This is a genomic window from Clostridium sp. NkU-1 (assembly GCA_001312405.1).
The window spans coordinates 1-226264 of the sequence record BBDR01000006.1 but is presented as its reverse complement, the minus strand read 5'-3'; the positions used below and the strand labels follow the sequence as shown (position 1 = coordinate 226264).

Annotated in this window: 245 protein-coding genes, 6 tRNA genes, 49 pseudogenes, 1 riboswitch and 1 other annotated feature (1 of these 302 cut by a window edge); of the genes and pseudogenes, 72 read left to right on the top strand and 228 right to left on the bottom strand. The window is 45.5% G+C overall.

Annotated elements, in window-relative coordinates; all coding sequences use genetic code 11:
• The 7 genes from JCM10519_RS29325 to JCM10519_RS12075 form a co-directional block, all read right to left on the bottom strand.
• A protein-coding gene (locus tag JCM10519_RS29325) for a 4Fe-4S dicluster domain-containing protein (protein ID WP_347843984.1) crosses the window boundary here: on the bottom strand, positions 1 to 503 show its 5' portion. Its footprint begins 7 nt before the window's first position; only the first 503 of its 510 coding nucleotides appear in the window; the start codon lies at positions 501 to 503; its stop codon lies beyond the left edge, outside the window.
• A complete protein-coding gene (locus JCM10519_RS29320) occupies positions 496 to 843 on the bottom strand; it encodes a 2Fe-2S iron-sulfur cluster-binding protein (RefSeq protein WP_347843983.1) in 348 nt (115 codons plus the stop codon). The genes JCM10519_RS29325 and JCM10519_RS29320 overlap by 8 nt, the downstream gene beginning before the upstream one ends.
• A gap of 103 nt (positions 844 to 946) precedes the next feature.
• Positions 947 to 1144 carry an NADH-ubiquinone oxidoreductase-F iron-sulfur binding region domain-containing protein gene (locus JCM10519_RS29315; RefSeq protein WP_347844007.1) on the bottom strand — a complete coding sequence of 66 codons (198 nt, stop codon included), beginning with the start codon at positions 1142 to 1144 and terminating at the stop codon, positions 947 to 949.
• A gap of 28 nt (positions 1145 to 1172) precedes the next feature.
• A complete protein-coding gene (locus JCM10519_RS12090) occupies positions 1173 to 2204 on the bottom strand; it encodes an NADH-quinone oxidoreductase subunit F (protein WP_347843982.1) in 1032 nt (343 codons plus the stop codon).
• Positions 2205 to 2228: 24 nt separating this feature from the next.
• Complete coding sequence (locus tag JCM10519_RS12085; protein ID WP_347843981.1) at positions 2229 to 2753, bottom strand: NAD(P)H-dependent oxidoreductase subunit E; 525 nt, start codon at positions 2751 to 2753, stop codon at positions 2229 to 2231.
• Entirely contained in the window at positions 2750 to 3379 is a 630-nt protein-coding gene (locus JCM10519_RS12080; RefSeq protein ID WP_347843980.1) for a formate/nitrite transporter family protein, read from the bottom strand. The genes JCM10519_RS12085 and JCM10519_RS12080 overlap by 4 nt, the downstream gene beginning before the upstream one ends.
• Positions 3380 to 3543: 164 nt before the next feature.
• Positions 3544 to 4137: a molybdenum cofactor guanylyltransferase gene (locus JCM10519_RS12075; protein ID WP_347843979.1), complete on the bottom strand. Its 594-nt coding sequence runs from the start codon at positions 4135 to 4137 to the stop codon at positions 3544 to 3546.
• 577 nt (positions 4138 to 4714) lie between these two features.
• Here JCM10519_RS12075 and JCM10519_RS12070 point away from each other — a divergent pair.
• Both JCM10519_RS12070 and JCM10519_RS12065 read left to right on the top strand, forming a co-directional pair.
• Positions 4715 to 5032, top strand: coding sequence for a hypothetical protein (locus JCM10519_RS12070; protein ID WP_347843978.1), 318 nt, complete (start codon positions 4715 to 4717; stop codon positions 5030 to 5032).
• A gap of 7 nt (positions 5033 to 5039) precedes the next feature.
• On the top strand, positions 5040 to 5303 hold the full coding sequence (locus tag JCM10519_RS12065) for a hypothetical protein (RefSeq protein ID WP_347843977.1): 264 nt from the start codon (positions 5040 to 5042) through the stop codon (positions 5301 to 5303).
• Between the two features lie 96 nt (positions 5304 to 5399).
• Here JCM10519_RS12065 and JCM10519_RS12060 read toward each other — a convergent pair whose 3' ends face one another.
• The 11 genes and pseudogenes from JCM10519_RS12060 to spoIVB all read right to left on the bottom strand — a co-directional run bounded on the left by JCM10519_RS12060 (position 5400) and on the right by spoIVB (position 14150).
• Positions 5400 to 5633: a hypothetical protein gene (locus tag JCM10519_RS12060; protein WP_054739421.1), complete on the bottom strand. Its 234-nt coding sequence runs from the start codon at positions 5631 to 5633 to the stop codon at positions 5400 to 5402.
• Between the two features lie 121 nt (positions 5634 to 5754).
• Positions 5755 to 6636: a peptidylprolyl isomerase gene (locus tag JCM10519_RS12055; RefSeq protein ID WP_347843976.1), complete on the bottom strand. Its 882-nt coding sequence runs from the start codon at positions 6634 to 6636 to the stop codon at positions 5755 to 5757.
• A 23-nt stretch (positions 6637 to 6659) separates the two neighbouring features.
• Positions 6660 to 7442: a Cof-type HAD-IIB family hydrolase gene (locus JCM10519_RS12050; protein ID WP_054739419.1), complete on the bottom strand. Its 783-nt coding sequence runs from the start codon at positions 7440 to 7442 to the stop codon at positions 6660 to 6662.
• A complete protein-coding gene (locus JCM10519_RS12045) occupies positions 7439 to 8035 on the bottom strand; it encodes a Maf family nucleotide pyrophosphatase (RefSeq protein WP_054739417.1) in 597 nt (198 codons plus the stop codon). The genes JCM10519_RS12050 and JCM10519_RS12045 overlap by 4 nt, the downstream gene beginning before the upstream one ends.
• Before the next feature lie 81 nt (positions 8036 to 8116).
• Positions 8117 to 8452 carry a putative ABC transporter permease gene (locus JCM10519_RS29310; protein WP_347843975.1) on the bottom strand — a complete coding sequence of 112 codons (336 nt, stop codon included), beginning with the start codon at positions 8450 to 8452 and terminating at the stop codon, positions 8117 to 8119.
• Between the two features lie 38 nt (positions 8453 to 8490).
• Positions 8491 to 8589, bottom strand: a pseudogene (locus JCM10519_RS29305) (hypothetical protein); the annotation flags it as partial.
• 288 nt (positions 8590 to 8877) lie between these two features.
• Positions 8878 to 9336 (bottom strand): divergent PAP2 family protein, encoded by a 459-nt coding sequence (locus JCM10519_RS12035; protein ID WP_054739415.1) that lies wholly within the window; start codon positions 9334 to 9336, stop codon positions 8878 to 8880.
• A 13-nt stretch (positions 9337 to 9349) separates the two neighbouring features.
• Positions 9350 to 9949, bottom strand: coding sequence for an HD family phosphohydrolase (locus tag JCM10519_RS12030; RefSeq protein ID WP_347843974.1), 600 nt, complete (start codon positions 9947 to 9949; stop codon positions 9350 to 9352).
• A 7-nt stretch (positions 9950 to 9956) separates the two neighbouring features.
• Positions 9957 to 11402 carry a glycogen synthase GlgA gene (gene glgA / locus JCM10519_RS12025; RefSeq protein ID WP_054739412.1) on the bottom strand — a complete coding sequence of 482 codons (1446 nt, stop codon included), beginning with the start codon at positions 11400 to 11402 and terminating at the stop codon, positions 9957 to 9959.
• Between the two features lie 97 nt (positions 11403 to 11499).
• Positions 11500 to 12306, bottom strand: coding sequence for a sporulation transcription factor Spo0A (gene spo0A / locus JCM10519_RS12020; protein ID WP_054739410.1), 807 nt, complete (start codon positions 12304 to 12306; stop codon positions 11500 to 11502).
• Between the two features lie 533 nt (positions 12307 to 12839).
• Positions 12840 to 14150, bottom strand: coding sequence for a SpoIVB peptidase (spoIVB, locus tag JCM10519_RS12015; RefSeq protein WP_347843973.1), 1311 nt, complete (start codon positions 14148 to 14150; stop codon positions 12840 to 12842).
• A 556-nt stretch (positions 14151 to 14706) separates the two neighbouring features.
• On the opposite strand from spoIVB, the gene JCM10519_RS12010 reads away from it, so the two are divergent.
• The 3 genes from JCM10519_RS12010 to JCM10519_RS29295 all read left to right on the top strand — a co-directional run bounded on the left by JCM10519_RS12010 (position 14707) and on the right by JCM10519_RS29295 (position 15988).
• Positions 14707 to 15063, top strand: a complete 357-nt coding sequence (locus JCM10519_RS12010; protein ID WP_347843972.1) for an ASCH domain-containing protein — start codon at positions 14707 to 14709, stop codon at positions 15061 to 15063.
• Positions 15064 to 15203: 140 nt separating this feature from the next.
• On the top strand, positions 15204 to 15647 hold the full coding sequence (locus JCM10519_RS29300) for a hypothetical protein (RefSeq protein ID WP_347843971.1): 444 nt from the start codon (positions 15204 to 15206) through the stop codon (positions 15645 to 15647).
• 2 nt (positions 15648 to 15649) lie between these two features.
• Positions 15650 to 15988, top strand: coding sequence for a hypothetical protein (locus JCM10519_RS29295; RefSeq protein ID WP_347843970.1), 339 nt, complete (start codon positions 15650 to 15652; stop codon positions 15986 to 15988).
• Positions 15989 to 16270: 282 nt separating this feature from the next.
• Here the strand turns inward: JCM10519_RS29295 and JCM10519_RS29290 are convergent, their stop codons facing one another.
• The 47 genes and pseudogenes from JCM10519_RS29290 to JCM10519_RS11805 all read right to left on the bottom strand — a co-directional run bounded on the left by JCM10519_RS29290 (position 16271) and on the right by JCM10519_RS11805 (position 47326).
• Positions 16271 to 16516: a hypothetical protein gene (locus JCM10519_RS29290; RefSeq protein ID WP_347843969.1), complete on the bottom strand. Its 246-nt coding sequence runs from the start codon at positions 16514 to 16516 to the stop codon at positions 16271 to 16273.
• A complete protein-coding gene (locus JCM10519_RS29285; RefSeq protein ID WP_347843968.1) occupies positions 16465 to 16968 on the bottom strand; it encodes a hypothetical protein in 504 nt (167 codons plus the stop codon). The genes JCM10519_RS29290 and JCM10519_RS29285 overlap by 52 nt, the downstream gene beginning before the upstream one ends.
• Before the next feature lie 82 nt (positions 16969 to 17050).
• Positions 17051 to 17521 (bottom strand): hypothetical protein, encoded by a 471-nt coding sequence (locus tag JCM10519_RS29280; protein ID WP_347843967.1) that lies wholly within the window; start codon positions 17519 to 17521, stop codon positions 17051 to 17053.
• A 95-nt stretch (positions 17522 to 17616) separates the two neighbouring features.
• Positions 17617 to 17814 (bottom strand): AAA family ATPase, encoded by a 198-nt coding sequence (locus JCM10519_RS29275; protein ID WP_347843966.1) that lies wholly within the window; start codon positions 17812 to 17814, stop codon positions 17617 to 17619.
• Positions 17815 to 17825: 11 nt separating this feature from the next.
• On the bottom strand, positions 17826 to 18275 hold the full coding sequence (argR, locus tag JCM10519_RS11995) for an arginine repressor (RefSeq protein WP_054739409.1): 450 nt from the start codon (positions 18273 to 18275) through the stop codon (positions 17826 to 17828).
• A gap of 11 nt (positions 18276 to 18286) precedes the next feature.
• Positions 18287 to 18964 carry an NAD(+)/NADH kinase gene (locus tag JCM10519_RS11990; RefSeq protein WP_347843965.1) on the bottom strand — a complete coding sequence of 226 codons (678 nt, stop codon included), beginning with the start codon at positions 18962 to 18964 and terminating at the stop codon, positions 18287 to 18289.
• Positions 18856 to 19143, bottom strand: a complete 288-nt coding sequence (locus tag JCM10519_RS29270) for an NAD(+)/NADH kinase (protein WP_347843964.1) — start codon at positions 19141 to 19143, stop codon at positions 18856 to 18858. The genes JCM10519_RS11990 and JCM10519_RS29270 overlap by 109 nt, the downstream gene beginning before the upstream one ends.
• Before the next feature lie 39 nt (positions 19144 to 19182).
• Positions 19183 to 19987: pseudogene (locus tag JCM10519_RS11985) on the bottom strand (TlyA family RNA methyltransferase).
• 72 nt (positions 19988 to 20059) lie between these two features.
• A pseudogene (gene dxs / locus JCM10519_RS11980) lies at positions 20060 to 21910 on the bottom strand (1-deoxy-D-xylulose-5-phosphate synthase); the annotation flags it as partial.
• 116 nt (positions 21911 to 22026) lie between these two features.
• Positions 22027 to 22915 (bottom strand): annotated as a pseudogene (locus JCM10519_RS11975) (polyprenyl synthetase family protein).
• A gap of 48 nt (positions 22916 to 22963) precedes the next feature.
• Entirely contained in the window at positions 22964 to 23203 is a 240-nt protein-coding gene (gene xseB, locus JCM10519_RS11970; protein WP_347843963.1) for an exodeoxyribonuclease VII small subunit, read from the bottom strand.
• A pseudogene (gene xseA, locus JCM10519_RS11965) lies at positions 23178 to 24382 on the bottom strand (exodeoxyribonuclease VII large subunit). The gene xseB and the pseudogene xseA overlap by 26 nt, the downstream one beginning before the upstream one ends.
• Before the next feature lie 72 nt (positions 24383 to 24454).
• Positions 24455 to 24898, bottom strand: coding sequence for a transcription antitermination factor NusB (gene nusB / locus JCM10519_RS11960; RefSeq protein WP_025234595.1), 444 nt, complete (start codon positions 24896 to 24898; stop codon positions 24455 to 24457).
• A 135-nt stretch (positions 24899 to 25033) separates the two neighbouring features.
• A complete protein-coding gene (locus JCM10519_RS11955) occupies positions 25034 to 25873 on the bottom strand; it encodes an NAD(P)-dependent oxidoreductase (protein ID WP_347843962.1) in 840 nt (279 codons plus the stop codon).
• 95 nt (positions 25874 to 25968) lie between these two features.
• A complete protein-coding gene (locus tag JCM10519_RS11950; RefSeq protein WP_054739407.1) occupies positions 25969 to 26754 on the bottom strand; it encodes an aspartate dehydrogenase domain-containing protein in 786 nt (261 codons plus the stop codon).
• Positions 26755 to 26855: 101 nt separating this feature from the next.
• Positions 26856 to 28283 (bottom strand): diguanylate cyclase, encoded by a 1428-nt coding sequence (locus JCM10519_RS11945; RefSeq protein ID WP_347843961.1) that lies wholly within the window; start codon positions 28281 to 28283, stop codon positions 26856 to 26858.
• 134 nt (positions 28284 to 28417) lie between these two features.
• Positions 28418 to 28795, bottom strand: coding sequence for an Asp23/Gls24 family envelope stress response protein (locus tag JCM10519_RS11940; RefSeq protein ID WP_054739466.1), 378 nt, complete (start codon positions 28793 to 28795; stop codon positions 28418 to 28420).
• 170 nt (positions 28796 to 28965) lie between these two features.
• Positions 28966 to 29754 (bottom strand): SpoIIIAH-like family protein, encoded by a 789-nt coding sequence (locus JCM10519_RS11935; RefSeq protein WP_347843960.1) that lies wholly within the window; start codon positions 29752 to 29754, stop codon positions 28966 to 28968.
• A gap of 15 nt (positions 29755 to 29769) precedes the next feature.
• Complete coding sequence (locus tag JCM10519_RS29265; RefSeq protein WP_347843959.1) at positions 29770 to 29922, bottom strand: hypothetical protein; 153 nt, start codon at positions 29920 to 29922, stop codon at positions 29770 to 29772.
• Between the two features lie 121 nt (positions 29923 to 30043).
• A complete protein-coding gene (locus JCM10519_RS29260; protein ID WP_347843958.1) occupies positions 30044 to 30373 on the bottom strand; it encodes a hypothetical protein in 330 nt (109 codons plus the stop codon).
• An 84-nt stretch (positions 30374 to 30457) separates the two neighbouring features.
• Positions 30458 to 30910, bottom strand: a complete 453-nt coding sequence (locus tag JCM10519_RS11925; RefSeq protein ID WP_054739403.1) for a stage III sporulation protein AF — start codon at positions 30908 to 30910, stop codon at positions 30458 to 30460.
• Positions 30911 to 31033: 123 nt separating this feature from the next.
• Entirely contained in the window at positions 31034 to 32230 is a 1197-nt protein-coding gene (locus tag JCM10519_RS11920; RefSeq protein ID WP_347843957.1) for a stage III sporulation protein AE, read from the bottom strand.
• Positions 32227 to 32613 carry a SpoIIIAC/SpoIIIAD family protein gene (locus JCM10519_RS11915; RefSeq protein WP_054739400.1) on the bottom strand — a complete coding sequence of 129 codons (387 nt, stop codon included), beginning with the start codon at positions 32611 to 32613 and terminating at the stop codon, positions 32227 to 32229. The genes JCM10519_RS11920 and JCM10519_RS11915 overlap by 4 nt, the downstream gene beginning before the upstream one ends.
• 8 nt (positions 32614 to 32621) lie before the next feature.
• Positions 32622 to 32816, bottom strand: coding sequence for a stage III sporulation protein AC (spoIIIAC, locus tag JCM10519_RS11910; protein WP_013273849.1), 195 nt, complete (start codon positions 32814 to 32816; stop codon positions 32622 to 32624).
• A gap of 10 nt (positions 32817 to 32826) precedes the next feature.
• Positions 32827 to 33345, bottom strand: coding sequence for a sporulation protein (locus JCM10519_RS11905; protein WP_054739398.1), 519 nt, complete (start codon positions 33343 to 33345; stop codon positions 32827 to 32829).
• 3 nt (positions 33346 to 33348) lie between these two features.
• Positions 33349 to 34360 (bottom strand): annotated as a pseudogene (spoIIIAA, locus tag JCM10519_RS11900) (stage III sporulation protein AA).
• Positions 34361 to 34519: 159 nt separating this feature from the next.
• Positions 34520 to 35017, bottom strand: a complete 498-nt coding sequence (locus JCM10519_RS11895; protein ID WP_347843956.1) for a C40 family peptidase — start codon at positions 35015 to 35017, stop codon at positions 34520 to 34522.
• A 75-nt stretch (positions 35018 to 35092) separates the two neighbouring features.
• Complete coding sequence (locus JCM10519_RS11890; RefSeq protein WP_054739397.1) at positions 35093 to 35632, bottom strand: DUF3877 family protein; 540 nt, start codon at positions 35630 to 35632, stop codon at positions 35093 to 35095.
• A gap of 191 nt (positions 35633 to 35823) precedes the next feature.
• Positions 35824 to 37354, bottom strand: a pseudogene (gene ahpF / locus JCM10519_RS11885) (alkyl hydroperoxide reductase subunit F).
• A gap of 12 nt (positions 37355 to 37366) precedes the next feature.
• Positions 37367 to 37929, bottom strand: a pseudogene (gene ahpC, locus JCM10519_RS11880) (alkyl hydroperoxide reductase subunit C).
• 423 nt (positions 37930 to 38352) lie between these two features.
• Positions 38353 to 38985, bottom strand: coding sequence for a DUF1062 domain-containing protein (locus JCM10519_RS11875; protein WP_054739395.1), 633 nt, complete (start codon positions 38983 to 38985; stop codon positions 38353 to 38355).
• 127 nt (positions 38986 to 39112) lie between these two features.
• Positions 39113 to 39397, bottom strand: coding sequence for a CD3324 family protein (locus tag JCM10519_RS11870; RefSeq protein WP_054739393.1), 285 nt, complete (start codon positions 39395 to 39397; stop codon positions 39113 to 39115).
• A 227-nt stretch (positions 39398 to 39624) separates the two neighbouring features.
• On the bottom strand, positions 39625 to 40284 hold the full coding sequence (locus tag JCM10519_RS11865) for a pentapeptide repeat-containing protein (protein ID WP_054739390.1): 660 nt from the start codon (positions 40282 to 40284) through the stop codon (positions 39625 to 39627).
• Positions 40285 to 40475: 191 nt separating this feature from the next.
• Complete coding sequence (locus JCM10519_RS11860) at positions 40476 to 40709, bottom strand: hypothetical protein (RefSeq protein ID WP_347843955.1); 234 nt, start codon at positions 40707 to 40709, stop codon at positions 40476 to 40478.
• A 26-nt stretch (positions 40710 to 40735) separates the two neighbouring features.
• Complete coding sequence (locus tag JCM10519_RS11855) at positions 40736 to 40990, bottom strand: hypothetical protein (RefSeq protein ID WP_347843954.1); 255 nt, start codon at positions 40988 to 40990, stop codon at positions 40736 to 40738.
• Positions 40941 to 41177, bottom strand: coding sequence for a hypothetical protein (locus JCM10519_RS11850; RefSeq protein WP_054739381.1), 237 nt, complete (start codon positions 41175 to 41177; stop codon positions 40941 to 40943). The genes JCM10519_RS11855 and JCM10519_RS11850 overlap by 50 nt, the downstream gene beginning before the upstream one ends.
• A gap of 105 nt (positions 41178 to 41282) precedes the next feature.
• Complete coding sequence (locus JCM10519_RS11845) at positions 41283 to 41558, bottom strand: hypothetical protein (RefSeq protein WP_054739379.1); 276 nt, start codon at positions 41556 to 41558, stop codon at positions 41283 to 41285.
• The gene (locus JCM10519_RS11840) at positions 41555 to 42070 is read right to left on the bottom strand and encodes a 6-phosphogluconolactonase (protein WP_054739377.1); all 516 of its coding nucleotides are present in this window, start codon (positions 42068 to 42070) and stop codon (positions 41555 to 41557) included. Before JCM10519_RS11840 ends, JCM10519_RS11845 begins: the two co-directional genes overlap by 4 nt.
• An 8-nt stretch (positions 42071 to 42078) precedes the next feature.
• Entirely contained in the window at positions 42079 to 42276 is a 198-nt protein-coding gene (locus tag JCM10519_RS11835) for a hypothetical protein (protein WP_054739375.1), read from the bottom strand.
• A gap of 13 nt (positions 42277 to 42289) precedes the next feature.
• Entirely contained in the window at positions 42290 to 43183 is an 894-nt protein-coding gene (locus JCM10519_RS11830) for a sugar phosphate isomerase/epimerase (RefSeq protein ID WP_347843953.1), read from the bottom strand.
• Positions 43180 to 43926 carry a hypothetical protein gene (locus JCM10519_RS11825; RefSeq protein WP_347843952.1) on the bottom strand — a complete coding sequence of 249 codons (747 nt, stop codon included), beginning with the start codon at positions 43924 to 43926 and terminating at the stop codon, positions 43180 to 43182. The genes JCM10519_RS11830 and JCM10519_RS11825 overlap by 4 nt, the downstream gene beginning before the upstream one ends.
• Positions 43881 to 44105 carry a Gfo/Idh/MocA family oxidoreductase gene (locus JCM10519_RS11820; RefSeq protein WP_054739372.1) on the bottom strand — a complete coding sequence of 75 codons (225 nt, stop codon included), beginning with the start codon at positions 44103 to 44105 and terminating at the stop codon, positions 43881 to 43883. The genes JCM10519_RS11825 and JCM10519_RS11820 overlap by 46 nt, the downstream gene beginning before the upstream one ends.
• An 11-nt stretch (positions 44106 to 44116) precedes the next feature.
• Positions 44117 to 44281, bottom strand: coding sequence for a hypothetical protein (locus tag JCM10519_RS29255; RefSeq protein ID WP_347843951.1), 165 nt, complete (start codon positions 44279 to 44281; stop codon positions 44117 to 44119).
• A 33-nt stretch (positions 44282 to 44314) separates the two neighbouring features.
• Entirely contained in the window at positions 44315 to 44467 is a 153-nt protein-coding gene (locus JCM10519_RS29250) for a hypothetical protein (RefSeq protein ID WP_347844014.1), read from the bottom strand.
• The gene (locus JCM10519_RS29245; RefSeq protein ID WP_347843950.1) at positions 44430 to 44660 is read right to left on the bottom strand and encodes an ABC transporter permease subunit; all 231 of its coding nucleotides are present in this window, start codon (positions 44658 to 44660) and stop codon (positions 44430 to 44432) included. The genes JCM10519_RS29250 and JCM10519_RS29245 overlap by 38 nt, the downstream gene beginning before the upstream one ends.
• A 493-nt stretch (positions 44661 to 45153) precedes the next feature.
• On the bottom strand, positions 45154 to 46026 hold the full coding sequence (locus JCM10519_RS11810) for an ABC transporter permease subunit (RefSeq protein ID WP_054739371.1): 873 nt from the start codon (positions 46024 to 46026) through the stop codon (positions 45154 to 45156).
• Positions 46027 to 46047: 21 nt separating this feature from the next.
• Positions 46048 to 47326: pseudogene (locus JCM10519_RS11805) on the bottom strand (ABC transporter substrate-binding protein).
• Between the two features lie 312 nt (positions 47327 to 47638).
• On the opposite strand from JCM10519_RS11805, the gene JCM10519_RS11800 reads away from it, so the two are divergent.
• Genes JCM10519_RS11800 through JCM10519_RS11790 form a run of 3 tightly spaced genes read left to right on the top strand, consistent with a single transcriptional unit; the run spans position 47639 to position 50968 of the window.
• Complete coding sequence (locus JCM10519_RS11800) at positions 47639 to 47953, top strand: hypothetical protein (RefSeq protein WP_054739370.1); 315 nt, start codon at positions 47639 to 47641, stop codon at positions 47951 to 47953.
• The gene (locus JCM10519_RS11795) at positions 47941 to 49356 is read left to right on the top strand and encodes a histidine kinase (RefSeq protein ID WP_054739368.1); all 1416 of its coding nucleotides are present in this window, start codon (positions 47941 to 47943) and stop codon (positions 49354 to 49356) included. Before JCM10519_RS11800 ends, JCM10519_RS11795 begins: the two co-directional genes overlap by 13 nt.
• A gap of 52 nt (positions 49357 to 49408) precedes the next feature.
• Positions 49409 to 50968 carry a response regulator gene (locus JCM10519_RS11790; RefSeq protein ID WP_054739366.1) on the top strand — a complete coding sequence of 520 codons (1560 nt, stop codon included), beginning with the start codon at positions 49409 to 49411 and terminating at the stop codon, positions 50966 to 50968.
• 73 nt (positions 50969 to 51041) lie between these two features.
• Here JCM10519_RS11790 and rlmH read toward each other — a convergent pair whose 3' ends face one another.
• The 11 genes and pseudogenes from rlmH to JCM10519_RS11755 form a co-directional block, all read right to left on the bottom strand.
• Complete coding sequence (rlmH, locus tag JCM10519_RS11785) at positions 51042 to 51521, bottom strand: 23S rRNA (pseudouridine(1915)-N(3))-methyltransferase RlmH (RefSeq protein ID WP_054739364.1); 480 nt, start codon at positions 51519 to 51521, stop codon at positions 51042 to 51044.
• A gap of 88 nt (positions 51522 to 51609) precedes the next feature.
• On the bottom strand, positions 51610 to 52560 hold the full coding sequence (locus JCM10519_RS11780; RefSeq protein ID WP_347843949.1) for an alpha/beta hydrolase: 951 nt from the start codon (positions 52558 to 52560) through the stop codon (positions 51610 to 51612).
• A 29-nt stretch (positions 52561 to 52589) separates the two neighbouring features.
• The gene (locus tag JCM10519_RS29240) at positions 52590 to 53003 is read right to left on the bottom strand and encodes a DUF6320 domain-containing protein (protein WP_347844006.1); all 414 of its coding nucleotides are present in this window, start codon (positions 53001 to 53003) and stop codon (positions 52590 to 52592) included.
• Complete coding sequence (locus JCM10519_RS29235) at positions 52904 to 53212, bottom strand: hypothetical protein (protein ID WP_347844013.1); 309 nt, start codon at positions 53210 to 53212, stop codon at positions 52904 to 52906. Before JCM10519_RS29235 ends, JCM10519_RS29240 begins: the two co-directional genes overlap by 100 nt.
• Positions 53196 to 53642 (bottom strand): hypothetical protein, encoded by a 447-nt coding sequence (locus JCM10519_RS29230; protein WP_347843948.1) that lies wholly within the window; start codon positions 53640 to 53642, stop codon positions 53196 to 53198. Before JCM10519_RS29230 ends, JCM10519_RS29235 begins: the two co-directional genes overlap by 17 nt.
• Complete coding sequence (locus tag JCM10519_RS29225) at positions 53629 to 54204, bottom strand: hypothetical protein (RefSeq protein ID WP_347843947.1); 576 nt, start codon at positions 54202 to 54204, stop codon at positions 53629 to 53631. Before JCM10519_RS29225 ends, JCM10519_RS29230 begins: the two co-directional genes overlap by 14 nt.
• A gap of 19 nt (positions 54205 to 54223) precedes the next feature.
• Positions 54224 to 54445 (bottom strand): hypothetical protein, encoded by a 222-nt coding sequence (locus JCM10519_RS29220; protein WP_347843946.1) that lies wholly within the window; start codon positions 54443 to 54445, stop codon positions 54224 to 54226.
• A gap of 12 nt (positions 54446 to 54457) precedes the next feature.
• Positions 54458 to 54963: pseudogene (locus JCM10519_RS11770) on the bottom strand (GNAT family N-acetyltransferase).
• Between the two features lie 276 nt (positions 54964 to 55239).
• The gene (locus tag JCM10519_RS11765) at positions 55240 to 55941 is read right to left on the bottom strand and encodes a response regulator (RefSeq protein ID WP_054739362.1); all 702 of its coding nucleotides are present in this window, start codon (positions 55939 to 55941) and stop codon (positions 55240 to 55242) included.
• Between the two features lie 41 nt (positions 55942 to 55982).
• A complete protein-coding gene (locus tag JCM10519_RS11760) occupies positions 55983 to 56660 on the bottom strand; it encodes a helix-hairpin-helix domain-containing protein (RefSeq protein ID WP_054739359.1) in 678 nt (225 codons plus the stop codon).
• Positions 56661 to 56822: 162 nt separating this feature from the next.
• Positions 56823 to 57248, bottom strand: coding sequence for a DMT family transporter (locus JCM10519_RS11755; protein ID WP_054739352.1), 426 nt, complete (start codon positions 57246 to 57248; stop codon positions 56823 to 56825).
• A gap of 253 nt (positions 57249 to 57501) precedes the next feature.
• Positions 57502 to 57600, top strand: a riboswitch (TPP riboswitch).
• A 51-nt stretch (positions 57601 to 57651) separates the two neighbouring features.
• Between JCM10519_RS11755 and thiT the strand changes: the two genes are divergently transcribed.
• Positions 57652 to 58299: an energy-coupled thiamine transporter ThiT gene (gene thiT / locus JCM10519_RS11750; RefSeq protein WP_054739351.1), complete on the top strand. Its 648-nt coding sequence runs from the start codon at positions 57652 to 57654 to the stop codon at positions 58297 to 58299.
• Positions 58300 to 58396: 97 nt separating this feature from the next.
• Here the strand turns inward: thiT and JCM10519_RS11745 are convergent, their stop codons facing one another.
• The 4 genes and pseudogenes from JCM10519_RS11745 to JCM10519_RS29205 all read right to left on the bottom strand — a co-directional run bounded on the left by JCM10519_RS11745 (position 58397) and on the right by JCM10519_RS29205 (position 59879).
• Positions 58397 to 59233 (bottom strand): tetrahydrofolate dehydrogenase/cyclohydrolase catalytic domain-containing protein, encoded by an 837-nt coding sequence (locus JCM10519_RS11745; RefSeq protein ID WP_054739349.1) that lies wholly within the window; start codon positions 59231 to 59233, stop codon positions 58397 to 58399.
• A 14-nt stretch (positions 59234 to 59247) separates the two neighbouring features.
• The gene (locus tag JCM10519_RS29215) at positions 59248 to 59394 is read right to left on the bottom strand and encodes a hypothetical protein (protein WP_347844012.1); all 147 of its coding nucleotides are present in this window, start codon (positions 59392 to 59394) and stop codon (positions 59248 to 59250) included.
• A 70-nt stretch (positions 59395 to 59464) separates the two neighbouring features.
• Positions 59465 to 59611, bottom strand: a pseudogene (locus JCM10519_RS29210) (hypothetical protein); the annotation flags it as partial.
• On the bottom strand, positions 59571 to 59879 hold the full coding sequence (locus JCM10519_RS29205; protein WP_347843945.1) for a cyclodeaminase/cyclohydrolase family protein: 309 nt from the start codon (positions 59877 to 59879) through the stop codon (positions 59571 to 59573). The gene JCM10519_RS29205 and the pseudogene JCM10519_RS29210, both read right to left, overlap by 41 nt.
• 229 nt (positions 59880 to 60108) lie before the next feature.
• Between JCM10519_RS29205 and JCM10519_RS11735 the strand changes: the two genes are divergently transcribed.
• Positions 60109 to 60648 (top strand): ECF transporter S component, encoded by a 540-nt coding sequence (locus tag JCM10519_RS11735; protein ID WP_054739344.1) that lies wholly within the window; start codon positions 60109 to 60111, stop codon positions 60646 to 60648.
• Between the two features lie 135 nt (positions 60649 to 60783).
• Here JCM10519_RS11735 and JCM10519_RS11730 read toward each other — a convergent pair whose 3' ends face one another.
• The 11 genes from JCM10519_RS11730 to JCM10519_RS11695 all read right to left on the bottom strand — a co-directional run bounded on the left by JCM10519_RS11730 (position 60784) and on the right by JCM10519_RS11695 (position 69194).
• Positions 60784 to 61794 carry a nucleoside hydrolase gene (locus JCM10519_RS11730; protein ID WP_054739342.1) on the bottom strand — a complete coding sequence of 337 codons (1011 nt, stop codon included), beginning with the start codon at positions 61792 to 61794 and terminating at the stop codon, positions 60784 to 60786.
• A gap of 29 nt (positions 61795 to 61823) precedes the next feature.
• A complete protein-coding gene (locus JCM10519_RS11725; protein ID WP_054739340.1) occupies positions 61824 to 62441 on the bottom strand; it encodes a hypothetical protein in 618 nt (205 codons plus the stop codon).
• Positions 62442 to 62458: 17 nt separating this feature from the next.
• A complete protein-coding gene (locus JCM10519_RS29200) occupies positions 62459 to 62959 on the bottom strand; it encodes a nucleoside hydrolase (protein WP_347843944.1) in 501 nt (166 codons plus the stop codon).
• Positions 62913 to 63413 (bottom strand): nucleoside hydrolase, encoded by a 501-nt coding sequence (locus JCM10519_RS29195; RefSeq protein WP_347843943.1) that lies wholly within the window; start codon positions 63411 to 63413, stop codon positions 62913 to 62915. The genes JCM10519_RS29200 and JCM10519_RS29195 overlap by 47 nt, the downstream gene beginning before the upstream one ends.
• Before the next feature lie 20 nt (positions 63414 to 63433).
• Positions 63434 to 64381 carry an ABC transporter permease gene (locus tag JCM10519_RS11715; protein WP_054739338.1) on the bottom strand — a complete coding sequence of 316 codons (948 nt, stop codon included), beginning with the start codon at positions 64379 to 64381 and terminating at the stop codon, positions 63434 to 63436.
• Entirely contained in the window at positions 64381 to 65466 is a 1086-nt protein-coding gene (locus JCM10519_RS11710) for an ABC transporter permease (protein WP_054739336.1), read from the bottom strand. Before JCM10519_RS11710 ends, JCM10519_RS11715 begins: the two co-directional genes overlap by 1 nt.
• The gene (locus JCM10519_RS29190; RefSeq protein ID WP_347843942.1) at positions 65459 to 65803 is read right to left on the bottom strand and encodes a hypothetical protein; all 345 of its coding nucleotides are present in this window, start codon (positions 65801 to 65803) and stop codon (positions 65459 to 65461) included. The genes JCM10519_RS11710 and JCM10519_RS29190 overlap by 8 nt, the downstream gene beginning before the upstream one ends.
• Before the next feature lie 67 nt (positions 65804 to 65870).
• Entirely contained in the window at positions 65871 to 67022 is a 1152-nt protein-coding gene (locus JCM10519_RS11705) for an ATP-binding cassette domain-containing protein (protein ID WP_347843941.1), read from the bottom strand.
• 60 nt (positions 67023 to 67082) lie between these two features.
• On the bottom strand, positions 67083 to 67844 hold the full coding sequence (locus tag JCM10519_RS11700) for a BMP family ABC transporter substrate-binding protein (RefSeq protein WP_347843940.1): 762 nt from the start codon (positions 67842 to 67844) through the stop codon (positions 67083 to 67085).
• A complete protein-coding gene (locus JCM10519_RS29185) occupies positions 67786 to 68238 on the bottom strand; it encodes a BMP family ABC transporter substrate-binding protein (RefSeq protein ID WP_347843939.1) in 453 nt (150 codons plus the stop codon). Before JCM10519_RS29185 ends, JCM10519_RS11700 begins: the two co-directional genes overlap by 59 nt.
• Before the next feature lie 68 nt (positions 68239 to 68306).
• Positions 68307 to 69194, bottom strand: coding sequence for a ribokinase (locus tag JCM10519_RS11695; protein ID WP_054739333.1), 888 nt, complete (start codon positions 69192 to 69194; stop codon positions 68307 to 68309).
• Between the two features lie 350 nt (positions 69195 to 69544).
• Between JCM10519_RS11695 and JCM10519_RS29180 the strand changes: the two genes are divergently transcribed.
• From JCM10519_RS29180 to JCM10519_RS11690, 3 genes are read left to right on the top strand one after another with little or no spacing between them, the layout of a single operon-like run.
• Positions 69545 to 69826 carry a LacI family DNA-binding transcriptional regulator gene (locus JCM10519_RS29180; protein ID WP_347843938.1) on the top strand — a complete coding sequence of 94 codons (282 nt, stop codon included), beginning with the start codon at positions 69545 to 69547 and terminating at the stop codon, positions 69824 to 69826.
• Positions 69827 to 69884: 58 nt separating this feature from the next.
• Positions 69885 to 70142 carry a hypothetical protein gene (locus JCM10519_RS29175; RefSeq protein ID WP_347843937.1) on the top strand — a complete coding sequence of 86 codons (258 nt, stop codon included), beginning with the start codon at positions 69885 to 69887 and terminating at the stop codon, positions 70140 to 70142.
• 25 nt (positions 70143 to 70167) lie between these two features.
• Complete coding sequence (locus JCM10519_RS11690) at positions 70168 to 71445, top strand: PfkB family carbohydrate kinase (protein WP_347843936.1); 1278 nt, start codon at positions 70168 to 70170, stop codon at positions 71443 to 71445.
• Between the two features lie 188 nt (positions 71446 to 71633).
• Here JCM10519_RS11690 and JCM10519_RS29170 read toward each other — a convergent pair whose 3' ends face one another.
• The 17 genes and pseudogenes from JCM10519_RS29170 to argC form a co-directional block, all read right to left on the bottom strand.
• Positions 71634 to 71774, bottom strand: a complete 141-nt coding sequence (locus JCM10519_RS29170; RefSeq protein WP_347843935.1) for a hypothetical protein — start codon at positions 71772 to 71774, stop codon at positions 71634 to 71636.
• A 30-nt stretch (positions 71775 to 71804) separates the two neighbouring features.
• Positions 71805 to 72338, bottom strand: a complete 534-nt coding sequence (locus JCM10519_RS11685) for a 6-phosphogluconolactonase (RefSeq protein WP_347843934.1) — start codon at positions 72336 to 72338, stop codon at positions 71805 to 71807.
• A 21-nt stretch (positions 72339 to 72359) separates the two neighbouring features.
• Positions 72360 to 73828 (bottom strand): annotated as a pseudogene (locus tag JCM10519_RS11680) (glycoside hydrolase family 1 protein).
• A 118-nt stretch (positions 73829 to 73946) separates the two neighbouring features.
• The gene (locus JCM10519_RS29165) at positions 73947 to 74207 is read right to left on the bottom strand and encodes a PTS glucose transporter subunit IIA (RefSeq protein ID WP_347843933.1); all 261 of its coding nucleotides are present in this window, start codon (positions 74205 to 74207) and stop codon (positions 73947 to 73949) included.
• Entirely contained in the window at positions 74092 to 75813 is a 1722-nt protein-coding gene (locus JCM10519_RS11675) for a PTS beta-glucoside transporter subunit EIIBCA (RefSeq protein ID WP_054739332.1), read from the bottom strand. The genes JCM10519_RS29165 and JCM10519_RS11675 overlap by 116 nt, the downstream gene beginning before the upstream one ends.
• Positions 75814 to 76242: 429 nt before the next feature.
• Positions 76243 to 76497 (bottom strand): PRD domain-containing protein, encoded by a 255-nt coding sequence (locus JCM10519_RS11665; RefSeq protein ID WP_054739328.1) that lies wholly within the window; start codon positions 76495 to 76497, stop codon positions 76243 to 76245.
• Entirely contained in the window at positions 76475 to 77077 is a 603-nt protein-coding gene (locus JCM10519_RS11660; protein WP_054739326.1) for a PRD domain-containing protein, read from the bottom strand. Before JCM10519_RS11660 ends, JCM10519_RS11665 begins: the two co-directional genes overlap by 23 nt.
• Before the next feature lie 348 nt (positions 77078 to 77425).
• Complete coding sequence (locus tag JCM10519_RS11655) at positions 77426 to 77764, bottom strand: methyl-accepting chemotaxis protein (RefSeq protein WP_054739324.1); 339 nt, start codon at positions 77762 to 77764, stop codon at positions 77426 to 77428.
• A complete protein-coding gene (locus JCM10519_RS11650; RefSeq protein WP_347843932.1) occupies positions 77730 to 78647 on the bottom strand; it encodes a methyl-accepting chemotaxis protein in 918 nt (305 codons plus the stop codon). The genes JCM10519_RS11655 and JCM10519_RS11650 overlap by 35 nt, the downstream gene beginning before the upstream one ends.
• A gap of 43 nt (positions 78648 to 78690) precedes the next feature.
• Positions 78691 to 79098, bottom strand: a complete 408-nt coding sequence (locus JCM10519_RS29160) for a cache domain-containing protein (protein ID WP_347844005.1) — start codon at positions 79096 to 79098, stop codon at positions 78691 to 78693.
• A complete protein-coding gene (locus JCM10519_RS11645; RefSeq protein ID WP_054739315.1) occupies positions 78990 to 79574 on the bottom strand; it encodes a hypothetical protein in 585 nt (194 codons plus the stop codon). The genes JCM10519_RS29160 and JCM10519_RS11645 overlap by 109 nt, the downstream gene beginning before the upstream one ends.
• Before the next feature lie 190 nt (positions 79575 to 79764).
• Positions 79765 to 80965 (bottom strand): annotated as a pseudogene (locus JCM10519_RS11640) (aspartate aminotransferase family protein).
• Positions 80955 to 81845 (bottom strand): annotated as a pseudogene (gene argB, locus JCM10519_RS11635) (acetylglutamate kinase). Before argB ends, JCM10519_RS11640 begins: the two co-directional pseudogenes overlap by 11 nt.
• A 65-nt stretch (positions 81846 to 81910) precedes the next feature.
• Positions 81911 to 83131 (bottom strand): annotated as a pseudogene (gene argJ, locus JCM10519_RS11630) (bifunctional glutamate N-acetyltransferase/amino-acid acetyltransferase ArgJ).
• On the bottom strand, positions 83128 to 83526 hold the full coding sequence (locus JCM10519_RS11625; protein WP_347843931.1) for an ACT domain-containing protein: 399 nt from the start codon (positions 83524 to 83526) through the stop codon (positions 83128 to 83130). The pseudogene argJ and the gene JCM10519_RS11625 overlap by 4 nt, the downstream one beginning before the upstream one ends.
• A 16-nt stretch (positions 83527 to 83542) precedes the next feature.
• Positions 83543 to 83989 carry a GNAT family N-acetyltransferase gene (locus JCM10519_RS11620; protein WP_054739313.1) on the bottom strand — a complete coding sequence of 149 codons (447 nt, stop codon included), beginning with the start codon at positions 83987 to 83989 and terminating at the stop codon, positions 83543 to 83545.
• A gap of 35 nt (positions 83990 to 84024) precedes the next feature.
• Positions 84025 to 85065, bottom strand: coding sequence for an N-acetyl-gamma-glutamyl-phosphate reductase (gene argC, locus JCM10519_RS11615; RefSeq protein WP_054739311.1), 1041 nt, complete (start codon positions 85063 to 85065; stop codon positions 84025 to 84027).
• A 274-nt stretch (positions 85066 to 85339) separates the two neighbouring features.
• Between argC and JCM10519_RS11610 the strand changes: the two are divergent.
• Positions 85340 to 86564 (top strand): annotated as a pseudogene (locus tag JCM10519_RS11610) (argininosuccinate synthase).
• Positions 86565 to 86607: 43 nt separating this feature from the next.
• Here the strand turns inward: JCM10519_RS11610 and JCM10519_RS29155 are convergent.
• From JCM10519_RS29155 to nifS, 7 genes and pseudogenes are all read right to left on the bottom strand, one after another.
• Complete coding sequence (locus tag JCM10519_RS29155) at positions 86608 to 86760, bottom strand: hypothetical protein (protein ID WP_347843930.1); 153 nt, start codon at positions 86758 to 86760, stop codon at positions 86608 to 86610.
• A 48-nt stretch (positions 86761 to 86808) separates the two neighbouring features.
• Positions 86809 to 87696 carry a patatin-like phospholipase family protein gene (locus JCM10519_RS11605; RefSeq protein WP_054739309.1) on the bottom strand — a complete coding sequence of 296 codons (888 nt, stop codon included), beginning with the start codon at positions 87694 to 87696 and terminating at the stop codon, positions 86809 to 86811.
• A 133-nt stretch (positions 87697 to 87829) separates the two neighbouring features.
• Positions 87830 to 88753: an N-acetylmuramoyl-L-alanine amidase gene (locus JCM10519_RS11600; RefSeq protein WP_347843929.1), complete on the bottom strand. Its 924-nt coding sequence runs from the start codon at positions 88751 to 88753 to the stop codon at positions 87830 to 87832.
• Positions 88754 to 88830: 77 nt separating this feature from the next.
• Positions 88831 to 89001: a hypothetical protein gene (locus JCM10519_RS29150; RefSeq protein ID WP_347843928.1), complete on the bottom strand. Its 171-nt coding sequence runs from the start codon at positions 88999 to 89001 to the stop codon at positions 88831 to 88833.
• Positions 88961 to 90039, bottom strand: a pseudogene (gene mnmA / locus JCM10519_RS11595) (tRNA 2-thiouridine(34) synthase MnmA). Before mnmA ends, JCM10519_RS29150 begins: the two are co-directional and overlap by 41 nt.
• Positions 90040 to 90084: 45 nt before the next feature.
• Positions 90085 to 90522 carry a Fe-S cluster assembly scaffold protein NifU gene (nifU, locus tag JCM10519_RS11590; RefSeq protein ID WP_054739307.1) on the bottom strand — a complete coding sequence of 146 codons (438 nt, stop codon included), beginning with the start codon at positions 90520 to 90522 and terminating at the stop codon, positions 90085 to 90087.
• 69 nt (positions 90523 to 90591) lie between these two features.
• Positions 90592 to 91777: pseudogene (nifS, locus tag JCM10519_RS11585) on the bottom strand (cysteine desulfurase NifS).
• A 233-nt stretch (positions 91778 to 92010) separates the two neighbouring features.
• On the opposite strand from nifS, the gene JCM10519_RS29145 reads away from it, so the two are divergent.
• Together JCM10519_RS29145 and JCM10519_RS29140 are read left to right on the top strand one after the other, a co-directional pair.
• The gene (locus JCM10519_RS29145; protein ID WP_347843927.1) at positions 92011 to 92766 is read left to right on the top strand and encodes an oligosaccharide flippase family protein; all 756 of its coding nucleotides are present in this window, start codon (positions 92011 to 92013) and stop codon (positions 92764 to 92766) included.
• Entirely contained in the window at positions 92745 to 93560 is an 816-nt protein-coding gene (locus tag JCM10519_RS29140; protein WP_347843926.1) for a polysaccharide biosynthesis C-terminal domain-containing protein, read from the top strand. The genes JCM10519_RS29145 and JCM10519_RS29140 overlap by 22 nt, the downstream gene beginning before the upstream one ends.
• 84 nt (positions 93561 to 93644) lie before the next feature.
• Here JCM10519_RS29140 and JCM10519_RS11575 read toward each other — a convergent pair.
• The 5 genes and pseudogenes from JCM10519_RS11575 to JCM10519_RS29135 all read right to left on the bottom strand — a co-directional run bounded on the left by JCM10519_RS11575 (position 93645) and on the right by JCM10519_RS29135 (position 96800).
• Positions 93645 to 93853 (bottom strand): annotated as a pseudogene (locus JCM10519_RS11575) (TOBE domain-containing protein).
• Between the two features lie 260 nt (positions 93854 to 94113).
• Complete coding sequence (locus JCM10519_RS11570; protein ID WP_347843925.1) at positions 94114 to 95115, bottom strand: ATP-binding cassette domain-containing protein; 1002 nt, start codon at positions 95113 to 95115, stop codon at positions 94114 to 94116.
• Between the two features lie 37 nt (positions 95116 to 95152).
• Positions 95153 to 95755 carry a molybdate ABC transporter permease subunit gene (gene modB, locus JCM10519_RS11565; protein ID WP_347843924.1) on the bottom strand — a complete coding sequence of 201 codons (603 nt, stop codon included), beginning with the start codon at positions 95753 to 95755 and terminating at the stop codon, positions 95153 to 95155.
• A gap of 144 nt (positions 95756 to 95899) precedes the next feature.
• The gene (gene modA, locus JCM10519_RS11560) at positions 95900 to 96565 is read right to left on the bottom strand and encodes a molybdate ABC transporter substrate-binding protein (protein ID WP_347843923.1); all 666 of its coding nucleotides are present in this window, start codon (positions 96563 to 96565) and stop codon (positions 95900 to 95902) included.
• Entirely contained in the window at positions 96540 to 96800 is a 261-nt protein-coding gene (locus tag JCM10519_RS29135) for a hypothetical protein (protein ID WP_347843922.1), read from the bottom strand. Before JCM10519_RS29135 ends, modA begins: the two co-directional genes overlap by 26 nt.
• A 241-nt stretch (positions 96801 to 97041) precedes the next feature.
• Between JCM10519_RS29135 and JCM10519_RS11555 the strand changes: the two genes are divergently transcribed.
• The 5 genes from JCM10519_RS11555 (at position 97042) to JCM10519_RS11545 (ending at position 100263) form a co-directional block, all read left to right on the top strand.
• Positions 97042 to 98016: a substrate-binding domain-containing protein gene (locus tag JCM10519_RS11555; protein ID WP_054739305.1), complete on the top strand. Its 975-nt coding sequence runs from the start codon at positions 97042 to 97044 to the stop codon at positions 98014 to 98016.
• Between the two features lie 177 nt (positions 98017 to 98193).
• Positions 98194 to 98373 (top strand): hypothetical protein, encoded by a 180-nt coding sequence (locus JCM10519_RS29130; RefSeq protein WP_347843921.1) that lies wholly within the window; start codon positions 98194 to 98196, stop codon positions 98371 to 98373.
• Entirely contained in the window at positions 98342 to 98608 is a 267-nt protein-coding gene (locus JCM10519_RS29125; RefSeq protein WP_347843920.1) for a DUF1538 family protein, read from the top strand. The genes JCM10519_RS29130 and JCM10519_RS29125 overlap by 32 nt, the downstream gene beginning before the upstream one ends.
• Positions 98553 to 99737, top strand: a complete 1185-nt coding sequence (locus JCM10519_RS11550) for a DUF1538 domain-containing protein (protein WP_347843919.1) — start codon at positions 98553 to 98555, stop codon at positions 99735 to 99737. The genes JCM10519_RS29125 and JCM10519_RS11550 overlap by 56 nt, the downstream gene beginning before the upstream one ends.
• Positions 99721 to 100263: a hypothetical protein gene (locus tag JCM10519_RS11545; protein ID WP_347843918.1), complete on the top strand. Its 543-nt coding sequence runs from the start codon at positions 99721 to 99723 to the stop codon at positions 100261 to 100263. The genes JCM10519_RS11550 and JCM10519_RS11545 overlap by 17 nt, the downstream gene beginning before the upstream one ends.
• Positions 100264 to 100542: 279 nt before the next feature.
• Here the strand turns inward: JCM10519_RS11545 and JCM10519_RS11540 are convergent, their stop codons facing one another.
• The 4 genes from JCM10519_RS11540 to JCM10519_RS11515 all read right to left on the bottom strand — a co-directional run bounded on the left by JCM10519_RS11540 (position 100543) and on the right by JCM10519_RS11515 (position 105592).
• The gene (locus JCM10519_RS11540) at positions 100543 to 101928 is read right to left on the bottom strand and encodes a glycosyl hydrolase family 18 protein (protein WP_054739302.1); all 1386 of its coding nucleotides are present in this window, start codon (positions 101926 to 101928) and stop codon (positions 100543 to 100545) included.
• A 783-nt stretch (positions 101929 to 102711) separates the two neighbouring features.
• Positions 102712 to 103557, bottom strand: a complete 846-nt coding sequence (locus JCM10519_RS11525; RefSeq protein ID WP_054739294.1) for a DUF2264 domain-containing protein — start codon at positions 103555 to 103557, stop codon at positions 102712 to 102714.
• Complete coding sequence (locus JCM10519_RS11520; protein WP_054739293.1) at positions 103538 to 104437, bottom strand: DUF2264 domain-containing protein; 900 nt, start codon at positions 104435 to 104437, stop codon at positions 103538 to 103540. Before JCM10519_RS11520 ends, JCM10519_RS11525 begins: the two co-directional genes overlap by 20 nt.
• A gap of 21 nt (positions 104438 to 104458) precedes the next feature.
• The gene (locus JCM10519_RS11515) at positions 104459 to 105592 is read right to left on the bottom strand and encodes a glycoside hydrolase family 88 protein (RefSeq protein WP_054739292.1); all 1134 of its coding nucleotides are present in this window, start codon (positions 105590 to 105592) and stop codon (positions 104459 to 104461) included.
• A gap of 269 nt (positions 105593 to 105861) precedes the next feature.
• Between JCM10519_RS11515 and JCM10519_RS11510 the strand changes: the two genes are divergently transcribed.
• The 4 genes and pseudogenes from JCM10519_RS11510 (at position 105862) to JCM10519_RS11495 (ending at position 109042) form a co-directional block, all read left to right on the top strand.
• Positions 105862 to 106671 carry an extracellular solute-binding protein gene (locus tag JCM10519_RS11510; RefSeq protein WP_054739291.1) on the top strand — a complete coding sequence of 270 codons (810 nt, stop codon included), beginning with the start codon at positions 105862 to 105864 and terminating at the stop codon, positions 106669 to 106671.
• A complete protein-coding gene (locus tag JCM10519_RS11505; RefSeq protein ID WP_054739290.1) occupies positions 106653 to 107207 on the top strand; it encodes an extracellular solute-binding protein in 555 nt (184 codons plus the stop codon). Before JCM10519_RS11510 ends, JCM10519_RS11505 begins: the two co-directional genes overlap by 19 nt.
• A gap of 209 nt (positions 107208 to 107416) precedes the next feature.
• Positions 107417 to 108235, top strand: coding sequence for a sugar ABC transporter permease (locus JCM10519_RS11500; protein ID WP_347843917.1), 819 nt, complete (start codon positions 107417 to 107419; stop codon positions 108233 to 108235).
• A 65-nt stretch (positions 108236 to 108300) separates the two neighbouring features.
• Positions 108301 to 109042, top strand: a pseudogene (locus JCM10519_RS11495) (carbohydrate ABC transporter permease).
• A 10-nt stretch (positions 109043 to 109052) separates the two neighbouring features.
• Here the strand turns inward: JCM10519_RS11495 and JCM10519_RS11490 are convergent.
• From JCM10519_RS11490 to JCM10519_RS11450, 9 genes and pseudogenes are all read right to left on the bottom strand, one after another.
• Entirely contained in the window at positions 109053 to 109442 is a 390-nt protein-coding gene (locus tag JCM10519_RS11490; protein WP_054739288.1) for a helix-turn-helix domain-containing protein, read from the bottom strand.
• Between the two features lie 13 nt (positions 109443 to 109455).
• The gene (locus JCM10519_RS11485) at positions 109456 to 109857 is read right to left on the bottom strand and encodes a hypothetical protein (protein WP_347843916.1); all 402 of its coding nucleotides are present in this window, start codon (positions 109855 to 109857) and stop codon (positions 109456 to 109458) included.
• Positions 109858 to 109883: 26 nt separating this feature from the next.
• Positions 109884 to 110597, bottom strand: coding sequence for a response regulator (locus JCM10519_RS11480; protein ID WP_054739279.1), 714 nt, complete (start codon positions 110595 to 110597; stop codon positions 109884 to 109886).
• 2 nt (positions 110598 to 110599) lie between these two features.
• The gene (locus tag JCM10519_RS11475) at positions 110600 to 111652 is read right to left on the bottom strand and encodes a histidine kinase (RefSeq protein ID WP_054739278.1); all 1053 of its coding nucleotides are present in this window, start codon (positions 111650 to 111652) and stop codon (positions 110600 to 110602) included.
• Entirely contained in the window at positions 111607 to 112071 is a 465-nt protein-coding gene (locus JCM10519_RS11470; RefSeq protein ID WP_054739276.1) for a hypothetical protein, read from the bottom strand. The genes JCM10519_RS11475 and JCM10519_RS11470 overlap by 46 nt, the downstream gene beginning before the upstream one ends.
• Entirely contained in the window at positions 112044 to 112343 is a 300-nt protein-coding gene (locus tag JCM10519_RS11465; RefSeq protein WP_347843915.1) for a hypothetical protein, read from the bottom strand. Before JCM10519_RS11465 ends, JCM10519_RS11470 begins: the two co-directional genes overlap by 28 nt.
• A 412-nt stretch (positions 112344 to 112755) precedes the next feature.
• Positions 112756 to 113672: pseudogene (gene metA, locus JCM10519_RS11460) on the bottom strand (homoserine O-succinyltransferase).
• Between the two features lie 3 nt (positions 113673 to 113675).
• Positions 113676 to 115633 (bottom strand): annotated as a pseudogene (ligA, locus tag JCM10519_RS11455) (NAD-dependent DNA ligase LigA).
• Positions 115623 to 116411, bottom strand: a complete 789-nt coding sequence (locus JCM10519_RS11450) for a pseudouridine synthase (RefSeq protein WP_054739268.1) — start codon at positions 116409 to 116411, stop codon at positions 115623 to 115625. Before JCM10519_RS11450 ends, ligA begins: the two are co-directional and overlap by 11 nt.
• Positions 116412 to 116835: 424 nt before the next feature.
• Between JCM10519_RS11450 and JCM10519_RS11440 the strand changes: the two genes are divergently transcribed.
• The gene (locus JCM10519_RS11440) at positions 116836 to 117102 is read left to right on the top strand and encodes a hemerythrin family protein (protein ID WP_347843914.1); all 267 of its coding nucleotides are present in this window, start codon (positions 116836 to 116838) and stop codon (positions 117100 to 117102) included.
• A 53-nt stretch (positions 117103 to 117155) separates the two neighbouring features.
• On the opposite strand, the gene JCM10519_RS11435 is transcribed toward JCM10519_RS11440, so the two are convergent.
• The 20 genes and pseudogenes from JCM10519_RS11435 to ilvD form a co-directional block, all read right to left on the bottom strand.
• On the bottom strand, positions 117156 to 117389 hold the full coding sequence (locus JCM10519_RS11435; protein ID WP_347843913.1) for a hypothetical protein: 234 nt from the start codon (positions 117387 to 117389) through the stop codon (positions 117156 to 117158).
• Positions 117390 to 117448: 59 nt separating this feature from the next.
• Positions 117449 to 118292 (bottom strand): annotated as a pseudogene (locus tag JCM10519_RS11430) (nucleoside recognition domain-containing protein); the annotation flags it as partial.
• 12 nt (positions 118293 to 118304) lie between these two features.
• Positions 118305 to 118604: a DUF4368 domain-containing protein gene (locus tag JCM10519_RS29120; RefSeq protein WP_347843912.1), complete on the bottom strand. Its 300-nt coding sequence runs from the start codon at positions 118602 to 118604 to the stop codon at positions 118305 to 118307.
• A gap of 68 nt (positions 118605 to 118672) precedes the next feature.
• Complete coding sequence (locus JCM10519_RS29115) at positions 118673 to 118927, bottom strand: hypothetical protein (RefSeq protein WP_347843911.1); 255 nt, start codon at positions 118925 to 118927, stop codon at positions 118673 to 118675.
• Entirely contained in the window at positions 118884 to 119939 is a 1056-nt protein-coding gene (locus tag JCM10519_RS29110; RefSeq protein ID WP_347843910.1) for a recombinase family protein, read from the bottom strand. The genes JCM10519_RS29115 and JCM10519_RS29110 overlap by 44 nt, the downstream gene beginning before the upstream one ends.
• A gap of 106 nt (positions 119940 to 120045) precedes the next feature.
• On the bottom strand, positions 120046 to 120267 hold the full coding sequence (locus JCM10519_RS29105; RefSeq protein ID WP_347843909.1) for a helix-turn-helix transcriptional regulator: 222 nt from the start codon (positions 120265 to 120267) through the stop codon (positions 120046 to 120048).
• On the bottom strand, positions 120248 to 120400 hold the full coding sequence (locus JCM10519_RS29100) for a hypothetical protein (protein WP_347844011.1): 153 nt from the start codon (positions 120398 to 120400) through the stop codon (positions 120248 to 120250). Before JCM10519_RS29100 ends, JCM10519_RS29105 begins: the two co-directional genes overlap by 20 nt.
• A gap of 58 nt (positions 120401 to 120458) precedes the next feature.
• Entirely contained in the window at positions 120459 to 120611 is a 153-nt protein-coding gene (locus JCM10519_RS29095; RefSeq protein ID WP_347843908.1) for an Ada metal-binding domain-containing protein, read from the bottom strand.
• Positions 120612 to 120757: 146 nt separating this feature from the next.
• Positions 120758 to 121444 carry a DNA alkylation repair protein gene (locus JCM10519_RS11415; RefSeq protein WP_054739460.1) on the bottom strand — a complete coding sequence of 229 codons (687 nt, stop codon included), beginning with the start codon at positions 121442 to 121444 and terminating at the stop codon, positions 120758 to 120760.
• Positions 121445 to 121549: 105 nt separating this feature from the next.
• Positions 121550 to 121906 (bottom strand): methylated-DNA--[protein]-cysteine S-methyltransferase, encoded by a 357-nt coding sequence (locus tag JCM10519_RS11410; protein ID WP_347843907.1) that lies wholly within the window; start codon positions 121904 to 121906, stop codon positions 121550 to 121552.
• A 371-nt stretch (positions 121907 to 122277) separates the two neighbouring features.
• Positions 122278 to 124131 (bottom strand): doubled motif LPXTG anchor domain-containing protein, encoded by a 1854-nt coding sequence (locus JCM10519_RS11405; protein WP_054739263.1) that lies wholly within the window; start codon positions 124129 to 124131, stop codon positions 122278 to 122280.
• Positions 124132 to 124307: 176 nt separating this feature from the next.
• Positions 124308 to 125105, bottom strand: coding sequence for an MBG domain-containing protein (locus tag JCM10519_RS11400; RefSeq protein WP_054739256.1), 798 nt, complete (start codon positions 125103 to 125105; stop codon positions 124308 to 124310).
• A gap of 86 nt (positions 125106 to 125191) precedes the next feature.
• Positions 125192 to 125998 (bottom strand): MBG domain-containing protein, encoded by an 807-nt coding sequence (locus JCM10519_RS11395; protein WP_347843906.1) that lies wholly within the window; start codon positions 125996 to 125998, stop codon positions 125192 to 125194.
• Complete coding sequence (locus JCM10519_RS11390) at positions 125956 to 127356, bottom strand: InlB B-repeat-containing protein (RefSeq protein WP_054739251.1); 1401 nt, start codon at positions 127354 to 127356, stop codon at positions 125956 to 125958. Before JCM10519_RS11390 ends, JCM10519_RS11395 begins: the two co-directional genes overlap by 43 nt.
• 1 nt (position 127357) lies before the next feature.
• Entirely contained in the window at positions 127358 to 129064 is a 1707-nt protein-coding gene (locus JCM10519_RS11385; protein WP_347843905.1) for a hypothetical protein, read from the bottom strand.
• Positions 129018 to 129194: a hypothetical protein gene (locus JCM10519_RS29090; RefSeq protein ID WP_347843904.1), complete on the bottom strand. Its 177-nt coding sequence runs from the start codon at positions 129192 to 129194 to the stop codon at positions 129018 to 129020. Before JCM10519_RS29090 ends, JCM10519_RS11385 begins: the two co-directional genes overlap by 47 nt.
• A 505-nt stretch (positions 129195 to 129699) precedes the next feature.
• On the bottom strand, positions 129700 to 129849 hold the full coding sequence (locus JCM10519_RS11380; protein WP_347843903.1) for a hypothetical protein: 150 nt from the start codon (positions 129847 to 129849) through the stop codon (positions 129700 to 129702).
• A 154-nt stretch (positions 129850 to 130003) separates the two neighbouring features.
• The gene (locus tag JCM10519_RS11375) at positions 130004 to 131020 is read right to left on the bottom strand and encodes a gluconate permease (RefSeq protein ID WP_347843902.1); all 1017 of its coding nucleotides are present in this window, start codon (positions 131018 to 131020) and stop codon (positions 130004 to 130006) included.
• Positions 130998 to 131372 (bottom strand): hypothetical protein, encoded by a 375-nt coding sequence (locus JCM10519_RS29085; protein WP_347843901.1) that lies wholly within the window; start codon positions 131370 to 131372, stop codon positions 130998 to 131000. Before JCM10519_RS29085 ends, JCM10519_RS11375 begins: the two co-directional genes overlap by 23 nt.
• Positions 131373 to 131390: 18 nt before the next feature.
• Positions 131391 to 133107 (bottom strand): annotated as a pseudogene (ilvD, locus tag JCM10519_RS11370) (dihydroxy-acid dehydratase).
• A gap of 276 nt (positions 133108 to 133383) precedes the next feature.
• Between ilvD and JCM10519_RS11365 the strand changes: the two are divergent.
• A complete protein-coding gene (locus tag JCM10519_RS11365; RefSeq protein ID WP_054739245.1) occupies positions 133384 to 134091 on the top strand; it encodes an FCD domain-containing protein in 708 nt (235 codons plus the stop codon).
• Positions 134092 to 134170: 79 nt separating this feature from the next.
• Here the strand turns inward: JCM10519_RS11365 and JCM10519_RS11360 are convergent.
• From JCM10519_RS11360 to JCM10519_RS11295, 19 genes and pseudogenes are all read right to left on the bottom strand, one after another.
• Positions 134171 to 135468, bottom strand: a pseudogene (locus JCM10519_RS11360) (cytochrome c biogenesis protein CcdA).
• A 169-nt stretch (positions 135469 to 135637) separates the two neighbouring features.
• Complete coding sequence (locus JCM10519_RS11355; RefSeq protein ID WP_347843900.1) at positions 135638 to 136723, bottom strand: FeoB small GTPase domain-containing protein; 1086 nt, start codon at positions 136721 to 136723, stop codon at positions 135638 to 135640.
• A complete protein-coding gene (locus JCM10519_RS11350; RefSeq protein ID WP_054739241.1) occupies positions 136644 to 136949 on the bottom strand; it encodes a FeoB small GTPase domain-containing protein in 306 nt (101 codons plus the stop codon). The genes JCM10519_RS11355 and JCM10519_RS11350 overlap by 80 nt, the downstream gene beginning before the upstream one ends.
• Complete coding sequence (locus tag JCM10519_RS29080; protein ID WP_347843899.1) at positions 136940 to 137125, bottom strand: hypothetical protein; 186 nt, start codon at positions 137123 to 137125, stop codon at positions 136940 to 136942. The genes JCM10519_RS11350 and JCM10519_RS29080 overlap by 10 nt, the downstream gene beginning before the upstream one ends.
• On the bottom strand, positions 137104 to 137253 hold the full coding sequence (locus tag JCM10519_RS11345) for a ferrous iron transport protein A (RefSeq protein ID WP_347843898.1): 150 nt from the start codon (positions 137251 to 137253) through the stop codon (positions 137104 to 137106). Before JCM10519_RS11345 ends, JCM10519_RS29080 begins: the two co-directional genes overlap by 22 nt.
• 211 nt (positions 137254 to 137464) lie before the next feature.
• The gene (locus tag JCM10519_RS29075; RefSeq protein WP_347843897.1) at positions 137465 to 137593 is read right to left on the bottom strand and encodes a hypothetical protein; all 129 of its coding nucleotides are present in this window, start codon (positions 137591 to 137593) and stop codon (positions 137465 to 137467) included.
• Positions 137590 to 138735, bottom strand: coding sequence for a heparinase II/III family protein (locus tag JCM10519_RS11340; protein ID WP_347843896.1), 1146 nt, complete (start codon positions 138733 to 138735; stop codon positions 137590 to 137592). Before JCM10519_RS11340 ends, JCM10519_RS29075 begins: the two co-directional genes overlap by 4 nt.
• Positions 138736 to 138809: 74 nt before the next feature.
• Positions 138810 to 139460 (bottom strand): hypothetical protein, encoded by a 651-nt coding sequence (locus JCM10519_RS11335; RefSeq protein WP_054739237.1) that lies wholly within the window; start codon positions 139458 to 139460, stop codon positions 138810 to 138812.
• Positions 139457 to 139792 carry a helix-turn-helix transcriptional regulator gene (locus tag JCM10519_RS29070; RefSeq protein ID WP_347844004.1) on the bottom strand — a complete coding sequence of 112 codons (336 nt, stop codon included), beginning with the start codon at positions 139790 to 139792 and terminating at the stop codon, positions 139457 to 139459. The genes JCM10519_RS11335 and JCM10519_RS29070 overlap by 4 nt, the downstream gene beginning before the upstream one ends.
• A 530-nt stretch (positions 139793 to 140322) precedes the next feature.
• A complete protein-coding gene (locus tag JCM10519_RS11325) occupies positions 140323 to 141069 on the bottom strand; it encodes a response regulator (RefSeq protein ID WP_054739233.1) in 747 nt (248 codons plus the stop codon).
• The gene (locus JCM10519_RS29065) at positions 141044 to 141214 is read right to left on the bottom strand and encodes a hypothetical protein (protein ID WP_347843895.1); all 171 of its coding nucleotides are present in this window, start codon (positions 141212 to 141214) and stop codon (positions 141044 to 141046) included. The genes JCM10519_RS11325 and JCM10519_RS29065 overlap by 26 nt, the downstream gene beginning before the upstream one ends.
• A gap of 19 nt (positions 141215 to 141233) precedes the next feature.
• Complete coding sequence (locus JCM10519_RS11320) at positions 141234 to 142196, bottom strand: histidine kinase (RefSeq protein WP_054739231.1); 963 nt, start codon at positions 142194 to 142196, stop codon at positions 141234 to 141236.
• Between the two features lie 52 nt (positions 142197 to 142248).
• Positions 142249 to 142575, bottom strand: a complete 327-nt coding sequence (locus JCM10519_RS11315) for a hypothetical protein (RefSeq protein WP_054739229.1) — start codon at positions 142573 to 142575, stop codon at positions 142249 to 142251.
• Positions 142572 to 142892 carry a hypothetical protein gene (locus JCM10519_RS11310; RefSeq protein WP_054739227.1) on the bottom strand — a complete coding sequence of 107 codons (321 nt, stop codon included), beginning with the start codon at positions 142890 to 142892 and terminating at the stop codon, positions 142572 to 142574. Before JCM10519_RS11310 ends, JCM10519_RS11315 begins: the two co-directional genes overlap by 4 nt.
• A 63-nt stretch (positions 142893 to 142955) precedes the next feature.
• Positions 142956 to 143498 (bottom strand): carbohydrate ABC transporter permease, encoded by a 543-nt coding sequence (locus tag JCM10519_RS29060; RefSeq protein WP_347843894.1) that lies wholly within the window; start codon positions 143496 to 143498, stop codon positions 142956 to 142958.
• 39 nt (positions 143499 to 143537) lie between these two features.
• The gene (locus JCM10519_RS29055; protein WP_347843893.1) at positions 143538 to 143819 is read right to left on the bottom strand and encodes a hypothetical protein; all 282 of its coding nucleotides are present in this window, start codon (positions 143817 to 143819) and stop codon (positions 143538 to 143540) included.
• 22 nt (positions 143820 to 143841) lie between these two features.
• The gene (locus JCM10519_RS29050) at positions 143842 to 144417 is read right to left on the bottom strand and encodes a sugar ABC transporter permease (RefSeq protein ID WP_347844003.1); all 576 of its coding nucleotides are present in this window, start codon (positions 144415 to 144417) and stop codon (positions 143842 to 143844) included.
• A complete protein-coding gene (locus JCM10519_RS29045; protein WP_347843892.1) occupies positions 144344 to 144772 on the bottom strand; it encodes a hypothetical protein in 429 nt (142 codons plus the stop codon). Before JCM10519_RS29045 ends, JCM10519_RS29050 begins: the two co-directional genes overlap by 74 nt.
• Positions 144773 to 144836: 64 nt before the next feature.
• Positions 144837 to 146279: an extracellular solute-binding protein gene (locus JCM10519_RS11295; RefSeq protein WP_054739225.1), complete on the bottom strand. Its 1443-nt coding sequence runs from the start codon at positions 146277 to 146279 to the stop codon at positions 144837 to 144839.
• A gap of 212 nt (positions 146280 to 146491) precedes the next feature.
• On the opposite strand from JCM10519_RS11295, the pseudogene JCM10519_RS11290 reads away from it, so the two are divergent.
• The 3 genes and pseudogenes from JCM10519_RS11290 (at position 146492) to JCM10519_RS11280 (ending at position 148671) form a co-directional block, all read left to right on the top strand.
• Positions 146492 to 146850 (top strand): annotated as a pseudogene (locus JCM10519_RS11290) (BlaI/MecI/CopY family transcriptional regulator).
• Positions 146851 to 146875: 25 nt separating this feature from the next.
• The gene (locus JCM10519_RS11285) at positions 146876 to 148006 is read left to right on the top strand and encodes a M56 family metallopeptidase (protein ID WP_054739223.1); all 1131 of its coding nucleotides are present in this window, start codon (positions 146876 to 146878) and stop codon (positions 148004 to 148006) included.
• A gap of 128 nt (positions 148007 to 148134) precedes the next feature.
• On the top strand, positions 148135 to 148671 hold the full coding sequence (locus JCM10519_RS11280) for a class D beta-lactamase (protein ID WP_054739220.1): 537 nt from the start codon (positions 148135 to 148137) through the stop codon (positions 148669 to 148671).
• A gap of 122 nt (positions 148672 to 148793) precedes the next feature.
• On the opposite strand, the gene JCM10519_RS11275 is transcribed toward JCM10519_RS11280, so the two are convergent.
• The 4 genes from JCM10519_RS11275 to JCM10519_RS11260 form a co-directional block, all read right to left on the bottom strand.
• A complete protein-coding gene (locus JCM10519_RS11275; RefSeq protein WP_347843891.1) occupies positions 148794 to 150683 on the bottom strand; it encodes a penicillin-binding transpeptidase domain-containing protein in 1890 nt (629 codons plus the stop codon).
• 164 nt (positions 150684 to 150847) lie between these two features.
• A complete protein-coding gene (locus tag JCM10519_RS11270; RefSeq protein ID WP_347843890.1) occupies positions 150848 to 152161 on the bottom strand; it encodes a penicillin-binding transpeptidase domain-containing protein in 1314 nt (437 codons plus the stop codon).
• Positions 152162 to 152192: 31 nt separating this feature from the next.
• On the bottom strand, positions 152193 to 153182 hold the full coding sequence (locus JCM10519_RS11265) for a hypothetical protein (protein ID WP_054739217.1): 990 nt from the start codon (positions 153180 to 153182) through the stop codon (positions 152193 to 152195).
• A 16-nt stretch (positions 153183 to 153198) separates the two neighbouring features.
• Positions 153199 to 153714, bottom strand: a complete 516-nt coding sequence (locus JCM10519_RS11260; RefSeq protein WP_054739216.1) for a hypothetical protein — start codon at positions 153712 to 153714, stop codon at positions 153199 to 153201.
• Between the two features lie 349 nt (positions 153715 to 154063).
• On the opposite strand from JCM10519_RS11260, the gene JCM10519_RS29040 reads away from it, so the two are divergent.
• From JCM10519_RS29040 to JCM10519_RS29015, 7 genes and pseudogenes are all read left to right on the top strand, one after another.
• A complete protein-coding gene (locus JCM10519_RS29040) occupies positions 154064 to 154237 on the top strand; it encodes a hypothetical protein (RefSeq protein ID WP_347843889.1) in 174 nt (57 codons plus the stop codon).
• Complete coding sequence (locus JCM10519_RS29035; RefSeq protein ID WP_347843888.1) at positions 154227 to 154436, top strand: iron dependent repressor, metal binding and dimerization domain protein; 210 nt, start codon at positions 154227 to 154229, stop codon at positions 154434 to 154436. Before JCM10519_RS29040 ends, JCM10519_RS29035 begins: the two co-directional genes overlap by 11 nt.
• Before the next feature lie 72 nt (positions 154437 to 154508).
• Positions 154509 to 154919 carry an isocitrate/isopropylmalate family dehydrogenase gene (locus JCM10519_RS29030; RefSeq protein WP_347843887.1) on the top strand — a complete coding sequence of 137 codons (411 nt, stop codon included), beginning with the start codon at positions 154509 to 154511 and terminating at the stop codon, positions 154917 to 154919.
• Positions 154920 to 155123: 204 nt separating this feature from the next.
• A pseudogene (locus tag JCM10519_RS29025) lies at positions 155124 to 155704 on the top strand (isocitrate/isopropylmalate family dehydrogenase).
• An 87-nt stretch (positions 155705 to 155791) separates the two neighbouring features.
• On the top strand, positions 155792 to 156340 hold the full coding sequence (locus JCM10519_RS11245; protein ID WP_054739214.1) for a GNAT family N-acetyltransferase: 549 nt from the start codon (positions 155792 to 155794) through the stop codon (positions 156338 to 156340).
• 100 nt (positions 156341 to 156440) lie between these two features.
• Entirely contained in the window at positions 156441 to 156854 is a 414-nt protein-coding gene (locus JCM10519_RS29020; protein WP_347843886.1) for a LysR family transcriptional regulator, read from the top strand.
• 1 nt (position 156855) lies between these two features.
• A complete protein-coding gene (locus JCM10519_RS29015) occupies positions 156856 to 157320 on the top strand; it encodes a LysR substrate-binding domain-containing protein (protein WP_347844002.1) in 465 nt (154 codons plus the stop codon).
• 69 nt (positions 157321 to 157389) lie between these two features.
• Here JCM10519_RS29015 and JCM10519_RS11235 read toward each other — a convergent pair whose 3' ends face one another.
• The 5 genes and pseudogenes from JCM10519_RS11235 to aspS all read right to left on the bottom strand — a co-directional run bounded on the left by JCM10519_RS11235 (position 157390) and on the right by aspS (position 163382).
• Complete coding sequence (locus JCM10519_RS11235; protein ID WP_054739213.1) at positions 157390 to 158676, bottom strand: aminotransferase class I/II-fold pyridoxal phosphate-dependent enzyme; 1287 nt, start codon at positions 158674 to 158676, stop codon at positions 157390 to 157392.
• A 31-nt stretch (positions 158677 to 158707) separates the two neighbouring features.
• Positions 158708 to 160140: pseudogene (gene gatB / locus JCM10519_RS11230) on the bottom strand (Asp-tRNA(Asn)/Glu-tRNA(Gln) amidotransferase subunit GatB).
• Positions 160141 to 161645, bottom strand: a pseudogene (gene gatA / locus JCM10519_RS11225) (Asp-tRNA(Asn)/Glu-tRNA(Gln) amidotransferase subunit GatA).
• Positions 161646 to 161658: 13 nt separating this feature from the next.
• Complete coding sequence (gene gatC / locus JCM10519_RS11220) at positions 161659 to 161952, bottom strand: Asp-tRNA(Asn)/Glu-tRNA(Gln) amidotransferase subunit GatC (protein WP_054739458.1); 294 nt, start codon at positions 161950 to 161952, stop codon at positions 161659 to 161661.
• A gap of 100 nt (positions 161953 to 162052) precedes the next feature.
• Positions 162053 to 163382 (bottom strand): annotated as a pseudogene (aspS, locus tag JCM10519_RS11215) (aspartate--tRNA(Asn) ligase).
• A gap of 665 nt (positions 163383 to 164047) precedes the next feature.
• On the opposite strand from aspS, the pseudogene JCM10519_RS11205 reads away from it, so the two are divergent.
• The 5 genes and pseudogenes from JCM10519_RS11205 to JCM10519_RS11195 all read left to right on the top strand — a co-directional run bounded on the left by JCM10519_RS11205 (position 164048) and on the right by JCM10519_RS11195 (position 166555).
• Positions 164048 to 165431: pseudogene (locus JCM10519_RS11205) on the top strand (MATE family efflux transporter).
• Positions 165428 to 165592, top strand: coding sequence for an NYN domain-containing protein (locus JCM10519_RS29010; protein WP_347843885.1), 165 nt, complete (start codon positions 165428 to 165430; stop codon positions 165590 to 165592). The pseudogene JCM10519_RS11205 and the gene JCM10519_RS29010 overlap by 4 nt, the downstream one beginning before the upstream one ends.
• Positions 165537 to 165809, top strand: coding sequence for an NYN domain-containing protein (locus JCM10519_RS29005; protein WP_347844001.1), 273 nt, complete (start codon positions 165537 to 165539; stop codon positions 165807 to 165809). Before JCM10519_RS29010 ends, JCM10519_RS29005 begins: the two co-directional genes overlap by 56 nt.
• On the top strand, positions 165697 to 165942 hold the full coding sequence (locus JCM10519_RS29000) for an NYN domain-containing protein (protein WP_347844000.1): 246 nt from the start codon (positions 165697 to 165699) through the stop codon (positions 165940 to 165942). Before JCM10519_RS29005 ends, JCM10519_RS29000 begins: the two co-directional genes overlap by 113 nt.
• Before the next feature lie 49 nt (positions 165943 to 165991).
• Positions 165992 to 166555: a manganese efflux pump gene (locus JCM10519_RS11195; protein ID WP_054739209.1), complete on the top strand. Its 564-nt coding sequence runs from the start codon at positions 165992 to 165994 to the stop codon at positions 166553 to 166555.
• Here JCM10519_RS11195 and treC read toward each other — a convergent pair.
• The 4 genes and pseudogenes from treC to JCM10519_RS28995 all read right to left on the bottom strand — a co-directional run bounded on the left by treC (position 166552) and on the right by JCM10519_RS28995 (position 171004).
• A pseudogene (gene treC, locus JCM10519_RS11190) lies at positions 166552 to 168207 on the bottom strand (alpha,alpha-phosphotrehalase). The gene JCM10519_RS11195 and the pseudogene treC overlap by 4 nt on opposite strands.
• A pseudogene (treP, locus tag JCM10519_RS11185) lies at positions 168208 to 169616 on the bottom strand (PTS system trehalose-specific EIIBC component).
• Between the two features lie 150 nt (positions 169617 to 169766).
• On the bottom strand, positions 169767 to 170480 hold the full coding sequence (gene treR / locus JCM10519_RS11180) for a trehalose operon repressor (protein ID WP_054739207.1): 714 nt from the start codon (positions 170478 to 170480) through the stop codon (positions 169767 to 169769).
• A 299-nt stretch (positions 170481 to 170779) separates the two neighbouring features.
• Positions 170780 to 171004, bottom strand: coding sequence for a hypothetical protein (locus JCM10519_RS28995; RefSeq protein ID WP_347843884.1), 225 nt, complete (start codon positions 171002 to 171004; stop codon positions 170780 to 170782).
• A 7-nt stretch (positions 171005 to 171011) separates the two neighbouring features.
• Between JCM10519_RS28995 and JCM10519_RS11175 the strand changes: the two genes are divergently transcribed.
• Positions 171012 to 172070: an HD domain-containing phosphohydrolase gene (locus tag JCM10519_RS11175; protein ID WP_347843883.1), complete on the top strand. Its 1059-nt coding sequence runs from the start codon at positions 171012 to 171014 to the stop codon at positions 172068 to 172070.
• 262 nt (positions 172071 to 172332) lie between these two features.
• Complete coding sequence (locus JCM10519_RS11170; protein ID WP_054739206.1) at positions 172333 to 172575, top strand: VOC family protein; 243 nt, start codon at positions 172333 to 172335, stop codon at positions 172573 to 172575.
• Positions 172576 to 172902: 327 nt separating this feature from the next.
• Here the strand turns inward: JCM10519_RS11170 and tyrS are convergent.
• The 6 genes and pseudogenes from tyrS to JCM10519_RS11145 all read right to left on the bottom strand — a co-directional run bounded on the left by tyrS (position 172903) and on the right by JCM10519_RS11145 (position 178775).
• Positions 172903 to 174124: pseudogene (gene tyrS, locus JCM10519_RS11165) on the bottom strand (tyrosine--tRNA ligase).
• A 38-nt stretch (positions 174125 to 174162) separates the two neighbouring features.
• Positions 174163 to 174419 (bottom strand) — a binding site (T-box leader).
• Positions 174420 to 174503: 84 nt separating this feature from the next.
• Positions 174504 to 175827 (bottom strand): annotated as a pseudogene (locus tag JCM10519_RS11160) (6-phospho-alpha-glucosidase).
• Between the two features lie 31 nt (positions 175828 to 175858).
• Positions 175859 to 177462: pseudogene (locus tag JCM10519_RS11155) on the bottom strand (PTS transporter subunit EIIC).
• 190 nt (positions 177463 to 177652) lie between these two features.
• Entirely contained in the window at positions 177653 to 178066 is a 414-nt protein-coding gene (locus tag JCM10519_RS28990; protein WP_347843882.1) for an SIS domain-containing protein, read from the bottom strand.
• Positions 178032 to 178433 (bottom strand): hypothetical protein, encoded by a 402-nt coding sequence (locus JCM10519_RS28985; protein WP_347843881.1) that lies wholly within the window; start codon positions 178431 to 178433, stop codon positions 178032 to 178034. The genes JCM10519_RS28990 and JCM10519_RS28985 overlap by 35 nt, the downstream gene beginning before the upstream one ends.
• Positions 178434 to 178463: 30 nt before the next feature.
• Positions 178464 to 178775: a hypothetical protein gene (locus tag JCM10519_RS11145; RefSeq protein WP_347843880.1), complete on the bottom strand. Its 312-nt coding sequence runs from the start codon at positions 178773 to 178775 to the stop codon at positions 178464 to 178466.
• A gap of 149 nt (positions 178776 to 178924) precedes the next feature.
• Between JCM10519_RS11145 and JCM10519_RS11140 the strand changes: the two are divergent.
• Both JCM10519_RS11140 and JCM10519_RS11135 read left to right on the top strand, forming a co-directional pair.
• Positions 178925 to 179956 (top strand): annotated as a pseudogene (locus tag JCM10519_RS11140) (3-deoxy-7-phosphoheptulonate synthase).
• 325 nt (positions 179957 to 180281) lie between these two features.
• A complete protein-coding gene (locus tag JCM10519_RS11135) occupies positions 180282 to 180551 on the top strand; it encodes a phosphocarrier protein HPr (protein WP_054739204.1) in 270 nt (89 codons plus the stop codon).
• 66 nt (positions 180552 to 180617) lie between these two features.
• Here the strand turns inward: JCM10519_RS11135 and JCM10519_RS11130 are convergent.
• The 7 genes and pseudogenes from JCM10519_RS11130 to JCM10519_RS28970 form a co-directional block, all read right to left on the bottom strand.
• Positions 180618 to 181446 (bottom strand): annotated as a pseudogene (locus tag JCM10519_RS11130) (undecaprenyl-diphosphate phosphatase).
• An 18-nt stretch (positions 181447 to 181464) separates the two neighbouring features.
• Positions 181465 to 182139, bottom strand: a complete 675-nt coding sequence (gene ung / locus JCM10519_RS11125; protein WP_054739203.1) for a uracil-DNA glycosylase — start codon at positions 182137 to 182139, stop codon at positions 181465 to 181467.
• Between the two features lie 38 nt (positions 182140 to 182177).
• Positions 182178 to 182939: an imidazole glycerol phosphate synthase subunit HisF gene (gene hisF, locus JCM10519_RS11120; RefSeq protein ID WP_054739200.1), complete on the bottom strand. Its 762-nt coding sequence runs from the start codon at positions 182937 to 182939 to the stop codon at positions 182178 to 182180.
• An 11-nt stretch (positions 182940 to 182950) separates the two neighbouring features.
• A complete protein-coding gene (hisH, locus tag JCM10519_RS11115) occupies positions 182951 to 183370 on the bottom strand; it encodes an imidazole glycerol phosphate synthase subunit HisH (protein WP_347843879.1) in 420 nt (139 codons plus the stop codon).
• Positions 183300 to 183557, bottom strand: coding sequence for a hypothetical protein (locus JCM10519_RS28980; RefSeq protein WP_347843878.1), 258 nt, complete (start codon positions 183555 to 183557; stop codon positions 183300 to 183302). The genes hisH and JCM10519_RS28980 overlap by 71 nt, the downstream gene beginning before the upstream one ends.
• A 71-nt stretch (positions 183558 to 183628) precedes the next feature.
• A complete protein-coding gene (locus tag JCM10519_RS28975) occupies positions 183629 to 183814 on the bottom strand; it encodes a hypothetical protein (protein WP_347843877.1) in 186 nt (61 codons plus the stop codon).
• A 216-nt stretch (positions 183815 to 184030) separates the two neighbouring features.
• The gene (locus JCM10519_RS28970) at positions 184031 to 184243 is read right to left on the bottom strand and encodes a hypothetical protein (RefSeq protein WP_347843876.1); all 213 of its coding nucleotides are present in this window, start codon (positions 184241 to 184243) and stop codon (positions 184031 to 184033) included.
• Between the two features lie 196 nt (positions 184244 to 184439).
• Between JCM10519_RS28970 and JCM10519_RS28965 the strand changes: the two genes are divergently transcribed.
• Both JCM10519_RS28965 and JCM10519_RS11095 read left to right on the top strand, forming a co-directional pair.
• The gene (locus tag JCM10519_RS28965) at positions 184440 to 185390 is read left to right on the top strand and encodes a DUF4430 domain-containing protein (RefSeq protein ID WP_347843875.1); all 951 of its coding nucleotides are present in this window, start codon (positions 184440 to 184442) and stop codon (positions 185388 to 185390) included.
• 14 nt (positions 185391 to 185404) lie between these two features.
• Positions 185405 to 186609 (top strand): annotated as a pseudogene (locus JCM10519_RS11095) (class I SAM-dependent rRNA methyltransferase).
• Positions 186610 to 186999: 390 nt separating this feature from the next.
• Here the strand turns inward: JCM10519_RS11095 and JCM10519_RS11090 are convergent.
• The 11 genes and pseudogenes from JCM10519_RS11090 to JCM10519_RS11035 form a co-directional block, all read right to left on the bottom strand.
• The gene (locus JCM10519_RS11090) at positions 187000 to 187593 is read right to left on the bottom strand and encodes a hypothetical protein (RefSeq protein ID WP_347843874.1); all 594 of its coding nucleotides are present in this window, start codon (positions 187591 to 187593) and stop codon (positions 187000 to 187002) included.
• Positions 187542 to 187871 carry a hypothetical protein gene (locus JCM10519_RS11085; RefSeq protein ID WP_054739191.1) on the bottom strand — a complete coding sequence of 110 codons (330 nt, stop codon included), beginning with the start codon at positions 187869 to 187871 and terminating at the stop codon, positions 187542 to 187544. Before JCM10519_RS11085 ends, JCM10519_RS11090 begins: the two co-directional genes overlap by 52 nt.
• Before the next feature lie 17 nt (positions 187872 to 187888).
• Positions 187889 to 188597 (bottom strand): annotated as a pseudogene (locus tag JCM10519_RS11080) (ABC transporter ATP-binding protein).
• Positions 188594 to 188968, bottom strand: coding sequence for a GntR family transcriptional regulator (locus JCM10519_RS11075; RefSeq protein ID WP_054739189.1), 375 nt, complete (start codon positions 188966 to 188968; stop codon positions 188594 to 188596). The pseudogene JCM10519_RS11080 and the gene JCM10519_RS11075 overlap by 4 nt, the downstream one beginning before the upstream one ends.
• A 465-nt stretch (positions 188969 to 189433) precedes the next feature.
• A complete protein-coding gene (locus JCM10519_RS11065) occupies positions 189434 to 189886 on the bottom strand; it encodes a polysaccharide deacetylase family protein (protein WP_054739180.1) in 453 nt (150 codons plus the stop codon).
• Positions 189867 to 190361, bottom strand: coding sequence for a polysaccharide deacetylase family protein (locus tag JCM10519_RS11060; RefSeq protein WP_347843873.1), 495 nt, complete (start codon positions 190359 to 190361; stop codon positions 189867 to 189869). The genes JCM10519_RS11065 and JCM10519_RS11060 overlap by 20 nt, the downstream gene beginning before the upstream one ends.
• 329 nt (positions 190362 to 190690) lie before the next feature.
• Positions 190691 to 191194 carry a phosphoesterase gene (locus JCM10519_RS11055; RefSeq protein ID WP_347843872.1) on the bottom strand — a complete coding sequence of 168 codons (504 nt, stop codon included), beginning with the start codon at positions 191192 to 191194 and terminating at the stop codon, positions 190691 to 190693.
• Positions 191195 to 191237: 43 nt separating this feature from the next.
• Positions 191238 to 191588 carry a hypothetical protein gene (locus JCM10519_RS11050; protein WP_054739176.1) on the bottom strand — a complete coding sequence of 117 codons (351 nt, stop codon included), beginning with the start codon at positions 191586 to 191588 and terminating at the stop codon, positions 191238 to 191240.
• A pseudogene (locus JCM10519_RS11045) lies at positions 191566 to 192976 on the bottom strand ([Fe-Fe] hydrogenase large subunit C-terminal domain-containing protein). Before JCM10519_RS11045 ends, JCM10519_RS11050 begins: the two are co-directional and overlap by 23 nt.
• Before the next feature lie 137 nt (positions 192977 to 193113).
• Positions 193114 to 193535, bottom strand: a pseudogene (locus JCM10519_RS11040) (ATP-binding protein).
• A complete protein-coding gene (locus tag JCM10519_RS11035) occupies positions 193532 to 193882 on the bottom strand; it encodes a DRTGG domain-containing protein (protein WP_054739169.1) in 351 nt (116 codons plus the stop codon). The pseudogene JCM10519_RS11040 and the gene JCM10519_RS11035 overlap by 4 nt, the downstream one beginning before the upstream one ends.
• 180 nt (positions 193883 to 194062) lie before the next feature.
• Between JCM10519_RS11035 and JCM10519_RS11030 the strand changes: the two genes are divergently transcribed.
• The 9 genes and pseudogenes from JCM10519_RS11030 to JCM10519_RS10995 all read left to right on the top strand — a co-directional run bounded on the left by JCM10519_RS11030 (position 194063) and on the right by JCM10519_RS10995 (position 202006).
• Entirely contained in the window at positions 194063 to 194590 is a 528-nt protein-coding gene (locus tag JCM10519_RS11030; protein ID WP_347843871.1) for an NAD(P)H-dependent oxidoreductase subunit E, read from the top strand.
• Positions 194591 to 194601: 11 nt separating this feature from the next.
• Entirely contained in the window at positions 194602 to 195159 is a 558-nt protein-coding gene (locus JCM10519_RS11025) for an ATP-binding protein (protein ID WP_054739162.1), read from the top strand.
• A 34-nt stretch (positions 195160 to 195193) separates the two neighbouring features.
• Complete coding sequence (locus JCM10519_RS11020) at positions 195194 to 195571, top strand: NAD(P)H-dependent oxidoreductase subunit E (protein WP_054739161.1); 378 nt, start codon at positions 195194 to 195196, stop codon at positions 195569 to 195571.
• Between the two features lie 12 nt (positions 195572 to 195583).
• Positions 195584 to 197369 (top strand): annotated as a pseudogene (gene nuoF, locus JCM10519_RS11015) (NADH-quinone oxidoreductase subunit NuoF).
• Between the two features lie 17 nt (positions 197370 to 197386).
• Positions 197387 to 199132, top strand: coding sequence for an NADH-dependent [FeFe] hydrogenase, group A6 (locus JCM10519_RS11010; RefSeq protein ID WP_054739448.1), 1746 nt, complete (start codon positions 197387 to 197389; stop codon positions 199130 to 199132).
• Positions 199133 to 199597: 465 nt separating this feature from the next.
• Positions 199598 to 199999 (top strand): hypothetical protein, encoded by a 402-nt coding sequence (locus JCM10519_RS11005; RefSeq protein WP_054739160.1) that lies wholly within the window; start codon positions 199598 to 199600, stop codon positions 199997 to 199999.
• Positions 199996 to 200172, top strand: a complete 177-nt coding sequence (locus JCM10519_RS28960; RefSeq protein ID WP_347843870.1) for a hypothetical protein — start codon at positions 199996 to 199998, stop codon at positions 200170 to 200172. The genes JCM10519_RS11005 and JCM10519_RS28960 overlap by 4 nt, the downstream gene beginning before the upstream one ends.
• A 4-nt stretch (positions 200173 to 200176) precedes the next feature.
• Complete coding sequence (gene phnD, locus JCM10519_RS11000) at positions 200177 to 201469, top strand: phosphate/phosphite/phosphonate ABC transporter substrate-binding protein (RefSeq protein WP_054739159.1); 1293 nt, start codon at positions 200177 to 200179, stop codon at positions 201467 to 201469.
• A 290-nt stretch (positions 201470 to 201759) separates the two neighbouring features.
• Positions 201760 to 202006 (top strand): annotated as a pseudogene (locus JCM10519_RS10995) (spore coat protein).
• Positions 202007 to 202055: 49 nt separating this feature from the next.
• Here the strand turns inward: JCM10519_RS10995 and JCM10519_RS10990 are convergent.
• From JCM10519_RS10990 to JCM10519_RS10975, 6 genes and pseudogenes are all read right to left on the bottom strand, one after another.
• On the bottom strand, positions 202056 to 203507 hold the full coding sequence (locus JCM10519_RS10990) for a monomeric [FeFe] hydrogenase (protein ID WP_054739157.1): 1452 nt from the start codon (positions 203505 to 203507) through the stop codon (positions 202056 to 202058).
• A 55-nt stretch (positions 203508 to 203562) separates the two neighbouring features.
• A pseudogene (locus JCM10519_RS10985) lies at positions 203563 to 204744 on the bottom strand (SpoIIE family protein phosphatase).
• A complete protein-coding gene (locus JCM10519_RS28955; protein WP_347843999.1) occupies positions 204744 to 205802 on the bottom strand; it encodes a (Fe-S)-binding protein in 1059 nt (352 codons plus the stop codon). The pseudogene JCM10519_RS10985 and the gene JCM10519_RS28955 overlap by 1 nt, the downstream one beginning before the upstream one ends.
• 76 nt (positions 205803 to 205878) lie before the next feature.
• Positions 205879 to 206226, bottom strand: a complete 348-nt coding sequence (locus JCM10519_RS28950; protein ID WP_347843869.1) for a [Fe-Fe] hydrogenase large subunit C-terminal domain-containing protein — start codon at positions 206224 to 206226, stop codon at positions 205879 to 205881.
• Positions 206214 to 206471 carry a 4Fe-4S dicluster domain-containing protein gene (locus JCM10519_RS28945; protein ID WP_347843868.1) on the bottom strand — a complete coding sequence of 86 codons (258 nt, stop codon included), beginning with the start codon at positions 206469 to 206471 and terminating at the stop codon, positions 206214 to 206216. Before JCM10519_RS28945 ends, JCM10519_RS28950 begins: the two co-directional genes overlap by 13 nt.
• A gap of 2 nt (positions 206472 to 206473) precedes the next feature.
• Positions 206474 to 206713, bottom strand: a complete 240-nt coding sequence (locus tag JCM10519_RS10975) for an NAD(P)H-dependent oxidoreductase subunit E (RefSeq protein ID WP_054739152.1) — start codon at positions 206711 to 206713, stop codon at positions 206474 to 206476.
• A gap of 168 nt (positions 206714 to 206881) precedes the next feature.
• Here JCM10519_RS10975 and JCM10519_RS28940 point away from each other — a divergent pair, with 168 nt between their 5' ends.
• A complete protein-coding gene (locus JCM10519_RS28940; protein WP_347844010.1) occupies positions 206882 to 207094 on the top strand; it encodes a hypothetical protein in 213 nt (70 codons plus the stop codon).
• Here the strand turns inward: JCM10519_RS28940 and JCM10519_RS10970 are convergent.
• Positions 206992 to 207821: pseudogene (locus tag JCM10519_RS10970) on the bottom strand (purine-nucleoside phosphorylase). The gene JCM10519_RS28940 and the pseudogene JCM10519_RS10970 overlap by 103 nt on opposite strands.
• Before the next feature lie 581 nt (positions 207822 to 208402).
• On the opposite strand from JCM10519_RS10970, the gene JCM10519_RS28935 reads away from it, so the two are divergent.
• Genes JCM10519_RS28935 through JCM10519_RS28915 form a run of 6 tightly spaced genes read left to right on the top strand, consistent with a single transcriptional unit; the run spans position 208403 to position 210568 of the window.
• The gene (locus JCM10519_RS28935; protein ID WP_347843867.1) at positions 208403 to 208894 is read left to right on the top strand and encodes an ABC transporter substrate-binding protein; all 492 of its coding nucleotides are present in this window, start codon (positions 208403 to 208405) and stop codon (positions 208892 to 208894) included.
• Positions 208879 to 209256, top strand: coding sequence for a hypothetical protein (locus JCM10519_RS28930; RefSeq protein WP_347843866.1), 378 nt, complete (start codon positions 208879 to 208881; stop codon positions 209254 to 209256). The genes JCM10519_RS28935 and JCM10519_RS28930 overlap by 16 nt, the downstream gene beginning before the upstream one ends.
• Positions 209257 to 209288: 32 nt before the next feature.
• The gene (locus tag JCM10519_RS28925; protein WP_347843865.1) at positions 209289 to 209624 is read left to right on the top strand and encodes a hypothetical protein; all 336 of its coding nucleotides are present in this window, start codon (positions 209289 to 209291) and stop codon (positions 209622 to 209624) included.
• Complete coding sequence (locus JCM10519_RS10960; RefSeq protein WP_347843864.1) at positions 209534 to 210109, top strand: ABC transporter permease subunit; 576 nt, start codon at positions 209534 to 209536, stop codon at positions 210107 to 210109. The genes JCM10519_RS28925 and JCM10519_RS10960 overlap by 91 nt, the downstream gene beginning before the upstream one ends.
• On the top strand, positions 210063 to 210380 hold the full coding sequence (locus JCM10519_RS28920; protein ID WP_347843863.1) for an ATP-binding cassette domain-containing protein: 318 nt from the start codon (positions 210063 to 210065) through the stop codon (positions 210378 to 210380). The genes JCM10519_RS10960 and JCM10519_RS28920 overlap by 47 nt, the downstream gene beginning before the upstream one ends.
• A complete protein-coding gene (locus JCM10519_RS28915; RefSeq protein WP_347843862.1) occupies positions 210290 to 210568 on the top strand; it encodes an ATP-binding cassette domain-containing protein in 279 nt (92 codons plus the stop codon). The genes JCM10519_RS28920 and JCM10519_RS28915 overlap by 91 nt, the downstream gene beginning before the upstream one ends.
• 135 nt (positions 210569 to 210703) lie before the next feature.
• On the opposite strand, the gene JCM10519_RS10950 is transcribed toward JCM10519_RS28915, so the two are convergent.
• The gene (locus JCM10519_RS10950) at positions 210704 to 211411 is read right to left on the bottom strand and encodes a hypothetical protein (protein WP_054739150.1); all 708 of its coding nucleotides are present in this window, start codon (positions 211409 to 211411) and stop codon (positions 210704 to 210706) included.
• Positions 211412 to 211521: 110 nt separating this feature from the next.
• On the bottom strand, positions 211522 to 212001 hold the full coding sequence (locus tag JCM10519_RS10945) for a methylated-DNA--[protein]-cysteine S-methyltransferase (RefSeq protein ID WP_054739148.1): 480 nt from the start codon (positions 211999 to 212001) through the stop codon (positions 211522 to 211524).
• 546 nt (positions 212002 to 212547) lie between these two features.
• Between JCM10519_RS10945 and JCM10519_RS10940 the strand changes: the two genes are divergently transcribed.
• The 7 genes and pseudogenes from JCM10519_RS10940 to JCM10519_RS10910 form a co-directional block, all read left to right on the top strand.
• Positions 212548 to 212622 (top strand) — tRNA-Pro (locus tag JCM10519_RS10940).
• A gap of 47 nt (positions 212623 to 212669) precedes the next feature.
• Positions 212670 to 212740 (top strand) — tRNA-Gly (locus tag JCM10519_RS10935).
• Between the two features lie 3 nt (positions 212741 to 212743).
• A tRNA-Arg gene (locus JCM10519_RS10930) sits at positions 212744 to 212817 on the top strand.
• Between the two features lie 34 nt (positions 212818 to 212851).
• Positions 212852 to 212927, top strand: a tRNA-His gene (locus JCM10519_RS10925).
• Between the two features lie 37 nt (positions 212928 to 212964).
• Positions 212965 to 213036 (top strand) — tRNA-Gln (locus JCM10519_RS10920).
• A 3-nt stretch (positions 213037 to 213039) separates the two neighbouring features.
• A tRNA-Lys gene (locus tag JCM10519_RS10915) sits at positions 213040 to 213112 on the top strand.
• Positions 213113 to 213970: 858 nt separating this feature from the next.
• Positions 213971 to 214817: pseudogene (locus tag JCM10519_RS10910) on the top strand (AraC family transcriptional regulator); the annotation flags it as partial.
• Between the two features lie 636 nt (positions 214818 to 215453).
• On the opposite strand, the gene JCM10519_RS10900 reads toward JCM10519_RS10910, so the two are convergent.
• The 6 genes and pseudogenes from JCM10519_RS10900 to JCM10519_RS10875 form a co-directional block, all read right to left on the bottom strand.
• A complete protein-coding gene (locus JCM10519_RS10900) occupies positions 215454 to 215882 on the bottom strand; it encodes a MarR family transcriptional regulator (protein ID WP_054739446.1) in 429 nt (142 codons plus the stop codon).
• A gap of 60 nt (positions 215883 to 215942) precedes the next feature.
• Positions 215943 to 217799, bottom strand: a pseudogene (locus JCM10519_RS10895) (ABC transporter ATP-binding protein).
• Between the two features lie 4 nt (positions 217800 to 217803).
• A pseudogene (locus tag JCM10519_RS10890) lies at positions 217804 to 219527 on the bottom strand (ABC transporter ATP-binding protein); the annotation flags it as partial.
• A 283-nt stretch (positions 219528 to 219810) separates the two neighbouring features.
• Positions 219811 to 221478: a S8 family serine peptidase gene (locus JCM10519_RS10885; RefSeq protein ID WP_054739146.1), complete on the bottom strand. Its 1668-nt coding sequence runs from the start codon at positions 221476 to 221478 to the stop codon at positions 219811 to 219813.
• 722 nt (positions 221479 to 222200) lie between these two features.
• Entirely contained in the window at positions 222201 to 222398 is a 198-nt protein-coding gene (locus JCM10519_RS10880) for a phage holin family protein (protein ID WP_054739143.1), read from the bottom strand.
• 281 nt (positions 222399 to 222679) lie between these two features.
• Positions 222680 to 223552, bottom strand: coding sequence for a substrate-binding domain-containing protein (locus tag JCM10519_RS10875; RefSeq protein ID WP_054739137.1), 873 nt, complete (start codon positions 223550 to 223552; stop codon positions 222680 to 222682).
• A gap of 818 nt (positions 223553 to 224370) precedes the next feature.
• Between JCM10519_RS10875 and JCM10519_RS10870 the strand changes: the two genes are divergently transcribed.
• The gene (locus JCM10519_RS10870) at positions 224371 to 224862 is read left to right on the top strand and encodes a DUF4489 domain-containing protein (RefSeq protein ID WP_054739135.1); all 492 of its coding nucleotides are present in this window, start codon (positions 224371 to 224373) and stop codon (positions 224860 to 224862) included.
• A 58-nt stretch (positions 224863 to 224920) separates the two neighbouring features.
• Here the strand turns inward: JCM10519_RS10870 and JCM10519_RS28910 are convergent, their stop codons facing one another.
• From JCM10519_RS28910 to JCM10519_RS10860, 4 genes are all read right to left on the bottom strand, one after another.
• Positions 224921 to 225205 (bottom strand): hypothetical protein, encoded by a 285-nt coding sequence (locus JCM10519_RS28910; RefSeq protein ID WP_347843861.1) that lies wholly within the window; start codon positions 225203 to 225205, stop codon positions 224921 to 224923.
• Positions 225187 to 225414 carry a hypothetical protein gene (locus JCM10519_RS28905; protein ID WP_347843860.1) on the bottom strand — a complete coding sequence of 76 codons (228 nt, stop codon included), beginning with the start codon at positions 225412 to 225414 and terminating at the stop codon, positions 225187 to 225189. The genes JCM10519_RS28910 and JCM10519_RS28905 overlap by 19 nt, the downstream gene beginning before the upstream one ends.
• Positions 225415 to 225774: 360 nt before the next feature.
• A complete protein-coding gene (locus tag JCM10519_RS28900) occupies positions 225775 to 225927 on the bottom strand; it encodes a phage holin family protein (RefSeq protein WP_347843859.1) in 153 nt (50 codons plus the stop codon).
• The gene (locus tag JCM10519_RS10860; RefSeq protein WP_054739133.1) at positions 225897 to 226181 is read right to left on the bottom strand and encodes a hypothetical protein; all 285 of its coding nucleotides are present in this window, start codon (positions 226179 to 226181) and stop codon (positions 225897 to 225899) included. Before JCM10519_RS10860 ends, JCM10519_RS28900 begins: the two co-directional genes overlap by 31 nt.
• Positions 226182 to 226264 lie beyond the last annotated feature (83 nt).

The window sequence follows — 226264 nt, the reverse complement described above, 5'->3', positions numbered from 1 at the left end:
CAGGCTTCGTCCCAGCTGGCCTTCTCAAATTTCCCGTTGTGTTTGATCAATGGATGGGTGAGACGGTCTCCGGAATGAATGAACTTATAGGAGCCGAATTTGCCCTTTACACACAAAAGGCCTCTGTTTGACGGTCCGTCAGCCGGATCAACCCCTACGATCCGGTTATTCTTCACCAGAAGGTCCATCTGGCAGCCTGTGGCGCAATGGGGACAGGTGGTCCGTACCTTTTTCACCTCCCAGGCCCTGTAATGCCTCTGCTGATCCTTAGAAGAAAGAGCCCCTGTGGGACAGTTTGACACACAATTCCCGCAGGATTCACAAATGGACTCTCTCCAGGGAAGCTGATAGCTGGGGCTCATGCGGGTATCAAAGCCGCGGTTGGAAACGCTGATGACATCACGTCCCTGAAGCTGCTGACATACCCTTGTACAGCGCCGGCACATAATACATTTTTCAGGATGAAAGGAAAAGAAGGGATTGCTTCTGTCTACTTCATTCATTCCCACTCTTTTTCCATAGGTGAAGCTGGTTTTTTTCCACACCGTATTCCAGACAGTAATCCTGGAGCCTGCATTCCCCGTTGGAGGCACAGTCAAAGCAGCTGAGCACATGATTGCTCAAAAGAAGGTCCAGGATAAACCGTCGGGATTCCACCACCCGTTCCGACCTGGTGGATACTTTCATTCCGGAAGCACAGTGCTCGGAGCAGGAAGGGACCAGTCCTCCCTTTCTTCCCCCCTCGATTTCCACCACGCACATCCGGCAGGAACCGTCCGGAGCCAGCTCTTTCATATGGCAAAGGGTGGGAATCTCTATATCCAGTGTTTTACAGGCCTCCAAATGGTGGTTCCCTTTTCCACGGCAATGGCGTGTCCGTCGATTTCCAGTTCAATCATAGAGTTGTTTTTCTCTGTTTCTAACACAGTATTATCCTCCTTCTCCATTAACTGATACAGGCTTCGAATTCATCTCTGTAGCCGGCTAAGGCAGAATTCACAGAAACTGATACCGATTGGCCAAGTCCGCATGCGGACAAATAAGTAATATGTTCCAGCATTTTTTCAAGCCTTTCCAGATCCCCTGGCCTGCCCTTATGGCGCTGAAGATTCTGGAGCAGCTCTAAAAGCCGTGTGGTGCCCAGCCGGCAGGGAGTGCATTTGCCGCAGGACTCATGGACAAAAAAATTCCATTACGCTTGTAATATAGTCCACAACGCTTACGCTGTCATCCATTACCACAATGGCGCCGGATCCCACCGCCAGCTTATTGGACCAGAAATCTCCGTAATCATACAGGAGTCCCTTGATCTGCCCGCTGGTTCCGATGGGGCCGGACTGCCCTCCAAAATGGCAGAATTTAATAGGTCTTCCTGTGGAGGTGCCGCCTCCGTACTCCTCACTGTAAAGGATCTCATCAAGAGGGGTCCCAAGCTGAATCTCATAAATGCCCCTGTTTTTAATATGTCCGGATAAACAGATGAGCTTGGTGCCGCCTCCATCCTTTGTGCCAAGCTGTAAAAATGCTTCTCCGCCCATATTGATGACAGCCGGAACGCAGGCAAAGGATTCCACGTTGTTGACCAGGGTGGGCTTTCGGTAAAGTCCCACATCAGCCAGGTGGGGAGGTTTCACCCTTGGACGCCCGGTTTTGCCCTCCACCGAGTTAAGGAGCGCCGAGTTCTCTCCGCAGACATAAGCGCCGCCGCCGGACACAATGTGGAGATTAAAGTCAAACCCATCGATCCCCATTATCTTATTTCCCAGATACCCGGCAGACAGGGCATTGCTTACCGCCTGATGGAACACTGCCTGGATGTGGCGGTATTCTCCCCTGATATAAATATAACCGTCGTTGGAACCGAACACATATCCTGCAATCAGCATGCCTTCAATAATGCTGAGAGGGTCCTTCTCCAGCAGCAGCTTATCCTTAAAGGTGCCGGGTTCCCCTTCGTCCGCGTTACAGACAACGTATTTAGGTGTATCGGTGGTGCCATATAAATGACGCCATTTGCGGCCTAAGGGATAGGCTGCTCCGCCTCTTCCCCGAAGGAAAGCAGTATCCAATTCACCTAAAATATCCTCTTTGTCCATTGTTACGGCTTTTTCAAGTGCTGCAAAGCCGTTATATTCTATATATTCCTCAACAGAAGCGGGATCCGTCATTTTCCCCACTCGTTTTAAAAGAACCGGTTCTTTCATTGCTGTTTTGTTCCCCCTTTCAGTCTATACGACTATTTTGCCTCTGCGAAGATCATCGATCAGAGAAGATATCTTTTCGTCGCTGAGATTGCCGAATACCGTATCCTTGATCTTAATGACCGGACCAATGTCGCAGGCGCCCACACACGGAATATAGTGGTAGGCAAAAAGGCCGTCATCTGTGGTCTTTCCCATGGGTACGCCAAGCTTTTTCTCCAGGGATAAACACACCTCTTCTGCACGGGAGAAATGGCAGGGCGAACTGTTGCAGATTTTAAGGACAAATCTGGCCTGGGGCTTATCCTTTAACATAGCGTAATAGCTGACAATCTCATATACCCTGGTTTCTGACATATGCAGTTCCTCTGCCACCATGGCCGCAGTCTCTTTGTCAATATAGCCTTCTTCCGAAGCAAATTGAAGATCAATTAAAATTTCCAAAATGTTTTCCTGCTTTGCTCCATCCTGCCGGATGATCCTCAGCTTTTCTTCCCTTTCCCTTGTGTCCATTTCAATGACCCTTTCCTTCCTTTTATTTTTACTTCTCATTCCTTTTTTGCTTCCTCTTTCTGCCCATACATATAAAAGCAGGGCAGGGCAAAAGCCAGGGCTCCGCCGATGGCGTTGCCGATAAAGACAAACACCGTATTCTGCAGGTAATTCAGCCAGGTGATCGAAGATTCTCCTGTAAAGATTGCTGCAGGAATGACAAAAGCGTTTGCCACCACGTGCTGAAATCCCAGGACCACAAAAATCATGATAGGGAACCACATTCCTGCCATTTTGGCAAAATAATCCCTGGCGCTGGTGGCAAGCCATACAGCCATGCAGACAAAAATGTTGCAGCCAATAGCAGAAACCAGGGCCACCATAGGCGGATCACTGATCTTGGAGCTGGCAACAGCCACGGTCTTGGCCAAAAAAGGCCCTTCCGCCAGCCCCACAAAATGCCCGAAAAAGTAAGCAACAAGAATGCTTCCAACCATATTTCCTGCCATGACCACCACCCAGTTATAAATCAAGTCCCAAAAAGAAATCTTTTTCTGGAACAGGCCGATGGCCATGGTCATCATATTTCCGGTGGCTAATTCTCCTCCAACCAGCACAATGGCTATGAGCAATAGGGAAAAGGCAGCCTCCAAGTAAGGAGCCAAAGCTCCCCCACTGGCAGGCACTGTTCCCTGAACACGTATGCAGCTAAAAAGCCTTCTGCGATAAATGAACCACCTAGAATGGAAAGTAAAAATAATCTTAAAATCGATAACTTCTTTTTTATTTGGGCCTTGTCTCCCAAGATATCCAAAACTTCTGCCGGACTAAAAAATCCCATTTCCCCCTCCTATGTAACATCATTGATTTTTACTGTTTTCTGGTTCCATTTTTGTACATCTTCCGGTGTGTTTAAATTTACTATGGCACTTAATTCCGTATCGCTTAAGCAATACATACCCACATGAAGAGCCGGAAAAGCGCTGCGCGGCTTAAGCTCTCCTTTTTCCATTTGTTCTTTTAAAACAGGAAGACAGGACTTATGATAAAAGGCAAGCAAAGGTTCTAATTTCCCCTCATGACTGCAGACCAAAACCTGTTCCTGTTCCAGCTTCCGGTACATCCGGCCGATCAGCCCCATATCCGGTAAAGGCATATCACAGGCCATAATGAAAACGTATTCCGTCTGAACCTGTTCTAAAGCAGTGCTTATCCCGCCCATGGGACCCTTCTCCTTATAGCGGTCCTCTAAAATGGAAAACTCCGTGAAATCCGTCCGGCCGTCAAACTTTGCTTTTGTATTGCTGACCAAAACCACCTGCTCAAACAGGCTTTGAAGTTCTTTGGCAGTCTGCAGAAGCAAATACTGCTCCTCATCCATAAGAAATGCCTTGTCAAAGCCCATTCTCCTGCTTTTGCCTCCGCATAAAATGGCAGCCGTCACATTTTCGATTTTTTTGATTTACACTTTTTAAAGAAATCACCTCCTGTATTTGTTTTCAATGAATCGCACCGGACAATGATCCTAAAAATTTTTTAGCTAAAAAAACTTTTTTAGTAATAAATTTTTTTAGATTGTTTTTCTATATTAGCACTCCATTCAGTACGTGTCAATATACACAAAAGAGTATATCGATCCCATTATATTTTGTTCATAATACACAAATGTAAAGTGTTTCATTTATTTTTTTGTTATGTTTTTCTCAATCTGTTTTCCCTGTTTCCACAATCTTTTTTAGGTATTTCTAATAATTGTGACGCTAAGATACCGAATGCTTGGCTTTTCACCGTTTCTGCAGTAAAAATTAAGCCAAAGTATTCTGCACGCGCGGCTGGTGAAACGATACCGTCCTTATGAGAGATACTATTTTTGTTAAATATATCACGTATTTTTGACGGCCTTCCGCATTTTTTCCATGTTGAACCCGTGTCAGGAACATGATATAATAAAAATAATTTCGCACAAAATTATATTGATTTCACTAAAAAAAGTGCAGCAAATTTACGAAACGGGAGTAAATATGAGTACAGAAAACACAACTCTTCTGCAGGCCAGACACATGGTTTTAATCGGAGCGACGGGACGGAACAGCGGAAAAACAACCCTGGCTCTTCAGATTATCCATGCATTTAAAGATGAAATACCGGTTATTGCATTCAAGCTGATAACCATAAGAAATCATGGGGATGTATGTCCCAGAGGAGGCCAGGGCTGCGGGATCTGCCATGGGGTTAAAGGCTCCTTTGACATAACGCCGGAGACCGGCACCGGAACAAAAGATACCATGCTGCTAAAAAAAGGCCGGAGCAAAAGAAGTTTATCTCATCCGGGCCTATAAGGAAAATTTGAGAGAGGCGTTAGAGGAAGCCCTGAAACTGATGCCGGAGAATGCTCTTGTTCTATGTGAATCCAACAGCGCACGCCTGGTAGCTGAACCTGCTTTCTTTGCTATGATTGAAAGCAGTGCTTCTTCCAGTATAAAGCCTACGGCAGAGGCAGTGATGGAATATGCAGATGTGATCCTTCCGCAAGATGAAGATTCCTTTGATGATTTTGTTCATGGGCAGTTATATCAAAAAAATGAAACCATATTTTTCAGAATTAAATAAATGAAACAGGAGCCGGGCTTTGAAAAGCCTGGCTCCTGAATTTTTTCAAAACAAAGAGGCTGTGCACTAATTATTTAGTACACAGCCCCTTCCCATTTAATGCGATTCCCCCATGGTTTCCCGCGTCACTTCCCTGCTGGTTTCCAAAGGAGATTCAGAGGTTTTATTCCCCTCCCAGTACCGGTATCCAAACACGCCCCCTACCGTTAAACAGACCAGCAAAAACAAGGCAAGAAGAAACTTAAGAAACCCCACAAGGATCTCCCGTCCCCGGTTTCTTCTGCGCCTGCGGCTGTGCCCTCTTTTTCTATCATATTCTTCCGGTTTCATCTGTAGTTTTCCCCATCCTTCCCCTTTGGTTAGTCAGAAAAATACTTCTTATATATTTCAAAAAAAGTTCGTGGCAGTTGTCCTGTCATCTTTGGAGAATTTTACATCCTTCCATATCTCATTACTGAAGGTGACCGGATTTTCTTTTTTTAAACTGGGAATAGATTTGATCAAAGGCCTCTCTTTTCCGTTTCCGATACAGCCCGGCTTTCCGTTCCTGAGTGGCATCTGCATCATAATCGTTTACGCAGTGAATGATATAATATTTGCCGTTATCCTCCACCACCTGACTGATCTGGCCTGCTGAAAGAGAAAAGGCAGCTTCCTCATAGGGGCCTGGATTCTCCCCTCTGCCGACATTTCTCGTTGTGACCGGACTCTCCGAATATTCCCTGGCAAGTGCGGAAAAATCGGCTCCCTCTGCTTCTGCCTTTAAAAGCACATCAGAAGCTGCAGCCCCATCGGACATAACGATCTGATCCACCTGGATCACCTTGGCTTCGCTGTCGCTGATTTCCAGATTCATGTCCTTTGTCAGTTCATCCACAACCTTATTGGACAGATAATATTCTTCATACATAGTACGCACATCCGTTTCTGTGGCTCCCATGTAGGAGATATCTTCCTTTGTCAGGGAAGAAAAATATTCTTCCGATGCCTTACGGACTTCTTCCTTTTCGGCGCTGGTCAGGGTGATTCCCTTGTTCTTTGCCAGAAGATTCATCATCTTCATTTCCTGGAGAAATTCCTTCACCTGATCTATCAGATAGGTCTCAAAGGTCTGTCCGCCTGGCAAATCCACTCCCCATATCTGGTTTGTATAAATCTGCTGATACCGGTTCCTCTCTGTAGCTACGATCACCATGGATTGGGGCAGCGTATATGCCTTTGTCTCAAAGGATTCAGAAACAAGGGGGATATTAGCCCTGCACCCGGACAGCAAAACGATTGCCGCTGCAGAAGCCAGAAGGACTTTTCCCACACTCTTAAGTTGACCTTTCATGAGCATCCCTCTTTTCACGCTGCTTAAAGCAGCTTCAGTATTTTCAGGACCCCATCATTTACGTTAGTGTCCGTCCGAAATCTGGCAGCGGCCTTTACCTCTTCCCTGGCATTTCCTACGGCAAAGCTGTAATACGCCTGCTTTAACATCTCAATGTCATTTAACTGATCGCCAAAGGCCATGGTCTCCTCCGGCTTGATTCCCAGGCTTTCCTGAAGAAGCTTTACGGCCTGTCCTTTGTTAATTCCCGGTCTCATACAGTCCAGCCACATATCGCCTGCCAAGGTCATCTTAAGGCGGTCCCCATACTTTTCCCTCAAGGTTCTGGTATGAGCCTCCACATCTGTCTTGCGGTACACGGAAACTTTGATAAATTCAGATTCCACCCTGGTCAAATCCTCCACCTGCTTCACATGAAACCGGTAGCCGTTTACCATCCAGTCCAGAAATTCCTGATTGTCTGTCTCCGTATAAATCACATCAGGTCCGCAGATCAGGACATCAAGCCCATCCATATTCCGTACATCCTGTACCATATCCATAACCGTCTTACGCTCAATGGGGTTGATGTATAAGCGCCTTCCATGTAAGCCTACATAAGCACCGTTATCCGAAAGATAGAACACCTTTTCCTTAATAGGTTCAAATATGGATTCAATGCTGAGCCACTGACGTCCGCTGGCAGCGGCAAACTGGATTCCCTTTGCCCGCAGCTTTAAAATCACATCATACAGCTCAGGATTCAGTTCATTGCCTCCATCCGGCACAAGAGTCCCGTCAATATCCGATGCAATCAGTTTAATCATTCCTTGCCCTCCTGTTCAAACATCTGCTTTATCTCCTGGTACACACGTCCTACAGGCAATCCTACTACATTATTATAATCGCCGTCAATCCCTTTAATAAAAGCTGCAAATTTTCCCTGTATTCCATAGGCCCCGGCCTTGTCCATAGGCTCCCCACTGTCAGCATAGGTTCTTATCTCCCCGCCAGTCATTGGATAGAGATGAACATCGGTCTTTTCCACAAATGTCCTCACCTTATTCCCATGATCTCCACAATACACCAGGGTGACTCCTGTGTATACCTGATGAGTCTTTCCTTCAATCAAAGAAATCATCCGGTAAGCGTCCTCATGGCTGACCGGCTTTCCCAGAATCTCACCGCCAGCAGCGACTACGGTGTCCGCGCCAATGACATAAGTCCCTGCCTGCTGACGGCTGGCGACGTCTTCCGCCTTTTGGCGGGACAGCTCCATCACTGCCTCCTCCGGAACGTCTGTGGTAATAATCTCCTCTATGGTGCTGGGCTCGATCTCCGGTGTTATCCCGATCTGAGCCAGAAGCTCTCTCCTTCTTGGGGAAGCTGACGCCAGCACAAGCTTGTCTATCTTATTCATCTCTAACCTCCATGTCACTCCTAAAGACTTTATGGTATAAAATAGCAAATAAGCGGGACCCATATCGAATCCCGCCATTCATTAATATACTTTCAAACGCCCGATCATAGACGTATCATCATCGTCACAATCACCCCGAAGCTGCAGCCTCATGGTGTATATGAAATCAGCCAAATAAAAAATCAAAAGGCTCATTGCCACCAGCCGTTCAAAATTCTCCGGAATCATTCCTGCCATCTGATTGACAAATCCATTAAGGAACCGGAAATAGAAAATCCCCAAAAATCCCCATGCAATGCTGCTTTCCAGACAGATGATCCCTTTGTAATTAAACAGCTTCCGGCTGTAATCCCACCAGAATGAACCGAACAGCTTTATCATCATATGAGCTGTTAAAAGCTCCATAAAGGTTGCCATAGCCATAGATGCAAAGTAAAGATGAACCGGATTGCCTGCTAAAGCTTAAGCAGTATCATCGCTCCTGTTGCGCCAAATCCATAGATGATGCAGAAAGGTCCGTGGCCAAATCCCCGATTCAGCACAGGCCTCTTATTCTCATAGCTTAGTACGGAACATTCAAGAAGGTATCCAAGAAAACTGAATAGGAAAAAAACAGTTTATCCTATGATAAATTGACATATCCATTTTACCTCCAATTTTAACAATTTTTGAACTTGTTAAAGTATAATATGGATATCTTAAGAAATCAAGGACTATTTTCTTACGATTCCCAGAAAACTTTCTTCTTTATTCCAGTAGATGCAACGAATTAAAGTCAACTTTCTTCCCCTGGCGGCTGCCGGGGAAATCTAAAATGCCGGAATGGATCCGCAGATATTAGACTAATAATACTGAGCCATAAAAAGCGCAAGCAGGATTCCTAAAATTGCTCCTGCCGCCACCTGGAGAGGAGTATGTCCCACATATTCCTTAAGCCTTTCCTGTAATATCTCCCCGCTAAGCTCAAATGGATTTTCCAGCAGAATGCTGTTTAACAGCTTGGCCTGCTTGCCCGTTTCCCTGCGCACTCCCATGGCATCATACATGACCACCATGGATAAGACAAAGCAGACCGCAAACTCAAAAGAACCGACGCCATAGCGGTATATGGCGGCGGTCGTCAGCGCACAGACCGTTGAGGAATGGGAACTGGGCATACCCCCAGATCCCACAAGCCTCTCCGGATTAAAGTTTTTGTTAAGGGCCAGATCAATGATTGTTTTTAAAACCTGTGCTACCATCCAACCGGCAACTGCAGTGATCAAAACCTGATTCCCAAGTAAATCTTCCCAAAATGTCATGGTTTCCTCCGTCTTATGCAGCGCTCTTCTTTCCAAAACCAAATAAGATCCAACGCTTGATCCTGGCCATTGTTTCGATCAGACCGCAAAATTTATCCGAATAAATAATCACCATTCCCTCAAGACTTTTGGGAGGGATGGGTGTCAGCGGCCACATATGGCGTAAAATCATATCTTTCTCTTTTTCTGTAAGTTCAAAATATTTTACTGCATTATTTAATGCAGTCCGGGGATGAGTATAGCCATGAAAGTGCTCCCCAGTTTCCTTTGCATGAGTATGCCAGTCATACAAAAACAAGTCGTGAAGAAGACCGGCTCTTGCGACTGCCTTATAATCCCAGCCCCTTTTCCTGCAGATGCAGTATCCCATATAGGATACCTTAATGCAGTGGGCTTTACAGGTAGTGTCTCCATGCTGCATATAATCGTCCATGGACTGAAATACCGGACTTTCTATAATGTCCCTGACACAGTCCATATAATCCGTATCTTCACAATAATCTTCCCGTTCTACCCAGGAAGGATCTTCTGCCCATCGGATTGCTTCTTCTTTTTCTTCCCGGGTCAAATGCATGTTTTCCATCCTTGTTCTAACGCTTCTTTCCTGATCCATGGCCGGCTTAATAGCCAATCAGCCAGTCATAAAGTTCCTGATATTTCATGGCTGAAGTTTTCCATGAGTAATCCTTTGCCATGGCGCGGTCAATGATCTTGTTCCACTCACGCTTCTTATCGTAGTAAACTCCTTCCGCGTACCGGATGATTCCTAACATCTCGTGAGCGTTATAATTGGAGAAGGAGAAGCCGGTTCCCCGGTTCTCAAACTCATTATACGGCTCAACCGTATCCTTTAAACCGCCGGTTTCCCGCACGATTGGTACCGTACCGTACCGGAGAGCCATAAGCTGGCTCAGCCCGCATGGCTCAAACAGGGACGGCATAAGGAACGCATCACATGCGGCGTAAACCTTATGGGACATTGCCTCCGAATAATAAATATTGGCGGAAACCTTATCCTGATATTTCCACGCATAATGGCGGAACATATTCTCATACCGTTCTTCCCCGGTTCCAAGGACTACAAGCTGAATATCATCGCTGCACAGCTCATCGATCACACACTGAACCAGATCCAGTCCTTTCTGGTCTGTCAGTCTGGAAACAATACCGATCATAAACTTCTTCTCATCCTGATTCAGTCCAAGCTCCTGCTGCAAAGCCTGCTTATTCTTCACCTTTTCCTTGCGGAAATTCTTTAAATTATAATTCTTTTCAATATACTGATCAGTTTCCGGATCAAACTCCTCATAATCAATGCCATTGACAATTCCCCGCAGGCTGCCTGCCCGTGCACGCATCAGGCCATCCAGCCCTTCCCCGTAAAACGGCATCTTGATCTCTTCTGCATAGGTATCGCTGACCGTTGTAATGGCGTCGGCGTAAACAATGCCGCCCTTTAACAGATTGCCATCCTTATAAGCCTCCAGCTTATCCGGCGAAAAATAATAATCCGGCAGGCAGGTAAGCTTCTGTATGGTCTTTACATCCCATACGCCCTGGAACTTTAAATTGTGAATGGTAATGATTGATTTCATGTTCCGGAAAAACTCCCCATCATGAAACCGGTCCTTTAATAAAACAGGAATAAGAGCCGTCTGCCAGTCATGGCAGTGAACCACATCCGGCTGGAAACCGATAACTGGAAGGGCCGACAATGCCGCTCTGGAGAAGAAGCAGAACTTTTCCAGATCATTGTACCATTCCCCATAGGGTCTGGAACCGTTATAATATTCTTCGTTATCAATAAAGTAAAAGGTAATGCCGTCATAAACATACTGAAGAATTCCCACATACCTGTTCTGCCCCAGATAATCCATATAAAAGTGATCAATATAGGTCATCTGGTTTCTCAGTTCTTCCTTGATACACAGGTATTTGGGAATCATGACTCTTACATCGAAATACTCTTTATCGAAGCACTTTGGAAGGGACCCCACAACATCTGCGAGACCTCCTGTTTTAATAAAAGGTACTGCCTCTGATGCAACGAATAATATCTTCTTCATCCAAAAACCTCCCTTATCCTTTTCCCTCAGGGGTATTGCCGATTTCTTTTTAGTATACTGCATTTTAAGGAAATAAGGAAGTATCAAAATTTACAAATTAGGAAAGTTTTTTATAGTCCAGTCTTATCTTATCGGCAATTAAAGCAATAAATTCGGAATTTGTAGGCTTACCTTTGCCTGTACTTACTGTATATCCAAACAATTCATTGATGGTATCCATCTTTCCCCTGCTCCAGGCCACCTCTATGGCATGACGGATGGCCCGTTCCACTCTGCTGGGAGTTGTCTGATGTTTCTTTGCAATGGATGGATAGAGTATCTTTGTGACAGAGGTAAGCATTTCCTGATCCTGTACGGAGATCACAATGGCATCCCTCAAATACTGATATCCCTTAATATGTGCCGGAATTCCTATTTCATGTAGCATCTGGGTTACATCATTTTCCAGATTCTGTTCCATGTATTCCGTTTTATTGACATAGGGTTTTACTTTTTTCATCCCCTGAAGGCTGGGAGCCTTCGACTTTCTCTGTCCTACCCTTCGTACCTTATCGACGATAATGTCCTTATTAAACGGTTTCATTATGTAGTAATTTGCCCCCATACGGAAAGCATCTTCAGTAATATTCTCGCTTCCTGCCGCTGTGACCATGATAAACGACGGAATCTTTGTAACCGCGCCATTTCCTCGCACCCGCTCCATTGCCGATATTCCGTCCATTCTCGGCATAATCACATCCAATAAGACAACATCAGGATTCGTTTTGAGGATCATGTTATAAGCGTCTTCGCCATTATCCGCTCTTCCAACGACGTGAAAATCCTCCTCTCCCTCCAGTATATCATTCAGCAGATTCAATGTCTGCAGGTTATCATCTGCAATCGCAATACTAATTTCTGACATATTGATACTCTCCTTCTGATTCTTCAAAATAGATTAAAACTAGTGTAAAGCCATTATAGTCTTGCCCTGGCTCATGCCGCAATGGGATTCTATCGCATTATTCGACAATAGGATCTGCTTTTTAAGTAATTTTCCGGAACACCTTTTTTTCCTTTGATGCGTCAAAGGTCGAAAAGCCCTACCCCGGTTCCAAGCCTTGCCGGCCCTTTTATTTTTCAACGGTGTTGAAAATTGAAACTCCTTGTCGGCAAAAAAATTCCTAATTTTTCCATCCCACGATTCCTATATTATCACATTATAATTACCTTGAAAAGCATAATTTATAAAATAAAGGTTTTCCTGTAACTCAAATTACTACATTTCGACTATTAAGTAAAATATATCTGTATATTTATTGTGAATAACTTCTGAAAATAATATTTTTTTCTCTAAAATCCATTGTAATTATTATTATTTATACAAAAATGTGAAAAAAGAAAAGAACGGCGCCGTAACTATTTACGATTCTGTTCTTTTCTTTCCTGGCTTTTAAATCAGTGATTGATCATGTTTTCGATAAATATCCCATACCCTCTTGTTGAGTCCTGGATGAATACATGGGTTACGGCTCCTATCAGCTTTCCATCCTGCATAATCGGGCTTCCTGACATTCCCTGTACGATTCCGCCGGTCAGGGCCAAAAGGTCGGGATCCGTGACCTTAATCACCATTCCTTTGCTTTTATGGGTGGTGGAATAATCCACACGCTGGATCTCAATCTCATAATCCCGCACCTTTCCTGACACATCGCTGCGGATGTAGGCTGTTCCCTTCTTCACATCCTGCCGGTAACCAATGGGAATGGCATCCTGTCCCATATTCTGCTTAAATCTCTCATTTACGTTTCCAAATATTCCTTCTTCTGTATTGGCGGTAATGGTTCCCAGAGTGGAGCCTGGTCCATAATAGATGATGCCGCTCATCACTCCCGGCTTTCCAAAGGTTCCCTTTTCAATTCCAAGAATCGCGGTTTCGTAAAGAGCTCCATCCGTGATCTGGACCACATTACCGGTATCACTGTCACTGATTCCATGGCCCAATGCGCCGAACTGTCCGTTCATATCCACATAAGTCATGGTACCAATTCCCTGAGTGTCATCCCTGACCCAGACTCCCAGCTTGTAGGTTCCGTCTTCTGCTTCCGTAGGATTCATTTTTACATCAATGGTGTCTCCGTTCCGCCTGACTTTCAGCACTGCTTCGGAGGAGCCGATCTTACCAAGCTCATTCATCAGAGTTTCCTTGTCTTTTAAAGGGGTTCCATTAATAGCCTCAATGTAATCACCTGATTGCAGGACCCCAAAAGCCGGTTCCACAACCATTCCGTCCTTTTTTGTTACATCTCCGGTACCAATCACCATGATGCCGTCAGATTTTAAGTAGATTCCAATGGGAGTGCCGCAAGGAACGGCATATTTGGTATCTACTACATTCACCTGTATGTCCTTTAACTGGATCCATCCAAAGAGCTTCAGCCCCAGCTTATAGCTTCCCTGGTTTTCCGAATACAGGGAAAATGGCTGGTTTACCTGAAGGTGGATATTATCGGAAGGAATATTTGATCCGTTATTTAATACCACTTCCTCGCTGTCGGAATAGAGCGTCACATCAAAAGGCATGGAGAAATGAAACTGCTCTTCTTCCTGTGCAACGATATTCAACTTATCGGGAATTACCCGCTTCATATAAAACCAGGAAAATCCGATGCAAAAGATCAGGCTGATCCAGAACGCTCTTACTATAAATTTATGAAGTTTATTTTTTTCCCATCTCGCATACCTCCTTAGGTGAATGAAAGGAGACAATTTTTTGCTCCTTTCTTAGTATGTGAGAAATTGTTTAAATCACACTGTCATATTTTAGTTGTAACTATTTTCTTTGGGTGGCAGTTATTCAATAGAATGAAAATCTTTTTAAGCCTTATGACCAGTCTGGCTGAACAATTCAAAATTAATAATTTTAAAAAAGATATTATGGATATTCTTCTTATCTACTATTATGATCTCCGTTTTTTTATTGATTAAACGGTAAAAGCTGATTTAAAAATGTACAAAAACAGTTGTCTAAAATAGTTTTAATAAAGGCTTTTCCACTTATCCCTTTTGTTTCCATTCCCTTCTGTACCGATTTTTATGGAGTGAAATTTTGAATAAATCCAGAAAAGGAATGCCCTTTTCGAAAATCCATTTGCAGGTATCCCAGACCCCTATTACTTTTTGTAAACAGGTAATCATTACAAAATTTTGTGGAATTATTTCAGGAAATATAGTATGATTTTCTGATAAAGCAAAAGCTGATATATGGTAAATTATATATTTTGCGATATAAAAAATATCTTAAAGAAAAGGTGTTTAAAATATAATGAATGCAGAACAGATGTGGAATAAATTTGTGGCTGAAAATCAAGTCAGAGAAACAGAATATCAATCATGGGCCTTTGGCGCCGCTGCTGATGAGCTGGCAGAATTGGTATTGAGAGGCATTAAAACCGGAACAGCCTCTGCATATCCTTTATATGAAGAGGAGAACGAAGCACTGCCAAAAGAAGGAGATTATAGTGTTATTCTTAATTCAAAGGATGAGGCGGTATGTATTATTAAAACAACGAAGGTTTATATCGTTCCATTTAGAAAAGTTTGTGCGGATCACGCCTGGAAAGAAGGCGAAGGCGATGGTTCGTTGGAATATTGGAGAAAAGTGCACGTTGAGTTTTTTTAGTAAATGCATGGCTGAAACCGGAAAATTATTTGATGAAGATATGCCTGTAGTATGCGAAGAATTTGAATTAGTATATTAACCATAAAATCAAGGTTTTTAACGGATTAATGGGCGGCATAACTGTTGTGGAGGACTGCAAAATGGCGGTGGAAAATCAATATTTATCAGATATCGAAACCATATTATCTCATAGACATGACAATGGAGCTGACCTTTGGGCAACTCCCGACAAACGGCTTTTGAAAGGTTCGCCGTTTTCAACTTTTGATAGTGTGCTTTATTTATCGGAACTTGGAATGTCACTTAAAGATCCTGTTTTAAAAGCGGCTGCTGATTTGATTTTCAGTGTGTGGCAGGATGACGGGCGTTTCAGGATATATCCAAAAGGCAGTATTTATCCATGTCAAACAGCAATTGCTGCCAATGTATTGTGTCACCTGGGATATGCTTCCGATAACAGAATTCAAAAAAAACTTTTCAATATTTTTTGGATACACAATATAAAGACGGAGGCTGGCGCTGCAATAAGTTTTCATTTGGGCATGGGGAAGAAACGGAGTATTCCAATCCAAAGCCTACGCTGAATGTGCTTGATGCATTTCGTTTTAGCGGTTATTTAAACAAAGAACAGGCGCTTGATAAAGCCGTAGATTTTTTGCTTGAACATTGGGTGATCCGCAAACCGATCGGTCCTTGCCATTATGGTATAGGAACGCTGTTTATGCAGGTTGAATACCCTTTCCGTAATTACAATTTGTTTGAATATGTCTATATTTTATCTTTCTATAACCGTGCAAAAAACGACAGCCGTTTCCTTGAAGCATTTGAAAAATTGAAATCCAAAACAGTAAACGGTCAAATCATAGTTGAGCGCGTAGTTCCTAAACTGGCAAAGCTCTCCTTCTGCAAAAAAAGGCGAACCTAGCCCATTAGCAACAAAACATTATAATGAAATTTTAGAAAATCTCAATAAATAGCGGGCAGGAAAGCTTAGAAATGTAGGCAGACCGTAAAAGAAAGCGCCGCAATCCTGCATAAACATAATGTTTATAAGGATTGCGGCATTTTGAAGCATATTTGCAAAAGGTCAAAGAATTATCTGTCCTCTTTTGCCAGCCGCTTCATTTCCCTTGCATTGGCTCTCACTGCCTCGGTTATCTCCGCGCCGCCCAAAAGCTTGCCAGCTCCTCCACCATCTCTTCCCCGCTCAAAGGGTGTATGGAAGTGGCCGTCCTGCCCTCTTCCACTGCTTTCGCGATTTCGTAATGACAGTCAGCCATGGCAGCGATCTGGGCAGATGGGTGATGCAGATCACCTGGTGGTTCCCGGCAATGTAAGCCAGCTTTTCCGATACCTTCTGGGCCGTGCGCCCGCTGATTCCGGTGTCGATCTCGTCAAAAATCAAAGTCGGTATGTCATCGGTATCCGCCAGCACAGTCTTAATGGCCAGCATGATCCTGGACAGCTCACCACCGGAGCTACCATGCCCAAAGGCTTTAAAGCCTCTCCCGGGTTCGTGGAGATCAAAAACTCCGCCTCGTCAAAGCCGTTAGCTGTATAATGGCCAAGGCGCGAAAACTCCATGGAAAATTCCACATCAATGAAATTTAAGTCCTTAAGTCCTTCCCTTATCTTCTCTGTCAGTTCCTTAGCCGTATGCTTTCTCATGTCAGATAATTGTTCAGAAAGAAGCTCCAGACGGTCTGAAACCTTTTGCAGTTCTTCTGCCGTCCTTTTTCTGGCCCCGTCATAATCCTCCAACTCTTCCAGGCGTTTTTGTTTTTCTTCCAGGTTCTTAAAAATCTGTTTTATGCTTCCTCCGTATTTTGCTTCCAGATTTTGCAGGACGTCAAGCCGCTCCTCTATCTGCCTGTATTCATCTTCGTCAAAGGACATGTCATCCATGTAAGAGGTTATTTCCCGGCTGATGTCGCTTAAAATGGAATCCGCATCAAAAAGCTGGTCCCTTATGGCAGAGAGCCTGTCATCATAGGAAGCAACTCCTTCTACTTCTTTTAACGCACGGCTGATGAAATCCGTATGGGCAGCGGAATAGGCAATGGAAAGGCTTTCGGTTATTTTTTTTGCATTTAAAAAAAAGGCGGTATCTGGAGGACAGTTCTTCCTTTTCCCCTTCCTTTAGTCCGGCATTCTCGATTTCTTCTATCTCGTAGCGGATAAAGTCCATTTCCCTGAGCCTGGCATCCTCATCAAGGAGGAAGGAGGAAAGGCGGTCTTTTAACCGGACATATTCCCCATATGTATCTGCAATATTCTCTTTTAGCTCATGGGACTTTTTCTCCTGGTAGCGGTCCAGAATCTCAAGATGTTTTGATTTGTAGAGTAAAGACTGATGTTCATGCTGTCCATGAATATCAATGAGAAGGCCCGTAATATCCCGCAGTTTTCCTGCGGTCACTGTTTCATCATTTATTTTGCTTAAGCTTCTGGAGGGCATGATCTTCTTTGAAATGATTACAGTACCATCTCCATCCGGATAGACATCAAATGCTTTTAACAGGCGGGCTTTTTCTGGATCACTGACCGTAAAGATCAGCTCAATATAGGCGTATTCCGCGCCCTTTCTAATGATATCCTTTGGCGTCTTGCCCCCCAGGCAATGGTAACCGAACCGATAATAATGGATTTACCGGCTCCGGTTTCGCCGGTCAGGACATTAAAGCCCTGTCCAAATTCCACATCGGCTTTTTCGATCAGGGCTAAGTTCTTTACGTGTAATTCTGAAAGCATGGCGGCCTCCTTTATCCCGTAATGAGTTTTTTTAGTTTGTCCATCATAAGTATGGTGTCATCAGCGCTTCGAATGGCGCACATGATGGTATCGTCCCCTGCAATGCAGCCTACCATCTCACTGAAACTAAGGGCATCAAGAGCTGCAGCCACCGCCATAGCCATGCCGGATACGGTCTTAACGACCAGAATATTCTGTGCCATGTCCATGGTTAAAAAGCCATCCCGCAGGATCCGGATGTATTTGTCACTGAAGGAGCCCTGATTTTGAAGCACCATATACCTCTGTTTTCCTGACTCAGACTGAACCTTTGTAAGCTTCAGTTCCCTGATGTCTCTGGAAACCGTGGCCTGAGTGACTGCAAAGCCTGCCTGATTCAAATAATCGGCCAGCTCCTCCTGTGTTTCAATCTCGTGTTTTCCAATAAGTTCCACAATCTTGCTGTGTCGTTCCAGCTTCATAGTGCCCCTCCCTATATACCAGCCATCTTGTTGCGCAGGTTATCTAAAAATGATATGTTCTTCAGCTTTATCAGAATGGTCTTAATATCCGCCCGGCGAATCTCGATGCAATCGCCTGGATAAAGCTCTGTGGAAGTATCTCCGTCAAATACCGCAGCCTGGCTTACTCCCTTTTTCCCTGTCATCTCAATCTGGATCCAGTCATCTGCGGAAAGGACAATGCTCCTTGTTCCCAGGGCATGGGAACAGATCGGAGTCAGGACCACCATTTTAGAATCCGGGACAATGATCGGACCTCCTGCGGAAAGATTGTAAGCGGTGGAACCGGTAGGCGTTGCCGCAATGAGGCCATCCGCCCGGTATTCATTTAAGAATTCCTGATTTACATAAACCTTAAATTGAAGCATCTTCAGCTGCTCACTTCTGGTTACGACGATTTCATTTAAGGCAATATCCTGGCAGACAGCCGTTCCCTTCCGGTAAATACAGCCGTCTAACATCATCCGTTCTTCCAGCTTATAATCATTGGCAAGAAGAGCGGAAAGAGCGTCATTGATATCCTCTGTGCGGGATACCTGGGTCAGATACCCAAGGGTCCCCCGGTTGATCCAATCATGGGGATATTCCGTCCTGCCAGGTCTCTGGCTGCCTGTATAAGGGTCCCGTCGCCGCCTAACGTAATGAGGCACTCCGTCTCTTCCGGCACCATGGCAGCATCGGTATAATGGCTTTTCCCCTTCTGTTTTTCCCGGTCTTCTCCTCCGATCAGGCAGACCGCCCCATGGCCGGTAAGATAGTCACGAATGGCTTTTGCAGTCTCTCTGGCTCCCTCTTTATCAGGATTCATGATTACATAAAAATACTTCATAATAATACTCCTTAAAGATACTGGCTGACCGCTTTCGCGTCATGTCAAGTTCCCGTGGGCCTCGTTTACGATCTTTTCCGGATCAAGGTCAACTTCCGGGCAAGCCTCTCCTGACTGGTGATTCTTAAGATGAAGAAGGTACTCAATGTTCCCTTCCGGTCCCTTAATAGGGGAATATTCCAGATGAAGCACTTGAAACCCTATGCTTAAAGCATGGGAAATAACCATCTGGATCACTTCCAGATGGACAGACTTCTCTCTTACCACACCTTTTTTCCCCACCTTTTCCCGGCCGGCTTCAAACTGGGGCTTTATAAGGCAGACCACCTCCCCTTCATCCGTAAGAAGCTTTCACAGGTCCCAATACCTTTGTCAGGGAAATAAAAGAAACATCAATGGAGGAAAATTCTATTGGGTCAGCAATATCCTCAGGAGTAACATAACGGATATTGGTCTTTTCCATACATACCACACGCTCATCGTTCCGAAGCTTCCAGGCAAGCTGGCCGTGACCGACATCCACCGCATAAACCTTAATGGCACCGTTTTGAAGCATGCAGTCCGTAAAGCCTCCTGTGGAGGATCCTACATCCATGCATACCTTGCCTTCCAGGACCACGTCAAAATGAGTCATGGCTTTTTCAAGCTTTAAGCCGCCGCGGCTCACGTACGGCAGAGTGTTTCCTCTCACCTCAATCGTTGCATTTTCCTCAAATGCGGTACCTGCTTTGTCCTCCTTCTCGCCGTCCACATAGACGATTCCGGACATAATGACAGCTTTTGCCTTTTCCCTGGATTCAGCCAGTCCCTGCTTTACTAAAAGCACATCCAACCGTTCTTTCATTTCTTTTTTTATTTCCCCTGTTTTATCTTTATATTTTTTCCATTCGGCATTCTGGCGCTCCATATCAAGATATTCCTTTTTGAGCCTCCATATGATAGAGTCGCTGTCAATCCCCAGCCCCTTCCGAAGCAGGGATACGTTGCCATGCTCCACATAGGAATCCGGCAGAGCGATATTCATGACCTTTACATGCGGATAATTCTCGTGGATATAGGCGGTGACCCCGGGACCAAATCCTCCCTGAAGGACATTTTCTTCCATTACCGCTATGAGCCAGTGCTTCTTTGCCAGACGGTCCACCAGTTCCCGGTCAAAGGGCTTCACAAAGCGGCCGTTGGCCAGAGTACAGTTCCAGCCTTCTGCCTTCAGCTTTTGCCTTACATGCTCTCCCGTGCTCACCATGCTGCCCACTGCCAAAAGAGCAATATCCTTTTCCTCATAGAGCATCTCTCCCTTGCCATATTCAATGGGAGTGCGAAAGCTCTTTAAGCCCTGATAAGCCTCTCCTCTCGGATATCGCACCGCAAATGGGCCATTGTAGGACAGGGCGAACTCCATTCCATCCATAAGCTCCCATAAATTTTTCGGCGCAAACACACTCATATTAGGGATTGCTGTTAAATAGGATAAGTCAAAAATCCCCTGATGGGTCTCCCCGTCGCTGCCAACAAGCCCTGCCCTGTCAATGGCAAAGACTACAGGCAGATTCTGGATGCACACATCATGAAGGATCTGGTCAAAGCCCCGCTGCAAAAAAAGACGAATAAACGGCCACAACCGGCTTTAAGCCGCCTGCCGCCATTCCGGCTGCAGAAGTCACCGCATGCTCCTCTGCAATCCCCACATCAAAAAAGCGGTCGGGATACAGACGGGAAAAACGCTTTAAGCCTGTCCCATCCGGCATGGCTGCCGTAACCGCCACAATTCTATTATCTTTCTCAGCCAGTCGGCAGATCGTTTTGGAAAACACATCCGTATAGCTGGGATTCTTCTTCTTCTTTTTTGGCTCCCCGGTGATGACATCAAAAGGATCAACCCGTGGAACTTTGAGGGATTCCTCTCTGCAGGAGCATATCCCTTGCCTTTTTGAGTGATCACATGGACCAGCACGGTATGGGGCAGCTTCTTTGCCTCCCGAAGGGTCCTGGAAAGGGCCTTTATATTATGGCCGTCCACCGGGCCAAGATAGGTGATCCCCATATTCTCAAACAGCATCCCAGGTATGAGCAGCTGCTTAATGCCGTTCTTTGTCCTGCTGATCTTATCAATGATCTGGTCTCCTACAACCGGAATCCGGGACAGCACGTTGGTCACGTGTTTTTTTAAGTCCAGATACCCTTCTCCGGTGCGGATGCTGTTTAAATAGGTAGACATACCTCCTACATTTTCTGAGATGGACATATTGTTATCGTTGAGAATGATAATGAAATTCTTGTTCATTCTGGCCGCATTGTTCAAAGCCTCATAGGCCATGCCGCCTGTTAAGGCGCCGTCTCCGATGACGGACACCACAAAATGATCCTCTTCCAGCACATCCCTTGCCTGGGCCAGTCCCAGTCCGGCTGAAATGGAAGTGGAGCTGTGTCCGGTATCAAAGGCATCACAAGGACTTTCCTTTCTCTTGGGGAAGCCGCTCATGCCGCCGTACTGCCGCAGGTCGTCAAATTCCTCTCTCCTGCCGCTTAATATCTTATGAGTATAGGACTGATGTCCTACATCCCAGATAACCTTATCCTTGGGCAGGTCAAAAGCAAGGTAAATGGCCATGGTCAGCTCTACCACTCCTAAGTTAGAAGCCAGATGGCCGCCTGTTATGCTTATTTTCCCTACCAAAAAGTCACGGATTTCCTGACTTAAAATATCAAGCTCCTGCTTTGTCAGTTTTTTGATATCCTCAGGCCCGTTAATTAATTCCAGCATCATATTCTTATCAGATCCTTTATTTGCCTTATGGTTCAGCCATGCAGAAACCTTTGTGCGTATGAGCTTGCTCACTAAGTACAAATGATGAAAATGGCTCTGCATAGCTGAACTGTGGCTTACTTTTCCCGGTTTACCAGCATACGGATCAGCTCTTCCAGAAATTCATTCTGCCCTGGAAGCTCATGGAGGCAGGAAACCGCCTCTTCCGAAATCTTTTCCACATCCTGCTTCGCCTTTTCTAGTCCCTCCAGGGTTACATAGGTGGTCTTATGGTTCTTTTCATCGCTGAGTACAGGCTTTCCAAGCACCTCTTCGCTGCTGGTCAGATCCAGGATATCATCCTGTATCTGAAATGCCTTCCCAAGACAGGAGGCCATTTTTTTCCACCATTTTCACCTGTTTTTCATTTCCTCCGCCAAGAACGGCTCCGATCATCATGCGGCCTCTATAAGCGCCCCGGTCTTCAGACGGTAAATGAAATCAAGCTTTTCCCTTGGAATGGGCTTTCCTGCCAGCTCCACATCAACGGTCTGACCGCCTATCATTCCAAAGATTCCTGTTTTTTTTCTGCTAAAATCCCCATGCACCTGGCCACCAGATCCGGTCTGTCCGTCATGGAAAGAGCCTTTGCACCTGTCTCCATGGAGTAAATGAGCAGGCCATCTCCTGCCAGCACCGCCATGTCATAGCCGAACTTGACCCATGCCGTAGGAAGTCCCCGGCGCAGGGTATCATTATCCATGCAGGGAAGGTCATCGTGGATCAGGGAGGAAGTGTGAATCATCTCAATCGCCGCCATAAAAGGCTCAATCTCTTTTCCCTGGCCGCCGAATAAGCGGTAGGTCTCTTCCATCAGCATGGGACGAAGCCTCTTTCCTCCGGCCCGGACACTGTAATCCATTGCCGCCAGCACCGTACTCTGATAGCCCTCCACTGGAGCAGGTAGTTTTCTACAACACGCCCAACTTCTTCTGTACGGGCAGAAAACATTTCATTAAAGTTCATGTTCCTCACCATTTTCCTCTAACACGATCATCTTTTTTTCAACTTTATCTATTTTTTTTCATTGCAGAACTTTACCAGCTTCATGCCGGTCTCATAATACTGGAAGGATTCCTCCAGAGAACTCTCTCCGCTTTCCAGTTTTTTAATGAGCTCTTCCAGCTCCCCAAATGTCTCTTCAATGGTTTTTTTTCTTTTTTTGCCGCCATAAATCAGGTTCTCCTTATTTCCTGTTTCCATGAACTTCGTCACGCCGGCTGCCAAATTAACCGGATTCCGCCGGGGTAACACGGGAAACCACAGCCTCCATGCTTCCATCCTTAAGCCTCAGCCCTATCCTGTCACCGGCTTTTACCTGCTTCACGGAATCGATCCGCTTGTCTTTTTCATCGGTCACAAAACCGTAACCGCCGCCCATCCTCTTTAAAGGGGATTCTGCTTCCAGACGGCTGATGAAAAGCTCCAGCCTGTGCCTGTCCCGGACTGCCTGCTTTTCTATGAGCTGTTTTATGCGAAGCTTTCCTTCTTCCAACCTTGCACGGTCTAAAGCCGCCTTGGACAGAATAAGGCTTTTCAGCTTGTCCTCCATGTCCACAAGCCTTTGCCTGCTTTCATGGATACTTCGCCTGGGGTCATATAGTTTCAGCTTTAAGGCGTACTGGTTCCCATGGAACCGGCAGCGTTCCAGCTTTCTTTCCATGGTCCTTAAAAGGGTGCGGCCGTACATCTCTGCCTGCTCCTCAAACAGGCTGTAATCAAATACAGCCAGCTCTGCGGCGGCTGAAGGCGTGGGGGCACGCATGTCCGCCACATAATCAGTAATGGTCACATCGGTTTCATGGCCTACGGCAGAGATCACAGGCGTGGTGCAGTTAAAAACAGCCCTTGCCACAACTTCCTCATTAAATGCCCACAAATCTTCAATGGAACCGCCGCCCCTGCCTACGATCAGAACATCAAGCCCCATCTGGTCCAGGGTTTCGATTCCTTTTACAATGCTCTCCTTTGCGCTCTCCCCCTGGACAAGGGCCGGTAGAGATAAAGCTGCACATAAGGGTTTCGTCTGGCCGATATATTCATTATATCCCGGATGGCTGCTCCCGTGGGAGCTGTCACGATTCCTACGGTTTTCCCGTACTTTGGAATGGGTTTCTTATATTCAGGGGCAAACATCCCCATCTCTTCCAGTTCATCACGGAGTTTCTGGAACCTTTCAAACAGGTCACCGATTCCTTCCTTTGTGATCTCCTGGGCATAGAGCTGGTATCTTCCGTCCCGCTCATAAACCTCCACGCTGCCCTTTACAACCACCTGCTGCCCTTCCTCCAGCTTAAAAGCAAGGCCCTTCCTGTGACCGGCAAACATCACTGCCGCCATAGACGATTTCCCGTCCTTTAAGGTAAAGTAAATATGGCCGGAGGTATGGTACTTGCAGTTGGAGACTTCGCCCTTAACGGAAATCCGGTTCAGTGCAAAATCCTGGGCAAACATATTCTTAATATAGGCATTGACCTGGGTTACGGAATACACACTTGCCATATACTACACCAGCTTTGCAAGGACTCCGTTAATAAATGCCGGAGCTTCATTCCCGCCGTACTTTTTAGCCAGTTCCACAGCCTCATTGATGGCTACCTTTTCCGGCACATCTTCATCAAATAAAATCTCATACAGAGCCAGGCGGAGAATGGTAAGTTCAGCCTTACCCATACGCTTTGTCTTCCAGCCTTCGGCTACTTCGTTGATCTTTGAATCCAGTTCAGGGATTCTGACCATAACGGACTCTGCCCTTTCTCTTAAATAAGCAGCATTTTCTTCACTCATATCCACATCATGGATGATCTCTTCCACGCCCTCGGCGTTTAAATCATCCTCTTTTGGTTCCTCAAAATATTGAATAAGCTGCCCTGTCTTCTCCTCTGCTGGATAAAAATCCGCACAAAAGAGCATTTTAAAGCAGTGTTCGCGCATTTTACTTCTGGTCATTTCCCATGGTCCTCCTATTGGTGATTTTCTGGACATTTGGAATTATTATACCTTACCAGGGTTTTTTATACAATAGAAACTTTGCTATTCTCCAAAAACCGACGGATATTATCAAGCACCTTTTGGCTTAAAAGCTCAAAGGCCTGCCTGGTTCTCCCGGCCGAAGCATTGACGCAAAACACCTTGGGATGCTTTAAAAGCTCTCCATCTCCGGCAGCTCCCGCTGTATCGCAGGCAAACCGGTTGTCTCCGGCATCCAGCCAGTTTTTTTAAATCCTCCGGTTCAAAGGCAGGCCCAATGGACGTATTAAACAGGATCTTTCCATTTCCAAGCCTCTTAAATTCTTCTTCGTGCAGAAGGATCACATTCTTATTTAAACAGGTAAATACCACTTCGCTGCTCTCTAAAAGCTCTCCTAAGGGGCGGTACCCGATTCCCTTTTCCTCGTACTGGGGTTTTCTGCTTCTGCTGTAATAGGAAACATCCGCTCCCAGAAGCTTTAAAGCATTTCCTACCATCCCGCCGGAAACACCCATTCCTACAATTCCTGCCTTTAATCCGGTGATTTCTACCGGCATATCCTTCCACATGGGCCTGTCATATCCATGAAGAAAGCGCACCAGCTCACAGATTGCATATTCCACCACTCCAACATCGCCGTAATCGCGGATCCCGTAAACCGTAATTCCGTGCTGTTCCGCATAAGCGATATCAACGTTTGCGCTTTCCTTTGAATAAAGGCTGCAGCACATTCCCACATACCTGATATTCGGACATCTTTCAAAGACATGCTGGCTGATCCTGGAGGTATAGCTTAAAAGCACCCCATCCGCATCTCCGATTCTCCTTACGATCTCATCGTCATCACTGGGAATATCCTCGTACATCACAACCTGTTTTGCATAACGGAAAAGCTCTTTCTCCGCTTCTTCCACCAAACTCACCGGCTCTATGGCAACCAGCTTCTCAAACATCTTCTTATCCTCCTGTAAAGCGGATATTTACAATCCGCGGACTTATTTGATTGGGTCAAGCAGATATTCGCAATCCGCGCCCCTACTTGATCCGGTTAAAACACGATCGGTGACACAATATTCTGCAGAACAGCCACCACACTCCAGCCGGCAATGGCACTGGTGCCTGAATAAATATCCACAACAGCCTTCACGCCATCAATTTCCGCAGTGATCTTATGATCATCTCCAACCATTCCCGGAACACTGTGAATATTTACCCTGGTTTTCTCCGGTCCGACAGTTGCAAGGGAAGACGCTACCGCAACATTTACCTTTGTAGGAAGAAGCCCGATCGCTTCTTTTGCATTGCCGTCAAACACCATGGTGCTTTCTTCATCGGTCATTAAATGTTCCTCAAAAAGAGGGGTATTTCTCAAGGATTCCGGTCCTTTTCTTGTCTCGATCCCGGCTGTGGCCTCTCCCATGAGAGAAACCGTACGGAGCACATCAAAGCCGCCCACCGCTCCTGATGCGATGTGCACCCTGGTATTATGTTTAACGGCCGTGGCCTTCACTTTTTCATAAAATTCCTTGTCCGCAAAAGCGCCAATGGACAGCACAATGAGATTGCAGCCATTTGACAGGATCTTCTCTGCCATTTCCTTAACCGAAGCCCCGGATGCCGCCTCAGCGATGTAATCCGGTTTTAATTCCAGCAGTTCATCGATTCCAGAACAGGAGCTGCAGCAAACTTCCTTAGCAAGGGCATCTGTCTTTTCCTTTGTCCTTCCAACGATCCCAACCAGCTCATACTCCGGCAATAAGCCATCTCTCCATGCTCCTGCAATAATCCCTCCAAGATAACCGTTTCCAACAATTCCAAGTCTAAGCTTATTCATGCTTTTCTCCTTTTAGTAATTTTAAAAACATTAAATTTCATTATACCTGAAATTAACAGGACTTTCAAGGAGTGCCGGACCCCATGGTTTTTCCTTAGAGCTTAAAGCTGGAATGTAAACTGATTCTTCCCTTTTCTCTTTGCCTGATACAATGCCTGATCAGCCCGTCTTAAAATGGCATCGTATTCCGTCTCATTGTCTCCTACCAGGGTGATCCCAATGCTTGCATGTATGGTTCCGGAGGCGTGGAATGCATTTAATATCCGTCTTGCAATGGCCTCAGGCTGTTTTCTTCCGCCTAAGCCGTACAGCCAGACGCAGAACTCATCTCCCCCAAAACGGACGATCACATCCTCTTCTCTTGTACAGGCGCTTAAAATCCGCCCTGCCTGAGTCAAAACCAGATCTCCCTTATGATGGCCGAAGGTGTCATTAATCTTCTTGAAATCGTCAATATCAAGAAACATGCAGGCATAAAACCTCTTTTTCCCTCCGCCTTTCATTCTCTGTTCCACCAGTTTTCTGGCTGTTTCTCTGGTATAAACGCCTGTTAAATAATCTTTTTGCGCCCGTTTCGTTTCCTTTTTCCGTAAATAGATAATACAAATAAGAAGAAAGACCGTACAGGCCACCATGGCCGCTGAGCTTGCAATAAAGATATCCGACCGTCTTCTGATCTTGTAAAGAGAGCTATCATAGCCTTCCGCTTCCACCAGGGAAGCCACAATCCAGTCTTCAACTCCCGCAGGCTGATAAGAAAGAATCGTTCTGCTGCCCCCCTGATAGCAGGTGACATATCCGGAAGATCCGCTTTCCACCGTCTTTTCCATCTGCTCCAAAGATTGTCCATCCCTAAATTCCATGGTTTTCAGTATATCAAAAACATTGACATAATTTTCGTACCCAGGAAAGGGGGCTACCAGTTCTCCTGATTTTGTGAAGACCAGACTGGCACCATTGGGGCCTGGCTCTGTACTATTTAGATACTTCCCCAGTTCTTCAGAGGTATACTCCATACATGCCGCCCCTTCTGCCCTGCCCCTTCTTATGACCGGAACCGTCAGAGCAATTCCGCCCAGCCCGTTAAAATCTTCCGAAGGCAGCCTGGAAACACTGTTTTCTCCCTTTAATGCCCTCTGATAATCAATGCGTGCAGAAACATCCTGGGATTCATTGTTTCCATAATACATGATTCCCTGGCTATCGGAAATTCCAAACCGTAAGCCCTCTCTTTTAAGGGTATCTGTTTTTTCCTGCCATTTCTCTTTTTCCGTTCCCTCCGGCAGATCACTGTATGCAGAAAACACCTCCAGCATTTCAAACCTTTCCTGGATCATTCCCTGAAGATAGGCTGATGCCTGGTCATTCTCCCTCTTTAAATCCTGGTAAGTCTGTTCTGCCAGGCTTTTTTCCACCTCTCTGAAATAATAAATGTTTAAAGCGAATATCCCCATAATTACCGATACCACCAGACCAAACAAAGTCATAACCCTTACCGAGTAGCGGTCTTTCTCCCTATCAGTCATCATATATGAAAACACCTGTCCTTTAAGTATTCTTTGATATATTTGGAGTTCATTCAATATTTTTTCTCATTTGAACGCAAAGAAAAGCGGGGGCCTGAACCTTTTCCCGGTTCGCCCCCGCGATAGACCTTTTTCATCTATTTATTCTCTTCCAATGCTACACCGGCAATCCGGATGTTTACATCCAGAACCGTCAAGCCTGTCATGTTCTCAATGGCGTTCTGCACCTTCTCCTGGACCTTCTCACTGACGGCAGGTATGCTGTAACCGTATTTGATGTTTAAGGACAAATCCACGGATACATGTTCTTCTGTCAGCTCCACCTTAACACCCTTGGATAAATTTTTCATGCCCAGCTTTGCCACCAGCTCATTGGTGATATTGCCAGCCATGGAATCCACACCTTCTACCTCGGTTGCTGCAAGACCTGCAATGATAGCCACTACATCGTCTGCAATCTGTACTTCGCCAATTTTATCTTTTTCATATACCTTGTGAGTATTTCTGCTTTCCATTTCTGCCACAGCGATTCCCTCCTGTACTCATATTTGTATACTAATGAACCAACTGGATATGCAGGCATATCCGCCTGATTCACAAGCTGGAGATTGAAAGATGTCTTACTTTCAACCATTTAGGTTCTGGAATCATTATAGCAAAACTGTCCACAGTTTGCAAAGGCTTTTTACTCTTCCAGTTTCATAAGGGTGATTACGATATTTTCCGCCCCTACTTCCGTTTTTCTCTTAACGATGTCCTCAATCTGAGCACGCTGAGGATCTGTAATGCTGGAAGCGTTGATGACAACATCCACTTTCCCGCTGGAAATGCTGACCACCGGATCTGCAAATCCTTTGGCAAGGAGAAGGGTTTCTGCCGCATTTTCCTTTTCAGCAATAGCCGTCATATCTATCATTTCCTGAATGGCCTGCTGCTTTGCGGCTTCCTCAATGTTAGGATTGTTGATCAGGTTCATTAAGGTATCCTTATTCTTTGCCCTTACCTGCTCTCTGTTTAACTGTACGCTGGATATGTATTCTGATACGTTCATTCCGCTGGTAAGCACCGCTTCTCCAGGGTTGTCAAGGCCGGTTGGGGCTGCCTGTGTCTCATTTGCTGCCAGATCTACAGATCCATCGCTTTCTAAAGCTGTATCCGTACTTCCTGCTGCCAGTTTATCAATATCCTCAGCATCCTGGTCAAGACTTGCAATTTCCTGACTGTTGTCACTGCCGGTAAGGGACTGGTTCTCCGCAAAAATATCTTCTTCAGAAATATCAGTCATTCCAGCCTCAAAGACGTCTGTCCCGGAAGCTGCCTCCTGCTTTCCTGCATAGTTTAAATATCCAGCGGCAGCGATCATAACGGCTAAGGTGGTGATAATAATCTGGTTTCTTCGGAACAGTTTCTTCATATCCATTTTCTTTGGGGTTTTAGGGACCTTGGGTTCATTGCTTGTTTTCCAAATTCTCATACATGACACTCCTTTTTATTCCACCCTCTTTAATACTTTTATTTTATGTGGGGGCAGGTTAAATAATGCTTCCATGGCACCGGAAATTTCAGCTTTTACCGTTGGACTGCCTCCGCCCTGGGCACTGATGATAATTCCTTCTATTTCCGGACGTATCTCCTTCTCCACAATGGGAGATGTATTTTCTCCTGAACCAGTCAGAATTGTGTTTTCCTTGCTTTCTGCGCTGGTGATCTTTCTGGTTCCTCCGGAGCTGTCCTTTTCCTCAGTAGATGAATCCGAACTGTCCTTATCGACGGAGTACCTTCTCCTCTGATGATTTCAGTACGATCATAACTTCTACCTGACCGACCCCATCCACGGTTTTTAAGATTTTCTTCACCCTCGCCTCCAATTGCTCCTCATAGGTCCGGTCTGCTCCTGCAGAGGCAGCCGCTTGTGGGTCCGCAGGCTCTGTCACAATCCCTTGCTGTAATGCCGTCTGGTTTTTGCCTTCTGCTGTCTTTTCTACCCTGGCAGCCATACCCGAACCGGAGGGAAATGTAAGGATCAGGATAATCATTCCAATCGCCAGCAGGATCAGCCATTTATCCTTTCCCATCTTCCATTTGAATTTCAATATCCTGTTCCTCCAAATCATAATATTCCGCAATCCGCCTTCTAAGACCAGAAAGCCGGGAATTTTCTTCCTGCTTCTGTTTTCTCACGTCCTCCTGTGCCTTGTCGTCACTTTTTTTCCTGTTCCGTACCGGCTATTTTCACTTCTTCCACCTCCGGTACTTTTTTTTACCGGCATTCCTCCATTTCCGGAAACTGCAATATCTTCCGTCTCCTTTCCGGTTCCTCCCGGTGACAGAACCATGGTCACCCGCACTACATGGCCAAAGGTACTGCTTTCCTGATCCTGGTCGATCTCTGCCCTGGTTTCCCTGCAGGAAAAGCCGTCGGTTTCGGCCATGGATTTTAAATCTGTTCCAATCGCCTCCTCATATCTGGCGATCATGCTCTCCAGCCTTTTCCCTTCCATTTCTGAGAGCTTCCCTGTCAGCTCTCCGGCTTCCTTTTTAAGACTTATGGACTCAAAATAGTAAGCAATTGTATCATCAAGCCTTAATCCCCCTGTAACAGGCTTTAACACCAAAAGGATCAGAACCATGCCGGAAAATAATTTTATGTATTTTTCATATTTTTTTATTTGGCAGGAGGTTTCCCACCACGGTTATAAAAATCAGGTAATAGGTTATATTACGTATCCAGCTAAACAATTCTTCCATGCCACTCACCCTGTATAATAGGTCACATTGGTAGAAGCGCATACAAGCGCTATGGTAACAACAAAGAGGATCACTGCGGAGGCCGCTACAGATAAAAGCATTTTATGGCCTTTTGCCATTTCGGAAATACAGGAAACAATCCTTTTATCACAGACAGGCTGCAAAAGAGCGGCAACGCACTGGTATAAAACCATCAGTACTGCCAATTTAAGCAAAGGAATCACGGAGAGGATAAGGAGTACGATAATACCGGCCGCGCCAATGGTATTTTTTATAAGTACCCCGGAACCCAGCACCATCTGGGCAACTGAGCTGACTCCCTGGCCGATTCCCGGAATGGCTCCGATCAGCTTCTGAACGGCTCCAGTCTTTATGGAATCCACATAGGGCAGAACCATGGACTGTATGAGATGGAATCCCAGTACAACTCCTACCAGAGTCTTTAAGCTCCAGGACACCACCTGTTCCAGCAGCTCCGTGAGCTTTGAAAGCATTTCTTCCTTTGCAATGTGGCCTGCCATGACTAAAAGGGCATAAACCCTTATGAGCGACAAGAGTACCTTTCCCAAAAGCCACTGGGCGGCAACGATGACAAATAATGTGAACTCATAGGAAGCTGCTGCCGATGCACTGCTCCCTGCAAATGCCGCCGCAAGAAAATAGGCAGGCATCAATACCTTTGTAAAATCCAGGATCTGCCCCACCACATTTCCTGTGATGGTAACGCTGGTGAAAAAGCTGGCCGCCAGATAGGTAAACAGAAGCAGATAGGTGACAAAAAAACCGGTTTCTGAAATCTGGCTTCCAGTGAATACGCTGGAAAAATTGGAAAACACAGCTCCAATGATCCCAAGCACCATGATCTGCCCCATCATATGCCCGCTGTTTCTGATCTCTCCCATCAGCAGATCTTTAAGAGCTTTTCCAGCCTGTCCCATGACCTCGTTTAATTTTCCATCCATCAGATCCTTCATAAGCTCTTTAAAGGAAAGGTCCATGCCCTGGTTCCCCTTTGCCTGGTCCAGAAATTTCTGGATATCCGTTAAATCATACTGATCCAGGTCTAAATCTTCCGCCGGGGCGGCTGCTTCCTTTTCCGGAGATGCTTCCGCTCCCAGGCTGTCCTTACAAAAAAACAGTACTGTCAAAAGACACATCAGGAAAAAGGCGGTTCTTTTCATGGTCTTTCTCCCTTCCGTCATGATAAAAATACCTGCAGCGTCTCGATCAGAGCAAGGAGAATGGGCATGCTGACCGCCAGAACAGACAGCTTTCCAAATATTTCTATCTGGGTCCCAACGGCTCCATATCCGGCATCCTTGCATATCCCGGCGGCAAATTCTGCGATATAGGTGATTCCTATCATCTTCACCAGAGTGGATAAATAGATGCTGTTGATCTTAATATAGGACTGGATCTCCTTCATGGTATCCAGAATGGTGGTGAGCTTTCCTATGCCGTAAAAAAAGATAAAAAAGCCCGCCGCCATGACCAGATAGGTCCCGTATTCCCCTTTCATTCCCTTTAAGGAAACCGCTAACAGCACCGCTACGATTCCTGTTATGGCTATGGTCACTACGGTCATGCGCTCACCTACAATGCAAATAAATTTTTTATGGATTCAAATAACTGATAAATATAAGGCACCAGCCAGAACAGCACCAGGATCAGCCCCGCGAGGCTTGTTAAGAATGCCTGTTCTTCCCGCCCACTGTGTTTTAATACCTGGCAGATGACGGAAACCAGGATTCCAACTGCTGCAATTTTAAAAATCAAATTGACCCCCATGCTATCCTCCTTAATACATAACGATTGTTAGGAATAAACCGCCCATGATACCCAGGCTGGTATAGAGGCGGCTTTTTTCCTGCTTATGTTTTCTCAAATAACCGATTGTTAAGTCCAGTTGTTCTAAGTATAAAAGAATATTCCGCTCCTGCATGTCCATATCCAGGTATCCCAAATGCTCTCCCAGGCCTTTTAAATTCTGTTTGTCCTCTTTGGATAAGCAGACCTCTCTGGGAAGCTTGTCAATTTCCTCCTGCCAGACGGTATAAAAGGATTCCCCCTGTTGTGAGGAAAGCCGTTCTGACACACGCTCAAACAAAACACCGATCTCTCCCCCTGCCTTTCTGCCGGTCCGTTCAAAGGCCTCCGTCAGCGGGGAATTTGCATAAACAATCTCACCTTTCAGAAGAAAAATCATTTTCCGAAGTTTCTCAACGGTCTTTAAATGCTCGTTCCATTGGGCCGCCATAAAAAATCCCAGGCCAGAGCATGATATAATGACCAGAAGACTCCTAATATCCGCAGCCACGTATTATCCATAAGCCATGCACTCCTGCCTGTCCCACCGCATTCCCATCTGGTGTACTTCTGCTTTGTAGAGCTGTGTTCCCCTGGAGTCATAGATCTGGTCAATGTTTCCGATCCTTCCCAGGTTGTTTAACACCACATATCTCTCAAAGATCCGCTCTTCCACCAGCTTTCTTAAAATCGGCTTCTGCTTTAAATCATCTATCGAGTTTCCATGAACCGTGGCAATCAGCTTGCAGCCGCAGTTCATCACGTATTCCATTGCTTCCAGATCCTCCCGGCTTCCGATCTCATCTACGGCGATCACCCTGGGAGACATGGTCCGTATCAGCATCATCATCTCTTGCCTTTGGGCAGCAGTCCAGAATATCGGTACGGATTCCCAATTCATTCTGAGGGATCCCCTGATAACAGGCCCCAATCTCAGAACGTTCATCAACCACGCCTACGGTAAGGCCTGCATGCTCCTCAGAACCGTTGGAAACCTGGCGGATCAAATCTCTTAACAAAGTGGTCTTCCCGCATCTGGGAGGGGAAATAATCAGAGTGTGATAGATTTCTCTCCCTTCCTCATAAAGGTAGGGCAAAACTACAGAGGCGCAGCCCTTCACCTGATGGGACAGCCGGACGTTGATAAAGGATATGTATTTCATTGTCTTAATTCCGGATTCATCTAAAATGATCTTTCCAGCGATTCCGATCCGGTGTCCTCCCTGAATGGTAATGAACCCCTGTTTCATCTCTTCTTCAAAGGCATACAAAGAATAGTTGCTCATGTACTCCATGGTTTCCTTAAGTTCATTTTTTAAGACTATATAGGCGTCCTTTCCTTCCCTGCTCAGGGAACCCCTGGGAGTCACATAATATTCCTCATTCCGGTATACCATTAAAAGAGGGGCCGCTACCCGAAGCCTGATTTCCTGAACCTCGTCGAAGCTGACGGTCACCTGGTTTAAAATTTCTCTTATACTCCTGGAAAATATATTGATTAGCTCGTCTTTCCTCTCCACCTTCATCCTCCTCTTACCTCAATATATGTAGGGTGGGACAAATTATGACTGAAAAACTTTTGGCTTCCTGAAAGGCATTTTAATACGCCGGGGCATAAAAAAAGAGCTTATTCTGATGATCCTTACGAAACATCGGAATAAGCCCAAAGATGATTTGATTTTTATTTAATTTCCTAATACTCTTCTGACTGAAACAACGGGCATAAAATCCACAGAGGATATTTTAATCCCATCCTTTGGACCGCTTGCATGGATCAGCTGATTCTGCCCTATGTAAATACCGATATGGCCTATGTAAGATACGATATCCCCAGGCCGGGCATTTTCAATTCCGCCCACGTCAGTTCCTGCCTCTCCCTGGGCCTCAGAGGTCCTTGGAAGGTTGATGCCAAATTGCTTATAAACGCTTAACACAAATCCGGAACAGTCTGCGCCTGATGTAAGGCTTGTCCCTCCATATACATAAGGATTTCCAAGAAACTGTTTTGCAAAAGAAACAACCTGATCCCCTGTTCCTGCCGGAAAATCCGGTCCTGTCTGGGAAAAATCTTTTCCGGGGCCAACTCCAGGGCCAATCTGCTGCTCAAAGGGCGGCGGAGCCACAATGGGAATCACCGTATTGGCTGCCGTATCTGCTCTGGCAGTAAAATTATTAGCGGCCATAAATACCAGGCCCGTAAACAGGGTTGCGATCCACTTTTTTTCTTTGCATTGTTTTTTTCTCCTGATATGATATTGTTATATGCCCATATCCGCTGCATCTTCGGATAAGAATCTGTGGTATGTGGCGTGATTTCCATGAAATTTAATATAATAACGGTAATTATCCATAAATGAATCCTCAAAAAATATGATGTAATCGAAATCTTCTTCCTGAGATTTCAAACAGATAACCTTGCTGCCGGCAAATTTATGAAAGACCTTCAAAATGTCTTCTAAAGTTGTATTAGGTTTTTCTACGGTTTCAATGAATTCTTTTAAGAAACCATTGTCCTTTTTATGGTAATATACGTATTCTATTCCTTCCGGCGGAATCTCAAAGCAAAATCGTTGCTGGCTTTTTGTGATTCTGATTTCTCCCAAACGCTCTTTTGCATATCCCTTAAAGCTTTCCAATGCGGCTCTTGTTTCCTCAGGAGAGCCTTCGCGTATTTTCAGTATTTTCACCAATGCGCGTTCAGGGTAGTAGAAGCGAATCGGTTCTTTCTCATATCCTAATTTTATCTGCACTTCTTTTATTGAATTAATGAGCAGCTGCTCTAAGGCGTCATATTGCATATTTATCACTCCAGTCATTTTCCAGTAGTGTCCATGTCAAGCGGATATTCGCAATGACCAATGGGTCAGACCCTCCCCGCCCCTGCCTGTCAGTTAAATTATACTGTTACAAATGGGACATGTCAAGGTTTCAGGTAACAGTAAAGATGCTGTTTTCCGCCGGTCAACCGGCAGCAAACAGCATCTGAACCTTAATTTCTTATTAAATAATCAAAAGCACTTAATGAAGCACTGGCCCCGGATCCCATTGCAATGACAATCTGCTTATAAGCACTGTCCGTGCAGTCTCCTGCTGCAAAAACTCCAGGCAGACTGGTTGCATTGCGGTCATCAACAATAATCTCACCAATGCGGTTGCGTTCAATGGTTTCACCCAGCCAGTCCGTATTGGCGATAAGACCGATCTGAACAAATACCCCCTGCAGCTCCATATGATGGACTGCTCCAGATTCACGTTCCATATAAGTAATGCCGTTTACCTTATCAGTTCCGGTAATTTCTTTTGTTTGAACGTTCTTTAAGACTGTTACATTAGGCAGACTGTAAAGGCGCTTCTGGAGAATTGCATCCGCTTTCAGCTCAGGCATAAACTCAAATACCGTTACATGACTGGCAATTCCTGCAAGATCGATAGCAGCTTCAATGCCGGAATTACCGCCTCCGATCACTGCCACCTGCTTTCCTTTATAAAGAGGGCCGTCACAATGGGGGCAATAAGCAACTCCCTTATTCTTAAATTCCGCCTCTCCCGGTATCCCAACATTCCTCCATCGGGCTCCCGTGGAAAGGATCACCGCCTTGCTTTTTAAGACAGCGCCGTTTTCCAGTTCCACCTCAATGAATTCTTTTCTTTCCAGGCGTCTGGCACGCTGTGCATTCATAATATCCACATCATATTTACTAACATGCTGCTCCAGGATTTCTGCAAACTTGGGACCTTCGGTATATCCTACGCTGATCAGATTTTCAATTCCCAGTGTCTCTCTCACCTGACCGCCAAAGCGTTCAGCAACAACCCCTGTGCGTATGCCCTTGCGCGCCGCATAAATGGCTGCGCTGGCTCCTGCAGGGCCGCCTCCGATTACAAGGATATCAAACGGTTCTTTCTTCTCAAACTCTGAAATATCAGGCCCGCTGCCTAATTTTCCAAGAATCTCTTCCAGTGTCATGCGCCCGCCGCCAAAAAAAACTCACCATTTAATAAAACCGTAGGCACAGCCATTATATTTTTACTCTCCGCCTCATCTTTAAAGCTGCACCGTCGATCATGGTATGGGTAATGCCGGGATTTAAAATGCTCATCAGGTTAAGGGCCTGCACCACCTCCGGGCAATTATGGCAGCTTAAGCTGATATAGGTTTCAAAGTGATACTCACCCTTAATACCTTTCACCTGATCAATTAATTTACCGTCAACTTTGGGAGCTCTTCCGCTTACCTGCAAAAGAGCCAGTACCAGGGAGGTAAATTCATGGCCCAAAGGAATGCCTGCAAAAGTGACCCCAAAGTCTTCTTCCATACGGTTAATGCTAAAGCTGGGGGTTCTGGGCAGTTTTACCTGTTCTGTCTTGATTCCCGGTGACAGGGCGGTCAGCTCATCCATCAGAGCCATCATGTCTTTTGATACACTGTCAGATCCTGCGCTGATTTTAATCAGCACATCGTTTTCCAGAAGCTGGAGATACTCAGCCAGTTGATTCTTAATATCCGCATCCAGCATCATAAGCTTTACTCCTTAGATTTTTCCTACCAGGTCAAGACTTGGTTTCAGTGTGGCTCCGCCCTCTTTCCATTTTGCCGGGCAAACCTCGCCAGGGTTGCTCCTTACGTACTGGGCAGCCTTGATCTTATCAATAAGAATGTTCGCATCGCGGCCAATGTTTCCGGCGTTGATCTCTACTGACTGAATGATGCCATCCGGGTCAACGATAAAAGTACCACGGTCCGCAAGTCCATCTGCTTCGATCAGTACGTCAAAATTGCGGGAAAGTGTATGAGAGGGATCTCCAATCATGACATAGGTCAAGTTGCGTATTTTATCTGAATTGTCATGCCAGGCCTTGTGGTATAATGAGTATCCGTAGATACAGAATAAACTTCAGCGCCCAGCTTCTTGAATGTCTCATAATTGTTCTGCAAATCTTCCAGCTCCGTTGGGCAAACAAAGGTGAAATCCGCAGGATAAAAGCAGATAATGCTCCACTTGCCCTTAAAATCTGCCTCTGTTACCTCTACAAACTTTCCGTTGTGATACGCCTGCGCTTTGAATGGTTTTACTTCTGTTCCGATTAATGACATAATAATTTACCTCCTATGATTTTATATTTTAATTAAATGTTAACTTATCAGGAGTTTCCGCTGTTTCTATGGGCGGAAACTGTACTTTTTCCGTGGAGGCCAGGCCCCCGGGAAAACAGCTATGCAGCTGTGTGTAGGTTTTGACATGGGGCAAAGCAAATAAAAATATTTGTATTACCTAATTGATAATTAATATCAGTAATAATTACTATTATCAACTACACTTATAATATAATATTATTCCCTGATTGTCAATAGGCATTTCCAAAAATATCAATTCTTTTTCATGTTTAAATAATACATAGGGTATGTAATTAAGAAACTTATAAGACCTTTAATTTTTTTGCCTGACATTACACAATATGCAATGTTGCAATTCATGTAATGATATCACAGGAATAACGAGAGAAACTTGTCTTCCTGTCATGACTGCCCGCCTTGGCATTCTGGAAGAGACCGGGCTTGCGGCTGGAAGCTTCCCGCCTTACCTGCAAAAGCATTCCGTCTTTGATTTTTCCTTTTGGAAGCAAAAACTGTCCATCGCTTAGAATCAGCGGCCTCACACCATTTCTTTATCCTGCTTCTGGATACGGACAACTGCTGCATTAAAAAAATATCTGCCCTCAAATCAAATCCAGCCGGAATCCTTATTTCCATTTCCATGGCATGATCCTCCCCGCAGGGAAATGCAGTGTCCATGGTCGTCACATGATATTCCGCCTTTGAAGCTGCCGCTTCCACCTTATTTCTCGCAAATAAATCCCTGTCATTTCCGTATTTTTCCGCCAGTTCAGGATCATTTTGCAGAAATCCCTCATACTCTTCTTTCTCCAGACGGCCGGCCTCTGTTCTCTCCCATATGGTCATATTCCAGGAGGTCTCACATTGTCCGCACCGGTAAATCAGCCAGACGTCTATGAGGCGGCCATTGGCATTGACTCTGAATTTTCCGCTGTTTCTGAATTCTGTCTTTTTCCCGCATTTCGGGCACCTTCTTATGATGGCTGGAAGCTGGTTCGGCGTGATGGTCCACTGTTTTCGTAAATTTCGATTCATGTTCTTTCTCCATTTTTACAATTGTTCCTTTCGACAACTGTAACACGCTCTTTCACTTCAGCCCACCTTATACTCTCTTATGAAACAAAGAAAAGGCGGCGCACCATTTTCTTACAGATGCGCCGCCCTATTTCATTTTCTTATTTTTCTTTTCCTGCAACACGATTCTCTGGATGCTTTTCTCGGACAGGTAATAACGCTCTGCCAAAAGCTTTACGCACGTCCCGGAAAGGTAATCCTCATAGATGGATAAATCCCGGAGCTTCCTTTCCTCTCTGGCACCTGTCCTCTGGCCCCAGGTTCGTTTATTTTCCTGTTTTCTGGGGATATAAACATATTCCCCGTCTATATAATTCTGAATCAGTTCCACCAGCTCTGCCGGTAAAATCTCATTCGCTTTCTGATAGCGCATCGCTGCCTCCCAAACATATTTTTCTGTCAGGAATAGCAAAGGCTATACAATTACTTATTTATTTTAACTGCATAACCTGTGCTATGCAGCCTTTGAGGGTTCCATCATAAAAAAGCCCGCCTCCTTAAATAAACGCTTATCTTGTAACATAATTACAACCATTTTATCACATAAGGGATTATTGTAAACCTCATGTTTGATCCAGAAACGTGTCAGGGCTTCAATGTTCAGTTTTTTATGACAACGCCAAGATACTTTGCCAGTTCCGCCGCCTGGTATAGGTCCACCACAGCGCCCCTGATCTCCGTACAGTTATCAGACATCACCAATCCCTGTATGGTGCTGTTGGTAAAATCCATTCCTTTCATCATCGTCTTAAAAAAGCTGGCATTTTCCAGGTTTGCACGGTTCCATTCAAGCGCCTTGCAGCGGCACTGGGTCAGGGAGCCTCCCCGGACCTGGGAATCGGTAAAGCGGATGTGTTCCAGTCTGGAAGAATCGAAATTAGCATAGTTGAAATTGCAGTCTTTTATTACGGTATGGAGCATGGTATTCCCGCAGAACTTTGTTCCCATACCCTTTGAGGAGGAAAATTCCACCCGGTTAAAATAACTGTCCTCAAAATTGCAGTTGGATATGTCGCAGGCCCGGAACGCCACGTCAGTAAACTCCCCTTTTTCAAAGCTGCAATCCTGAAATATGCAGTTTTCAAATATGACGGCGGAAAAACGCATGTGTGAGAGATCTTCCTCCGTTACATGAAGATTTCTTATGAAAACATCCTTTACCGCTTCCTCCTGGTCTTTTCTGCGGTATAATTCATCTACATCTTCCAGAACAAAATCCATCACCTCCGGAAGGATGGGGATAAGAAGCTTCTGGCTCATATACCCTTTCCTTTCTCATCTTTTCTTCATTCCAAACAGTATCGTCCTTTCCTTATATTACCAAACTCTCAAAGGACTTTCAAGTACATACAAAATGAAAACACTGTAAGCTTCCATGTTTTCTTTTCAAATCATAACCGCCGGTAAAACGGGCAATGGCGTCAACTTAAGGATTTAGGCACCTTTACCTGCTATATTTCTGTCAGCTTACAAAAGCCAGCTGATATCTCCTCCAACCTGGGCGAATATCCATTTCTGACATAAAAAGAAGACACCCGGTTTGCAAGGATCACCCGTTCTTCATCACAAAGCTCCATCAGTACACCAAGACAAGATGCTGCATTAAAATGATCTCCGGCTCCAGTCGACTTTACCGGATTTTCTACAAAATCAGTAGGAATACGTACCGTTCCCCGGCTGCTCATCAGCAAACTATCCTTTAATGTATGGATCAACACCTCATCAACCCATACCGTTTCCTCACTTCATGAGCAATCTCTGCTCCATCCTGACAGCCCCCTAACAGCTGTTTTCCTATGGTAACTGCCTCATTTTCATTCATGCTTAAAATCGTTGTCCGTTTTGTGGCGAACATTCCCATCAGCCTTAAAACACCTTCCACCTCTTCCGGCATTTTTCGTGAAATATCGCATAGATCAAAAAAATGCAAACTGTCCCTTATTACAGCACTCCTTGGACAATCCATGGTCGTAAGTCTCCTGCCAGAGGCGTTGGGAAAAAGGCAGCTCACTCCAATTTACCAGTGCAATCAAATCAGCCTTAGAAAACATCTGATTTGCCTGCCCGGAAGTACACTTCATTACCAGTTCCCACACATCACCGGAACATTCACAGGAAGGTGCAAGCATTACCTTTCCATCCTGAAATTCCATACAGGTAGATTCCCCCGGAGGCGCAAACGGATATAAGGTACAAGGAAGAGCAGAAAATACATCTTCTGCCTTCCTCCCTCTCCCAACATTCCGATGCAGGTAACGTCAAGTCCAAGTCCCCGCTCCCAGAGAGAAATAAGGCATATTTCCTCCCAGACTCTTTGATTCCACTTTTAGCTCCACCGAACAGCTTTTCCCTGCCTTACTCACCAGAAATTCACCAAACTCCTGTATCGTTGCAAACATCTTTGCTTCTGATGAAGCCGTTGCCGTTTGGGCAATCGGACGCACCGTTGTATCAACAAATCCATCAAACCCTGCAACAACACGCTTTTCCCTTATTTCCTTCCGTTTCCCGGAAAGATCACACAGCCGGTTCATAATTTTACCGCTGCCGCTTCGTCTGTAATTAAATAACAATTCGGATGAGTCTGCAAAATACTTGCAGGCACTTCCCCGGTTACCGGGCCATGGACAGTCTGGGAAAGAATATCTGCCTTATGGGCACCATTTGCTATGAGAATCACTGTTTTTGCTTCCATAATCTGCTTTAATCCCTGGGTAATTCCATGGGTCGGATGAAACTTCTCCCCAAAATATTTTGGCATCACGCTTCTTGTTACTTCATCTAATGGAATGATATGGGCTTCTAAACCGAAATCCACTCCCGCTTCATTAAATCCCAGATGGCCATTCATCCCAATTCCCAACACCGATACCGTCAAAGGACCGTATTTTAAGATATAATCATTCAATGCTTCCCGCTCTGCTTCGATCTCCTCTGCATCCCCATGAATCAAATGGACCTTTTCAAACGGCTTCTTTAGGGGCTTTAATAAATTCTCCTGATTAAAAAGCCCGCAGGAACCCCCGTCTTCATGAGAAAGCCCCACCCATTCATCTAAGGAAACATACTTGATCCGGCTGATATCAATCTGTCTTCATTCACCATCTCTGTAAATTTATGTACCATTCCAAGAGGCGTATCCCCTCCCGGAAAACTGATCAGCCCTTCTGGTGTATTCTCAATGCATTTCCCCACCAGTTCTGCCGCTTTCCGGCTCATTTCTTCATAATCCTTACAAATGATGATTTTCATCTGATCCTCCTAATCAATCATGTGAATACTCCTTAAGTATTCCAGATTTCGTTTTGCCGCCGCACGCCTGGGATGTGGTGGCCTTTGGCATATCCTGTTCAATCACGCCAATTCCCTCAAATCCAATTTCATCAAGTACTTTCTTTAATTCCTCGTAGTCCACGATTCCATCCTTTAAATCTCCCATCACATCTATATCAAATGCAGTATCTGAATCAAGATGCTCTCTTTTGACACGGGCAAGAACCTCATGGTCTACATTCTTAAAATGTAAGTAAGCAATTCTCTGTGAGTAACGGCGGATAAAAGAAATGGCACTGGTTTCCTTATAGTTTCCATCTCCGTTCACATAAGCATGATGTCCGATATCAAAGCATAAGTTTAACCCGGTGTAATCCATCAGACGGATAATCTCCTCTTCTGTTTCGATCATACTTTTAATATGAGGATGGTACACCACTTCAATCCCATATTCCTCTTTTGTAAATTTCCCCATCTGGTTGATTTTCTCTAAAAATCCATTCCATATCTCAGGCGGCATCTCCTGCTTCTTTTCACTGTATAATCCCACATCCGATTCATCCATTGCCACCAGATATTTCCCATCAAAGGCTTTTAATCTGCGGCAAAGAGCTTCCACCCGGCCCCGGAATGAGGCAAAGGACGGCTCTTTGTCAAACTGGTAGCAGACCGTACCGGCACATACATTCAGCTTACGTGCGGACAATTCCTCCCGAAGCCTGCCCTCATCAACCGGGAGATATCCATCTGGTCCCAGCTCCAATGACTGGTATCCTGCTAAAGCCGCCTGATCAAGAAAAACAGGATAAGGGGTTCTTGACGGTGTTCCATCTGCATACCACACGCCCCAGGAACAGGGAGCGGTCGCTATCGTTATCTTACTCATATCTTCTCCTGTCCGTCATGTTGTCTTCTCATGACATCAATAATTTCTTCAAATAGCTTCAAGTCATCCACCGCATCTTCCAATACGGTTTTCGGCTGCTTTCCTGTTTTCACACACTCTGCAAATAATAGCAGTTCCGTCTGGAATGCATCGCGGAAATCAGGTCCATAGTGAGTTGTTTTTGTCTCTGTCTCCGTAGAATCAATCACCTCTACGCTGGCAGGCTGATAGCGGATATAAGGAGTTTCGTATTTCACATGAATCTTCCGGTTCTTTTGGAAAATCTCAATTGCTGCATCAAACTGCACCACATTTTGATTATTTATTAATTCATAGGTAGCCAAAAATCCATCAAATTCCATGACTACAATCACTTGTTCCCCACCAAAAGCAGTCGTAACTGAATGAATCTTCTTTGGCATGCCAAACAGTTCCCTGACTGCTGAAAAAGAATGGCAGCCAAGTCCGGTCATCATCTGGTAGGTCGTACGTTCTTCATCGGTTGCCGAAGCGCCAATTGCCCGGTCAAGATGTGCCCTTCTTCTGGCATTTCCTTCTGCAATCACCTCTGCCGGAACATCCTTTGGATAAAAAACAGGTCTGGTCTGTCCAATGAAAAACGGTCCTTCCAGGATGATATCGCGAAAACGAAGGTATTCTGTGTTTTTTTTCTGGCTTTCTAAAATTTCTTTTGCCTTTAAAAAAAGGTCCCGCGTAACGCCGCATATATCCAACCATAACAATTAATTCCGGATACTTCTTTTTTTAACTCAATTAATTCTTTCAACTCGTCGCTGCATAAAGTAACCGGTTTTTCCACAAACACGTGCTTTCCTGCCTTTAATGCACAAGCAGCATATTCTCCATGGTACTGGTCAGGGGAAAGAATCAGTACCCCGTCAATGTCTGCCTGTTCAATCAATTCTATAGCATTTAAATACCATTGGGAATATGATATTTCTTCTGTACAAACTCCACCAGACTTTCTGATACATCTGAAACAGCAGTAATGGTATACTGTTCACAAAGATCCTGTAAAATGGGAAGATGCATAAGCTGGGAAACTTCCCCAAGACCAATCACTCCAAGCTTCATCATAATATTTTCTCCTATCTGTCTATTTTTATTTGTCTATTCTTTTACCGCCCCTGTCGTCAAGCTGGATACCACCTGTTCCTGGAAGATGGCAAAGACCGCAATGGACGGAAACACCGCAATTGTGACGGCAGCAAACAGTGCCGTATAATTAAAACTGAACTGTGCTGTAAAATAGCTTAATGACAATGGAAGTCCGTGCCTTTTGCCCGCTTGTCAACACCAGAGCAAAGGTAAATTCATTCCATGAGTTTAAAAACGCCAGTACTGCCGCAGAGGTCAGCCCCCCCTTTGCACATGGCAGCATAATCTGGAAAAAGGTACGTACAAAATTTGCTCCGTCTACATATGCGGCTTCCTCTAACGCTTTTGGAACCGACAAAAAAAGTTCCTCTGAGAATTAATAATGACATCGGTAAATTAAGAGCAGTATAAACCAAAATCAACCCTGCTTTCGTATCATACAAACCAATCTTCAAAATCACTCCATACACCGGATGGAGCAATGCCGTCATAGGAATGACTAATGACAGGGAAAGAATAAAATAGAGCAAATTCTTTCCAGAAAAAGTACACCGGGCAAACACATAAGCTGCCATTGCCAAAAATAATACATTAAACCCGGTAGAACATACGGTAATCACCACACTGTTTCCAAAATAACGTAAAATCGGGGAAATCGTCAATGCATCCTGATACCCCTTCAAAGAAAAGCTTTTTGGAAGGGAAACCCCATTTGCCAAAATCTCTGCATTGGTTTTAAAGGAAGACATGAACACCCACACAATGGGGAACAGTGCAACACATACGCAGATGACCAATAATAAATACTTTAATACACATAACGTATATTTTTTTCACCTGATATTCCCCCTTTAGTATTCTTCCTGATTCACCTTTAATGCCTTATTAATGAGTGCCATGGCTCCGATTCCAATTACTACAATACACACACCAATGGCATTGGCATAGCCATAATTATTCTCCCCTTTATAGACACTATAAAGCAAAAGAGGGAGATTGGTGGTTGCCTTTCCCGGCCCTCCGTTGGTGGTGATATAAATCAAATCAAACATTTGCAGCATATAGGTAGCTGCCATCACCATGGTAGTCCCAATTACTTTTTTTAAGAGAGGCAGCACAACAAAAAGATCTCTTTGAAATGGCGATGCACCATCTACCTTTGCTGCCTCTATGATCGTATCATCAATGGAAAGTGCCTGTGCCAGTACCAGCGTTGTGGTGTACCCTGCAAACAGGACCCAGATTAAGGTTACTGATACAAAGGAAGTACGGCTGTCCATCAGCCAGTTTCTTGTCAGATGTTCCAGCCTGACTGCCTTTAGCACAGAATTAATCACACCGAACTGAGGGTTGAAAATATTTAAAAAAATCATGGCAATGGCTGCATTTGAAATAATATTTGGCACCATGTATGCAGTACGGACAAACTTCCACCCTTTTGGCTGTTTATACAGGACCAGGGCAACCACCGTTCCCAGTGCCACATGAACCGTACACTGGATAAGGATCCACGTCACCGTATTGGACAATGCCTGAAAAAAATCAGGATCACGAAAAAGCCGGGAGTAATTTCCAAATCCAATAAAAGTCATATCCTTTGCATTTAAACGGTAGTCAAATAAGGAGGTGGCAAATACCATCACCAGAGGAACTGCATAAATCATTAGGAATAAAACAACTGTTGGCAGTAAAAAAACAGGAATCCACATTTTATTAATTTTCACAGCACCTCTCCTTTTACCGCCTTACTGGTTCTTTTTTGCCCCGTCTGTTAAAGACTGGCAAAATCCTTTTGGGTCTAAGTCACCGGAATACAGTCTTGGCAGCTCCTGGCTGATCACATCAAGTAAATTGGAATACATCGTCGACTGCATATTGTCACTGCGTATGTCAGCTTCTTCAGCCTGATTTAAGAAATCGGCTAATAAGGGATACTTACTTTCTGCTTCCTTTGTGATTTCCACTGTCTGGGAAGCTGGAATCATTCCCTGGGTCTCTAAGCCAAGCTGCTGGGCATGAGCAGAGGTAAAGAATTTTACCATGGCAATCGCTGCTTCCTCCAGCTTCGGATCATTCTGCTTTGTCACAAAATATCCCTGAATGGGGGCGTCATAAACAAATCCTCCCGGATAGATTGCTGATCCTACTTTATCTGAAAAACCAGGCATTGCCTTTGCTTCATCTTCAAAATCCCCAATCATCCACGGACCATTGGCAATCATTGCCGCCTGACCGGACAGGAAATTATTTGCGGCATTTTCATACTTTCCGCCTATGGCATCCAAAGTCGTATATTCCCTTAACATGGTCTGGACTTTTTCCGCCGCTGCAATCATCTCCGGAGTATTGTAATCGTCTGGATTCATGGTTTCCATAAACTTAAGACCATCTTCATTTGCCGTTGCTGCCATGGCACCAAGCCAAAGCTGGGTAACCCATGCAGAATCTGCCGTATCCATAGCAAGAGGGGTAATTCCTGCCGCTTTTAACGCATCACACTGTTTAAAAAAATTCATCCCATGTTTTCGCCGGTTCTGTAATCCCTGCTTTTTCAAATAATTCTTTGTTATAAAAATAACCAATAATGGAACCCTCTGCAGAAGAAGCATAGATTTTTCCGTTGCGGCTGTTTGTTTCTAAGGATGCATCGGAATACAGCCCTTTCCACTCCGGATCTCCATTAACCGTATCCGTCAAATCAAGAACCAGATCCTTCGCTACTGCAAGGTCCAGTAAGTTATAACCACCCCCATAGACAACCGGCGGCAAATCTCCCGTCCCTAACTGCACTTTAATCTTGTCCACGTAATTGGCGTCACCTGGAACTTCTTCCAGTTGAATGCGGTATTTCCCTTTGTACTCTTTGTTAAATTCCTCAACAAGCTGAGAAACTACCGGTGCTGCAGTATTTACCCCCACCTGAAATGTCGGATAATTGATCACAATTTCCCCACTGTTTCCAGATTCTTTTGCAGTATTCCCACCGGACTGGTCTTGGTTTTTAGCAGAACAGCCTGTAAACATCGTAACCCCCATTGCCCATACAAGGGTAACTGCTAGCCACTTCTTTTTCATTGGGTATTTCCTCCTTCTCCTTTTTAATCTGTGATTCGTGATTCCATTATAATTCATGCACTCTGCACAAACAATTATACTCTTATCCCAATCTTTAGTACTATTTTGTACTATTTCTGATTCTGAGTCAATTTTTTTCCTGTTTCTCAAAAGATAGACTTTTTTTTATCCCAAAACCAGAATAAATTATTCCTATTTCACCAAATCTATGCTACAGTAAAGAAGATTCCTACCGACAATATTTACAAACAGGAGAAAAAAATGAAGAGAAAATTTTCCATTTCATGGATTTCCACCATATTGAATTGCATTCTGATTTTAATCCCTGTTTTATGCTCTTTGCTGTATTTTGTCCATGTGGTGTCTTCCAAATTGGAAACCACTGCCGAATCAACAGCTACTTTTTATATGGAACAATTTACAAATGATACCGGGCGGATTTTAGATGCACTTCGTAACACTGCCTACTATCTTATGAGCGACCCGGATACCTTAACCTTAATGCAAAATTCCAATCCCCCACCCAGATGGAACGGCTTAAGATCGAGGAGGGTCTTGGCAGGATGCAGATATTAAACCAATTGCCAAATTCCAATATTATTACGGGAATTTATCTGATTAAGGACAAAGAACCTCTCTCCCTGATAAAAGGCGGGCTCTTTCAGAGAAACACCGCAAGGATCAGGGAAGTTTTCCAGACTTATGGTGACCTTAATTCTGCCAGAGATTTATTTGTTATGCCCCATGACCCGGATTATAGCTACTTTATTGTGGATTATTTAGATAAGAATACTATGAAACCCTTAGGGAAACTTATCATTGAGCTGAATCTCACTTCCTTTATCCAGTCTGCCAACATCAATACCATTTACCAGGATGCATACGTATTACTCCGTAATACTTCGGGCAGTATCATTGCTTCCTCCAGCCGTAACATAGAGGAAACCATTCCCACTTACAATCCCAAAGGGTATTTGCAGCTGGGTGACGTCTGGTATTACCATACCAGCAAAGTGTTATCCCAAAGCCACATTCAGGTTGATGTCCTGATTCCTCATAAAGAAATCTTTGAAACCATTCATTTGACGGTAAAGGTTTCTGTTTTCTTTACACTGATCGTTCTCTTCCTTGCGCTGGCCGCCAGTATTATCCTGTTATCCTTTCTTTTTAAACCGCTGAAACAAATGGTACAGAAGTTAGAACTGCTTGCAGAGGGAGATTTAACGGTTCGGATGGATTCCACACCTTATAAAGAAACCAATCAGGTTGCCTCTACCTTTAACCATATGACAGACCGCATGGCAGAGCTTATTGATGAAGTTTATGAAAAAGGGCTTCTTCTTCGGGATGCGGAGATTCAATCCTTGGACTCCCAGATCGAGCCCCATTTTATTTTTAATTTACTGCAGCTCATCCACATCCGCTGTATGGAGGCAGGGCAAAACCACATCGCCCGGATTGTCTCCAATCTTGCACAGCTTTTGCGTGCGGGAATTCTTCACAAGAATAAGCAAACCATATGTTTCGCTGATGAACTTCAGTATGTCCGCTATTATCTGGAGCTGCAAAAAGAGAGATTTCATGAGAAACTGGAATATTCCATTGATCTGGAAGACGATAATATTTCAAACTATTATCTGCCGAAACTAACCATTCAGCCTCTGGTGGAAAACAGTATTGTCCATGGTCTTGAAAACCAGCGGAAAGGAGGGTTTGTACGGATTTCCGTCTGGGAAGAAAGGTCGGAGGTCTGTATCCGGGTTACAGATAATGGAGTTGGGTTTGATCCCTCTTCCATTCACTGGAACGAATCAGCCAAGGATGTTTCCCAGACTTCTCACAATCACATTGCACTTGCCAATATCAACCGCCGTATAAAACTTTTATATGGCAGTAAGTACGGAATCCATATAACTTCGGCAAAGGGAAATGGAAGTGAAGTACTGGTTACACTTCCCATCGACTTAGGGCCTGTTTAAAGACTCATTGTCCCAAGCTGCACGCCCCAGGAAATAAAAAAGGAGGACCACCATGCTAAAGGTAATGATTGTTGATAATGAAACTGTGATACGAAAAGGACTGGCTCATATCATCCAGTGGGAAAGTCTTGGCTGTATCGTCACGGCACAGGCAGAAGACGGAGTGGATGCCCTGGAGCAGATCTCCCGTTCCCAGCCAGATATTGTCATCAGCGATATCCGGATGCCGGGAATGGATGGCCTTGATCTGGCACAGGAGATTTTCAAACACTACCCTTGGATTAAGGTGATTATCCTGACAGGCTTTCCTGATTTTGAATATGCAAAAAGAGCCATCTCCTATCAGGTAGTTGATTTTGTGCTGAAACCTGTTTCATTAGAAAACCTGACAGAGGCAATTGAAAAAGCAAAGAAACAAGTGCTTTCTGCTGCTACCGGATTACAGCTTAAGAAAGAACTTGCCAGTAAAAACGAACAGAATTTAGAGCTGCAGCGAGAGATGTTTTTACGCGACCTGCTGCGAAATTCTGATATTTCACATTTATTTTTAACAAACCGCCTGGTTTCCCTTAAGCTTAACTTAACCAGTTATTATGTCTTACGTCTGGATGTGGCCCCGTTAGAAGAAGGGGATCTCTCCCAACATTATCTGGAGCAGATGAAACGGATTCTTACTGACTGTATCAGTGATTATAAGATTTATTTTATTCCCACTGATCTCTTTGTTTGCTACGGAATCCTTATTGCCCCCTCTGCCTATCCGGTGGCAGACAAATGCTTTGAAACCTTTCATATCTTAAGCAGCTTTCCGCAGTTTCTTCTTTATATTGGAATCAGTCTGCACCAGAATAACCCGCTTGATCTTGAAAAAGCGGCGGAGCAGGCAAACCAGGCGGTTCAGTTTGCCAAGCACTCACCGGAGCTTCCGGTTGTGTGTATTAACCAAGTCCCTCCTGTTCCTCAAACTGTGATGGAGACCATTTATCACGATTTAAAAGCTTTAAAGACTGCTGTCGATTATCAAAATCTGGAAAAAGCAAGGGAGATCCTGAAACGATTGTTTACAGGATTTTATGAAAACCGTTTACCGCTGGATACCGTTCGCAGCATTTGCGTCTATATTCACCAGTTTTGTATTGGTATGGTGTTTCAGTCCGACGGAGAAACTTCTATGGAAGGAAGCCATCTCTCTGCTTTAAAACAACTGGTGGCAAGCAATTCGGTTGCTTCCACGGAAGAGACCATGATGGTTTTTATGGAGCATCTGCTCCGTCATGCAGTTCCCTCTGATGATGCTGCACGCATAATCCATTCCGTAAAGTCTCATATTGCCCTCCATTATGGCGATGACATATCCCTTGAATCTCTTGCTTCCATGGTTCACTTAAGCCCCAACTATTTAAGCCGGCTCTTTAAGAAAGAAACAGGGGAAAACTTAAGCATTTATATACAAGATCTGCGGATCGAAGAAGCAAAGACACTGCTGTGCACCACTTCATTAAAGACTTATGAAGTGGCAGAACGGGTGGGCATTCCTGACCCAGTGTATTTTTCACGGATTTTCAAGAAAAAGACTGGGGAAAAGCCTAAGGATTACCGGGGAAAAACCTAATAATAATCCCATCGAAGCTCCTGCAAGCCACGATGGGATATTTTAATACTGATTTTATTATATTTTTTTGCATTCACTTATGATACGGTTCCCCGCTAATGATCCGATAACTCCGGTAAATCTGCTCCAGCAACACAACTCTCATCAGCTGATGGGGAAAGGTCATCCTGGAAAAGCTCAGCCTATAATCCGCCCTTTTTAAAACAGCATCAGAGAGACCCAAAGACCCTCCGATCACAAAGACGATCTGGCTCACTCCTCCGATCCCCAGCCCGTTTATTTTCTCTGAAAGCTGGACCGAATCCAGCATCTCCCCGTCAATAGCCAAAGCGATGACATAGGCCCCATCCTTAATCGAAGAAAGGATTCTTTCCCCTTCCCTATCCTTTATCTGTCTCGTGACCGCCTCACTGGCAGAGTCCGGCGTCTTTTCATCGGCCACCTGGACAATATCCAGCTTGCAGTAGCGGCTCAGTCTTTTGCCGTATTCCCCGATGGCATCTGTATAAAACTTCTCTTTTATTTTTCCCACAGTTACCAGAGTAATTTTCATTGGTATCTCCTTTATGCATCCAGTTCTTTCTTCATCATGGCAATGAGAAGCCTGGCAATATCTCTTGCCGGCTTTGTGTGCTCTGTTTTCACCTTCCGCACCACTTTTCCATCAGGCTTAACATTGATATGGAAAATGATCTGTAAAAACGATTCCACCTCATCCCAGCCTCCCGGCTTTCGGGGATTAAGTCCAGTCCCATCTGAAATACATGGAACATCCCCTCATAAACGGAAACCCGCCTCTTTACTCCCGCATTTTTTAATTTATCCGCTACAGTCAGTGTATCGCTCAAAAGCACCTCATAGCTTCCCACCTGCATGAGAACAGGGGGAAATCCCTCATATTCCCCGAATACCGGAGAAATATAAGGAATACCAGGGTCCTCTCCTCCGATATATTCCGAATTGTAAAGCATGTTATCCGTAGAATTTCCAAACAGCGGATCGATCTCATAATTGGACACATGGCTTTCCCCGCTGTTGGTCAAATCCGTCCAGGCAGACATGGTGATAAACCCTCCGGGAAGAGCGATTCCATGATCCTTTAAATACAGCCCAAGCGCCAGGCTTAATCCGCCTCCGGCAGAATCCCCGGCCACCACAATATGCTCCGGCCTGTACCCTTTTTCCTCAATAAGCCACTCATAAGCAGCCACCGCATCCTCTAAAGCAGCCGGAAATGGATGCTCCGGGGCCACCCGGTAGTCAAGGGTCAAAACGTCCCCGCCGTAGCTTAGCTTGGAATACCGGACCGCAAATCTCCGGTAAATGTTCTTCATCGGCCCGATGTAGCCGCCGCCGTGAAGCTGCAGGATCACCCGCTCCGTCACTACTCCAACAGGGCGCAGATACTCCATTTTTAAATGACCCAGCTCTATGATTTCGTATTCATATCCCGCCGGACGGATCCAGGCAGGCTCCACCGGATTTTTCCTCAGCTCTCCTGTCCTGATCGGCTGTTTCAGCGATGTTTCCATTACATTCTGCATCATATCCCTCACCAGACTTCCTCGTACACTTACTTTTCTTCGGCTCATCAACAGCCCCCTCCTTTTACAGCACTTTTTTACACATGAAACCGCCTTTTCAGTTCCGTTTTCACACTTCTGTCTCCAAGTAAAATGGTAACAGCCAGAATGATCACTGTTACCGTCACAGTAATCAGGGCCAGAAGCGGCCTTGTAAGCAAACCTGTCGCCCATAAAATCAAAGGAATAAAGCTGAACACTGTAACAGCGATCTGATACATAAAATAGCTCTGCCAGTTCATACGGTTCACAAGAATCAGGAAGACCACCGATAAATCCGCAAACAGAATGGTGCTCGGAATCCCGTAATTCACGGACCAGCCATTATAACCTGCAGAATGGTCCAGGGCCACTAAAAGCACCTGCGCAGCCACCGTCTGCAATAGGATCTTTGAGGCCAGATTCGCATGGCGTAAAATGGAATATTCGACCGTAAGAGCCGTATAAGCCATAAGCCGATGGCGATGATGGACCACAAGGAGCCGGAATAGGTGGCATAATTAATAACCCCCAGAACAGCTCCCACAAAAAACAGCAAGCCGTAAAAAATGAATGCCAGCTTTTTAAGCCGTTTTCGGTCATACCGGATCTGAGGATACATGCCCAGATTGTCCCTGTTGTCCGGAACTCCGTTGCTCTCTAAATTAACCGGGATTTCCATTTCCCTTAGAAAGCTGAAAAAAACGGTCCTGGAGCCTGGTGTCCTGAAATACGGAAGTAAAGGTCACGATCATCTCTTCCCCGTAGGAACAGACCCCGCACTTCATAGGCTGCCTCTTAGAAACGCCGATCATTAAGGAAAATTTCTCGATCTCTTCCCGGTAATCCTCTTCTATTTCTATGGGACCGATATTGGAAAGAGTCATGGTGTAGGCTTTATCATTTTTCCGGAAGATCAGATTTAAAACACACCATTTTACAAAAAGGGGCGCAGCCCGCAGATACCATTTCTTTTCATTGGAAACATTATAGGAAATGATCTGTTCCATCTTTTCCTTTGTGATCTTTATTTCCATCTGCCTGCTCACCGCTTCCAACACCTCTGAAAAGGTATGTTCCTCACTGGTGGATAAAAAGTCAATAAGGGTCACAGCAAAAAAAATTAGCGGTTGTCTCCGAGCCGAAAAATGTCCTCAAATTAATGGGAATGCTGATGCCGATGGATTCCTCCCAGGGCTTCCCCTCAAGATATTCCTGATATATAGCCCAGATCAGGGCGGCCGTTAAAAATCTGGTGATGCTGACCCCATAGCTTTTGGCAGCTGTTTTCAGCTTCTTTAAGTCCACATAACCATGAAGAACATTTTCCTCATCAAGAGGAAGGGCTTCTCCTGTGAGATGATAGGCCTTTCTTGAGCTGTATTTACGCTTTTCGGTCTTTTTGTAATGGCGGACGTAGCTGTCCTCCACATTCATGGAGACATCCGACGATATTTTCTGAGGCGCCTGGTGGCCGGTCCTGGAATTTTGCTTAAGATCCAGATACCGGTAAACCAGTGCCTTTAAAAAGTTCACCGCTCCCAGGCCGTCTGTGACCGCATGGAATACCTCCAGATTGATCCGCCTGCCAAAATAGGTGACCCGGAACAAAAAAAGCTGGTTGCTGTGAGGATCAATGTATTTGCAGGGATAGGTGGTTTCCCGTTCAATCACCGGCATCCTCTTATTGTTTTCAAAATAATACCAGAAAAATCCCCTCCTCAGCCTCACTGAAAATCCCTCGAACTGGGGAAGGATTTCTTCCAGTGCCCTTTGAAGTACCCGGGTCCACCTCTTCCTTTAAAACCGCAGCAATCCGGAATACATTACTTAAATTCTCACTGGCTATGACCGGAAATATCTTTGCCGTATTGTCAAGCCGTCTCCACCGTTCTCCCTGGGGACTTCTTTTCATACTGAAGGTGCCTCACTTCCCTGTATCCATAAAATCGAGCCGCATATCATACCAGACAGCTCCACCGTGCACAGACCCGGACACGCCCATATTCCGGTATCCGAATTTTTCGTAATAATGAATCAGCCTGTCCTTGCAGGTGAGGATCATTCCTTTCCTGCCTCTTTTGACTGCTTCTTCTATAAAACGGTTCATTAAAGCGGCGGCAACTCCCTGTTCCCTCCACTCTTTTATTACATCAAGTCCAAACACGCTTTGGTAAGCGCCATCCGGTTTATGAAAATCCGCTTTCTCAAACATCTCGTCACAAATAGTATTCCCATCTGTGGCGCAGCATTAATAAAACCGATAATCCTCCCGTCGGAAAGCTCTGCCACAAAAAAGCTTTCAGGAAAATGACTGATCCTCTGCTCAAAGGCTTCCCGCCCTGCCGCCTCTTCCGGAGGAAAACAGAGGGCCTCCACTTCCGTTACCCGGTCTAAATCTTCTTTTCTCACTCTTCTGATATTGTAATCCATCCTATTGTTTCTCCGTTTCCAAAACTGATCCTGATCCTTGGTTTTTTCTCCAAACTAAGAAAAACACGTTTTGCCAGTTTTTCTCAGCTGCCGCGGCATTGGCCCAATGAATATCTAAATATATTGGTCCCGTTCATTGCTCGCGCAAAATATAAAGAAAAGGCGGATTTCCCCGGTCACCCGTTGGAAATCCTCCTCTTTCTTTTTCTGGACGCAAAGGTCAAATACCCTGCAGCATTCACCAGATACAGGAATGCAAGCATTCCTGCTCTTTCCTCATTGCTTGCAGAAATAATATCCTACGCCCCACTTGGTATGCACATATTTGGGATCGCTGGGACTTGGTTCGATCTTCTCTCTAAGACGCCTTACATGAACGTCTACCGTACGGACATCTCCCGTATCCATCGCCTTATTTCCCCATACGTAAGTAAGAAGCTGTTCCCTGCTGTAAACCTTGCCCGGATTGCAGGTAAGAAGCTCTAAAAGGTCAAACTCCTTTGCCGTTAAATTGATCTCTTTTTCAGCAATAAACACTCTCCTGCTGTCCCGGTCCAGCTTCAAATCGCCTTCCTTCACCACCTGGCTGTCTTCCTGGCTGTCCCGCTTGTTCTTCTTTGAATTCCGGCGCAGGATGGCTTTGATCCTGGCTTTTACCTCAAGAATGTTAAAGGGCTTTGTAATATAATCGTCGGCGCCGTATTCCAGGCCCAGGATTTTATCCATATCATTGCCCTTAGCTGTCAGCATGATGATGGGCATCTCGGAAAATTCCCGAATAGCCTGACACACCTCATATCCGTCATATTTGGGAAGCATGACATCCAAAAGGACCACATCATACTCTTTTTGCTTTGCCAGATTAATGGCTTCCTCTCCATCATAGGCACAGTCCACTTCCATACCGTCCTGTTCCAGACTGAATCTCATTCCTTTTACGATGAGTTTTTCATCATCAACTACTAAAACGCTTGCCATACTACACCTCTGTCCTCTATTTTAAACCGTTATGTCGTCTTTTATTTTTTTTGAAACGCTGCATCTTTGATGCCGGATATCTTCATGATATCTTCGATCCTCTGAAATCCGCCGTGGCTCTCCCGATACTTAAGAATATCGTTTGCCTTGGCTTCTCCGACTCCCCGCAGGGTCATCAGTTCCTCTTTGGTGGCTGTATTTAAATTCACCTTGGCTTTTTGTACGTTTGATGAAGCCTCTGCCTGAAAGGAAATCTCTCCCCTGGCCTTTGCCGCTTCCACCTCTTCCTTGCCAGGGACCACGATCTTCATGCCGTCCTTGACCTGCTCCGCCATATTTAAATATTCTGCCGCAGCCTGGTCTGTGACTCCGCCTGCTTTCTCGATTGCCTGAAAAACCCGGCTTCCTTCCTTAAGCTCATAAACACCGGGAGAAACAACTTCTCCACAGATATGTACGTAGAAAGGCAGGGCCGTTTCCTCTCCTGCACTTCCTAAGCTGTCCTCTGCCCCATCTAAAGCCAACGGGCCGGTCCCGCCGGAAACTGTTTTTACACCGTCTGCTTCCTGGACTCCGGTTCCTGCCAGACCGTCATCCCCTGACCTGCCATCACCTGCTGCCTCGATTTTGCTGACCTTTTCTCCGGAATGATGAGCCGATTCCTCTGTCAGAGAAATTCCCGTCCTGGGAGCCTCCTGCTTCTGTTGACGCCATAACATACACCCGCCCCTAAAACACACAGGGCGATAAGGGTGATTTTAACTTTTTGGTACTTCATGATATCCCTCCTCTTACAAAAATTCTCAAAAAAAGGATACCATCTTCAGCCTATATTACTATTCTACCTAAAGAAATAGGTAAATACAAGCACTATTTCCAAATTAATTAAATATCATGATACCGATGATGGCAACAACAGCGCCGATCAGCTTTTTCCATTCAAACCCTGCCTTTTCAACGCCGAATAAGCCAAACAGCTCTATAGCGTAGGCCACAATGATCTGGGAAACGACGATAATCAGAGCCGCCTTGGCCGGTCCCAGAGTCCCCATGCTCCTCACTACCGTATAGGTGATGAAAGCACCCATAACGCCGCCAATCAATAAGTACTTGGGCTGTACGTCAAAAAGGCCTGAAATGTTCTCCCTACCGGAGAAATACCACAGGATGAGGCAGGTCAAAAATGCGGTAAACTGTACCCAGCCCGTAGATACCCACATACTGGTCTGTTTTGTCACTCCCGTATTAAAAACCCCCTGTATGCTCATAAGCGCTCCGGATATAAGAGCTATAATAAAGCCTGTCATTTAAACAACCTCCGTATCTTCAATTTGTATAGATTGAATCAAACGAATACGCCCGCATATCCACTTGATTCTCAGACTCAAGGCTGAGAGACACTTTTCTTTCAACCTTATTTCTTTAACTAGGTTGTACTTTATTTGCATTTTTATACTGAATTACAATTTGGTTACAATTCAGATCCAGACTGCAGCATAATTTTATATTGCTTGACAAGCCTGCGGTTTTGCGCTATACTCACAGCAAAATTGTATAAATTACACACGCTAGGGGAGCCTTTGGCTGAGATTGGTAGAAACCGAACCCTCACTACTTGAACCGGATAATGCCGGCGTAAGGAAGCAACAGTAGTCCCCTCCTGCGCACACAAAGGAGGATTTTTTATGTCATTTTTTTCTAACTTACTCTGTGGAAAACGAAGAGTACTTATTAAAGCCGGCCGGATACCTGCTGGTGATCATTCTGTTTGCCGCAATTTTTTTCACTCCGCATCTTCTGGGCAGATCATCTTCCAAATCTCAAAAACTACAGACCCGTCAGCTGGTTTACTGTGCTGGCGCTATGGCGCTTGCAATGGTGACTTCCTTTATGAAAATTGTTTCTCTTCCTTTTGGCGGCTCCATCACCCTGTTTTCCATGCTGTTCATCTGCCTGATCGGCTATGTTTACGGCGTAAGGGCCGGGGTCATGACCGGGGTTGCCTACGGGATGCTGCAGCTTATAACAGGCCCCTATATATTTGCTCCCCTCCAGGTTCTCCTTGATTATCCCTTAGCCTTTGGCGCTTTGGGGCTTTCCGGGCTGTTAAGCAATAAAAAGCACGGTCTTGTGACCGGATATGTGGTGGGTGTCGCCGGCCGTTACCTGTGCCATGTGATTTCAGGCTATATATTTTTTTGCTTCCTATACGCCGGAAGGATGAATCCAATTGCTTATACCCTGGGCTATAATGCTACCTATATCCTGCCGGAACTGATCCTGACCGTTGTGATCCTGTATCTCCCTCCCGTACTGGGAGCCATTGGACAGGTAAAGCGGCAGGCCATAAATGGGTAAGGAAGCTTTCATAAAAAACAAGCGGCATGAAAAGAGCTAAAAGCTCCCATGCCGCTTGTCTTATTTTTACAGTACCGTCTTATCACCTTTCCATATTCTATTTTTTAAGAGCAGCCAACACCAGGTGCCTGGCCAGCACAGCCGTTGTCACCGCACCCACTCCTCCTGGTACAGGAGTTGCCATTAAGGCGGTTCCTTCTAAGGAATCAAAATCCACATCGCCGCAAAGCTTCCCATTTTCATCCACATTGATCCCCACATCCACCACTACGGCATCCTTTCCTACATAAGAGGCATCCACCATTCTGGCCTGCCCGGCGGCAGCTACAAGGATCTGAGCATTTTTGCAGGTTTCCTTTAAGTCTTCTGTGCGGGTATGGCAGATGGTGACCGTTGCATTTTCCTTTAGCATCAGCATGGATAAGGGACGCCCCACTACCATGCTTCTGCCCATGATGGTTACCCGCTTTCCGGTCAAAGGAATATCATTGGCCTTTAAGACCTCCACAACTGCCTCTGCCGTACATGGTGCAAATCCCGTATCGTCCCCAGCAAATACTTTGGCGATATTTTCAGGAGATATGCCGTCTAAATCCTTTTCCGGACGGATCATGTGTTCGATGTCTTTTTCCTTTATCTGTTTTGGCAGAGGGCGCAGGAGAAGTATGCCGTCAATATCCGGATCATCATTGATTTTTGCAAACTCTTCCTTAAACGCTTCATCGGTTATGTCCTGGAAAAAGGCAAAGCTTTCTCCCTTAAGGCCGAAGCTTTCCATCTTCTTTAAGGCTCCCCGCTCATAGGATAAGTCGTCGGGACGTTCTCCCACACGCACAATGGCAAGCTTGGGAGTCCTTCCTTTTAAGCTGCTTAAAAGCTCTTCCACCTGTTCCTTGATTTTTGCAGACACAGCTGCACCTTTTAAGGTTATCACGTCTGTTTTCCTCCTTATTCTGCCTTTAATGCAGCTTCCACTTTGGCATAAATGACATCTGCCTTTCTGGTTCCATTCTCTGCCAGCTTATCCGCCCGTTCCTGAAGCTGTAAAGCCTTTTCCCGCTGCTTCATGGATTTTGTATTGATGGAAACATTCATCTTTGCTCCCAGCAGCAGAACGCAGGAACTGCACGCCGACACCTACGTCACTGACAGCCAGACGGCTTCCTTTTTCCGCCAGAACCTCCAGGATATCAAGGGTTTCAAGGGACCGCTCCATGACCATGAGAGGGACCAGGGTAGCAGCCAGTAAATGTGTTTCAAGGACTTCCGTCTTATGCCTTTTTTTCTTCCTCCGTACCGGCTGGAAGGCCATATGCAGCCGCCAGGGGGACAAATACAACTTCGTCTTCATCTGCAAGCCTTAAAAATTCGCTTTTTAAAGCCTCCAGCTTTTCAAGAAATGACTGCATTTCTTCTTCCACATCGGCATACCGCTTTTTGCCAAGGGTTAAGTTCACCACCATTTCCCCCAAAGCCACCCCTATGGCGCCGCCAAGGCCTGCCGCCCCGCCGCCGCCCGGCGTTGGGCTTTTTGAGGATAGTTTTTCAAGGAATGTGTGAATTGTAAAGTCTTGTATCATAACTATTGATCCGCCTTTCCAACCGCATTTTTATTTTCCATTATTATATAAGGGTTTCCTTAAAAATACAAGTTATATTGAAAGGCACTTTAAGGAAAGCTCGTCAAGCTCTGACCGCAGCAAAACTGGTATGTATAATTTTAACTAAATTGGATATTTATAAAATGCCAGTTTTTCTATATGATAGGTTTAACAAAAATAAAAGATGATCTGCGAGAGAGGAGAAAACATGAACAACAACAGAACGAAAAAAATCGTTTTCAGTGCTTTGATGGCGGCCCTTACCACTGCAGCTACTATGGTAATACATATACCGTCTGCATTCAGCGGCTATATTCATCTGGGGGACGGGATGGTATTGCTAAGCGGCATGCTCTTAGGGCCAATGGCCGGCGCAGCCGCAGGAGGAATCGGCTCCATGATGGCGGATTTGCTGTCCGGCTACGCCTTTTATGCGCCTGCTACCCTGATCATTAAAGCATTGGCGGCATTTTCAGGGGGATATTTGTACAGACATCTGCCTTCCAGGGGACGGACGGGCGGCTTCCGGCCACTGCCTTTTCTGGCTGCCGGATTGGTATGCAGCGCAGTAGTCACAGGAGGATATTTCATATTTGAACTTGCAGTATACAGCTTACCGGCTTCCCTTTCTAATATTCCGTTCAATCTGGTACAGAATCTGTTCAGTCTGATTGCAGCAGGAGCCTTGCTTCCTGTTCTTTTGCGGGTTCGGGAGATTCGGGAACTGAATCAGAAGACGGTACCGTAATAAAAAGGGATGAGGACTTACTTGATTTAGTTAAAATCAACCGTGCATAAATACCAGAAGAAATTTATTTTGGGGATGCAAAAAAAGCCCATATTTATCCGGGCCTTTTTACATTTCAAGTGCAATGACAGTTACTTAGCTTCCGCTGACAATGGTTTCCACAAACAAATTCATAAACCGCTTCCCGTCTATCCATTGGGCAATTCTGACATTCTTGTGTGCCCTTTGAGGATATTTATTAATCTGATATCCAAAAAATGGGATGGTCTGTCCTCTGGTAAGTTTTCCGCTAAGCTCCACCTCCACATGCACCGGCTCCGAATAGCGGCATAAGTCTTCGTCAGTCGCCAATGCCGCTGTCATGACATCATCCATGGGAAATCCGCCAAGCTGGAAATATTCTCTCCACACATCAATATATATCGGATATTTTTCGGCAATAAAGGTCACAATCTTATTTCCCGAAGCGGCGTATTCCATATCTGCAATATGGTCTCTGGTCAGCATAGAATCAGCAAATTGATTGTTTTCACAAACATCCAAAGGCACCAGGGTGATTTTCATATCTGAATTAAGAACAATATTCGCCGCTTCCGGATCTGCAAAGATGTTATACTCCGTTACAGGTGTAATGTTTCCATAAGTGTGAAATGCACCTCCCAGGACATAAGCTTCTTTTATCTTCTTTGCTATGGAAGGATCCTTTTCCAGAGCCAAAGCAATATTGGTAAGAGGTCCTGTGGTAACCAGGGTGATTTCTCCGGGATGCCGGTTAAATTCCCTGACGAGATAGTCTGCCGCGTGTTCTTCCCTGGCTTCTGTGGAAGGTTTTGCTGCAGGGGTATTAAATTCCAGGAGCCTGTCCCCGAATTTCCATCTCACCTCTTCAAAAAAATTCACCGGATCACCGGATGAATCCGAAGCTTGGGAAGAAAACGGATCCGAAGCACCCGCATAGACCGGGATATCTTTATCCGTAAGCTCTATGGTATGAAGCGCCACCCAGGCCGCCTGCCTGATGTCGCCGCAAGCTCCCGCTACAGTGGTAACTCCTAATAAATCTATATTTTTATTGAGCGCGGTAAAAAGTACTGCTAAAATATCATCTCCTACCGAATCAATATCTAATATCATCTTTTTCTTCATCTTTTTATCTGCCCTCCGGCCTTTAAAACTTATCCTATCAGCCTGTCAACAACCCTATGCACGGCGGGCCTTACAAATTGTACGGCAGGCCCGGTCATAAATGCCGCGACAACCGTACCGATCCCCAAAGTCCCTCCTAAAAAATAGCCTATTATGACAAAGCTCACATCTCCCGCGATTCTCACCAGCCTGTATTGAACGCCTGACTTTCTGCTTATAATTTCAGAAACCAGATCAATTGCTCCAACGCCTAAATCCGCTCTGATATAAGTGGCGATTCCTATGGACATAATCAGAAGTCCCAGGAGAATCATGATTATTTTAACCGCTAAATGAAGCTCTCCCAAATGCAGCCCATGGAGCAGCATCGTTGCAAAGTCCGCAGTATATCCTATGCCGAATATCGCTATCACAGAGGAAATATTTATGAAAGACCTGTCCACAACAAATACGATAATTAAAATAACCACATTGATAAGCGCGGAGGCAGTTCCATAGCTTATATGAAACACATTGGCAATTCCAAGTTCAAAAACGCTGGCCGGGTCAACACCAAGCCCTGTATAAAGAAACAGAGAAACTCCTATGCCGCAAAAGACAAGCCCTGCCAAAGCGATCAGCGTTCTTTTCATCAAGTGATCTTTCATTCATTATGCCTCCAAAATCAATTAAGTCTCTTCATTGCGGCAAAGAAATATTCCACAAATTTCTCTCTGTCCACATCATAGATAAATTGGGTATTGTAATTTACTTTTTTTCCAAATAGCTTTCTCTGATAATCAATGACGTCCACCACTGTCATTCCTGTCGTAAGCTCCCCGTGAATTTCCACATCTACATTACACCTCTTCATTTTGAAGATTTCAGGATGCACAAGCGCCGCTATCGCGCAGGGATCATGCAGGGTACATCCGGGAAATCCCTCTACTTCGTAGTGGTATTTACTAAAATAATCAATCAGTTCCGCCGCAAATACGGAAATTTCATTTCCCTGCTCTCTGAGCTTTTCATTTTCCTGTTTTGTTACATATGCCTTTAAAGTGACATCAAGGCCTGCCATAATCACAGGAAGTCCACAATTGAATACGACCTTTGCCGCTTCCGGATCCGCGAAAATATTATATTCTGCGGCAGGTGTAAAGTTTCCTGTGGTACCACCTCCCATAATTGCTATTTCCTCTATTTTTTTCTTTTAAATCAGGACGTATGATGAGCAACTCGGCAACGTTAGTAAGGGGACCAATTCCCACGATTGTCACTTTCTTTTCCGACTCCTCTAAAACCTTTATCATAAGCTCTAAAGCTCTTAAGCCGGAGGCCTCAAACCCGTTTTCCGGAAGCACAGGCCCTTCCAGACCGGAATCTCCATGCACCAGCTCCCCGCCTATCACCAGCTTTCTTACCATTGGCTCTTTCGCACCTTTGGCTACCGGTATATGAAGCGCTTTGGCTTTAGTTAAAACCTTGATTGCGTTATTTGTCACTTTTTCAATCGTTTGATTGCCGGCAACCGTTGTCACGGCTTTTATTACCAAATCTTCCGATGCCAATGCCCATAAAATAGCCATTGCATCATCATGCCCGGGATCGCAGTCGATAATGACAGGTCTCTTCTCCATAATTTTTATCTCCTTTCATTTTACTGGTTATTTTGTTTCTCATATTCCACTTTTCTCTTTTCCTCTGTAGACTTCTTCTTAACTGAGTAAATCACAAGTCCTGATATCGTCGCCAGGTACGGAAGCATCTGTACCAATTCAGAAGGAATGGAGGTGATCTGCAATGAGTAGGAAAGTGATTCCGCCACCGCAAAAAGAAGGGCGGAAAGGGCTGCTCCCACGGGAGTGGAGTTTCCCATTGCATCTGCAGCAAGAGCTATAAAGCCTCTGCCTGCCGTCATATTCTTAGAAAACCAGGTAACATATCCCATGGACATGAAGGCCCCCGCCATTCCTCCTAAAATACCGCTGATCCCAAGTGCGATATAGCGTGTCTTTAAAAGGCTCACACCAACAGAAGAAAGGGCTTGGGGCGATTTTCCTGCCGACCGGATCCGCAGACCCAGCGAAGTCTTGTAAAGAAGAATATATACAACAAATATCATGATAAAGGCTACATAGGATATCACATTGTGATTGGAAAATACATCTCCCAGGATGGGAATATCTTGAATAACAGGAAACTTTATATTAGGAAGTCTGCCCGAATCCAGAGCCAGAGTAGTCCCCTTGTCCTTCACTACGGCATACATGAAATATACGGTTCCTCCCACAGCCATGGTATTAAACGCAATACAGGTCAGGGCGTTGTCCGTTTTCAGGCTCATGGCAACATAACCGATGGCAAGGGAGCATAAAACTCCCATCAGGATTGACGCTAAAAGCCCAAACCATGGCCCCCAGCCCAACGCGCTGGCAAATACGCCTGTCAGAGCGGATATGAGCATGATCCCTTCGATTCCGATATTGGTAATGCCCGCATTCGATGTTATCACCGCTCCCAGCGACGCCAAAATCAGGGGTGTGGCCACTCTTATCACCGAATAAAAAAATGAAGGCGTCAACAGCGAGTGTAAAATTGTTTCCATTATTGGTTCACCTCCCTGTTTCCTTCTGTGGAAAGCCTGGTTATCATCTTATGCTGGTAACGAGACAGAAACGCATTGGCTGCCACCAGGACAATGACCAGAGCTTCTATAATAGATACGATTTCAGAAGCAACATCTGATTGCTTATACATATAGTCCGCACCAATTCTCAAATATGCCACCGCAATCGCAGCAACCGGTATGTATGCAGGGTTTTCTTTTGCCAAAATGTTTAGAATTACCCCGTCAAAACCATAGCCAGGCAGCGCCGACCACTGGAATCTGGTGTACATTCCAAGCATTTCCGTAGCGCCCCCCACGCCTCCTATAAAACCGCCCAAAAGCTGAGATGACAGGATCACTCCGGCAGTGCCTATTCCGACATACTGACCAAATTTGAGATTTCCTCCAGTAATCCTCAATTGATATCCCCATTTGGTTTTATACATAAATATATAAGTCAGGATTACAAATACCGCCGCAATGAACACACCGGCATGGAGTCTGGTTTTTGGAATTAATTTTCCAAGGCTCACTCCTGACCGAAACGGAAACGAAGCCTTATAAGCGGAGCTGGGATCCTTGGCAAACTGATTAAATAAAAAGGTTCCGATATAAAGAGCCAGATAATTGAGCATAAGAGATACTACCAGCTCATTACAATTCCACTTTACCTTTAAAATGCCAGGAACCGCGCAGACTAAGGCTCCTACCACTCCCGCTATAAGTATTGCCGCTATGATAACCAGTACAGCCGGCCCTTTCATATAAATAGCAGCTATGGCGGCCCCCAACGCTCCAAGGAAGAAGCTTCCCTCCACGGCCAGATTAAACTGGTTGGCCTTAAACATCACGCATACCGCAAGTCCTGAAAAGGTGAGCGGAATTGCAGTTTCTAAAACCGTGCTGAATCTCCTGACCGTAGTAAAAGGGCCGATAAAAAGATTTTTAATTGCCTCCCATGAATGATTCGAGGAAAAGCGCATGATAAGAAAAGAGATTGAAAAAGCAATCAGCACGGCCACCGCAAACCTTACGGCCACAAAATAAGCGTTAAACCGCTCTATTTTTGACTTTTTACTCATAAGAACGTCTCACCTCCTCTTCAGACTGTTTCTTCACGCCGAGCATGTAGTAGCCAAGCTCCTCTTCTGTCAAATTAACGGTATTCTTGAAATACGCATTCACCTTACCGTTATACATAACGGCACAACTGTCGCTAAGCTCCAGAACTTCATTTAAATCTGCTGAAATAAGAAGCACTGCAGCCCCTTTATCCCGAAGCTCCACAAGCTTCCGTCTGATGAGTTCCGAAGCACCCGCATCAATGCCTCTGGTAGGCTGCTCTGCAATCACAACTTTCACATCACCTGACAGTTCTCTTGCTGCCACCACTTTCTGAATATTTCCTCCCGAAAGCATGTTCACAGCCTGTTCCGGCGACACGCATAAAACCTTAAAATCCTCTACCAGCTCTTTTGCCTTCTCATCAATCCTTTTTTTTGTTCAGAAAAACAGTATGCTCCAGGTAATCGTCAATTTTATCTGCAAACATATTTTCCGAAATCGTCATATCCGGGGCGCACCCAACCGCCATCCGATCCTCCGGAATATAAACCACCTGTCTCTTGCGGAAAGAAGCCGGATCAAATTCCAAAATCTCATGATCCAATATTTTCACGAACCCTGACACCGGCTTTTTCATGCCTGACAAAACCTCCGCAAGCTCTGATTGCCCATTTCCCTCCACACCGGCAACGCTTAAAATTTCACCGGAGCGCAGCTTAAGGCTTACTTTGTCAAGCATCTTCTTGCCTATATTATTGATATAGGTGAGGTCCCCTGCCTCCAGATACACCTGCCCCGCTTTTGCTGGTTTCTTATCTATGTGCAGCACAATCTCCCTGCCGACCATTTTATTGGATATATCCTGGGGACTTGTATCCTTTACGTAAGTAGTCTCCACAGTTCTTCCATGCCGCATAATTGTGACTCTGTCACAAATTTCCATAATTTCATTTAATTTATGGGAAATAAAAATAATGGTATGCCCCTGCTCTTTCAAAGCCCGGAGTTCTTCAAAAAGCATCTTTGTTTCCTGTGGTGTAAGGACTGCCGTAGGCTCGTCCAGAATGAGAATTTTAGCCCCCCGTACCAGTGCTTTTAAAATCTCGGTTTCCTGTTTTATTCCTACGCTTACATTCTCCACTCTGTCATTTACATTCAAGGTGAATTTATACTTTTTCGCATATTCTTCCGATACCCTTATCATCTCTTTTTGATTGAGAAAAACCCCGCATTTATGAGGCTCAGCCCCCAGTACGATATTCTCTGCAATGGTTAAGGAATCCACCAGCATAAAATGTTGATGAACCATTCCGATCCCTAAACTGATTGCCTTTTTCGAATTTTCAATTTTCACTTCACTACCGTTTAACCATAACGTTCCGCCTTCCGGTGTCTCCATACCGAAAAGAATCTTCATCAGCGTTGATTTTCCTGCCCCGTTTTCCCCTATCAACGCATGGATTTCCCCTTCATATACCTCCAGATTCACATCTTTATTTGCCACTACCCCATTGGGGTAAACTTTTAATATGTTTTCCGCTTTAAGAACTACCTTATCTTTTCTTTTATCCATTGACATTACTCCTAAATCGATCGCCCGAAAAACCGCTTTCGGGCGATCCCGATAAATGAATCAAGGCTTCACAGAGTTCCTGATCTTGTCCAATTCTGCCGTAGACATTCCAATCGCTGAACTGACTTTTATCTCTCCTGATGCTACTTTATCCTGAATTTCTTCAATTTTAGCTGACTGTTCTACTGTAAATGTTCCTACATAAACTTCGTTTTTCGCAAGGCCGACGCCACCCTCTGCAATGCCTAAACTTTCAGAGGTTCCCCATGCCAGATTTCCCTTCATGTCCTTTGCGATGCTATTAAAAATCGTGTCGCCTACGTTTTTAATCATGGAAGTAATGATGTGGGAAGCCGTATCTTTATCGCCTTTTTCCAAATAAGCCTCAGACTGGTCCGAATCCACGCCAATGATTTTCTTATTCTGTTCCACTGCTGCCTCTATGGTTCCAAGTCCGGAAGGACCTGCCGCTGCAAATAAAACCTCCGCACCCTGGTTAAACTGAACAATTCCGTGTTCCTTTCCTTTTGCAGGGTCGTAATAATCGCCCGTATAGGTGCTGATTACCTTTACACCGGGATTGGTGCTTTGTGCTCCTTCAATATATCCCACAAGGAAATCGTTAATCGGGGGAATGTCCATGCCGCCTATGAAACCGATAATTCCCCCCTGCTCTGCCACTAGTCCGGCAGCAACTCCTGCCAGGAAAGAACCCTCGTTCTGCTTAAATGTCGCACAGTATACATTACTTAAATCAGCAGCGTCATAGTCCACCTGGTTGTCGATGAGAATAAATTTTTTTCTCTGGATATTCCGGCGCAAGCTTTTGAATCGGTTCCACCATGGATGGGGATACTGCTATAATCCAATCCGCATCTTCGTCAGACGCATCGGCTAAAGCAGGTTCCCACTTGGATTCGTCATCTCCCGTCTCAATAACGCGAATGTCAACTCCAAGCTCATTCTTTAACCGCTGCATCCCTCTGTTTGCGGAATCGAAGAATCCTAAATCTCCTAAGTTGCCGTTTACAATCAAAATCGCCTTCTTTGCCGATGTACCGCTTTGCCCGGAAGCCTCTGCCTCTTCCAGTTTAGTGGAAGCTTCCGGTGCTTTTCCGTTTTTCGTCTCCCCGCTCTCTTTTGCCGGATTAGCCGCACAACCCACAAGACCCAAACACATCACTGCTGCTAAAAACCCTGATATAATTTTCTTCATAAGAAACCTCCCTCTGATTCATTCATCTGTGTCCCATAAAAAGATATAACAATGTTTGCAATCTTTCGTCATCCGTCCCCAACCACCTCCTCTCTGGCGGGAATGGAAGGCGCCGCGCCGGCTCTGGATACTGCAATGGAAGCTGCCTTTGCTGCATGATTGAGCGCCACTTCGGGAGATTCCCCCAAAAACAGTCCCCCTATAAAATAGCCGGTAAAGGTATCTCCCGCCCCTGTCGTATCCACCACCTCCGTCGGATATATTTCCTGGCGGTACACCCGTTCGCCATCCTTATATAAAGCTCCGTCCTCGCCTAAAGTCAACAAAATCTTCGCCTTGGGAAATTTAAGAGCCAGTCCGGCTAACAACTCTTTTCCCTTTCCAGGCCTTTGGCAGATATCCTCTGCTTCTATCTCATTCAATATGAAAAATTCCACAGTTTGCAATGGATAATTCCATACTTTATGATCCATGGGAGATGGATTCAAAACAATTCTCATACCCTTTTCATATGCTTGTTCCATAATATATCCGATTTCGCTGATCTCATTTTGAAGAATGAGAAAATCTCCTTCTCCAAATCGGTTCAAAACCTGATCTGCCTGTTCTTTTGTTATCTCCTGATTGGCTCCTCCATACAATATAATCCCATTCTGACCGTTTGGAGTTTTTTGTATAATGGCATGGCCTGTCTTATTTTTTACTCTCTTAATGTTCGTTGTATCTATACCGGATAATTCCAGCTGTTCCGTCAACATTCCTCCGTCCTGTTCTCCTACCGCTCCCGCGTGCCAGACCTTTACTCCGCTCCTTCTCAATGCCAACGATTGGTTTAAACCTTTTCCTCCGCAGAATACTTCCAGAGAATCCGAAGCTATGGTTTCCCCTGCCCTGACAAAATGATCTGTCTGATAAACATAATCAATATTCAGAGAACCAAAATTCAATATTTTCATCTCATGCACTCCAGTCTCATTTTTTCTTTAATGCCGTTTTTTCATAAAACACTTTACACCACAAAAACAGAATGAAAAAGAGTATCATTTTACTCTGACACATGAAGTAAAACGTTATTTCTTGTCTAAAAAAAACAATTTTTTTATCTACATTTCATCTAAGCTCATGCTACCATCCAAAGAATAAGATGTCAAGAACTTTTGCACAAAAAAAATATTTTACTAAACTTTTTTTCTTATATTATTTTAACCATACATTTCTTGTAACCCATTGACAAAACCATACATTTGTCACATAATAAGCTATATATCCGTGTTTTTTATTATATTTTTTAGAGAGGTGAAACTACATGACAATCAAAGAAATCGCCCAGTTGGCCGGTGTTTCAATATCCACTGTATCAAAAATCGTAAACAACAAAGACAAAAACATAAGCCCTGAAACCAGAAACCGGGTCCTTAAAATTGTAAAAGACTATCATTATACCCCCTACAGTACGGTTAAAAATAATCCGGAAGCAAAAACCTTTATTTTCGGCGTCCTCCTTAAATCCATAGGAAAGACCAGTCAATTCATAAATGGCATCATAAGCACAGCACAAAAAAAGCGGCTACAGCATTTTAATCTGTGACAGCATGGATAATCCTGAAAATGAACTGAAAAATATTACTTCCCTTTGCAGGAATCATGTGGACGGAGTCATCTGGGACCCAGTAAACGGAGACAGCCTGGATAACAGGCATTATTTCGAAGAACAGGGCATAGAGGTCTGTTGTGTCAACAGCAGGGAGGATCCCCTCTCCTGCTCCATTGATTTTGCAGGCATGGGGTATGCCGCAGCAGAAATCCTGATTCAGTATGGCCACACAAAGCTGGGCTGTCTCACAAAGCAGAACAGCCTGCGGTCTGAAATGGTTCTTGACGGGTTTAAAAAAATGCTTATTTGATCACAACATCCCTTACAGCAGCTCCATGAATCTTCCTATTGAGACCAAAGACTGGTATCATGGCATTTTGACCCACACCCCAACAGGAATGATCAGCACTCATTGCGCATCCGCCCTTGTCCTCATGGAGCATTTATCAAAGCTTCAGTTTCATGTTCCAACAGATTTATCGATTATAAGCTTAAGGGATGATGCCCATGAAAACATTGCTTTCCCAGGTATTTCCACCATCCGGATTCCCTACTATGAATTCGGAGCCTTTGCCTGCAGCCGCCTGATAGAAAAATGCGAAAAAAGGGAAGAGGAATTTTCAGACTTTCATGCAGACTTTCCTCTGGAAAATACCCAAAGCCTTGATCTCCCCTTTGCCTTTCATGGGAAAAAAATTGTAGTGGTCGGAAGCGTAAACATCGACGTAACCTTAAACGTGGATGAACTTCCCCAGCCGGGACGAACCGTCAGCACCAGCAGGCACTCAGTCATTCCGGGAGGAAAGGGAGCCAACCAGGCCGTGGGCGCTGCAAAGCTTGGAAACGAAGTTTCTCTTATCGGCAAGGTCGGAAGCGATTATGACTCCAACCTGATATTCACCTGTATGGAAGAAAACCAGGTAGATGTCCAGGGTTTAAAAAGAGATTCCCACAGGGAAACAGGAAAAGCCTATATCCATGTTCAGAATGACGGCGAAAGCATGATTACCATCCTGACCGGCGCAAACCAGAATCTGGAGCCGGATGACATTACCTCTTGTGAAAAAGCCTTTGAACATTCCGGTTACTGCCTTCTTCAGACCGAAGTCCCTGAAACCGCCATAGAAGCGGCTGCCAGGCTGGCAAAAAAATATGGTGCAAAAAACATTTTAAAGCCGGCTGCCATGAAATCCATCCGTCCTTCCCTCATGAAGCTGACCGATATCTTTGTTCCCAACCGGAAAGAAGCAGAGCTATTGTGTCCGGGGATTCCGGATATAGAAGGAAAAGCTGATGAATTTATAAAACAAGGGGCAAAGACTGTGATCATCACCCTGGGGCATTCCGGCTGTTATCTAAAGGATCCCTCCTTTCAAGGGTACCTGCCTGCCTCTCCCTTTCCACCTGTGGATACCACCGGAGCCGCAGATGCTTTTATTGCGGCATTGGCCGCCTATTTATCTTCAGGATATTCCATGGAAGCATCGGCCAGAATCGCCGCATATGCCGCAGGCTTCTGTGTTTCCAGGCAGGGGGTGATTCCGGCCCTCATTGACCGGAACTCCCTGGAAACTTATATTAACAGGATGGAGCCGGAATTGCTGAAGCAATGAGTACAGGGGTGATTGGGAATACGGCGTCATAAAGCAGATACCTGGTTAAGGGAATCGTTTTATAGAACCATAAAAAAGAGCTTATTCCGGATGCTCATAATGAGACTCCGGAACAAGCTTGAGATGATATTTTATAACTTTAAATTATATTATAATACAAATCGGATTCATTCTCCCCTTCCTCTGCTTTATCTATCCAGCAGGGAAGCAGCCTCTTCGTCCATAATGACCGTATAATTGGGATGCAGCTGGAACACACTGGCAGGAACCTCCGGCATAACCGGTCCGAACAAGGCTTTTTTTTGCGATCTCTGCTTTGTGGCTTCCATTAATGATCATGATAAGATGCCGGGCATTCATTACGGTTTTGGGCCCAACGTCACGTAATGGTCCGGACTGGTTTCTCTTTCAAAATATGAGATCGGATAGTTCTCTTTCGCTACCAGCCGGGTCTCCATGCCGAAATGTTCCACGGTACCTGCAAGATTTCCACAGAAATGTCCATCGGTACCAAGGCCCATAATGAGCATATCTAATCCGCCATCTTCTTTAAGCTTCCCGTCATAATTCTTCCAGTTCTTTGAATCCAAAGCATGGATCAGCTCCCCGGGTACCTGAGCGGGTTCAAAAAACATTCGGTTTAAATCATTCATGGTAACACCGGTTTCTTCCCCCTCTCTCGGTATCTCGTCAAAATTATAGAAGTGAACATGTTTAAAACAGGGATTTCCCTTATACTCCTCTGTAAGCAGCTCATACAGCCGTTCTGGGGTCTTTCCTGCTGTAATGGAAAGATTGACTCTTCGGTTATCCCCTGTATACATATGAGCTTGTACATGGGTAAGAGCCATACGGCTCATGGCTTCATAGTCTTTTGAAATAATTAATTGCATATTAAAACACTCCCCTTTTTCTTATAATTTCTCTCCATTGGTCTTGATCACATCTTTATACCAGTAAAACGATTTCTTGGGCTTTCTTTCAAGAGTCCCTTCATTGTTATCATCCAAATCAACATAAATGAACCCGTAACGTTTTGCCATTTCAGATGTTCCGGAAGAGACGCAGTCCATGGCAGACCAGGTGGTATATCCAATTACATTGGCCCCATCCCGTATGGCTTCCTTTATCTGCTCAATATGGCATCGCAGGTAATCAATGCGGTAATCATCCTGGATGCTGCCATCCGCTTCTACAATGTCCTGGGCACCAAGACCATTTTCAACTACCATCATTTCTATTCCAGGATACCGGTCAGCAAAACAGTTAAGCTGATAGCGCAGTCCCATAGGATCAATCTGCCAGCCCATTGAGAAGCTTCCAGGTGGGGATTTTTAAGCTGCTGGCTTAAATTCCCGTCTGTAGTTTCCCAGCCCTCCTGTTCTACACTGGATATGCTAGTGGAATAATAGCTGAAGGTCAGGTAATCGACCCTATAGGTTTTTATCAGATCAAAATCCTTCTCCTCCGTCTCAAGCCGGATCTGGTGGTCATCAAAGTAACGGAACGCATATCCCGGATACTCTCCCCTTATGTAAATATCCGTATAAAAATAGCAATCCAGATGCATGTCATGCTGCATCTTCAACACATCCTCCGGCTTGCATGTGCCGGGATAACGGGTGAAAGGAACCACCATACAGCCCATTCTGGCATTAGGCCTTGTCTCCCTTAAATATTTGACTGCTTTTGCAGAAGCGACGAACTGGTTATGGGCGGCCTGGCAGGTAGCCTGCTCAAACTTATCCCCCCAGTCCTCCCGGATAATACCGGTTGAATAAAAGGTATTAAAGCGGGTGCCATTCATTTCATTAAAATTAATCCAATAGGTGACATAGCTTCCATATTCGTCAAAACATACTTTGCAGTAACGCACAAACATGCCGACCAGCTTACGGTTGGCCCAGCCTCCATATTGAGTGACCAGATGGAGAGGCATCTCAAAATGGGAAAGAGTCACAATGGGTTCTATTTTATATTTTTTCAGTTCTTCAAACACCTTATGGTAAAATTCCACTCCCTCAGGATTGGGCTCTGATTCATCACCCTTTGGAAAAAGCCGGCTCCAGGCAATGGACATCCGAAAAGTGGTAAATCCCATTTGAGCACATAAGGCAATGTCATCCCTGAAACGGTGATAAAAATCCACACCATGCCTCTTTGGATACAACTCCTCCCCAGTCCAGCGTTCTGCCGCTTTGATCTGCTGGTTTGTAATGTTTTTATATACTTTCCGGGGAACTCCCTTTCCCTGTTTCATAGCCACGTCTGCTACACTTAAGCCCTTCCCTCCTTCACTGAAGCCGCCTTCTATCTGGCATGCCGCAGTTGCGCTTCCCCAGAGAAATCCTGTCGGGAAACCCTTAGGCGCATGTTTTAGCATATCTTTTCTCCTTTTCTTTTATATTGTCCACACTTTTGGAACATAAAGGTATACCCGTAGAGCATTTCCTTATTACTGTCCACGCTTTTGGACATATAGATATACCCGTAGGGTGGTTCTACCTGGCAGTTAATATCTTTTCACCTGCAAAAATAGTCCCTTCTTCAAATTCAGGCTGAATGCCCTCATAGGCCGGGGTATTGGAAATCACTACAATGACCGTAGTATCATAACCGGCCGCTGCAATCTGTTCTCTGTCAAACTCAATCAGAGCATCTCCTTTTTTTGGCCTTGTCCCCTGCCTTACATATGGCAGTAAAGAACTTTCCTTCCAGTTTGACAGTATCAAGGCCGATATGAATAAGCACCTCCGTACCATCTTCCGTAATGAAACCAAGGGCATGGTTAGTATGAAAAACCGTATTGACCGTACCATCTGCAGGAGCAACAATCAGGTTCTCATTTGGAATGATTCCGATTCCTTCTCCTAATAATTTGCCGGAAAATGTTTCGTCATTAATATCCTCCAGTTTGCAGATCTGCCCGCCGACAGGACTGAACACCAGATGCCCTGGCGCAGGTTTTCCCTTTGCTGCTCCGGCTTCTGAAATTCCATCAGTAAGGACCAGGTTTTCATCCGGTTTCAATACGGTTTTCCCAAGAAACCAAGTGATTCCGAATGTAGCCACAAACATCACAATCAGGCCGAAAACAATGGATAAAGGCTTATCCCCCATAAAAATCGGAGTTGTCAAAATACTGGGCAGTCCTGATGAAAAGGCCTTTGCCCCCATCATGGTACTGACCATGCCTCCAAGTCCGCCGCCTAAAATACATCCCACCAGGGCTGCCCGATACTTAAAGATAATTCCATACAAAGCAGGCTCGGTAATACCTAAATAACCTGAAATGGTGGAGGATGTTGCAATCTGTTTATTCTTCCTGTCTTTCACAAGTACTGCAACAGCAAGTGCAGCAGTTGCCTGTGCCATGGTGGATATAAAGGTAGCCGGAGTAATTGTGGTATAGCCAAGGGTTTCTATCTGCATATACTGAAGAGGCCGGACGGCATGATGCAGCCCCGCCAATACCAGGAGCGGGCGGGTCGCACCGATCACAAAGCCTGCAATTCCAAGATTTAAGTTGATCAGCCACTCAAGGCCATTGGATACATAGGTTGTCAGGTAAGTGGCCAGAGGAGCGATTAAAATTAAGTTGATTGGAATAACAATCAAAAAAGTCAGCACGGGAACAAAAATAACGGTAATCATGGACGGCAGATGGTCATCCAGCCAGCCATATACCTTACTCATAAACCAGATTGCCAGGATAATCGGAATAACACTGCTTCCATAATTAATCATTGGAATGGGCACTGCCCCAAAAAGCCTTACCGGATCTTCCCCGATCCTGGCAATGATATTGGGATCCATCATGGCAGCCGCTATTCCCATGGCCATATAAATATTGGTGTTAAACCGCTTGGCAGCCGAAACCGCAAGCAGAAATGGGAAGAAATAAAGGGATGAGTTACCGATTACTGTAAGCAGAAAAATAAGCGGACTGTCACCCGGCAAAAGATTCAGTGTGGTAAACATATACCGGATACCCAAAATCAAACCACCGCCTATAATGGCAGGAAGGGGTGCAACCAGAATGGCAGTAAGGGTCGCAAGCATACGATTAAAAATATTCCCTTTCTTCTCTCCATCATTGTCTGAGGCATTTTCCCCTCCGGCAATTTGGGGATACTGCTTAATGATTTCCTTATAAACCCTGGATACGTCATTTCCTACGATAACCTGGTACTGGCCGCCCTGCTTCTGGACGCCAAGTATGGAAAGCTTCTTTAATTCCCCTTCATTGGCTTTCTTATCATCCACTAAGAAAAAGCGCAGACGTGTCATGCAATGAGACAGAGACTTGATATTACCTATCCCGCCTACATGCTCTATAATTTTTCTTGCTAATTCCTCTCGTTCCATGTTTCTCCTCCTTACACATCATGATATTGCTTTTTTTCCATATTATTGTCCATGCTTTTTGGACATATAGGTATATCCGTAGGGTGTTTCTATCTGTCTGGCTGCCACGCGTTTTCACAGCCAAAACAGCAGTTTCTCAGTTCCGCCAAATCCCCGCGGAGCACGGCCGCACCTTGCCGTTTATAAATGCCAGATGCCTTCTGAAACCGCACTTCCTCTGCGCAGTTCGGAGAAAATAACAGAACATAATACAACTTATCAGAAAATGCAAAGCAGATTCTGATAAAAGGGGCGTTCTTTGCCCCGTCCATCCGATTATCGGAAGGTTTTTACTTCTGATAATATAACAAAAGACCCAAGCCCGCCTGACGGTAATCCACTGTCAGGCAGGTTTGGGTCTTGCCAGCCGAACTGTAACGAATCCCTTATTTATTCACTTTTTTTTACTAAATTAATAATATGCAGCATTAAGAACATTTTCTCTGTCTCGGAAGTTTCCCATCTCTGCCTCTCATAAATATACTGGGCAATCCTGTTTGCACATTCATAAGCCTGGGAATCCGCCTTACGGACCGAGTCAATAATCTCCCCGTCTGTAGGGGCGACTTCCTCTCCTTTTAACCGTCTCATCAGATAATACCTTACATGAGTTATAAAACGGTTAAAAAAATACGCTGTCCTCATCAAACTCACACTGATAGAAATACTTGACCAGCTTTAATATGGAGTTTGTCATTTCAGTAATTCCAAAAATCTCCTCACCCGTTACACTATCTATCTGTGCATTAACAATGTGAAGGGCAAAAAATGCAGCTTCGCTGTCAGGAAGCTGTGTCCCTAAATCAGCCTTTATGATTTCCAATGCCTTAATACCTATCTGGTATTCCCTGGAATAGAACTTCTTTATCTCCCATTCCAACGGGTTTACGATATCCATCTGATTTTCGTGACGCTTCAGGGCAAAGGATAAATGATCAAGCAGAGAGAAAAACATATTGTCATTTAAATCTTTAAATGTCTCCTTGGCCATATTTACGATTTTGAACACAGCCTTTAACTCCTCCTGCCCGCATCCCGTCATAAGGGACGCCATTTGAGTGTGGGTCATGTTGTTTGTGGGATAAAAGGTTTTCTCAATCTTGCTTTTATCAACCTCATTGCCAGGGTAAGCCTGAAAGCCAATGCCTTTCCCCACCAGAACCATCTGCTGTCCATTTTCTGACGCCAACAGCACATTATTATTGATACGCTTTTCTACATTCAATAGGTTCACCCTCTCAAATAAAAAAGACCAAGATCATGTAAAACTGCAGCCAAACATTATCTGCAATCTTACATCATCCTGTCAGGCCTGCCGAACAGTAACACTTCCAGTAAATTATAATTCTCTCTTTTCGCTCATTATACTAAATTAAAAATAATTCGTCAATATTTTTAATGCAGAATTATCATTTTATTTTTTTCAAATTTTATTTTTTTGTGCATTTAGCATAGTTTTTATTACTCCTTCTATGATCCAGTGCATGATCAATCTCTGTTTCATACCTCACACAAAAAGCCGGAGCCTTCAGAAATTCTTCTGAAAGCTCCGGCATATACATGAAAGCCGATGCTAGAATTTAAGCCCTTTTAACTTAAATTGACCAATATAATCTTTCAATAATTGGGCCTGACCATTAAGTTCTTCGCTGGCTGCAGCACTTTCTTCGGCACTTGCACTGTTTGTTTGAACAACAGTTGCGATTTCATCAATACCTGCAGTCACTTGTGAAACAGCAAATGCCTGCTCATTGGAAGCTTGTGCGATTTCATTGATAAGACCAATCATCTTATCGAAACTTTCAACAACATTTCCCATTGATTGTGCAGTGCTGTCAGCTATATTGGCACCGTTTTCCACGGCGTGTATTGTTTCTTCAATAAGGATTGTAGTATTTTTTTGCTGCTTCATCTGATTTTTGTGCCAGGTTTCTAACTTCATTGGCAACAACAGCAAATCCCTTTCCAGCTTCACCAGCACGTGCAGCTTCAACAGCGGCATTAAGTGCCAGGATATTTGTTTGGAATGCAATCTCTTCAATTGTCTTGATAATTTTACTGATTTCAGCAGATTTCGTATTAATGTCATTCATTGCAGCAATCATTTCCTGCATTTGGCCATTACCATTTTTAACTTCCTCACCTGCAGATATGGCTTCGGTGTTTGCAAGCTGTGCATTCCCTGCATTACGCTTGATTTGCTGTGAAATTTCAGCAATCGTTGCAGAAAGCTCTTCCGTGCTGCTTGCTTGTTCCGTTGTTCCTTCTGCGAGCAGTTGTGCTCCTAAGGATACCTGATTCGAACCGCTAGAAACCTGGTCTGCTGCGGAGTTACACTCTAATAGTGTATTATTCAGCTTATCTGTTGCCTGCAGCAGTGCCTCCTTAATTTTGGCGAAGTCTCCATCATATGCCTGGGTGAAACTTAAATTCAGGTTTCCGTCGCCGATCTGAGCTAGCAATTTGGAGATTTCATTTATATATGCGATATAGGTCTTTAGCCTTGTAGTCAAAACTTCCATTGACCGCGCTAAACTACCTATTTCGTTCTTTGATTTAATGCTGATTTCAGCATCAAGGTTTCCTTGTGAGAGATCATCAACAATAACTGTAAGCTTCTTTAATGGAACAATAATGTCTCTTATACTTAAGCTCATAAGTAAAACTACTGCTATGAGTATACAAATTCCAATCAAAACTACTGATGTCATAACATTTTTAGAGCTTTCCTTTAATTCCTTTCCTGACATAAAAGATGCCAATATCCAATCTGTGCCTTCCACTTTTCTTGTCAAGCCTACATATTCCTGATTATCAATGTTTATTTTCAAATCTTTATCAGTAAGGATTTTTTTCTATTCCATTAATACCTGTTTCATCAAGCTTTTTAAAGTTATTATTTGCATTATTACCATCTGCCATGATAATTCCGGAATTATGTACAATCATGGAAAATCCCGTTTTACCCATTTTCATTTTACTTAACATTTCACTAATAACGGATTGTGAAACGTCTATTCCAATTGTACCAATCACTTTTCCCTGACTATTGGTTAATGTTTTCGCATTACTGGTAATTAAAGAATTAGTTGCAGTATCAATATATGGAGAAGTTCTTATTATTTTGCCATCTGCTTTTATTGCATCCTGATACCATTCTCTTGTGGTAGGATCATATTCTTTATTAATACTGCTTTCCGGCCATACAACATATCCTCCACTTTCCGTTGCGGCATAAACATAGATTGTTTCCGGATGATTTTTAGCATAATGATCAAATACTTCAAAAATCTCCTGTTCAATGCTCCATTCTTAGAAGGTGTCATATCAGTTTTTGTTTTGGAATTCTTATAACTAGTAATCGTATCATCTGCTTTAATAATTGCCGGATCTGTTGCAATCATATTAATATTCTCATCCAGCTTATTATAAAAATCATTAATATAGTTTTCAACAATGCTTAACTGATTATTTGCATTTTCTTTAAAGTCTGCAAATGCTTTATCGCTGATTTTTACCGCCAGCATCACCAGGATAATCGCCAGACCAATGCAAACTAAACCATCCGATCTCAAAATGAGTTTAAACTGTATACTGTTTATAAAAGGTATCTTGTTCTTCATTGACTTTTGTTTTTCTTTTGCCATATTTGTCCCTCCATTATTTAAAAGTAATTTCCCTTTTAAATCTGCGTCCTTATTTCTCTTCTTTGAAAGCCACATTATGTTTCTTCCTTTGGTTATCTTTTCTTTCGATAACGAATATCAGGACCAATATAGCAATTCTGCTGGTAAGAATAAGGATTATGATAAAAAAAGCAAACTCTCTTAGTGAAAATATATCACTTTACTTTTTTTATTCATAACACCTTTCGTGCTATTTATATATATTTCGACAAATATGGCAAAAATGTTAAGAATGTTGCTTCAATATTTCTTCCAGCTTCTTTACCATCTCATCCACATGCTCTTTTTCAATGACTAACGGAGGAACAAATCGGATAACATTGGCCCCGGCACTGATGAGCACCAGCTTTTGCTCTATCAGAGCCTGGCTCACAATGGAAGCCACCGGCACCGAAAATTCCAGGCCCTGGATCAGCCTGTGCCTCTCCGGCCGGTTATGATATGATACCGGTCCGCCAGGAAATTAAGGTTTTTTTGCAAGATACTCTCCCATCTCTTTTACATGGTCTACGATCTTCCGTTTTTCAAACAGCTCCAACACCTTAAATGCTGCAGCCGTTACAAAGGGATTTCCGCCGTAGGTGGTCCCATGATCACCTGGAGACATGGCTGCTGCTGCCTTTCCTGCTGCCAGGAACGCTCCCACAGGAACGCCGTTTCCCAAAGCCTTTGCCACGGTCATTACATCCGGCTTTACTCCGTATTTCTGCCAGGCGAACATCTCACCGGTCCGTCCCATACCGCACTGGATCTCATCCAGGATCAGCAGCATGTCATGGTCATCACAAAGCGCTCTTACGCCCCTTAAAAATCCCTCATTGGCAGGGTAGATGCCCCCTTCTCCCTGGACCGTTTCCATGATTATGGCGCAGGTCTTATGATTCACCAGCTCTTTCACACTGTCCAGATCATTGAAATCAGCAAATTTAATTCCCGGAAGCAAAGGCTTAAACGGTTCCTGGTAATGGTCATTACCTGTTACGGAAAGAGCGCCAAAGCTTCTGCCGTGGAATGAGTGTTTCATGGCGATTATTTCGTGGTCATGGCTGCCATCCTTATTGTAAGCGTATCTTCTTGCTATCTTTAAAGCGCCTTCCACCGCTTCGGTCCCGCTGTTGGTAAAAAAACACCTTATCCATGCCGGATACCTTTAATATCAGCTCTCCCGCCTCCACAGCCGGGACATTATAAAATAAATTGGAGGTATGAAGAAGCTTATCCACCTGTGCCTTTAAGGCTTCATTAAATTCCGGGTCATTATAACCCAGGCCCATTACGGCGATCCCGGCTCCAAAATCCAGATACTCCGCTCCATCCGTGTCATAAAGGCGGACACCGTCCCCATGGTCAAAAACAACAGGAAAACGGTTATAGGTCTTATAAAGCTCTGACTCCGCTTTCTCAATGTATTCCTGCTTACTTAGCATGATAAAACCGCTCCTCTCCCGCACTTATAATAGCTGTACCGATTCCCCTGTTCGTAAATATTTCCAAAAGCAGGCAATGAGGAATCCGTCCATCCATGATATGTATCCTGGATACTCCCTGCTTCATGGCATCAATGCAGTTCTGAAGCTTGGGGAGCATTCCTCCTCCCAGCATCCCGCTTTCCACAAATTCCTGGGCTTCATCCATGGACATTTCCGAAATAAGGGATTCTTTATCCTTAAAATCCTTATAAACGCCCTCAACATCCGTCAAAAAAAGCCAGCTTCTCTGCCTCCATGGCCGTGGCAATGGCGCAGGCCGCGTCATCGGCGTTGATATTGTAGGTCTCATAATTCCCGTCAAAACCCACAGGGCAGATAATGGGAAGAAAATCTTTTTCCAATAAATCATATATGATTTGAGGATCCACCTCTGTAATATCTCCCACGAACCCAATGTCTTCTCCGTTTGAATAGCGCTTCCGGCATTTTAGCATCATGCCATCCTTTCCGCTGATTCCCACGGCTTTTACCCCCAGCTCATTGACCATCTGCACCAGGCTTTTGTTGACCCTGTTAAGCACCATCTCTGCGATCTCCATGGTCGGTTCATCGGTTACCCGCAGGCCATTGACAAAATGCGGCTCCATACCCGACTTTTCCACCCACTTGCTGATTTCCTTTCCTCCGCCATGGACGATGATCGGCTTAAAGCCCACCAGCTTTAAAAGCACCACATCCTGAATGACCTGCTTTTTCAGATCCTCATCCACCATGCGCTTCCGCCGTATTTTACCACAATGGTTTTGCGGTTGAAACGCTGTATGTAAGGAAGGGCCTCAATCAGCACCTCCGCTTTTTCCATAATGCTGTGATCCAGTTCCATATGATTTCTCCTTTCCTCTTTCCTGCCTGTTTTATGGAATAAAGGGATACCCATTCGTCTTATGATCGGTAATCCGCATTGATCTTCACATAATCAAAGGTCAGGTCGCAGCCCCAGGCCGTTGCAGCCGCCTCTCCCATTTTAATATCCGCTGTTGCAGTCACTTCCGGTTCTGATAAAATCTTTGTGGCTTCCTCTTCGCTGTAGGGAAGGGCAACACCGTTTTCAATGATTTTTAACTTCCCTGCTACGCTTTCAAAATACAGATCCACCTTTTCAGGGTCAAACATGGCTCCGGAATAGCCCATGGCGCAAAGGATCCTGCCCCAGTTGGCGTCATGGCCGAAAATGGCGGCCTTGGTCAGGCTTGAGGTAATGACAGATTTTGAAAGAGTCACAGCCTGTTCCTTTGTTTCTGCCCCGACGATCTTCACCTCAAACAATGCGGTACAGCCTTCTCCGTCACCTGCCATCTTCTTCGCCAGGGTTTCATTAATGAAATTAAGCGCCTTGCAAAATGCCTCATAATCCTCATTTTTCGTCTGGATCTCTTCATTTCCTGCCATACCGTTTGCCAGAAGGAGTACCGTGTCATTGGTGGAGGTGTCCCCATCCACGGAAATCATGTTATAGGTGTCTTTGATATCCGCTCTTAAGGCTTCCTGCAAAAGCTCTTTGGAAATAGCCGCATCTGTGGTAACAAAGCTTAACATGGTGCACATGTCGGGATGGATCATGCCGGAGCCTTACACATGCCGCCTATGGTGATGGTCTTTCCTCCTGCTTCAAATTGAACCGCAGCTTCCTTTTTTACGGTATCCGTGGTCATAATGGCCATGGCTGCGGCCGTCCCGCTTTCCTGGCTGCCGTCAAGGGCCGGTGCCATGCTTTTACGCCGGCCACAATGCGTCCATGGGAAGCTGTTTGCCGATCACTCCGGTAGACGCCACCAGCACGGAACTAACAGAAACGGAAAGGCTCTCCGCCGCTGCTTCTGCCGTTTCCATACAGTAACGGAGCCCTTCCTCTCCGGTGCAGGCATTGGCAATTCCCGCATTGATAACCACTGCCTGGGCATAAGGAGAATTATCCACAATCACCTTATCCCATTTTACAGGAGCTGCTTTCACTATATTAGTGGTAAAGGCTGCCGCTGCCTTACAAGGCACTTCACTGTAAATCATTGCCATGTCTTTTCTGTCTTTATATTTAATTCCCGCCGCCGTGGCTGCCGCCCTAAATCCTTTTGCCGCCGTTACTCCGCCGTCTATATACTTCATATCAATCTTCCTCCTTTGTTCCTGTGACCGTATACCCTGCATCCTCCAGATGCTTCAAAGCCTTTTCGTAATTTTCCTTTTTTTACAAGAATGTAGTCCGTATTAAATGTGGATACTGCAAATATTCCGATTCCATGATCTGCCAGTACCGTTGATATTTTTGATAAAATTCCAATGAGGGAAAAATCCAGGATTCCTTCTATGCGGAATGATAAAAAACCGTCCTCCCGTTCCATGGTATTTTGGGGTACTGAGGAAGTCTCGCATACCAGCGACACCTCCTGGTCCGTCTTTCCAAGAAACCAGAACCCGCCGGTCATATCAAGCGTTCCCGGATCCGCCGGTCCGTACAGCTTGCATACGGAAAATTCTGCAGATATTCTTTTTAAATTCATTCTCATTTCCTCCTGGTCATTTAACAAACCTTACGATATTATTTTCATTTAAGCTGAATTCGTAGTAATGAATGTCTTTCCGGAATACCCAGCCGCTCTTTTTCCAGAACTCATTGCCTATTGCATTGGACCGGAAAGCAACCAGGTTCACCTGATTGATTCCTTCTTTCCGCAGCCTTTCTAAAGCTTCCAGAACCAGCTTATGTCCGACTCCCTGCTGCCGGTATCCTTCTGCAACACACACGTGGTACATGCAGCCCCGCCGCCCGTCATGGCCGCAGAGAACGGATCCAATGATCCTTCCATCCTCTTCTGCCACCACACAGGTTCCGGGATTTCTCCTGATAAACCGTTCCACACCTTCCCTGGAATCGTCCTCGGCGCGGATTCCAAAGCCTCTAATGCCTGACCACAGTTCATAGACCTGGTCATAATCCTCTAATGTCATCCCACGAATCATCATATTATTTTCCTCTATTTAAGCATTCCTTTGCAGCCTTACGGGAACATGGGAATAAGCTTTAGTCCTTTGTTCTCCGGCATTCCAAACAGGATATTCATATTCTGCACCGCCTGCCCCGCGGCTCCTTTTACCAGATTATCCACGGCCCCCATCATGACTATCCGGTTGGTCCTTGGATCAATTTTGAAATTCACATCCACAAAATTGCTTCCTTCCACCCATTTTGTCTGAGGAACCACATCCTTATTAAGTACCCTGACGAAATATTCGTCCGCATAATATTTATCATAGGCTGCCTTTACTTCCTCATAAGAGACAGGCTTTGCAAGAGCTGCATAAGCAGTTATGAGAATGCCCCGGTTCATGGGTACCAGATGGGGCGTAAAGCTTATGGTGACCGGATGGCCTGCCCCGTAAGACAGCTGTTCCTCGATTTCCGGCGTGTGCCTGTGAACGCATACGCCGTAAGCCTTGATATTTTCATTGACCTCACAATATAAGTTATCTAATTTGGCACCTCTTCCGGCGCCGGAAGTGCCGGACTTGGCGTCAATGATAATGGTGCCGGGATCAATGAGCCCTTCCTTTACCAGAGGATATATGCATAAGGTAGAGCAGGTAGGATAACACCCCGGGTTGGCGATGAGCCTGGCATGTTTCATTTTCTCCCGGTTGATTTCCGGAAGCCCGTAGACCGCTTCCTTTATAAACTGGGGTGTCTTGTGCTCCATCTTATACCATTCTTCATAGACAGCCACATCCTTGATCCTGTAATCAGCGCTTAAATCAATGACTTTTGTTTTCGTTAATATATTGTCATTCATGTGAGAAGCGCAAAAGCCCTGGGGAGTTGCCGTAAAAATCACATCTGCGATTTCTGCCAAGGCCTCCACATTGTCATCCAGGCAGGAATCGTCCACAATCCGAAACATGTTTTGATAAATAGAAGCGTATTTCTGATCCACATAACTTTTGGATCCGTACCATATGATCTCTACATCATCTCTCTGAAGCAAAAGTCTTGCAAGCTCGCCGCCTGCATATCCGGTAGACCCTATTATTCCTGCCCTAATCATAATCATCTCTCCTTATATTTTTTCATAGGTAGTCTGTTTTTCATTTCTAATGGTTTCAAGCATTTTTATACCTTATTTATACAAGCTCTTCTGCCGAAAAAAAGGCTTTTTCAGGTTTTTCAATTATTGATGATTCATAATTATACATTGATAACGTATATTATGCAAGTTTTTTTATATTTTTTTATTTTACTCTTGCATTTTTTATAGTTTTATTGTATATTTATGAAAGTTCAATAAAAAAAATCCAATAAAAATCCAGGAGGAACTATAAATGAAAGAGAAAGTTATTTTAGCTTATTCCGGCGGTCTTGATACCACTGCAATTATCCCGTGGTTAAAGGAGAATTTTGATTATGAAGTAATCTGCTGCTGTATTGACTGCGGCCAGGGCAATGAATTAGACGGTTTGGAGGAAAGAGCCAAATTATCCGGCGCTTCCAAATTATATATTGAAAATCTGGTCGATGACTTCTGCGACAATTACATCATTCCATGTGTGCTGGCTAATGCAGTTTATGAAAACAAGTACTTATTAGGAACCTCCATGGCCCGTCCTGCCATTGCAAAAAGACTGGTGGAGATTGCAAGGAAAGAAGGCGCTACTGCCATCTGCCACGGCGCTACAGGCAAAGGAAACGACCAGATCCGTTTTGAGCTGGGAATCAAGCTCTGGCCCCTGATTTAAAGATCATTGCCCCATGGCGTATGACCGATGTATGGACCATGCAATCCCGGGAAGATGAAATCGAATACTGTAAACAGCACGGTATCGACCTTCCCTTCTCCGCTGACAACAGCTACAGCCGTGACCGTAACTTATGGCATATCAGCATGAAGGCCTGGAGCTGGAAGACCCGGCAAACGAGCCAAATTATGACCATTTATTAGTATTGGGCGTATCCCCGGAAAAGGCTCCGGATGAAGGGGAATATGTGACCATGACCTTTGAAAAGGGCATTCCTGTCAGCGTAAATGGGGAAAAGATGAAGGTTTCTGATATCATTACCAGGTTAAATGAGCTGGGCGGCAAGCACGGCATCGGCATCGTGGATATCGTGGAAAACAGGGTTGTGGGAATGAAATCCCGCGGCGTTTATGAAACTCCCGGCGGAACCATCCTTCTTGAGGCTCATCAGCAGTTAGAGGAACTGGTATTAGACCGTGCTACCATGGAAGTGAAGAAGGATATGGGCAATAAGTTTGCACAGATCGTTTATGAGGGAAAATGGTTTACTCCCCTGCGCGAAGCAGTTCAGGCATTTGTGGAATCCACACAGAAGTATGTGACCGGAGAAGTGAAGTTAAAGCTTTATAAGGGAAATATCATTAAGGCAGGAACAATCTCCCCTTACTCCTTGTACAGCGAGTCCCTGGCTTCCTTTACAACAGGCGATTTATATGACCACCATGATGCAGATGGCTTTATCACTCTGTTCGGACTTCCGTTAAAGGTGCGTGCTATGAAGATGCAGGAAATTGAAAAAGCAAATAAATAAGTAAAAAAAGGACGTACACAGATATATTTTCCATGTGCGTCCTTTATTTCTGTCCATGGGCAATGATCCATTCTTCCAGCAGTTCCTCCGTAGCCACCACCTCAGGAAGCATCTTTTCGTATTCTACCAGTTTCTTTATGAACTTTAATATAAGAGCCGTATCTTTTCTTTCGGCATATCTGAATGTCAATTCCATTTCTCTTCCTTCCAAATCTAATCTGTTAAGTAAAGCATCCTATGAATTCTACTTTTTTTCCAATGCCCGCCTGATCCTTGGCATCATTTTTTTTGTATAAACGTAACCGTTTTCCATACACTTTTCCATACATTCAAAGGTCAAAAGGCCTGCCCCTCTGGGCATGGGCGGCTTTAGCAAAAGGATCTCACCGCTGGAACGGCATTCCTTAAGCTCCCTGCTCATGATAGAAAAGGAATGGAACGCAGTCTCAATGATGGAATGATCATGAGGCATTTCATATTCCTCCCCAATGTCCACCGCAATCACTTTTGCTTCTCCTGCCGCGATCAAAAGGTCCACAGGAAGGTTGTTGGTCACTCCCCCATCCACCAGCAGAAAGCCGTTTATCTGTCTTGGCCGGAATACGGCGGGAACGGAGGAGCTTGCCATCATGATATCACAAAGATATCCGCTCCGCTCCCATTTCACATGCTCCTGCCTTAATGCAGAACGGGGAATTTCAGCCTGAAACAGGTTGGTAAATGCAACTGTATCCCCGCTGTTAATATCTACAGCCGGAACCAGCAGGCTCTTGCAGTTTCCCTGTATCTCCATCCCATCTGTTAAATCGCAGAGAAAACGCTGAAGCCGGTTTCCCTTTATAAGCCCTTGAAGCGTTGTCTCCCTGCCCAGCAGGAACTGGGGCAGAAATAAGGCAATCCCCAAAATATCCGGATCAATCAGGCTTCTTCCATGTTTTGCCAGCCATCGTACTGTTTCCCGCATATCCCCTGTTGTCATGCCTGCTGCATAAAGTCCTGCTGCAATGCTTCCGGCACTGGCCCCTGCTACCTTGTCTGGAAGAAGTCCTGCTTCTTCCAGCGCAGATAATACTCCCACATGGGCCGCCCCCCTGGTTCCGCCGCCTGCCATCGCCAGTCCATAATCTGCCATGATTCCATTCTCCTTGCGTTTCAGCCGCATTTCAGGAAAATGTATGCCATTTCTGTTTCATTTATGCCTGGCCCGGCAAATGCAAAGAAGAACAGGTTTTGAGTCAGGCTCAAAACACTGTTCTTCTTTCCTGTCATTTATAATACGCATCAATTCCGTCGGCAATCCCTTTTACGATCTTATCCCGGTATTCCTCGGCAGCCATCTTCTTATCCTCATCCGCATTGCTCATGAATCCCATCTCCACAATGGTCACCGGTATATTGCACCAGTTGATGCCGCTCATGGAATCTGTCTCCTGCACTCCCCGGTTCTTAAATCCGGTCTGATTGCAGATTCCATCCACAACGGCCTTGGAAAGAGATTTACTTTTGCTGTACAGGGTCCCATTGTATGGATTCTTAGCCGTCTGGCACATGGTAAGGGCACCATGAACGCTGCTGTCATTTAAGGAATTGGCATGGACACGGACAAAGATATCCGCTCCGCTTTTATCCGCCATCTGGGCGCGTTCTGCATTGCTGATGTTCACATCATTGGTTTCCCGGATCATGTAGACTTTATAGCCCCTGTTTATAAGCTCCTGCTTTAATTTTAAAGAAACCGCAAGAGTGAGCTGGTATTCCGGGATACCGGTTGCTGTTCCCTGAGTTCCGGAAGCCACCTTTGCTTTCATCTCAGAAGCACCTGGCCCAATGGGCTCCTTTTCGGAATTCCCCTTTGCCTGATGGCTGTCGATGGCAATAAGCTTGCCTGCTCCGTTTCCGGAAACAGATGGAGCAGTGCCCGCCGTCTCCTGCACTGGCTTATCTTTTGATACGTACCGGGAGGAAATATAGCCTTCCTTGTCTTTGTATATAACCCGGCTCCAGCTCTCGCTGTACCCGGTCCGTTTAAGGGCGGCACCCTTATCAAGCTTGTCCATGACTTCTCCGCTGGCAGAAGGGGATTTTCTTACATTCACCTGGGAGCCGGTAACATAAACGGTCTCATCGGCTGCCTCAAAGACAGGAGCGGTCTCCATTGTCACAGCGGCTTCATGGGAGCTTGTCTCCACTGATTTTCCGCTCTCAGTTTCCCCTGTTTTATCCTCTGCAATGGATACGGGAGCTGTCTCCTCTCCCTCCTCCTGGCCTAAGCGCCCTGGGCTTCTTCCAGGGCCGGTGCTTTTACGGCTTCATATTTCCTGGCACAGCTGCAAGCATAAATGCGCAAAGAAGGATCGAGGCCAATAACAGCCACCCGCGGCCTTTTCTTAAATTTCTCAAAGTATGGTTCCTCCTCCGACAACATAGTCTCCATCATAAAATACCACCGCCTGTCCCGGAGTGATAGCACGCTGAGGTTCGTCAAACCTGCATTCTATCACACCATCCTCCACTTCCTCTATGGTACACATGGCACCCTTATGGCTGTAGCGGATCTTTGCCGATACCCGCATGCTTTCTCCCTGAAGCCCGGGAACTGCCATCCAGTTAATGTGGTTGGCCCGCAGTATAGTCATATACGTCATCCCCAGTTCCGATCACCACTTCATTGGTCTCAGGCCGTATCTCCACCACAAAAACCGGGTGGCCCATGGATAGATTGAGTCCCTTTCTCTGGCCTACCGTGTAATGGGTAATTCCCTTGTGCCGGCCGATCACCTGACCGGAAAGATCAACAAAATTACCCTCCGGCGCTTTTTCCCCTGCACTTTCTTCAATGAATCCTGCATAATCATTATCCGGAATAAAGCAGATTTCCTGACTGTCCGGCTTATGGGCAACCATTAAGTTGATCCTGTCCGCGATCTCGCGGATCTGGTCCTTTGAATAGGCCCCCACCGGCATCAGGGTATGGGCTAGCTGGTGCTGTGTCAGATTGTAAAGGGCATACGTCTGGTCCTTTGCCGCTGTCACGGACTTTTTTTAATGCATATCTTCCGTTAGGGAGCTTATCAATCTGGGCATAATGGCCTGTGGCAATATAATCCGCCCCTAATCCCAAGCTGCGCTTTAAAAGAGACTCCCACTTGACATAACGGTTGCAGGCAATGCACGGATTGGGCGTACGCCCTTTCTGATATTCTCCTACAAAATAATCAATGACCTGGGATTTGAATTCTTCTTTAAAATTCATGACATAATAAGGAATCCCCAGGTCCCAGGCAACCCGTCTGGCATCATCCACGGCGCTTAAGCCGCAGCAGCCTCCGTTTTCTTCCTGGGTCCCGGTATCCTCATCCTGCCATATCTGCATGGTGACGCCTATGACTTCATATCCCTGTTCCTTAAGGAGCCACGCTGCTACAGAAGAATCTACGCCTCCCGACATTCCTACTACTACTTTCCCTTTGCTCATAGCTTTATGTTTCCACTTTCTGGCCGGATAAGCAAAAGCGGCATCTTAATATTCTTCTTCCACTTCTTCCTCACCGATATCAGACTTGGGTTTCTTTAATCCATCAATCTCAAGCCCGTTTTTCTTTGCATAATCCCATAAGGCAGCGTGGATCGCTTCCTCTGCCAGCAGGGAACAGTGTACCTTTACAGGTGGTAATCCATCAAGAGCTTCGCACACCGCCTGATTCGTCACGGCCATGGCCTCCTGAACGGATTTTCCCTTTACCATCTCCGTAGCCATGCTGCTTGTAGCAACCGCAGCTCCGCAGCCAAAGGTTTTAAATTTTACATCACGGATAATCTGATCTTCATCAATATCCAGATAAATTCTCATAATATCGCCGCACTTGGCATTTCCTACGGTACCCATACCGCTGGGGTTATCAATTTCCCCTACATTTCTTGGATGCTCAAAATGATCCATTACTTTTTCTGTATACATAATCTATTTTCTCCATTTCCAGGTAATCTGTCTGCTTTGTTTCCAGCCGCCAAAAGGCGGTTCCTTGAATCATTTCGCCTGATGTTTAATATAATCTTCATAAAGCGGGGACATACTGCGCAGTTTTTCCACGATCTCCTTAATGGATTCCACAACATAGTCCATCTCTTCCATTGTGTTGCGTTCATCTAAGGTCAGACGAAGGGAGCCATGGGCGATCTCGTGAGGCAGTCCAATGGCAAGCAGCACATGGGATGGGTCTAAAGAGCCTGAAGTACAGGCAGAACCGCTGGAACCGCATATGCCTTTCATATCCAGCATGATGAGCAAGGACTCTCCTTCAATAAACTGGAACGCAAAATTTACGTTGTTGGACAGCCTGTTTTTCCTGTGTCCGTTGATTCTTGTATAAGGAACCTCTGCCATAACACGGTCCATGAGATAATTGCAAAGCTGGCGTTCCGTATTTGCTCTCTCTTCCATGCCTTCCACCGCAAGCTCCACAGCCTTGCCAAAGCCTACGATTCCAGGTACATTCTCCGTACCGGCACGGCGTTTCCTTTCCTGTGCGCCTCCATGAATGAAGGAACGGGATTTGATGCCGCTTCTGATATATAGGAAGCCAATGCCCTTGGGGCCGTTGATCTTATGGCCGCTGGCACTGAGCATATCGATATGGTAATCATCCACATTGATGGGCACATGGCCAAATGCCTGGACGCATCTGTGTGGAATAATATTCCCCGCTCTTTTGCAATCTCTCCGATTTCCCTGACCGGTTCTATGGTTCCTATCTCGTTATTGGCAAACATGATGGAAATGAGGATGGTATCTGGGCGGATCGCTTTTTTTCAGCTCCTCCAGCTTTATGAACCCATTTTCATCTACATTTAAATAGGTCACCTCAAAACCCTGCTTCTCCAGATATTCACAGGTATGAAGCACGGCGTGGTGTTCGATTTTACTGGTGATAATGTGTTTTCCTTTTGAAGCATAAGCTTCTGCAGTTGCAATCAGCGCCCAGTTGTCAGACTCTGAACCGCCTGCCGTAAAATAGATCTCGTTGGACTTGGCACCCAGAGCGTTTGCAATGGTTTCTCTGGCTCCTGCCACGGCCTTTTTTTGAGATGCCGGAAAACTCGTATACGGATGATGGATTTCCATAATACTCCGTAAAATAAGGCAGCATGGCTTCCACGACCTCAGGCCTCGTTTGGGTAGTCGCTGCGTTGTCAAGATAAATCAGTTGCTTCATATTGTTAGTTCCGCCTTTCTGTAGTCCTAAAGTTAAAAGCTTCATCTACATTTTCTATTATACACACATTTCCTAGAATTTCAATAGGAATGATTCTCATTATAACTATAGTTCTGCTATGCAGAAGTTATTCTGTCCGTCCGTTATGAATGGCATGTCTGAGCTGTAACAAATGTCATGAAGAAGAAGCCCATTCCATATATTAATAATAATTCACTTTTTCAGGAGATTGCATGAATGATTCTCTGAAATTTCCCGGGAAGCTTACGCCAAGAAAATATGCGCTTCTCACCGGCACCCTTCTTTTGACTTCTGCCGGGCTGATCACCCGGTTGTTAGGCTTTTTTTACCGGATTTTTCTCTCACGGACCATTGGCGCAGAGGGACTCGGAATCTTCAGCCTGGTCCATCCGGTGTTTGGCGTCTGCTTTGCCTTATGCGCCGGCTCCATCCAGACTGCCATATCCCAGTCCGTAGCCGCTAATGTGAGGAAAGGCCGCTCCATTTTCCGAACCGGCCTCGTTATTTCAGTGGCCATTTCCATAGCCCTGGCATACTTAATCATCCGGTTTAAGGACTTCCTGGCCGTCAATATCCTGATGGAGCCCCGCTGTGCCCCTCTTCTGCTCTTTATTGCGGTATCCGTCCCCTGTTCGGCCATTCACGCCTGCATCAATGGCTATTATTATGGTATGCAGCGCCCCCATGTCCCGGCATTTGCCCAGGTGATCGAACAAACCGTAAGAATTGGGGCAGTGTTCCTTATTGCTGATATCATGGTGCAATCCGGGATCAAAATCACGGTCCAGCTGGCAGTCATGGGCCATCTGATCGGGGAAATTGTTTCTTCTCTTTATACGGTTGTGGCCTACCGTTTTTTTTCACCCAAGATGCCTGCAGGCGTTACGGCAGTCTCCTCCTCCTTTCATGAAACCGCGCCCGGCTCATGCACCTGGCGCTGCCTCTTATGGGAAACCGCCTGGTATTAAATATCCTTGCAAGCGCAGAGGCCATTTTAATTCCCAGCAGACTGCAAATGTCAGGACTTTCCGATTCGGCGGCATTTTCCGTATACGGTGTTTTGACCGGAATGGCTTTACCCTTTATTTTGTTCCCTTCTACCGTATTTAATTCCCTGGCTGTCCTTTTGCTTCCAACAGTAGCCGAAGCCCAGTCAGAAGGAAATGACCGGAGAATCGGTGATGCCATTTCCATGTCACTGCGCTACTGCCTGTACGTGGGAATCCTGTGCATCGGCATATTCACCTTGTTCGGAGACGACTTAGGCGTCAGCGTATTTAAGGACAATACAGCCGGAACCTATATGACCGTTTTAGCCTGGCTTTGTCCCTTCCTCTATCTGGTGACAACCATGGGAAGCATTTTAAACGGCCTGGGGAAAACCTCTGTCACCTTTGTCCAAAACGCCATTGCCCTGGTAATCCGTTTGGGATTTGTTCTCTTTGGGATTCCCAGGTATGGGATTTTAGCCTACCTGGTGGGAATGCTGGCAAGCGAACTGCTTCTGGCCATGATGCATGTGCTGACCCTGCGGAAAAAGGTTGATTTCATATGGAACGCCTGGGATATGATCGCAAAGCCGGCAGCACTGATGATACTCGCCATTGGAATCTACTTTGCGTTGTTTTCTGTGGCAGATCCGTTTCAGGGGATGTCTTTATTTATTAAGACTGCATTCCATATTGCAATTCTAAGCATATTCTATCTGGTTCTCCTCCTTGTTTCCCATATCATGAAAGTGGAGAACCCCAGGGAGCTTTAAGTTTTTCATAGTTCAGCAGCCATAGTTTACATAATCAAAAAGCAAAAACGGACTGTCATAAGTCCGTTTTTGGAGATTCCGTTTTTAATCAATTCCAACCATTACAGAAGTCGCTTTAATGATGGCATATGCATCTTTTCCGACTTCCAGTCCTAAGTCCTTTACCGCTGCCATGGAAACTGTGCAGAAACGATATTGCCGCCGCCGATATCAATGGTTACAATGGCGTTTACCGCACCTGTTTCAATCCCTACAACTTTTCCCTTAAACTGATTTCTTGCACTGAGTTTCATCTCAAATGCCTCCTCTCATCCAATTCTGATCCATGAAAGCTCCCTCCGGTTATACCCTTACACCCCATGCCCGCCAGTGTGCCCCGCCCTATCGGGCATAAAACGGGACAGGTTCTAAAACGGGGTTGCTCTGCCAAAAACAAGCAGAGGGAAGGAAATACATAGCAGTAATTATGGATTGTAAACCAGAAGATTATACTGCTTTTTCATAAAGTCATTGTAAGCATTTCTGTATTTATTGTCAACCGTTATCAGAAATACTAAAGCAAAAGCAAAAGATCTTCCTTGGGAAACCTGATAAATGACGGAATGTTCTGATGAATTCCTTCTTCAAAGTCCATTTTATCCTGGAGCCACCAGATCTTAGAGGAGGTCTTATCGTCTGCGTTCTGGAATAAGTACTGTCTTTGGAAAGGCGTATCCGCGAACCCGGCCAGTTGAATTTCCATGACATTTTCCTCCGACCTTCCCTGGGCCGGAATCAGGTTATGACCCCGGATTCCTACGTACCGGATGGAATCTTCGATTTTCTCCTCTGTCTTAAGCTTTATCTTCCAGTCGCAGGCATAAAGCTCATAATCGCTTATTTTCTCTATGGATGAAATATTCTTGCAGCCGGTCAGCTTTGCTGCTTCCATTCTTTCCGGCCTTCGGAAAATATCTTTTGTGCTGCCTTTTAATATTGTCTTTCCATCTGAAAGGAGCATCATGTGGTCACAGAATTTGTAGATTTCATCTCTGGAATGGGATACCATGAGCACATCGCCGCTATAGTCCTTAATCAGCTCCAGCATTTCCATCTGAAGGGTATCCTTTAAAAACCCATCCAATGCGGAAAACGGCTCATCCAGCATAATGATATCCGGACTGTATAAAAGCATACGGGCAAGGGCCACTCTTTGCTGCTGCCCTCCTGAAAGCTGGGAGGGATACCTCTTTTCCAGGCCTTCCAGCTGAAAGCGCCTTAACTGTTCTGCAACAAGGGGAAGCTTATCCTTCTTCTTTCCCGGAAGCACGATTGCCAGATTCTCCTCTACGGTCATGGTAGGAAACAGGGCATAATTCTGAAACAGGTAGCCCACACGGCGTTCTCTGGCAGGCATATTGATTCCCTTTTCCGAATCAAACAGCACCTTCCCATTTAAAACGATCCGGCCATGATCCGGCTTTTCAATTCCTGCCACGCATTTTAATGTCATGCTTTTCCCGCAGCCTGAGGCTCCCAGGATCCCCATGCAGCCGCCATCAGCCTCAAATTCCACATTCAATTCAAATCCTGAAAACTTTTTTTTCGGATGTTTACCTGCAATGCCATATCAAATCCACCTGTTCACATGCTTCATATTTTTTTCCGGATATATAATTTATAACAGCAACAATAAAAAAAGACAAGATAACAATCACGCATACCCAGAATGCAGCCGTATCCCAGTTTCCTGCCGCCACCTCGGAGGCAATTGCAACGGAAACCGTTCTGGTCTTTCCAAGGATGTTTCCTGCCAGCATGGCAGTTGCCCCGTATTCCCCGATGGCTCTTGCAAAGGCGAGTACGGTCCCGGAAGCCAGTCCAGGCGCAGCAATGGGAACGATGATCTTCCAGAAGATCTTCCTTTCCGACAGCCCCAGAGTCCTTCCCGCATGGATCATGTCAACATCCACCTGCTCAAAGGCTGCTCTTGCATTCCGGTACATCAAAGGAAATGCGATGACAAAAGCTGCTATGACACAGCCAGGCCATGTCTGTACCATTTTTATATTAAATTCCTCAAAAAGAAATTTACCGAAGGGCCTGCGAAGGCTGAAGATCAAAAGAAGAAAGAACCCTGCCACAGTTGGCGGAAGCACCAGCGGCAAGGTCAGGATTCCATCTACGATGGATTTTGCCGTATTATCAAGCTTCATGATCAGCCTTGCGGCGCCTATTCCAAGAAAAAAAGGTCAGTACCGTTGCCAGAATCCCCGTTTTAAGAGAAATAAAAAGGGGACTCCAATCTATTGTTTTCATCAGATCAAGCATAGATTTTCACCCCCTTTTTTATGTACTATTTATTTTGAAGAAATAGCAAATCCGGCATCCGTAAATAGCTTCATAACGCCCTCATCGCTGACAAGATACTCTTTAAATTCAGCAGCTGCCTTTGCCTGCCCCTCTGATGCCTCCTTGTCGATAATCAGGCCTACCGGATAAACAGCAGGATCGATCATACTCTTATCTGCTTCTGCAATGATTTCAACCTTGTCCGCCATGGAAGCAGCATCGGTTGCATAAACAACGCCCACTTCATTGCTTCCCTCTGCAACAGCGGTTAAAACAGCGGTTACATTGGCGCCTTCGTTAATTTCCATTTTCATTACCTGATCCAGGTTTCCTAAGTTGGTGAACAGCTTTCTTGCATACTGGCCTACAGGTACATCCTCTCCGGCAAGAGCAAGGCTTGATGCCTTTGTGATATTATCAAAACCGGTTACCTCAGTTTTTCCACCTGTGGGCTTTATTAAGACAATCTTATTCTCAAGCAGGTTGGTAATGGAGCCGTCTACTACGAATCCGCCTTCCTGTAACGCATCCATCTGCTTGGTTGCAGCTGAAAAGAAGATGTCACACTGGGCGCCTTCCTCGATCTGGGTCTGAAGAGTTCCTGAGCTGTCCGCATTATAAATGATATTTACATTGGGATGATCTTTTTCATAGTTTTCTTTGATCTTTTCCATTGTGTTTTTTTAAGCTGGCTGCAATAAAAACATAAAGGTCTTCCTTCTCTGCCTTTGCCTCTGCCGCTGTTGTTTCTTCTGCCTTTGCAGCTTCCTCAGCCTTACTGGTTTCCTCGTTTGCAGTTGTCTGATCCGCCTGAGTAGCCTTTGTACCGGTTGAACCGCACCCCGCTACAGTACCGGCAGCAAACATAGCCGCCAACATAACTGCTAATAATTTTTTTCCCTGTTTCATAATACTTCCTCCTGGTTTTTTGAACAATATTGTTCATTTTGATTGTGTTTTGTTGGGTTTTTCCCCGTTTGGTAATTACCAATTTATTTTAGATGATAACTTAAGGAATGTCAATGCCAATCTATTTTTATAATTACATCGGGATTTGCCACATCTTTCGCCCCTTTGATTGACAATGAAATGATATATGCTATAACTATTTATAAATGATGGAAATCACAGGAAGCAAAGAGGAAAACGTATGGAAAAAATATATACCACCCAGGAGGTGGCTGACCAGCTTAAAATCAAAAAATCCACTGTATATGAACTGATAAAACGGGGTGAATTAAACGCAGCCAAGGTCGGCAAGCAGATACGGGTAAGTCAGGAACAGCTGGATGAATATTTAAAGACCCCAAACACCGCCGCCGCTTCCCAGGCAGAGGAGCCTCTTCCCGGGATCATGGACATCCCACTGTTTACCGCTGATTTCGCAATCCGGCAGATGGATTATCTTTTAAACGCCAGCGGTCTGATCATAAGCAGCCAGGAATCCAGGGTTGTGGAGCTGCTTCGCAGCCAGCTGAGCCTGTGCCCAGACAGCCTTCCCATCCTGCATTCCTATATGAATGATTATAACAGCCTGTATTCCCTATATTATGAAAAGACCCATATGGCCCTTACCTCCTTTAGCACCAGCCAGGAAGGACAGGAGATCCGGCAGATTCAGTGTCTGCTGCCTGGAAAGGAAGCAGCAGTCCTCCATATCTGCAATCTTTTAGCAGGCTTTTACATCAGAAAAGGAAACCCCAAGGGTTTCCACACCGTAAAGGACTTATGCCGCCCGGATATCCGGTTCATAAACAGGGAGAAGGGAAACGGGTACCGGATTTATCTGGACTCCCTCCTTACAGCCCATAACATTGAGAAAGCCGCCATTCCCGGCTGCCAGACAGAATGCCTCTCCCATATGTCCGCTGCAAATGCGGTCGCATCGGGAGCTGCTGATGCAGGGATCGGCGATATCTCCCAACTGACAGCATATCCCCAACTGGATTTTATCCCTCTGTCCAGCCTGTCCATGGATCTGGTCTTTTCTAAGGAAGCCATGAACCACCGGGCTTTTCAAAGGATTGTGGACACGGTAAACTCCCGGGAATTCAAAAACAGCCTTCTTCCTTTTAAAGGATATGAAATTGATAAGACAGGTAATTGTACGTTTGTGAATGGCTGAAGAGGCGTTTTTTTCCAGAAATGATAATTATTCATAAAAATTTTAGTTGCACTCGCAACTATTTATGTGTTAAACTAATTATGATCTAAAAAGAGTCTGCAGGCTCACGCACATTTCTGTGCAAATTATCATTCTTAAGAATCCCTTTCATAAAAACGGACAACAGGAGGTATCTCTTTGAATCAAAAATTAAAAGAAAAAATTGTAGAATCCTTATCATCTGTCCTGCCCGTTACATGTATCGTGTTGATCTTGTGCATAACGATCACTCCCATGCCTCTTGACCCACTGATGCTGTTTCTGGTAGGTGCAACCCTTTTAACCCTTGGAATGGGCTTTTTTTACACTCGGTGTTGATATGTCCATGATGATCATCGGTGAAAAAGCGGGTGCCCATCTGGCAAAATCAAAAAAGCTCCCGCTCATTGTTTTTGCCTGTTTTATTATTGGTTTTATCATTACCATAGCAGAACCGGATCTTCAGGTCCTGGCCGGACAGACTCCGGCAGTTCCTGACATGATTCTGATTTTTTTCTGTGGCCGCAGGAGTAGGCTTTTTCCTGGCAATCGCATTTTTAAGAACCTTGTTTAGCTGGAGCTTATCCCGTATCCTTATGATCTGCTATGCCGTACTTTTTGTTACATCCGCTTTTGTACCCAAGGCATTCCTGGCTGTGGCCTTTGACTCCGGCGGCGTGACTACAGGTCCTATTACTGTACCTTTTATCATGGCTCTTGGAGTGGGCCTCTCATCGATCGGCCGGGGCAAGAATTCGGACAGCGACAGCTTCGGGCTTGTGGCCTTATGTTCCGTTGGACCCATTCTTTCCGTTATGATCCTGGGCCTGGTTTACAAATCCTCTGCCACGGATTATGAACCCATGATAATTCCTTCCATAAACAATTCCCAGGATCTCTGGCTGGCCTTTCAGCATGAGCTTCCTGATTATGCCTGGGAGGTCTTTTTAGCTCTTTTCCCCATTTTGCTGTTCTTTATCATATTCCAGATCTTCTTTTTGAAGCTGAGGAAAAGACAGCTGATCAAAATTATGGTGGGGCTTATTTACTCCTATATCGGACTGACCCTTTTCCTTACCGGCGTCAATGTAGGTTTTATGCCTGCCGGTAATTATCTGGGACAGCAGCTGGCCTCTCTTCCTTACAACTGGGTTATGGTTCCCATTGGTATGCTTATCGGGTATTTTATCGTAAAAGCCGAACCTGCCGTACAGGTTTTAAATAAGCAGGTAGAGGACATTACAGGAGGTTCCATCTCGGAAAAAACCATGATGACCGGATTATCCATCGGCATGTCAATCTCCCTTGGATTGTCAATCCTAAGAGTCATGACAGGTCTTCCCTTACTGGCTCTCCTGCTTCCCGGCTACGCCCTGGCCCTTGGCCTGTCTTTTGTGGTGCCGCCGATTTTTACATCCATTGCCTTTGATTCGGGCGGTGTCGCTTCCGGCCCTATGACGGCCACCTTCCTGCTTCCCTTTGCCATGGGAGCCTGTGAAGCTCTGGGCGGAAATATCGTGACCGATGCCTTTGGCATCGTGGCCATGGTCGCCATGACGCCCCTGATCATCATACAGCTCATTGGCGTTTCTTATCAGTATAAAACCAGAAAAGCAAACGTTCCGTCGAATGCGCCGCAGCTTAATATGGAGTTTGAATTTATTGACTTAGGAAAGGAGGAGGCTGATGATTTCCAATCGTAAAATAAACTGGATCACGGTTATTGTAGCCAGGGGAAAAGGCGAAAAAGCAGCTTCCGTTTTTAAAGCACATCATCAGGAACTGCTTCTCATTACCAGAGGACATGGAACCGCAAGTTCTGCAATCAAGGACTGCCTGGGATTTGACGAGCCGGAAAAGGATCTGGTTATCGGAATCGTGGAGGAAGCGGCTACCTGGCGCTTATTATCCGCTCTGCATGAAACATTGGAGCTTGAAAAACCAGGCTATGGCATTGTATTTACCATCCCCCTGTCAGGGATCAGCGCCGCAGCTTCCAGTATTTTAGAAAATGCCCCGTCAGGCGGGGATATGCCTACATCCACAGATTATCACAAGGAGGATCTCTCTATGCCAGATACCACCAAATACGAACTAATTGCTGCTGTCATCAATACCGACCTTTCCGCTCCCATTATGGAAGCTGCCAGAAATGCCGGCTGCAAGGGAGGAACCCTGGTCAAAGCCAGAGAAGCTCTTGCTGATGATTCAAAAAGCTTTTTGGTCTGACTCTTTCCAGTGAGAAGGAAATTCTTCTCATCCTGGTTCCTGTTACGGATAAGCAGGCGGTTCTTAAATCCATCTGCGAAACAGTGTTAAAAGAGACCGGAGAACATGCCATCGCTTTTTCTCTTCCCGTAGATGAAGTGGCTGGAATCAGCACTCTGAAAAAAATGAGAAAATCCTCATATGGACGGCCGGAGCCAAAACAGGCGCCAGTCCCATATTCTTCCCGGGATATGGAACTGGCGTCTTTCTTTTATTGTTTCAATCCTTGATACAGTGCTCTTAAAAGCTCTCCCTCCGGTCCTGGCTCAGCTCCCAGACCATAGCGCCGCCTAATTTCTTTGATTTGATATAATCCGTTTTATGGCCTATGGATTTTGGATCCTCGTAGCTTATAAAGATCGTACCGTTAAACAGCCAGGGAACCTTTGACTGGGAATGGATATGACTGGTATAGCCCGGTTTATTTAAATAATTATCTTTAATGGCCTGATATCCGATGGAATTGGAACCGCCAAAGGACTGGTATAAACCATTGTTTGAATTATTTACAGAAGAATATAAATATCCATAAAACGGGATACCCATTACCATCTTTTCCGCCGGAAAGGATGCCCCCAGCCAGGCAGTGACAGCCTTATCCACACTGGCTTTATACTGGGGAGAAGGATCATTGTTGTCATATAAAGGAGCCAGAAGGTCTGTATTGGAATCCCAGTATCCATGCAGATCATAGGTCATAACATTTGCATAATCCAGATACTGAGCCAGCTTTGACAGCTCCACATTGTTTATGTAAGAATGATCCGCACCTCCTGCAATGGTCAGTAAGTAATGCTTATTGTCAGCACTCCCCTGAGCATCCAGTTTTTCACGGATTTTTTTAAGCAGCAGGGTGAAATTATGTTTATCTTCCCCACGCCTGGCATTTGCCTTCAGACCTCCGCTGACCGGATACTCCCAGTCTAAGTCAACTCCGTCAAATCCGTATTTTTTAATGAAATCAACGCAGCTGTCTGCAAATGCAGTTCTGGTCTCCTCTGTCAGGGCCGCATCTGAGAATTTCCCGGACCAGTTCCAGCCTCCCACGGAAATTAAGGTTTTTAAATCCGGATTGGCCTGCTTTAAGGAATTTAAAAGCTTTATGTTGGAAGGATCCACGTCAGGATATCCAAGGGTCAGCTTTAAGTCGGAACCAATGTTTGCAAAAGCATAATTAATATGGGTCAGCTTTCCGGCATCGATCTGGTTTGGATAGTAATTATAATAGGCCGCCCATGCCGCATAATACCCAACCAATTTACCGGACTGAACAGGGGAGGGCTTTGTCACGGGGGGAGCAGATGTTTCCGCTGCGGGCGGAGCGGACGGTTCCGTTGCAGATGGACCAGACGGTTCCGTTGCGGACGGACCAGACGGTTTTGCGGTGGGCGGAGCAGATGTTTCCGCGGCAAGAAAAGCAGCCGTTTCAGGATTATCTGCGGTGGTTTCCGGGGAAAGGGGTACCGGTGCGTCTGCAGAAGTGACCGTTGTGGGGCTTTGGGAGGATTCCCGTGAAATCCTGTCAGGCTTTTCAGCAAATGCTACCCAGCTAAAGAGCCACCCCAGAATGATCAGCATACAAATGGAAGCAGGCAGAAATATTTTCTTCATAGTACTTTTATTCATCACTTGATCCTTTTCTCTCTTTGATTTTTACAAGTATAACATGCTGGTTATTCCTTGAACAATGCGCAAAAAAATGGATGCAATGCATATTTATGGATATATTTATCCTGGATTTTGCATTCCTGTAATTTCTTGCCGCATTATAATATCCTGTTGGAAAAAGCCCGTATGCCAGCTTTATCACAGGCATCCGGGCTTTATTCAGAATCTGAAATTCCCAGTTTTCCAGTTCCCATAAATTGCTGTCCTCTGACATCACCCGTATCATAAAAGCGCCTGGGATCCCGGCGGATTTACAATCAAAAAAATTCTGTCATAATAACGATATGGGAAGTTAAATTTTTTTTCACTCCATAATTTCCACAAAGGAACTAGAGATTTCAACATCGGTCTTACATACAGACCCTTTATATCCATTGCCGCGATAAAATAGTCAGGAACGGTTTTGAATATAAAATCCAAATTACTGTCTGCCAGAAATCTGGACGAAACTCTGACCGCTTCTTTAAAAATACTGATTTTACTCAATGCCTGCATAAAGCCTTTCGCAGGAGTTGCTTCCTCCAGATCAAATAGCGTACTTGCTCAATGCTTCCTCCAGAACCATGCAGATTTGCTGCCTGTATTTTAAAACGGAATACTGATTGTCACCACGTCTCCCGGATTCATGTTTTCTACCAGAGCGTATCTCGCCAGGCCGGCGGACCGCCGCACTTCCCAACAATTATTTTCCCTTTTATATGCGCCTCTTTATAGTCATAACCGGCAAGTTCAAAACCCATGTTATACAACGTGCGCATCGAATATTTCCAGGAATTCAGTCATGACAGTCTGCGTTCCTTCTAAAACTTCATATCTGACACAGGGAATCACTGTTTTCGGATACATCAGATTTGTGTTAGGCGCAGCATGGATCAGGAGTCCTTCCCCCTTTTCCCCCACACACCTGGCCAGATAACCGGTCCGTCCATTATAAACCACCGCAGCTCCCTCATTTGCCAATATCTCTTTCCTTGTCTTCCTGTCACAAGGTATGGCAAATCCGCAATCAAAGGCCTTACAGGAGATTTTGCTGCTTATTGTATGAATTCTTCTGTGTCCCGTGGGAAGAAGCACGATCCTTGTCACGATATCGACCCCCTCGCAGGGAGACCACTCCATATAGACTTCATTCTTTTCTGTAAACGAACGTCCTGTGATTCCTTTCGTGTGAATCATCCCTCCATACTCTACAGCCAGAACACTGTCAGGCGCCGCTTCCTCCAAAGTCCGAAGAGACCGTGGAACACTGAATGCGAATCTGCTGGAATATACTAATTTAGAATACTTCTCCTCCATATGTACATGATGATGCGGCAGGCTGCGTCCCCTGACATAAGCATATACCTGTCCTCCCAGACGCTGCACCAGCATTGAGCCGTTTGAAATTACACGCTGGGCATCCATTTCAGGCAAAGGCGCTGCCTCCATCTCCCAAAACGGATGTGCCGCAGGAAGGGATAATAGGGCAAATGCCTTCATGCACCAGTACGGAGAACCAGGGGCATTATACTGTTCCGACATCAGCAGATTCGGATATCCGTATCCTATCGTCAGGATAGCGGCACAATCAAATATAGGCTGCTTCATCCAGAACTGTAGATGACGCACAATCAGCTTTCATAACCGGCAGGGGAAGCACCTCCAGTTCATTGGCCACGCACATGGAGAAAAACGATACCTGAGCCATGCGATACGTCAAAGACCGTCCATAGGCCAATGCAGAACCATCCTCAGCAAACCAGTAAAGGAATTCTCCGGTAAAGCTAAACGCCCTCTGTTCATAAATCCTGCACCGTTGGGGATCCTCCTCTTTCATATACCGTGCATAAATAAGCCCATAATAATGAAAAGCAAAGGAAACGTAATAGTCCTTTTCCCCATTCTGCCCATCAATATACCAGCCATCCCCTTGATAGCATGACTCAATATAATCCAGATAGTCTTTCAGACGCTTTTCATTGTATGGCTGCCCTTGAGACTTTAATGCAATATTAACCAGGATTCCAAAGAACATCCAGTTACAGGGAGGACACTGATAATGGTTGATTCCATCCAGCCAGCCTGCCAGGTTCGACCGTTCCTGTTCTGACAACGGCTCCCATACCACCTCCGGTGTCATTAAAATTCCGTAAGAGATTGCTGCCATCTCTACAAACCGCTGATCCACATCCTGAAACCCTCCCCAGTACTCCGCTCCATCCGGGTCAGTCCCTGCCACCAAACCTTTTTGATAAATCTTTTTAAACACCGACTCCCTGCTTCCGCCGGCCCACAATGGAACCAGCCCCCACAACGGCCTTAAAAACCCTTCCGCCCAGGTGGCATCCTGATCATAAACCGCTGCCGTGCTGCCTAAACTAAGCCTGGCGCCTTCCTGGGAATAATGTGGTTTAAGAGGATTCAAAAAATCCAGAACCAGGGTTTCAAAATCCTCTCTGCTATGCAGCCTCTCAATTATCTGCTTCATTCCTACACCCTCTTTCCCTTTCTACCAAATCATAAAGTCTTTATTAAGAAGTCTTAAAACTGCTTCCACAAGGAAATAGTCCGCATAAATCAAATCCGTCTGCCAATCACCGCTGCTATGGTAATCCACCTTGCACTGCTGCACAATGGAATCTGCTTTCGGATCCCAGTTACAGCACGTTTCCGATATAGCTTTCACAATCCTTTCCCCATGTTTCCGATATAGCCTTTTCTCCCCCTCTTCCACATGTTCCGCAATCTCTAAAAGCCCACAGGCCGCACACAATCCAGCAGATGCATCCAGATACGCCGGATGATCCGGCTGGCGGAAATCGCAAAGCGGAATGTATTCCGTCAAAGCGACATTGGAGATAAAATAATGGGCTGTCCTTTTTGCTGTCTCAAGATAGGCGGCATTCTTCGTATGCCGATAACTAAGTGCAAAACCGTAAAGAATCCATGACTGCCCTCTCGACCAGGAAGATGTATCTGAATACCCCTGTCCCTCCAGAATCCGTTCCACCTCCCCAGTGTCGGGATTCAGGCAGGCAATGTGCCCGCAGGATCCGTCCTCCCTGACCAGCGTTCTCATGACCGTATCTGCATGATTTCTTGCTATGTAGTAGAATCTGGGATCTTTCAGTTCCTCACTTGCCCAGTAAAGCAGAGGGATATTCATCATGGAATCCACAATGATCCATCCGGTACAGTCCTCCCCATTCTCCACGCATTCCGGATTCCATGCCCGGATATATCTTCCTGCCGGATTATATCTTCCCGCAAGGATATTGGCAGCCATCAATCCCCTCACTCTGGATTTCTCTGAACCAGTCAGACGGTAATCAGCCACTGCACTGTGGAGCCACATAAAGCCCGTATCATGATGAAGTCCCATAAATCCATGCAGTGCCCTGTCCAGTTTTTCTTCTGCCTCCCGCGCGTGCAGCTTATATTCCTCTCTGCCGGTTGCGTAATACATTTTCCAGAGAATCCCCGGCCAGAACCCATTGGTCCACCAGTAAATATCTTTCACGGAATAATCCTCCGCATAGACACCATCTTTCGTCCAATATGGGATCTTTCCGCCTATTCTGCCGCACTCTGCCTCCAGCTTCTCCTCTACATTCCTATATAATTGCTGCAGCCATTCTTCCATTCTTATAACCTCCTTTTTTATCTGACATAAGTATAGTAGAATATAGATGGAAAATACATGGAGGATCTTCATAAATACTGTATGATTTTATACCTGTCATAAGCAGCTGCTGCAATATATTCCATGAAAGTTCATAATTTTACAGGGACTAAATCAAAATTATCCATCAGAGTTTCAATAATGACGAAATAATAGCAGATATTCCATTCAATTCAACCGTCTGTTTTTTTACAATACAGATATTAAAGCAAACGATAGGAGGAGTTTACATGTATTTAAAACGTATGTTGAAAAAAACATCCGCATTAACCTGTATTGCTGCCTGTGGTATTTTTCTGCTGACTGGCTGCAGCAGTTCAGGCGCCAAAACCGAACCGGCTGATAAACCGGAGGGAACCGGGCAGACAGAAACCACTGCCAAACAGCAAGGCAGCGAAGCACCGGTGGAAATCACCTTCACCGTCTGGGATTATGGAACAACCGATTACTGGAAAGTACTTGTGGAAGCTTTTGAGAAAGAGAATCCTGATATCAAGGTAAAGGTTACAGATATCGGCGGAACAGACTACGACACCAAGATTCCGGTTCTGCTTTCTTCCGGTGATACCTCTGATGTCATCACCATCAAAAGCATGCCAATCTACACGAGCCTGGTGGAAAAGAACCAGCTGATGCCTTTGGATGACATGGTTGCAAAAAGCGGTCTTGATATGTCTCCCTACCGCGGTTCAGATGAAGGAATCAAGGTCGGCAACCAGTTATACGGCCTTCCGTTCAGAAACGATTACTATCTGCTGTACTACAACAAAACCCTGTTCGACAAAGCCGGCGCAGAATATCCCTCCAACGATATGACCTGGGACGAATACCGGGAACTTGCCAAGAAGCTGACCTCAGGTGAGGGGAATAACAAGGTCTACGGCTCCTATCTGCACACCTGGCCAGGCTCCTTATACCGCTGGGGTATGGATAAAGACCATACCATGGATCAGGGCAATTACGAATTCTTAAAGCTGTATATGAACTGTTCCTGGGCATGCAGAATGAGGATAAAACCTCCATGGATTACGGTACATTAAAAACCGGCAATGTCCATTACAGCGGACCGTTTTACAAAGAACAGGTTGCCATGGAACCTATGGGTACCTGGTTTGCCAACTTAATCATCAACACCAAAAATAAGGGCGAAACAAACGTTGAATGGGGTGCGGTAAAAGCGCCTCACTTTGAAGGACAGGATCCGAATACAGCTGTCAGCAACCCTACTCCAATTGCTATCAACAAAAACGCAGCCCATCCGGAAGAAGCATGGCGGTTCATTCAGTTCATGTGTTCCGAGCCAGGAGCTGACATACTTGCAAGCCTGGGAACACTTCCCGCTTACCAGAATGAGAAAACCATCAATACCCTGGTGAATGTAGAAGGGATGCCGGAAGGGTTCAAGGAAGCCATCACCGTTGATTCCTTTGTGCTGGAATGTCAGATGATTCCACAGGCCGGCGCCGTTGACAAAGTGATTTCCGAAGAGCATGACTTGATTATGCTCGGAGCAGAGTCCGTGGATGAAGGCCTTGCCAATATGGCAAAACGTGTTCAGAAGCTGCTGAGCAAATAGTATCATCCATAAAAATCCTCTAAATCTGCCGTTCATTGGATTTAGAGGATTTTAAAATTCTAATAGAAGGAGGGAGCTGGCAACAGCATAACTATGACGAAACGAAAAGTTAAAAATATGGCAACAGCTACCTGTTCTTACTTCCTAATCTGGTTGGTTTTCTGATCTTCACTTTGATTCCAATCATGTGCTCCATGGGGCTCAGCTTTATGGAATGGGATTCAGCCAACCCTATGGTATTCGTGGGACTGGAAAACTTCAAACGCCTTTGGACCGATGATACCTTTAAGATTTCTCTCTGGAATACGGTATATTACTCTGTGTTCACCGTACCGCTTACCATGGCGGCAGCTCTGGGTCTTGCATTAATTCTAAACCAGAAGATGAAAGGCATCAACATTTTCCGTACTATCTTCTTCTTCCCCCATGTGGCATCCCTGGTAGCTATCGCTGTGGTATGGAACCTGCTGTTCCACCCAACTCTGGGACCCATCAACAGTATCCTGATGTCCTTTGGCATTGCCAATCCGCCGGGCTGGACCTCCTCCATTGATTGGGCTATGCCGGTCATCATTATTGTAAGTATCTGGAAGAGCATGGGATACTATATGATCCTGTATTTGTCCGGCCTTCAAGCAATCCCCCGTGAACTTTATGAGGCAGCCAAGGTGGACGGAGCGAATTCCTTCCAGCGTTTTAAAAGCATCACCCTGCCCATGCTGACACCGACCACCTTTTTCGTCAGCATCATGCTCACCATCGCCTGTTTCAAGGTATTCGACCTGGTATCCGTCATGACCAACGGGGGACCTGGCCGGGCTACCAATGTGCTGGTATTCAATATATACAATACTGCATTCATCAACTATGAATTCGGTTATGCCAGCGCCATTTCCATGATATTGTTTGTCATCGTACTGGCTATCACCACAGTCCAGTTCCGTGCTGAGAAAAAAATGGGTCAGCTACATGTAAAAAAACGAGAGAAAGGAACCAAGATGAATGAATTCACAAACCAGTTCTTTTAAAAAAGATTATCATATATGGTCTGCTGATCATATTAAGCCTCATCATCCTGCTCCCGTTTTTCTGGATGATGTCCTCCTCACTGAAAACCAGCCAGGAAGTTTTTTTCCGTTCCTATGCACTGGCTTCCCGATCAGGTTGTCTGGAAAAACTTTTCAGAAATCTGGACAAAGATTCCCTTGCTGCTTTTCTTCAAAAACAGCTTTAAACTGGCTATCATCATCACCTTGCTTCAGGTGCTGACCAGCAGCTTTGCGGCTTATCCGTTTGCCAAGATGAAATTTCCTGGCAGGGACTTCATTTTTTTATGCTATGTTGCAACCATTGCAGTGCCGTGGCAGGTGTATATGATCCCTCAGTTTATCCTGATCCGGAAAATGCATCTGGCCGATACTCACCTGTCCTTAATCCTTATGCAGGCATTCACGGCTTTCGGCGTGTTCCTGATCCGCCAGGCATACTTAGGCGTCCCGAAGGAACTGTCAGAGGCCGCCAGAATCGACGGCCTCAGTGAATTTGGAATCTATAAAAAGATCATGCTGCCATTGTCCAAACCTGCAATTGCGACCCTGATCATCTTCAGTTTTGTCAATGTGTGGAACGATTACATGGGCCCTATGATCTACTTAAATTCCAATGAACTAAAAACGATCCAGTTAGGACTTCGTATGTTCATCACACAGTATTCGGCAGACTACAACCTGATTATGGCCGCTGCGCTGATCTCCCTGATTCCAGTAGGCACACTGTTTTTATGCATGCAGCGGTTCTTCATCGAAGGGGTGGCCACCAGTGGTTTAAAGGGCTGACAGGCTCCCCTTAATTTCTGGCGATGTACTCGCTGGGTGTCATCTGGGTTACCCGCTTAAATACTTTACTGAAATAATAGGGATCCTCATATCCCAGTTTACTTGACACTTCATATATCCGGTTGTTATCCTGAAGCAGAAGCTTTTTGGCCTCCTCAATCTTTACCTCTGCAATATAGTCAGAGAAAGACTGCTGAGTGACCTTCTTAAAAATTCTGCTCAGGTAGCCCGGTGTAATCTCCAATTCTGCTGCTACATGATTCAAAGAAACCTTCTGATAAACATTCTCCAAAATATACTGTTTCGCTTTCTTTACTTTATACCGGTAGATTTCCCTCATATATTCCTGGCTGAAGTTGTTAAGCCCCTGTTCCAGCCGAAGCAGCCATGCACTGACCATCGTTAAATCCACCTCACTGGCAAAATCCCGGACAGAGGCATATTCTTTTCCAAACCAGCGCACAAAAAAAGGTTTTACTATTGGTATCCAAATCATAAATCTGACGGATCAACAGATAGCAGATATGGACAGCCTCCTCCCTGGTGGCACGCTGGGTGATAAACTTCTGCAACTGCAACAAAAAGTTTTCCATTGCATCAAGAAAATCCGTCTCGGATTTTATATGCTCCAGCTGTTTTTCAAGATAGTGAATATTTAAAAGATCCATATAAAAATGTATCCTGGTGTTTACTCCGCCGATATGGAAGGCAATGCTTTGCATGGCTTCCTCAAATGCCTCTGGAAGATGCATGGCATTATGATGGGGAGCGCTGATTCCAATCCTGATTCCCTGATTTAGATATTGTTTAATCACCAGCTCCATCGCCTCACACTGAGAAATCAGGCCGTTTTGGAAAGCACCCCGCCGCTCTCTATATAAAGCACAAATGTATCCGCCTCCAGGTGATACTCATAGACTTCTACATCCTCCGAAATCTGCTCTTTACAAATATTAATCAGGAAATTCTGGGACAATGTACTCTGACTCCACTGTTCGTCCGGCAGTTCCGATAGCTTTATGACCAGAAGCCGGTAAGAAGCTCCTTCCTTTAAGTTGAAAAACTGTGGTTCCATCTTTCGGTAAAACTCTTTATCCTGACGCATTCTTAAAAGTTCTTTGAGAAAATGCTCTTTAAAATCATAGGAAGGCGGAACAGAAACCGGTTCTTTTCTCTTATCGGCTACCCGCTTAGACGCCTCTTTCACCACTCTGATCAATTCTTCTTCCTCCAGGTTCAGCTTCATCAGATAATCCACCGCTCCCAGACGCATAGCTGCCCTGACCAGTTCAAAATCATTATATCCACTAAGAATGACAAATACAGGCGGATCCGCTTCATCCATAGCTTCCCTCATCATGGCAAGCCCGTCCATCTTCGGCATCTTGATATCGGTAAATACAATATCCGGCTGCCATTCCCTGATCTTCATAAGCCCCTCTTCGCCACTGGCCGCCTGCCCAACCAGCCGGCAGTCCAGATCCTCCCAGGAGATCATGCTCTCCAGGCCCCGGCGGATCAGAGGTTCGTCATCTACAATCATGATTGTCTTCAATTTTAACCCTCTCTCTCATAGGGAATTTTAATCATCACCCTGGTATACTCTCCCACCTGGCTGGTAATTTCGATCCCATACTCTTTTCCGTAGATCATCATAATCCGCTCACGGATATTACTGACACCGATTCCGCTGAGTCCCCGTTCATTTTTCCCTGCCTCTACGGGATTCAAAAGTGAAGCAATCTGCTCCTCCGTCATTCCGATTCCGTCATCCACGATACTTATGCGGATATCATCTTCCACTCGTTCCAGATAGATATCAATCCTGCCGCCTGCGTTCTTCGGCTCGATCCCATGGAAGATGGCATTTTCCACAATTGGCTGCAACAGAAATTTCACAATATAGGCCTGGGTGACCTCGCTGTTGCCGATGTGGTATTCCACCTGTATTTTTCCACTGTACCGGATATCCTGAATCAGGATATAATCATCTAACAGGGACATCTCCTCGTATATGGGGATCTTGCTGTCCGTACCTTTGGAGATATTCTGAAGCAGGCGGCCTAATGCAGCCGTCATATCCCGGATGGTATCCGCGTGCTGCAGCGAGGCCATCCACTTAATGGAGTTTAAAGTGTTATAAAGGAAATGTGGGTTAATCTGATTTTGGAGAACCTTGAATTCCAGTTTCTTCTTCACCTCCGCTTCCCGCTTTTCCCGTTCCATCAGCTGGAGAATCTCCCGTTCCATTGTGTTAATGGATATTGCAATTTTCTTAAACTCGTCATCCCCCTCAAGAATCATATTTCCCTTAAAACCGCTTCCCGGAACTTTCTTAATATATTCGCTGATGGTGTTAATCGGGCGCATCAGCATATTGCTTAAGTAGAGGATTGCAAACAGGATCGCCATGACCGTAGTTATGATGAGCACGGCCAGCAGCCTGGTCATGCTGCGCTTCTCCTGTAAGAATGCCTCAAGGGAAATTCCCTGAATCTCTATCAAATTCGTATTCGGAATCTGATAGTAATGTAAAATCATGGCTTCTCCCTCATACATACCCGTTACATGGCCGGTCTGCTGACCGGAATGAAGAATCTCTTCAACCATTGGGACACCTGACATATCTTCCCCCACCAGATTTTTATCAGTATGTGCAATGCACTGCCCATTGCCGTTGATGATAAAAGATGTTCCTGCCCCTTTTCTTCGGCTCCGGCAATCAGATAGTCTGAATACATATTATTCTGAAAGGTCACCAAGCACCAGCCTATGGGCCTGCCGGTGAGACTGTCATAAATGCGGCTGCTCATTGGGAAAACAAAGGTATCCTTCACGTACCGGTCCATGCTCATAACCAGTTCATCCGCCGTCCCTCTCTGGAAGGTTTCCATCCATCCCGCATCCATGATATCCGCCTCCCGAAGAAGGGAATAACCGTTGCCCATCTGAAACGAAGAACCGTCCTCGTCCATGATCAATATTTTAAAAATCTTATTCTCTATGTTTGCATTGATGGAATACTCCATGGTAAAAGAACTGAATTCAATAATATCCAGCTGTTTTTCATAAACCTGATCATAAGATTTGTCAAAATCCGTTCCAGACGCTGATTATAGGTAATCCAGCCAAGCAACTGCTCTGCAGCTTCCATCTGACGCTCGATATTCATGCTCAAATACTTCAGTTTTTCAATGCTTGCCGCCTTCGTATCCTCAACGATGCGGTTGTTAAGGATATTCTGATATAAAATGCTGACAATGATTAACGGCACCAGCCCAACAGACATAAGGGCGACCATCAGCTTTCTCTTAAAACTGTTAGCTAAAAAGACTCTTTTCATTTCCTACCGGACTTTCTTTTTTTCCTTATTTTCAACATAAATTATACCTTAGGTAACTATCGCTTACAACCAGATTCTTTTCATTGCCTGGTTTGAAGGCGGAACTTCAGGCGGTTATGAACAAGCAGCAAAACGGATTGAGAATATCCGATTGACTCGCCGGAATATGGAGGCAGCTTGGAAGTATCACTTGTATTTCATTTTAAATTACAGCCAAAAAGGCATACCACCAATTGATATGCCCCTTTCTTAACACTATATCAGCCAGGCATTGATGAAAAGTCCATTATCTCCACTTTCACCATCCAGCATTTAACCTTATCAGGCAGCAAAGAGGATTGCAAATATCCGATTGGCCACACAAGGTTTTTTATTCCTCTACCTCCAGCAGATAAGGGGTGATCTGATATACATAAAAGTTCAGCCAGTTCCCATACAGCGTATTCGCCACATTCCTCCAATTTAACACAGGAACCGTATTGGGGTCATCGTCTTCATAATAATTACAGGGAATTTCAGGCTCCAATCCCTTCCCCAGATCCCGGTGATATTCCCCGTCTAAAGTCATGCGGTCGTATTCTGGATGCCCCTGGACAAATACCTGCTTTCCGTCCCGGCTCATCACCAGAAGGATTCCGGCCTCTTTTGATTCAGCCAGGATCACCAGTTCCGGCTGCTTTTCAATGTCCTCTCTCCTTACCTCAGTATAACGGGAATGAGGAGCCATCACATAATCATCCAGGCTGCGGACAAGGGGGACCTTCCGGTCCAGAACCTTATGCCGGTAAATGCCTGACAGCTTGCTCTCTCTTTTGTATTTCTGTATGCCATAATGGTAATAAAGCCCTGCCTGGGCCCCCCAGCAGATGTGGAGGGCGCTGGTCACATGGGTCTTGCTCCATTCCATGATCTTCTTTAACTCTTCCCAGTAATTGACCTCTTCAAATTCCATGTTCTCCACCGGCGCTCCGGTGATGATCATGCCGTCGAATTTTTTTTCTTTACCTCATTAAAATAAACATAAAATTTATTTAAATGGCTGGCTGACGTATTCTTGGAAGTATGGCTCTCCAGCATCAAAAAGGTACAGTCCACCTGCAGAGGAGTGTTGGATAAGGCCCTGAGAAGCTGAGTCTCTGTCTCTTCCTTTATAGGCATGAGATTAATGATCAGAATCTCCAGAGGGCGGATATCCTGACTTAAAGCACGGTCCTCATCCATCATAAAGATATTCTCTTTTTCCAGTATGGCTTTTGCAGGTAAATCCTTTTGTACTTTAATCGGCATAATTTATTCCTCCAGCATCTTTATGAAATCCTCTTCTGAAATAATGGGCACTCCAAGTTCCTTTGCCTTTTTATTTTTGGAAGAATTGGATGTAGTATCATTGTTGATCAAATAGGTAGTCTTAGAGGTCACCGAGCCAGTTGCCTTGCCTCCATGGGCTTCAATGACCTCCTGAAGGGCCTTCCGGTTTTCATAGTGGTTCACGGATCCGGTAATGACAAATACCATGCCTTCAAAGATTCCGTTCCCTTTGGCCTCCGCTTCTCTCTCGATGGTAACCTCTGACAACAGGCGGTCCACCATCTCGTTATTCTTCTCTTCCTTAAAATAAGTGATCCATGCATCCGCAAGCACCTTGCCGATGCCCGGGACTGTGGTCAGTTCCTCTTCCTCTGCGGTGCGCAGCTTTTCAAAATCAAACTTAAATTCCTGACACAGCATCTTTGCATTTGCCAGGCCGATTCCAGCGATTCCCAGGCCGTAAATCAGCCTTGGAAGGGTGGTATGGGAAGCTTTCTTTACCGCTTTTATCAGGTTATCGTAGGATTTTTTTTCCGAAGCCTTCCATCTGGGTGATGACTTCCTCATGCTGCTCCAAATGGAAAATATCTGCATATTCCCGTATGAATCCGGCTCCGATGAATTTCTCCAGAGTCGCTTCTGATAAACCGTCAATATTTAACGCATCCCTGCTCACAAAAAGGGTAAAACCTTTCAGCCGTTTGGCCTGGCAGTCCGGGTTGGTGCAGTATAAGCTCCTGACATCATTTATTTTGCGGATCTCTGTCTTTCCGCCGCAGACAGGACATTGTTCAGGGATACGTATTTTTTTGCTTCTTGTCAGGTTATCGGCAATCTGGGGAATGATCATATTGGCTTTATAAACCGTGATTTCATCTCCCTCTCCCAGCTCCAATGCTCCATAATGCTTAGATTGTGGACGCTGGCCCGGCTCACCGTGGTTCCTTCCAGTTCCACAGGATCAAAGATTGCCACCGGGTTGATGAGCCCGGTCCGGGATGGACTCCATTCGATGTGGTCAAGCCTTGTTTCCCTGATTTCATCGGCCCATTTAAAGGCGATGGCATTACGGGGGAATTTGGACGTTCTGCCAAGGGATTCTCCGTAAGCGATATCATCAAACAAAAGCACCAGGCCGTCTGAAGGAATATCATAGCTGGAAATGGCTTTGGAAAACTCTTCTACCGTCTCCGGCAGGGTATCCCTGGTCACCATTTTATAGTCCACCACATCAAAGCCCTGCCTCTTTAACCATTCAAACTGCTCTTTTCTGGAATTTTTAAAGTCAACGCCCTCCGCGGTTACAAGGCCAAATGCTTTAAAATTCACATTTCTCCTGGCTGTGATCTGGTTGTTTAACTGCCTTACGGAACCGCTGCATAAGTTCCTGGGGTTCTTGTATTTGGCGGCTACGTCTTCGATCTCTTCGTTGATCCGGTTAAAATCCGAATACTTGATCACTGCCTCCCCCCGTAAAACCAGTTCTCCCTGATGGGATATATTTAAAGGGATATTGGAAAATACTTTTGCGTTATTTGTGATGACCTCACCGATCTCTCCGTTTCCCCGGGTTACGGCTTTTTGAAGGGTTCCATGGTTATAGGAAAGAACTACGGTCAGCCCGTCAAGCTTCCAGGACAGCACTCCGGTCTGGCCGCCCAGCCACTCCTTAAGGCTTTCTGTGCTCTTGGTTTTATCAAGGGAAAGCATGGGGGTTTCGTGGGCCTCTTTTGGAAGCTCGCTTAAAACCTGGTACCTACATTCTGGGTGGGGCTTTGGGAGAGTATGATTCCGGTCTCCTCTTCCAGCTCCTTTAGCTCATCATAAAGCCTGTCATATTCAAAATTGCTCATGATTTCCCGGCTTTCCTGGTAGTAAGCCTTTCCTGCTGCCGTCAGAACGGCAACCAGTTCTTTCATTCTGCTTATGTTAGCGTCCATCAGATATCTCCTTTTTCTGTTCTTTATAGGAACGATTCGTCGAGCCTTTTAAGGCCTCTTTCATCTGGTGGTACTCCCTTTTCGAAAGCTCCCGGTAAGCTCCGGGCTTTAAATCTCCCAGTTCAACATTCATAATGCGCAATCGTTTTAGCATCCGTACTTCAAAGCCCAGCTGGCCGCACATCCGCCGGATCTGGCGGTTCAGCCCCTGGGTCAGAATGATGCGGAACGCTTTTTCACCGGCCTTGGATACCATGCAGGGCCTGGTGGTAACATTTAATTCCGGCAGGAATACTCCCTTTTTCATTTTCCGGATAAAATCATCGGTTACCGGGCGGTTGACCTTCACCAGATATTCTTTTTCATGAGCATTTCCGCTGCGCATCATTTTATTCACCAGAGTGCCCTGGTTGGTCATGAGGATCAGCCCCTCAGAATCCTTGTCCAGGCGGCCGATGGGGTAAATCCTTACGGGATAACCCACCATATCCACTATGTTTGGAGCACGGTCCTTATCCGATGTGGTGCATACGATGCCCCTGGGTTTATGGACTGCCAGAAGGACTGATTCTTCCTTATGGCTGTTATCTCCTTTTCCTGCGCATATGGTGCGGCCGTTTATGGTAACTGACTGGCCGGGTAAAACTCTCTGGCCGGGCGTGGCTGCCTGTCCGTTTATACGGACTTTCCCAGCCTCAATGAAGCGATCCGCCTCCCTTCGGGAACATATCCCGGCTTCACTTAAAAATTTATTCAGACGGATTCCTTCTGTCTCCATGTTTCCTCTTTCCTGCCCATGCTTTGGGGCATAACGGTATTCCTGCAGGGGGTCTTTCTCCCTTACTATACTAAGTAAAAATTATAGCATTACCAGGGAGGTACGTCAATTCATCTGCATATTTTGGCCCCGGTTTTCCCCGCTCCCTCTGGACCGCATTTTCCAATGTCAACTTCTCCATTTTATCTGAAATGCCCCTTCTGTCCCATATCCATAGTTGAACTTTTGGTAAATTTAGTATAAGATGTAAGAAGATGTATAAACTTTTTAAAAACTTTAGGAGGAATAGCAATGCCTTGGACACCGAACTTATCCGTAGGGATATCAATGATTGACGATCAGCATAAAATGTGGTTTGAGAAAGCAGAAAAACTGTTTGAAGCAGGGAAAAACAACCGCGCAAAGGAATACGTTGGAGAGCTTCTTGATTTTTTGGATGATTACACAAAAAAAGCATTTTGCAGACGAAGAAAAATACATGATGAGCATTCACTATCCCGGTTATGCCGAGCAAAAGCAGGCTCATACCGCTTTCATCGCACAACTGGAGAAATTAAGGAATGATTATAAATCTTCCGGCGGGAATCTGCTGGTGATTTTAAACGCCAACCAGATGGTAGTGGATTGGCTTACAAAACATATTTCCAACATGGACAAAAAGATCGGCGAGTATGCAAAGAATGCACGATAATGGTTTCAGATGAAAAAGGGCGGCCCCATTGGCCGCCTTTTTCCATGTCCGGTTTAAATAAACTTATATTTCACTTCACAGCCGTAGGAGATCCGGCTGCAGATATTTACCACCCGCTCCATGACAGCGGATATTTTTCCTTTGTCCACATCAATATTCATTTCTTTTAAGTCTTCCGAGATTCTGATATCTTTCACCCCGTCAACCTTGCAATCTCGCCCTCGATTTTTCTGGCTTTCAACCGGTCTGACAGGGCGTAAACGTGGTAGATCCTGCTCACGCTTCACCCTCCTTTCCCATTCGGTGTTCTACTCCTATTGTAGACAATCACAGGGAAATTTAAACATCAGAGGAAAACCCTTGCAATGGTTGTGAATAAAAAGCATACCACAAATCCGGTTACAGTGGGTACCAGCCAGGAAACAGCCGTCCATTTTATGCTCTGTGTCTCCTTCCTGATGGTAAGGCAGGTGGTGGAGCAGGGCCAGTGCAACAGGGAGAACAGCATGGTGCTGACCGCAGTTATCCAGGTCCAGCCATTTGCTACAAGAAGCTCTTTTAAGACGGATAGATCGCTGATATCCCGAATGCTTCCTTCCGCCATATAGGACATGATGATAATGGGAACCACGATTTCATTGGCCGGAAACCCCAGGATAAATGCCAGAAGAATGACTCCGTCTAAGCCCATGAGCCTGGCAAAGGGATCCAGAAAACCGGAACAGTGGGCCAGCAGGGTGGCATTTCCAACCGTTATATTGCTAAAAGCCAGATGACCAGGCCTGCCGGAGCCGCTACAGAAACAGCACGGCCTAATACGAACAGGGTACGGTCAAATATGGAACGAACGATAACCTTGCCGATCTGAGGTCTCCGGTAAGGCGGCAGCTCTAAGGTAAAGGAGGAGGGGACCCCCTTTAATATGGTGGCTGACAGCAGCTTTGAAATGAGAAGGGTCATAAAAATCCCAAGGATGATTACACCTGATAGGATAGCCGCCGATAATATGGAAGAAAACACACCTGAAGCTCCTCCTACAAAGAACATGGTAATAATGGCGATCATGGTAGGGAAGCGTCCGTTGCACGGCACAAAATTATTGGTGATCATGCAATCAGCCGCTCTCTTGGAGAATCAATGATCCGGCAGCCAATGATTCCTGCTGCATTGCATCCAAACCCCATGCACATGACAGCGGAAATTTATGCCAAACCATTCCCTTCTTTTTCCGGATCCAACACCCTGTAATAGATCCGGATCCTCTGGAGTTTACGTCCTTTCCTCCCCTCTTCCCCTTCACAGCTTTGAAAAACTTCGATTCTGTCTATAAACTTCCCAAGCAAATCGGGGGAAATTCCTTTTTCCTGGCTTATTTCCTCTAACAGGCTGGAAAACAGGCCGGAAACAGCAGGCTCTCCTTTCTGGGCCAAAGAACAGGGCCTTTCCAACAGGGCCAGGCTTTTTTCAATCTCTCTTTCCTCCTTTTCACAGGAATCCAGCATTTTATAAAACCGTTCCTCACCGATCCTTCCATTTACCCGGTCTTCATAGAGCTTTCTTATTATGCTCTCTAGCTCCTTTTCCCTGTTTTTTTAAATGAAACCGCCGCTCTTTCTTCACACGTCATCTCTTTATGGCCAAAGGGTTCCAGAAGTGCTTTTTCCAGCTCTTCCTTTTCACCTTCTGTAAAGGTAAGCAGGCCGCGGATTTCCTGAAGCACCACTTTATACAGAAGTTCGTAATCCACAAAGTGATTCGTGCACTCCCTTTTTCCGTACAGCTTATATCCCCCACATACCAGCTTGCGGGTTCCCGTTTTTCCCACGGCTCCTGTGGACGACATATTCCTGCCGCAGTCCCTGCACCTGGCAAGCCCGGAAAAAAATATTGGTAAAACCGGTATCCGCCGTGTTTTTACGGGAAACGCTCCGCCTTTTTACCCGTTCAAAGGTCTCCCGGGAAACAAGGGGCTCATGCCTATCCTCAACCACCACCCACTCTTTCCTGGGCCTTCGAAGGGTTACATTGCTTTTAAAGGAAACCTTCACGGTTTTTCCCTGTACGATATGGCCTAAATATACGGGATTGCTTAACAGCTTGCAGACCGTGGCTGATGTCCATTCCTTTCTTCTGGAATAATCATCAGGATTTAAATAAGGCCGCCCGGCGCAGCGGTACAAGGCAGGAGTCAGCACCTTTCTCTTATTTAAAATCTCAGCGATCCGGGACGGGGCCGCTCCCTGCTCTGCCCTCTCAAATATCTCCCGGACAATGACAGCTGCCACGGGATCAACAAGAAGGTGGTTTTTATCCTCCGGGTCCTTCTGATAGCCATAAGGCGCAAAATTTCCGATAAACGCCCCTTCTTTTATTTTGGTCTGAAATGCGCTGCGGATCTTTTTCGATGTATCTCTGGCATACATCTCATTTACAATGTTCTTAAAGGGTGCGATATCGCTCCACGGACTGTCGGAATCATACCCGTCATTGACCGCTATGTATCGGATCCCTCTGGAAGGAAAATAAATTTCGGTAAGCTGTCCAGTCATGATATAATCCCTTCCAAGGCGTGACAGATCCTTGGTGATCACCAGATTTACTTTCCTTGCTTCTATATCCTTCAACAGCCGTTTCCAGGCCGGGCGGTCAAAATTGGTTCCGCTGTAGCCGTCATCCACATACTCCCCGTATATTTCAAAGCCGTTTTCTATGGCATAGGAACGAAGCATCTTCCGCTGGGTGCTGATGCTGGAGCTTTCCCCTGTGCTATCGTCGTCTTTTGATAAGCGCATGTAAAGCGCCCCACTGTAACAGGCCGCCTGAGCCAATCGATCCATCTCTTACACCTCCTGGAAAATCTTATTCCGGCAGGTTTGTACCATATACTATGAGGGCTTTTTGATTTACAGCAATCCCTTCCTCCTATTCCCCCGCGCCTTTATTCTAATCAGCCTTCTTTCCAGTAAAGCTTTCCCGGTATTCCCTGGGGGAAACACCTGTTATCCGCTTAAACTGTGTGTAAAAAGCTGAAAGGCTCTCAAAGCCGCTTTGTAAAGCAATCTGCAAAATATTATCCGGGGTACTGGCTAAAAACTCTTTTGCGCTGGCTACACGTAAACCGTTTAAATACTCTGCCGGGGTCTTTTCATATTGATTCTGAAACACCTGGAGGATTCTGTTTCTGCTTAGCCCAAGCTTTTTTTAGTTCCTCCTTTAAGCGGTCATGGTCTGAAAAATAAAGATCATAAACTACTTTGATTTTTTCCGCATTCTCTTTCTGTGGATGAAATTCCAGCAAATCCGGCCTGCAGCGCTTACAGGGGCGAAGCCCGCTTGCACGTGCCTGCTCCGCCGTATCAAAAAAATTCAACATTCTCACGTTTGGGACTTTTGGATTTACAGGAAGGACGGCAGAAAATTCCTGTTGTTTTTACTCCGTAATAAAATCTGCCGTCATAAGACGCATTACATTCCAGCGCTGCCTTCCATTTTTCCTCCTCTGTCAGCATGGCGGCACACCTTCTTTCATTTTTTGTTATACAATGCCTATGAAAATGGACCTTATTTTCACAGGATACATAAGTTTTCCGGCGCAGCCTGCACCAGTTTTAAAGACCATATATTATTATTTCCGCCTGTATATCCTGACGGTTTTTCATGGCTTCCGTTTCATTGCCCGGATTTGCTTTTTTGTTTCTTTATCCACTTTTAAGGACTCGGTGATTTTCTGTAATGCTTTATTATAGGTGAAATCATCCAGACTGTTGTTTTTCAGATAAATCATGGTTTTCCCCGGAAACTGAACATAACACATGGATATTGCCCACGCCACAGCCATCTTTACATAATAGTCATCGTGCCGCACATTGTCCAGGACAGCCAGTACTTCGCCGATGGCTGCTTCCTGAATATAGTAGAAAATAAGCATCACAACTGCAAACCGGAGGTCAAATGCCCGTTCTGATTTAAAATAGGACTTGAGAAAATCCCACACCAGCTCTGAATTAGTTTTGGTGAATTTGAGCCCGGCACAAAAGCTGTCGCACACCGACCAGTTTTGGATTTTCGGAACAAACTCCTTTATATAGAATAACCGTTCTTCGACCGGGCATTCCGCACATCCGATCACCATTCCCTGGAGCATGATCTCCTCAAAGGTATCATCCCCTGCTGTCTGCAGATATCCCTGCCAATCTGACCTTGCAATCTGCTTTGCTATTTTACGCAGCATGGGAAGGCGGACGCCTAATACATTGTCAGTATCAGGGAGCAGACCCGAGGCGAACACCCGGTAGTCTTCCTCTGCCAGTGCTTTTAATTGCTGTTTTATATTATCCCCCATCATTACGTCATGTTCTCCAATCCTGCTGTAAGCCTCCTGCATCGTTTCAACCGGCGCCAGCTTTTTTATTCCATTCTTCCATACTACATTCCTACCCCATTCCGTTCAACGGCCTGCATGTGCCAGTTCCAACTCCAATAATTGTTCCTTGACTTCCAAGCCAGCCGCATAGCCTGTCAATTTGCCATCCGAACCCACTACCCGGTGACACGGTGTCAGGATCAGTATGGGATTTTTGCTGTTTGCCATACCCACAGCCCGGGATGCCTCCGGCCTCCCGATCAGTTCTGCAATCTGTTTATAGCTCCGCGTTTCCCCATATGGAATTCTGCGCAGGGCTTCCCAAACGGTCTTCTGAAACTCCGTCCCTTTTGCAGCAAGCGGCAAGTCAAATACCCTGGTCGTCCCCTCCAAATATTCTTTAATCTGTTTTTCTGCATTCTCCAACAGAGGTGTTTTCATTTCTCCGGGGATTTCCTGGATATCTTTTGCAAAAAAACAACTCCGTAATAAAACCATCCACTTCGGATATTTTAATCGGCCCTAAGGCGGTTTTCATATATGCTGTATGTTTCATAAGGTCTGTCTCCTTTTCACTTTCTAAGTATATCTGAAATCTGTCTGCCTGTCCTCCTATTTTGCACCATTTAATTTTTACACAAAATATGATTCTTACGCCCCACGGTTGTATCCCCATAACTGCCATTCTGTTTCTGTCGTGGTCCCCATCTTTTGTCTATAAAAAAGGTAAACGGTCCCCCCATAGCAAGGGGTACCGTTTACCTCTTAATTATTATCTGTTTGCTTTTTCTATTTGCCGTACTGTGAAATTATCACTTTTCTTCTTTTCTCATACGGCTGACAGCTGCGTATACAGCTAACAAAATTCCTGATACGATTGCTGTAAGGCCCTGAATCGGCCCTTTGTCACCAGTTTTTGGAAGACCTGCCAGAGGAATGCTGCCGTCATCAATGATAAGGAGATTGTCTGCCGCATTTCCGCCATTTGGTAGATCAGCAAGCGGAACAGGTTCCGGTTCAACCGTTACCATATTATCTCCAGGACCTCCTGGCGTATATGGCCGGCTGGAATCAGGTGATGAACCGCTGCCTCCGCTTCCGCCTGTACTTCCGCCTGTATTTCTTCGCTCTACCGTTAATACGCCTTCTGCATAAGAAATATTATAGTTTGCTATCGTTGAAACCGGATCAACAAATGTGATAGCATATTTTCCGGCTCCACTGTTTCCGGCTGCGTCCGTCCTTAGCTGTGGCTTAAGACCCAGCCCTTCCGGGGTTTCTCCATTTACAAGTCCCTGGATACTATAAGTTAAGTCCGGATTTGAACTGCCCTGGATCTTTGATTTATCCGCTGCAGTTACTATCATATTTGCCTTGTGAACGGTCAGGGTGCCATCTTCTGTTACCAGTCCTGCATAGCTGTCCGTCACATCCAGGCCCCCCGCATTTTTGACGAGGACGTAGGCGATCCTGTTCTTCTGTGTTCCTGCATTTGTTATCCTGGAGTCCTCTGTCATGACAACCTTATGGATATGGTCTCCATCTCTAAGGCTTCCCGCCATGCCGTACTCAGCCCTGGCCAGTTCCTTTCCGTCGTATACCTTATCTGCGTCTAATGCCCTAATTACAATGGCCGCCCCGTTCTTTTCCACGGTCAGAGCTCCATCTTCATAACTGATCCTGTAATTCTTCGTTTCTTTTTCCGGATCCTTAAAAATAATACCGTAAGCTCCGGCAGGACTGGTCTTTGTCACATCAGTAGACAGTGTCACCTTTACGCCCATGTCTTCAAGAGTTTCCCCGTTTTTAAGGCCTTTTACCTGATACTCTAAGTCCGGTACCTTTTCTCCATACCCCTTCGTCTTATTCACAGCCGTCACTGTGACCTGGGCTTTGTTTACTGTCAGAATTCCTTCTTCTATCCTCAGTCCTCCATAACTTTCTGTTACATCAACGCCGGCTCCATTCCTGATGACAACATAGTCAATCTTATTCCTCTGGGTGCCTGCATCTGTGATCCTGGAATCTGCTGTCATGACGACCTTATCAATATAGTCCCCATCTTCAAGATTTCCCGTTATGCTGTACTCTGCCCTGGTAAGTTCTGTTCCATCGTATGCCTTATCAGCATCCAAAGCCTTAATTACAAGGACTTCCCCATTCTTTCCTACTCTTAAGCTTCCGTTTTCATAGGTGATCTTATAATTCTTCGTTTCTTCTACTTTATTTTTAAAAGAAATCACGTAATCTCCGGCAGGGCTGGTCTTTGTTGCATCTGTATAAAGCTCTACCGGCACATGGAGCCCTTCAAAAGTTTCTCCATTTTCAAGGCCTTTCACTGTATATTTAAGAACCGGTATTTCCTCTCCATAGTTCTTTGCCTTATCTTCAGCCTTTACGGTCACCTGCGCCTTGCTCACAGTAAGGGTTCCTGCTGCGGTCTTTAAACTGCTGTAGTTCTTGGTCACATCTTTACCTGACGCATTTCTGATCACAACTGACTTGATCTCGTTCTTCCTTGTTCCTGCATCTGTTATGACAGATTCCTTCGTCATCTCCACACTGGAAACATAATCACCGGACGCAAGCTGGCCGCTTACTTCGTAGCCGCTCTCTGTCAGTGCTGTTCCGTTATATACCTGGGTTCCGCTCTTTGCCGTAATCACAATATCCGATGCATTCCGCTTTACAACCAGGACTCCGGGTATATAGATAATGGAATAATTGGCTGTACTCGTTACAGGCTCCTCAAAGGTGATTGCATAGAAACCTGCCTGGCTCTTCTCATCAGCATTGGTTTTCAGCTTTGGCTCAATGCCCAGGCCGGACGGTGTCTCTCCGTTTACAAAACCTGAAACCTCATAATCCAGCTTCGGGTTGACATCACCGTATGCTTTGTATGCTGCTTAGCCATTACAAATGCAGGTGCCTTTATTACTATCAGCTGACCGTCAGCCAGCCTTAGGTTTTCATAGCAGGAGGTCACATTGTCACCATTTTCATTTACAATGACTACATGATCAATGCCGTTTTCCTTTGTTCCTGTATTCGTAATCCTGGAATCCGCTTTCATTATGACCTCTTTGATACGGTCTCCGTCCGCAAGACGTCCTGTCATGCTGTACGAAGCTTTGGTCAATTCTTTTCCGTCATACACTTTAAAGGCATCTGATGCCTTAATGATGATATGATCCAGATTAGGGGTTATATGCAGCTTACCATTTACATAGGTAATATTATAATTGTCCGCTTCCTTTTTATCCGCAAAGGTAATATCAAATGTTCCTGCTCCACTGGTCTTTCCCGCATCAGTTTGAAGCTTTAAGTCAAGGGACAGGCTTTCAGGGGATTCATTGTTCACAAATCCGGCTGCCGTATAGGTCAGCTTCGGCATATCCTTACCATATTGCTTCCAAATATCATTCGCCGTCACTGTTGCATCGACTTGGGTTACAGTTAAGGTTCCGGGGACAGTGCTGATATTGCTATACTGGTCTGTTACAATCTCACCATTCTTATTGCGGATCACAAACGATTTTATTTTATTTTCTTTATTTCCAGCATTTGTGATCGTGGAATCGTCCGTCATCTTCACTTCATCCACGTGATCCTCTCCCACCAGGCCACTGACTGACTCCACACCGGCTGCGGTCAGTGCTGTTCCATCGTAAGGTTTCCTATGGCTTTCAGCAGTGATTATGATATTCGTTTCATTTTGTACGATCGTTAAGGTTCCGTTTTCATATACAATATTATAGTTGCTGTTTGAGTAACAGGAGAATCAAAGGTAATCCCATAGGTGCCCTTTTTGCTGGCCTCATTGGCTTCTGTCTTCAGATTTACCGTTATGCCCAGTGTCTTCGGTGTATCTCCGTTTAAGAAATCTGCAGGCGTATAGGCCAGCTCCGGATTCGGTTCTCCATATTTCTTTGTTTCGCTCTTTGCTGTTATTTTAGCAGCTGCTCTGTTTACCTTCAGGGTTCCGTCAACCGTTGATATCACATACTTATCAGTAACATCCACATTGTTGGAATCCTTAATCTTATAGCTTACTATTTTGTTTGCTGCCTCTCCCGCATCCGTAATAGCGCCGCTTACAACCACTTCTTCTTTATCACCGGCACGAAGCGCCCCCTCTATCTGATACCCGCCTGATAATGGTTTGCCATCGTAGGTTTTGGTCTTTGATTCCCCGGTTATCTTTATGGTAAATTTCTTTAAATAATAAAGATTTAATTCTGTGGTGCCGTTCCCGTTTACAATTGCTTCGGTCTGATTATCAATGATTCCTTCCTCATACATATAATCACTGATCGTTTTCGCATAATCCTTATCATACACTTTACTTTCAGTAGCCTTATACTTTATTTCCGGAGATTCATCTGTCAGGTCAAAATCATCACTCTTATCTCCTGCTGTATTTGATCTCTGCAGCCAATGATTCACTTTAAATCCAGTTGCTTCCGATGGCCTCCATACTGCATATAAGGTCACATCATGGTCAGGCATAGTAAGAGAGGTGTTACTTCCCACCTTATACGTTGGTGTTCCTGCCTCTTTATCCTCAGCCAGCCCAGGAACTCATATCCCGCTTTTGAGGGCGCCGGGTCATATTGAATCTTTACAATATATCCGGCTTTATATTCATTGCTGCCAGGGACAGAGGTATTCCCACCATTGGGATGATAAATCAATTCATACTTTTCATTATCGCGGACAACACCATCTACATTCCAATATGTTTTGTTATTGTCTTTATCCCGGTATTTAATTACATACCAAAGAATGTGCTGGGTATTCGGATCGTAGGAGACCCCTCCTTTGTTCAAAACCGCCTTTATAGCCTCATCAGTTGGTATTACCTGTAAATTTGACGCCACATTATCCAGGTTATTATTGACAGCTGCAGGTGTTCTCAGCTTACCCTGCAAAGTCTTTGCCGATCCCAGCGGATAGTAATAATTGTTGCTATAACCGGCAGGTTCATATTGGATCTCACCATCTATTCTGATATAAAAATAAGCAACATTGGTATTATCCTCACCATTTTTATCAATCCAAATTGCATAATATGTGGTATCTTTCGTTACTGTATTTTCAATTCCTGATACAAATACACTTCCCCGTCCTGTTTTGTCTGTAGACCAGCCTACAAATGTCCGGCCATTTTTGCTTATTCCCAGAGTCGACGGATCCGGCAATACGAATGTTCCGTTTACAGCCACATTCTTTGGCCCGCCATTCCCTCCATTTGAATCAAAAGTAACATTGAATGAATTATACCAAAAATATACATCACCTGTTATTTGGTTGAAATAGAAGTTGAAAATTTTTGAAGCATACAGCTTTCCCGAGTAATAATAAAAGCTATCCAGCTCCTTCCCGTTGGCCAGGGTAGCCTTGGAAAAACTATACTGCTTCTTTACGTCTTCACCCATTTTGTTTAGTATTAAGGAAGCAAGCTGTGAAGCAGAATATTCCTGTCCGTTCCCCCCATCCTGTGTAAGGCTTCCGTCTGTGGTTCCGATTTCATTTCCCGTTTTTATATCCATTACATGCACTTTCAATACAGCCTTCCCGGAAAATGTAATAGTATATACAGAGAAATGCTCCGCTTCAAATGACACCTCGCCCACCTGTTTTCCGCCGTCTACTGCAATTGGTTCTGCTACGGCTTCCAAACCGGTCACTTCTTCTGAGGAAATCTTTTCCACTGTCTTGGCTGCCACATCCACGTCTGTACTCATGTGTATGATCTCAACGCGATCTGCGGCCAGGCTTTTCTCTTTAATAGGCGCACCGGAAAAGGTCACGTTCACATATCCCTGATCGCTCCAGCTGTTATCCAGCTCTTCGCCGTTATAATACAGTTTTATGTCGTATGCAAGCACATCATTGACCGTGCTTTCCGCCGCTGCCTCTTCTGCCGATTTTTTTCTTGACAGCCTCCGCCACTTTATCGGTTACTTCTGTGATCCTCGCTTCTGTTCCTGCCGGAAGAATTCCCTGTTCGGCATAAAGGTTTACGGTAACTCCGTTAATCGCCTTTTCAAACTTAAACTCCGGCTGATCTCCGGTTGCAGCTGTCGTTATGACGACCTCCTGCTCCTCCGTCACTCCGGTTATGGTATAGCGGCGTTTTCCATGATCTGATGCATCAGTACTTTCCACTTCATCAGCCGTTGCTGTCTCTCCATTCACTGTAACTGCACTGATTTCATAGCCTATCTGCGGTGTCACGGCAAATGAAAGAGTTCCGTCCTCAGCTACCGCTTCAGGACCTTGTGCGTATGCCGTTCCAACGGGCTCTACGGCGTAGGTTACTCCATAGCCTTCTGCCGATACGTCGACGTGAAGCTGATTTAAGGTTGCAACATATGCTTTTGCATAATAAGATTCATCCAGCAGCACCGCACCGTAAGCTTTTCCGCCGGACGTTCCGCCATTTACAGCTTTATCCGCTTCCGAAGCCGTGGACTCAGTATAGGAAAAATCCTTCTTCTCATCACCGGCCTCCTCCTTAAATGCGCTGTTTTCTGATGATGACAGAACGGAAAGCACATGTCTTGAAATAGATGCCTGAACCTCCGCAGACGCCTGGTCTTTGGAAGCTGCATCTTCATGGTCAGGCTGGCTGTTATTGTTTTTTGTATCCTGGCTGCTGTTATTAACCGCCTTTCCTGCATCCGGCGCTTTTGCAGCTCCGTCATCTGCAGAAGATCCACCGGAGCTTGCCGGAGCCTCATCACCAGCTGCTGTTCCAGCCGGATCAGTTAGCTTTTCATTTCCCCCTGTTTTATGGGAGTTCCCCTGGGTCTCATGGCCTGCTGTTCCACCAGAATTTACCTCGGTTTCGTCATCTGCCGTTTCACCAGAATTTACCTCGGTCTCATTATTTGACGTTTTACTCTGATTTACCTCAGTCTCCTTATTTGACGTTTCACCCTGATTTGCCTCGGTCCCATTATTTGACGTTTCGCCCTGATTTACCTCGGTCTCCTTATTTGACGTTTCACTCTGATTTACCTCTGTCTCCTTATTTGACGTTTCGCCCTGATTCGCCTCGGTCCCATTATTTGACGTTTCGCCCTGATTTACCTCGGTCCCATTACCTGCTGTTTCGTCAACGGCTGTGGTTTCCTCCTGATTTGCACCGCTCTCACCAGGTATTGCCCCATCTGGATTTACTCCGGAGCCACCGTTTGCGCCGTCACCGGGAATAACCGCTGTATTTTGGGAAAAGGCTTTTACGCTGACCTTTTGAGTTAAGTATCCGTCAATATTTGATCTGAAAGTGATCTTGTTTTCAGAATCATTTACATACAGGAATATGACCTTTTCATTCCCTGTCAGCCGGTAACCGTCATGGTTGTCAGGTACACGAATGAACATGCGCAGCTCTGCTCCATCGGCGTTGGCATCCTCATCCGTGTCATAGACGGGCATAAATTCATATACCATGCCTCCCCCAAGTAATTTTTCGTATTCCCTTTTCAGGGACAAATCCCTGTCCCCAAGGCCTAAATCCTCTACCTGGAATGTTTCACCTGAATCAATCGCAGCTTGTGCAGAATCCCTCAAATCCTCTCCATTTATCAAAAATGGCATTCTCATTTTCAAACGCCTTCTCCACATCTGCCCAGGACACCATATTAAATGATGTCATAGTCAGGCAAAATGCAAGGATGCCTGCAAGGCTCTGTCTGAACTTCTTTTTTAGCCCTTTCATACAATTCTCCTTTCCAGCCTAAGCTCTTCCAATAATGTTAAGTATTTTCAGGGGCAAAACATGCCTCTCCTTATCCTATCCTGTAAACGCCTCTTCATTTCCTTTCTTACCTCCTTTTCATTTACGTATTGGAGGGACCAATCTCAAAATGGCAATCTTCCTGGAAAGCTCCAGGATTTGATGTTATCTTTCGTATATCATACACAACTACAATTACAAACCGGTTACATTTTAAAATATTTCCATCAGTAATTTACTCATATTTCCAATTATTTCCAGTAATTGTCCGATAAATCTTTAGCCGGCAGACATTCCTGGCAGCGTACTCCATATTCTGATAGCCGCAGCCCTTAATCCATTTGTCACCGACTTTTACCCACAAAAGGACTTAACCGGCCCCTCCTTCATTGGAGGGCCGGTTAAGTCCTTTTTTATTACCATTATCCCCTGGCAGGTACATGGAAAGCACTGCTTTATATTGCCCTAAGTAACAATCATGGCTGGCTCAGGTCATGACTGAAACTCCCCTGCCTCCCGCCGTTTCTTCAATAATTCCAAAACCAGCTCTTTTGCTGTTTTTTTCACCAATAAAAACCCGTTCCACCTTTACGGTCATGTTTTCTTCCTCATAGGTTACCTGATCTGATGAATCCATTTCATGCACCTCCTGAGAAAACTTATTCCTGCCGGTTTGTACCATATGCTGGAAAGCACTCCGGTCATGCACTGCCAAAGTCCCATATAGCCCCCTTCAGGGATGGAAAAAGGGCATGGAATCTATTGTACCATACCCTTTTTTATTTATTTTATCAGCCTATAAATAATGTAATGATTAATGCAACGCCAAAACCGGTCAATCCCACAATGGTCTCCATAATAGTCCACGTTTTAAGGGTTGTCTTTTCATCCAGTCCGCACAATGATTTCACAAGCCAGAAGCCGGAATCATTAAAATGGGAGCATACGGTAGATCCACCTGCAATGGCCATGACCAGACATGCCTTGTATAAAGGCGACAAACCGGAGACTGACGGCATGGCAGCTATAATACCGGCAGCCATTGTCATTGCAACTGTTGCAGAGCCTACGGAAACACGAACCGCACATGCAATCAGGAATGCAACTACAATGAGGGGGAAGGAGGACGCTCCGATCACGTTGCCGATAATATTTCCAAGACCGGAATCCTGGAGCATGTAACGGAGAACGCCGCCGCCTGCCGTCACCAGCATAATCATGCCTGTCGGCTCCAGGGATTTTGTCATTACCTTTTCCAGTTCCTCCTTGGTATAGCCGTGACGTGTGCCAAGGAGAAATACTGATGCAATGGTGGCAAGAAGAAGAGCCACAAACGGTGTTCCCAGGAAACTGAATACTGGTCTTAAAAAGTCCACACTGCTGCCTTTTGGAATTACGCCAAGAATGGAATTGACTATAATCAAAATCAGCGGAATCAAAATAATAGTCACTACCGTACCAAAGGAAGGCATCTTATCAATGTCAAATTCCTTTGTTTCCGCATACTGGGCAGGAACCGGCACATCGTAATGGCTGCCACAGTATTTTCCCCAGATTGGGCCTGCCGCCACCATGGCAAAGGCACCGCAGATAATTCCAAGGCCAATTACAATCCCAAGATCAACCTCTAACATGTTGGCAACCAGAACCGGGCCAGGGGTTGGAGGAATAAACGCATGGCCAACCGCCAAACCAGCCAAAAGCGGTATTACATAAAACATGACCGATTTTTTGCAACGCTTGGCAAGGGAAAAAGCAAGGGGAATCAGGATAATCAGTCCTGCATCAAAAAAACACAGGAATGGCAACCACCATGCCCGTAATCCCCAAAGCCCAGGGGGCCCGCTTTTCGCCAAAGGTGCTCATCATGGTGACGGCCACCCGTTCCGCACCTCCTGAGATTTCCAGGATTGCGCCGAACATGGACCCCAGTCCAATAAGCAGCGCAATTCCTTTTAAGGTTTCCCCCATTCCCTTTGTCACTGTGTCAGTAATCAGTTCTGCCGGCATCCCTGCTATTAAGCCGATTGCCAGAGCTGATATTAAAATTGCAATAAATGCCTGAAACTTTGCCTTTGTTATCAAGAATAACAGAATTACCAAACCGCATATTGCGGCAATCACAAGCCTTGTTGGATCAGCTGTAAAAGCATCATTCATAACTTCCCCTCCACTTTATCAGTCCATGTATCCGCCCTTCATCGGAGATACTGCACGTTCACTGAATATTTTCAATACTCCTGACGGGTATTTTGACGGTCTTGGCTGCCATCTTTCCCGCCGTTCCTTAAGAATCTCTTCCATCTCGCTTTCTGTTTTCCGCTGGCCTTTTACGCCCACAATTCCAAGGAAGCGGTTTGGAATATCGATTTGGATCATATCCTCTTCCTCTACCAGGGCAATGGGCCCGCCTTCTGCTGCCTCCGGTGAAACATGGCCGATGGAAGGACCGGTGGAAGCCCCGGAAAAACGCCCGTCTGTAATGAGGGCAATGGTGCGTCCAAGCTCCTTATCCGAGGAGATGGCCTCAGACGTGTAGAACATTTCCGGCATCCCGCTTCCCTTTGGGCCTTCGTACCGGATGAATACAGCATCCCCTGGCTTCACACGGTGATTTAAAACCGCGTCGATGGCTTCTTCCTCGCTGTCAAAAGGACGTGCATTTAACACTGCATGGAACATCTCCTTTGGACATGCAGTATGCTTGATGACCGCACCTTCCGGTGCAAGGTTTCCTTTTAAAATGGCAATTGCACCATCAGTTCCAATTGCTTCCTCAAAAGGCCGGATTATTTCTTCTTTTTTTCACCCCGGCCTTTGCGCAATACTCATCGCATTTGTCATAAAAGCCATTTTGTTTCAGATCTTCAAGATTTTCACCCAGGGTCTTTCCTGTCACTGTCATTACCTCCAAATGGAGTACTGACTTGATCTCTTCCATAATCCTCGGTACTCCGCCTGCATAATAGAAGTACTGGGCCGGCCATTTTCCGGCTGGCCGGATGTCAAGAAGGTAATGGGCACCCCTGTGCAGCCTGTCAAACATTTCAGAGTCTATTTCCAGACCGAATTCATGAGCAATGGCAGGAATGTGTATCAGGGAATTGGTTGAACCTGATATGGCAGCATGGACCATAATGGCATTCTCAAAGGATTCCATGGTAACCATATCTCTTGGCTTAATCCCTTTTGCTGCAAGCTCCATGATCTGATGGCCGGCTCTTGCAGCCATCTCTTTTAGATCCGGGCAGGTTGCCGGCATAAGAGCGGATCCTGGAAGCATAAGGCCAAGAGCCTCTCCCATGACCTGCATGGTTGATGCCGTTCCCATAAAAGAACAGGCCCCGCAGGATGGACAGGCATGCTGTTTATAATATTCCAGCTTTTCCGGCTCCAGTTCACCTCTCTGGCACATGGCGCTGTACTTTCCGATCTGTTCCAGGGTAAGAAGATCCGGACCGGCATCCATAACACCGCCGGTTACCAGAATGGACGGCATATTCACCCGGCCGATTGCCATAAGATGTGCAGGCACTCCTTTATCGCAGCTTGAAATAAATACCCCGCCGTCAAAGGGAGTTGCGCCTGCGTGGATTTCAATCATATTACAGATCGTATCCCTGGATACCAGGGAATAATTGATGCCGTCATGGCCCTGAGCCATTCCATCGCAGATATCTGTTGTAAAATATCTTGCCGCCTTTCCTCCCTTCTCCTTCACTCCATCTACGGTACTGGTCACCAGCTCCAGCAGGTGCGCGCTTCCCGGATGGCTGTCACCAAAGGTACTTTCCACCATGATCTGCATTTTTGAAAGATCTTCGGCCTTCCAGCCCATGCCCATCCGGAGAGGGTCCATTTCCGGAGCCAGCTTTCGAATCTCCTGACTAACCATAACAACGCTCCTTTCACATTCATCTTATATTTGATATTCTAATTATAATAAGTCATCAGATGATTGTCAACTATCCCTTTGGCTCTTGTTATTATTTTCCTCACTTTTACTTCATATTTTTATGCATATCGTCTCATTATTTCTTGTTATTAATTCAAAATCATCTGACCAATGTATTGTCATATACAAAATTCATCTGATTTATTTACACTTGAAGGAATCATGAATTGCGTTTATAATTCAGATAAGACTACTACGAACTGAAAGGAATTCATTATGACCTCATCACGTAAATCTCTTGCCGATACAACAGCCGAAGGAATCATCAAATACATTATTGATAACAAATTAAAGGAAGGCGCACAGCTTCCCAACGAAACCACGCTTTCCTCTCTTATGGGAGTGGGGCGAAGCACCTTGCGGGAAGCCATACGCGCCCTTGTTTCACGCAATATTCTGACGGTTCAGCAGGGATCCGGCATTTACGTCTGCCATAATACAGGCGTGGCTGATGATCCCCTGGGATTCACATTTATTGAAAATAAAGAAAAACTGGTATCTGATCTTTTAGAATTCCGCATGATGATCGAGCCAAGGGTGGCTGCTCTGGCTGCATCAAAGGCAACCCCTGCTCAGGCCGGGGAGCTTCTCCAACTGGCAAACCGGGTGGCGGAATGCTATGACGCAGGAACGTCCCACTCAGAAGCCGATGCCCTCTTCCATGCCAGGATCGCAGAGATCAGCGGAAATGTCATCGTCCCCCAGCTTGAGCCTCTTATCATGCATGCCATTGATATGTTTATTGACATTACCCATTCCGAGTTAAAGGAAGAAACCATAAGAACACATATGGCGATTGTAAATGCCATGGAGAATAACGATGCCATTGCCGCCCAGGATGCCATGACCCTTCATCTCATTTACAACCGGGACCGCCTGCGCAAGGCCCGGGAAAAAAGTACCCCCGGTAATTCTACTCAATAAAAAAGGCATTCCAAAGATCCTTTTTCGACTTTGGAATGCCTTAAATTTTACTATTTTTTTTATAAACAATGCCGGCAGATTATTTCCGCTGCCCCTTCATGGTCTGCTCAATGATGCTGCGCATCGTATCTTCGGAAAGCTGGCCGCTTGCATAACCAAATACATTTCCATCCTTATCAATCATAAACGTGGTCGGATAAGAGAATACTCCATATGCGTCAAATAAATCCCCATTGGTATCCATCAGAACCGGATATGTGTATCCGTTTTCTTCCAGGAATTGTTTAATTCCCGCTTCATCCTTTTCATTTCCATAATTAGGGGCTGCTACTCCCAGAACGATCAGCGCATTATCTCCCTCTGTATCAGCGGTTTCATATATTTTCTGGATGTCCGGCATCTCTGCCCTGCATGGGGGACACCAGGTTGCCCAGAAATTTAAAAAGATCGTCTTTCCTTTATAATCAGAAAGAGAATGTGTATTGCCGTACTGGTCTGTTAAGGTAAAATCAACTGCCGGAAGAAGCTGTTTCGTTTCATCTGTTTCCCCGGTTTTTTCCGGCTCAGATGGGGATTCTTCTTCTGATGCTTCTGCAGCTGTCTCCGGCTCCGGTGCCTCTCTTGATTCTGTGGCCGTTGGAGAAGGAATGGAGGAAAGGTATCCGGTCACCGCATTCATTTTTCCGGTGAACATTAAAATTCCCATAAATACCATGAGAGCTCCCCCGGCTTTTACCCCATATTTTGCAATATTGCCGTGAGATTTAAAAAAATTCAAGCACCGTGGTGGTAAAGAATCCAACTGCCAGAAACGGCAGAACAAATCCCAGTGTATACACTCCGATCAGGACAAACCCCATAGTCTTTGTGGAGGCCGAAGCAGCCATAAGAAGTATACTGGCAAGGGCCGGACCCACACAGGGCGTCCAGGCAAAGCTGAAGGTGAATCCCATTATAAGCGCAGTTAAGGGAGACATGGCCAGGACATCAAGGGAAAATGGCAGCCTGCGTTCCCTTCCCAGCAGATTAGAGGTCCCAAAGGCTCCCAGCTGGTATAAGCCGAATAAAACTACCAGGATTCCACCTGCTCTTGCAAAAAGAAGCTGGTTTGATTTAAAAAAAGCTTCCAAGTGCAGAAAACCCCAGCCCCAGCAGGAAGAATGCAAAGCTGACACCAATAACAAAGCAAACGGTGTGAACCATGACCTTGCTGCGTTTATAATAAATCCGCCCGTCCTCCCCACGGACTCCCGTTCCTCCCGACAGATACCCTATGTAAAGCGGGATGAGGGGAAGCACGCAGGGGGAAAAGAAGCTGATAATCCCCTGTAGAAACACGGTTAAAACAGGAATACTTACGTCAATAGAAAATCCCAAATACGGTACCTCCTTTTAAGCTTGTGCTATTTTTTACTGATTCTTGATAATTTTTGCAAAGATTCTGTACTATTTTCAGTTACAGTTTACAGGTGTAACTATATCATTTCTAAGAAAACGTGTCAAGACAATCATTGCAGAACCAACAAAATAGCATAGATTTCTTCTGTCACATGGTAAGCGCCTGCTTTCCGCAGGCGGAGCACTTTTTAAAGCACCGGTCTAAATTAAATGCCACTCTGGGGAGGTATCCAAAATCCTCCAAGAGAGTGAACAACGGGAAAAAGATTGCCATAGGAGGCAGCATAACCGATACCACCCAGGCCAGAACCCGGTACACGCCGTGAATCAGCACTTCTGATAAAATGACCGGCACACCGGCAGCGTTAGCCAGCCCGAACAGCCAATCCTCCACTTTAAACAACACATTGCTTAACAGCTCAGAGGGATAATTGGCTCCTGTTATGGTAAGCCAGAAGGTTCCAAGGAGGATTAAGAACATAATGGGAAAGCCCGTAGCCTTGCTGGTAAAAAGCTGATCCAGCTTCCGGTCCTTCCGGTCATAGGTCTGGCTTTCATATTCCACTACACCGCTGCATAAATCTTCCGCCTTATTTATGAAAACAGTGGCCATATCATCGCTTACCTGCTCCTGGCTGATCCCGGCTTCCCTCCATTCCTCCCAAATTCCGGCAAGGCAGGCAGCTGCTTCTTCCGACTCTGCAACAGCCTTTCGATATTTCCTTAACGCTTCCATCAGATTCTCATTGGCATCCAGCAGTCTGGCGCACAGCCAGCGGGCCTCTGTCTTTCCCTTAGTCATATTTTCCACTGCAGGAAGGAGCTTTAAAATGGCGTCTTCAATATATTGGGGGTATTGGATGAGAGCTGCTTTCTCCTCATCCTCTTCCTCCTCCTTTTCTTCCATGCAGCGGTTTAAGCCTGTGTAAATCTGATCCAGTCCCTTATTGCTCCTGGCGGCCGTCCCTGCAACCGGGACTCCCAGGCGCTGTTCTAGCAGATCAAGGCGCAAAAGAATCTTCTTCTTTTTCGCCTCATCCATAAGGTTTACACATACCACAACATTTGCCGTGGCCTCCATGATCTGCAGTACCAGATTTAAGTTTCTCTCCAGACATGTGGCGTCACAGACTACCACCACTGCATCCGGGTTTTCAAAGCAAATAAAGTCTCTGGCCACCTCTTCTTCCGTGGAATGGGCCATCAGGGAATAGCAGCCCGGAATATCCACCATAACGTATCCCTGCTGGCCATCGGTGCACCAGCTGGGCATTGGCTACCGTCTTTCCCGGCCAGTTTCCTGTATGCTGATTCATTCCTGTAAGCTGATTAAACACCGTACTCTTGCCTACATTGGGATTTCCGGCCAGCGCAATGACCTTATCCTCTTCCTTCCGCTTTTTGATTTCCAGACCGCAGTCCACAGACTTTATTCCCATTGACTCCCTGCTTAATCCCATACCTTTTCCTCCAGCGAAAGGTTCGCGACTGCCATCTCCTCACCACAATGGCGCTTCGCCCTTTCCTCTCTATTTGACTGCACCAGAACACGGCCTGAGTCCTCGCTTCTGAGGGCGATCACCGCACCGCGTATTAAAAATGCCGTAGGATCCCCTAAAGGCTTCTTCCCAGACATTCCACTGTGGTGCCCTCAATAAGGCCAATATCCTGCAAGCGCCTTCTCATATCATCATAGGCGAAAAGCTTTGCGATCACCGCTTTCTGTCCCCTTTTTAAATCTGTTAAACAAATATTCTCTGACATCCCTTTGCCTCCATTTCCCTATAAAATGTTTCCATATCCTAACATATGCAGAAGATAAAAATCAGGTTCCATTTTATTCACACTGCTTTTGCCCAGGTATCCTGTTTACTGGGTCATGCTTTTAAGTTCTGGTCAATCCCTGCGGCTTAATCCAGGAATAGGGCGGCCCAAAAGCTGATTATCAACTTTTGGGCCGCCCTATTCCTATGGTTCACATCTTATGGATCCTGCTCCATTTCCCTTCGGCCCTTTCTTCTTCCACTTCAATTGACATGCAGCCCCCATCTCTGGAAAAGGTCACATTCCTGATGGGGCAGGGCCCCTTGCTGCTGGCGATCACATGGGCAAATACAATCTCCTGGCCATATGCACGTTCGATCTGGTAATTGATATGGGATACAGAAGGATTATTCGGCCCCATCCCGGCATACAATTCCTTCCCCTGGCTCCAGGTATACACCCGTGTATGGATGCTCCATCCTCATAATCATGGACCGCACTGGTTTGATTTTCTGACAGAACAGCCTTTTTCATGTGATGAAGATAGCTGTATGGCTTCCTGTCAGAAAATTTTTCTATTTCCATTCCCTCAGGCTGTTTGATCCGGTTTCCGGAAAAATGCATGACCCAGTCCACAGGCAGATCCGTTCCTGCTCCCTTAACCTGGAATACTTCCGCAAAATAATGCTCCGCCCATGCAATCTTTCTCACCATTTTCACAGGCCGGTAATTTTCTTCCTTCCACTGTACGATGGTAAAGCTGTCAGGTATTTCATAAGGCATGGTCCAGTCCGCCTCGGCTTCCACATATATGATCCCATCCTTTTCTTCGCAGCGGGTAAGCCTTGCATTTACCGGCGCCTGGTTCTCCCCTCCGATGTTTACCGTATTGTGGGTGCCTGTGTTCTTATAATAATCATAGTGCATGACTGCACCGTATCCTGTGGTTCCAAGATCCGGGGAAATTCTTTTTCCATAGGCAAGGTAGCTGATGCCCAGGCGATCGTAATGGTCATGCTCCCCGCCGTAGCGGTCATGCTTAAACAGCAGGTATCTGCCATCCTTCCCCCTTAAAACAGTGCTTCCTGACTGCCCTTCTTCCACATGATAATTTCCAGGCTCCATACTGCACGCAGGCAGCTCTTTAACCCCATAGATAAACGCCTCCAGATTGTCCCTTTTTTCTTTTTCATAAAGCCGGTTCAGTATAAAAAGAAGCTTTTCCCCTCTTAGCTCCCTGTAAGCAAATTCATATAAATACAGGCTGGAGGATGTATGCCCGTAATTCGTATCATTCAGCATGGGAATGCAGAATCCCGGCTCCACATAGGACACCAGAAGCTCCATCATTGCCTTATAATTGGGATGGGTGATATGGCTGTGAGGCGTATGGAGGGCAAACTTTTCATAGGCAAAGAAGCTTGTAAGAGCATAAAAATGATATCCAAAGGCTCCCTCAAACCACATATGATCAGCAAGCATCCCCTTTTCCAGCTGATACAAGATCCCATAAGGTTCATAAACAGCAAACTGGATATACCTGTCAATCCCGAAGATCAGCCAATGACCGCAATGGCGGAATTAATGATCACTTCATGATTGTGAAGCTGGTTATGCCGGTGTTCCATGAGAAATTCTGCCCCGGGGATGAGCATTTCCCTTCCGATGAACTCCTTCTCCTCTTTTGTCATGTAATCAGACAGCAGATCATAGCTCATGGCAAAGCTTCTGAGGAAATTGGCCTCATCAAGGGTCTGTGCTCCGGCCTTTCCAGGCCCGTTATAAGGAATATTGCCGTGGACCTCATAATCCTTATAATAACCGGAATACTCCATCATCATATCCACGGCTTTTCTGGCATAGGCACTTTCCCCTGTGATCATATGGATCAGTCCCATCTGAAATGCCGCCGTATAATTCCTGCTGTTCATGATCCCCCACCAGGCACTGTCATATGGTTCACCGGAATATACCCGTCCGCATGAGGGGCAGCCATGGTGATGTCTGTCATTCCGGTCAAAGTTAAGCTGCACGGAACAATCCGGGCAGTAATAATAAAGGGACCAGTTGGCAATCCCTGTTTTTGGAACCACAACCGGTTCTGTCATGGTATCCTTTACATCTTCCTTTATACGATTAACGGCTGACCCCTGCCTTTGGAATTTTTCCCTCAAATGCCGGATCTCCTGTTCCGTAAATTGAATCATTTTCCTGACCCTCCTAATATAAATGCTCTTCTTCCACCACTTTTTTTAAATTCTGTAGGAGTACAGCCATAAAACTTCTTAAAGCTGCTGGCAAAATACCTCTGGTTATCATAACCGCATTGGTCTGCCACCTCCTGAATTTTCATGCCTGTTTTCTGCAGCAGCCTCCCGGCCCGTTCCATTCGCTTTCGGATCAGGTATTCACCAAAGCACTCTCCTGCATACTGCTTGAAAATCTGCCTGACATAGCTGGGGCTGAAATGCACCTTGGCAGCCACTGTCTCCAAATCCAGCTCCGTCTTGTGCAGATCGTTTTCAATGATCTGCTTCATCTGCTTCACCACTGCATCCGCCCTGGTTTCTTCTGAATTTTCCCGTACCACCTGACAGCATTTTTCAATATAGGAGGCAAGCATATGGTTCATATCCATCAGGCTTCCGTATGTGATCCGATCCTGCATAAAGGATAGGGGCTCCGTATCTGCCCGGTCATATCCATCCTGCTCCATATCATTCTGAATGGCATAAACCAGTTCCCCCACAGAAACGCTCACATAGTCGTTCTTCCTGTTGGATAAGGAGGCGTAGCACTTCATCAGGCCGGAAAGCCCGGTAAGAGCCTCTGCCTCCTGTCCTGCACGCACAGAAAGCCGGATCTGGTTTTTCCACTCCCTGATCTGGCTGCTGCTGGTTTCCTCCTTACGGCTGCTTTCCTCTCCATAAAACAGGAATCTCTTTTCTGCATCTAAGTTTCCCCGCCACACAGCCATGGCTTCCCGGTAAGAATGGGCCAGCTCTGCCTGACTCCGGTAAGGGCGGCCAAGAGCGCCGTACATCTGAATGTGGTAATATTTCTCCAGGCTCAGGCTGATTTTATCCAGGCTTGCCCCGACCTTTTTAAGGAAATGCTCCTCGTTTTCCCCAGCCCCGCACCAGATGGCTGCCAGCTGGATCCCGTCAAAGCTGACTGCATACAGAGAGATACCGGCTGAAAGATAGCATCCCGTATCAACATCAGAAATTCCTCCACTTGCTCCTGCTTGCCAAAATCCCATGCTCCGCCTTCCATGCGGATTACTCCTGCCGCATAAAACCTGCCTTCCAGTATACAGTCCGGTTCCTTTCCCCATTCCTTCCCCCTTATGAGAGCCTTAAGCGCCTTTTCCCTGGCAAGTCCGGCCCTGCTCATGGCCTGTTCCTTTAACAGGCTCATATTTTGCTGCAGCACCTTCTGACTGTCCAGCTCCTGTATCACCTTTGCTAAAACATCGGTCATTTCCCTGGGAAGAAAGGGTTTTAGCAGATAATCCTTGACTCCAAGTGAAATGGCCTGTTTTGCATAGTCAAATTCATCATAACCGCTTATGACCACATTTTTACTGTAAAGCCCGGCTTCCTGAAGCCTGCGGATCAATTCCAGGCCGTTCATAAAGGGCATGGCTATGTCCGTAATGACGATATCCGGCCTGTTCAACAGCGCTTCCCTAAGCCCTTCCTCTCCGTCGCCTGCCACCGCCACCACATCTACTTCCAGGGCGGAATTTTGGATGTTTCTCACCAGTAAGTCCCTTACATAGTCTTCATCATCTACGATCAATATGCGGTACATCACTCCACCTCCCCTGACATTGCCGGAATCCTAAGAACCGCTTTTGTCCAATGGCCGAAGCTGCTTTCATAATGCAGCCCATATTCTTTTCCATAAAACAGCCGGATCCTTTCATTGACATTGTAAATGCCATAGCCTGCTTCACAGTCTGTTCCGCCCTTTTTTTAAGGTCTCATTGATAAAAGCAAGCTTTTCTTCCGGAATCCCTGCCCCATTGTCCCACACCGAAAGCTCTGTGAACCTTTCTTTGCCGGATTCATTCTCACTGGCAAAATTTTTATGATACCTGCTCCCTGTTTCTCCTTTATGCCGTGATAAATGGAATTTTCAGCCAGGGGCTGCAGAACCAGTTTGATCATCTGGATTTCCAGCCATCTGTCATCCACATGGATTTCATAGCTTAAACGGGAATGATAGCGGATGCTCTGGATTTCCAGATAGCTTGTCACATGTTCCAGCTCTTCCCGGAGAGAGATCACCTCTGCTCCCTTGCTTAAGCTGATCCTGAAAAACTTTCCCAGAGAATTGGAAAGGATGCTGATTTCTTCCGCTCCCTGATCTGCAGCCTGCCAGGTGATGGCATTTAAGGTATTATAGAGAAAATGGGGATTGATCTGAGCCTGCAGGGCCTTTAATTCTGCTTTCCGTTTCTGCCTCTGAACCTCGGCCACATAATCCCTCTCCCGCTTTAACTCCTCAATGGTCTCCTCCTGTTTCCTAACCAGGCTCTGGATCTCTCCGATCATATAGTTAAAGGATTTTGCCAGGCTGCCTACCTCATCCTTGTAGGGGTAGAAAAAGCGGACTCCCAAGTCTCCTTTTTCCACACAGCTCATGCGCTTTTCCAGCCGCCTTAAGGAATCCGTCATCTGATGGGACAACAGCAGAATGACCGCTACCCCAATAAAGAAAACGACCCCCATGATCTCAAAAATCGTGTTTCTTAGAACATTTAAGCTTCCCAGTAAGCTCTGTCTTGATTTCAGCCCATAGATCTGCCAGCCGTTTTCCTTCAGGCGTTCAAAGGTAACCAGATAGGTATCTCCTTCGTACTGGTAGTCACTGGTAATAACATTGCTCCCCTCTTTCCTGACCTCCGACAGCTTCATCAATTCATCAGGATCCATATCAGGAGAACCTATGATTACATTTCCTGTCCTGTCCAGAATGAGTATTTTGTCAAAAAAATTCGTATTTTCCTTCCAAAAGGCGTTCCAGCTCTGTTTTCTTTAACTGGACCACCAGATACTCCTTTCCCACATAGCCCTGAACGCTGAACTGCCATACACAGGGGATGACCTTGTCATTGCCCTGGAAAATCTCATCCTCCCACACAGGAAACCAGCGGATGGCCCCGCTTCCGTCCTCCTCATAGCTTTTATAAAAGGCAGACTCCTTAAAATCAAATTCCCAGTTTCTCATGCGGACAAAATTATCAAAGCTCCCTTTGTCCGTATAAATATAGGTGGAATGAATCAGCCCCTCCCCGGTTTCAAAATCTCTCATGAAATCCGGAATGGTTCCCAGGCTTTCACCAGGTTAATATCATTGGGATTATTGAGATAATCCGAAAGGGTCACCATAAAGGTATAATTGGCCAGCATTCCCTTTGCCCTCTGATTGATGACTCCCAGACGCAGACTCAAGGTGTCCACGATCTGGGCAAGAACATCCTCTGCCCCCACTTTAAAATTCTCTTCAATATCATTGGATGCGTACCTGTAATAAGATAATCCGCTGATGGCGGTAGTAAAGAAAAACATGATCCCGAACAGCCAGATGATTTTGCTGCGGAATCTTAAATTGTTTATAAATTTCTTCATGCTTTCCCACCTTTTCCTGCTCGTCTGCTTTTTTCCAGTATATCACAGGATCTGCCCTTTTTCCTATCCTTTTACCGCACCTGCTGTAAGGCCTGCAATGAACTGGCGGTTGGCAAACAGATAGACAATCAGAATGGGGATGATGGCGATGGAAGCTCCCGCCAGCATGATGTGCCACTCAGCTGCGGCATTGACGGAATATTTTAACTGGACGACCGCCACGGTAAGGGTCTGGAGCTTTGGCATGGAAATCGTCATGATCAGGCTGGTGATATAATCATTCCATGCATTGCGGAAAGAAAAAAGGGCGACTACCGCCAGAATTGGCTTACTTAAGGGCAGAATGACCCGGGAATAAACTCCGTATAAGCTGCAGCCGTCAATGATGGCTGCTTCATCCAGCTCTCTTGGAATCCCTTTTGTAAAGCCCATGACCAGAAAAACATTGGTGGCCTGCCCTCCCGTAAGAGCAACAATAAGAGCAACTATGGACTTATTTAATTTTAATGCCCGCAGTAATTCGTAGATCGGATACAAGGTAACCGATCCTAAGGATACGAACATCATGGACAGGTAAAGAGCCAATAGTACCTTTTTTTCCTGCAAAATCTCTTCTGGCCAGAATGAAACCGGCCAGAGAACAGGTTACCACAGCCAGGAGAGTAACGGAAACGCTGACCACGATGCTGTTGAATGTATATTTTGTAAAATCCGCCTGAACAAAAGCCTGATAGTAATTCTCAAAATGCCATTTCTCCGGAAAAAGCCGCCTCCCTGGGTCAGCTCTGCATTGGTCTTTAAAGATCCCAGCACCGTATAAATAACCGGATAAAGGGTAAATAGAATCATAATACCCAGAAATGCCCATTTCCCGGCAAGAGGAAGCCAGGCGGCTTTTGATATGTGTTTTTCATTCCAGTTCTTCATGCTGCCGCCTCCTTAATAAATATCATCCAGTTTTTTTGGATATTCGCAGATAGCCTACGGTTACAAGGCCTGCGATCACTGCAGATATGACGCTGACCGCAGCACCGTAACCGTATTGGGGAACCGTGGCCTCTGCCGCCGATATGGGGAAGAAATAACGGTACCCGTACAGGGACATGACCATTGTGGCATTGTTTGGGCCTCCCTCGGTCAATACCATCACATTGGTAATGTCATGAAAGGCCGAAGTGATAGCCAGCATAAGAATGATTTTTAATATAGGCCCCAGCATGGGAATGATGATGTACCAGATGGTCTGAAGCCTTCCTGCCCCGTCGATCCTGGCACTTTCTATGGCCTCCCCGGATACCTGCTGGATTCCGGCTATAAAATATACCATATAATTTCCCACGCCGCCCCATACCGCTGTCATGATCAGGGTCTTCATGGCATGATCTTTTCCCAGCCAGTTTATGGGCCTTTGTATCAGGCCAGCCGCCATGAGATACTGGTTTACCTCTCCATTATAGGCGTTGAATAACAGATAAAACACCAGTCCCATGACCGCAGAGCTCATAATGGTAGGTAAAAATATAATGCTCTGGGCCGCACCATTCCCCCGCTTTTGCTGATTTAGGAGAAATGCCAGAAAAAAAGGCCAGAGGTATGATAAAAACCACCTTCCCGAAACCGTAGGTAAAGGTATGGATCACACTTTCCCAATAAACTTTATCCCGGAACACCCGGGCCAGATTCCCTAAGCCCACGAATCTGGGTACTCCTGTTCCATACCCTCCATACTGGTAAAACACGTATTTCAAGGTCCACACCACCGGATAAAGAGAACAGACAGTGAACAAAATTAAGTTGGGCAGCATAAATGAATAGGCCTGCAGGTTTCTTTTCACAGTCTTACTTCTATGCAGGGCTTTTCTGCCATTCCAGTCTTTCATCTGCATACTCCTTTCTTTTCAAAGAAAGAGGGGCCTCGCTGATCTTGCGCCCCTCTTTCTGATATTACTGTAAGGTTGGATTCATCGGGTCATAATTCTCAATCTTTATTTCATGACCGCTTCCGTTTTTCACTGCTTCCTGATACGCTTTATTGTAACGGTCTGTTAAATCCTTTAAGGTAGAGTCAATATCGGCGTCACCATAATAAATGGATTCGCAGGTTTTATACATATCCTCACCTTCCACCACCATGCCAGATGCAAAGGCACTGTGAGGAGGCTTTGGAAGGAGTGCATCAATGTCGCTGATGAGCAGCCACTTTTTATTCTGGAAATCCTCGCCTGGCTTTGCCTTTCCAATAACGCCTGGAAGGATGCTTACGCCAAATCCGCCTTCGTAATATCCGATCAGATAATCCTCATTTGCAAAGATATCCTTATAAACCTTGAAGGCCTTTTCCACGTCAGGGCTCTTGGCATTTAAAACATAGCTTCCTGTACCGGTAAAATACTGCTTTCCTGTAGCTTTTCCGCCCACGGTAGGAATGGGAACGCAGTCCCATTTGGAGGAATCCATGGGAAACTGATTCTGGTATACCCCCGGCTCTGCGTGGCTGTAGGACATATACATGCCGATCTTGCCGGCTGCAAACTGGGTTCTTAAGGGGTCGATATCCAGGGATTCACAGCCAGGAAAGGCACATTCGTCAGACAGCAGTTCCTTCCAAAGCTTTAAGGTATCTGCCCACTGAGAAAAGTCATATTCCCCCTTTGCAAAATCATACCCACGAACCAGTCCGGTTTCTCTCTCCAGGCCAATGCTCATGGAACGCTGCAGGCCGGAGCTGGCACTTTTCATGTTTTCTGCAAACCCATAAATCCCTTCCCTGGACAATTCCGAATTGATTTTTCTGGCATACTCCACCACCTCTTCCAGTGTTTTTGGCGGTTCCGTAATCCCTGCACGTTCAAAGATCTCTTTGTTATAGAAAAGACGGCAGGTGGTTCCGGTGGTCGGGATGAAATACAGCTTTTCATCCAGTTCATTGTAACCGGGATAAATCACGTCCTTAAAGTATTCTTTCATATCAGAATCCATGTAATCATAAAGGTTTGCCCACTGTCCCTCGTTTACATATTTATCAAACATCTGGTCCTGCTGAACCAAAATATCAGGAAGCTCCCCGCTTTGTACCGCCATATCAATGGCCTGTACGTAATTATCTGTATAAAGCTGGTAATTTACCTGAATGTTATCAGTGTTGCCTGCATTGTATTCATCCACCTTTTTCTGAACATAAGTGGCATCATGCCGGTCTTTGGACCAGACTGTAATAACGGTTTTCTCCCCTCTTCCGGACTGAGCCTGTTCCGCTCCTGTCTGAGCAGCCGTCTGCCCGCCTGCTGCCGCTGTTGTGGTATCTGCCTTGGACCCCGAACAGCCGGCAAGGGTTCCTGCCGCCATCAGCGCTGCCATCAGAATGCCGTTTAATCTCTTTAATTTCATCCCTTTAACCTCCCGTGTTTATTTATGGTTTCATTTTACGGAAAAAAAGGTTGTTGTGTAAATGCAATATCTGACAGTCCTATGTTTAAAATCAGTTTATATTTAAATGCCGGTTATCCCGGGGCGGATCAACAGACTTTTCATCCCATTGACAGGGGAGCGGCCTGCTCTTATAATAATGTTATTACAATTGTAAGAACAGGAGAAAGCATATGAATCATCTGCCGCAAATATCCGAAGCAGAGTATGAAGTAATGAAGGTGTTATGGAATGATGCCCCCATCAGTACCAACGAAGTGACGGACAAACTGGAAAAGACCACCAGCTGGAGCCCGAAGACCATCCACACACTCTTAAAAAAGGCTGGTCCAAAAAGGTGCCGCCACCTACCGGAAGGAAGGCCGAGTTTTCGTCTATACACCGCTTGTAGAAAAAAAAGAATACTTAAAAAAAGAAATGATCATTTTTAAACCGCTTTTATAATGGAAAGATCTCCAGCATGGTGACCAGCTATCTAAACAGTGACCGCGTTTCAAGGGAAGACTTAGCAGAGCTTAGAAGCTGCTTTTAAACGGTCAGGAGGAGGAACACTGACAATGCCCGATTCATTTATGACACGCCTTTTTCTTAACAGCATCATCCTGACTATTCTGCCCGCTGCGATCCTGCTGGTCAGGAAATCATTGAAACATCATCTGACAGCAAGAATCCGGTACAATCTGTGGTTTTTGTTTCTGTTTGTGCTGGCTGTACCCTTTCTTCCCTTTTCTGATCTTTTTACCGGATATATTTTCAGGCTGCTGCGGTTTTTGGGCGGCTCCTTTTCGTCTGAAAATGCCAGAACCATGGGAGCTGCCTATAATACTGCGGCATCCACCGAACATTTCCTGCAGGATTTTTCTGTTTCCGTAAACCGTGCAGCCCATCCGGCCCTTCCTTCTGCCTTAACCGGAATCTGGATCACCGGCATGGCATTGATGGCCGGCTTTAGCATTTATTCCTGTTTAAAAATCAGGCAGTTGAAAAAGTCCTCTCTTCCTCTTCAGAATAAAGAGGTACGGGATTTGTTTACAAAATGCAGGGAAGAAGCGGGGATTAAAAAAGAAATTCCTCTCTATAGCAGCGCCTATGTATCCTCTCCCATTGCAGCCGGATTATGGAACCCCTGCATCATTGTTCCCATTCATATGCTTTCCGGGCTTTCCAAAAAAGAAATCCGGTATATCCTTCTCCATGAGCTTTTTCACTGCAAATACAAGGACCTTCTGGTGAACAGGCTTATGGCCCTGGCACAGATCATTTACTGGTTCCATCCTTTTGTCTGGTTTGCTTTCAGCGAAATGCGGAGCGACCGGGAAATTGCCTGCGATTCGTCGGTCCTGTCCCTTCTTGATGCGGACAGCTGCCTGGATTATGGAAACACGCTGATAAATTTTGCTGAAAAGATATCCCTTTTTTCCTATTCCGCAGCCAGAATGGGCGGTACCAGAAAAGAAATAAAAAAGCGCATTTTAAACATTGCCTGTTACCGTAAAGAATCCGGCTGGCATAAGGTGAAGGGCAGGATCCTCTTCACCATGATTGCAGCAGTTGTTTTGGGCTGTACCCCGGTGCTGTCTGCAAATGCCTACACCGGTGCAGGATATGACTTTAAGGAAAAAAAATGTAACCTCCCTGGATTTATCCTCCTATTTCTGCGGATACAATGGAAGCTTCGTCCTGTATGAGTTAAATTCAGGGCAGTACTCCATCTATAACCGGGAAGCCGGAACAAGGAGGGTTTCCCCGAATTCCACTTATAAGATCTACAGTGCCTTAGCCGCCCTGGAAAACGGTCCATAACCCCGGAAGCTCCATGCTTTCCTGGGATGGAACCAATTATCCTTTTGAAGCCTGGAACCAGGATCAGACTCTGGACACTGCCATGGAGCGTTCGGTCAACTGGTATTTCACTTCCCTGGACGAAAAGACCGGCCTTCCCAGGTTAAAACAATACCTGGACACCATAGGCTATGGCAACAGGGACTTATCCGGCGGCCTGGGGCGTTACTGGCTGGAGTCCTCCTTAAAGATCTCACCGGTGGAACAGGTAAAGCTTCTGGCCCGTTTCTGTCAGGATAAGCTTCCATTCCGGCAGGAAAACATAAAGGCGGTAAAAGAAACCTTATTCCTCTCTTCATCCGGTGGTGCCTCCCTGTACGGGAAAACCGGAACCGGAACCGTGGAAGGGGAAAATGTAAACGGCTGGTTCATCGGCTTTGTGGAGACCGGAAAAGAAACCTATGTGTTTGCAGCCAACATTCAGGGAGAGACACTGGCTAACGGCAGCACAGCAGGAAAAATCACATTGGATATTTTAAATGATAAAAAAATCTATACCCAGTCACCATAAAAGGCTGCCGTACCGGCGAAATCATACCGGTACGGCAGCCTTCTTTTTACTGTCCTCCTGAAATATAGGAATTTAATATGGCTTTGTCCTTTCTTACCACATACCCGCTTCCTCCCCGATTTTTACATCCTCTGCCATACTGACCAGAAGAATGGGAGTCTCCAGATTTGGATCCGTTGTAAAGACAGCAAACCAGCCAAGCTCCGTTCACTTGTGTCGCCTTTTGATGCCTTTAACTCAGCCGTTCCTGTCTTTCCTGCAAGCTCTATATCATTTCGGTATGCCGCGTGTCCGGTACCATGCTCGGAGCTGATTACTTTATCAAGAGCGGTCCGGATCCTGTCCGCAATCTCCGGGGAACATGCACCGGGCAGCCAGACTTCAGGCTTTGGCTCCGGTTTGTACTGCAGATACGGCTTTATGACATTTCCATGATTGGCAAACATGGTATAAAGGGACGCTAAGTGTATGGGATTGACTAACATCTGACCCTGTCCGTATCCGCTGTCAGCCAGCTGCACCTCTGTTTCGATCCGTTCCGCATTGGAATATTGTGACTTTGTTACGGATATATCAAAAGGAATCTCCTGATTAAATCCCAGTTTATCCAGACCGGACATGAAATCATCATAGCCGATTTTTAAGGCAGCCTTTGCAAAATAAATGTTATCCGAATAAATAAATGCGTTTTCCAGTATGACAGGACTGTAATCATGAAGGGTGGTAACATAGTAATTTCCCCAGCTTTCATCCTTTCTCCAGCTTAACCCCACATTTCCATAATCCTCGTTGGGATCAATGGCTCCGGTGGTAAGCCCGATGGCTCCGGTTATGGGCTTAAAAGCAGATCCCGGGGCAAATCTCTGGCGGAACCGGTTAAACATGGGTTTTCTCTCGTCATCATTTAGAGAAGCCCATTTTTCTTCAGACATCCCAAGGATAAAATCATTATCATCGTAGGACGGCGTGCTGACAAGGGCCAGAACTTCGCCGGTATAAGGATTCATGGCCACCGTACAGCTCTTATCCTCTTTGAATGTTTGATAAATCTCAGATTGAAGGGTGCTGTCAATGGTGAGAGTAATATCCGATCCGTCTGTCCGCGGCTTTGCTGCCAGGGTTTTCTTAATGGCTCCGCCGGAGTCAGTAATGGTGACTGTCCGTCCATTGGTTCCTTTCAGTTCCTTTTCAAACAATGCTTCCATTCCGCTCCTTCCCATAACACTGTCTGAAAGATAGTCCTCATCCGGATGCTTTTCCAGATCCTCTGCCGTCACATTCTGGACATAGCCCACCAGATGGGCCCCGCTCTCCCCCAGTGGGTAATAGCGCACAGCCGTATCTGTGATCAGGACTCCCGGAACAGCCAGAAGCTCATCCTGGAATTCCTTATTTTTAACATTGTCCTCCCGTGGCTCCATGGAATTTAAATTAAGCTCATCTACCTTTTTAATGGTCTTTAACGGTACAAAGGAATCTTCTTTCACCCACTTGGCAGACAGTTTCTTCCTGATCGCATCCGCAGACATCCCAAGGAGGTTCCCAAGGTTCTCCAGATCTCCTTCCGGATCCCCGCTCATTTTTCCGGGAACAAGGCCTACGGAGGAAGCGGTGCCTTTTCCTGCAAGAAGCAGGCCGTTCCGGTCGAAAACACTTCCTCTCTGGGCCTTATCCGTTGATACCCTCACTTTATCGGTGGGCCCCAGCTCCGGAAAGATCACGCTGTCATCCCATACCATTTCATAGCCTTTTTTCTTTTCCTTCCGGAATTTCACCTGATTGTTAAAGCTGATCTCCCCTGCAATACTGCTTAGGCTCATGCTGTAGCTGACCGCTGCCTCCCCGTCTTTTTCTTCTACCTGACTGATCTGGGCGGTTATTCCCGAGGCCTCAATTCCCTCGTAGATATTTTTATGCCTGTTAATAAAATCCTCTTCGCTGATATTGAAATGGCTCTGCTCATCTAACATCCCATACATGGCCTTATAATCTGCCTTAGAAAGGCATTCCACATATTCCTGGAACAGCGCATCCGGTTTTTTTCCCTGACGCCCCGATTTTCCCCTGAATCCAAAAGAACAGAGCAGCTCCAGCCAGGCCGGCCAGCAAAATAAACAGTGTGCAAACAGTACTGAATAAAAATTTCCTTTTTCTATGCCTCATCCCATACCTCCTGTTAATCCGTCCGCAGATTATTGGACACGCCGGAAGCTGTCCCCGTAAGGATATTAGCGGGATCTTCCAGATGAAAGTAATAATTAAATATCTCTTTTCCTACCCCGACTACATTGCCGGAACTGTAACCATTGGCGATCCGCACTGTTATGGCTATCTGCGGGTCCTCAAACGGGGCATATCCTATGAACAGCCCGTGATTGGGCCGGTTTTTGGCTTCCTCTGCCGTTCCGGTCTTTGCAGCTGCATTAACTTTCAAGTCTTTTAAGGTTGCATTGGTTTTTACCAGTTCATTCATCCCTTTCGCCACGTCCCCCCATATGTAGTCCGGAATGGATACATTGGTCCGAACCGTTGGCTTAAAGGACTGGACTGTATTCTCATCTGAATCTGTCACTTTATAAATAAGAGAAAGATCATAGCTGTTCCCATGGTTTGCCAGCGTCGCAGTATACCGGGCAATCTGTGTCGTCGTATAGTTATGAGTTCCCTGTCCAATGGAAGAAGGTATGGCGAACTGGTCCGTTACATGGGGTTCTGCTTCTCCGATTTCAATGCCAGTCTTCTTATCCAGATCCAGCAAACCGGCATAATCCCGAAGCTTATTTAATCCCTTTCCTTCTGAAAACGTCCCGTCCTCGACCGTTCCCATCCGGTAAGTAATTTCTGACAAATAAACATTACAGGAATTTTTAAGAGCATCGGCACTGGAAAGAATGGGACCGTGTCCTGACCGTTTCCAGCAGCGCAAAGGAGGCTGTACCTTATCAAATACGCCGGAGCATACTACACTGGTATCTGTACTGATGACCCCTTCGTTCAGTCCTGCAATTACCGTTACCGGCTTAAAGGTGGATCCAGGAGCAGTCAGCTGGCTGGTGGCCCGGTTAAACAGAGGCAGGGATAAATCCGCTGCAAGCTTCTGATAGTAATCCGTGTCCATCTGATTTGCCAGCCGGTTGTTATCATAGCCCGGATAGCTTACGCAGGCCAGCACCTGGCCGTCCTGGGGCCGGACCACCACGGCCGAACCTGAACAGGGATTTAACGCCAGCTGGGCAGGGGTGATCTCCAGTTTTTTTATTTTTTGGCGTATGAACTGCCAGGCATTCAGCTGACCGTTTAAAAGAAGGCCATAATCCGGATCCTCCTTTGATAATATTCCCTGATCATAAAGGAGTTTTTCCACATCCTCTCCGGCCAGAGTGCCTTCCATTATCATTGCCTTGTAGATCAGTAAATCAAAACCGGAATCTTTCTTTAAACTGTCTAAGATCAATTCTTCAATCAGGCGTCTGCTGTTTTCAAGCGACATATATTTTTCAGAAGCTTCCACCTGGCTTAAATCAATCCTCCCATCTGCTATACAGTCGGAAAGATACCGGCGGAAGCTTTTTTTCCTTCCGGTCCCAGTCCCCGCTATCTTCTGAAAGAATTTTTTTCTTCCTTACTGCGGCCAGCAGGTAATCATAATAGCCTTTCACCTCGCTGCTTAAGGAGTCATACCCGGGGCCTGAGACATCAAAGGAATCAGAAAAGCTTTGAAAAACCTGCTCTTTTTTATTGGCAAACCGTTCATAGACAGCCTTCTCCATATCCGTTGCATCTGCTTCCTGAAAATGCCCGGTATCAATGACTTGATTTTTTATTAAGGCAAAATACACTTCATCCGATGAAATCCGGATCTGGGAGGCATTGGCTGCTTTGGGAAGGTCCGCTCTTTTTCCCTCTACCATATTAGCAAGGAGGATTCCGGCAATCTGCTGTTCCAGCATCTGATAAACCGCATTCTGCAAATCCATGTCAATGGTCAGGTAAACATCATTCCCGGTCTGGGGTACCCTGGTAATTTCCGGGTCCGATTTCCGGTTTCCCACTACATCCGTATAAAACTGCTCCATGCCATCCTGGCCCCGAAGCCGGTCTTCCATGGATTTTTCAATTCCGCCTTTTCCTATCATGGACTGGTTCATATAAACGGCGCCTTCCCGGTTCCCTGCTTCCAGTTCAGCGGCAGAAATTGGCCCGGTATATCCCAATATGGAAGAAAGGCTTTCTCCTCCGTAGTAAACGCGGACGCTGCCTTCCTGGATATCCGCCCCCGGCAGGCTGCGTTTCTTTTCCAGCACCTCCACCATCGCTTCCTCGGATACATCCGATGCTACAAGGTATGGAAGGTATTTGCGGTATGCGTTCAGGGAAAGGCCGTAGCGGATGTTGGCAATCTGCAGAGTTTCCCCCGGTGTAAGGGTCTGGGGCAGTCCGTATTGCTCCTGTTCCTCTTCTGTGTAAGTCTCTTCAATCAGAAACTTTTCCTTGCCGCACAGTTTATTCATGATTTCTTCTGCTGTTTCAGTTTTTTTCTTCTTCCGTCAGTTCATCCACCGTGCTTTTTCCATAAAAATCAGCCTTGAAACGGCTGAGCTTCCACCCTTCTTCCGTAAACTCATAGTTCCCCTGTTCATCCACAGTTACAGGCAGAACTGCATTCAGCTTGTCCTCATCTTTAACCAGGCAGATCAGCTGATAAGCAATTCCGTTCAGGGACCGCTGACGTTCTTTCTTTGTCCTGTAATTCTGGGAATCCTCCAGGGTAATATCATAGGAAAGCCGGTTTGAAGCCAGTAAATTTCCATTCCTGTCATAGATGTTTCCGCGGCTTCCGGCAAGTCTCTGGGTCTTCATAATGGAACTCATAAACTCTTCCTGATTCGCTGCCCCTTCCAGGATCTGAAGACGGTAAAGACGGATAATAAGCACCAGGAACAGGAATCCGAAAAAAACACTTAAGATCGCCAGCCTTGGTATCCGGTCCGGCAATTGAGGCCCGGATACATTCTTATCTTTCCATAATTTATAATTGTGCAAATTAGTTCTCCTTTAATCTTACATTTGTAAGATTAAATTATACACGAATTTTGTCCTGATGTAAACTTTTTTTTAACCGAATCAAGCAAGTATTGAAGCGGATTGCCAATATCCGCTTGACTAACATCTGCTGTTGTATCATAAAGCATCATGGGATTGCCTTTAAACTGCAGCAATATAAAAGGCCCTGCCCGCATGGCACAATCAGATGCAAAAGCACCCCTTTTTCCCTCCCCACTCATAGATCCCCGTGGCTAAGAATAAATATAAGTAATATTCAAAGGTTAAGAGAAAGGATCGAACAATGGCCCAAACCGATAATTTTTATACTCTAAAAGGCTACTCCCTTTTGGAGCATACGCAAATCACCTCTTCCATGGAAGATTATCTGGAAATGATATGCAGACTCCATCGTGACGGCCAGCCTGTCCGCATCAAGGAGCTGGCGGAATGCCTGCATGTAAAGCCTTCCTCCGCTTCCAAAATGACCGGAAATCTAAGGAAACAGGCTGGTGCGCTTTGAGAAATACGGCACTGTTTCCCTGACAGAGGAGGGTCTGGAGCTGGGAGAATACTTATTGTTCCGCCACGAAGTCCTCCGCCGTTTTTTCTGCTATATCAATCAAAATACCAATGAGCTGGAGCAGGTGGAAAAGGTGGAACATTTCATTGAGCCAAAAACTGTGTATAATATTGAAAAATGGCTGGATAAGTTTACATAGAAACGCTTGTGTGATTTTATAATTCATCGTATACTATAGCATAACACGAACATTTCTAAGGAGGACAAACACATGGATAAGATTAAGATGACAACCCCTATCGTCGAAATGGATGGCGATGAGATGACCAGGATTCTCTGGCAGATGATCAAAGATCACCTTCTGCTGCCATATATTGATCTAAACACTGAATACTACGACTTAGGCCTGGAATACCGTGACAAGACAAACGACCAGGTTACCATTGACTCCGCCAATGCCACCAAAAAATATAAGGTTGCCGTCAAATGCGCCACCATCACTCCCAACGCAGACCGTGTAAAGGAATACAGCTTAAAAGAGATGTGGAAAAGTCCTAACGGTACCATCCGTGCAATCTTAGACGGAACCGTATTCCGCGCTCCCATTGTTGTCAGGGGAATCGAACCATGTGTGATAAACTGGAAAAAAACCCATTACCATAGCAAGGCATGCTTACGGTGACGTTTATAAAGGATCTGAAATGAAGATCCCGGGAGCAGGCAAAGTGGAGCTTGTCTATACCGCAGAAGACGGAAGCGAAACAAGGGAACTGGTCCATTCCTTTAACGGGCCTGGAATCGTACAGGGAATGCACAACTTAGACAATTCCATTGAAAGCTTTGCCAGAAGCTGTTTTAATTACGCTCTTGACACCCGTCAGGATCTATGGTTTGCCACCAAGATACCATTTCAAAGAAATATGACCATACCTTTAAGGATATTTTCCGGGAAATCTTTGAGGCCGATTATGAGGACAAATTTAAGGCTGCCGGCATTACCTATTTCTATACCCTGATCGACGATGCAGTTGCCCGTGTCATGAAATCGGAGGGCGGCTATATCTGGGCATGCAAAAACTATGACGGCGATGTGATGAGCGATATGATATCATCAGCTTTCGGCTCTCTGGCATGATGACCTCTGTACTGGTATCTCCGGATGGGGACTATGAATACGAGGCTGCCCACGGAACCGTACAGCGCCATTACTACAAACACTTAAAAGGAGAGGAAACCTCCACAAACTCCGTTGCAACCATCTTTGCATGGACCGGGGCACTTAAGAAACGGGGCGAACTGGATGGAAACGCAGAACTGGCCGCTTTTGCAGATAAACTGGAGCAGGCCACCATCGACACCATTGAGGCCGGTGAGATGACAAAAGATCTGGCACTTATTACTACCATTCCTAATCCAACGGTATTAAACAGTGAAGAATTTATAAAAGCCATTGCAAAACGGCTGTAAAAATACCTGGTTCCAAATAAACTAAGACAGAAAAAGAAAGCCGCAAAATCAGCTGCTTTCTTTTTCCTTTCAGGAGGTAATTCGATTATGGAATACAAACCAAAAGAAGTCCTGTTAAAAGACGGGACCCTCTGCCTCTTAAAAAGTCCAGGCCCCTGCGACGCATCTGCGATCCTGAAACTCATGATCCAGACCTCAGATGAAACCAGCTATATGGCCAGGTACGCAGATGAGATCAACATCTCCCTCCACCATGAACAGGATATTCTTTCTTCCATCCTTAAAAGCCAGAAGGACTTGATGATCTGCGCTGTAGTAAACGGGAAGATCATTGCAAATGCCGGAATCAACCCTATCGCAGGCTTTGAGCGTTACGCCCACCGGGCCTCCTTTGGCATCTCCATATGCAAGGAATTCTGGGGACTTGGGATCGGTTCTCATCTCCTTTCCGCCATCATAAGGGGGGCAAGGGAAATGGGCTATGAACAGCTGGAGCTGGAAATGGTGCAGGAAAACCAGCGGGGCCTGGCTCTTTATAAAAAGTTTGGCTTTGAGACTTACGGTATCAGAGATTATTGCTTTAAATACCGGGATGGAAGCTATGCGGCCGCCTATCTGATGATGGTAAGACTTTAAAAATTTTCCATATTTTTTCCAAAATCCCTGTTCATATCATTATCAAAATGATATAATGAACATTATTATATAACATCTTGGTAATGGAAGGATCTTTGACATGAACTTAAGACATCTTACTATCTTTAAAACGGTGTGTGAAGAAGGCAGCATCACCGGGGCAGCCAAAGCGCTGTCCATGACCCAGCCTGCCATCTCCCACGCCATCAATGAACTGGAAGAATCCGTTGGTTCTCCTTTGTTTGACCGTGTATCCCGCAGGGTGGTTATTAATGAGAACGGAAAATTTTATTTGTCAAAGGTCATCCCTCTCCTGGAGCTGTATCAGGATCTGGAAAACTATTCCGGCGTCCTGCATCTCCAAGCTCCTTTACGGATCGGTTCCTGTGTGACCCTGGCCAGCTACCTGCTTCCCAAGGTGGTCACCCGCTTTACCCTGACTAACCCTGATATCCAGCTAAAGGTCACCGTAGATAATTCCCTTGAGATCACAAACAAGCTTTTAAAAAAATGAGCTGGACATCGGGCTTATCGAGGGCGTCATCGCGGAAGAACAGTTAGAGAGAATTCCTTTTTCTTCCTATCCTATTGCAGTGATCTGCGCCCCCGGCCATCCCTTTGCCGGACGCCTTGCACAGCCGGTAGCACTGGACCGGCTCATTGAAGAGCCTTTGCTATTACGGGAACAGGGCTGTACCATCAGGGATACCTTTGACTGTGCCCTGGCCTTAAACAATTTATCAGTAGAACCTCTCTGGTCAAGCTCCAACTCGGATGTGATCCTGCAGGCAGTAAAGGAAAACATCGGAATCGGCATTGTTCCAAGGATTTTCGCTGATGAGTCCGTTAAAAGAGGGGAAGTTACTGAAATAGAAGTGAAGAACCTGGATATCAGCTGTATGAATCATGTGGTATTTCATAAAGACAAATTCCAGACAGAAGCATTCCAGGCTTTCATTAATCTGGTGCTGTTCGAATAAAAGACCAGGCCGGGCCAAAGAAAAGCGCCGGAAATGACGAAACTGCTGTCATTTTCCGGCGCTTTTCTTTTATAATTCCTTTAGAATCTTGTCAATGCTTACGATCTTCACACAAAGGGCGAATAATTCCATAGCCAGGATCAGGTCAGATAAAGGAGGATAAGAAGGGGCAATGCGGATATTGTTATCCCGTGGATCCTTTCCGTAAGGATAAGTGGCTCCTGCTCCGGTCATGACCAGGCCGGATTTCTTGCACCTTGCCACAATGGCCTTTGCACATCCGTCAAGGGAATCAAAGGAAATGAAATAGCCGCCTTTGGGACTGGTCCATTCTCCGATTCCAAGTCCGCCCAGCTCTCTTTCCAGGATCTGGTTCACTGCTTCGAACTTGGGCCTCATGATGTCTGCATGCTTTCTCATATGCTCCACCATGCCGTGAATATCTTCAAAGAAGCGCACATGGCGCAGCTGGTTCACCTTATCATGGCCGATGGTCTGGATCTTTAACTGTTTCATTATGTCAACCAGGTTGTTCTGGCTTGCCGCGATGGTTGCAATACCGGAGCCAGGGAAGCTGACCTTTGAGGTAGAAGCGAATTTGTAAACCATATCCGGATTTCCGGCTCTCTTGCACTCTGCAAGGATTTCAATGAGATGATCCTGGTCCCTGTCGTATAAATGATGGATGGTGTACGCATTGTCCCAGTAAATACGGAAGTCTTTGGCAGCCGGTTTTAACCGGGCAAAACGGCGTACCGTATCATCGGAATAGGAAATTCCCTGAGGATTGGAATATTTGGGAACGCACCAGATTCCTTTAATGGAATCGTCGTTTGCCACCAGCTCTTCCACCATATCCATATCCGGACCGGTTGGGGTCATGGGAACATTCACCATCTCGATCCCAAAATATTCGGTAATGGAGAAATGCCTGTCATATCCTGGAACAGGGCATAAGAATTTCACTTTATCCAGCTTGCACCAGGGAGTGCTTCCCATAACGCCGTGAGTCATGGAACGGGAAACCGTATCATACATGACATTTAAGCTGGAATTGCCGTAAATGATAATATGATCAGGCGCAACCTCCATCATATCGGCAAGAAGCTCCTTTGCCTCCTTGATTCCGTCAAGCACCCCATAGTTACGGCAGTCAGTCCCGTCATCACAGGTCAAATCGTCGTCGCTGCTCAGTACATCCATCATTCCCATGGATAAATCCAGCTGTTCCGTGCTGGGCTTTCCTCTGGACATATCAAGCCGTAAGTCCTTGCCCTGAAACTCCTTATACTGCGCAGAAAGCTGTTTTCTCAGTTCCTGTAACTCTTCCTTTGTCATCTCAACATATGGCTTCATAGATTTCTTTTTCCTCCTCATAAAAACTCCTTTAACCTAATAGTTCCTTAAGTATCCTGCCTACCGCTACCGGGTCGGCTTTTCCCTTCATGGACCGCATGGTCTGGCCTACCAAAAAACCAATCGCCTTTTCTTTCCCATTATGGTAATCCTCCACGGACTGGGGATTTGCGGAAACTATTCCATCAATTACCCTGCGCAGCTCTTCTTCGTCATTAACAACCTTTAATCCATTCTCTTCCACATACTGCTCCGGATCAATGTTTTCAGCGAAAATCTTTTCAAAAACCTCTTTGCCCACGGTACGGTTAATGGTACCATTATCTACTAAATCAATTAATTTTGCAAGGTTTTCCGCAGAAAATGTCATTTTTCGGGATCCATGTCATGCTCTTTTAAAAGCCTCATGGCCTCTACCATCAGCCAGTTTGCAGCTTCCTTCGGCTTATGGCAGACTGCGGTGACAGCCTCAAAAATATCCGCCATATGCTTGGAGGCGGTGATGATATCCGCATCGTACTCAGAGAGCTTAAACTCCTCCTGGTAACGGGCCATCTTTTCCGTCCGCAGCTCCGGCTGCCTGGCCCTTATGCTTCTGATCCATTCATCACTTATGGCCACAGGAGGCAAATCCGGGTCCGGGAAATAACGGTAATCCCTGGCATCCTCCTTGGACCGCATGGCATAGGAAGATTCCTTGTTGTCATCCCACCGCCTTGTTTCCTGAACTATCTGTTTACCTTCTTCAATCAATTCGATCTGGCGTTTACGTTCTCCTTCAATGGCGCGGGCAATGGCCTTAAAGGAATTTAAATTCTTCATTTCCGTCCTGGTTCCCAACTCGGCTGAACCTGCTTCACGGACAGACAGGTTCACATCGGCTCTCATGGAGCCTTCCTGAAGCTTACAGTCGGAAGCGCCAAGATACTGAATGATGAGCCTCAGCTTTTCCAGATAGGCGATCACCTCATCCCCGCTTCTCATATCAGGCTCTGACACGATCTCAATGAGGGGAACCCCGCTCCGGTTAAAGTCCACCAGGGAACAATCCTCCCATTCATCATGGATGAGCTTTCCCGCATCTTCTTCCATATGGATCTCATGGATCCCGATTTTCTTCTTTCCTGCCGGTGTGTGAATCTCCACAAAGCCGTCATGGCAGATGGGAAGATAAAGCTGGGATATCTGGTAGTTTTGCGGATTATCGGGATAGAAATAATTCTTCCGGTCGAACTTGCAGTACTGGTTGATCTGACAGTTTGCCGCAAGACCTACTGCAAGGGCATATTCCACCACCTGCTTATTAAGGACAGGAAGGGAGCCTGGCATGCCGGTGCAGACCGGACAGGTGTGGGTATTGGGCGCTCCGCCGAATTCCGTAGAACAGGCACAGAAGATTTTCGTTTTCGTGGCAAGCTCCACATGGACCTCCAGTCCTATAACTGTCTCATATTGTTTGCTCATTTACCTCTCCTCCCTTCCCGCGGGTCTTAAAATAGCATCTGCCGCCATAGGGGGCATCTCATAGCTTCTGCTCTGCTCAAAAGCAAAGCCTGCCCGGATGATGTTCTTTTCTTTAAAGCAGTCCCCAATAAACTGGACTCCAATGGGCAGTCCTTTGGAATCCCTGCCACAGGGAACCGTAAGGCCGGGAAGACCGGCAAGGTTCACGGAAATGGTATAAATATCGCCCAGGTACATCTTTAAGGGGTCACTTAAGCTCGCTCCAAGCTTTGGAGCCGTGGACGGGGAAGCCGGCCCCAGAATCACATCATATTTTGAAAAGGCCTCGTCAAAGGCTTTCTTTATCAAAGCCTTTGTTTTTAAAGCCTTCAGATAATAGGCGTCATAATAACCGGAGCTTAATACAAAGGAGCCGAGCATGATGCGGCGTTTTACCTCCGGGCCAAAGCCCTGGGAACGGCTTTTTTTATACATGCCGTGAAGCCCTTCGTATTCCTTTGCCCGATAGCCGTATTTCACACCGTCAAACCTGGATAAGTTGGAGCTGGCCTCTGCGGATGCGATCACATAGTATGCCGGAATCGCATATTCCACCATCCCAGATCAAAGGTCTCTAAGACGGCTCCCTTTTCCTCTAAGACCCTGGCAGCTTTTAAGACTGCCTCCTTTACCTCAGGATCCAGGCCCTCGCCCAGGTAATCCGCCGGAATGCCGATCCGCATGCCCTTCACATCATCTCTTAAAGCCTCAGTAAAGTCACAGTCTTTCCGCTCCACGGATGTGCTGTCCTTCCCATCATGGGAAGCTAAAACCTCCAGGACCGCGGCACAATCCGTCACATCCTTTGCAACAGGGCCGATCTGGTCTAAGGAAGATCCGTAAGCAATAAGCCCGTACCTGGAAATTGTCCCGTAAGTAGGCTTTAATCCTGTAACTCCGCAGAAGGAGGCAGGCTGTCTGATAGAACCGCCTGTATCCGAACCCAGGCATAAAAGCATTCCGCCGCCGCAACTGCCGCACAGGAACCGCCGGAGGAACCGCCGGGAACATGGTCCGGATTCCATGGGTTTTTCGTGACCCCGTAAGCCGAGGTTTCCGTGGTGCTTCCCATGGCAAACTCATCCATGTTGGTTTTCCCAAGGATCACCGCTCCGGCCTTTTTTTAAATTCTCCACCGCTGAAGCCGTATAGGAAGGAATAAAATCAGCGAGGATTTTTGAGCTGCAGGTGGTCTTCATTCCTTCGATGCAGATGTTATCCTTCACCGCCACCGGTACACCTGCCAGAGGGCCGGTCAGTTCGCCGGCTTCGATCCGTTTCTGCACCTCCTCTGCCTGCTTCAGTGCTTTTTCTTCCTCTATGGTCACAAAGCTGTTAAGCACCGGCTCCATGGCCTTTATCTGGCCCAGGACTGCTTTTACCGCTTCTGCGGAGGTAACCTCTCCGTCTTTTATTTTTTTCCCCAACTGTACCGCTGTGAGGGATAATATTTCTTTCGCTGTCATACGAGACTTCCCCCTATTCCACTGTTTTTGGCACCTTAAAGGCTCCATCCTTGCTTTCCGGAGCATTCTTTAAGATGTTTTCTCTGTCATCACCGTTTTCCACCACATCCTCACGGAAAACGTTGTGTACCGGAAATACATGGGACATGGGCTCCACGCCCTCGGTATTCAGTTCGTTTAATTTATCAATATAATCCAGCATACGGCCCATATCATTCTTCGCCGCTTCCTTTTCCGTCTGGTCAAGCTCCAGCTGTGCCAGGATTCCTACATATTCGATTGTAGCATCATCGATCATGTGCGCCATTTTTTTCTTCCACCTTTCGTCTCTCCTGCCCATGTATTTAGGGTATAAAGGTTCTCTTTCCTGCCCACGCCTTCCGGGCATAAGGTATACCCGCAGGGTGTTATGGTTCCAGTCTCGTTACGTCTCTTGGAAACAGTGTGGTTTCCCTTATGTTCCCTTCGTCAAGAAGGCGCATGGTAAGGCGCTCCAGACCGATTCCAAGACCTCCGTGAGGCGCATGCCGTATTGGAATATCATTAAATAGGAAGAAATATCCTCCGGTTCATGCCCCTTGCCTCCATTTTCTTTATAATAGCTTCATAATCATGGATTCTCTGCCCTCCGGTAGTCACTTCCAGCCCCTTGAACAATAAATCAAAGCTCAAGGTATACTTAGGGTCTGCCGGATCGTCCATGGCATAGAAAGGACGCTTCTTTGACGGGTAATGGGTGACAAATACGAAATCACTGCCATACTCTTCCTTAAAATACCGGCCGATAAGCACTTCCTCCTCCGGCTCCAGATCATAAGGATTTCTGATCTTTCGGTTGTATTTCCCGGCAACCAGCTCCTTTGCTTCTGCAAAACGGACTGTCGGGATGTTGGATACATCAGGAAGTGTGACTTTCAGCATCTTAAGCTCTGTCTCGTATTCCCCACAAAGAAGTCCAAAGGTATACTGGAGCATAGCTGCTTCCATTTCCATGATCTCCTGAAAGCTGTCAATGTATCCCATTTCAAAGTCCATGCTGGTATATTCATTTAAATGTCTTGTTGTATTATGCTTTTCTGCACGGAAGACGGGAGCGACCTCAAATACACGGTCATACACGCCTACCATGGTCTGCTTATAAAACTGGGGGCTTTGGCCCAGTTCTGCTTTTTTATTAAAATAATCCAGTTTAAATACGTTGGAGCCGCCTTCTGCTCCGCGGGCTACGATCTTTGGTGTACGGATTTCCGTAAAACCCTGGCTGTGAAGGAAGTCCCGGAATCCTCTTACAATTCCTTCCTGAATGCGGAACTTTGCCCTTTCCATGGGGTTTCGAAGGGTAATGGGACGCAGCGTCAGCTTTGTCTCAAGGGAAGTGTTTAATTTCCACTTGCTGATTGCCACAGGAAGGGGCTCTGACGGCTGGGACAATAAGTCAATCTCCAAAAGACGGATTTCAAACCCGTGAGGTGCCCTCTCTTCCTTTGTTACGATTCCAGTGACCCGGACCGCTGACTCTTCTTTTAAAAGACTTAAGTCAAAATCCGTTTTCCCCTCCTCGTACACGCACTGCACCAGGCCCTCTGCTTTCCGAAGGATCACAAAAGCAACCTCTCCCATATCCCTTATGGTATGGACACAGCCTTCCATTTTTACGGTCCGGCCCTCATAACCGCCGGATTTTATGCGGTCCATTGGGACCGTCTCCTTTTCTTTTACACCACTGATAAATTCCATATCTGCATTCTCCTTACCTGAATGTAATTGTCTTGATTCCGGTAAAGGGTATTTTATCGTTTAGCCATGCTAAGCACAAAAATATCCCGCCCCGGAATACAGTTACATATTCCGGGACGGGATTTATATGGCTATAAGTTCCCGCGGTACCACCCGCATTGAGACAGCTGCTTCTTCCTCCGGCCGCAGATATGTCAGCCGGATAAGCAAATGTCCCCACTCAAACATTTAACGCATGTGTACGGATATGCCTACTCATGTCACCGTCTATCCCTGAAAGGATTGACCGCCGCTTCGGCATATCGGCTCCGGAGTGTTCCCTTAGCCAAGTCCCACGTGACGGCGCTCTCAGTCGGTGACGCCCTCTTCCTGTCCGGGTTCATAGGCCAGAGTCTCCTTCTCTGCCTTTTACAATATAACTCCTGCAGTTTCATGATTCCCTGTACAGGCCTGTTTTATAACAGTTCATCACTTCACTACAATGAATTTCACTTATAATATCATAATCCATTTTAACCTGCAATATTTATTTTTCACAAATTCTCTCCAATATTAGGAAACAGAACCTAAAAAAACCATACAATATTGACTTTTTCTATCGAAACAGTTACAATTATGTTCACGTTTACGAAAGAATCAGGAGGGCTTTTTTTATGTCTGAGACAATGGATGCTTTAATACCTGAAGAAAATAAGATGGGAACCATGCCGGTGAATAAGCTTTTGCTGACCATGTCTCTTCCCATGGTTATTTCCATGCTGATACAGGCGCTTTACAATGTAGTCGACAGCATTTTTGTGGCGCAGATAGGGGAAACAGCCCTTACTGCAGTCTCCCTTGCATTTCCCATACAAAACCTGATCATCGCCATCGCCGTAGGAACCGGTGTGGGAGTCAATGCTCTCCTTTCCCGTTCCTTAGGGAGAAGAACCAGAAAGCGGCTAATCTGGCCGCGGTCAATGGAATATTCGTTTTCATTCTCAGCTATCTGGTATCCGCCCTGTTAGCAATTTTCTTTTCCAGGTTTTATTTTACGGTGCAGACAGGAAATGAAGAGATCATCAGCCAGGGAACCACTTATCTTTCCATCTGTACCATATTCTCCTTCGGTGTTTATATGCAGATCGCTTTTGAACGGATCATGCAGTCCACCGGCCGCACCATCTATAACATGATCACCCAGGGGCTTGGAGCCATTATCAACATCATACTGGACCCAATCCTCATATTCGGGCTTTTGGGCTTTCCCCGTCTTGGCATTGCCGGAGCCGCTATTGCAACCGTCATCGGCCAGGTCATTGCCATGCTGCTCCTTTTATATTTTAATTTAACCAGGAATTCTGATGTCAATTTAAACATGCGGGGCTTCCGTCCCCACAAAGAAACCATTATTGATATTTATAAGGTAGGGCTTCCATCCATTATCATGCAGTCCATTGGTTCTGTCATGACCTTTGGCGTGAATAAGATCCTTCTTTTGTTCTCCGAAACCGCTGTCTCCGTATTCGGCATTTTCTTTAAGCTGCAAAGCTTCATCTTCATGCCTGTATTCGGACTTAATAACGGTATGGTTCCCATTGTGGCTTATAACTGGGGTGCCAAAAACAGGGACCGTATCATGAAAACCATACGCTCCAGCATCATAGGATCTGTCTCCATCATGTTCCTGGGACTTATCATATTCCAGGTCTTCCCGAAGCAGCTTTTACTCCTGTTCGATGCCTCCGACCACATGATTTCCATCGGCGTCCCTGCTCTTCGCATCATCAGCTCAGGGTTCCTCTTTGCCGGTTACAGTATCATCGTTGGTTCCGTTTTTCAGGCTCTTGGAAATGGCATCTACAGCCTGATCGTATCTGCTGCAAGACAGCTTGTATGTATTTTGCCCATTGCATATATTTCGCGAAAGTATTTGGTCTTAATGCAATTTGGTATGCTTTCCCTCTGGCTGAAATCATGGCCCTGGTCTTAAGTACCATCCTGTTTAAACGAATTTATGAAAAACGTATCAAAAAAACTTTAGGTTTCTTACAGAGGTTAAAAAAATGAGTTCCGATTATCTTTTAATAGACGGCTACAACATCATATTTGCCTGGCCTGAGCTAAAGGAACTGGCGGAGACCAATATGGACTCCGCCAGAACGAAACTTCAGGATATGCTATGTAACTACCAGGGCTATAAAAAAATGCAATGTTATTCTGGTCTTTGACGGTTACAAGGTCAAGGGAAATCCGGGCACAGTCATGGAATACCACAACATTCATGTGATTTTCACCAAGGAGGCGGAAACCGCGGACCAGTATATAGAAAAAAATCTCCCAGCAAATCGGCAGGCAGTATCAGGTACGGGTTGCCACTTCGGACAAACTGGAACAGATTATCATCCTGGGAAAAGGCTGCACACGCCTCTCCGCCAGGGATTTTAAAAAAGAAATCGAAGAGACGAATTTCGAAATTAAGAAGGAACATCTGGAACGAATTCCCTCAAAGAAAAACCGCCTCTTCGACAATGTTGATCCGGAGCTTATGGAGTATCTGGAAAAAAATACGGCTGAATAAAAAGGATTAGGCATATATTTATAAAACTAATACACAGGAGGAATATCTCATGTCATTACTGGAATTGTTCATCATTGCGGTAGCCTTATCCATGGATGCGTTTGCTGTCTCCATCTGTAAGGGATTATGCATGCCAAAGATGAACTGGAACAATGGGGTCATAGCAGGCCTGTATTTTGGGGGATTCCAATCAGGAATGCCACTTATTGGCTACTTTCTGGGGTCGCAGTTTAAGGAGGCCATTACTTCTTTTGACCACTGGATCGCTTTTATTTTGCTTGGAGTCATTGGCATCGGCATGATAAAGGAATCCTTCAGCAAAGAAGTAGAGGAATGTGAGGTTTCCCCTATGGCCTCCAAAAACATGATCCCGCTGGCAATCGCGACCAGCATAGATGCCCTGGCAGTGGGGGTTACCTTTGCATTTCTGCAGGTACAGATCGTTCCGGCTGTTTCCTTTATCGGAGCCACCACCTTTACCCTGTCAGTCCTGGGAGTTAAAGTAGGAAATGTATTTGGAACACGTTATAAATCAAAGGCAGAATTTGCAGGCGGCCTGATCCTGATCCTTATGGGAGTCAAAATCCTGGTGCAGCATTTGCTGGGATTTTAAGCCTTCTCACAGGAATACAGCATGACTGCGCCATATGGATCCAGTTGAAATTTTTTCCCATTGATCTCCAGGGAGCCGCAGTTGGATAACAGGACCTCCCAGTTGTCCAGGTTCTCCCTTCCTTCTATTTCCTGGTGCTTTCCCGTAAAATTTGCAAAGACCAGAAGCTTCTCTTCCTGCCGGCTTCTTCTATAGGCAAATATCCCTTCCTGCTTTAGGGGTACAGGCTCATAGCTTCCTTCACTGATTACGCTGTGGCGTTTCCTCAGCCCGATCAGCTTCTGATAGTAGAAAAAGACCGAATCTGGATCAGCAAGGCTCTCCCTCACATTGATCTCCTCACAGTTTTCATTGACATCGATCCAGGGTATGCCTGCGGTAAATCCAGCCTGCTCTCCTGCTTCCCACTGCATAGGGTCCTGCTGTTATCTCTGGACCGCTCTCTTAAAATCTGGTAAATTTCTTCTTCCGCTCTTCCCTGTTCTTTTAATATTTCAAAATAATGAAGGCTTTCCACATCACGGTACTGGGAAATATGGGTAAAATACCCATTGGTCATGCCAATTTCCTCTCCCTGGTAAATATAGGGCGTTCCCCTCATCCGTGTATGACAGTGGCCAGCATCTTTGCACTGCGCTTTCTGTATCTTCCATCATCGCCAAACCTGGATACAACCCTGGGCTGGTCGTGATTGCACCAGAACACCGCATTCCAGCCGTTTCCTTCGGCCATAGAAGTCTGCCATGTGTGGAAAATCTTTTTCAGCTTTTCAAAATCAAAGGGCATTAAGGACCATTTATCTCCGTCCTTATAATCCACCTTTAAATGATGAAAATTAAAACACATCTTAAACTGCTTTTCATCCGGATTGGTATATCGGATGCAATGGTCAATGGTGGTAGAGGACATCTCTCCCACCGTAATGATATCATCGGCATCCAGTCCCGTATCCACCACGATCTCCTGCAGATACTCATGAATCCGGGGGCCGTCGGTGTAAAACCGGCGGCCGTCTCCCTCCTCATCGTCTTCCCAGGCAGAAGGTTTGGATACCAGATTGATCACATCAAACCGGAATCCCTTAATCCCCTTTTCTTTCCAGAAACGGATCACCTTTTTAATCTCTTCCCGTACCATGGGATTCTCCCAGTTTAAATCAGCCTGGGTCTTGTCATATAGATGGAGGTAATATTTCCCGGTTTCCTCCGAATATTCCCATGCACTGCCGCCAAACTTTGACTGCCAGTTGGTAGGCGGGTTTCCAGGAGTTCCTTCCTTAAAGAAATAATAATTCTGGTACCTCTTATCACCGCTTAATGCCTTCTGAAACCATTCATGCTTGTGGATGTATGGTTGAAGACCATATCAAACATCAGCCCCATACCCAGCTCTCCGGCCTTTGCGATCAGCCCGTCTAAATCCTCCATGGTCCCGAACAGGGGATCGATCCGGCAGTAATCCTCTATATCATAACCGTTGTCATTCTGAGGCGATAAGAAAAACGGGGTCAGCCAGAGGTAATCCACTCCCAGCATTTTTAAGTAATCCAGTTTTTCCATCACTCCCTTTAAATCTCCGATCCCGTCTCCGTTGCTGTCCCGGAAGGATTTGGGATAGATCTGATAAACACATGATTTCTTAAAGCTCTCCATTTATACGATCCCTTTCTTTTTTCCAACCATAACTGTCAACGTAAAAGGTACTGCAATTGCAATCAGCATGCACAAGCCGAATATTCCCATATACTGATGCTGTATGGACAGGATTCCGGGAATGCCTCCCACGCCGATGGAATTTGCCGTAACATTCATTCCCACGGAAATTGTAGCAGCTATGGCAGAACCGATCATGGCAGAAAGGAACGGGAAGCCCCTCTTTAAATTCACACCGAACATCGCCGGCTCCGTAACTCCCAGATAACAGGAAATGCAGGCAGGAATGGAGATCTGCTTTGCTTCCTCGTTCTTTTTCTGAAGGTACATCATACCAAGAACTGCAGAACCCTGAGCAATGTTGGATAAAGCGATCATAGGCCACAGCATCGTTCCTTCGAACTCTGCTATCAGCTGTAAGTCAATGGCATTGGTCATATGATGAAGGCCGGTAATAACAAGAGGAGCATAGATAAAGCCAAATAAGGTTGCGAACAGCCAGCGGAAGCTGGAAGTAAGACCTGCATAAACAATTTTTGAAATCCAGGAACCAATGATCCAGCCAATTGGGCCTACCACTGCATGAGCAGCGATCACTGCTAACAGCAGGGAAAAGAATGGAACCACGATCATGGAGATCGCCTGAGGCGTGATTTTCTTAAAGAACCTCTCCAGATAAACAAGTACAAAGCCTGCTAAAATAGCCGGAATGACCTGAGCCTGGTATCCGATCATCTCCATTTTTACAAATCCAAAGTCCCAGACCGGCACTTCAGCGCCTGACGCCATGGCATAGGCATTTAAAAGCTGGGGAGAGACAAGGGTAAGTCCCAGAACAATTCCAAGGATCTGGGTGGTTCCCATCTTTTTTGTGACAGACCAGGTGATCCCTACTGGCAGGAAATGGAAGATCGCTTCACCAAGGAGCCAGAGAAAGCTGTGAACACCGGCCCAGAACTGGGATGCCTGAATAAGGGTTTCTGTTCCCCCATTCATGAACTTGATCTCTCCTATTATATTGCGGAAGCCAAGGATCAGACCGCCTACGATGATCGCCGGAATCAACGGAGCAAAAATCTCCGCAATATCCGCCACCGCCCGCTGCAAAAGATTTAAATTTCCTTTTGCCTCTTTCTTTACTTCGTCCTTTGATACTCCTTCCACACCGGATACAGAAACAAAGTCATTGTAAAAGGACTGTACATCATTTCCAATAATTACCTGAAACTGTCCGGCCTGTGTAAAGGTGCCTTTGACGCTTGAAAGAGCTTCGATCTGCTTTGTATCCGCTTTTTCCGGGTCAACCAGTGCAAAACGCATTCTCGTCATACAGTGGGTCACTGCCCCTATATTTTCCTTTCCCCCACATACTCTAACAGTTTCCTTGCATCGCTCTCATACTTACCCATATCCATACTCCCTTCATACATGTTTTTGGCGCTCACAAACTTATATGTTAATTTTGTAATCACACTATAACATATACGTACAACTTTGTCAATATACCGAAAAGTAAATTTAACTTGTGGGCATACAGGCAAGGGCAATGCAGACGGCAATTATAATTTCCGGCGGGCAAAATCCACAAACTTAAACTTGTCCGGCCTGTGGCGCGATTCTGTGTACTGGAACAGGGTGGAATCCTCCAGATACGTATAGCTCTTTACCACCACGACCATATCATAACGCCCCATATCAAGGAGGCGGTAATCTTCATCAGCCGCCATATGGACCGTGATCTCCTTCATGGCAAAACCGATTTTAAGCCCCTGTTCATTCTCCAGATATTCATAAACAGAATCCTGTGCAGCGCGCAAAGGCAGATTCTCCACAACCTTCCTGGAAAAATAATCCTTATCAATGATGATCTTTTCCCCATCGATTTCCCGGACCCGTTCCAGCACAAAGGCCTCATCCTCCGGGCCGATCTGAAGCGCCTCCATAAGCTTTTTATCATTTTTCACGATTTCCAGATTCTCCACAAAGGTTCTGGGCCTGGATTCCGAATAGCGGTAGATTTCCTTAAAGCTTGCTATCTCCGATACCGGGAAATTAAACTTGCTCTTATCCACCACCTCCGCGGCTTTTCCCCTGGCTTTGCGGATGCAGCCATCCTCCTCCAAAAGTCCCAGGGCCTTGCGGACGGTGTCACGGGATGCGCCGTATATTTCCATCAGCTCCCCTTCCGCCGGAAGCTTGTCTCCCGGACGGTATTCCCGCCTTTCTATTTTTTCAAGCAGTTCTTTATAAAGACGCCTGTATTTACTTTCCATAAGCTAACATCCTCACTTTACCTGTCATTTCCATTGATTTAGATATCGGTTATTATTTTAACATATACGTATACCTTAGTCAAATAATTCGGTTTCAAACCGAAAAGCAAACAGACATCTATTAATTTTTTTAACATACACCCTTTTCCAAATAGAAGCAAATAATTATGCAACAAACTCTTTTCTATTCTTTCCATATATGGGTTGATATGGTAAACTGTTTTTAGAGCAATGACTACAAAGGAGGATTCATGCATGCAAATGCAGTATACAAAAAAAATATAAATAACAAAAGCGTCTTAGGCATTATCCGGCGCTTCTGTGGTTACATTGATCCACGGCTTACAGAACACGGTTCTCACGTGGCTTATATCATTTCCCGCATGCTGCGAAATACCGGGCAATATTCCAGTCAGGAGCTTCGTGATATCTGTTTTCTGGCCCAGCTTCATGATATCGGGGCATATAAGACAGAAGAAATCTCCAAAATGCTTCAATTTGAAACCGATGATATTTGGGATCATTCCTTCTATGGATACCTTTTCATACGATACTTTTCACCCCTCAAAAAAATTAGCTCCTGCAGTACTTTTACACCATATCACCTGGAATTTTCTGGAAAAAGAGGAAGAGCCCAGTACAAAAATTAAAAATCTTGCACAGATTCTTCACATTGCAGACCGCATTGATGTCTCCATGTCACTGGAAAAGAATTCCTGGGAGGAAACCCTCCAGCTGATAACCCAGGGAAGGAACAACATTTTCGCACCTCACATTGTAGATCTTGCCGCTAAGCTTGACTTTCAGGATTCCATTGAAAATGAATGGAGAAACGATTCCGAATACTTTGACTTTTTGACCAGCATTCCCCTTTCCGAAGAAGAGACTACAGAGTATTTGAAAATGCTGGTCTTTATCATTGATTTCAGAAGCCATCACACGGTAACCCATACCATAACTACCACCAGCATCAGCTATGAGCTGGGAAAACTCCTGTCCTTTAATGAGGAACAATTAAACATGGTCCTCTGCGGCTCACTGCTCCACGATTTGGGTAAAATCGCCATTCCGGTGGAAATTCTTGAGTATCCGGGAAAATTAAGCCGCCAGGCCATGGCAATTATGCGGACCCATGTAAATTACACGGAGAAAATATTCGGAGGCAGTATTGATAAAGCCATTGAGCGCATTGCACTGCGTCATCATGAAAAGCTGGATGGATCCGGATATCCCCATAAGCTGAAAGCCGGGGATCTGACTACGGAAGAACGGCTGGTAGCCATTGCCGATATCATCAGTGCCTTAACCGGTACAAGAAGCTATAAGGACTCCTTTCCAACAGACCACATTCTGTCCATCCTCACCAGTATGAAGGGGGACGGCCTGTTGGATGAAGCCATCGTTGACCTGGCAGTGGAACATCTTGATGAAATTCTTGATACAACTGCTATCCGCTGTCAGCCCATATTAAGCATTTACGAGAAACTGAGAAAAGAATATGAATCTCTTCCTTATTTAGAGTCCTATCATGAAAAGCTTCATTTTGCACTTACCTTAAAGGATCCAGAGCTAATGCCATCATGGCCATGAAGTATAAAAACCCGGCTGATTCCAGCCGGATTTTTTTAGACTGTAGACAAGGTTAAATTATATCTTGCAGCAATGTACATGAAGAGAATAAATAAACATTGCTATATTTATGTGCTTAATTCTAATATAATTAAATAAATTGAAATTTGTTGAGCAGTTTGAACTACGAATTACTTATATAGTGAGGTAGGCATTGGATGAAAGCGGGAGAAGTATGCTTATTGACAAGTGATGTTATTCGACCATCAAATTTTTTTAAAAAATGTCGTTTCATATTGATAATGATAGTGATGATAATGTTCATCAATTTATTATATCAGAAGAAACAACACTGACTGTTTTCAATGACGAAATGGAGCGAAAAACCAACTCCCGCAGCATTTGTATTGCATTTACAGTTGATGATGTTGATGTTGAATTTGAGAGATTAAAAGAACTTGGTGTTGAGATTGTTGATATTCCGGCAATTAGACCGTGGGGACAAAAAATAACAAGGGAGATTTAAACCTCCCTTGCGTCACCGGATGATGCCTAATTGGATGTAATTCTAGGTTTAGGGCCTTCACCCGGAGGAGTATAAAATGGATCAATATAATCGCTATTTGATGGGGTTTTCGAACGATGATCTGTATGGGTAACATTTTTATTACTGACATGATTGTCTGCAGCACTGCCCTGTTTGTTGGAAGATGTATTTTTGCTATTCAAGATTGATGCTCCTTTCGCTTTTTAGTAGTGTCTGCAGAACAAAAATTAATATACAGCCTGTTAAGGATTTAGCTCAATCAGTCTGAAAAATCCGGCTGATTCCAGCCGGATTTTAAAATTTTCTTTATTTTGTAATTACCCTTACAAATTTCTTCTTACCCCGTTTTACTACAATTCCTTCTCCCGAAAACTGCTCTTTTGCCAAAACAGCTTTCACATCAGAAACAGTCTCACCTTCTACTGTTACTCCGCCCTGTTCCACATTGCGCCTTGCTTCGGAACGTGTGGGAGCCAGACCGGATTTCTGGAGAATGGCAAGGATGTCAATGCTTCCGTCCGTAAAATCTGCCTCTTCCAGTTCACAGGTGGGCATATCTGCCGCATTGCCGCCGGTAAACAGCGCTCTGGCACTCTCTCTGGCCCTTTCCGCTTCCTCTTCCCCATGGACCAGATTGGTCAGTTCGTAGGCAAGAATTTCTTTCGCTTCATTTAACTGGCTGCCTTCCCAGCTATCCATCTCGTTAATCTGCTCGATGGGAAGGAAGGTCAGCATGCGCAGGCATTTTAACACATCCGCATCGGCAATGTTTCTCCAGTACTGGAAGAAATCAAAGGGAGAAGTCTTTTCCGGATCAAGCCATACAGCGCCGGACTGGGTTTTTCCCATCTTATTTCCCTCGGAATTTAAAAGCAGGGTAATGGTCATGGCATGGGCATCTTTTCCCAGCTTCCGGCGGATCAGCTCTGTTCCACCAAGCATATTGCTCCACTGGTCATCTCCGCCAAACTGCATATTACAGCCGTAACGGTTAAACAGCTCATAGAAGTCATAGCTCTGCATGATCATGTAGTTGAATTCCAGGAAGCTTAAGCCCTTTTCCATACGCTGCTTATAGCATTCAGCAGTCAGCATGCGGTTGACGGAGAAATGGGGGCCAACCTCCCGCAGAAAATTAATATAATTTAAATTCAGCAGCCAGTCTGCGTTATTGACCATAAGAGCCTTTCCTTCAGAAAAGTCGATAAAACGGCTCATCTGCTTTTTAAAACAGTCGCAGTTGTGCTGGATCGTTTCCACTGTCATCACCTGGCGCAAGTCGCTTCTGCCGGAAGGATCTCCAACCATACCGGTTCCGCCTCCGATCAGGGCGATGGGCTTATTGCCTGCCTCCTGAAGGCGCTTCATTAAGCAAAGGGCCATAAAATGTCCTACATGAAGCTGTCAGCCGTGGGATCAAATCCAATGTAGAATACGGCCTTTCCTTCATTTACCATTTTGCTGATCTCTTCTTCGTTTGTCACCTGGCAATCAGGCCCCGGGCTTTCAATTCTTCATAAATTTTCATTTTCATTCTCCTTTTCATAAAAATAAGCCCCGTCCTATCAAAAGGACGAGGCTGAAGTCTCGTGTTACCACCTTAAGTTTATAAACAGCTCACGCTGCTCACCTCTTTGAGTACCTGATACGATACTCTAGCACAATAACGGGTGCGGGAATCCGTCGCAGCCTACTTGGCATCTCAGCCGTTGGGTGCGAAGCTCAAAGATGTATTCGCAATTCGTTTTCCACGCGCCTCTCATCTGCCGGCTGCTTTCTGTGTGGTCCATCGTACTGCTACTTGTTCTTATCAACGCTTTTACTTGTTTTATGAAGTTAATGACTAGTATATGGGGTTTTCACGCATTTGTCAAGAGCCATTTTTATTTCTGACGATGAAGCAAATTTTACTTTAATTCCGGCCAGTATTCCCTGTTAGCCTCTATCAGATCATCTAAAATCTGTTTTGCAACGGAAGCACTAGGCACGGTCTTTGACAAGGTCAGGGCCTGCCACAGCTTTAAATAGCTTCCCTGGGTCCATGCTTCCACCACCAGACGCTCCACAGCAAGCTGCTCTTCCATCATTCCCTTTTCAAAGGTAGGAATATTTCCCTGGCATATAGGTTCCGGGCCTTCATTACCTACGAGACAAGGCACTTCCACCATTGCAGTTGGATCAAAATTAGAGATGGCTCCTTTGTTTTCCACGATGCAAAGCATCTGCTCACGGGTATTAAAGGCAATGGCACAGGCCAGATCTACAATGAAAGAAGCATGGTTGTCAATGGAGAATTCCCCGCCTTTTCCGGTTCCTGCCTGTATGATGGCTTTTGCGGCACCAAACACCTCTTTTTCTCTTCCTTCCATTACCTCATTGGCTCTGGTATGGTTAGGATCTGTATGCTCTACCACATAGTCCGGGTAAAGGTAATATTTTAAATAAGTATTGGGAAGAAAGTCAGGCTCCAGCTTTAATAAATCCGCCGCCTTTTTATGGGTCAGCTGCCAGCTTGCATCCATATGCTGGGTCTCCACGGCCTTTTCCGTTAAGTATCCGTTTTTAGACACATAATCCAGAAGCTTGGGCATTAAGTCGGTTCCATCTTTATCCTTTACACTGGTCCACCAGCCAAAGTGGTTCAGTCCGAAATACTTTACATCCATGTCCTTCGGATCCCTGCCCACAATATATCCCATACGCCGTTTGGTTCCCACCGGCATATCACAGATATTTAAGACCTTGGAATGAGGCTTTAATACACGGCAGGCTTCTGCCACAATGGAAGCAGGATTGGAATAATTGAGCATCCAGCAGTCCGGAGAATATTTTTCCATAAGATCAATCAGCTCCATCATCCCGCCAATGCTTCTCATTCCATATGCAATGCCGCCGGGACCGCAGGTTTCCTGTCCAACACATGATATTTCATGGGGATTTTTTCATCTAACTCCCGCATGGCATATTTGCCCACCGGATATGAGCCATGCAGAAATCCACATCGGTAAAGGCCTCCCTGGGGTCTGTTGTATAAGAAAACTCCACATCAGGCGCTGTTTCCTTCATTACAATTTCAATGGCTTTTGCCAGGGTTTCCTGACGCTCCCCGTCATTGTCGTAAAGTTTTAAAGAGCGGATAGGAAACCGGTGCAGGTTATCCATCAGCATCATTACAATACCAGGCGTGTAGGTGCTTCCACCGCCGGCAATTACAATTGAGAATTTTTTCACGATGATATTCCTCCTTGCTTCATCTGATCTGTCAGCTGTTTTCGTTGTTTCCCAGTTCCTCGTCAACAGCTTTTCTTACAGCAGTTACTTTTAAACCATAGATTACCTGAACGTTATTTCCCTTTTTCATTACGCCATTGGCTCCGGTGTCATTTTTCAGTATCTCTTCCTGAACCAGATCAGGATTGGTAATGATCAGGCGCAAACGGGTAAAGCAGTTGTCCACCTTTTCAATATTTCCGGCGCTCCCAGGGCTTTCACGATCAGTGCGGCATCCACATCCTCGCCGTCCTTCCCAGCTTTTCCCCCTTTCTCAGAAGCAACCTTTTCTTTGTACTCTGCTTTGGTATGAAGCTTCATTTCCATCCCTTCCGTTTCGCGGCCCAGGGTCTTTAAATTCAATTTTGTAATAAGAGTGCGGAATACGATATAGTAGATCACAAAAAAATCCAAGACCGGTGACGATATACATAGGCCATCCGGTTTTGTGGATTCCCAAAGGCACATTGAAAAGCAGGAAATCCAAAAAGCCGTTAGGACCGATGGCGCGGACGTTTAAAATATTGAGAACCACCATGCTCAGTCCGCTTAAACCGGCATGAACAACAAACAGAACAGGAGCTACGAACATAAAGGAAAATTCAATCGGCTCTGTAACACCTGCAATAAAAGAAGTAAATGCGGCAGGAATCAGGATGGCTTTTATTTTATTGCGGTTCTCCGGCCTTGCCGTATGATACATGGCAAGACAGGCGCCCATTAAGCCGAACATTTTGGAGATTCCTCTGGCATCCCAGATCACGGACTTAGATAACATATCGATAGCAGGGTCTGCGATTTCGGCATAATAAATGTTTCTGGCTCCCTCAAACACTTCTCCTCCAATGGTTGCAGCGCCTCCCAGGGAAGTATATAAAAACGGGGTATAGACCAGGTGATGAAGGCCTGTGGGAATGAGAAGACGTTCCAGCGCGCCGTAAATAAAAATCCCGAAGTTTCCGGATTGATTGATGAATACCCCAAGGCTTGTAATTCCCATCTGGACAAAAGGCCATACATAGGTAAGAAGGACTGCCAGAAGTACGGTCACAGGGATCAATACAATGAATACAAACCTGGAGCCGCCATATATCTGAAAAGCATTTTTAAATTCAGTTTCACAAAATCTGTTGTGAACCATGGCTGTTACAATTCCAAGAATAATTCCCAGGAATACGCCCATATCCAGGATCTGCACTCCCAGCACCATGGCCTGACCCGTCCCTCTTAAAGACTCCCCTGTAAACAGGATTCCCGTCAGTGTCATGAATTTGTTCATAGCGTTAATGAATACCAGGAATCCCAAAAGAGCAGTAAATCCGGCCTCATATTTTTTTTCTTATTGGCAAGACCTGCTGCAAGTCCCACACAGAAAATCAGTCCCAAGTTATTCAGGATAGATACCAAAGAACCTGACAGGATGGTGCCAAAGCCCTTTGTCACCGGATTATCCAAAAATGGCAGAAGCTCCAGCAGCTTTGCATTTGTAAACAAGTTTCCGACAGCGATTAAAATACCTGCGATGGGCAGAATTAAAACCGGGATGAACATTGCTTTTGAAAAGCGCTGCAGCTGATCCATCACTTTTTCTTTCATTCTCTTTTCCTCCAATAATCAATGATTCGTTTTCTTTTTTTCATTTCACGTGAAATTCATATCCACATTATAGCCGCCATCTCACTCTTTGTATATACTTTGGGAAAGGATAGGAACCTGTTATTCCAGGTAGTAACAGGTTTCAAAAAAAGGCCCCGGATACCGCCCTTTTAAGCGTTATCCGGAACCTTTATCCTTCTTCTTTATCCATATTTTGAAGCACCCTGTGGTACTCATAAATCAGAATCTCCATTAGCATGAACACATTGGGGAAAAATGTGTTTGCCATCATGTTTCTGTCATCCAGTTTATTGCTGTCCTCTATTCGAAACTGCATATCCGTTATGGAGCTGACCCGGTTTTCCGCCTCATTGGTAAAGGACACGGTAAAAATACCATTTTCCCCGGCAGTTTTCACCCGGTCCGCCACCCAGTCCGTTTCCCCGGACCTGGAAACCACGATCAGCATTTTCATGTTCTCCAGATTGTTTTCAAAAACTCCGATGGAATCCATTCCATTGGAATAAATGCATTTTATCCCAAGCACCAGAAGCTTTTTTGTCAGATATTCAACCGGAATGGCGGAAAAACCTGTTGCATACAAAAATACGTATCCCCCTCCAGCTGCTGATCCGCCTGGCAAATTCCTGGATATCCTCATAGGAATTGTATTTTAAGAGGGAATTGGTGCAAAAGCTGTTGATAAACTGCATGCCGGCGTCCTCATTGTCCCTGGCATTGTTTACAAGAGGAAGCAGCTTGTAATACATATCCACAAACCCGCTGTAGCCCAGCTTTTTTGTCAGGCGCATGATCGTTGAAGTGGAAGTGAAATTTTCCTTTGCAACTCCCCGTACTCCCATTTTCAGCATGGAATCCATGTGATCAATGATGTAGCGGAGAACACTGTCTTCCACTTCTGTTAAGTTCTTTCCTGCTGTCAGTTTGCTTAAATCTACCATTCCTGCCATCTATCTTCCCTCTTTTTGAGTTCTCTTCTATTAGAAAAAATCTTCATACCCCTGGATCATAGGGTAAGGAGCGCAGTTCTTTAAAGGTGCGGTTATGGTCCCTCTCACATACTCGCTGAACCCCTGGCGGCGAAAATCTTCCTTGGTTTTATTTTTGATCAGCCGGCCGCCTCTGCCCACCTCACCTATATAATACCCATTTTGGTCATATATTTCCTTACCAAAAATTTTCCAAGAATTTTCCCGTCGCAGGCAGCCAGATAATCCCTCTGCCTTACACCGATATAGTTTCCCTGCCAATTCCAATATCGTTCCATAGAAATCAATCCTTCCTCTTTTCATTCCATGCAATCATACACCATTTTTCGTTAAAAAGAAACACTTTAGGGAAGCACATTGCCAAATTTTCGATGAATACTGGATTTTTCCTGCATTCTGTTATATAATCAACTGAAAAAAATACAGAATAAGCACATACACAGGAGGATATTATGGGATTTCAATACATTAGCAATCTGCCGAGCCCGGAAGAGATCAAAAAACAATTTCCAATTTCGCCAGCAGCAGAAGTACTCAAAACAGAACGAGACCAGGCAATCAAAAGCGTACTTACCGGGAAAAGCGACAAATTCCTTGTTATCATTGGTCCCTGCTCCGCCGACAATGAAGAGTCTGTTTCTGATTATGTGAGCCGTCTTGTTAAGGTTCAGGAAAAAAACAAAAGACCGTCTGATCATCATTCCCAGAATTTATACCAACAAGCCAAGGACCACCGGCGAAGGATACAAAGGAATGCTTCACCAGCCTGACCCGGAAAAGAAGCCTGATCTTAAGGAAGGCCTGATCGCTATCCGCAAAATGCACATGAAAGTATTCTTAGAAACCGGTTTATCCACAGCCGATGAGATGCTTTATCCGGAAAACCTGGGATACCTTGATGATATTATGTCCTACATTGCCATTGGCGCCCGTTCCGTGGAAAACCAGCAGCACCGGCTGACCTCCAGCGCCTGTGACGTTGCCGTTGGCATGAAAAATCCTACCAGCGGTGATCTTTCCGTTATGCTCAATTCCGTTGTGGCCGCACAGCAGGCCCATGATTTTACCTATAGGGGCTGGGAAGTAAGAAGCAACGGCAATCCACTGGCTCATACCATTTTAAGGGGCGCTGTCAACAAACACGGCCAATGCATCCCCAACTACCACTTTGAAGACTTATTCCGTCTCCATGAGATGTACAGCCGCCGCAATCTGCAGAATCCGGCCTGCATCGTGGATACCAACCACTCCAATTCCAACAAAAAAAATACAGGGAACAGATTCGTATTTCCAAGGAAGTCCTTCACAGCAGAAAGCATTCACCTGAAATACGGGCTCTGGTAAAGGGCTTAATGATTGAAAGCTACATTGAGCCGGGCAGCCAGAAGGTAGGAGAACACTGCTACGGAAAATCCATTACCGATCCTTGTCTGGGCTGGGAAGATTCCGAACGTCTGATCTATGAAATCGCTGAAAATGCATAAAATTTCATATTAATTTAAATTGAGGGTGTTGTAAAATAATTTTTTTATACAGGATATTGGTATTAGCCAAAGGGCCAGAAGCCATGTCTTGATGAAACTTTGCATTTTGCGGCACCCTCTTTATTTTTGCTGATTTTTCCTTTTATCCCCTGCCTGTTATTAGTATTTTTTTCAATTTTCTCTTGTTTTTCTAATAAGAAATGGTAAAATATAATTGCAATCAATAAAATGAATCTTATTCTGTTGGTACCTCTATAAACCTCTATGAAGTTGTTGACACGTTCATGCCGGGCCTATCCGGCTGCTTAGAAAAGGAGGTATGGGTATGCGGACCATTGAAGTCGATATCCAGCTGCGTTACCCCCCTATCCCTCTCGCACTCTTAATCAAAATCGCTAATTCCTTTGACTGTGATATTTATATTGACTACGGTTTAACAAAGGTAAATGTCAAGGACTATGACGAGATGAAAAAAGGGGTTAACACACAGAACCGGAATTTACAGTTTCATTTCGACGGCATTGATGAACAGGCCGCCGAAGGACGGATTGAAATGCTGTTTCAGCCATTATCCGTCAGAAAGGAACCTTTATGAATTATCATCCAGAAGAGAGTTGATATTAGCATAACGCTGATCATCAACTCTCTTTTCATTATTTCCTTAACCAAGGATTGCCGTAATGATAAAATACACAAACACTACTGCGCCCAATACAATTCTGTAATATCCGAAGAATTTAAAATCATGCTGTCTGATATATCCCATCAGGAACTTAATAGAATAAACAGAAACAACAAAAGCTACCACCATGCCTAAAACCAGATAGAATATCTGTGGACCGGTAAAATTCAGTCCATATTTCACAACCTTTAAAAGGCTGGCTCCGAACATCACCGGGATTCCCAGGAAAAAGGAAAACTCTGCAGAAGCTGCCCGGGAACATCCCAGGATCATGCTCCGAGAATGGTAGCGCCGGAACGGGAGGTACCAGGAATCAGGGCTAAAAGCTGAAACAGGCCGATCCAAAGAGCTGTCTGGTACGAAATATCCCCCACCTTCTGTACTTCAAAACTCCGGTACTGGTTCCGGTTCTCTATGATGATAAACAGCACGCCATAAAGGATCAGGGTCGCTGCCACCACATAGCCGTTCATCAGATACTCATCAAGGATATCATCTACCAGGAGCCCGATTACTGCGGCCGGAATACAGGCTAAAATAATCTTTGACCAGAGAATCAGGGTCGCCTGATTCTGCGCCGGTTTCTTCCTGGTTGAAAAGGGGTTGAGCTTATCAAAATACAGAACCAGAACCGCCAGGATCGCCCCCAGCTGGATTACCACCAAAACATGTTTTAAAGCGGTCGGCTGATTTAGGTGTATGATTTCATCCACCAGGATCATATGCCTGTACTGCTTATGGGAAGCCACTCTGTAAATCCCTCCACAATTCCAAGAACAATTACTTTTAAAATCTCAATGATATTCATTCCTTTTCCCCTGTCTTTTTAAATATTTTCAATCTGCCAGTCAATAGGCTCCAGCCCATTTTCCTTTAAATAAGCATTGGTTCTGCTAAAGTGTTTACAGCCGAAGAATCCCCGGTAAGCGGAAAGAGGGCTGGGGTGAGGCGCCTCTAAAATCAGGTGCCTGGGATTTGTGAGCATCACCTTCTTATTCTGAGCCGGACGTCCCCATAAAAGGAATACCATGGGCCGGTCCTGTTCATTTAAAATCTTTATGGCAGCATCCGTAAAGGTCTCCCATCCGATTCCCTGGTGGGAATTGGCCGCATGGGCGCGCACGGTAAGCACCGTATTAAGGAGCATGACCCCCTGGTCAGCCCATTTTTTTAAATATCCGTTATTCGGAATCTCACAGCCTAAATCTTCCCGCAGCTCCTGATAAATATTCACCAGGGACGGGGGAATATCCACATCAGGCTTTACAGAAAAACACAGCCCGTGGGCCTGCCCATTATTATGATAAGGATCCTGCCCTAAAATCACTACCTTTACATTGGAAAGGGGCGTGAACTGAAATGCATTAAAAATGTCGTTTGGGTCCGGAAAGACCTGGGTCATTTCATATTCATGCTTCACCTTCTGATAAAGTTCCCTGTAATATGGCTTTTTAAACTCTCCGCTTAAGGGTTCCAGCCAGTCGTTCTCTATTGCTCCCATTCTTTCTCCTTTGCATTTTCCATGTTTTACTTTTATCTTTAAATCCTCACCGGTACTTCCATTGCCTTTAAATACCGTTTTAATTCCATGATCTCCAGCTCCTTGTAATGGAACAGGGATGCCGCCAGAGCTGCATCTGCCTTTCCGTATGTCAGAGCGTGATGGAAATGCTCCATAGTGCCTGCACCGCCTGAAGCGATCACCGGCACGGAAACATTCTCCCCTATGACACGGTTCAGCTCATCATCGTATCCGGCCTTTGTTCCGTCACAATCCATACTGGTAAGCAGGATCTCCCCTGCTCCAAGGCCATCTGCCTTCATAGCCCATTCCACCGCATCCAGCCCGGTATCGATCCTGCCTCCGTTCTTATATACGTTCCATCCGCTTCCATCGATCCGCCTTCTGGCATCAATGGCAACCACCACGCATTGACGCCCGAACTTGCCTGCTGCCTCGGAGATCAGCTGCGGGGTGTTGATGGCTGAAGAATTAATGGATATCTTATCCGCGCCTTCTCTTAAGAGCATTTTAAAATCCTCCACCGTGCGGATCCCACCGCCAACGGTAAAGGGGATAAATACCTTTTCCGCCACCCGGCGCACCATATCCACCACCGTATTCCGGTTATCAGAGGAGGCGGTGATATCGAGAAATACCAGCTCATCGGCACCGGCCTTATCATAAGCCGCGGCAATCTCCACCGGATCCCCGGCATCCTTTAAATTCACGAAATTAACACCCTTTACCACTCTTCCGTCCATTACATCCAGGCATGGAATGATCCTCTTCGTAAGCATCCGGCACCTCCTTAAGTCAATTCAATGAAATTTTTCAGAATCTTTAACCCAGTATCGCCGCTTTTCTCCGGATGGAACTGGCAGGCAAAAAGATTTTCCCGTTCCACCGATGCCCCAAACCTGATACCATAGACTGCAGATGCGGCCACATCGGATTCCCGTCCCGCCTCTAAATAATATGAATGGACAAAATACACATATGCCCCGGAATCAATTCCTTTAAAAAGTCTTGCATCAGGCTTTATATCCAGACGGTTCCAGCCCATATGAGGAACTTTAAGCCCCGGCGTCTGCGGAAATCTTACAATCTTACCCGGAAGCAGGGAAAGTCCCCTGACCCCTTCGCACTCTGTGCTGCTTTCAAAGAAAAGCTGAAGTCCCAGGCATATCCCCAGTAAAGGCGTTCCTCTTGAAACCACCTGATGAATCACATCCACCAGTCATATTGATGAAGCTTTTCCATGCATCGCCAAAGGAGCCAACACCCGGAAGAATCACCTTGTCCGCAGAAAGGAGGATTTCCTTTTCCCTGCTTACCACCGGCTTTTCTCCCAGCGCGGTCAGGGCTTTCTCCACACTTTTTAAGTTTCCAGCATCGTAGTCGATTATCACAATCATAGCCGTCACCTCTTTACGCCTTTTTCCAACATTTTAACACAGTAACGTGTAATGTACAACGAAAAATAAGGCTACAATTTCCGAAAGAATTCCGTAGAATTCTCTAAAACAGCATCAGCCTTTCCCTTTACAGTTTCCGGCAGCTGGGCAAACTTCCCGTGAATCCGGTACATATGGGCCTTATTGTTTATGGACACGGTTTTCTCAAAGGGCCAGCGGATGACCGTAGGAGTCTTAAAGCCTGCCCCCAGTTCCAAAACCAGCAGCTTTTTATTAAGAGTCCCTGCCAGCCACGTGGTATAGGCCTTCCACTGGGGAAGGTAGCCCTCTTCTATGTAATCCTCTGCCTCTATGGTATTTCCCGTAAGAGGAGCCCCGCAATGAGGACAGACATCCTGGGGAATCTCATCCGGCTCCCATATATCTTTTGTACAGGATTTGGAGCACTGCTTCCATGTCTCGTTCCCGCAGAGCTACCAGCCGGCTCTGTTCCAGGGAGATTTCAGTATCTCTCCATCGGTAACTGTGGTTACAATAAAATAATCCTTGTCCTTTATGAGTCCGTTCATCTTCTCATAAAGACTTTCCATATCCGGTATTCCCTCTGCCTTCCATTCCTCACCGATTCCGATCAAAAGCTTTTCACAAGCTGCTATTTCTTCTAAAATCTGCTCATTCACAGTCATCTATCCACCTTCTTTCCCAAACAATACCCATTTATTATACATCAAAGGGTATTTTAAGAAAAGATGGAAATTCTGTTCTTGCGGCCTGCCATGGATATATGCTATACTAATCCAAGCATTTAGTCAGATTCAGGAATGCTTGCATACCCTCTTGTTTCAATAAGAGGCAAATAATAAAAAAGGAAGTCAGCAGATTATGAATAAGTTTAAGAGGCTTTCTCCCTTTTTGGGAGGCTGCGCCGCCATTGCGGTCCTGGCACTTCTGTTGGTCGTATATACCCTGACAAAACCGGTTCCAATGGCTGGGCCAAAAAGCATTTCCATTGAAGTGGTATATGATAACGGAGTTACGGACCATTACCAGATAACTACAGAAGCGCAGTTTCTCTCAGAGGCGCTAAAATCCATACCAAACCTTCAAATCGATGGAACCACTTCCGAAGAACTTGGCCTGATGGTCACTACAATTAATGGAAAACGGGCAGACTACCAAAAGGACGGCGCTTACTGGGCTCTTCTCTGCGACGGGGAACCTTGCAATTATGGAGTGAGCCAGCAGGCCATCAAGGATGGAGAGCGCTATACCTTTCAATACACCCTGTCCTCTGAGGAAATTAAAAAAATCATGAAAAACCATCCCCTGTTTACCACCAGGGAACTGGTATTAGACGCACTGCTTTCAGCCCTTTTATTTGTCAGCCAGGTAAGTTTGTCCTGGCTTCCCAACATAGAACTGGTATCCCTGCTTCTAATTTTATACACCCTCGTATTCCGCAAACACGTATGGCTCATCCTATACGTGTTTGTTGTATTGGAAGGGTTGGTCTACGGCTTCGGACTCTGGTGGTTTTCCTATCTGTATGTGTGGCCCATTCTCCCGGCCGCCGTATTTTTGATTTACAAAAACAAAACGCCAAAAACTTTTGGCATATCCGTGGTTTCTGGAATCTTTGGAATGTTGTTTGGATTATTCTGCTCCGGGTTCTACTTCATTGCCGGAGGCCCTGGCGCAGCTCTGGCCTGGTGGGCTGCAGGAATTCCATACGATATCATCCACGGAACAGGGAATTTCTTTCTGTCCCTCATTTTGTTCCAGCCGTTATACCGGCTGCTCACCTCGCTGAAACGAGGTCAATCTCATCAATAAAGGAGTGTATGCTTATGGAATCAGCAACCGTAAGATTAAAAAAAGGAGAAGGCCGTTCATTAAAAGCCGGCGGCCTGTGGATCTATGACAATGAAATCGATACCATCACCGGAGATTATACCAACGGTGATCTCGTATCTGTAGAGGACTTTGACGGCTATTTCCTGGGCCATGGCTTCATCAATACCAATTCCAGGTTAACCGTCCGCATCATGTCCCGGAAAAAAGATACAGCAATAAACGAAAGCTTCCTGGAAATGCGGGTCCGCAATGCATGGGAATACCGTAAGGCCACTGTGGACACTTCCAGCTGCCGCCTCATATTCGGAGAAGCCGACTTCCTTCCCGGCATCGTGGTGGACAAGTTCGACGATGTCCTTGTAGTGGAATCCCTGGCCCTTGGCATTGACCGGCTAAAGCCTGTGATCCTGGAAAAGCTGAAAAAGGTTCTGGAAGAAGACGGAATAAAAATCCGCGGTGTTTACGAAAGAAGCGACGCCAAGGTCCGCCTCCAGGAGGGCATGGAGCGCTTTAAGGACTTCATCGGACCTTCCTTTGACACGAAAGTGAAAATCACAGAAAATGGTGTTAAATACCTGGTTGACGTCCAGGAAGGCCAGAAGACCGGATTTTTCCTTGACCAGAAATACAACCGCCTTGCCATTCAGCGCTTATGTAAAGACAAGCGGGTCTTAGACTGCTTTACTCACACCGGTTCCTTTGCTTTAAATGCCGGCATTGCCGGAGCCAGAGAGGTCCTTGGCGTGGATGCCTCTGAGCTTGGCGTCGCCAGGCAAAAGAAAATGCTGCATTAAACGGCTTATCTGACCGGGTGGATTTTCAGTGTGCCGATGTTTTTGAACTTCTTCCCCAGCTGGAGAAAGACGGGGAAACCTTTGATGTGGTGATCCTGGATCCTCCTGCCTTCACCAAATCCAGGAACTCTGTAAAAAAATGCAGTAAAAGGCTACCGTGAAATCAATCTTCGCGGCATGAAGCTGGTCAGGGACGGCGGTTATTTAGCTACCTGCTCCTGCTCCCATTTCATGACCCCTGAACTTTTCACTAAAACCATCCGGGAGGCAGCCGCTAACGTCCATAAACGGCTCCGCCAGGTAGAATACCGGACCCAGGCGGCGGATCATCCATTCTGTGGGCAGGTGACGAAACCTCTTATTACCTGAAATTTTATATTTTTCAGGTTTGTGATGAGAAATAAACGGATTTCATCCTATCTTCTATCATTCTGAATCAAGCGGCCGGGGGTATCCCAAAAGTTATTTTTAAATTTAACTTTTGGGATACCCCCGACCACTCACTTGCATAATACCATCACCTTTTCCCCCAATTTATACCTCTCGTTATCATTGGCTTTTTCTTGCAAATAGCGGGTCAGCTACCTCCATCATTTTTATGACAGGTACCTCTTGCTGTAATTCCTGAATAAAGGGTTTGAATGGATCCAAATCATAAAAAATACCTCACAATTAATTTTTTTAATCAATTGCGAGGCAAGATTTTTAATTGTTGATTTTATACATCCTTTCGCTTAATGTCACTGACTATGCGCACCCTCTTTTGTTGCTTTTATGTTCAGACTTTTTTTTAATTACTCCAGATTGAGGCGCTTGGACAAGATGCGCTCAGTACCGAAAAAGAATATTACAAGCAGAATTACGTTGTAAATAGCCGAACCAATGAAGGTCAGGTGCATGACTAAGGAAATCCCCTCTGCGCCGGGCATCGTATCAATCCTGTTGAAGAACGATTGAAAGGATGGTACATTTGACAGTACGATCATCAAGAAGCCGTTAATAAAGCTAAAAAGCATAGATATAACAATAAAGGCAACAACAGACATCATTACTCGGTACTTGTTTGCCAGATGGCCCAGTGCCATGGAAAAGTACATATGATAAAGCTGTACCAGTCCACTGGTAATAGCCAGAATAATCATCTCAAACACAAGCAGCGGCCAGGACGGAACCTGAGCTAACCCACTGTTGATGGCAGCCCAAACCTGAGGATCGGTAATTGCTGCAAAAACCTTGGAGGTACCTGCTGTGCCCAGCACCAGTATAAAAATGGATACCATAGCCGTCAGGATGCTGGCCATGGACATCACAAATGCTACCGTGCCCTTTGCTGCGATCAGCTGCCAGGCTTCACCGGCAGGGTAAACATCAAATAGCCTTCGTCGCACAGAAGTCCTTTATAAAACCGCTGAATGACAACGATCAGCGTCAGTACACTCATCGCGATCAGAACGCCGAAGTAGGCGATTACGGAGACCGTCTGAATAAGCCCCAAAATGCCGCGGCCAAAGCTTAAGCCAGACATCAGGTTGCTATAATAACCGTTGACCAGCGAGCCTACGCCCATAAACGCATTGAGAATGGATATGGCGATAATCGCCAGATAAATTGGCGCAAGCGTGCGCACAATGGATTTAAATTCGTATTTACAAAGTTTGCCAAACATCTTACTTCCTCCTTTTCTTAGCTTCCGTACGCGAAGATTTCGCGGAACAGCTGATCCACTGACTTGCCTTCCTGCTCGCGGATGTTATCCACAGTGTCGTGGCGCACAACCTTGCCGTTTTGCAGAAAAATGGCCTCATCCAGCACGCGCTCAATATCAGAAATCAGGTGTGTGGACAGCATAACCGTGCCATTTTCGTTATAGTTGGTCAGAATCGTGTTCAGGATGAAGTCACGTGCTGCCGGGTCAACGCCGCCGATGGGTTCGTCAAGGAGGTAAAGCTGTGCCTTACGGCTCATGATAAGTGCAAGCTGCACCTTTTCTTTCGTACCCTTAGACATGGTCTTGAGCCGGTCACTTGGCCGGATGCCAAGAGCCCCAAACATTTCCAATGCCTTTGCACGGTCAAAATCCACATAAAAATCGGCAAAAAAAGTCTGTTAAGTCACAGGCCTTCATCCAGTCGGCAAAATACATGCGGTCTGGCAGGTAAGAAATAACTGACTTGGTTTCCACGCCGGGCGCATTGCCGTTTACCTCCAGCGTACCGGATGTGGGCTGTAAGAGTCCGCATAAAAGCTTGATAAAGGTGGTCTTGCCTGAGCCGTTTGGACCCAGAAGGCCGACAATGCGGCCACGTCCTACCGTCAGATCAATATGGTCCAGCGCGGGCTTTGAGCTGTAAATCTTAGTCAGGCCGCGCGCAGTAATAAGTTCCTGATTCATAAATGTTCCTCCTTTTTATCCCATGCTGCAAGCAGCTGGCGGGTTTGTTCATCGGTATAGCCCAGGGCACGCATGGACGCAAGAAATTCCTCCATCCGCCCATGGGCAAGCTCCTCCCGCACGCTGCGGATGAGTGATAAATCCTCTGTAACCATCCGCCCTGCTGTGCGGCGCGTTTCTACCAAACCCCTGCTTTCTAACTCCGCCAGTGCACGCTGCATCGTATTCGGGTTAACACCCGCCTCGCTGGCCAGTGCACGTACCGTTGGCACAGCCGCGCCGGATGCATATACACCGGACACGATGCGCAAAGTGAGCTGATCCACAAGTTGTATCCAGATCGGCCGGTCATCGGTCAGTTTCCAGATCATGATACCGCCTCCTTTTGTATTATTGTATTGTTGTACTAATCGTTTAATACAATAATACAATCATTTTGCATATTTGTCAATAATTTTTTTTAACCGAATCAAGTAAGCAGGGTCGCGGATTGCGAATATCTGCTTGACTATTGCTTTTCAAACTATTGCCAAAACTTGTTTATCCCATACTCCCTTCATGGCTTAAGCTGATGACTATGTGGGCATCTGAAAAATCAAATTGGTTTTCACGAATAAAAGAATGCTGCTTCATGATTACGCATTCCTTATCAGTAAACTCCGCCTGCCTGGTGTTAATGACATTACTGATGGCAGTCAGTATCTGAACAAAAAAATGTTTGAACACCCACATGGTTGATATGGATGTTCAAACATCTTCAATTCCTTAGTCAAGGGGATATTCGCAATCCGCGCCCCTGCCTGATTCGTTTAAAATCTCTGCAGTTCCTTCATCCTTTATGGATAAAAGTGAAAATAAACTCCGCCTGGGGCAACTCCTCCCCGGAGCGCGGCCATCTCGCTTACCGTGACAAGCTGGTAACCTGCCTCCGTAAGTCTGGGAATGATTTCAAGGGCAGCCGCTCCGCTCTGGGAATAAAGCTCATGCATCAGAACGATATCTCCATCCCGAACCTGGCTCATTACCGCATTTACCGTCTTACTGGCATTTCGCGTCTTCCAGTCCCGTGTATCAATGCTCCACATAATCACAGGAGCGTGTACATTGGCAAGGACCGTACCATTTTTTGCTCCTCCCGGTGTTCTTACCAGGGAAGGCCTGACTCCGGTGGCAGCTTGTACCGCGTCATTGCAAAGGTTGATCTGGCTCTGGATCTGGGCTCCGCTTAATTTGGTCAGGTTTTTGTGCTCGTAAGTGTGATTTCCGATTTCATGCCCTTCTGCAACCATGCGCTGCAGTTCCGTCCCATAAGAGGAAACCCGGCTGCCCACTACAAAAAAACGTGGCCTTTCCGCCGTACTGGGCCAGACAATCCATAATCTGATTTCCCACGGGAGCGAAAGGCCCGTCATCAAAGGTCAGAGCTACCATAGGCCTTGAAGGGTCGATCTGGCGTCCTGTCTCCGTCTGTTCCTGGCTTTCTTCTGAAGCGGCTTCCTGCTGCCCCTCTGCTGCAGCTCCGGCATTTGTGTCCTGGGTTTTTGCGCTGCTCTGGCTCTCACCACCAGACCCGTCTTCCTCCTGCTTTCCCGGCTGCTCTGAAATATTTCCATTTCCATCTACCCACCTGGCTACACCAGGGCCCAGGTTTTCATCTATCCAGCCATTCCGTACTTCCGTTGCCTCCTGGCCAGACTCCGCTTCATCCGCCATGGAAGGAAACGGTGTCGCTGGTACGAACGCTGTCACAAGTGCCACGGCCATCAGGCCGAAGCCCCATTGTAATAATTTTTTTCATGCTGCATCTCTCCTTTCCCCATTTTTGCCCATGCTTTTTGGGCATAAAGGTATATCCGCAGGGTGTTTCACGGATACTAACCACTACTATACAGGAAACAGGAAGAAATTGAAAGAAAATTTCCAAACTTAAATAAAAAAAGTCTAATGGTGCAAAAGCGCCCGAACCACTGCCTCTATGCTTTTTTTCTTCTGCCTGGATTGTCAGCCCTGGCTCATTAATGTCCTTCAAATAATGGGCATCTGAATTGCTGATGATCCGGCAGCCCTCCAGATAAGGGTTGTTTTTCCTAAGCTCATGAAGCTTTTTTTAAGTCTTTTACCTCCGCCGTGGCAAACTGACTGTCAGGAGGCACAAAGCCTAAGTTGGAGATCAGGCTGTTGGCAGATTTGTCAATATGGGCGGGAAACATGACGCCTCCATAAGACCGGGCCAGACCCCATAGCTGGTCAAAAGAGATGTCTACGCTGTTAATAAGAAGATTGGGCACTGTTCCGCATAGGACATCTTCCTTATTATATATCTGCTGCTTTCCAAATATTTCCTCATTATTGGGAAATGCCATCAGCCGTTCATACACGTACTCATCAAACTCCATGGCCTTATCAAGGTGGTCAAACAGACATACCGCATGTACCTCCTCTGATGTACAGACCTCCATGCCCGGCAGGGCAACAATTCCGTATTCCTTTGCAAAATGCAGCACAGCCGGACAATTTTTGCAAGAATTATGATCCGTCACCGCAATCACGTCAAGTCCTTTTAAGGCGGCCATTCCCACAATATTTGCCGGTGTCATATCATCATCCCCGCACGGTGATAAGCAGGAATGAATATGAAGATCATAGGTGAGGTTCATCATGAGGCAGCCTTTGATAAATCACCAGGGCAGCCTCAAAGATGGGCAGCTCTGTTTTTAAAACCGTGATCTCCTGGTCCGCCGCCTTTTTTACAGCCGCTTCGTCAAGAACAGTTCCTTCTGCCATGATCACGCAGGCGGCGTCGGCAAGAGAGGCTACTGCAAGGGTGTTTATGTTTCCCATCACCGTTACCCATGCGCACCCCTCTTCTGCTCTTCCCATTGCAATGCTTAACAAATCACAGCAAAAGGGCTTTTTTATCTCACGGTCAAGCTCTTCTCCTGCATTTATCACTTCAAATAAATTGCTGTCAATCAATTCTCTTACGGTCATTTCGTTTTCTCCCCTCTTTTCTGTCAAGCTGAGTCATCTCATCAGAAATTCTTTCGATGTACTTTGTCATGACCTTGAATTTCTCATAACTGTCCCTGTCGCCTTCCACGATACCGGCCGCCAGTCTGGAAACCTCCTCTGACAGCTTATGCACATTGTCCCTGAGGAAATAGACGCAGTCCGATTCCACTGCCTCTCCCCGCACGATGTCCTCAGCAAGGGCCTTGCAGGTAGGCGCCCCGCAGGAGCCGCAGTCTAAGCCGGGAAGCTTCTTCAAAAGTCTTTCCACCTGGTTAAGCCGTGCAAAGCTTTCCATCATGGTTTCACCTAAATTAAACACCGGTTCATATTGAACCGCCTTGGTCCACTTCACCAGTTCCTCTGCCTCTGCGTGCATATGGTTCCTTGCCACAGGCATGTACTTCCGGAGCCGTTTCAGCTTAACCTCTGCTACATAGGGGTTTTCCACTGTGAGCACGCCGCCCACGCAGCCGCCGTTGCAGGCGCTCAGCTCCACAAATTTCAGATTCGTAAATTTCTGATCCTCCATATCCTCAAGGACCCGGATGACATTTTCAATTCCATCTGCTGCCAGATAATCTTCAGTAAACAGGCCGCTTGCCTCTCCGCCGCTGCGCCCCCAGCTGACTCCGATTTTACCTGAGGTCCCGATCTCCGGCGGATCATCTCCCACCGCCTTCATGCAGGACAAAAGCTGGGGATACAAATCTTTTATGGCAAACACCTTATCCACCTCACTGTGCTCCGTTCCCAGAGGAGACTTTACATAGGTGACCTTGGAAGGACAGGGGGAAATGAAAATGATTCCGATCTTTTCCCTTTCAAGGCCGGTCTTTTCCATGGCTTTCCTGGCCGCAAGAATGGCAGCCACCTCCACCGGAGGAATTAAAGGCAGCAGGTTTGGGATCAGGTTTGGAAACCGGACCCGGATGAGCCGCACCACAGAAGGCAGGCAGTGCTGATGGCCGGAAGCTTGTCCGGATTTTCACTTAAATACTCCCTGGTAGCCTCGCTTACCAGCTCCGCCGCCGCACTTACTTCAAATACATCATCAAATCCCATCATAAGAAGGCATTTAAGACAATATTCACGTCATCCAGATTGTTAAACTGGCTGTACAGGGACGGCGGCGGCAATGCCACCGTATATTCATACTGTTTCATAGCCTCCAGCTTGTCATATGTGGCATGTTTTGCATGATGAGGACATACCCTGATGCACTCCCCGCAGTCAATGCAGAATTTACTGTTGATCTGTGCCTTCCCGTTTCTCACCCTGATGGCCTGGGTAGGGCACCGTTTGATGCAATTGATGCACCCCATGCATAGCTCTTCATCAAGCCTTACCGAATGATAAAATTTATCCACCTTTTTACCTCATTTCCGCATTATCGCCCACGCCCTCTGGGCATAAAGGTATACCCGAAGGGTGTTTCCACATTATCGCCCACGTCCTCTGGGCATAAAGGTATACCCGAAGGGTGTTTCTGCACGCTTTGGCGGCGTTATATATACACCACCATATAAATGGTCGTTCCTTTTCCTATTACCGTATCGATCTCCATCTCATCCGAATACCTTTTCATATTCGGAAGCCCCATTCCGGCTCCAAAGCCAAGGGAACGCACCGCGTCCGGCGCAGTGGAATATCCTGCCTGCATGGCCAAACCGATATCCGGTATTCCGGGGCCCACATCAGCCAGGATCATCTCGATCCGGTCCGGAGTTATGTTAACGGTTATTTCTCCCCCTTGCGCGTGGATTACCATGTTGATCTCCCCTCATACATGGCAATGGCCACCTTGCGCACAGCTTCCGGGGTGACCCCCATCTTTTTCAGCTTGCTCTTTACATCACTGCTGGCTTCTCCCGCCCTTGTAAAATCGTCGGGAGAAATCCTGTAGTGAAACGTTATCATATCCGTCATGAAACCGCACCTCCATGGAGCCCGGCCTCATAAAGCATGCCGCAGGCCGAGAACATGCGGTGCCCGGTGGACAGAATGATGAGACCCCGTTCCTCCGCCATCAAAAGCATGGACTCATCCGGCATCTTGCCTCTGACAAACACGATACAGACAATGTCAAGCATCTCCGCCGTACGGATCACCTGAGGATTGCAAAGTCCTGTAAGAAGAACTGAATGATCCTTGGAAAATGCCAGAACATCGCTCATCATATCAGATCCGCAGGCACTCCGGACCTCCTCATCCAGATGATCCTCTCCTGCCAGCACCCGGGCACCAAGTGTATCTCTCACATCTTTTACTGTCATATTGACGCTCCCCTTTCCTTCATTCACTCAATTCACGCAATTCATATCATTTTTGATCATTATATCATAAATAGCACGTCAGGTATAGAAATATTACACGGAAGGATTGTTATTTTTTTTGTCGAATATTGATTAAACTATAGATTTTTTTCTCAATAACATGATAAAATATCAGATACATTGCATAAGCAACATTTTAAGGAGGTTATCAAATGGCTTGTAAAAAAACAAGGCGTCCAGTTTAATGGGACAAAGGAGCAGGAAGCTGCTTTAAAAGAAGCAATCGCCCTGCTAAGAGACACAAAGGGATCTCTCATGCCTATCATGCAAAAGGCACAGGAGATTTATGGCTATCTTCCAATTGAAGTCCAGACCATAATTTCTGATGAAACGGGCATACCGCTTGAGAAAATTTATGGTGTTGCAACTTTCTATGCCCAGTTCGCACTTCAGCCAAAGGGCAAGTACCAGATATCCGTCTGTCTTGGAACTGCATGTTATGTAAAGGGTTCCGGAGACATCTTCCATAAGATTGAAGAAATCCTTGGAATTACCAACGGTGAATGCACACCGGATGGAAAGTATTCTCTTGATTCCTGCCGCTGCGTAGGTGCCTGCGGCCTGGCTCCCGTCATGATGGTGAACGGGGAAGTTTACGGCAGGCTGACCGCTGACGATGTTCCTGATATTCTTGCTAAGTACGAATAAAAATTACGCTTATGATGACAGAGATTTCTTTAAATATTCTGGATGTGGCGGAAAACTCCACACGGGCAGGGGCTACCCTGGTTACCATTCTTGTATCTGTTGATTCTGGGGCAGATAAGCTGATTGTCACCATTAAGGACAACGGCTGCGGCATGACAAAGGAGCAGGTGCATCAGGTGACTGATCCCTTTTTTACCACCAGAGAAACCAGAAAGGTGGGCCTTGGCGTTCCGTTTTTCAAATATGCGGCGGAAAGCACAGGCGGAAGTTTTTCCATTGAGTCAGAGCTGGGAACCGGAACGGTGGTAACCGCTGTTTTTGGACTATCCCATATCGACCGTATGCCCCTTGGTGATATAAACAGTACCATTGAAACCCTTATCACCTGTCATCCGGACACAGACTTTCTCTATATCTATCGTTACAACCAGGCGTCATTTGAGCTGGATACCAGAAACTTCCGCGAGATTTTAGGAGATATCCCCTTTGATACCCCAGAGGTATCGGCTTACATAAAGGAATATCTCAGTGAAAACAAATTGGAAACAGACGGAGGCGCGGCCATTTAGGCCCGTCGGATCAAAGTTGAATTGGAGGAATAACATGAAGACTCTTGAAGAATTAAAAGCAATCCGAGAAAAGATGCAGGGTCAGGTCAGCATGCGCGGCGAAGACCACGGACGCACACGCATTCTGGTAGGCATGGCTACATGCGGAATTGCCAGCGGTGCAAGACCTGTTCTTAATACATTGTCAAACCTGGTTCAGGAAAACCAGATGACAGACCGTTTTTCCGTTACCCAGACCGGATGCATCGGCTTATGCCAGTATGAACCGATCGTTGAGATTCTGGAACCTGGGAAAGAAAAAGTTACTTATATCAAGATGACCCCTGAAAAAGCAGAAGAAGTTTATAAAGAGCATTTACTTGGTGGCCATATTGTTCAAAACTACACGTTGGCTTCAGCTGACATCAAATAAGGAGGGAACAGGATGTATCGTTCACATGTATTGGTTTGCGGCGGCACAGGATGTACTTCCTCCGGAAGCCAGCAGATTATGGTTAAATTAAGAGATGAGCTAAAGAAACAGGGATTGGATCAGGAAGTATCCGTTGTACAGACCGGCTGCCACGGCCTTTGCGCTTTAGGCCCGATCATGATCATTTATCCGGATGCCACCTTCTATGCAATGGTAAAAGAAGATGATATTACAGAAATCGTATCCGAGCACTTATTAAAAGGCCGTCCGGTGGAAAGACTGCTTTATGATGAGACAGTGACTCCGGCTGGCATTAAGGCTTTAAGTGATACAGACTTCTATAAGAAACAGCACAGAATTGCTCTGCGCAACTGCGGTGTCATCAACCCGGAAGAAATCGAAGAATACATTGGTACCGGCGGATATCAGGCCCTTGGTAAGGTTCTTACGAGATGACTCCAGACGAGGTGATCCAGACTCTTTTAGACAGCGGATTAAGAGGGCGAGGCGGCGCAGGTTTCCCTACCGGCCTCAAATGGAAACTGGCCAGGCAAAACGATGCGGACCAGAAGTATGTCTGTTGTAACGCAGACGAGGGCGATCCAGGCGCATTCATGGACCGTTCCGTATTAGAGGGTGATCCTCATGCCCTTTTGGAGGCTATGACCATTGCCGGCTACGCAATCGGCGCTTCCCAGGGTTATATCTACGTGCGTGCTGAGTATCCGATCGCCGTACAGCGTTTAAAAATCGCCATTGACCAGGCCAGAGAGATGGAGCTTTTAGGCGACGATATCTTTGGATCAGGATTCTCCTTTGACATTGACCTTCGTTTAGGTGCCGGTGCATTCGTATGCGGCGAAGAAACTGCCCTTATGGTTTCCATCGAAGCAACCGCGGAGAGCCAAGGCCGCGTCCTCCGTTCCCGGCACAGAAAGGTTTATTCGGCAAGCCAACCATCTTAAATAATGTTGAAACTTATGCAAATATTCCTCAGATTATCTTAAACGGATCAGAATGGTTTGCTTCCATGGGTACTGAAAAATCCAAGGGAACAAAGGTATTCGCTTTAGGCGGAAAGATCCATAACACCGGACTGGTAGAAGTTCCTATGGGAACTACTCTACGTGAGATCATCGAAGAAATCGGCGGCGGCATTCCAAACGGCAAAAAGTTCAAGGCTGCCCAGACCGGCGGACCATCCGGCGGCTGTATCCCAATGGAACATTACGACATTCCTATCGATTACGACAACCTGATATCAATCGGCTCCATGATGGGCTCCGGTGGTCTGATCGTAATGGATGAAACCGACTGTATGGTTGATATCGCAAAATTCTTCCTGGAATTCACCGTAGAAGAATCCTGCGGAAAATGTACGCCATGCCGCATCGGTACAAAACGTATGCTGGAGATCCTCGAAAAAATCACCAAGGGACAAGCCAAACTGGAAGATTTAGACCGTCTGGAAGAGCTGTGCTACTATGTAAAGGAAAACTCTGCCTGCGGATTAGGCCAGACAGCGCCAAACCCGGTTCTGTCAACCCTTAAGTTCTTCCGCGACGAATATAATGCCCATATTATCGACAAGACATGTCCGGCTGGTGTGTGCAAGGCGCTTCTCTCCTACCATATTGATGCTGAGAAATGTAAGGGCTGTACCCTTTGTGCCAGAAACTGTCCGGCTAACGCTATCTCCGGTTCCGTTAAGAACCCACATGTCATTGATCCTGAGAAGTGCATCAAGTGCGGCGTATGTATGGAGAAATGTAAGTTTGACGCTGTCTACAAGAAATAATGGAGGGAAATTGGATCATGGAGAATATCACAATAAAAATCAATGGCATGGACGTAAGCGCTCCGGCAGGCTCCACCATCCTGGAAGCTGCCAGACTGGCCCATGTTGAGATACCGACTTTATGCTTTTTAAAAGATATGAATGAAATCGCTGCCTGCCGTATCTGTACCGTTGAGATCAATGGCGGCAGACTGGCTGCTTCCTGCGTATACCCAATCAATCCTGGAATGGAAGTATGGACCAATACACCCAAGCTGCGTGATTACAGAAAGAAAACGCTTCAGCTGATCCTTTCCAATCACGACCGTTCCTGTTTATCCTGCGTCCGCAGCGGAAACTGTGAGTTACAGACCTTATGTAAGGAACTGGGCGTTGAAGTTGATGATTATTACGATGGAGCAAAAACTTCTACAACCCCTGATGAAAGTGCAGCCCATATGGTGCGTGACAACAGCAAATGTATCCTGTGCCGCCGCTGTTCCGCTGTCTGTGAAAAGGTTCAGGGAATCGGCGTGATCGGACCTAATGAGCGTGGATTTGCTACCGTTATCGGCTCCCCCTTTGACAAAGGACTTGGTGAAACAAGCTGTGTCTCCTGCGGACAGTGTATTGCAGTATGTCCTACCGGCGCTCTCTATGAAAAGAGCAGCATTGACGAAGTGGCTGCTGCCATTGCAGACCCGTCAAAGCATGTGATCGTCCAGACCGCTCCTGCCGTACGTGCAGGCCTGGGAGAAGAATTCGGTTATCCCATCGGAACCAATGTGGAAGGCAAGATGGCTGCCGCGTTAAGAAGACTGGGCTTTGACAAGGTATTTGATACCAACTTCAGCGCCGATTTAACCATTATGGAAGAAGCGCATGAATTCATTGAACGTGTGCAAAATGGCGGCGTTCTTCCGATGATCACCTCCTGTTCTCCAGGCTGGATCAAATACTGCGAGCACTACTTCCCGGATATGACAGAGAATTTATCCTCCTGCAAATCCCCGCAGCAGATGTTCGGTGCCATCGCCAAATCCTACTATGCGGAAAAGATGGGTCTGAATCCGGAGGATATTGTATCCGTCAGCGTGATGCCATGTACTGCTAAGAAATTCGAGATCGGAAGAGATGACCAGGATGCCAACGGCACTCCTGACGTAGATTATTCCATGACCACCAGAGAACTGGCCAGAATGATCAAACAAGCGGGAATCCGGTTCACAGAGCTTCCGGACGAAGATTTTGATACACCGTTAGGGCTTGGTACCGGTGCAGCCGTTATCTTCGGAGCCACCGGCGGCGTTATGGAAGCAGCCTTAAGAACCGCTGTGGAAAGCCTGACCGGCGAAGAGCTTGAAAGACCTGACTTCACCGATGTCCGGGGAACAGAGGGAATTAAGGAGGCCACCTACCGTGTAGGCGATATGGATGTCAATGTTGCAGTTGCTTCCGGCCTGGGCAATGCAAAAGAACTCCTTAACCGGGTAAAATCCGGAGAAGCAGACTATCACTTCATCGAGATCATGGGCTGTCCCGGCGGATGTGTAAACGGCGGCGGCCAGCCCCAGCAGCCTGGCTATGTGCGCAATACAACCGATATCCGCAGCCTGCGCGCCAAGGTTCTTTATGATGAAGATGCTGCCAAAACCATTCGTAAATCTCACGAAAACCCTGCAATCAAGGAACTTTATGAAACCTACCTTGGAGAGCCGGGAAGTGAAAAGGCTCATCACCTGCTTCACACAACTTACGTAAAGAGGAAAATAAACGAAATTTAACCGAATCAAGCAGGGTCACGGATTGCGAATATCCGCCTGACTAAAAAAACACCCTTTATAATTAGAAATCCTCCAATAAGGATGTTTACGAAAATCATAGTTGTTTAGTGTATGGCCAAACGATTACGGATGAATTGTAAATAATCTTTGTTGGAGGATTTGCTTTATGGCAAAGTTTTAATTTGAATATACAGAGATTGACGGTCTGCTTTATCCAAACATTGAAATTAAGGGGAAAGCCGAGCTTGCAACTTGGGGAAATATGGACTGCTCCGTCTGAGCTTTCTGCATGAACAAAGGCCGTAGATATATCGGGAACTGATTCTGACTGGAAAACTAGCAGAGCACTGTTAGATTATAAGATTTGAAATAAAATAATATTATGTACATAAGAGAAATGAAAGTAATGAAATGAAACTTTATCAATTTTGAACTAAAATTTTTGATTGCTAAGGTGGTAGAAAAATGAATTTTACATCGAAACAGCCAGTCCTTATTTCTATAATTGCAATTCTCATTCTTCAGGCGGCAGGATTATTGTTCCAACTCAGCGGAATGGGCGGTTTTCTCTATTCCGTGATCGGGAGCAGCCTGATTCTGACTGCCGTCTCCGTCCTGTTTAGAAAAAACAGCGGGGAATCCCGTCCCGTCCATCAGGACAACCTGGGGGAACGGCTTTTTCAGATCGCGGAAACCATGGGCTTTGACTCCCAGCAGCTGATCTGGCTTTCCAATGACAACATGAAAACCTTTGAAAAGGTTGCAAAGTTTCTTATGAGATTGAAAAGCTCAGCGAACAGAATGCGGCCAGTTCAGAAGAAATCAATGCAAGCATCAATGAGCTCGTCGGAGCATGTACCAATTTGAATTTCGGGATTATAAAAATCGAGGATCATTCCAAAAACTCCATTGAAATGCTGGACAAAAATGAGCAGACGCTCCGAAGCATCGGGAGTTTCATCCTGGATCTTACAACGGTCATCAAGGCCGCTTCCGACAGCAACCTGGAGCTTAAAAAAATCCTCTGCGAAAATCAATGAAATTGTGGACTCTATCCGAACCATATCCAGCCAGACCAATCTTCTTGCACTGAATGCTTCCATAGAGGCCGCCCGGGCCGGAGAGGCTGGCAAGGGCTTTTCCGTTGTTGCCGGGGAAATCCGGCGGCTCGCGATGCAGACGAACGATGCGATCTCCGTCATTGAAGGCGTGGTCAAAAATATTGTGGATAAAATACAGACCTCCAACGCAGCCATGACCGAAATCGGTGACAAGATGAAAAATGTGGACAACATTGTCACGGAATCCTCTCAGATCATTCAGGAAATCAACTCGATCCTTAAGGATGTTCAGAAGGCGATTTCCGGCCTTACCCAGGAGTCGCTGATTCAGAAGAATACGGCAGCTGAGATTGAAAACGCAGTGGAAAATGTCGCAGAGGCGGTACAAAAGACCCACCATGTTTCCAGCTCCGCCATTGATATGGTAAATGTCCAGCAGAAGAAAAACGAAACCATTCTTTCCTTCTGCAACAAAATCGGCGAAACTGCGGAAATACTGCAGCAGGATGCCATGGTTTTCAAAAAGCCGGATGAAATTATCTTTGGTGTCAATCCCTTTGTCGAGCCCGAACGTATCCGCAAAACCTATGTGCCCATCCTCGAGCAGGTATGCGCAAGCGTGGGACTGAAATGCCGCCCCCTTATTGTCAGAAGCTATGACGCACTCAGTGAAAGTGTGGAAAAGAGCATCATTGACGTTGGCTGGTTTTCTCCGTTTGCGTATGTCAACGCCCATGAAAAATGTGGGGCAAATGTGCTCGTTACTCCCAAGGTCCAGGGCCGCTGCTCCTACCAAGGGTACATTGTGGCCCGCAAGGACGGCAGGGTGCATTCCCTCAATGACTTAAAAGGAAAGACCTTTGCCTACGTCGATAAAAAAAGCGCGTCCGGTTATCTGTACGCCCGGGATATGATGAAGCAAAACCATATGGATCCGGACACCATTTTTGAAAAGGTCGTCTTCTTAGGCAATCACAATAATGTTGTCAACGCCATTCTGGCCGGAGAAGTGGACGCGGGCGCAACCTATGACGAGGTTTACAATCAGGCGCATGCAGACGGACTTTTCACGGATGAACTGATCATTATTGCCCGTACAGAGGAAATTCCCAAGGATGCCCTGGCCGTCAGAAAGGACATGCCCTCCATGCTCATGGAAAAGCTCCGCAGTGCCTTTGTGGATTTCAGCAATAACAGCGGAATCGATACGACCGTTCAGGGCTTTGTCAGGAATGAAGATAAAGCGTATGATATTATCAGGCGCTTAAACAATTAATTTTGAATACATAATATTTCCATTTTTATCCACCAATAAAGAATTAATCCCAGAGTGCATGGATTATGTGAAAAGCTCCATACTAAGACTGGAGGTGATGAGACATGAGCCCAAAAGAATTAAATTATATTGAAGATGCTCTTGGTCATGAAAAATTTTTAAAACCCAGTGTCAGGAAGCGACACAGAATCTGCAGGATCCTGAATTAAAAGCTTGTGCACAGCAGCTTATGCAGAAGCACCAGCAGATTTTCGACAGCTTCTATAACTTAGTGTAAGGAGGAATCACATATGGATGACAAGACTATTATGGAGAATCTGCTCCACACCGCAAAAGGAGTGTGTGACTTATACCTGCATGGAACCATTGAATCCCCTACCATGAACGTGCATCAGACTTTTGACACCGCATTAAACGACAGCCTGTGCATGCAAAGCGATATCTACAAAAAAAATGTCCGCAAAGGGATGGTATACCACAGATCAGGCAGAACAGCAGAAACTTTCCAAAGTTAAGAACCAGTTCGCAGGAATGTAAAATAAAAAGCTATGGGTGTTCCCGTAAATGGGACAGCCATAGCTTTTTATTAATGCCTGTGCATCGGTACTTCCTGAAGGCCCTGGTTTCGTAAGTTCTCATGAACTTCCCTTCCGTCTGCCTGTTTGATCAGCAGATCACGGGCTTTCTTTGCTTCATTCTCGCTCTTATGCCTGCTTGGGCCGCCTACACAGCCTCCCACGCATGCCATTCCTTCTATGAAGTCTCCTGGAAGCCTGCCAATCTTAAGGAGCATTAAAGCTTTCTTGCATTCAGCAGCCCCATTGCATTTAAGGACTTCTATATCCGTGCTTTCTTCCGATTCCTTTAAACATTCCAGAACAGCCGCAGTCACACCGCCGCCATTTCCAAAACGCTTACCAAATACGGATCCGGCCTGATAAGTATTTTCCTCCGGCTCAAGTTCCACGCCCTTTGCTGCCATCATTGCCCCAATCTCTCCCAGGGTCAGGGCATAATCTGCGTTGTCCATAATATTCAAATCCAGAGTTTCGCTCTTCTTTGCAATACACGGCCCAATGAAAACAGTAATCGTCTCCGGGTCCTTTTCCTTCACCATTCTGGATACGGCACACATAGGAGATACGGTGGTGGACATATTCTCAAGGAGCATAGGATAATGCTGTTTAATCATGTTTACAAATGCCGGACAGCAGGAGGTAGTCATCTTCCTGCCTTCCTTATAAGCCTCCGCCCATTCTTCTGCTTCTGCTGCAGCGGTTAAATCGCCGCCCAGGGCAACCTCAATCATATCCTGGAAGCCGATTTTCTTTAAGGCCGTTCTCCAGCTTGCCATGGTGATTTCCGGGCCGTACTGGCCTTCCGTCGCCGGAGCGACCATGGCAACCACCCGTTTCCCTGCATTAATAAGGTTAATGACATCCACAAGAAATGTCTTGGAATCAATGGCTCCGAAGGGACAGCCGTGAATGCAGGCACCGCACTGGATGCATTTGCTCTCGTCAATGACCACAATGCCGTTTTCATCCATGGTGATGGCATCTACAGGGCAGCTCTTTTTACATGGCCGGGTCAGGTCCGCAATGGCATTATAAGGACATGCCTGAGAACATTTTCCGCATTCCTTGCATTTATCAGGATCAATATAGGCACGGTCACGTCCCATGCTGATGGCATCAAAATTACAGGAACCCTGGCACGCCTTGCCCATACACAGCTGGCAGTTATCGGTTACCACATACCGGGTAATGGGACAGTCCTCGCAGGCAGAGCTGATTACCTGAACTACGTTTTTCGTATCCCTTCCGCTGGGACAGAGGCCTTCCGCCAGGCGGATTCTTTCTCTGATGATTTCCCGTTCCCTGTAAATGCAGCAGCGGAACTGGGCCTTGGGGCCTGGAATGATCTTATAAGGAATCTCATTCCTTTCTGCCTCCAGCTTCCCTTCCCATGCAAGCTTCGCCACTTCATTTAAAACCTGATGCTTTATACGAAGTAATGTTGCATCATTTGTTGCCATATTTTTCCTCCTTGTAACTTCCACATTTCGTGGCTGTATCAATGTCTATTCCAATTTAATAATAGGTTACTATAACCCTTTTCCCCATTTCTTCCACTACATGCTTTAACTGCTCCACAAGATTCTGGCGTATCCCCAAATCAAAGGGCAGGCCAGGGTTCTGATAAGCGCTGTTAATGGCCATTCCCACGTATAAATTAAGCTCCGTACAATCCTCAATGATCATCTTCGCTACCATGGAAGCGCCGTTTGGCTTATCCAGTTCCAGGAAAAACTCCTCTGTAACGGATTCATTCTCCACATAACGCTTTAAAAGCTTTAAAACTTTATTTAAAGTCAAAACACCTTCCGTAACCAGTTCAATTCCGTCGATATAAGCAATGGGCGGAATTTCCGGGTCATCATAATCCAGGGAAACTGACAGCTTCTTTTCGGTTACCCTGGAAACAATATTTGCACTGGTCCCTCCGCAGACAACTTTCTTTGCAGTATCGTCTCCTGACATAAAATCATTCACCATACTGCAGTCATCTTCCGGCTTTTTTTGGAGGGCCTGTCATCAAATGCACCGGCTTGCGGTCAATGATCCTCATGACAGCAACCGTAGTATCATCGCCGGGCCGGTACTGATACAGTTCATCACAGGCACGGCTCAAAACAGAAGCAAGACGGGCTGCGGATATGGTCAGGCGGTACTGCTTCACCGCATAGGAAGCAACATCCTCCCACAGCCAGCCAAAGTTCAGAAGTTTCCCAACTCCTGCATGGATGGTCCCGTCGCTCATCAGGATCAGCGCATCGCCTTTTTTTCACCCTAAAACGGTATTCATTGATCCTTTTATCACGGATGACCCTGACGTTTTGGGGTATGGAAACCAGGTTTCCGTCCCTGATAAAGATACAGCCGGGATTATCAAATTCTACCAGATAGGCTTCGCGTCATGAAATACCTGAAGGATGCTGAAGGTCGAATAGGCACCTGGCGCACCTGGCATACCGGAAGAGTTTCTACAATGGTTTCCACACACTCATCAAGGGTCGCGCCATTTAAGAACATGGTTCCAAGAATCTTGGAGGTCATGGTCGCTAAAATGTTGGCCTTTACCCCGCTGCCCATGCCGTCGGCGAGAATCATGATATTGGAATCCTCGGTCTGCAAAAGCTCTACCTTATCACCGCACAATACTTCCTTGAATTTATTCAGGCTCATGTATGCAACATCAACGGTAACTCCCATCACTTGACCTCACTTTCACTTCCCTCATCCAATAAGGATCTGCAAAGCTTTGTTAAGGTAGTTTTGGTCTCCGCAGTGGTTTCCCCTAAAAGACCTGCAATTTCCTGGGCCACCATCATCTGCTTGTGAATGACCTTCTGTGCCAGTTCAATGGTCTCCAGCTTCTTTTCGTATTCCTGCCTTGCCTGTTCTTCCTCTTTGGTGATATCTATGAAGGTGGCTAATACCACATCTTCTTTTTCGATGTATATAATATTCTGAAGAGTGGAAATACGGTATTCCCCGTAAGTCACCTTTTTTCCATGGATCTTCTGATGGGTATTATAAACCCACTGAAAATCAGAAGGATCAATAAACTCATATAAATACATGGTTAAGGCTTCCTGCCTGGTCTTTCCAAAATACTTTTCCCCCACTGCAGAATACTCTAATATCTTCATATCTTTATCCACAATCAGAACAATATTGGGAGAGGTCTGCATCACCAGATTGGATAAGGACTCTGACTTTTCGTGCATAAACGGAATGCACATATTAAGCTCCGCCTTTTTCTGGAAAACTGCTATGGCCTTTTCCCGGCAGGTGGAATATCCGCAGGCACCGCAGTTTAACTCATCCTCAGGCCTGGTCTTTCCGGTCATCTTTAATATCTCCTGGATCTGGACTTCCGTTGGCATGACATCTCTTGGCGCCCGGTCCATAAACAACTTCCTGAAGGAAATACGTTCCAGGACAGGGTTCAGCTCCTCAATCGGCACCGGTTCCTTTTCAATGGCATCCTCCATATCAAGCTTGATCTTGAATCTGGATACGCTCTCATCATCCACGGTGGGCCCTTTTATGCAGCCGCCAGAGCACATATTCATCTCAATAAAGCAGCCTTTAATTCCTCCCCGCATCATGCTTTCGCATAGATCCATGCAGTTAAGGCTGCCATGGACATAAAACTTCCGGTATCCATCCCGTCCCTCTTCCGTGGCAAGAACAGAATTCACCACTCCATTGGTAACCGGATAAAGGCGGTTGACTCTGGGATCTGGTAAACGGGACATCCTCACAGTCTTCAATGGTGATTTCCTCTTCGGAAAGCCATCTGGAAATATCATTGAAATTCAGGACAGCATCAATATACCATCATGGCGGGGGTCTCCTGCTTCCTTTTTCTTTGCTATGCATGGTCCAAGAAAAAACCACCTTTACCTCAGGTCCCAGTTCTTCTTTTATCATCTTTCCATGGGCAATCATAGGAGATACCACAGGAGCCATATATGGAATCAGCTGGGGATAATAAATCTCAATTAAATCGTTGACGCTGGGACAGCAGGTGGTGATGATATTCTCCATCTCCCCCTCTTCTAAAAGCCTTGCATATTCCGCTGTTACAACAGCCGCTCCCTCCGAAGTCTCCCGGACGTCCTCAAATCCCAGCTTCCGAAGCGCCCCGTTTACCTGGCCGATAGTCTTATAGCTTAGCAAGCCCATATAAGACGGGGCCAGGGAGATGACCGTCCGGAGCCTGCGTCAATAAAGCCCTTTACCAGTTCTAAATCACTTACCAGGGTTTTAGCCGACTGGGGACAGACCTGCATGCATTTTCCGCATAAAATGCACTTATCCGGCATAATTTCAGCCCGCTCATCCCGAATCATGACTGCCTTGACTTCGCAGTTACGAATACACTTATAGCAATGCTTGCATTTAGTAGCCTTGAAATCAATGATTCCCATGATTACAGCCTCCCCATGATTTCTTTGTCAAAAAACTCCTTTGTATCTTCTGGTTTTAAAGAGTATAATTGACCCTCCACGGTCACACAAACGCCATTTACGCAGTCACCGCAGCAAAAGGAACCGTTTAAGTCCACCTTATCCTCCAGGCGGTTCTCTTTCACAAGGGTCTGCAGCTGGGCGATGATTTCTCTGGAACCCTTTAAATGGCATGCGCTCCCTATACAAATTGTTACTCTCATGAATATTCTCCCTCCAATTAAATACCTTGCATTTGATTGCCCTTTTTAAATATTATCGCATATCGTTATATTTTTATCAATAATTTTTTTATCGGTTTCCTGTTCTTTTTCAAATACAGGAAATAATTGTCTCTGCAATCTCCTGCTTCTCTGCGTCAATCAGGCCATATGTATGAAACCGCAGCTTTGAAAGCCGCCGGAAGGCCGGCAAAGGCAAGAGTCATGGAAGGATTCATGCTATCCCCGGTTCCAAGACCTCTTGCCTGTGCCTTTCGTTCCTATTTGCCCGCGATCTTTGTAATAGAAGCTGTAATCAGCCGTTTAAACAAAGGTGCAACCCGGTCTGCTGTCTCCTGTACCTCTCCATGGCTTAAAGGCTGATCCGTAATGCCGCAGGCATATTGGTGATGCAGGAAATACCGCAAACCTTCATTCCCATGTGGTTTGCAGCTACCGCTTCACAGGCTGTGCTCATTCCCACAGCATCAGCTCCCAGAATGCGGCACATCTGTACCTCTGCCGGAGACTCATAAGCCGGGCCGGAAAGCTGCATGTAAATACCTTCCCTAAGACTGATCTCTTCTTCTCCTGCTGCCCCTCTGATGATCTGCTGCAGCTCTTTGCTGTAAACATCACTCATGTCCGGAAATCTGGGCCCCAGCTCTTCTAAATTAGCCCCGATTAACGGAGATGGAACAAAGCTTGCAATATGATCCCTTAAGAGCATGAAATCTCCTGGCTTAAACTCCTTATTTACACCGCCGCAGGCATTGGTCAGAAACAGGACCTTTGCTCCCAAAAGGCCCATCAGCCTGGCCGGAAGCACTACATCCGTCATTGGGTACCCCTCATAGAAATGTACCCGCCCCTGCATGATGACAACCGGAACCTCGTTTACATATCCGAATACAAACCTTCCTTTATGTCCTGCCACCGTTGATACCGGAAATCCTTCAATGTCCTTATAATCAATGGATGCCTCCACCTTTATCTCCTCTGCATATTCCCCAAGGCCAGACCCCAGGATCAGAGCTATTTCCGGGACAAAGTCAGTTTTCTCCCGTACACTTTCCAAACAATTCTTAAGCTTTTCATATACTTCATTCATATACCTTTTTCTCCTTTCATTGTTACCGTCCACGTCTTTCGGACATACAGGTATACCCCCAGGGTGTTTCATTGTTACCGTCCACACTTTTGGGGCATTCAGGGATACCCGCAGGGTGTTTCACACTCCTGTCAGACTTGATAGACATAGGTATATACAGTATACCACATCTCCTCATATATCTGTATCTATATTTTGACAAATATGGGGGAATAATGATATACTGAAGGTGTTCGTACTAACCCGGAAGGATCCCTGACGGCGAAGGCGAGGAGAATACGTAAACCGGAAATCCCATGCCTGTTGGTGTGGGATTTTTCGATAATCGTAAAAAAAAGACCATGACAGGTACGGACAGAAAGCGAGGATCATTATGAAAAAAAGTATTATCAGTTTTAACGGCTTTTGCCGTAACGGCTGCCCTTCTCTCCGGCTGTGCAAAGGGCGGCACCGAAAATACCCAGGCAGCCTCTGCCTCAGAAAAGGAAACCGCCTCTGAGACAGCAGAAGAAACGTCTGAAGCCCAAAAACCTGCCGACAGCTATACCTTAAAAATCGGTTCCCTGAAAGGGCCTACCTCCATGGGCCTTGTAAAGCTGATGGACCAGTCTGAAAAAGGCGATGCAAAAGGCTCCTATGATTTTACCATGGTGACTGCTGCCGATGAACTCCTTGGAAAAATTGTAAACAAGGAATTGGATGTCGCACTTGTACCCGCCAATATGGCCTCTATCATTTATAACAAAACCAATCATGAGGTGACCGTCCTGGATATTAACACCCTGGGTGTTCTCTACGGGGTATCTGCCGATGATTCCATCAAAACAGCTGCAGACTTAAAGGGAAAGACCGTTTACTTAACCGGCAAGGGAACCACACCGGACTATGCCCTTCAGCATGTGCTTAAAGCCAACGGCTTAACCACTGACGACGTAACCCTGGAATATAAATCCGAAGCCGCTGAGGTCGCTTCGATCCTGAAGGAAAAGCCTGATGCAGTGGGTCTTCTTCCACAGCCCTTTGTAACAGCAGCCATGCTCAGAATGACGCCCTTAAAATGGTTCTTGACCTGACAAAGGAATGGGATTCCACAGCCGGTGAAAGCGGCGGCAGCCTTGTGACCGGAGTTACCATCTGCCGCAATGACGTGATCAAAGACCACCAGGAATCCATTGCTGCCTTTATGGCGGAGCATAAGGAATCCGCTGAATTTTCCAATGCCAATGTAACCGAAACCGCGGCTCTGGTAGCTGCTGCCGGAATTATTGAGAAAGCCCCTGTTGCTGAAAAAGCCATCCCATACTGCAGCATCACCTATGTGGACGGAGACCAGATGAAGTCCCTGTTAAGCGGTTATTTAAAGGTTCTTTTCGATATGGAGCCGTCTTCCGTGGGCGGAACGCTGCCAGCCGATGATTTCTACTATATGCCGTAATTAAGGCAAAGCTTTATAAGGAGATTCCCATTATGAAACCAACAGCTCTCCCGGTTAAAAAGGCCGGTATCATCTTTCTCTGGCTTCTGGCATGGCAGGCAGCAAGCATGTTCGTGCACAACAGCATCATACTGGTAGGCCCTTTGGAGGTAATCCAGGCTTTATGGATTCAGGCAGCCATGTCCGGCTTCTGGAAAACCATTGCCCTCTCCTTTGGAAAGATAAGCCTTGGATTCCTCCTGGCTTTTGTGACAGGAATCCTGGCCGGGGGAGCTGCATGGCGTTTCCCCCTTTTGAAGGACTTGCTGGAACCGCTTATGTCCCTGATCAAGTCGGTTCCGGTGGCTTCTTTTGTCATACTGGCCTGATCTGGGTAGGTTCTGAGAATTTGTCCGTTTTTATTGCCTTTCTTGTGGTATTCCCCATTATTTACATAAATACCATGGCAGGATTTAAGAGTACTGATCCAAAACTTTTGGAAATGGCCCGGGTTTTCCATATGCAAGGCAAAAAGAAGCTCTTTTATATTTACCGCCCCGCCCTTCTCCCCTACCTTATAAGCGGCTGCAGGGTGGCTTTGGGCATGGGCTGGAAATCCGGAGTCGCTGCAGAGGTGATCGGAGTCCCAAACCATTCCATCGGCGAAAAGCTCTATATGGCAAAAATTTATTTAAGTACTGCAGACCTTTTTGCCTGGACCCTGGTCATTATCGTGATCAGCGCCCTTTTCGAAAAATTCTTTTTATGGCTTTTAAGCCTTGCAGATGCCGGCTTGAAATCCCATAAAAAAACAGGAGGTATGACCCATGGAATTAAAGGTGAATCATCTGTCCAAATCCTTTGGAAGTCTTAAAGTGTTCATGCAGGTAAAGCTTTCCCTTCATTCCGGCCAGATCTGCTGTCTTATGGGGCCCTCAGGATCTGGAAAAACCACATTCTTACGTATCCTTCTGGGACTTGAGCAGGCTGACTCCGGCTCCATTGAAGGGCTTCAAGGCACAAGAGCCTCCGCCGTGTTTCAGGAGAACCGTCTGTGCGAGTCATTTACTCCGGTCGACAACATTACCATGGTAATTCCCGGCCGTTCCTCCCAAAGCAGAAAACAGGCCAGAGAGGAGCTTTAAGGCTTCTTCCGGAAGAAGCCTTATCCCGCCCCGTATCCACCTTAAGCGGCGGAATGAAGCGCCGTGTCGCCATTGTAAGAGCCTTGTCGGTCCCTTGCGGCATGGTCTTAATGGACGAACCCTTTACCGGTCTTGATGAGAACACAAAACGGACCGTAATCCAATATATCAAAGAAAAAAACCCGTGACAAGCTGGTCATCATAAGCACCCACCAGGAGGAGGATGTGGCTCTCCTTAACGGCATCCTTATGAAACTATAAAAACAGGGGCTAAAGCAGACATTTCCGCTTTAGCCCCTGTTTTTTGATATCATATTCCAGCTTTATTTCAGTTTCAAGGTATCCAGAGCTGCCTCAATCTGGCCTTCTACCGCGCTGTCCGGTGATTCAACCGTTCCTGCCGCACTGATATATTTCTTTGTAGCAGCATTGTAGGAACCGGAAATTGCATAGTAGCGGACCCCATCCTGAGAAGTCTTATACCGGATCGCATAACGGAAGGTCTGGCTTCCGTCGCTGCCGTTTTCTACATTATAACGGACAAATTCCATATCCTCACCACGGCTGACTAATTCCTTGTACTCTTCCATGGTATCCGGATAGACCTCTCTGGCTCCGTCAGCCTCATCGCCTTCTACATAAGTAACTTCCAGAATATCGCTGCCATTGGAAGAGGTGAATGCCACTGCGCTTTCATCTCCGTCGTCCTCAATGGTCCAGCCCTGGGGCGGTGTAATCTGATATTTTCCGGATTTGGAAGTAAAGACACCGGAAGACAGGATTCCTGCATCAGAAGCAGTCGTTTCCGTAGTTTCGGCGTTTCCATCTTCCTCACTGTCAGAATCATCCTCACCTAATGTAGTTTCATCTGTACCTGCTGATTCATCTCCTGTTACTTTCGTCTCAGCGGCACTGACTTCTGTAGGATTATCCTGTGAGGACTTCCCATTATCTTTTGATCCACAGGCCGTAGCCGCCATCATGACTGCCATGCGATTGCAATTACTGCCAGCATTTTGTTTTTTTCTCATTTTAATCACTCCTCATCATCAATCTTATTCCTGGTGACGATGAGGATTATAACATTATCTGAATCAAATGTATAGGGGATTAAAGGAACTGAAAGAATCACCAAAAATTCTTAATAATTATATAGAGAAGCAGCCGGGCGTTCCAGCTCCAGCAATTTCACCTTTATGTCCATGCCTCCGCCATATCCCACCAGGCTTCCATTGGCTCCGATCACCCGGTGGCAGGGAATGATGACAGGTATGGGATTTCGGTTATTTGCCATTCCCACAGCACGGCATCCTTTGGGATTATGAATCTGAACTGCAATATCCTTATAGCTTTTCGTTTCTCCATAGGGAATTGTTAAAAGTGCGTCCCATACCTTTTTTTGAAATTCCGTTCCTTCCGGCTTAAGAGGCAGATCAAAGGTCTTTCTCTTTCCAATCATATATTCTTCCAATTGACTGATGGTTTTTTCAATCAGCCCGGTTCGTTTTTTTATGGCTTCCTTAGGCTCTGATCTTCCAAAATCTATACTTAGAAGCGCTTCATCATTACATAATAAGGTAAGAGGTCCTATTTTGCTTTCATAAACTTCCCAGTACTTCATTCTAAATCCTTCTTTCTGTTGTGAGCTGTACCACGTTTTCATCTGGATCCATTATATCATAAGGAAGATAAAGAGACGACCTCTTCTTTTTTTAACCGACACAAGCAGCGATAGCCGCTATTCGGTTATGAGCAAGCAGGGTCGCGGATTGCGAATATCTGCTTGACTATTCCAGAGCTAAAAAAAGCAAACTTTCTGTTTCTTCAAATATTCCTCATAATTCTTTTAGTTTTTTTATGAAATGTTTATGGCTTAGTCAAACTTCCGTCATATTTTCCGCGTATACTAATTATTGAAAAGGAACCCCACCCTTTTAACATTGACTTTTTATTTTTCATACTCAACCGGCAGGAACATGATATGTACCTGCCGGTTCCTCCCATTTCAGGGGTATTTTTCCCTTAAAAACCGCATAAATACAGGCTTTATAACGAATTTGAAATTTTTTTTCTAAAATATTATTGACAAAATGATATCCATCATATATAATAACTCTTGCGTTGCGGAAAAGCAACTAAGAGAAAGACAAAAAAATACTTTCACTATCGGGGTGTGGCTCAGCTTGGCTAGAGTACCTGGTTTGGGACCAGGGGGTCGCAGGTTCGAATCCTGTCACCCCGATTTAAGAGAAAAACCGTCAATGGTAGTTTTAGTTTCTCTTGCCTTTTGCGGGTGTAGTTCAATGGTAGAACACTAGCCTTCCAAGCTAGATACGTGGGTTCGATTCCCATCACCCGCTTTTGAGTCTGTAGCTCAGTTGGATAGAGCAACGGCCTTCTAAGCCGTGGGTCGGGGGTTCGAATCCCTTCAGGCTCGTTTCACATCTCTGACCAAGATGTGAAAATTTTATGGTGGGTATGGCGAAGTTGGTTATCGCGCCAGATTGTGGCTCTGGAGGCCCAGGGTTCGAATCCCTGTACTCACCTTTCCCTTCCTAGGGAATTTTTTTTATCACAAGTTTTATTGGCTATCGCCAAGCGGTAAGGCACAGGACTTTGACTCCTGCACTCGTTGGTTCGAATCCAACTAGCCCAGTATGGGATACTAGCTCAGGTGGTAGAGCACTTGACTTTTAATCAAGTTGTCCGGGGTTCGAGTCCCCGGTGTCTCATGAATGCATCGGAAAAGACCGGGAAATCAGATGATTCTCCCGGTCTTTTGCTTTGTCTGTTTTACCGATATGAGGATCTTTCTCACCAGCCTCACATAAGACCTGTTAGGAAATCTCCCCTCATAACTATCACATAATGAATATTCTATCTCCTATTACTATCTCAGTACGGTTTCTGAATCCAGTTTTCCTTGAATGCTGATGCGGATTCAGGATCCTTTTTTCTCTAATTCCAGATTTATTCAATATTTCCCTTTGCACATACCCCTTTACAATACCCATCGGCTGCTTGCAGTCAATGCTGCCTGCTCCTCTCCCACTCCCCGCTTTATATAACTCAAGCTTATAAGGCCTTATATGCCGCTTCTGCCCTCCAATCCCCTGTCTTCATTACCTTGTAGCCATGCAGCCATATGGACGCTCTAAAAGCGATTAACGGACGTTTCCTTCTATACTTATATAGGTCTAATAATCTTCCTGAACAACTTGGTTTTAGGGTTTAAACAAGAAAGGTTTCCGGAAAAAAAAGGAGTACTTCATAGGCAGCTGTGAAAAAAAGGGATGTACGAACTTTATCCCTCCCCAAGCAGATCACTGGCATTTGGCAGCCTTTAAAGAAATAAACCGGAAGGCAGTACTCAGGGAACATATGAAAGCAACTGTCAAACACAGGATAACGAGACAAGCAACTAACAGGCAGATAAATATATAAAAGTAATATAATGATTGTTTATCTGTTTTTAAATAATTATAATAGAATCCACAGCACTTGTTACACATCTCCTCTCTAATTTGTACATAAAAAGAGAGGACAGGCCAATAGATCACAAATACAATATATGTGAAAGGATTGATTTTATGGAATGGATTGAGGGATTAAATAAGTCAATGAACTATATTGAGGAGCATTTAACGGAAGAGATAGACTATGAACAAGCTGCAAAATTAGCCTGCTGTTCTACTTATCATTTTCAAAGAATGTTCGCATATATGGCAAATCTGCCTTTATCTGAATATATCAGGCGCAGGCGCATGTCCCTGGCCGCGGTTGATCTGCAGAATGGGGATAATAAAATTATTGATGTTGCGCTTAAATACGGTTATAATTCTCCAACCGCTTTTAACCGGGCTTTCCAGAACATACATGGAATCGCACCATCCTTCTAAAAGAAAGCGGTGCATCCATAAAATCATATCCGCCCATTAGTTTTAAAATAACAATAAAAGGAGTGGAGGAATTGAACTATCGGATAGAAAAAAAAGAATCGTTCCGGATTGCAGGTACGGTACAACCCTTACACCGTGAAATTGAAAAGAATTTTGAAATCGTACCTCAAATGTGGTACAAGGCTGCTGTTGACGGAACACTCCCTAAATTAGCCGCTATGATAGATGGATCCCTGCGGGAATATTAGGGGTCAGCGTCTGCAATGACTTGGAAGAATGGCGGTACTTTATCGCCGCTGTCAGTACAAAAGAAATTGATGATACATTGGAGGAATATGTTGTTCCCCCTTTCACATGGGCTATATTTTCCGGAGAAGGCCAATGCCCCCAAGCAATACAAGAACTGGAGAAGCGAATTGTCACCGAATGGCTTCCCACTTCTGGATACGAATATGATAATGGACCGGATATTGAGGTCTATTTAAATCCTGACCCTCAAAATGCAAGATTTGAAGTGTGGATACCCGTTATTAAAAAAAATAATCAGGAGGGCATCTTGGATAGGACAAATGAAAACTTTAATGTTTTTCTTAAAGCAGTAGACGATCGTTATAAAGATTTCGTTATAGAAATAAATGATTACCTTACACAAAATAATTGTAAATGTGAAATCAAGCCTGCAAAAAATGGAGTAATCGCTTCTTATAAACTTGAGACTACAAAAAAAGTCTTAGCAACTTTTGTGTTTCGGAAAACAGGAATGAGATTACGAATATATCCGGAGCACGTAAAAGCTTATGAAACCTTTTTAAATACTTTACCGGAGATAATGAAAAAAAGAAATAAAAAAAGCATCTGTGTGTAAGCGGTTAATAAATCCGGAGGAATGCAACTCTAAATGTCTCATGGGATATGACTTCCTTTTAGATGAGGAACATCATCAAAAATGTCGTTACATGGCGTTCATGCCTGCACTAAGTGAAGAAACCACCCCTTATATCAAAGCATTTCTAGAAAAAGAGCTGAACGCATAATAACTGCATGTAACAGCGGCCAATCATTCAAAGGGCATAACTGCTATGGAGGTATTCCAAAAAGCAGGCTCTGGGCGAAATGGCCGCTGATTTCATGACATTGTGCTGCACTCTCCTTTGTTTTCACCGCTTACCGGAATTTAATATGCTTCCAGATTGTCACACATTTTCATTAACACTTTACAGAATACGGCTATTTCTTCTTCTGGAATATGGTCGCAGATAAGTTCTTCAAACTGCTGAAATACTTTTCTTACCTCTTCGGCTTCAGCAACCCCTTTTTCTGTAAGACTGATCAGAACGGAACGTCTGCAGTCCGGATTATTTTCCCTGAGAAGGAACCCCATATCCTGCAGTTTGTCTATATTTCTTGACATGGTGGCCGCATCGAAAAGGCATCGGTCTGCCAGCTCTTTTTGGGTGACATGGTCCTTTTGTAAAAGATGATATAAGACCCTGGCATGTCCCTGCCCAGGCGTCAATCCGATATTTGACAGAAGCGGGGAAACAATCTGTTTTCTGGCCTTTTCTTCACGAACCAATAGCTCTCTCACATTATGTCGCTTCATATATTTTTCATCCCTTTCCCTTCGCTGAAGGCACAAATAAGTCATAAAACAGGTTGTGCCCTATTCTAATTCAAACTGTCCTGTATGCAGTTGATAATATTTCCCTTTTTCCTGCAGCAATTCGTCATGGCTGCCCCGCTCAATAATCTCTCCTTTTTCAAGAACCAAAATGGCGTCTGAGTTTCTTACGGTGGAAAGCCTGTGGGCAATGACAAATACCGTCCGGTCTTTCATAAGGGCATCCATACCTTTTTCAATGAGTTTTTCCGTTCGTGTGTCAATGGAGCTGGTGGCTTCATCCATGACAAGAACAGGCGGCTGTGATATGGCAGCCCTGGCAATGGCGATCAGCTGCCTCTGTCCCTGTGATAAATTGCTGCCGTCACTTTCTAACATAGTATCATATCCTTTTGGAAGACGCCTTATAAAGGAATCCGCATTTGCGATTTTTGCGGCGGCCAGGATATCTTCATGGGAAGCATTCAGCCTTCCATACCGGATATTATCGGCAATGCTTCCGGTAAATAAGTGGGTTTCCTGAATGACCAGAGAGATGGAACGCCTTAAATCATCCTTTTTTATATTTCGGATATCGATTCCATCATAGGTTATGGTTCCTCCATTTAATTCATAAAATCGGTTGATCAGGTTGATGATGGTCGTCTTGCCCGCGCCGGTAGAACCGACGAATGCGATCTTCTGACCTGGCGTGGCATACAGGCTGATGCCGTTTAAAATAGTGTTTCCGCCTGTATAACCGAAAATCACATCGTGGAATCGGACGTCGCCCTTTAAAGGGACCAGAAGATATCCGCGGTCCCGGTCAGGAACCTTCCAGGCAAACGAACCGGTATAAACATCCGTTTCCTTAAGGCTCCCATCTGCCTCCTGCACCACCCTCTTTAAGGTGACGGTTCCTTCATCGCATTCAGGCTCTTCCTCCATCATATTAAAAATCTTTTCTGCACTGGCCAGCGCCACCATAAGAAAATTGATCTGCATGGTAAACTGGTTCATGGGCATGGCACTCTGCCTGACATAAACCAGATAGGAGGCCAGAGTACCCATATTAATCAGTCCGGAAAGAGCAAACAGTCCGCCCACACAGGCAGAAATGGCATAATTAATGTAAGAAAGAGAAACAATCGTAGGAACGGTAATGCCTGTATAGGTTGCAGCCATTGTAGAGGAAATCCTCAATTTCTCATTCAGTTCACAAAATTTTTTAAGGTCCTGTTTTTCATGGCGGAAAATCTTTTCTACTTTCTGCCCTTCCACCATTTCCTCTACATAACCATTAATATTTCCCAGATTTTTCTGCTGCTCTGCAAAATACTTTTTGCTGAGCTTTCCATTGTGACGAATATATATCAACATAATCAGAAGAAAAAAATACAACGATTAATGACAGCTTCCAGTCCAGGAGAATTAACATGATAATGGTACCTGCGGAAGTGATAAAGCTCTGGATCAGTAATGTGAAGCTGTTGTTGAGCGCTTCCGAGATGGTGTCCACATCATTTGTAAAATGGCTCATCAGATCCCCGTGTGTATGGGTATCAAAAAATTCCAAAGGCAGCTTCTGGGTATGGCGGAATAAGTCTATCCTTATCTCACTGACCACCTGCTGGGAAACGTGGACCATCATTCGGTTATAAAGCAGACAGGAAATGCTCCCGCCAGATAGATCAGCCCCATGATAAAAATCATTCTCACAAGACCGGGTATATTTCCCGGCAGAATATATTCGTTTATGACTGGTTTCAGCAAATAGGTTCCCATGATTCCCGAAAATGCACTGATGATTACCAGAATCGCTATGAACAGCATGGAAAACTTGTAATGGCCGATGTATCTCAAAAGCTTTACCATGGCTTTTTTTGTGTCTTGGGGTTTTACATGTCCGGTATTCTTCATAAGGACTGGCCGCCTCCTTTCTGCTGTGAAAATAAATATCCTGATATATTTCATTATCGGCCAGAAGCTGTTCATGGGTTCCAATGGCATTTATTTTTCCGTCATCAAGAATAATGATCTGGTCGGCATCCATGATAGAGGAGATCCGCTGGCTGATAATGATCTTTGTCATTCCAGGAAGGGATTTTTCCAGGCCCTCTTTTATTTTTGCTTCTGTCTCGGTGTCAAGGGCGCTTGTGGAATCATCCAGAATAAGCACCTTTGGCGCTTTTTAATATGGCTCTTGCAATGCAAAGCCGCTGTTTCTGTCCCCCTGAGACATTAACACCTCCCTGCCCCAGCTCCGTATCATATCCATGGTCCAGGCGGTCAATGAATTCGTCCACACAGGCAATGCTGCATGCTCTTTCTATTTCTTCATCCGTTGCATCCTCTTTTCCCCAGTAAAGATTTTCCTTCACCGAGCCGGAAAAAAAGGGTATTTTTCTGTAACACCATGGCAATGGAATCCCTTAAATGGTCCTGGGTATATTCGTATATGGGATGGCCGTCGATGATAATATTACCGCTTATCACCTCATAGAGTCTTGGAATCAGCTGCACCAGGGTACTTTTTGCAGCACCTGTCTGACCAATGATTCCAACAGTCTCACCAGTGCCAATCTCAAAGGAAATATCGGAAAGCACATATTCCTTTGCATCTTCCTTGTATTTGAAATATACGTTTTCAAACCGGATCCGCCCTTCCTTGATGGAGATATCCTTTGCCCGGTCATCATTGATGGTCGGTTCCTCATCTAAGACTTCTGAAATCCTCTTCCATGAGGTTAAGGACCGGGTAAACAAAAGAAACACATTGGAAAACATCATAAGGGAATTAAGCACCTGCAGCACATAGCTAAGAAAGCTGGTCAGTGCGCCTACCTTCATGTTTCCGATCATAACCAGGTTTCCGCCGAACCACAGGATACTTAATATGGTCCCGTACATGACAAACTGTAAGGCAGGCATATTTAAGGCCGCCAGGGAAAAGGACCTTTCAGAGGAATTCTGTAAATTCATGTTTCCCTCTTTAAATTTACTTATCTCATAATCACCCCGGACATAAGCCTTTACTACACGGATGGCAATCAAATTCTCCTGAATGATCCGGTTCACAAGATCAACGGCTCCCTGCATTTTTGAATACAAGGGTCTTACGTTTTTGATGATTGTGAATAAAATAACGGCCAATACAGGGGCCGCAATTAAAAATACCACAGCCAGTTCGGCATTCAGCCGAAAAGAAACGATCAATGCCGTCATCATCATCACCGGAGAACGGAAACCTGGACGCATTCCGTTTGTAATGGAATTCTGGATTGTGGTAATATCACTTGTAAGCCTTGTTACCAGAGAAGGGGTGCTGAACCGGTCCGTGTTAGCGAAAGAATAAGTCTGCATTTTCTGAAACTCAGCCATTCGGATCTGGGCCCCCACACCATTTCCGCAGATCGCGGTATACCGGGCGCATGCATGGCCCAGAAAAAGAGAGAGAACGGCAAAGAATACCATTTGAAATCCCTTTAGAAATATGTAATTTCTATCACCGTTTGCAACTCCCACATCAATGATATCAGCCATAATCATGGGGATAACTAATTCGAAAATGGTTTCAGCCTCAATAAAGATGATTGCAAGAATAAATTCTTTTTTATATTTTTTTGCATAGTGAAATAAATTTTTCATATCAGGCTCCCGTATTAGTTGCTTTAGTAACTGTTGCATTTACAATAGTTGCGCACATAACTATTATATCCTGATTCATCGAATTGTCAATGGATTATAAAGTATTTGTCCATCATAAGAAAAATGCCTTATCCGGAATATGTGTAATTTGCGGGACAAGGTAAAGAGGTTGATAGACCTAATTCTCTACCAACCTCTTATGCACTGATTTTATTTTGTTCTGTATTATTGAATCTATTCCAGCCAATTGGAAATTCTCAATCCACTTCGCTGCCTGATCAGGTTAAATACTGGAAAACTGCCGAAACAGACTGGCCACATTCACCTGGCCATATCCCCATAAGTTATTTGGATAGGTGTATGAGCTGCCCCGCACCCCACTCCTCATCATCAGCCGGCTGACATTGACTCCGTTCATCGTGCTGTAATTTCCCCTGACAATGGCCCACTCAAAAACCATGGAAATAATGCCGGCTGTATGGGCAGCGGCAGCTCCTGATCCTGTTACAGAACCATATCCGCCTCCGGGAACCGCACAGGTCAGCTGGTAACCGGGAGCTGCAATATCCGGCTTTACGAGGCCCATTCTTGTATAACCTCTGCTTGATTCGCCAAGTATTGAGTTATTAAGCTGATTGAAAGCAGTCACAGTCAGCTGGCGATTGCCGTTTCCAGGTGCTGTGATGGTGGTATCTGGAGAGGAGTTAATAAAATAGGTCTGTTCAGATATAAGCCGTCTGAAGGAAGCCAGGCATGATAGGCTAAGCTCATTTTCAATGCTTCTGATCCGAATACGCCAAATTCCGGGAATAGTGTTCTGAAAACGCACCAGGATCATCTGGTCTCCTGTCTCCTCTTCAAAAATATAATTGTTGACATAAAGGGTAGTAGGAGTAAAAACAAAGTTGAATATTCTGCAATCACCGATTGCAGGATAAACCTGCTGTGTGGATTCCCTGTTAGGTGAGGAAATGTCAATGGAAACCCGTCCTAGAGAATGTGACCAGATTTCCATGCCAAACATTTTATCATTTTCCCCTATTCTCAATTCAAAATCATTGTAATAAGGCTCTGATGTAGTGGAATTAAAATAATGCCTTTGGCTGTTTCCCTCATTACCGGCAGAGACGGATGTACCGATACCCGGCTGCAATACCAAGTCATTTAGGTAACCGCTTAAGGGACTTCTCCCATCATGGCCTCCCTGGCTGCTGCCAACGGCGAAACAGGTAACCACAGGGCGGTTAAACCTTTCCTGAATGGTAAGGGAATAACGAAATCCAAGCATAAGATCAGATTCCTGAAAGCATAAAGCATCATCGGGAACAAAATAAAAACTCTTTAGATTCTGTTTTGCTTCCTTTAGTTTTACAATTACCAGATCAGACTGGGGAGCTACTCCACTAAAGGCCTCCCGTACGTTGGGGGTACCAGCGCTCACGCTTGCAATGGCTGTTCCGTGTCCGTTGGTGTCTGTTGATGGTACAACGGATAGGGGGTCTTCAGAATTCAATGCGGCATTGATTGTCTCCCGGCTGTATTCCGTACCAAAGGTAAACGTATCAGGTGGAGTTCCCTCCTGCTGAGTCTGGTCCCATATGGTGAGGATACGGGTGGAACCGTCGCTGTTGCGGAAGGCAGGATGCTGATAATCAATACCTGTGTCAATGACTACAACGATTACGCCCTGTCCAAACAGGGCTAAGGCAGGATTCCGCTGCACCTCCCCAACACCGGTCTGTTCGAGATTGACCGTAGAATTGAGAGTAAACAAGGACGGAAAGGTGTGAACGGGGTACCTTGCCAATTCACAAATGTCTATGTCAGCAATCGGGATATGCAGCAGGGAATGCCGGTTGTTTAAATAGGTAATGCTATCATTGCTGGGAGTTGAAATTACTGGGTTAGTAAAGATTAAATCAAAATAATTGTTATCCAAAATTTTTTTCACAGTTAAATCTCCTTACGATTACTGACAGCAGCAATCATGCAATAGACAAAATGAAATTGGCTGTCTAAAATTGGAGTATCCCGATATCGATGCCGGGCTGATATGCATATTAAATGTTATGCAGAAAGGGAAAGAATATGAGGCTGGGCCAGAACCATTTACCATCAGAATCCAGATACCAGCTATCCTGTAGCCCAGATTCTGGTAGAGTTTAAACAGGTAGTAATGAAAACCGAAAAACAGAAACCTGTAATTCATTGGTGACATCAAAAAAATCCATTGATGGCATTAAAATGGTAAGATTATAGTGATACTATTTACATTTTTTTTCGTGAAAAGTAAGAGATCAATATTGCCTATGTTAACTCATGGCCTCATGGCAAATATTCTGCAACCTGTATATAGCAGTATACAACTGTCTTCATGTTGACAGGCAAAAAAAATAGCGGAAACCTTGTAAATAAAGGCTTCCGCTACAAATAAAAAAAGCGCGAGACGGGACTCGAACCCGCGACCCCGACCTTGGCAAGGTAACTTCCTTATTATATGTAGTATACCTTAGTTACTTTATTTTCTTTAAGAAAAACTTTAAGCAATTTTATACTTTCCTGCTCGGAAAACCGAGCAGGCTACTTATCATGCAAATGGTAATTGGTACACAATACAAAAGACTATTACGGCGGCTAAATACCGAGGGCTGAGTGTAACACCGGCCCCGTTGCTTAATTTATCTTTGTCTTGTCTTCAACATGCCCTTTAATCAGCTTCACAATAGGCATAAGAAACGAAGGAATATCCACGCCGATATCAATAAGATTTTCAAGAGTTGATATTACCTCATTGCAAATCAACCAGGTTTTACGGGCTGTTCCTTTACAAATATTCGTTACCTGTAGCTTTTTTTTGTGGGCTCTGCCCACACCCGACCTCTAGAATTATTAGGAAAAAATCGGGCATATTATAATTACCGAGGGAATAAGGAAATAAATGGGCCGGTCAGACAGTTTGTCACAACTGTCTGACCGGTTTTCCTTTATAGATATTCATTCAATCGTTCTGGATAAAACAGCATCAACTGGCTGAGTACCAAGTCTCAATTCCGGTACCGCTGCGTCCATTTCTTTTTAGCATTTCATCACTCATAATATGATTTCTTTCTACATGTATCATTTTAATTCCCTTATTTCTCAAATATAGTTAATTATGATAATATTCGACTTGGTGTATATATATTAACTACAGCTACTCCAGTATTAATTAATTGTGGACCTGTATCAAATCCCCTTAATGCAGCAACTGCCTCAGCCATACCCAAATAGCCCATTGTAAATGGATTTTGTACCAATGTAGCTTTTATAGTATTATCTTTTATCATTTCCTGAATTATCTCTGTGATATCAAATCCAATACCGATAATATTTATATCATTTTCTCTCAAAGCATACCCCATCCCTAACGTAGATCCTTCATTCGTTGAAAAAACACCAACAAGATTGGGATTGTCTCTTATATATTTTTCCGTTGCTTGTTTTGCTAACTCTGGGTCACCATTCGTGTATATTGTTTCTAATATTTGATATCTGACAAACGGTTTAAAATAATCGCGAAATCCCATTTCCCGATTTACAGTCGTTCTGCTTTCAGGAGTTACCCCAATGATTCCTATTGAACCATTTGTGACACCAATCTCCTCTAATTCGTAAAACATATTTTCTCCAGCTATCTTACCAGCTGTATAATTATCTGTAGCTAAGGTTATGACTGCTTCTTCCAACGCTGGTGCATCAACATAAATGATTTTTACACCCTTTGCTTTCGCTTCTTCAACTGCCATTGAAATCTTTAAAGGATCACTCGCCGCTAACATTATTGCATCTGCTCCTGCTGCTACGGCATTATTAAATATTTGAATTTGTTTATTTACATCTCTCGTTAAGGGGGCGTCCCATTCATATGTAACACCTAACATAGAAGCCATTTCTCTAGCACCATTATCCATAACCGTCCAAAATTGATCACTTTTATCCATGGTTATTAAATAAATTTTATAGTTCTCATTTACTGTATGGTTCATTTCTACAACATCTCCTATATTAATAATTAATTTTAATGTTGGTCTAATTACATTCACACCTAGTACTGAAATTCAGGCTTTACAACGAGTGTTCTGATACATCACCGACTTCCATAAAGAAGATATACTGTTATTAACATAATTATAGGCTGTAACAGTGGAGTATTTATCCAGGTAAATAAAATATCTGATTCTATTCCCGTATCTAAAATTCCGCTAAAGTTGTAACACTTCTAATTCTTGAAATAAAATTCGAATCTATAGCAGAAGATGCTTTAATACTCATATAACCGGCATAACTTATACACGGATATTCAATTATATGCGAGGGAATTTCTTAATATCACTTCATTAAAATAGCAATTTTAAACGGAATTTATTTCCTTTGGCTTGTCGAACTAACGTTTGTATGATCATTTTATGAGGTTATTAATATGTTAGGACTATGTGGGCTTGCGCCAGACGTAAATAGGTGTCCGCATTACATTAGATAGGAAAACATAAGGGAGCATTTGCGAACACTTTTTTAAGTTATTTTACAGTTTGTCTTAAGTTTAATATTGCCGTATACTGGATATGTAACAAACTTCCAATATAATGCAGGGGCTATAAGAACAGCTTTCAATGCGTCCCAGGTATGCCGGTCACATCGTAATGGCAAATCACCCGATCCAAGGCTTGCGTCAACACATTAAAGTCTAAATATGGGGATTCAAAACTACTCACATTCTTAAAATAATCATAATATAATACAATAGATAATCACTTTTAATATTATCAATTAATGTATTCAATTCCTGAATGACGAGGGTCCCTATATGAACCAGATAAGTAAATTCGATTACGATATAAGTTATTGCGAAAAGAAACAAGCAAAACCAACCCGAACTGAGTTAAAATGCGGAAGCCCCGGTTTTGTTGCGTTTCCTCTTTTGGCCGTTGCAGACACAACCGTAACACTTGCACCATTGTCAATAGATGCTTCTGAATTTGAGCATCCCAGCATCTTACTTTCATTTACTGCAAATGTACATGCAAACATTTTGGAAAATTTTAGATTTCAAATTTTTAGACAGTGTTTAGATCAGCCTACACCAATTCCAGTCGGTGCAATTTATTATCATTCTAAAATTGATGCTATATTAGATACTGATTCCATAAATTTTACTGTATGTGACAATGATTTTTGTAAAAATAGTATTTGTACTTATTTTGTCGTAATTACTGGTATTACTATTGCAGTTTTTACATCGTATATAAGCAATGCCACACTCAGCGCCATTATTAGTGACAATAGCTATGACTGTTAAACTTTTAATTCTGTCAGTCCAGAATACCTCAATGCCCCGTTATCGTCCGGCGTGAGTGTCACCGGCTCCATTGCCATCTTCCCGTCTTGATCAGGATAGTACCACTTGCCGCCGGACTCCTGTAAGCCTTCGCCATGGCCCTATCAGCTCCCAGGTAATACCATTCGCCCTTATACTTGTACCATGTGCTCGTGACCATAATACCGGCTGCATTGAACCAGTACCACTTCCCGTCAGTATCCAAATACCATGCATCACGGATAGGCTCTCCTGTATTACCGAGGTAGAATCTCCACCCGTCCGGCTCCTGATAGCTTTTCTGGTTCAGGAACAGTCTGTGCATCGTCCCGTATGTATCTTCGCACACATACAAAGGCCCTTGCGCCAGCCTCCATGAGCGAATGAAGCGTAACGGCTCTTACAGTATGCCACTATATCCTTGTAGGACGGCCTGCCGCTGCCGTGGCCGCAGATAATTCCGTTACCGCAGTACATTTCCATGTGGCCAATCTTAAGCGGTCTACTGGCATCTGTTCCGGCAAACTCTAACATATCCCCTTTACGCAGGAGTGATATATTCGGGATTCCTGCGGCGATATCAGCATCAATGGTAGTCAGTATATCCCGGCTGTATTAAGGTTCCCGAAGCCATGCTCGGCCTCCTGATAGCTGTAGCATATAGAACTGCTACAATCGCTGTAATAATTACCGTCTGAATACTTCTTGAAACAATAATCTCGTAGTGTCTGGTTATATAAGTTCCTGCCTATGAGTGTGGCGTACTTGTCACATACCCCTGTCTTTTCTGTTCTGCTGTCATGCTGATTCCTCCGATCTATAAGAAAAGGCCCAGGATTATCCCGGGCCCAAAAGTTTTGATGTTACAACTTTGTTGTGACGATCGCAACAGAATCATGTGTTATCCGGCAGCTCGTCCGTGTACTGAGAAAGAAACTTTTTAATAACCTCCCACAGATGCTTCACGGGCAGGCCACACAGAGTCATGTTTTTAAGTATACTTACCAGTTCATAAGCTATGTACAGGAGTCCGAAGAACTCGGCCACACCAATACCAGAGACCGGTAGATATGCTCTGACTGCTTCGTCAATCTGCCGGCATAAACCAGATCAGAGCGGTTCCAGTCCGGTTCCCCAGACAATCCGATTTGTGTAATACTGCCGTTTAATTTTAGGATCGCTTCGATGGAATCAAAAGAAGCGGGTCCTTTCTGAAATTTGATGGTCCCTCCTGTTTCTCTAAGATTTACACCTGCAGCGACCAAATCAAAGACCTGATCGCCAAATTTGATTTTTTTCAATACTCATAAGATTCCTTTCCGCCCGGTTTGGGCATAAAAATAAGCCCCAAAAGGGACTGGTTTACAAGTTTCTTTTCTTCACT

Coding starts and splice junctions, on each gene's coding strand:
- JCM10519_RS11510 (WP_054739291.1), top strand. CDS start 105,862: ATGTATTTAAAACGTATGTTGAAAAAAACATCCGCATTAACCTGTATT.
- JCM10519_RS11295 (WP_054739225.1), bottom strand. CDS start 146,279: ATGAAATTAAAGAGATTAAACGGCATTCTGATGGCAGCGCTGATGGCG.
- JCM10519_RS11005 (WP_054739160.1), top strand. CDS start 199,598: ATGAATTTTACATCGAAACAGCCAGTCCTTATTTCTATAATTGCAATT.
- JCM10519_RS11285 (WP_054739223.1), top strand. CDS start 146,876: ATGCCCGATTCATTTATGACACGCCTTTTTCTTAACAGCATCATCCTG.
- JCM10519_RS28905 (WP_347843860.1), bottom strand. CDS start 225,414: ATGTTAGAGTTTGCCGGAACAGATGCCAGTAGACCGCTTAAGATTGGC.
- JCM10519_RS29090 (WP_347843904.1), bottom strand. CDS start 129,194: ATGAAAGGGCTAAAAAAGAAGTTCAGACAGAGCCTTGCAGGCATCCTT.
- JCM10519_RS12050 (WP_054739419.1), bottom strand. CDS start 7,442: ATGATTAAACTGATTGCATCGGATATTGACGGGACTCTTGTGCCGGAT.
- modB (WP_347843924.1), bottom strand. CDS start 95,755: ATGAAGCTTGATAATACGGCAAAATCCATCGTAGATGGAATCCTGACC.
- JCM10519_RS12035 (WP_054739415.1), bottom strand. CDS start 9,336: ATGACATTTTGGGAAGATTTACTTGGGAATCAGGTTTTGATCACTGCA.
- JCM10519_RS29190 (WP_347843942.1), bottom strand. CDS start 65,803: ATGCTTTCGGGAGGAAATATTCAGAAAGTGGTGGCAGCAAGAGAACTG.
- JCM10519_RS11895 (WP_347843956.1), bottom strand. CDS start 35,017: ATGGCCGCTAATAATTTTACTGCCAGAGCAGATACGGCAGCCAATACG.
- JCM10519_RS29135 (WP_347843922.1), bottom strand. CDS start 96,800: ATGAAACAGGGAAAAAAATTATTAGCAGTTATGTTGGCGGCTATGTTT.
- JCM10519_RS11020 (WP_054739161.1), top strand. CDS start 195,194: ATGAAGACTCTTGAAGAATTAAAAGCAATCCGAGAAAAGATGCAGGGT.
- JCM10519_RS11875 (WP_054739395.1), bottom strand. CDS start 38,985: ATGAATCGAAATTTACGAAAACAGTGGACCATCACGCCGAACCAGCTT.
- JCM10519_RS11665 (WP_054739328.1), bottom strand. CDS start 76,497: ATGAGGACAGCGTATTTTTTTAACCGTTTTATAACTCATGTAAGGTAT.
- JCM10519_RS11515 (WP_054739292.1), bottom strand. CDS start 105,592: ATGGAAGAATGGCTGCAGCAATTATATAGGAATGTAGAGGAGAAGCTG.
- JCM10519_RS11695 (WP_054739333.1), bottom strand. CDS start 69,194: ATGAAAATATTGAATTTTGGTTCTCTGAATATTGATTATGTTTATCAG.
- JCM10519_RS29085 (WP_347843901.1), bottom strand. CDS start 131,372: ATGAATGATGCTTTTACAGCTGATCCAACAAGGCTTGTGATTGCCGCA.
- JCM10519_RS29180 (WP_347843938.1), top strand. CDS start 69,545: ATGACAATCAAAGAAATCGCCCAGTTGGCCGGTGTTTCAATATCCACT.
- JCM10519_RS11505 (WP_054739290.1), top strand. CDS start 106,653: ATGGATTACGGTACATTAAAAACCGGCAATGTCCATTACAGCGGACCG.
- JCM10519_RS29205 (WP_347843945.1), bottom strand. CDS start 59,879: ATGATACAAGACTTTACAATTCACACATTCCTTGAAAAACTATCCTCA.
- JCM10519_RS11545 (WP_347843918.1), top strand. CDS start 99,721: ATGATTTCCAATCGTAAAATAAACTGGATCACGGTTATTGTAGCCAGG.
- JCM10519_RS11145 (WP_347843880.1), bottom strand. CDS start 178,775: ATGAAAAGAGGAAGGATTGATTTCTATGGAACGATATTGGAATTGGCA.
- JCM10519_RS10990 (WP_054739157.1), bottom strand. CDS start 203,507: ATGGCAACAAATGATGCAACATTACTTCGTATAAAGCATCAGGTTTTA.
- JCM10519_RS29200 (WP_347843944.1), bottom strand. CDS start 62,959: ATGGGAGGTGGTACCACAGGAAACTTTACACCTGCCGCAGAATATAAT.
- JCM10519_RS11085 (WP_054739191.1), bottom strand. CDS start 187,871: ATGTTTGGCAAACTTTGTAAATACGAATTTAAATCCATTGTGCGCACG.
- JCM10519_RS11345 (WP_347843898.1), bottom strand. CDS start 137,253: ATGTCAGAGAATATTTGTTTAACAGATTTAAAAAGGGGACAGAAAGCG.
- JCM10519_RS11835 (WP_054739375.1), bottom strand. CDS start 42,276: ATGAAAATCATCATTTGTAAGGATTATGAAGAAATGAGCCGGAAAGCG.
- JCM10519_RS11055 (WP_347843872.1), bottom strand. CDS start 191,194: ATGACACCGGCAAATATTGTGGGAATGGCCGCCTTAAAAGGACTTGAC.
- JCM10519_RS11555 (WP_054739305.1), top strand. CDS start 97,042: ATGGAAAAAATATATACCACCCAGGAGGTGGCTGACCAGCTTAAAATC.
- JCM10519_RS11415 (WP_054739460.1), bottom strand. CDS start 121,444: ATGGGGGATAATATAAAACAGCAATTAAAAGCACTGGCAGAGGAAGAC.
- JCM10519_RS11945 (WP_347843961.1), bottom strand. CDS start 28,283: ATGATGACTGATAGGGAGAAAGACCGCTACTCGGTAAGGGTTATGACT.
- JCM10519_RS11315 (WP_054739229.1), bottom strand. CDS start 142,575: ATGAGAGATTTTGAAACCGGGGAGGGGCTGATTCATTCCACCTATATT.
- JCM10519_RS10945 (WP_054739148.1), bottom strand. CDS start 212,001: ATGAAGTACTGGGAAGTTTATGAAAGCAAAATAGGACCTCTTACCTTA.
- JCM10519_RS11950 (WP_054739407.1), bottom strand. CDS start 26,754: ATGAATAAGCTTAGACTTGGAATTGTTGGAAACGGTTATCTTGGAGGG.
- JCM10519_RS29070 (WP_347844004.1), bottom strand. CDS start 139,792: ATGAAGCAGATCATTGAAAACGATCTGCACAAGACGGAGCTGGATTTG.
- JCM10519_RS11855 (WP_347843954.1), bottom strand. CDS start 40,990: ATGGATTGTCCAAGGAGTGCTGTAATAAGGGACAGTTTGCATTTTTTT.
- JCM10519_RS11685 (WP_347843934.1), bottom strand. CDS start 72,338: ATGCAATTAATTATTTCAAAAGACTATGAAGCCATGAGCCGTATGGCT.
- JCM10519_RS11490 (WP_054739288.1), bottom strand. CDS start 109,442: ATGGTCAGTGCATGGCTGCTTCGGCTGGAACAGGGGCTTAACAACTTC.
- JCM10519_RS11175 (WP_347843883.1), top strand. CDS start 171,012: ATGGATACCTTTTCATACGATACTTTTCACCCCTCAAAAAAATTAGCT.
- JCM10519_RS28970 (WP_347843876.1), bottom strand. CDS start 184,243: ATGACTGTGAATGAGCAGATTTTAGAAGAAATAGCAGCTTGTGAAAAG.
- JCM10519_RS11850 (WP_054739381.1), bottom strand. CDS start 41,177: ATGGAATTTCAGGATGGAAAGGTAATGCTTGCACCTTCCTGTGAATGT.
- JCM10519_RS29270 (WP_347843964.1), bottom strand. CDS start 19,143: ATGAAGTATTTTTATGTAATCATGAATCCTGATAAAGAGGGAGCCAGA.
- argC (WP_054739311.1), bottom strand. CDS start 85,065: ATGATTAGGGCAGGAATAATAGGGTCTACCGGATATGCAGGCGGCGAG.
- nifU (WP_054739307.1), bottom strand. CDS start 90,522: ATGTATACAGAAAAAGTAATGGATCATTTTGAGCATCCAAGAAATGTA.
- JCM10519_RS11890 (WP_054739397.1), bottom strand. CDS start 35,632: ATGCAATATGACGCCTTAGAGCAGCTGCTCATTAATTCAATAAAAGAA.
- JCM10519_RS11235 (WP_054739213.1), bottom strand. CDS start 158,676: ATGAAGCCATATGTTGAGATGACAAAGGAAGAGTTACAGGAACTGAGA.
- JCM10519_RS29310 (WP_347843975.1), bottom strand. CDS start 8,452: ATGGCAACCTTTATGGAGCTTTTAACAGCTCATATGATGATAAAGCTG.
- JCM10519_RS11340 (WP_347843896.1), bottom strand. CDS start 138,735: ATGCTTGCTGATCATATGTGGTTTGAGGGAGCCTTTGGATATCATTTT.
- JCM10519_RS29240 (WP_347844006.1), bottom strand. CDS start 53,003: ATGGCTTATACGGCTCTTACGGTCGAATATTCCATTTTACGCCATGCG.
- JCM10519_RS11355 (WP_347843900.1), bottom strand. CDS start 136,723: ATGGTGGATATTCCGGGCTGCTATTCCCTGATGGCCCATTCCACGGAA.
- JCM10519_RS11955 (WP_347843962.1), bottom strand. CDS start 25,873: ATGTTTGAGAAGCTGGTTGCCATAGAGCCGGTGAGTTTGGTGGAAGAA.
- JCM10519_RS11060 (WP_347843873.1), bottom strand. CDS start 190,361: ATGGCCGTGGCACTTGTGACAGCGTTCGTACCAGCGACACCGTTTCCT.
- JCM10519_RS29080 (WP_347843899.1), bottom strand. CDS start 137,125: ATGTCTGGGAAGAAGCCTTTAGGGGATCCTACGGCATTTTTAATACGC.
- JCM10519_RS11940 (WP_054739466.1), bottom strand. CDS start 28,795: ATGGAAAGCAGAAATACTCACAAGGTATATGAAAAAGATAAAATTGGC.
- JCM10519_RS11500 (WP_347843917.1), top strand. CDS start 107,417: ATGGAATGGGATTCAGCCAACCCTATGGTATTCGTGGGACTGGAAAAC.
- JCM10519_RS11845 (WP_054739379.1), bottom strand. CDS start 41,558: ATGAACCGGCTGTGTGATCTTTCCGGGAAACGGAAGGAAATAAGGGAA.
- JCM10519_RS11715 (WP_054739338.1), bottom strand. CDS start 64,381: ATGGAAACAATTTTACACTCGCTGTTGACGCCTTCATTTTTTTATTCG.
- JCM10519_RS28910 (WP_347843861.1), bottom strand. CDS start 225,205: ATGCACAGACTGTTCCTGAACCAGAAAAGCTATCAGGAGCCGGACGGG.
- glgA (WP_054739412.1), bottom strand. CDS start 11,402: ATGAAGAAGATATTATTCGTTGCATCAGAGGCAGTACCTTTTATTAAA.
- JCM10519_RS11310 (WP_054739227.1), bottom strand. CDS start 142,892: ATGAAGAAATTTATAAACAATTTAAGATTCCGCAGCAAAATCATCTGG.
- JCM10519_RS29220 (WP_347843946.1), bottom strand. CDS start 54,445: ATGAAAAGAAGTCCCCAGGGAGAACGGTGGAGACGGCTTGACAATACG.
- JCM10519_RS11465 (WP_347843915.1), bottom strand. CDS start 112,343: ATGGTCGCCCTTATGTCTGTTGGGCTGGTGCCGTTAATCATTGTCAGC.
- JCM10519_RS11690 (WP_347843936.1), top strand. CDS start 70,168: ATGAATCTTCCTATTGAGACCAAAGACTGGTATCATGGCATTTTGACC.
- JCM10519_RS10875 (WP_054739137.1), bottom strand. CDS start 223,552: ATGAACCATACAGTAAATGAGAACTATAAAATTTATTTAATAACCATG.
- JCM10519_RS29170 (WP_347843935.1), bottom strand. CDS start 71,774: ATGGAAGCCACAAAGCAGAGATCGCAAAAAAAAGCCTTGTTCGGACCG.
- JCM10519_RS11920 (WP_347843957.1), bottom strand. CDS start 32,230: ATGACGGAAGGGAGAAAGACCATGAAAAGAACCGCCTTTTTCCTGATG.
- JCM10519_RS11790 (WP_054739366.1), top strand. CDS start 49,409: ATGCTAAAGGTAATGATTGTTGATAATGAAACTGTGATACGAAAAGGA.
- JCM10519_RS12010 (WP_347843972.1), top strand. CDS start 14,707: ATGAATGCAGAACAGATGTGGAATAAATTTGTGGCTGAAAATCAAGTC.
- JCM10519_RS11870 (WP_054739393.1), bottom strand. CDS start 39,397: ATGCGCTATCAGAAAGCGAATGAGATTTTACCGGCAGAGCTGGTGGAA.
- JCM10519_RS12085 (WP_347843981.1), bottom strand. CDS start 2,753: ATGAGAAGTAAAAATAAAAGGAAGGAAAGGGTCATTGAAATGGACACA.
- JCM10519_RS11795 (WP_054739368.1), top strand. CDS start 47,941: ATGCAGATATTAAACCAATTGCCAAATTCCAATATTATTACGGGAATT.
- JCM10519_RS11265 (WP_054739217.1), bottom strand. CDS start 153,182: ATGAATAAACTGTGCGGCAAGGAAAAGTTTCTGATTGAAGAGACTTAC.
- JCM10519_RS12030 (WP_347843974.1), bottom strand. CDS start 9,949: ATGGATCAGGAAAGAAGCGTTAGAACAAGGATGGAAAACATGCATTTG.
- treR (WP_054739207.1), bottom strand. CDS start 170,480: ATGGAAAGTAAATACAGGCGTCTTTATAAAGAACTGCTTGAAAAAATA.
- JCM10519_RS11620 (WP_054739313.1), bottom strand. CDS start 83,989: ATGATGATTCGTGGGATGACATTAGAGGATTATGACCAGGTCTATGAA.
- JCM10519_RS28980 (WP_347843878.1), bottom strand. CDS start 183,557: ATGATTGTGATAATCGACTACGATGCTGGAAACTTAAAAAGTGTGGAG.
- JCM10519_RS11800 (WP_054739370.1), top strand. CDS start 47,639: ATGAAGAGAAAATTTTCCATTTCATGGATTTCCACCATATTGAATTGC.
- rlmH (WP_054739364.1), bottom strand. CDS start 51,521: ATGAAAATTACTCTGGTAACTGTGGGAAAAATAAAAGAGAAGTTTTAT.
- JCM10519_RS29275 (WP_347843966.1), bottom strand. CDS start 17,814: ATGCTTTCAGAATTACACGTAAAGAACTTAGCCCTGATCGAAAAAGCC.
- JCM10519_RS11915 (WP_054739400.1), bottom strand. CDS start 32,613: ATGACCGTAGTGACCATAGCCATAACAGGAATCGTAGCGGTGCTGTTA.
- JCM10519_RS11170 (WP_054739206.1), top strand. CDS start 172,333: ATGTCGTTTCATATTGATAATGATAGTGATGATAATGTTCATCAATTT.
- JCM10519_RS29155 (WP_347843930.1), bottom strand. CDS start 86,760: ATGGAATTGACATTCAGATATGCCGAAAGAAAAGATACGGCTCTTATA.
- JCM10519_RS11380 (WP_347843903.1), bottom strand. CDS start 129,849: ATGGATTCATCAGATCAGGTAACCTATGAGGAAGAAAACATGACCGTA.
- JCM10519_RS29185 (WP_347843939.1), bottom strand. CDS start 68,238: ATGAAGAAAATTATATCAGGGTTTTTAGCAGCAGTGATGTGTTTGGGT.
- JCM10519_RS11655 (WP_054739324.1), bottom strand. CDS start 77,764: ATGAAGCAGCAAAAAAATACTACAATCCTTATTGAAGAAACAATACAC.
- JCM10519_RS11725 (WP_054739340.1), bottom strand. CDS start 62,441: ATGAAAGATCACTTGATGAAAAGAACGCTGATCGCTTTGGCAGGGCTT.
- JCM10519_RS28920 (WP_347843863.1), top strand. CDS start 210,063: ATGGAATTAAAGGTGAATCATCTGTCCAAATCCTTTGGAAGTCTTAAA.
- JCM10519_RS11065 (WP_054739180.1), bottom strand. CDS start 189,886: ATGGTTGCAGAAGGGCATGAAATCGGAAATCACACTTACGAGCACAAA.
- JCM10519_RS10950 (WP_054739150.1), bottom strand. CDS start 211,411: ATGAGAAAAAAACAAAATGCTGGCAGTAATTGCAATCGCATGGCAGTC.
- JCM10519_RS28965 (WP_347843875.1), top strand. CDS start 184,440: ATGAATAAGTTTAAGAGGCTTTCTCCCTTTTTGGGAGGCTGCGCCGCC.
- JCM10519_RS29055 (WP_347843893.1), bottom strand. CDS start 143,819: ATGAAGAACTGGAATGAAAAACACATATCAAAAGCCGCCTGGCTTCCT.
- JCM10519_RS11035 (WP_054739169.1), bottom strand. CDS start 193,882: ATGACAGTAAAAGATGTGAGAGATACACTTGGTGCCCGGGTGCTGGCA.
- JCM10519_RS29145 (WP_347843927.1), top strand. CDS start 92,011: ATGAATGATTCTCTGAAATTTCCCGGGAAGCTTACGCCAAGAAAATAT.
- JCM10519_RS29280 (WP_347843967.1), bottom strand. CDS start 17,521: ATGCCCTCCAGAAGCTTAAGCAAAATAAATGATGAAACAGTGACCGCA.
- gatC (WP_054739458.1), bottom strand. CDS start 161,952: ATGGCGCACATGATCGATGATGCTACAATCGAATATGTAGGAATCCTG.
- JCM10519_RS11245 (WP_054739214.1), top strand. CDS start 155,792: ATGGAATACAAACCAAAAGAAGTCCTGTTAAAAGACGGGACCCTCTGC.
- JCM10519_RS11280 (WP_054739220.1), top strand. CDS start 148,135: ATGCTTTCCTGGGATGGAACCAATTATCCTTTTGAAGCCTGGAACCAG.
- JCM10519_RS11730 (WP_054739342.1), bottom strand. CDS start 61,794: ATGAAGAAAAAGATGATATTAGATATTGATTCGGTAGGAGATGATATT.
- JCM10519_RS11350 (WP_054739241.1), bottom strand. CDS start 136,949: ATGGGATTAAGCAGGGAGTCAATGGGAATAAAGTCTGTGGACTGCGGT.
- JCM10519_RS12090 (WP_347843982.1), bottom strand. CDS start 2,204: ATGAAAGAACCGGTTCTTTTAAAACGAGTGGGGAAAATGACGGATCCC.
- JCM10519_RS29195 (WP_347843943.1), bottom strand. CDS start 63,413: ATGGAGAAGAGACCTGTCATTATCGACTGCGATCCCGGGCATGATGAT.
- JCM10519_RS11865 (WP_054739390.1), bottom strand. CDS start 40,284: ATGAGCCAGAAGCTTCTTATCCCCATCCTTCCGGAGGTGATGGATTTT.
- spo0A (WP_054739410.1), bottom strand. CDS start 12,306: ATGTCAGAAATTAGTATTGCGATTGCAGATGATAACCTGCAGACATTG.
- JCM10519_RS29235 (WP_347844013.1), bottom strand. CDS start 53,212: ATGGAAATCCCGGTTAATTTAGAGAGCAACGGAGTTCCGGACAACAGG.
- JCM10519_RS11735 (WP_054739344.1), top strand. CDS start 60,109: ATGAACAACAACAGAACGAAAAAAATCGTTTTCAGTGCTTTGATGGCG.
- JCM10519_RS11860 (WP_347843955.1), bottom strand. CDS start 40,709: ATGAGCAGCCGGGGAACGGTACGTATTCCTACTGATTTTGTAGAAAAT.
- JCM10519_RS12045 (WP_054739417.1), bottom strand. CDS start 8,035: ATGAATAAGATAGACAAGCTTGTGCTGGCGTCAGCTTCCCCAAGAAGG.
- JCM10519_RS11450 (WP_054739268.1), bottom strand. CDS start 116,411: ATGGAGACAGAAGGAATCCGTCTGAATAAATTTTTAAGTGAAGCCGGG.
- JCM10519_RS28985 (WP_347843881.1), bottom strand. CDS start 178,433: ATGGCAGGAATGGTAGATTTAAGCAAACTGACAGCAGGAAAGAACTTA.
- JCM10519_RS12070 (WP_347843978.1), top strand. CDS start 4,715: ATGAGTACAGAAAACACAACTCTTCTGCAGGCCAGACACATGGTTTTA.
- JCM10519_RS11475 (WP_054739278.1), bottom strand. CDS start 111,652: ATGGTTGAAGAGATTCTTCATTCCGGTCAGCAGACCGGCCATGTAACG.
- JCM10519_RS11540 (WP_054739302.1), bottom strand. CDS start 101,928: ATGAATAAAAGTACTATGAAGAAAATATTTCTGCCTGCTTCCATTTGT.
- JCM10519_RS11010 (WP_054739448.1), top strand. CDS start 197,387: ATGGAGAATATCACAATAAAAATCAATGGCATGGACGTAAGCGCTCCG.
- JCM10519_RS29285 (WP_347843968.1), bottom strand. CDS start 16,968: ATGGATGACATGTCCTTTGACGAAGATGAATACAGGCAGATAGAGGAG.
- JCM10519_RS11320 (WP_054739231.1), bottom strand. CDS start 142,196: ATGGATCCTGATGAATTGATGAAGCTGTCGGAGGTCAGGAAAGAGGGG.
- JCM10519_RS29255 (WP_347843951.1), bottom strand. CDS start 44,281: ATGATGAAGCTTGGAGTGATTGGTCTTGGGGAAGTTTCCCAGCTTATG.
- JCM10519_RS11270 (WP_347843890.1), bottom strand. CDS start 152,161: ATGTCGCTTGAAAACAGCAGACGCCTGATTGAAGAATTGATCTTAGAC.
- JCM10519_RS11605 (WP_054739309.1), bottom strand. CDS start 87,696: ATGGCAGATTATGGACTGGCGATGGCAGGCGGCGGAACCAGGGGGGCG.
- JCM10519_RS11075 (WP_054739189.1), bottom strand. CDS start 188,968: ATGATCTGGAAACTGACCGATGACCGGCCGATCTGGATACAACTTGTG.
- JCM10519_RS11765 (WP_054739362.1), bottom strand. CDS start 55,941: ATGGCAAGCGTTTTAGTAGTTGATGATGAAAAACTCATCGTAAAAGGA.
- JCM10519_RS11325 (WP_054739233.1), bottom strand. CDS start 141,069: ATGTACCGCATATTGATCGTAGATGATGAAGACTATGTAAGGGACTTA.
- JCM10519_RS29045 (WP_347843892.1), bottom strand. CDS start 144,772: ATGAAAGACTGGAATGGCAGAAAAGCCCTGCATAGAAGTAAGACTGTG.
- JCM10519_RS12060 (WP_054739421.1), bottom strand. CDS start 5,633: ATGAAACCGGAAGAATATGATAGAAAAAGAGGGCACAGCCGCAGGCGC.
- hisF (WP_054739200.1), bottom strand. CDS start 182,939: ATGCTTACGAAGAGGATCATTCCATGCCTGGATGTAATGGACGGAAGA.
- JCM10519_RS11675 (WP_054739332.1), bottom strand. CDS start 75,813: ATGGAACGAGAGGAATTAGCAAGAAAAATTATAGAGCATGTAGGCGGG.
- argR (WP_054739409.1), bottom strand. CDS start 18,275: ATGAAGCTGGAACGACACAGCAAGATTGTGGAACTTATTGGAAAACAC.
- JCM10519_RS12055 (WP_347843976.1), bottom strand. CDS start 6,636: ATGAAAGGTCAACTTAAGAGTGTGGGAAAAGTCCTTCTGGCTTCTGCA.
- JCM10519_RS28950 (WP_347843869.1), bottom strand. CDS start 206,226: ATGGGCTTGCTAAGCTATAAGACTATCGGCCAGGTAAACGGGGCGCTT.
- JCM10519_RS29095 (WP_347843908.1), bottom strand. CDS start 120,611: ATGCTGACAGAGGAGGAAAAATGGAAGGCAGCGCTGGAATGTAATGCG.
- JCM10519_RS10900 (WP_054739446.1), bottom strand. CDS start 215,882: ATGAAGCGACATAATGTGAGAGAGCTATTGGTTCGTGAAGAAAAGGCC.
- JCM10519_RS11365 (WP_054739245.1), top strand. CDS start 133,384: ATGACCTCATCACGTAAATCTCTTGCCGATACAACAGCCGAAGGAATC.
- JCM10519_RS11760 (WP_054739359.1), bottom strand. CDS start 56,660: ATGTTATGGCGTCAACAGAAGCAGGAGGCTCCCAGGACGGGAATTTCT.
- JCM10519_RS28935 (WP_347843867.1), top strand. CDS start 208,403: ATGGGCCTTGTAAAGCTGATGGACCAGTCTGAAAAAGGCGATGCAAAA.
- spoIIIAC (WP_013273849.1), bottom strand. CDS start 32,816: ATGGGGGTCAATTTGATTTTTAAAATTGCAGCAGTTGGAATCCTGGTT.
- JCM10519_RS29165 (WP_347843933.1), bottom strand. CDS start 74,207: ATGGTACGGAGGTGCTTATTCATATCGGCCTTGATACTGTCAAACTGG.
- JCM10519_RS11195 (WP_054739209.1), top strand. CDS start 165,992: ATGTCATTACTGGAATTGTTCATCATTGCGGTAGCCTTATCCATGGAT.
- JCM10519_RS11780 (WP_347843949.1), bottom strand. CDS start 52,560: ATGAGCCGAAGAAAAGTAAGTGTACGAGGAAGTCTGGTGAGGGATATG.
- JCM10519_RS29030 (WP_347843887.1), top strand. CDS start 154,509: ATGGATAAGATTAAGATGACAACCCCTATCGTCGAAATGGATGGCGAT.
- JCM10519_RS10870 (WP_054739135.1), top strand. CDS start 224,371: ATGAACCAGATAAGTAAATTCGATTACGATATAAGTTATTGCGAAAAG.
- JCM10519_RS29140 (WP_347843926.1), top strand. CDS start 92,745: ATGGGAAACCGCCTGGTATTAAATATCCTTGCAAGCGCAGAGGCCATT.
- JCM10519_RS28995 (WP_347843884.1), bottom strand. CDS start 171,004: ATGATCCCAAATATCATCGGTTTCAAATTGAAGCATTTTGGAGATTTC.
- JCM10519_RS11935 (WP_347843960.1), bottom strand. CDS start 29,754: ATGAGAATTTGGAAAACAAGCAATGAACCCAAGGTCCCTAAAACCCCA.
- JCM10519_RS28925 (WP_347843865.1), top strand. CDS start 209,289: ATGAAACCAACAGCTCTCCCGGTTAAAAAGGCCGGTATCATCTTTCTC.
- JCM10519_RS29290 (WP_347843969.1), bottom strand. CDS start 16,516: ATGCTGGCCATTAAGACTGTGCTGGCGGATACCGATGACATACCGACT.
- JCM10519_RS10960 (WP_347843864.1), top strand. CDS start 209,534: ATGGCGTTTCCCCCTTTTGAAGGACTTGCTGGAACCGCTTATGTCCCT.
- JCM10519_RS11335 (WP_054739237.1), bottom strand. CDS start 139,460: ATGATTCAATTTACGGAACAGGAGATCCGGCATTTGAGGGAAAAATTC.
- JCM10519_RS11025 (WP_054739162.1), top strand. CDS start 194,602: ATGATGACAGAGATTTCTTTAAATATTCTGGATGTGGCGGAAAACTCC.
- JCM10519_RS11525 (WP_054739294.1), bottom strand. CDS start 103,557: ATGAAGCAGCCTATATTTGATTGTGCCGCTATCCTGACGATAGGATAC.
- JCM10519_RS10975 (WP_054739152.1), bottom strand. CDS start 206,713: ATGAGAGTAACAATTTGTATAGGGAGCGCATGCCATTTAAAGGGTTCC.
- JCM10519_RS29110 (WP_347843910.1), bottom strand. CDS start 119,939: ATGGATCGATTGGCTCAGGCGGCCTGTTACAGTGGGGCGCTTTACATG.
- modA (WP_347843923.1), bottom strand. CDS start 96,565: ATGGAAAAGATCAAAGAAAACTATGAAAAAGATCATCCCAATGTAAAT.
- JCM10519_RS11410 (WP_347843907.1), bottom strand. CDS start 121,906: ATGAAAACACCTCTGTTGGAGAATGCAGAAAAACAGATTAAAGAATAT.
- JCM10519_RS29150 (WP_347843928.1), bottom strand. CDS start 89,001: ATGATGGAGACTATGTTGTCGGAGGAGGAACCATACTTTGAGAAATTT.
- JCM10519_RS28945 (WP_347843868.1), bottom strand. CDS start 206,471: ATGGGAATCATTGATTTCAAGGCTACTAAATGCAAGCATTGCTATAAG.
- JCM10519_RS11710 (WP_054739336.1), bottom strand. CDS start 65,466: ATGAGTAAAAAGTCAAAAATAGAGCGGTTTAACGCTTATTTTGTGGCC.
- JCM10519_RS29020 (WP_347843886.1), top strand. CDS start 156,441: ATGAACTTAAGACATCTTACTATCTTTAAAACGGTGTGTGAAGAAGGC.
- JCM10519_RS29120 (WP_347843912.1), bottom strand. CDS start 118,604: ATGCTGGATTCCTGTGAAAAGGAGGAAAGAGAGATTGAAAAAAGCCTG.
- JCM10519_RS11520 (WP_054739293.1), bottom strand. CDS start 104,437: ATGAAGCAGATAATTGAGAGGCTGCATAGCAGAGAGGATTTTGAAACC.
- JCM10519_RS11705 (WP_347843941.1), bottom strand. CDS start 67,022: ATGGATAAAAGAAAAGATAAGGTAGTTCTTAAAGCGGAAAACATATTA.
- JCM10519_RS11470 (WP_054739276.1), bottom strand. CDS start 112,071: ATGGAGTATTCCATCAATGCAAACATAGAGAATAAGATTTTTAAAATA.
- JCM10519_RS29010 (WP_347843885.1), top strand. CDS start 165,428: ATGAGTTCCGATTATCTTTTAATAGACGGCTACAACATCATATTTGCC.
- JCM10519_RS28930 (WP_347843866.1), top strand. CDS start 208,879: ATGGTTCTTGACCTGACAAAGGAATGGGATTCCACAGCCGGTGAAAGC.
- JCM10519_RS11645 (WP_054739315.1), bottom strand. CDS start 79,574: ATGTGGCTTTCAAAGAAGAGAAATAAGGACGCAGATTTAAAAGGGAAA.
- JCM10519_RS11050 (WP_054739176.1), bottom strand. CDS start 191,588: ATGACCGTAAGAGAATTGATTGACAGCAATTTATTTGAAGTGATAAAT.
- JCM10519_RS29300 (WP_347843971.1), top strand. CDS start 15,204: ATGGCGGTGGAAAATCAATATTTATCAGATATCGAAACCATATTATCT.
- JCM10519_RS29215 (WP_347844012.1), bottom strand. CDS start 59,394: ATGAATGTTTCCATCAATACAAAATCCATGAAGCAGCGGGAAAAGGCT.
- JCM10519_RS11755 (WP_054739352.1), bottom strand. CDS start 57,248: ATGACAGGCTTTATTATAGCTCTTATATCCGGAGCGCTTATGAGCATA.
- JCM10519_RS11830 (WP_347843953.1), bottom strand. CDS start 43,183: ATGAGTAAGATAACGATAGCGACCGCTCCCTGTTCCTGGGGCGTGTGG.
- JCM10519_RS11625 (WP_347843931.1), bottom strand. CDS start 83,526: ATGAATTTAAAAAGAATATCTGCAGAATTTTCCGTATGCAAGCTGTAC.
- JCM10519_RS28940 (WP_347844010.1), top strand. CDS start 206,882: ATGTATGAAACCGCAGCTTTGAAAGCCGCCGGAAGGCCGGCAAAGGCA.
- nusB (WP_025234595.1), bottom strand. CDS start 24,898: ATGACCAGAAGTAAAATGCGCGAACACTGCTTTAAAATGCTCTTTTGT.
- ung (WP_054739203.1), bottom strand. CDS start 182,139: ATGGGAGCAATAGAGAACGACTGGCTGGAACCCTTAAGCGGAGAGTTT.
- JCM10519_RS11135 (WP_054739204.1), top strand. CDS start 180,282: ATGCGGACCATTGAAGTCGATATCCAGCTGCGTTACCCCCCTATCCCT.
- JCM10519_RS11925 (WP_054739403.1), bottom strand. CDS start 30,910: ATGGTTCTGATCCTTTTGGTGTTAAAGCCTGTTACAGGGGGATTAAGG.